The 181,275-nt window shown below is 70.6% G+C and carries 153 protein-coding genes, 2 tRNA genes and 1 pseudogene (1 of these 156 only partly in view); 91 read left to right on the top strand and 65 right to left on the bottom strand.

Annotation, left to right across the window (positions count from 1 at the left end):
• Window positions 1-119: 119 nt before the first annotated feature.
• Window positions 120-653: an alkyl hydroperoxide reductase gene (locus ACWD4J_RS05655; protein WP_451394005.1), complete on the bottom strand. Its 534-nt coding sequence runs from the start codon at window positions 651-653 to the stop codon at window positions 120-122.
• A 21-nt stretch (window positions 654-674) separates the two neighbouring features.
• Window positions 675-1,229 carry a peroxiredoxin gene (locus tag ACWD4J_RS05650; RefSeq protein ID WP_451394004.1) on the bottom strand — a complete coding sequence of 185 codons (555 nt, stop codon included), beginning with the start codon at window positions 1,227-1,229 and terminating at the stop codon, window positions 675-677.
• Between the two features lie 217 nt (window positions 1,230-1,446).
• Between ACWD4J_RS05650 and ACWD4J_RS05645 the strand changes: the two genes are divergently transcribed.
• Both ACWD4J_RS05645 and ACWD4J_RS05640 read left to right on the top strand, forming a co-directional pair.
• A complete protein-coding gene (locus tag ACWD4J_RS05645; RefSeq protein ID WP_451394003.1) occupies window positions 1,447-2,403 on the top strand; it encodes a LysR substrate-binding domain-containing protein in 957 nt (318 codons plus the stop codon).
• A gap of 303 nt (window positions 2,404-2,706) precedes the next feature.
• On the top strand, window positions 2,707-5,013 hold the full coding sequence (locus ACWD4J_RS05640; RefSeq protein WP_451394002.1) for a transglycosylase domain-containing protein: 2,307 nt from the start codon (window positions 2,707-2,709) through the stop codon (window positions 5,011-5,013).
• Between the two features lie 63 nt (window positions 5,014-5,076).
• Here the strand turns inward: ACWD4J_RS05640 and ACWD4J_RS05635 are convergent, their stop codons facing one another.
• From ACWD4J_RS05635 to ACWD4J_RS05620, 4 genes are all read right to left on the bottom strand, one after another.
• The gene (locus ACWD4J_RS05635) at window positions 5,077-6,561 is read right to left on the bottom strand and encodes a catalase (protein ID WP_451394001.1); all 1,485 of its coding nucleotides are present in this window, start codon (window positions 6,559-6,561) and stop codon (window positions 5,077-5,079) included.
• A gap of 194 nt (window positions 6,562-6,755) precedes the next feature.
• Entirely contained in the window at window positions 6,756-9,029 is a 2,274-nt protein-coding gene (locus ACWD4J_RS05630) for a SpoIIE family protein phosphatase (protein WP_451394000.1), read from the bottom strand.
• A gap of 429 nt (window positions 9,030-9,458) precedes the next feature.
• Window positions 9,459-10,145 (bottom strand): cytidylyl-2-hydroxypropylphosphonate hydrolase, encoded by a 687-nt coding sequence (fomD, locus tag ACWD4J_RS05625; protein ID WP_451393999.1) that lies wholly within the window; start codon window positions 10,143-10,145, stop codon window positions 9,459-9,461.
• Window positions 10,146-10,291: 146 nt separating this feature from the next.
• Window positions 10,292-11,698, bottom strand: coding sequence for a class II fumarate hydratase (locus ACWD4J_RS05620; protein ID WP_451393998.1), 1,407 nt, complete (start codon window positions 11,696-11,698; stop codon window positions 10,292-10,294).
• A gap of 195 nt (window positions 11,699-11,893) precedes the next feature.
• Between ACWD4J_RS05620 and ACWD4J_RS05615 the strand changes: the two genes are divergently transcribed.
• Window positions 11,894-12,364, top strand: a complete 471-nt coding sequence (locus ACWD4J_RS05615) for a GNAT family N-acetyltransferase (protein ID WP_451393997.1) — start codon at window positions 11,894-11,896, stop codon at window positions 12,362-12,364.
• Between the two features lie 107 nt (window positions 12,365-12,471).
• Here the strand turns inward: ACWD4J_RS05615 and ACWD4J_RS05610 are convergent, their stop codons facing one another.
• Window positions 12,472-14,139, bottom strand: a complete 1,668-nt coding sequence (locus ACWD4J_RS05610; protein WP_451393996.1) for a fumarate hydratase — start codon at window positions 14,137-14,139, stop codon at window positions 12,472-12,474.
• 205 nt (window positions 14,140-14,344) lie between these two features.
• Between ACWD4J_RS05610 and ACWD4J_RS05605 the strand changes: the two genes are divergently transcribed.
• Both ACWD4J_RS05605 and ACWD4J_RS05600 read left to right on the top strand, forming a co-directional pair.
• Window positions 14,345-15,184, top strand: a complete 840-nt coding sequence (locus tag ACWD4J_RS05605) for a DUF1707 SHOCT-like domain-containing protein (RefSeq protein WP_451393995.1) — start codon at window positions 14,345-14,347, stop codon at window positions 15,182-15,184.
• A gap of 164 nt (window positions 15,185-15,348) precedes the next feature.
• Window positions 15,349-15,726 carry a WhiB family transcriptional regulator gene (locus ACWD4J_RS05600; RefSeq protein WP_451393994.1) on the top strand — a complete coding sequence of 126 codons (378 nt, stop codon included), beginning with the start codon at window positions 15,349-15,351 and terminating at the stop codon, window positions 15,724-15,726.
• A gap of 93 nt (window positions 15,727-15,819) precedes the next feature.
• Here ACWD4J_RS05600 and glpX read toward each other — a convergent pair whose 3' ends face one another.
• Complete coding sequence (gene glpX / locus ACWD4J_RS05595) at window positions 15,820-16,854, bottom strand: class II fructose-bisphosphatase (RefSeq protein WP_451393993.1); 1,035 nt, start codon at window positions 16,852-16,854, stop codon at window positions 15,820-15,822.
• Between the two features lie 248 nt (window positions 16,855-17,102).
• On the opposite strand from glpX, the gene ACWD4J_RS05590 reads away from it, so the two are divergent.
• Window positions 17,103-17,627, top strand: a complete 525-nt coding sequence (locus tag ACWD4J_RS05590) for a DUF4245 domain-containing protein (RefSeq protein WP_451393992.1) — start codon at window positions 17,103-17,105, stop codon at window positions 17,625-17,627.
• Window positions 17,628-17,709: 82 nt separating this feature from the next.
• Here the strand turns inward: ACWD4J_RS05590 and ACWD4J_RS05585 are convergent, their stop codons facing one another.
• The 3 genes from ACWD4J_RS05585 to xseA form a co-directional block, all read right to left on the bottom strand.
• Window positions 17,710-18,300, bottom strand: a complete 591-nt coding sequence (locus tag ACWD4J_RS05585) for a malonic semialdehyde reductase (protein WP_451393991.1) — start codon at window positions 18,298-18,300, stop codon at window positions 17,710-17,712.
• A gap of 302 nt (window positions 18,301-18,602) precedes the next feature.
• Window positions 18,603-18,884, bottom strand: coding sequence for an exodeoxyribonuclease VII small subunit (locus ACWD4J_RS05580; RefSeq protein ID WP_451393990.1), 282 nt, complete (start codon window positions 18,882-18,884; stop codon window positions 18,603-18,605).
• Window positions 18,885-18,893: 9 nt separating this feature from the next.
• Window positions 18,894-20,129 carry an exodeoxyribonuclease VII large subunit gene (xseA, locus tag ACWD4J_RS05575; RefSeq protein ID WP_451393989.1) on the bottom strand — a complete coding sequence of 412 codons (1,236 nt, stop codon included), beginning with the start codon at window positions 20,127-20,129 and terminating at the stop codon, window positions 18,894-18,896.
• A gap of 134 nt (window positions 20,130-20,263) precedes the next feature.
• Here xseA and ACWD4J_RS05570 point away from each other — a divergent pair, with 134 nt between their 5' ends.
• Both ACWD4J_RS05570 and ppgK read left to right on the top strand, forming a co-directional pair.
• Window positions 20,264-21,280, top strand: a complete 1,017-nt coding sequence (locus tag ACWD4J_RS05570; protein WP_451393988.1) for a 4-hydroxy-3-methylbut-2-enyl diphosphate reductase — start codon at window positions 20,264-20,266, stop codon at window positions 21,278-21,280.
• A 113-nt stretch (window positions 21,281-21,393) separates the two neighbouring features.
• Window positions 21,394-22,140: a polyphosphate--glucose phosphotransferase gene (gene ppgK / locus ACWD4J_RS05565; RefSeq protein WP_451393987.1), complete on the top strand. Its 747-nt coding sequence runs from the start codon at window positions 21,394-21,396 to the stop codon at window positions 22,138-22,140.
• Between the two features lie 31 nt (window positions 22,141-22,171).
• On the opposite strand, the gene ACWD4J_RS05560 is transcribed toward ppgK, so the two are convergent.
• Window positions 22,172-22,627, bottom strand: a complete 456-nt coding sequence (locus ACWD4J_RS05560; RefSeq protein ID WP_451393986.1) for a DUF6542 domain-containing protein — start codon at window positions 22,625-22,627, stop codon at window positions 22,172-22,174.
• A gap of 412 nt (window positions 22,628-23,039) precedes the next feature.
• Between ACWD4J_RS05560 and ychF the strand changes: the two genes are divergently transcribed.
• From ychF to ACWD4J_RS05545, 3 genes are all read left to right on the top strand, one after another.
• The gene (ychF, locus tag ACWD4J_RS05555; protein ID WP_451393985.1) at window positions 23,040-24,128 is read left to right on the top strand and encodes a redox-regulated ATPase YchF; all 1,089 of its coding nucleotides are present in this window, start codon (window positions 23,040-23,042) and stop codon (window positions 24,126-24,128) included.
• A 516-nt stretch (window positions 24,129-24,644) separates the two neighbouring features.
• Window positions 24,645-24,929, top strand: a complete 285-nt coding sequence (locus ACWD4J_RS05550) for a type II toxin-antitoxin system RelE/ParE family toxin (RefSeq protein WP_451393984.1) — start codon at window positions 24,645-24,647, stop codon at window positions 24,927-24,929.
• The gene (locus tag ACWD4J_RS05545) at window positions 24,926-25,255 is read left to right on the top strand and encodes a helix-turn-helix domain-containing protein (protein ID WP_451393983.1); all 330 of its coding nucleotides are present in this window, start codon (window positions 24,926-24,928) and stop codon (window positions 25,253-25,255) included. The genes ACWD4J_RS05550 and ACWD4J_RS05545 overlap by 4 nt, the downstream gene beginning before the upstream one ends.
• A 772-nt stretch (window positions 25,256-26,027) precedes the next feature.
• Here ACWD4J_RS05545 and ACWD4J_RS05540 read toward each other — a convergent pair.
• Entirely contained in the window at window positions 26,028-26,198 is a 171-nt protein-coding gene (locus tag ACWD4J_RS05540; RefSeq protein WP_451393982.1) for a hypothetical protein, read from the bottom strand.
• A 193-nt stretch (window positions 26,199-26,391) separates the two neighbouring features.
• On the opposite strand from ACWD4J_RS05540, the gene ACWD4J_RS05535 reads away from it, so the two are divergent.
• Window positions 26,392-27,825: an ATP-binding protein gene (locus ACWD4J_RS05535; protein ID WP_451393981.1), complete on the top strand. Its 1,434-nt coding sequence runs from the start codon at window positions 26,392-26,394 to the stop codon at window positions 27,823-27,825.
• Between the two features lie 342 nt (window positions 27,826-28,167).
• Here ACWD4J_RS05535 and ACWD4J_RS05530 read toward each other — a convergent pair whose 3' ends face one another.
• From ACWD4J_RS05530 to ACWD4J_RS05510, 5 genes are all read right to left on the bottom strand, one after another.
• Window positions 28,168-30,645 (bottom strand): carbohydrate binding domain-containing protein, encoded by a 2,478-nt coding sequence (locus ACWD4J_RS05530; protein WP_451393980.1) that lies wholly within the window; start codon window positions 30,643-30,645, stop codon window positions 28,168-28,170.
• A 134-nt stretch (window positions 30,646-30,779) separates the two neighbouring features.
• The gene (locus ACWD4J_RS05525; RefSeq protein WP_451393979.1) at window positions 30,780-31,694 is read right to left on the bottom strand and encodes a glycoside hydrolase family 43 protein; all 915 of its coding nucleotides are present in this window, start codon (window positions 31,692-31,694) and stop codon (window positions 30,780-30,782) included.
• Window positions 31,691-32,644: a carbohydrate ABC transporter permease gene (locus ACWD4J_RS05520; RefSeq protein WP_451393978.1), complete on the bottom strand. Its 954-nt coding sequence runs from the start codon at window positions 32,642-32,644 to the stop codon at window positions 31,691-31,693. The genes ACWD4J_RS05525 and ACWD4J_RS05520 overlap by 4 nt, the downstream gene beginning before the upstream one ends.
• Window positions 32,645-32,698: 54 nt before the next feature.
• Window positions 32,699-33,571 (bottom strand): carbohydrate ABC transporter permease, encoded by an 873-nt coding sequence (locus ACWD4J_RS05515; protein WP_451393977.1) that lies wholly within the window; start codon window positions 33,569-33,571, stop codon window positions 32,699-32,701.
• Between the two features lie 88 nt (window positions 33,572-33,659).
• The gene (locus ACWD4J_RS05510) at window positions 33,660-34,931 is read right to left on the bottom strand and encodes an ABC transporter substrate-binding protein (RefSeq protein ID WP_451393976.1); all 1,272 of its coding nucleotides are present in this window, start codon (window positions 34,929-34,931) and stop codon (window positions 33,660-33,662) included.
• 482 nt (window positions 34,932-35,413) lie between these two features.
• Between ACWD4J_RS05510 and ACWD4J_RS05505 the strand changes: the two genes are divergently transcribed.
• A complete protein-coding gene (locus ACWD4J_RS05505; protein ID WP_451393975.1) occupies window positions 35,414-36,427 on the top strand; it encodes a LacI family DNA-binding transcriptional regulator in 1,014 nt (337 codons plus the stop codon).
• Window positions 36,428-36,437: 10 nt separating this feature from the next.
• On the opposite strand, the gene ACWD4J_RS05500 is transcribed toward ACWD4J_RS05505, so the two are convergent.
• The gene (locus tag ACWD4J_RS05500) at window positions 36,438-37,334 is read right to left on the bottom strand and encodes a LysR family transcriptional regulator (RefSeq protein ID WP_451393974.1); all 897 of its coding nucleotides are present in this window, start codon (window positions 37,332-37,334) and stop codon (window positions 36,438-36,440) included.
• 105 nt (window positions 37,335-37,439) lie between these two features.
• Here ACWD4J_RS05500 and ACWD4J_RS05495 point away from each other — a divergent pair, with 105 nt between their 5' ends.
• Window positions 37,440-37,796: a YybH family protein gene (locus ACWD4J_RS05495; protein WP_451393973.1), complete on the top strand. Its 357-nt coding sequence runs from the start codon at window positions 37,440-37,442 to the stop codon at window positions 37,794-37,796.
• A gap of 132 nt (window positions 37,797-37,928) precedes the next feature.
• On the top strand, window positions 37,929-38,762 hold the full coding sequence (locus ACWD4J_RS05490; protein ID WP_451393972.1) for an oxidoreductase: 834 nt from the start codon (window positions 37,929-37,931) through the stop codon (window positions 38,760-38,762).
• Window positions 38,763-38,790: 28 nt separating this feature from the next.
• Here the strand turns inward: ACWD4J_RS05490 and ACWD4J_RS05485 are convergent, their stop codons facing one another.
• Window positions 38,791-39,903, bottom strand: a complete 1,113-nt coding sequence (locus ACWD4J_RS05485) for a pyridoxal-phosphate dependent enzyme (protein ID WP_451393971.1) — start codon at window positions 39,901-39,903, stop codon at window positions 38,791-38,793.
• 233 nt (window positions 39,904-40,136) lie between these two features.
• Between ACWD4J_RS05485 and ACWD4J_RS05480 the strand changes: the two genes are divergently transcribed.
• The 6 genes from ACWD4J_RS05480 (at window position 40,137) to ACWD4J_RS05455 (ending at window position 46,802) form a co-directional block, all read left to right on the top strand.
• Entirely contained in the window at window positions 40,137-41,378 is a 1,242-nt protein-coding gene (locus tag ACWD4J_RS05480; RefSeq protein WP_451393970.1) for a DUF4190 domain-containing protein, read from the top strand.
• A gap of 172 nt (window positions 41,379-41,550) precedes the next feature.
• Window positions 41,551-42,303 carry a GntR family transcriptional regulator gene (locus ACWD4J_RS05475; RefSeq protein ID WP_451393969.1) on the top strand — a complete coding sequence of 251 codons (753 nt, stop codon included), beginning with the start codon at window positions 41,551-41,553 and terminating at the stop codon, window positions 42,301-42,303.
• A gap of 277 nt (window positions 42,304-42,580) precedes the next feature.
• Window positions 42,581-42,787 carry an SPOR domain-containing protein gene (locus tag ACWD4J_RS05470; RefSeq protein ID WP_451393968.1) on the top strand — a complete coding sequence of 69 codons (207 nt, stop codon included), beginning with the start codon at window positions 42,581-42,583 and terminating at the stop codon, window positions 42,785-42,787.
• Between the two features lie 86 nt (window positions 42,788-42,873).
• Window positions 42,874-43,287, top strand: coding sequence for a (deoxy)nucleoside triphosphate pyrophosphohydrolase (locus tag ACWD4J_RS05465; RefSeq protein WP_451393967.1), 414 nt, complete (start codon window positions 42,874-42,876; stop codon window positions 43,285-43,287).
• A 195-nt stretch (window positions 43,288-43,482) separates the two neighbouring features.
• A complete protein-coding gene (locus tag ACWD4J_RS05460) occupies window positions 43,483-43,890 on the top strand; it encodes an ATP-binding protein (RefSeq protein WP_451394026.1) in 408 nt (135 codons plus the stop codon).
• A gap of 236 nt (window positions 43,891-44,126) precedes the next feature.
• Window positions 44,127-46,802: a SpoIIE family protein phosphatase gene (locus ACWD4J_RS05455; RefSeq protein WP_451393966.1), complete on the top strand. Its 2,676-nt coding sequence runs from the start codon at window positions 44,127-44,129 to the stop codon at window positions 46,800-46,802.
• Between the two features lie 49 nt (window positions 46,803-46,851).
• On the opposite strand, the gene ACWD4J_RS05450 is transcribed toward ACWD4J_RS05455, so the two are convergent.
• The 6 genes from ACWD4J_RS05450 to ACWD4J_RS05425 all read right to left on the bottom strand — a co-directional run bounded on the left by ACWD4J_RS05450 (window position 46,852) and on the right by ACWD4J_RS05425 (window position 53,813).
• Entirely contained in the window at window positions 46,852-47,565 is a 714-nt protein-coding gene (locus ACWD4J_RS05450) for a PspA/IM30 family protein (RefSeq protein WP_451393965.1), read from the bottom strand.
• An 86-nt stretch (window positions 47,566-47,651) separates the two neighbouring features.
• On the bottom strand, window positions 47,652-49,733 hold the full coding sequence (locus ACWD4J_RS05445) for a TPM domain-containing protein (protein ID WP_451394025.1): 2,082 nt from the start codon (window positions 49,731-49,733) through the stop codon (window positions 47,652-47,654).
• Window positions 49,734-49,895: 162 nt separating this feature from the next.
• Entirely contained in the window at window positions 49,896-50,696 is an 801-nt protein-coding gene (locus ACWD4J_RS05440; RefSeq protein ID WP_451393964.1) for a succinate dehydrogenase/fumarate reductase iron-sulfur subunit, read from the bottom strand.
• The gene (locus tag ACWD4J_RS05435; RefSeq protein ID WP_451393963.1) at window positions 50,693-52,630 is read right to left on the bottom strand and encodes a fumarate reductase/succinate dehydrogenase flavoprotein subunit; all 1,938 of its coding nucleotides are present in this window, start codon (window positions 52,628-52,630) and stop codon (window positions 50,693-50,695) included. Before ACWD4J_RS05435 ends, ACWD4J_RS05440 begins: the two co-directional genes overlap by 4 nt.
• Before the next feature lie 15 nt (window positions 52,631-52,645).
• On the bottom strand, window positions 52,646-53,467 hold the full coding sequence (locus ACWD4J_RS05430; RefSeq protein WP_451393962.1) for a hypothetical protein: 822 nt from the start codon (window positions 53,465-53,467) through the stop codon (window positions 52,646-52,648).
• Between the two features lie 58 nt (window positions 53,468-53,525).
• Entirely contained in the window at window positions 53,526-53,813 is a 288-nt protein-coding gene (locus ACWD4J_RS05425; RefSeq protein ID WP_451393961.1) for a hypothetical protein, read from the bottom strand.
• Window positions 53,814-54,224: 411 nt separating this feature from the next.
• On the opposite strand from ACWD4J_RS05425, the gene ACWD4J_RS05420 reads away from it, so the two are divergent.
• The 18 genes from ACWD4J_RS05420 (at window position 54,225) to ACWD4J_RS05335 (ending at window position 79,014) form a co-directional block, all read left to right on the top strand.
• Window positions 54,225-56,678, top strand: a complete 2,454-nt coding sequence (locus ACWD4J_RS05420) for an ABC transporter substrate-binding protein (protein WP_451393960.1) — start codon at window positions 54,225-54,227, stop codon at window positions 56,676-56,678.
• Window positions 56,679-57,035: 357 nt separating this feature from the next.
• Window positions 57,036-58,943, top strand: coding sequence for a translational GTPase TypA (gene typA, locus ACWD4J_RS05415; RefSeq protein WP_451393959.1), 1,908 nt, complete (start codon window positions 57,036-57,038; stop codon window positions 58,941-58,943).
• 781 nt (window positions 58,944-59,724) lie between these two features.
• Window positions 59,725-61,353, top strand: a complete 1,629-nt coding sequence (locus ACWD4J_RS05410; RefSeq protein ID WP_451393958.1) for a peptide ABC transporter substrate-binding protein — start codon at window positions 59,725-59,727, stop codon at window positions 61,351-61,353.
• Between the two features lie 153 nt (window positions 61,354-61,506).
• Window positions 61,507-62,439 carry an ABC transporter permease gene (locus ACWD4J_RS05405; RefSeq protein WP_451393957.1) on the top strand — a complete coding sequence of 311 codons (933 nt, stop codon included), beginning with the start codon at window positions 61,507-61,509 and terminating at the stop codon, window positions 62,437-62,439.
• Window positions 62,432-63,382 (top strand): ABC transporter permease, encoded by a 951-nt coding sequence (locus tag ACWD4J_RS05400; RefSeq protein WP_451393956.1) that lies wholly within the window; start codon window positions 62,432-62,434, stop codon window positions 63,380-63,382. Before ACWD4J_RS05405 ends, ACWD4J_RS05400 begins: the two co-directional genes overlap by 8 nt.
• Before the next feature lie 11 nt (window positions 63,383-63,393).
• A complete protein-coding gene (locus ACWD4J_RS05395) occupies window positions 63,394-64,449 on the top strand; it encodes an ABC transporter ATP-binding protein (RefSeq protein WP_451393955.1) in 1,056 nt (351 codons plus the stop codon).
• Window positions 64,442-65,599, top strand: a complete 1,158-nt coding sequence (locus ACWD4J_RS05390; RefSeq protein WP_451393954.1) for an ABC transporter ATP-binding protein — start codon at window positions 64,442-64,444, stop codon at window positions 65,597-65,599. The genes ACWD4J_RS05395 and ACWD4J_RS05390 overlap by 8 nt, the downstream gene beginning before the upstream one ends.
• A gap of 147 nt (window positions 65,600-65,746) precedes the next feature.
• Window positions 65,747-66,142 carry a VOC family protein gene (locus tag ACWD4J_RS05385; protein ID WP_451393953.1) on the top strand — a complete coding sequence of 132 codons (396 nt, stop codon included), beginning with the start codon at window positions 65,747-65,749 and terminating at the stop codon, window positions 66,140-66,142.
• Between the two features lie 822 nt (window positions 66,143-66,964).
• Window positions 66,965-67,999, top strand: a complete 1,035-nt coding sequence (locus ACWD4J_RS05380) for an ABC transporter permease (protein ID WP_451393952.1) — start codon at window positions 66,965-66,967, stop codon at window positions 67,997-67,999.
• Window positions 68,000-68,082: 83 nt separating this feature from the next.
• Entirely contained in the window at window positions 68,083-69,759 is a 1,677-nt protein-coding gene (locus ACWD4J_RS05375) for an ABC transporter substrate-binding protein (protein WP_451393951.1), read from the top strand.
• Window positions 69,760-69,893: 134 nt separating this feature from the next.
• A complete protein-coding gene (locus ACWD4J_RS05370) occupies window positions 69,894-70,886 on the top strand; it encodes an ABC transporter permease (RefSeq protein WP_451393950.1) in 993 nt (330 codons plus the stop codon).
• Window positions 70,887-70,987: 101 nt separating this feature from the next.
• A complete protein-coding gene (locus ACWD4J_RS05365; protein WP_451393949.1) occupies window positions 70,988-72,058 on the top strand; it encodes an ABC transporter ATP-binding protein in 1,071 nt (356 codons plus the stop codon).
• Window positions 72,055-73,236: an ABC transporter ATP-binding protein gene (locus tag ACWD4J_RS05360; protein ID WP_451393948.1), complete on the top strand. Its 1,182-nt coding sequence runs from the start codon at window positions 72,055-72,057 to the stop codon at window positions 73,234-73,236. Before ACWD4J_RS05365 ends, ACWD4J_RS05360 begins: the two co-directional genes overlap by 4 nt.
• A gap of 121 nt (window positions 73,237-73,357) precedes the next feature.
• Window positions 73,358-74,992, top strand: a complete 1,635-nt coding sequence (locus ACWD4J_RS05355; protein ID WP_451393947.1) for a peptide ABC transporter substrate-binding protein — start codon at window positions 73,358-73,360, stop codon at window positions 74,990-74,992.
• 30 nt (window positions 74,993-75,022) lie between these two features.
• Window positions 75,023-75,946, top strand: a complete 924-nt coding sequence (locus ACWD4J_RS05350) for an ABC transporter permease (RefSeq protein ID WP_451393946.1) — start codon at window positions 75,023-75,025, stop codon at window positions 75,944-75,946.
• The gene (locus ACWD4J_RS05345) at window positions 75,939-76,964 is read left to right on the top strand and encodes an ABC transporter permease (protein ID WP_451393945.1); all 1,026 of its coding nucleotides are present in this window, start codon (window positions 75,939-75,941) and stop codon (window positions 76,962-76,964) included. The genes ACWD4J_RS05350 and ACWD4J_RS05345 overlap by 8 nt, the downstream gene beginning before the upstream one ends.
• A gap of 9 nt (window positions 76,965-76,973) precedes the next feature.
• Window positions 76,974-77,948, top strand: coding sequence for an ABC transporter ATP-binding protein (locus ACWD4J_RS05340; RefSeq protein WP_451393944.1), 975 nt, complete (start codon window positions 76,974-76,976; stop codon window positions 77,946-77,948).
• Window positions 77,941-79,014: an ABC transporter ATP-binding protein gene (locus ACWD4J_RS05335; protein WP_451393943.1), complete on the top strand. Its 1,074-nt coding sequence runs from the start codon at window positions 77,941-77,943 to the stop codon at window positions 79,012-79,014. The genes ACWD4J_RS05340 and ACWD4J_RS05335 overlap by 8 nt, the downstream gene beginning before the upstream one ends.
• Window positions 79,015-79,204: 190 nt before the next feature.
• Here ACWD4J_RS05335 and ACWD4J_RS05330 read toward each other — a convergent pair whose 3' ends face one another.
• Window positions 79,205-81,340, bottom strand: a complete 2,136-nt coding sequence (locus ACWD4J_RS05330) for a prolyl oligopeptidase family serine peptidase (protein ID WP_451393942.1) — start codon at window positions 81,338-81,340, stop codon at window positions 79,205-79,207.
• A 213-nt stretch (window positions 81,341-81,553) separates the two neighbouring features.
• On the opposite strand from ACWD4J_RS05330, the gene ACWD4J_RS05325 reads away from it, so the two are divergent.
• From ACWD4J_RS05325 to ACWD4J_RS05310, 4 genes are all read left to right on the top strand, one after another.
• Window positions 81,554-81,748 carry a hypothetical protein gene (locus ACWD4J_RS05325; RefSeq protein WP_451393941.1) on the top strand — a complete coding sequence of 65 codons (195 nt, stop codon included), beginning with the start codon at window positions 81,554-81,556 and terminating at the stop codon, window positions 81,746-81,748.
• 85 nt (window positions 81,749-81,833) lie between these two features.
• Window positions 81,834-82,742: an N-acetyl-1-D-myo-inositol-2-amino-2-deoxy-alpha-D-glucopyranoside deacetylase gene (mshB, locus tag ACWD4J_RS05320; protein ID WP_451393940.1), complete on the top strand. Its 909-nt coding sequence runs from the start codon at window positions 81,834-81,836 to the stop codon at window positions 82,740-82,742.
• Window positions 82,742-83,290 (top strand): DUF6113 family protein, encoded by a 549-nt coding sequence (locus tag ACWD4J_RS05315; RefSeq protein WP_451393939.1) that lies wholly within the window; start codon window positions 82,742-82,744, stop codon window positions 83,288-83,290. Before mshB ends, ACWD4J_RS05315 begins: the two co-directional genes overlap by 1 nt.
• A 225-nt stretch (window positions 83,291-83,515) precedes the next feature.
• Window positions 83,516-85,687, top strand: coding sequence for a hypothetical protein (locus ACWD4J_RS05310; RefSeq protein ID WP_451393938.1), 2,172 nt, complete (start codon window positions 83,516-83,518; stop codon window positions 85,685-85,687).
• 42 nt (window positions 85,688-85,729) lie between these two features.
• On the opposite strand, the gene ACWD4J_RS05305 is transcribed toward ACWD4J_RS05310, so the two are convergent.
• Together ACWD4J_RS05305 and ACWD4J_RS05300 are read right to left on the bottom strand one after the other, a co-directional pair.
• Window positions 85,730-86,563, bottom strand: coding sequence for a SirB1 family protein (locus ACWD4J_RS05305; protein ID WP_451393937.1), 834 nt, complete (start codon window positions 86,561-86,563; stop codon window positions 85,730-85,732).
• A gap of 84 nt (window positions 86,564-86,647) precedes the next feature.
• Window positions 86,648-87,670, bottom strand: a complete 1,023-nt coding sequence (locus ACWD4J_RS05300; RefSeq protein ID WP_451394024.1) for a GNAT family N-acetyltransferase — start codon at window positions 87,668-87,670, stop codon at window positions 86,648-86,650.
• 140 nt (window positions 87,671-87,810) lie between these two features.
• On the opposite strand from ACWD4J_RS05300, the gene fdxA reads away from it, so the two are divergent.
• Entirely contained in the window at window positions 87,811-88,131 is a 321-nt protein-coding gene (gene fdxA, locus ACWD4J_RS05295) for a ferredoxin (protein WP_018089397.1), read from the top strand.
• Between the two features lie 172 nt (window positions 88,132-88,303).
• Window positions 88,304-89,398 (top strand): bifunctional succinyldiaminopimelate transaminase/glutamate-prephenate aminotransferase, encoded by a 1,095-nt coding sequence (locus ACWD4J_RS05290; protein WP_451393936.1) that lies wholly within the window; start codon window positions 88,304-88,306, stop codon window positions 89,396-89,398.
• Window positions 89,399-89,480: 82 nt separating this feature from the next.
• Here ACWD4J_RS05290 and ACWD4J_RS05285 read toward each other — a convergent pair whose 3' ends face one another.
• Window positions 89,481-89,807: an ATP-binding protein gene (locus tag ACWD4J_RS05285; protein ID WP_451393935.1), complete on the bottom strand. Its 327-nt coding sequence runs from the start codon at window positions 89,805-89,807 to the stop codon at window positions 89,481-89,483.
• A 326-nt stretch (window positions 89,808-90,133) separates the two neighbouring features.
• Window positions 90,134-91,135 carry a heavy metal transporter gene (locus ACWD4J_RS05280; RefSeq protein ID WP_451393934.1) on the bottom strand — a complete coding sequence of 334 codons (1,002 nt, stop codon included), beginning with the start codon at window positions 91,133-91,135 and terminating at the stop codon, window positions 90,134-90,136.
• A 70-nt stretch (window positions 91,136-91,205) separates the two neighbouring features.
• On the opposite strand from ACWD4J_RS05280, the gene dapE reads away from it, so the two are divergent.
• Both dapE and ACWD4J_RS05270 read left to right on the top strand, forming a co-directional pair.
• Window positions 91,206-92,285, top strand: a complete 1,080-nt coding sequence (gene dapE, locus ACWD4J_RS05275; protein ID WP_451393933.1) for a succinyl-diaminopimelate desuccinylase — start codon at window positions 91,206-91,208, stop codon at window positions 92,283-92,285.
• Between the two features lie 119 nt (window positions 92,286-92,404).
• Window positions 92,405-93,157, top strand: a complete 753-nt coding sequence (locus ACWD4J_RS05270; RefSeq protein ID WP_451393932.1) for an LOG family protein — start codon at window positions 92,405-92,407, stop codon at window positions 93,155-93,157.
• 234 nt (window positions 93,158-93,391) lie between these two features.
• Here ACWD4J_RS05270 and folP read toward each other — a convergent pair whose 3' ends face one another.
• Window positions 93,392-94,252, bottom strand: a complete 861-nt coding sequence (folP, locus tag ACWD4J_RS05265) for a dihydropteroate synthase (RefSeq protein ID WP_451393931.1) — start codon at window positions 94,250-94,252, stop codon at window positions 93,392-93,394.
• Between the two features lie 219 nt (window positions 94,253-94,471).
• Here folP and ACWD4J_RS05260 point away from each other — a divergent pair, with 219 nt between their 5' ends.
• Window positions 94,472-94,906 carry a DivIVA domain-containing protein gene (locus tag ACWD4J_RS05260; RefSeq protein ID WP_451393930.1) on the top strand — a complete coding sequence of 145 codons (435 nt, stop codon included), beginning with the start codon at window positions 94,472-94,474 and terminating at the stop codon, window positions 94,904-94,906.
• On the top strand, window positions 94,903-95,484 hold the full coding sequence (locus ACWD4J_RS05255; RefSeq protein ID WP_451393929.1) for a DNA-3-methyladenine glycosylase I: 582 nt from the start codon (window positions 94,903-94,905) through the stop codon (window positions 95,482-95,484). Before ACWD4J_RS05260 ends, ACWD4J_RS05255 begins: the two co-directional genes overlap by 4 nt.
• 48 nt (window positions 95,485-95,532) lie before the next feature.
• Here the strand turns inward: ACWD4J_RS05255 and chcB are convergent, their stop codons facing one another.
• Window positions 95,533-96,336 (bottom strand): 2-cyclohexenylcarbonyl CoA isomerase, encoded by an 804-nt coding sequence (gene chcB, locus ACWD4J_RS05250; RefSeq protein ID WP_451393928.1) that lies wholly within the window; start codon window positions 96,334-96,336, stop codon window positions 95,533-95,535.
• A gap of 321 nt (window positions 96,337-96,657) precedes the next feature.
• Between chcB and ACWD4J_RS05245 the strand changes: the two genes are divergently transcribed.
• Window positions 96,658-96,825, top strand: a complete 168-nt coding sequence (locus tag ACWD4J_RS05245) for a DUF3117 domain-containing protein (RefSeq protein WP_003966491.1) — start codon at window positions 96,658-96,660, stop codon at window positions 96,823-96,825.
• Window positions 96,826-96,953: 128 nt separating this feature from the next.
• On the opposite strand, the pseudogene ACWD4J_RS05240 reads toward ACWD4J_RS05245, so the two are convergent.
• Window positions 96,954-97,653: pseudogene (locus ACWD4J_RS05240) on the bottom strand (O-methyltransferase).
• A 142-nt stretch (window positions 97,654-97,795) separates the two neighbouring features.
• Here ACWD4J_RS05240 and sigE point away from each other — a divergent pair.
• The 5 genes from sigE to ACWD4J_RS05215 all read left to right on the top strand — a co-directional run bounded on the left by sigE (window position 97,796) and on the right by ACWD4J_RS05215 (window position 102,967).
• Window positions 97,796-98,599 carry an RNA polymerase sigma factor SigE gene (sigE, locus tag ACWD4J_RS05235; RefSeq protein ID WP_451394023.1) on the top strand — a complete coding sequence of 268 codons (804 nt, stop codon included), beginning with the start codon at window positions 97,796-97,798 and terminating at the stop codon, window positions 98,597-98,599.
• Window positions 98,596-99,558, top strand: a complete 963-nt coding sequence (locus tag ACWD4J_RS05230) for an anti-sigma factor family protein (protein ID WP_451393927.1) — start codon at window positions 98,596-98,598, stop codon at window positions 99,556-99,558. The genes sigE and ACWD4J_RS05230 overlap by 4 nt, the downstream gene beginning before the upstream one ends.
• A 116-nt stretch (window positions 99,559-99,674) precedes the next feature.
• Window positions 99,675-101,297: a S1C family serine protease gene (locus tag ACWD4J_RS05225; RefSeq protein ID WP_451393926.1), complete on the top strand. Its 1,623-nt coding sequence runs from the start codon at window positions 99,675-99,677 to the stop codon at window positions 101,295-101,297.
• A 301-nt stretch (window positions 101,298-101,598) separates the two neighbouring features.
• Entirely contained in the window at window positions 101,599-102,057 is a 459-nt protein-coding gene (locus ACWD4J_RS05220) for a sec-independent translocase (protein ID WP_451393925.1), read from the top strand.
• A 211-nt stretch (window positions 102,058-102,268) separates the two neighbouring features.
• Complete coding sequence (locus ACWD4J_RS05215; RefSeq protein ID WP_451393924.1) at window positions 102,269-102,967, top strand: hypothetical protein; 699 nt, start codon at window positions 102,269-102,271, stop codon at window positions 102,965-102,967.
• Window positions 102,968-103,042: 75 nt separating this feature from the next.
• Here ACWD4J_RS05215 and ACWD4J_RS05210 read toward each other — a convergent pair whose 3' ends face one another.
• From ACWD4J_RS05210 to ACWD4J_RS05200, 3 genes are all read right to left on the bottom strand, one after another.
• A complete protein-coding gene (locus ACWD4J_RS05210) occupies window positions 103,043-104,176 on the bottom strand; it encodes an Mrp/NBP35 family ATP-binding protein (RefSeq protein ID WP_451393923.1) in 1,134 nt (377 codons plus the stop codon).
• Between the two features lie 135 nt (window positions 104,177-104,311).
• The gene (locus tag ACWD4J_RS05205; protein WP_451393922.1) at window positions 104,312-104,872 is read right to left on the bottom strand and encodes a DUF1003 domain-containing protein; all 561 of its coding nucleotides are present in this window, start codon (window positions 104,870-104,872) and stop codon (window positions 104,312-104,314) included.
• On the bottom strand, window positions 104,862-106,181 hold the full coding sequence (locus tag ACWD4J_RS05200) for a magnesium transporter MgtE N-terminal domain-containing protein (protein ID WP_451393921.1): 1,320 nt from the start codon (window positions 106,179-106,181) through the stop codon (window positions 104,862-104,864). Before ACWD4J_RS05200 ends, ACWD4J_RS05205 begins: the two co-directional genes overlap by 11 nt.
• Window positions 106,182-106,356: 175 nt before the next feature.
• On the opposite strand from ACWD4J_RS05200, the gene ACWD4J_RS05195 reads away from it, so the two are divergent.
• Window positions 106,357-107,112, top strand: a complete 756-nt coding sequence (locus ACWD4J_RS05195) for a hypothetical protein (protein WP_451393920.1) — start codon at window positions 106,357-106,359, stop codon at window positions 107,110-107,112.
• Window positions 107,113-107,133: 21 nt separating this feature from the next.
• Here ACWD4J_RS05195 and ACWD4J_RS05190 read toward each other — a convergent pair whose 3' ends face one another.
• Both ACWD4J_RS05190 and ACWD4J_RS05185 read right to left on the bottom strand, forming a co-directional pair.
• On the bottom strand, window positions 107,134-107,646 hold the full coding sequence (locus ACWD4J_RS05190; RefSeq protein ID WP_451393919.1) for a hypothetical protein: 513 nt from the start codon (window positions 107,644-107,646) through the stop codon (window positions 107,134-107,136).
• Between the two features lie 82 nt (window positions 107,647-107,728).
• A complete protein-coding gene (locus ACWD4J_RS05185; RefSeq protein ID WP_451393918.1) occupies window positions 107,729-108,847 on the bottom strand; it encodes a magnesium and cobalt transport protein CorA in 1,119 nt (372 codons plus the stop codon).
• 499 nt (window positions 108,848-109,346) lie between these two features.
• On the opposite strand from ACWD4J_RS05185, the gene ACWD4J_RS05180 reads away from it, so the two are divergent.
• From ACWD4J_RS05180 to ACWD4J_RS05165, 4 genes are all read left to right on the top strand, one after another.
• Entirely contained in the window at window positions 109,347-109,931 is a 585-nt protein-coding gene (locus tag ACWD4J_RS05180; RefSeq protein WP_451393917.1) for a suppressor of fused domain protein, read from the top strand.
• Window positions 109,932-110,170: 239 nt separating this feature from the next.
• The gene (locus ACWD4J_RS05175; protein ID WP_451393916.1) at window positions 110,171-110,812 is read left to right on the top strand and encodes a DUF6758 family protein; all 642 of its coding nucleotides are present in this window, start codon (window positions 110,171-110,173) and stop codon (window positions 110,810-110,812) included.
• Window positions 110,813-111,006: 194 nt separating this feature from the next.
• Window positions 111,007-111,867 (top strand): PHP domain-containing protein, encoded by an 861-nt coding sequence (locus tag ACWD4J_RS05170; protein ID WP_451393915.1) that lies wholly within the window; start codon window positions 111,007-111,009, stop codon window positions 111,865-111,867.
• Between the two features lie 279 nt (window positions 111,868-112,146).
• Entirely contained in the window at window positions 112,147-112,752 is a 606-nt protein-coding gene (locus ACWD4J_RS05165) for a MarC family protein (RefSeq protein ID WP_451393914.1), read from the top strand.
• 190 nt (window positions 112,753-112,942) lie between these two features.
• Here the strand turns inward: ACWD4J_RS05165 and ACWD4J_RS05160 are convergent, their stop codons facing one another.
• Window positions 112,943-113,098, bottom strand: a complete 156-nt coding sequence (locus ACWD4J_RS05160; RefSeq protein ID WP_451394027.1) for a hypothetical protein — start codon at window positions 113,096-113,098, stop codon at window positions 112,943-112,945.
• 263 nt (window positions 113,099-113,361) lie between these two features.
• On the opposite strand from ACWD4J_RS05160, the gene ACWD4J_RS05155 reads away from it, so the two are divergent.
• Window positions 113,362-114,276 carry an NYN domain-containing protein gene (locus ACWD4J_RS05155; protein ID WP_451393913.1) on the top strand — a complete coding sequence of 305 codons (915 nt, stop codon included), beginning with the start codon at window positions 113,362-113,364 and terminating at the stop codon, window positions 114,274-114,276.
• A gap of 33 nt (window positions 114,277-114,309) precedes the next feature.
• On the opposite strand, the gene ACWD4J_RS05150 is transcribed toward ACWD4J_RS05155, so the two are convergent.
• Window positions 114,310-115,200, bottom strand: a complete 891-nt coding sequence (locus tag ACWD4J_RS05150) for an alpha/beta fold hydrolase (protein WP_451393912.1) — start codon at window positions 115,198-115,200, stop codon at window positions 114,310-114,312.
• Window positions 115,201-115,459: 259 nt separating this feature from the next.
• Complete coding sequence (locus ACWD4J_RS05145; protein ID WP_451394022.1) at window positions 115,460-117,781, bottom strand: DEAD/DEAH box helicase; 2,322 nt, start codon at window positions 117,779-117,781, stop codon at window positions 115,460-115,462.
• A gap of 500 nt (window positions 117,782-118,281) precedes the next feature.
• Here ACWD4J_RS05145 and ACWD4J_RS05140 point away from each other — a divergent pair, with 500 nt between their 5' ends.
• Window positions 118,282-119,031: a ferritin-like fold-containing protein gene (locus tag ACWD4J_RS05140; protein WP_451393911.1), complete on the top strand. Its 750-nt coding sequence runs from the start codon at window positions 118,282-118,284 to the stop codon at window positions 119,029-119,031.
• Window positions 119,032-119,201: 170 nt separating this feature from the next.
• Here the strand turns inward: ACWD4J_RS05140 and ACWD4J_RS05135 are convergent, their stop codons facing one another.
• From ACWD4J_RS05135 to ACWD4J_RS05120, 4 genes are all read right to left on the bottom strand, one after another.
• Window positions 119,202-119,465, bottom strand: coding sequence for a hypothetical protein (locus ACWD4J_RS05135; protein ID WP_451393910.1), 264 nt, complete (start codon window positions 119,463-119,465; stop codon window positions 119,202-119,204).
• Between the two features lie 333 nt (window positions 119,466-119,798).
• On the bottom strand, window positions 119,799-120,026 hold the full coding sequence (locus ACWD4J_RS05130; protein ID WP_451393909.1) for a DUF3107 domain-containing protein: 228 nt from the start codon (window positions 120,024-120,026) through the stop codon (window positions 119,799-119,801).
• A 158-nt stretch (window positions 120,027-120,184) separates the two neighbouring features.
• Window positions 120,185-120,826 carry a TetR/AcrR family transcriptional regulator gene (locus ACWD4J_RS05125; protein ID WP_451393908.1) on the bottom strand — a complete coding sequence of 214 codons (642 nt, stop codon included), beginning with the start codon at window positions 120,824-120,826 and terminating at the stop codon, window positions 120,185-120,187.
• A gap of 235 nt (window positions 120,827-121,061) precedes the next feature.
• Window positions 121,062-121,283, bottom strand: coding sequence for a hypothetical protein (locus tag ACWD4J_RS05120; protein WP_451393907.1), 222 nt, complete (start codon window positions 121,281-121,283; stop codon window positions 121,062-121,064).
• A 306-nt stretch (window positions 121,284-121,589) separates the two neighbouring features.
• Between ACWD4J_RS05120 and ACWD4J_RS05115 the strand changes: the two genes are divergently transcribed.
• The 7 genes from ACWD4J_RS05115 to moeZ all read left to right on the top strand — a co-directional run bounded on the left by ACWD4J_RS05115 (window position 121,590) and on the right by moeZ (window position 131,967).
• Complete coding sequence (locus ACWD4J_RS05115; RefSeq protein WP_451393906.1) at window positions 121,590-122,570, top strand: alpha/beta fold hydrolase; 981 nt, start codon at window positions 121,590-121,592, stop codon at window positions 122,568-122,570.
• A 407-nt stretch (window positions 122,571-122,977) separates the two neighbouring features.
• Complete coding sequence (locus tag ACWD4J_RS05110) at window positions 122,978-124,495, top strand: DUF3152 domain-containing protein (protein WP_451393905.1); 1,518 nt, start codon at window positions 122,978-122,980, stop codon at window positions 124,493-124,495.
• 333 nt (window positions 124,496-124,828) lie between these two features.
• Window positions 124,829-126,646 (top strand): glycosyltransferase, encoded by a 1,818-nt coding sequence (locus ACWD4J_RS05105; RefSeq protein ID WP_451393904.1) that lies wholly within the window; start codon window positions 124,829-124,831, stop codon window positions 126,644-126,646.
• A gap of 2 nt (window positions 126,647-126,648) precedes the next feature.
• Complete coding sequence (locus ACWD4J_RS05100; protein WP_451394021.1) at window positions 126,649-128,412, top strand: hypothetical protein; 1,764 nt, start codon at window positions 126,649-126,651, stop codon at window positions 128,410-128,412.
• A gap of 560 nt (window positions 128,413-128,972) precedes the next feature.
• Complete coding sequence (locus ACWD4J_RS05095) at window positions 128,973-129,938, top strand: NAD-dependent epimerase/dehydratase family protein (protein WP_451393903.1); 966 nt, start codon at window positions 128,973-128,975, stop codon at window positions 129,936-129,938.
• The gene (locus ACWD4J_RS05090) at window positions 129,926-130,726 is read left to right on the top strand and encodes a spherulation-specific family 4 protein (RefSeq protein ID WP_451393902.1); all 801 of its coding nucleotides are present in this window, start codon (window positions 129,926-129,928) and stop codon (window positions 130,724-130,726) included. Before ACWD4J_RS05095 ends, ACWD4J_RS05090 begins: the two co-directional genes overlap by 13 nt.
• 62 nt (window positions 130,727-130,788) lie before the next feature.
• Window positions 130,789-131,967 carry an adenylyltransferase/sulfurtransferase MoeZ gene (moeZ, locus tag ACWD4J_RS05085; protein WP_451393901.1) on the top strand — a complete coding sequence of 393 codons (1,179 nt, stop codon included), beginning with the start codon at window positions 130,789-130,791 and terminating at the stop codon, window positions 131,965-131,967.
• 208 nt (window positions 131,968-132,175) lie between these two features.
• Here the strand turns inward: moeZ and ACWD4J_RS05080 are convergent, their stop codons facing one another.
• From ACWD4J_RS05080 to ACWD4J_RS05070, 3 genes are all read right to left on the bottom strand, one after another.
• Entirely contained in the window at window positions 132,176-133,726 is a 1,551-nt protein-coding gene (locus tag ACWD4J_RS05080) for an alpha/beta hydrolase (RefSeq protein WP_451393900.1), read from the bottom strand.
• Window positions 133,727-133,850: 124 nt separating this feature from the next.
• A complete protein-coding gene (locus ACWD4J_RS05075; protein WP_451393899.1) occupies window positions 133,851-135,398 on the bottom strand; it encodes an alpha/beta hydrolase in 1,548 nt (515 codons plus the stop codon).
• Window positions 135,399-135,565: 167 nt separating this feature from the next.
• Window positions 135,566-138,424 carry a lysylphosphatidylglycerol synthase transmembrane domain-containing protein gene (locus ACWD4J_RS05070; RefSeq protein WP_451393898.1) on the bottom strand — a complete coding sequence of 953 codons (2,859 nt, stop codon included), beginning with the start codon at window positions 138,422-138,424 and terminating at the stop codon, window positions 135,566-135,568.
• Window positions 138,425-138,588: 164 nt separating this feature from the next.
• On the opposite strand from ACWD4J_RS05070, the gene ACWD4J_RS05065 reads away from it, so the two are divergent.
• The 5 genes from ACWD4J_RS05065 (at window position 138,589) to nudC (ending at window position 149,225) form a co-directional block, all read left to right on the top strand.
• Entirely contained in the window at window positions 138,589-138,951 is a 363-nt protein-coding gene (locus ACWD4J_RS05065; protein ID WP_451394020.1) for an MGMT family protein, read from the top strand.
• A 306-nt stretch (window positions 138,952-139,257) separates the two neighbouring features.
• Window positions 139,258-142,812 carry an ATP-dependent helicase gene (locus tag ACWD4J_RS05060; protein ID WP_451393897.1) on the top strand — a complete coding sequence of 1,185 codons (3,555 nt, stop codon included), beginning with the start codon at window positions 139,258-139,260 and terminating at the stop codon, window positions 142,810-142,812.
• A gap of 124 nt (window positions 142,813-142,936) precedes the next feature.
• Window positions 142,937-146,593: an ATP-dependent DNA helicase gene (locus tag ACWD4J_RS05055; RefSeq protein WP_451393896.1), complete on the top strand. Its 3,657-nt coding sequence runs from the start codon at window positions 142,937-142,939 to the stop codon at window positions 146,591-146,593.
• Window positions 146,594-146,603: 10 nt separating this feature from the next.
• Window positions 146,604-148,016 carry a dipeptidase gene (locus ACWD4J_RS05050; RefSeq protein WP_451393895.1) on the top strand — a complete coding sequence of 471 codons (1,413 nt, stop codon included), beginning with the start codon at window positions 146,604-146,606 and terminating at the stop codon, window positions 148,014-148,016.
• Window positions 148,017-148,277: 261 nt separating this feature from the next.
• Window positions 148,278-149,225 carry an NAD(+) diphosphatase gene (gene nudC / locus ACWD4J_RS05045; protein WP_451393894.1) on the top strand — a complete coding sequence of 316 codons (948 nt, stop codon included), beginning with the start codon at window positions 148,278-148,280 and terminating at the stop codon, window positions 149,223-149,225.
• A 35-nt stretch (window positions 149,226-149,260) separates the two neighbouring features.
• On the opposite strand, the gene ACWD4J_RS05040 is transcribed toward nudC, so the two are convergent.
• Window positions 149,261-149,518 (bottom strand): mycoredoxin, encoded by a 258-nt coding sequence (locus tag ACWD4J_RS05040; RefSeq protein WP_181868128.1) that lies wholly within the window; start codon window positions 149,516-149,518, stop codon window positions 149,261-149,263.
• Between the two features lie 226 nt (window positions 149,519-149,744).
• Here ACWD4J_RS05040 and ACWD4J_RS05035 point away from each other — a divergent pair, with 226 nt between their 5' ends.
• From ACWD4J_RS05035 to ACWD4J_RS05015, 5 genes are all read left to right on the top strand, one after another.
• Complete coding sequence (locus tag ACWD4J_RS05035) at window positions 149,745-151,952, top strand: ATP-dependent DNA helicase UvrD2 (protein WP_451393893.1); 2,208 nt, start codon at window positions 149,745-149,747, stop codon at window positions 151,950-151,952.
• A gap of 163 nt (window positions 151,953-152,115) precedes the next feature.
• On the top strand, window positions 152,116-152,442 hold the full coding sequence (locus tag ACWD4J_RS05030; RefSeq protein ID WP_451393892.1) for a hypothetical protein: 327 nt from the start codon (window positions 152,116-152,118) through the stop codon (window positions 152,440-152,442).
• Between the two features lie 173 nt (window positions 152,443-152,615).
• Window positions 152,616-152,984, top strand: a complete 369-nt coding sequence (locus tag ACWD4J_RS05025; protein ID WP_451393891.1) for a WhiB family transcriptional regulator — start codon at window positions 152,616-152,618, stop codon at window positions 152,982-152,984.
• Window positions 152,981-153,304, top strand: coding sequence for a hypothetical protein (locus tag ACWD4J_RS05020; RefSeq protein WP_451393890.1), 324 nt, complete (start codon window positions 152,981-152,983; stop codon window positions 153,302-153,304). The genes ACWD4J_RS05025 and ACWD4J_RS05020 overlap by 4 nt, the downstream gene beginning before the upstream one ends.
• Before the next feature lie 114 nt (window positions 153,305-153,418).
• Window positions 153,419-153,673 carry a hypothetical protein gene (locus ACWD4J_RS05015; RefSeq protein ID WP_451393889.1) on the top strand — a complete coding sequence of 85 codons (255 nt, stop codon included), beginning with the start codon at window positions 153,419-153,421 and terminating at the stop codon, window positions 153,671-153,673.
• 31 nt (window positions 153,674-153,704) lie between these two features.
• On the opposite strand, the gene ACWD4J_RS05010 is transcribed toward ACWD4J_RS05015, so the two are convergent.
• Both ACWD4J_RS05010 and ACWD4J_RS05005 read right to left on the bottom strand, forming a co-directional pair.
• Window positions 153,705-155,105, bottom strand: a complete 1,401-nt coding sequence (locus ACWD4J_RS05010) for an ABC1 kinase family protein (RefSeq protein WP_451393888.1) — start codon at window positions 155,103-155,105, stop codon at window positions 153,705-153,707.
• A gap of 41 nt (window positions 155,106-155,146) precedes the next feature.
• Window positions 155,147-156,289, bottom strand: coding sequence for a TOMM precursor leader peptide-binding protein (locus ACWD4J_RS05005; protein ID WP_451393887.1), 1,143 nt, complete (start codon window positions 156,287-156,289; stop codon window positions 155,147-155,149).
• Between the two features lie 201 nt (window positions 156,290-156,490).
• On the opposite strand from ACWD4J_RS05005, the gene ACWD4J_RS05000 reads away from it, so the two are divergent.
• The 4 genes from ACWD4J_RS05000 (at window position 156,491) to ACWD4J_RS04985 (ending at window position 160,419) form a co-directional block, all read left to right on the top strand.
• Window positions 156,491-157,087 (top strand): M48 metallopeptidase family protein, encoded by a 597-nt coding sequence (locus ACWD4J_RS05000; protein WP_451393886.1) that lies wholly within the window; start codon window positions 156,491-156,493, stop codon window positions 157,085-157,087.
• Between the two features lie 191 nt (window positions 157,088-157,278).
• Window positions 157,279-158,955 (top strand): TerD family protein, encoded by a 1,677-nt coding sequence (locus ACWD4J_RS04995; RefSeq protein WP_451393885.1) that lies wholly within the window; start codon window positions 157,279-157,281, stop codon window positions 158,953-158,955.
• Between the two features lie 11 nt (window positions 158,956-158,966).
• Window positions 158,967-159,647, top strand: a complete 681-nt coding sequence (locus ACWD4J_RS04990) for an AIM24 family protein (RefSeq protein WP_451393884.1) — start codon at window positions 158,967-158,969, stop codon at window positions 159,645-159,647.
• Window positions 159,648-159,663: 16 nt separating this feature from the next.
• Window positions 159,664-160,419, top strand: a complete 756-nt coding sequence (locus ACWD4J_RS04985) for an AIM24 family protein (RefSeq protein ID WP_451393883.1) — start codon at window positions 159,664-159,666, stop codon at window positions 160,417-160,419.
• A gap of 94 nt (window positions 160,420-160,513) precedes the next feature.
• On the opposite strand, the gene ACWD4J_RS04980 is transcribed toward ACWD4J_RS04985, so the two are convergent.
• Together ACWD4J_RS04980 and ACWD4J_RS04975 are read right to left on the bottom strand one after the other, a co-directional pair.
• A complete protein-coding gene (locus ACWD4J_RS04980; RefSeq protein WP_451393882.1) occupies window positions 160,514-161,053 on the bottom strand; it encodes an NUDIX hydrolase in 540 nt (179 codons plus the stop codon).
• The gene (locus ACWD4J_RS04975; protein ID WP_451393881.1) at window positions 161,050-162,525 is read right to left on the bottom strand and encodes a zinc-dependent metalloprotease; all 1,476 of its coding nucleotides are present in this window, start codon (window positions 162,523-162,525) and stop codon (window positions 161,050-161,052) included. The genes ACWD4J_RS04980 and ACWD4J_RS04975 overlap by 4 nt, the downstream gene beginning before the upstream one ends.
• 192 nt (window positions 162,526-162,717) lie before the next feature.
• Here ACWD4J_RS04975 and ACWD4J_RS04970 point away from each other — a divergent pair, with 192 nt between their 5' ends.
• The 3 genes from ACWD4J_RS04970 to ACWD4J_RS04960 all read left to right on the top strand — a co-directional run bounded on the left by ACWD4J_RS04970 (window position 162,718) and on the right by ACWD4J_RS04960 (window position 166,118).
• The gene (locus tag ACWD4J_RS04970; RefSeq protein ID WP_451393880.1) at window positions 162,718-163,875 is read left to right on the top strand and encodes an SDR family oxidoreductase; all 1,158 of its coding nucleotides are present in this window, start codon (window positions 162,718-162,720) and stop codon (window positions 163,873-163,875) included.
• Window positions 163,876-164,053: 178 nt separating this feature from the next.
• Complete coding sequence (locus ACWD4J_RS04965; protein WP_451393879.1) at window positions 164,054-164,512, top strand: molybdenum cofactor biosynthesis protein MoaE; 459 nt, start codon at window positions 164,054-164,056, stop codon at window positions 164,510-164,512.
• A gap of 514 nt (window positions 164,513-165,026) precedes the next feature.
• On the top strand, window positions 165,027-166,118 hold the full coding sequence (locus ACWD4J_RS04960; RefSeq protein ID WP_451393878.1) for a YlbL family protein: 1,092 nt from the start codon (window positions 165,027-165,029) through the stop codon (window positions 166,116-166,118).
• A gap of 23 nt (window positions 166,119-166,141) precedes the next feature.
• Here the strand turns inward: ACWD4J_RS04960 and ACWD4J_RS04955 are convergent, their stop codons facing one another.
• On the bottom strand, window positions 166,142-166,699 hold the full coding sequence (locus ACWD4J_RS04955; protein WP_451393877.1) for a PPA1309 family protein: 558 nt from the start codon (window positions 166,697-166,699) through the stop codon (window positions 166,142-166,144).
• 133 nt (window positions 166,700-166,832) lie between these two features.
• Between ACWD4J_RS04955 and ACWD4J_RS04950 the strand changes: the two genes are divergently transcribed.
• The 4 genes from ACWD4J_RS04950 (at window position 166,833) to ACWD4J_RS04935 (ending at window position 172,269) form a co-directional block, all read left to right on the top strand.
• Window positions 166,833-169,775 (top strand): UPF0182 family membrane protein, encoded by a 2,943-nt coding sequence (locus tag ACWD4J_RS04950; protein ID WP_451394019.1) that lies wholly within the window; start codon window positions 166,833-166,835, stop codon window positions 169,773-169,775.
• A gap of 47 nt (window positions 169,776-169,822) precedes the next feature.
• Window positions 169,823-169,896: transfer RNA gene (locus ACWD4J_RS04945), tRNA-Met, on the top strand.
• A gap of 253 nt (window positions 169,897-170,149) precedes the next feature.
• On the top strand, window positions 170,150-172,057 hold the full coding sequence (locus ACWD4J_RS04940) for a sel1 repeat family protein (RefSeq protein ID WP_451393876.1): 1,908 nt from the start codon (window positions 170,150-170,152) through the stop codon (window positions 172,055-172,057).
• A gap of 138 nt (window positions 172,058-172,195) precedes the next feature.
• Window positions 172,196-172,269 (top strand) — tRNA-Met (locus ACWD4J_RS04935).
• A gap of 69 nt (window positions 172,270-172,338) precedes the next feature.
• Here ACWD4J_RS04935 and ACWD4J_RS04930 read toward each other — a convergent pair.
• The 6 genes from ACWD4J_RS04930 to hisN all read right to left on the bottom strand — a co-directional run bounded on the left by ACWD4J_RS04930 (window position 172,339) and on the right by hisN (window position 177,351).
• The gene (locus ACWD4J_RS04930) at window positions 172,339-173,475 is read right to left on the bottom strand and encodes an ABC transporter substrate-binding protein (protein ID WP_451393875.1); all 1,137 of its coding nucleotides are present in this window, start codon (window positions 173,473-173,475) and stop codon (window positions 172,339-172,341) included.
• Between the two features lie 38 nt (window positions 173,476-173,513).
• The gene (locus ACWD4J_RS04925; RefSeq protein WP_451393874.1) at window positions 173,514-174,401 is read right to left on the bottom strand and encodes an ABC transporter permease; all 888 of its coding nucleotides are present in this window, start codon (window positions 174,399-174,401) and stop codon (window positions 173,514-173,516) included.
• Window positions 174,398-175,201, bottom strand: a complete 804-nt coding sequence (locus ACWD4J_RS04920; RefSeq protein ID WP_451393873.1) for an ABC transporter ATP-binding protein — start codon at window positions 175,199-175,201, stop codon at window positions 174,398-174,400. The genes ACWD4J_RS04925 and ACWD4J_RS04920 overlap by 4 nt, the downstream gene beginning before the upstream one ends.
• Window positions 175,202-175,353: 152 nt before the next feature.
• Window positions 175,354-175,770 (bottom strand): Fur family transcriptional regulator, encoded by a 417-nt coding sequence (locus ACWD4J_RS04915; RefSeq protein ID WP_451393872.1) that lies wholly within the window; start codon window positions 175,768-175,770, stop codon window positions 175,354-175,356.
• A gap of 166 nt (window positions 175,771-175,936) precedes the next feature.
• Window positions 175,937-176,344, bottom strand: coding sequence for a CBS domain-containing protein (locus ACWD4J_RS04910; RefSeq protein ID WP_451393871.1), 408 nt, complete (start codon window positions 176,342-176,344; stop codon window positions 175,937-175,939).
• Window positions 176,345-176,550: 206 nt separating this feature from the next.
• Window positions 176,551-177,351, bottom strand: a complete 801-nt coding sequence (hisN, locus tag ACWD4J_RS04905; RefSeq protein WP_451393870.1) for a histidinol-phosphatase — start codon at window positions 177,349-177,351, stop codon at window positions 176,551-176,553.
• A 171-nt stretch (window positions 177,352-177,522) separates the two neighbouring features.
• Between hisN and ACWD4J_RS04900 the strand changes: the two genes are divergently transcribed.
• On the top strand, window positions 177,523-178,140 hold the full coding sequence (locus ACWD4J_RS04900) for a TetR/AcrR family transcriptional regulator (RefSeq protein ID WP_451393869.1): 618 nt from the start codon (window positions 177,523-177,525) through the stop codon (window positions 178,138-178,140).
• 46 nt (window positions 178,141-178,186) lie between these two features.
• Here the strand turns inward: ACWD4J_RS04900 and ACWD4J_RS04895 are convergent, their stop codons facing one another.
• The 4 genes from ACWD4J_RS04895 to ACWD4J_RS04880 all read right to left on the bottom strand — a co-directional run.
• A complete protein-coding gene (locus ACWD4J_RS04895; protein ID WP_451393868.1) occupies window positions 178,187-178,510 on the bottom strand; it encodes a DMT family transporter in 324 nt (107 codons plus the stop codon).
• Between the two features lie 127 nt (window positions 178,511-178,637).
• The gene (rsgA, locus tag ACWD4J_RS04890) at window positions 178,638-179,663 is read right to left on the bottom strand and encodes a ribosome small subunit-dependent GTPase A (protein WP_451393867.1); all 1,026 of its coding nucleotides are present in this window, start codon (window positions 179,661-179,663) and stop codon (window positions 178,638-178,640) included.
• A gap of 18 nt (window positions 179,664-179,681) precedes the next feature.
• Window positions 179,682-181,022 (bottom strand): 3-phosphoshikimate 1-carboxyvinyltransferase, encoded by a 1,341-nt coding sequence (gene aroA / locus ACWD4J_RS04885; RefSeq protein WP_451393866.1) that lies wholly within the window; start codon window positions 181,020-181,022, stop codon window positions 179,682-179,684.
• A 109-nt stretch (window positions 181,023-181,131) separates the two neighbouring features.
• Window positions 181,132-181,275: the 3' end of a M50 family metallopeptidase gene (locus ACWD4J_RS04880; protein WP_451393865.1), read on the bottom strand. 585 nt of this gene lie beyond the right edge of the window; 144 of the gene's 729 nt are visible here — the last part of the coding sequence; the start codon falls outside the window, past its right edge; it ends in the stop codon at window positions 181,132-181,134.

Raw genomic sequence — 181,275 nt, 5'->3', positions numbered from 1 at the left:
ACGCTGGACCGGCCCTTCGACCGCTGGCGTGAACCGGAACCGTACGGGGTCACCGGATAAAGTGGCACGGGCTGAAGATTCAGCCCGTCCGGCGCTTGAGGACCGGGGTTCAGGGGGGCCTACTCGGCCAGAACCGCCTCCGCGTCCAGCGTCGTGCCGACCGCCTGGATCACCGCCGCGATCTTGAAGGCCTCCTGGATCGTCTCACGGTCGACGCCCGCCTTGCGGAGCACCTGCTCGTGGGAGTCGAGGCACTGCCCGCAGCCGTTGATCGCGGAGACCGCGAGCGACCACAGCTCGAAGTCGGCCTTCTCGACACCGGGGTTGCCGATGACGTTCATCCGCAGCCCGGCCCGCAGCGTCCCGTACTCCGGGTCGGAGAGCAGATGGCGCGTGCGGTAGAAGACGTTGTTCATCGCCATGATGGCGGCGGCCGATTTGGCCGCGGTGTACGCCTCGGGCGACAGGTTCGCCTTCGCCTCGGGCTCCAGCTCGCGCAGCACCCGCGGCGACCGGGAGGCGATCGCGCAGGCCAGCACCGTGCCCCACAGCTGCTGCTGGGGCAGCTCGGAGTTGCCGATCACCGAACCGAGGTTCAGGCGCAGGTCCTTGGCGTAGTCCGGTACGGCGGACTTGAGTTCGTCGAGAGCCATGTCAGTTCAGAACGCTTTCGTTCACTCGCCGGAGAGGAGCTTGACCGGGTCGAGGGTGTCCTCGCCCTTGTTCCAGTTGCAGGGGCACAGCTCGTCGGTCTGCAGCGCGTCGAGGACCCGCAGGACCTCCTTGGGGTTACGGCCGACGGAGCCCGCGGTCACCATGGTGAACTGGATCTCGTTGTTCGGGTCGATGACGAAGACCGCGCGCTGCGCGAAGCCGTCCTCACCCTCGACGCCGCAGTCCCGCATCAGCTCGTGCTTGGAGTCGGCCAGCATCGGGAAGGGCAGGTCGCGCAGGTCCTTGTGGTCCTTGCGCCAGGCGTGGTGCACGAACTCGGAGTCGCCGGAGACGCCGAGGATCTGGGCGTCGCGGTCGGCGAACTCGTCGTTCAGCTTGCCGAAGGCAGCGATCTCGGTCGGGCACACGAAAGTGAAGTCCTTCGGCCAGAAGAACACCACGCGCCACTTGCCCTCGTACGACTTGTGGTTGATCTCCTCGAACTCCTTGCCGCTCTCCAGCGACACACAGGCGTTCAGTTCGTACGTGGGAAACTGGTCACCGACAGTGAGCACGCGCTCTCCTTGCAACAAAAAGGAACCCCGTCGACGGGATTCCCATGGGTTGGACTGCTCACGAGGCTCGCACACGCTGCATTGATTAGTGAAATAGCTAGACTCGGTCAGGTTGATTGACAGCGGCTATCAGTAGCGGTGGGTAACCGATGGCCGTGGGCGGTGCGGGACGAGAAAGATTCCGCGATGACAGTGCGTGCATGGTGGTGTGTGAGAAGTGAACAAACGTAGTGCGGTGCCCGGCAGCGGCCGGGCCGGCCGGCCCACCCTCGCGCAGCTGCGCGCCTTCGCGGCGGTGGCCGAGTATCTGCACTTCCGGGACGCGGCCGCCGCGATCGGCATGAGCCAGCCGGCGCTGTCCGGTGCCGTCTCGGCGCTGGAGGAGGTCCTCGACGTGCAGCTGCTCGAGCGGACGACGCGCAAGGTGCTGCTGTCGCCCGCGGGGGAGCGGCTCGCCGTCCGGGCGAAGGCCGTGCTGGCCGAGGTCGGAGCGCTCCTCGAGGAGGCCGAGGCGGTCCGTGCGCCCTTCACGGGCGACCTGAGACTCGGCGTCATCCCGACCGTGGCCCCGTATCTGCTGCCGATCGTGCTCCGGCTGCTCCACGACAGGTACCCGGACCTCGATCTCCAGGTCCACGAGGAGCAGACCGCGTCCCTGCTGGACGGGCTCGCTGCCGGGCGGCTCGATCTGCTGCTGCTCGCTGTGCCCCTCGGTGTACCCGGCGTCACGGAGCTGCCGCTGTTCGACGAGGACTTCGTGCTGGTCACCCCGCTCGACCACTGGCTCGGCGGGCGCGAGGGGATTCCGCGGCAGGCCCTGCGGGAGCTGAAGCTGCTCCTGCTCGACGAGGGCCACTGCCTGCGGGACCAGGCCCTCGAGATCTGCCGGGAGGTGGGCCGCGACGACGCCCCGGTGACGACGACGGCGGCCGGACTGTCGACGCTCGTCCAGCTTGTCGCGGGCGGTGTGGGGGTGACCCTGCTGCCGCGTACCGCCGTGAAGGTGGAGACCGGCCACAGCGATCAGCTGCTCACCGCGTACTTCGCGGAGCCCGCGCCGAGTCGCCGCATCGCCCTGGCCATGCGGACGGGGGCCGCGCGGTCGGCGGAGTACGAGGAGCTTGCCGGTGCCCTGCGGGAGGCGTTGCGGCCGCTGCCCGTTCGGGTTCTCTGACCCGCGGGGACGGCGCCGGCGCCGGCAGCGCGTTTCGGGTCGATCTTCGCGTGGGCGGCATTCGTGATGCTGTGGGTCACTTGTGAGCTGCTCGGGCGCAACCTTCCGGGCGTTTTGATCGTCGGTTCCCATGGGTACAGGTGCGAATTCTCACGTCCGGAAACGACCGGATCGGGAGGCCTTTGCCCCAGGGTGCGGTGTTAGCTTTCAAAGCTGACTTGACCGGTATGCCTGTGAGGCCGCTGATGCGCCTGCTGACGCGGCTTCGCGACATACGAGAATGAAGCGGAGCGGAACGGGCCAATGGGGCGAGCGGAAGCGAGACGAGCACGGCAGCGCGGTGCGCGCCGGGCGGCGCGCATGCGCTCGTCCGGCGCCGAGCGCGGAGTCATACGCCGCATCTTCACCTGGAAGAAGATGCTCGGCGCGTTCTTCGGCCTCTGCCTGCTCGGCATGGGCGCCTTCGTGGTTCTGTACATGGTCGTGGACGTGCCCAAGGGCAACGCGGACGCGCAGGAACAGAGCAACATCTACAAGTACAGCGACGGCTCGCTGCTCGTGCGCACCGGTGAGCGCAACCGCGAGATCGTGGACCTGGCCGAGGTCCCCAAGCCGGTCCAGAAGACCTTCGTCGCCGCCGAGAACAAGTCCTTCTACAAGGACGCCGGCGTCGACCTCAAGGGCACCGCCCGCGGTCTCATCAACACCCTGTCCGGCAAGGGCAAGCAGGGTGGTTCGACGATCACCCAGCAGTACGTCAAGAACTACTACCTGAGCCAGGACCAGACCGTCACGCGCAAGCTGAAGGAACTGGTCATCTCGCTCAAGGTCGACCAGCAGTACTCCAAGGACGACATCCTCGCCGGGTACATCAACACCAGCTACTACGGCCGCGGCGCCTACGGCATCCAGGCCGCGGCCCAGGCGTACTACGGCGTCGACGCCAAGGACCTGGACGTGGCACAGGGCGCGTATCTCGCGGCGCTGCTGCAGGCCCCGAGCCAGTACGACTGGGCGGTCGCGTCGGCCGAGGGCAAGAAGCTCGTCAAGGCGCGCTGGAACTACGTCCTGAACAACATGGTCGAGGAGAACTGGCTGTCCGCCTCCGAGCGCCAGGGCCTGAAGTTCCCCGTCCCGGACGAGCCCAAGGCGGCACCCGGCCTCGAGGGACAGACCGGCTATCTGTGGGACGCGGCGAATGCGGCGCTGGAGAAGCAGCTCGTCGCGGACGGCTCCGCCGCCGACATGGAGGAGGCGAAGGCGCTCGTCGACGCCGGCGGCTGGACCATCACGCTCAACATCGACAAGAAGAAGCAGAAGCTCCTGGAGCAGGCTGTCAAGGCGAGGCTCACCAGCAAGCTGGACACCAAGGACCGCGAGGTCGACGCCAACATCCAGGCCGGTGCCGCGTCCGTCGACCCGAAGACGGGCAAGGTCCTGGCGATGTACGGCGGCGTGGACTACATCAAGCACTTCCAGAACAACGCCACCCGCCGTGACTACCAGGTCGCCTCGACCTTCAAGCCGCTGATCCTCGCGGCCGCTCTGGAGAACGGCTCCCAGACGCAGGACGGTCAGCCGATCACGGCGTCCACGGTCTACGACGGCACGAGCGAGCGTCCCGTCGTGGACGACGGTCGGAAGGTCGGTTTCGCGCCGCCGAACGAGGACGACGTCAACTACGGCGACGTCACCGTGCAGACGGCGTTGAACAAGTCCATCAACTCCGTCTTCGCGCAGATGGGCGTCGACGTGGGCATGGACGAGGTGATGAAGACCGCGGGCGAGCTCGGCATGGACACCGACGGCCTGCAGGCCGTGCCCGCCCAGACCCTCGGTTCCATGGGCGCCAGCCCGCTGGAGATGGCCGGGATCTACGCGACCCTCGACAACCACGGCAAGAAGGTCACCCCGGCGATCGTGAAGTCCGCCGAGCACAAGGACCGCTCGGTCGACTTCCCGGAACCGATCGGCAAGCAGGTGATCAGCCGCGAGGCCGCCGACTCCGTGACCTCCGTGCTCACCGGCGTGGTGGACGACGGTACGGCCCGGGTCTCCGTGCGTGAGGCGGAGGGCCGCAACGGCCAGCAGGTCGCGGGCAAGACGGGTACGTCCGACAACAACAAGTCGGCCTGGTTCACCGGCTACACGCCGAAGCTGGTGACCTCGGTCGGACTGTTCGGAGAGCAGGACAAGGACAAGAAGCTGTCGAACGGGAAGGTGCTCAAGCGCGGCACCCAGGTCTCCATGAAGGGTGCGGCTGGTGGCGGCCGCGTCAACGGTGGCAGCTTCCCTGCCGAGATATGGGCCGCGTACACCTTCAACGCGATGGGGTCGACTAGCGAGTTCGACCTCGAAACCGACATGGGGGCGGCCGTCACGCCGACGGTCGACCCGACGCGGACCGCGACGGAGACGCCGTCGGAGACGCCGTCGGCGCCGGAGACCAGTGCTGAGCCGTCCACCGAGGCGCCCACGAGTGAGGCGCCTACGGAGGAGCCGACCTCCGAGCCGACGGACGGGGCTACGACTCGGCAGCCGACTCCGTCGGTCACGCCCACGTTCGGGATTCCGGAGCAGACCGGTGGGACCCGGGACGGGACCGGCTGACGCCGACTGCCGTAGCTGAAGGCGCTCGGAACCTTGGGTTCCGAGCGCCTTCGTTTGCAGTTGTCAGCCGCCGTTTACTCGCTTGGCGATCCTGTCGCCCAGGTCCTTGTCGATGTTGCGCCAGTACTGCAGGGCGTGGTCGAGAACCGGGCGGGAGACTCCGGCGCTCAGGTGTCCGGCTACGTTCGACACCAGGCGTTCGCGGGCCGCGTCGTCCAGGACCTCGCGGACCATCGTGCCCGGCTGGCCCCAGTCGTCGTCATCGCGGTGCAACTTGTACGCCTCGCGGACCATCTCGCCCGCGGCCTGCCAGCCCGCCGGGTCGCCGAAGGTCTGGACGTCGGCAGCTGGGCCGCCGTACGAGTTGGGTGCGTACACGGCGCCCACGTTCGCCGGCTCGTACCGCATGGGGCCGTCCTTCGCGTACGAGTGGACGGGCGAGCGCGGGCGGTTCGGGGGCAGCTGCGCGTAGTTGGGGCCGATCCGGTAGCGGTGCGTGTCCGGGTACGAGAAGAGCCGGCCGAGCAGCATCTTGTCCGGGGACGGGCCGATGCCGGGCACCAGGTTCGAGGGCTCGAAGGCGGCCTGCTCGATGTGGATGAAGTAGTTCTCCGGGTTCTTGTTGAGGGTCATCCGGCCGACCTCGATCAGCGGGTAGTCGCCGTGCGGCCACACCTTGGTCAGGTCGAACGGGTTGAAGCGGTAGTCCGCCGCGTCCTCGAAGGGCATGACCTGCACGTGCATCGTCCACGACGGCGCGTTGCCGGAGGCGATGGAATCGAACAGGTCACGGCGGTGGATGTCGCCGTCCGTGCCCGCGAGCTCGTCGGCCTCGGACTGGGTGAGGAAGTCGATGCCCTGGTCGGTCTTGATGTGGTACTTGATCCAGAACTTCTCGCCGCCGCCGTTGACCCACATGTAGGTGTGGGAGCTGTAGCCGTTCATGTTGCGGTAGGTCTTCGGGATGCCGCGGTCGCCCATCAGCCACGTCACCATGTGCGCGGACTCGGGGGACAGCGTCCAGAAGTCCCACTGCATGTTGTTGTCGCGCAGGCCGTTGTCGGGGCGGCGCTTCTGGGAGCGGATGAAGTCCTGGAACTTCTGCGGGTCGCGGACGAAGAAGACCGGCGTGTTGTTGCCGACCAGGTCGTAGTTGCCGTACTCCGTGTAGAACTTGAGCGCGAAGCCGCGTGGGTCCCGCCAGGTGTCGGGGGAGCCCTGCTCCCCGGCGACCGTCGAGAAACGCGCCAGCATCTCCGTCCGCCTCCCCGGCTGGAAGAGGTCGGCCTTGGTGAACTGGCTGACGTCGTTGGTGACTTCGAAGACCCCGTACGCACCCGATCCTTTGGCGTGCACCACCCGCTCGGGGACCCGTTCACGGTTGAACTGGGCCATCTTCTCGATGAGGTAGTGGTCCTGGAGCAGGATCGGGCCGGTATCGCCGACCGTGAGCGAGTGTTCGTCGCTCTCCACCGGTATTCCGGCGTTCGTCGTGGTGTACGGAACCTTCTGTACTGCCTCGGTCACGAGCGTCCTCCCGTCGTGCATTTGGGATAGGTCAGGTCGCTTCGCCCACCACAGCAGTCAACTCCGCCATCACGACATCAGCAACATTTGGAACGGGTCCAAGCTAGGAACTCGTACAAAGGTCGTGTTGCGGACATCGTCGAACGGCTTCGGGGCAACCCAGCGGGGGTCGCCCCGAACCAGCGGGGGTCGCCCCGAAACCGAACCATGCCGCCTCAGCCGGACGCAGGCGTCGGCAGCTCGAACCAGACCACCTTCCCGGTGCTCAGCCGGGTCGCGCCCCAGCGGCGGGCCATCTTGTTGACCAGGAACAGCCCGCGCCCGCCCTCGTCCGTGGCCCGTGCCTGGCGCAGCCGCGGCAGCTGGGGTACGTCGTCGCCGACCTCGCAGCGCAGCACATCGGTGCGCAGCAGGCGCAGCGTGACCGGCCGTGACGTATAGCGCACGGCGTTGGTGACGACCTCGCTGACCAGCAGTTCCACCGAGTCCGTGAGCTCTTCGAGGTCCCAGCGGGCCAGCGCGTTGCGGGCCAGCCGGCGGGCCCGGCGGGGAGCCGCGTCCTCGGGGTCCAGGTTCCAGTACGCCACGTCGCTCGGCGCGATTCCGTTGAAGCGGGCGGCGAGCAGCGCGATGTCGTCGTCCCGGTCGCCCGGGCCGAGCATGTCCAGGACCTCGTCGCACAGCGCCTCCAGCGGCGGCGGATGGTCCGGTCCGGTGAGCTGCGCGGTCGCCGAGAGGCGCTCGCGCAGCTGCTCTATGCCGGTCCACACGTCGCGCAGCCGCGACTCGACGAGACCGTCCGTGTACAGCAGGAGCGTCGCTCCGGCGGGCGCGTCCAGTTCGACGGCCTCGAAGTCGACGCCGCCCACACCGATCGGCGCGCCCGCGGGCACCCGCAGGACCTCGGCGCGCCCGCCCAGGTGCAGCAGGACCGGCGGCGGATGGCCCGCGTTGGCGATCGTGATGCGGTGCGTCACCGGGTCGTAGACCGCGTACAGGCAGGTCGCCATGCGGTCCGTGCCGAGCCGCTGCGCCTGCTCGTCGAGGTGGTGCAGCACCTCCTGCGGCGGCAGGTCCAGGCCGGCCAGGGTCTGCGTGGTCGTCCGCAGCTGGCCCATGATCGCCGCCGATGTCATGGAGTGGCCCATGACGTCGCCGACGACGAGGGCGACGCGGTTGCCGGGCAGCGGGATCGCGTCGTACCAGTCGCCGCCGACGCGGGCCGTCTCGGCGGCGGGCAGATAGCGGGACGCGAGCCGCACGCCGTGCGGCTGGGGCAGCGACTCGGGCAGCATGGTGCGCTGCAGCTCGTCCGCGATGTACGCCTCGCGGTCGTACAGCACGGCCTTGTCGATGCCGAGCGCGCTGTGCGTGGCGAGCTGGGCGGCGACCAGCAGGTCCTCGGTTTCGAACGCCGGTCGGTCGGGACGGCGCAGGAACACCGCGGCGCCGATGACGCGCCGTCGGCCGCGCAGCGGCGCGAGGATCGTGTGCTGTCCGTCGGGCACCTGCCGCTCCGCACCGAGCAGTTCGGGCAGCGCGTCGAGCGCGGTGTGGGCGTCCGCGAAGACGGGGCGTACGCCGCGGAGCACCTCGGCGAGCGCACCGCCCGACCGCACCTCGCACAGCTCGGTCGCCGCGAAGTCGGGCTGCAGCTGCAGCCCCGGCAGCAGACCCCCGTCGGTGTCCGGGTCCTCGGTCCCGTCCTCGATCCGCCGCAGCCGGTCGGTGCGCCGCAGCCGCAGGACCAGGGGCCCGGAGGGCCGCTCGTCGCCGACCGGCAGCGGGTCGCGCAGATAGACGAGGATCGCGTCGGAGAACGTCGGCACGGTGGCCCGGCACAGACCCATCACGATCTCGTCGAGGTCCATGCCCCGCGCGATACGCCGGGTCGCGGCCCCGACGAACCGCAGCCGGTCGCCGTCGCGCTGCATCGCGACGGGGCCGAGGGAGGGCGAGGGCACCCCGGACAGGGGGCGCGACCCCGCCTCACCCGGGTGGTGCCCGGCCTCGGCGATCGCCCTGGCAGCGGCCCACTGCGCCGGCTCACCGGACCGCGGCAGCGGCGCGCCCTGCGGTGCGGGGCGCGGCCGGTGCGGGTCGGGTTCGGCGGCCTGGGGCTGCGAGTGCTCGGCGCCTGCGCTGCCCACAGGAGCGCCGGCGCCCACAGACCCGCCGGGACCTGCGGGACCTGCAGATCCCGCGGGCCCGGCCGCGCTGGGCGCGCCGGAGGCGTCCGCGGCACCGGGGGCGTTCCCGGCGCCGGTGCAGTCCGCCGCGGCAGGGGTGCCGCCCGGCGCCACGGCGCTGCCGTGTGCGGCCGGGTTGTCGCCGGGCCGGCCCTGTGCCGGTAAGGCGACCATGCCCGCTGCGTCGGGGACTTCCGGGCTCTCCGGGGTACGCAACAGCGCCCCGCGCGGGTCAGCGGGGGCGGGAGGGCGGGCAGCGGTGGGCTGCCCGCGCTCGTGGGAGGTGGGATGCTCCGTCACGCGTGTCGAATCCGTCCGTCCGGGGCTGCGCGCCGTGCGCGCCTTGGTCTCAGGAGCGCTGGCTGTGGGGGAACAGGTGCTGTTCGGGACCGGGGCCTCTGCCGCGCAGTTCGTACCGCAGAGAGGCCGATACCCGGAACACGTGTGCCGGGAACGGATTCTCGCCGCCCTGCCTGTGTGGCGTCGGACAGGTGCCGTGCCGGCCCCTGCGCTGGGCCCGGCACGCCTCGGCTCTGCCGGCCGCACCGTCCGCCCGGTACGGCGTGGTGCCGTACCGACCGTAAGCCTCGCTACCCTCGCTCACGTCCCGCCGCCCCTCGATGACGTCGTGTCAGGCCTTGTCCTAGTGAAAGAAGTTGATGCTGTGCTGCAACTGTGTACTTGCGGAGGACGATCCTACGTTTGCCCTACGGGGGCGCATCAAGGGTCTCATGACGGCACTCGAGCGGGCGTGCGATCCCAGTCGTCCGGAAGAAGCGGTATGGACCATTCTGGGTTCGGCCGCCAGTGCTGCCAGCCGTCCGAGAAGGGCGCGCCCCACGACCGGATCACGTCGACGGCATCCCGCCCGGCCCGGCGTACGGCCTCGGCCTGAGCGGCGTCCATCAGACCGGCCTGCTGCGCCTGCGCGAACTCGTCCTCGTCGCGCCACTCCCAGGTGCGGTCCGGGTACACGCAGATGTCCAGGAAGTGGTCCTCGGAGTCGATGCCGCCCGCCCAGCGAACCCGCGGCTGCTCCAGGTTCACGTACCAGTTCTTGAACTGCCAGCCAGGCTCCCAGAACAGCCATACGGACCAGGGGTCATCCGGTCGCGCCAGCTTCAGCACGCCCGTGCCGAACCAGCGGTCGCGCCGCACCGTCCGAGGCTTCGTGTACCGCGTGTCCAGCGGCTCCACATGCACCGGCGTGCCGTCGGCGAGCACCGGCTTCACACACTCCGTGCCGGGCGCCATCCATACGGCGAGCAGCTCCGCGGTGTCCTGAACGACCGTCACGGGGCGGCAGATGTGGAAGCGGGCGCCGGCGTTCTCCCGGTAGCGCCACAGGATGTGGTCGCCGGGAGCCCAGTACGCCGGACCGCTTCCGTCCATGAGTCTGCTCGCCCTGTCTGTCATGCGCAGATATTAGGTGCCCAGGGCATACGACGCTGCGGCGCGTGTCACGGATGCAGGAGCGGCAACACGTATGCGCCAAGGCGAAACACGAATGCGCCATGGCGCAACACGGCCGAAATGCAGCGGTGCCCTGCCCGGTGCGAGCCCTACGGATGGGTCATCCGGAGGACGTCCAGCGCCTCGTCCAGTTGGCCGAGCGTCAGGTCGCCGCGATCCACGTACCCGGACTCCAGGACCACCTGCCGGATCGTCTTCCGCTCGGCCAGCGCCCGCTTCGCCACCTTCGCGGCCTCCTCGTAGCCGATGTACTTGTTCAGCGGCGTGACGACGGACGGCGAGGACTCCGCGTACTCACGGGCCCGCTCGCGGTTCGCGGTGATGCCGTCCACGGTCCGGTCGGCCAGCAGCCGGGAGACGTTCGCGAGGAGACGGACGGATTCGAGCACGTTCTTGGCGATGACGGGGAGCATGACGTTGAGCTCGAAGTTCCCGGCGGCGCCGGCGGTGGTGACGGTGGCGTCGTTGCCGATGACCTGCGCGGCGACCATCAGGACGGCTTCGGGGATCACCGGGTTGACCTTGCCCGGCATGATCGACGAACCGGGCTGCAGGTCGGGCAGGGCGATTTCGGCCAGACCCGTGCGCGGACCGCTGGACATCCACCGCAGATCGTTGGCGATCTTCGTCAGCCCGACGGCGATGGTACGCAGCTGCCCGCTGGTCTCGACGATGCCGTCACGCGCGCCCTGCGCCTCGAAGTGGTCGCGCGCCTCGGTGAGCGGCAGCCCCGTCGCGTCCGCCACCTCGGCGATGACGGCTGACGAGAAGCCGGGCGGGGTGTTGATGCCGGTGCCCACGGCCGTGCCACCGAGCGGCAGTTCGGCCAGCCGGGGCAGCGAGGCCTTCAGCCGCTCCACGCCGTACCGCACCTGCGCCGCGTACCCGCCGAACTCCTGGCCGAGCGTCACAGGCGTGGCGTCCATCAGATGCGTACGCCCCGACTTCACGACATCCGCGAATTCCTCGGCCTTGCGCTCCAGCGAGGCCGCCAGATGGTCGAGAGCCGGAATCAAATCGCGGGTGACCGCGCTGGTCGCCGCGATGTGGATGGAGGAGGGGAAGACGTCGTTCGACGACTGGGAGGCGTTCACGTGGTCGTTGGGGTGGACGTCCCGCCCGAGGCGTTCCGTGGCGAGGGTCGCCAGCACCTCGTTCATGTTCATGTTCGACGACGTACCGGAGCCGGTCTGGAACACGTCGACGGGGAAGTGCTCGTCCCACCGCCCCTCGGCGACCTCCTGCGCGGCGGCCACGATGGCGTCGGCGAAGTCCTTGTCGAGCACCCCGAGTTCGGCGTTCACCTTGGCGGCGGCGGCCTTGATACGGGCGAGGGCCTCGATGTGGGCCCGTTCGAGCCGCTGCCCCGAGACCGGGAAGTTCTCCACGGCCCGCTGGGTCTGGGCCCGCCACTTGGCGTGTGCGGGGACGCGTACCTCGCCCATGGAGTCGTGCTCGATGCGGTACTGCTGGTCGCCGTCTTCGGTCGTCGTCATCGTCGTCGTACCTCCAGGAGGGAGAGCGTGGGGCCGGTGGGAGGTATTCCCCTTCCGGGGCTTCCTCTTTCGGGTGCCTCCTCGAGGGCCTCCTACCTCAGGATCGGGCGTACGGCTGTGGCTGTCGCGCCGCCCCGCCCGGTGCGCCGGCCGAAATCCGCTTGACCCTCTGACCTGGGACTTTAAGGTCCCCATATGACCAGCTCGGCGCGCATCGAAAAGATCACCCCCGCCAACTTCGACAAGGCGATCGGCCTGAAGGTGCGACCGGACCAGGAGCACCTGGTCGCACCGGTCGTGAAGTCGCTCGCCGAGGCGTATGTGCATCCCGACGCAGCCTGGCCCCGCCTCATCGTCGACGGCGACCGGCCCGTCGGCTTCCTCATGGCCTTCTTCGACATCGACTTCGCCGGCGACGGTAGGGCCGCAGACCTGCGCTCGGGCCTCTGGCGCCTCAACATCGCGGCCGGGGAGCAGGGCCGGGGTTACGGCCGCTTCGCGGTCAGCTCCGTGGCCGCCGAGATCCGCCGCCGCGGCGGCACCCGCCTCACGACCACCTGGCACCCGGGCGAGAACGGACCGGAAGCCTTCTATCTGAAGCTCGGGTTCCGGCCGACGGGCGAGATGAGCGGAGGCCAGCGGGTGGGCGAACTTCAGTTGACCTGATTCCGTGGTGTGTTGGTACGGCCAGCATTTCTGTGCCGTCATCCGAGCTGGACAGCGCCGCCCCCACCCGCAATACGCAGGCAGGGGCGGCCATCAGGCAGTGGGTGTTACGCCAGCCCCGGCCCCCGCACCGGAATGCTGGTGAACGTCGGCGCGGGCGCCGGGTCCTGGAAGAAGTCGTTGCCCTTGTCGTCGACGACGATGAACGCCGGGAAGTCCTCGACCTCGATCTTCCAGACGGCCTCCATGCCGAGCTCCTCGTACTCGACGACCTCGACCTTCTTGATGCAGTCCTGGGCGAGGCGCGCGGCGGGGCCGCCGATCGAGCCGAGGTAGAAGCCGCCGTGCGCGTCGCACGCGTCCGTGACCTGCTTGGAGCGGTTGCCCTTGGCCAGCATCACCTTGGAGCCGCCCGCCGCCTGGAACTGCTCCACGTACGAGTCCATGCGGCCGGCCGTCGTCGGGCCGAAGGAGCCGGACGCGTAGCCCTCGGGGGTCTTCGCCGGGCCCGCGTAGTAGACCGGGTGGTCCTTCAGGTACTGCGGCATCTCCTCGCCCGCGTCAAGGCGCTCCTTGATCTTGGCGTGGGCGATGTCGCGGGCCACGACGAGCGGGCCGGAGAGGGACAGGCGCGTCTTGACCGGGTACTTGGTCAGCTCGGCGAGGATCGACTCCATCGGCTGGTTGAGGTCGATCTTGACGACGTCGCCGTCGGACTCGAGGTGCTCGTCCGTCGTGTCGGGCAGGAAACGCGCCGGGTCCGTCTCCAGCTGCTCCAGGAAGACGCCCTCGGCGGTGATCTTCGCGACGGCCTGGCGGTCGGCGGAGCAGGACACGGCGATCGCGACGGGGCAGGACGCGCCGTGGCGGGGGAGGCGGACCACCCGGACGTCGTGGCAGAAGTACTTGCCGCCGAACTGCGCGCCGATGCCGATCTTCTGCGTCAGCTCGAAGACCTTCTCCTCGAGCTCCTTGTCACGGAAGCCGTGGCCGAGCGGCGAGCCCTCGGCCGGCAGCTCGTCCAGGTAGTGCGCGGACGCGTACTTGGCCGTCTTCAGGGCGAACTCGGCGCTCGTACCGCCGACGACGATCGCCAGGTGGTACGGCGGGCAGGCGGCCGTACCGAGCGAACGGATCTTCTCCTCCAGGAACTTCATCATGGAGGCCTCGTTCAGGACGGCCTTCGTCTCCTGGTAGAGGAACGACTTGTTGGCGCTGCCGCCGCCCTTGGCCATGAACAGGAACTTGTACGCGCCGCCGTCCGTCGCGTACAGCTCGATCTGGGCCGGCAGGTTCGAGCCGGTGTTCTTCTCCTCCCACATGGTGAGCGGAGCCATCTGCGAGTAGCGCAGGTTGAGCTTGGTGTACGCGTCGTAGATGCCGCGGCTCAGTGCCTCCTCGTCACCGCCCTCCGTGAGGACGTTCTGGCCGCGCTTGCCCATGACGATCGCGGTGCCGGTGTCCTGGCACATGGGGAGGACGCCGGCCGCGGCGATGTTCGCGTTCTTCAGCAGGTCCAGGGCGACGAACTTGTCGTTGCTCGACGCCTCGGGGTCGTCGATGATGCGGCGGAGCTGCGCCAGGTGGGCCGGGCGCAGGTAGTGCTGGATGTCGTGGATGGCCTCCGCGGCGAGCTTGCGCAGCGCCTCCGGCTCGACCTTGAGGAACGTCCGCCCGTCGGCCTCGAAGGTGGAGACACCCTCGGAGGTCACCAGCCGGTACGGCGTGGTGTCCTCTCCCGTCGGCAGCAGATCGGTGTATGCGAACTCCGGCATTTCGCCCATTCCTCACTCGACAGACAGCAGGGCGGCTGACCCTCGTTGGCAGCGCCCATAGCGTCCACAAGCGTAGGACTTGCCGGGTCGGCCGAGCCTGTGAGGTAAGGCTCAGTTCATCTGTGCGGAATCGGCCGCGTTCCGTGGCTGCTCAGACCGGATTGTGGGGTAGTCGCGATCTATCGCGTTTGGGTACGCTGCTGACGTGGACCTCGAGAAGCGAGAATCAGCGATGGCTCAGGGCGACGGCCGGGCTCCGGCGGCCGACGGCCGGGCACCGGCGGCGGGCCCGTCCGTGGTCTCAGTCCCGGCCGCGGCCCCGGCCCCGGCCCCCGACGCGGACCGGGAGCCCTCCCCCAAGCTCTCGGCTCCGCTCGAGCAGGGGGCACCCCCATCGCTCCGCGCCTCCGACGCCGACCGGGACCGGATCGCGGACATCCTCCGCGAAGCCCTCGCCGAGGGCCGGCTCACTGCCGACGAGCACGCCGAGCGGATCGACGGCGTCTACCGCGCGAAGACCGTCGCCGAACTGGAGCCGCTGATCCGCGACCTGCCGGCCGGCCGCGAGGGCTCCGCCTCCGGTGCCCCCTCCGCCGACCACGTCACGGCGCCGTCGCGGCCGAGCGCGGGCGCGGTGCCGTCGGTCGCCGACGAGAACCTCGTCGCGGTGTTCAGCAGCTCGGTCCGCAAGGGCCGCTGGCGCGTGGGCCGCAGGACCCATGCGTACGCGATCTTCGGCAGCGTCGAGATCGACCTCAGCGAGGCGATCTTCGAGTACCAACAGGTCGTGATCAAGGCGATCTCGGTCTTCGGCAGCGTGGAGATCCGCGTCCCGGAGAACATCTCGCTCCGCGGCAACGGCGGCGGTGTCCTCGGCAACTTCGAGGTGGACACGCTCGACTCGGCCGAGCAGGACGCCCCCGTGGTCTTCGTCGACGGCCTCGCCGTACTCGGCAACATCGAGGCGAAGCCCAAGCGGGGCAGGCTCGTCCGCGATCTGCAGGAGCGCATCGATCGCCACCTGCGCAAGCATCTGGGGCACTGAGCCGGTACCGGTCGGCGGCTCCTGGGGCGGCCGGGGGTGGTGAGCGAACGCGGCTTTTGTGCGGCGAACTGCAGTGCATCGGAACTCAGTGCATAGGCGCGCGCACAGCGGGTAGACCATGCTGCATCGTCGCTCGCTCGCGAAGCCGTCGTCAGGAGTAGACCGTGCTGCAACCGCCGCATCAGTCCCTGCAGGTAGCTGCCGTTCCGCCCCGGCGGGTCCCAGTGCGAGACCGCGATCAGGACGATCCATGGCACACGGAGGCCGTGTGCCGCCGCGACGAGGCCGGACTGTTCTTCGCCCCGTCCAAGGAGCCCACCGCCGCCAGGCTCTCCCGCGAAGAGGCGGCCAAGCGGGTCTGCGCCCGCTGTCCCGTCATGGTCGAGTGCCGCGAGCACGCCCTGCTGCAGCCCGAGCCGTACGGGGTGTGGGGCGGCCTCACCGCCGCCGAGCGCCGCGTGGTCCTGGCCCGCCGCCGCAGGCGCGAGCTGGAGCTGAAGAAGGCGACCCGGACCGCGGACCCGATGGCCGCGGCCGGCTAGTCCGTACGGCGACGTTCCGCCCGTACGCGTCCGTGGGGCGCCCTCCCGCACAGAGGGCGCCCCACGGTCGTGTGGCCGGGAACCGGCCGTGCGTTACCGTGCGCGGTCGAAGTCGATGGCGCTGTAGGCGCGCAGCTTCGACAGCCGGTGCACCGAGTCGATCTGCCGGATCGTGCCGGACTTGGACCGCATGACCAGCGACGAGGTCGATGCCGTCTCCGCGCGGTACCGCACACCGTGCAGCAGCTCACCGTCGGTGATGCCGGTCGCGACGAAGAACACGTTCTCGCCGGAGACCAGGTCGTCGGTGTAGAGGACGCGGTCGAGGTCATGGCCGGCGTCGATGGCGCGCTGCCGCTCCTCGTCGTCCTTGGGCCACAGCTTGCCCTGGATGGTGCCGCCCAGGCACTTGATCGCGCACGCCGAGATGATGCCCTCCGGCGTACCGCCGATGCCCATCAGCAGGTCGACGCCGCTGCCCTCGCGGACGGCCAGGATGGAGCCCGCGACATCGCCGTCGGAGATCAGCTTGATACGGGCGCCCGTCTCCCGGATCTCCTTGATGATCCCTTCGTGGCGCGGCCGGTCGAGGATGACGACGGTCACGTCACCGGCGGCGCACCCCTTGGCCTTGGCGACCCGGCGGATGTTCACCGACGCCGGGGCGTTGATGTCGACGAAGTCGGCGGCCTCGGGGCCGGTGACCAGCTTGTCCATGTAGAAGACGGCCGACGGGTCGAACATCGTGCCGCGGTCGGCGGCGGCCAGCACCGCGACCGCGTTCGGCATGCCCTTGGCGCACAGCGTGGTGCCGTCGATCGGGTCGACCGCGATGTCGCATTCGGCGCCGGAGCCGTCGCCGATGCGCTCTCCGTTGAACAGCATGGGCGCCTCGTCCTTCTCGCCCTCGCCGATGACGACGACGCCGTTCATCGAGACGGTGGAGACGAGGGTGCGCATGGCCCGGACCGCGGCGCCGTCGGCGCCGTTCTTGTCCCCGCGGCCGACCCAGCGGCCCGCGGCCATCGCTGCGGCCTCGGTGACCCGGACGAGTTCCATGGCGAGGTTGCGGTCGGGGGCCTCTGGTGAGACCTCGAGTTCGGAAGGCAGCAGATGATTCTCGGTCATCGAGACGCACCTTTCTGATACGAAAAGGGCAGCGCCCGAAGGGCTCTTTGGAAGGGTCGCGGTGGGAGACGGGCGGGCGGCCGGATGAGGGTGATGACTCCCGACTCTATCGGCAGGCTGACAAAATGAGCAGAGGGCCCCACGTTTGAGCGGATGGGGTGGGGATCGGGCATAGCGCTCGTCACACTTCGTCCCTTTCCGTGCAGGGCGGTGCCGGGCGACCGACGGGGACCTGCGACGATGGGGGCGTGGCAGGCATGAAAGGCAAGCAGACCGTCCGGGACATGGTGCTGTCGATGGGCGTGATCGTCCTCGTCGCGTTCTTCATATACCTCTTCATCCCGCACGACGGCTCCCAAACACCCGTGAAGCGTGTGGACTACCGCGTCGAGCTGCTGACGGCGCGCCGCGCGGCGGCGTACCCGGTGGCTGCGCCGGAGGGCCTGCCCAAGGAGTGGAGGCCGACGTCGGTGCGTTACCAGGGCACGGACCACGACGCATGGCACCTGGGTTTCCACACGGCCGACGGTCTTGGTCAGTACGTGGCCGTCGAGCAGTCCACGGAGAAGCCCTCCGAGTTCATCGAGCAGAAGACCCAGGGCGCCGGGAAGACGAAGGTCACCCAGCGGATCGGCGACCAGACGTGGCAGCGTTACGAGGGCCCGAAGTACGACGCGCTCGTCTTCGAGGGCGATGGCTACACGACGGTGGTGACGGGCTCGGGCTCGTTCGGTCAGCTGACGAAGATGGCGAGCGCGCTGAAGACGTCGTAAGAGTTCTTGGGAACGCGCAGGAATCAGGAATGAGGAAGGCCCCCGGCGGATGCCGGGGGCCTTCCTGCGTCGCGCAGCGACGTCAGACGGTGGTGATGACCTGGTCGATCTCCAGCCGCGGCGAACGCGGGAACCACGCGTCCTCGCCCGGCTTGCCGATGTTGACGATCATCAGCGGGGTGTGGTCGCCGTCCAGGAACTCCTTCTGGACGCCCTGGAAGTCGAAGCCGGTCATCGGGCCGGCGGCCAGCCCGGCGGCGCGGACGCCGACGATGAAGTACGCGGCCTGCAGCGTGGCGTTCAGGGCAGCGGCCCCCTCGCGGACCGGGCGCTCCGAGAAGAAGGCGTCCTTGGCCTGCGGGAAGTGCGGGAAGAGCTCCGGCAGCTCCTCGTGGAACTCGTTGTCCGCGGAGAGGATCGCGACGAGCGGGGCGGACGCCGTCTTCGGCTGGTTGCCCTCGGCCATGTGCTTCACGAGGCGCTCACGGGCCTCGGGGGAGCGGACGAGGGTGATGCGCAGCGGGGACTGGTTGAAGGCGGTCGGACCGTACTTGACCAGGTCGTAGATCGCCTGCACCTGCTCCTCGGTCACCGGCTCGTCGGTGAAGGTGTTCGCGGTGCGGGCCTCACGGAAGAGCAGGTCCTGGGCGGCGGGGTCAAGAACGAGGGACATGAATGAACCTTCTCGAGATACGCGTTGGATCCGGCGGATCAGGGTGAGTCGTGATCCGTGGATCAAGCTGGCAGGAGCGACCGTACGCAGATTACGTTTAAAGTTCAACCAAAGCCTGGGCTCCGGTGACTGGTTTCACAAACCTGCAACGCCTGAGGCGGCCGCACCCTCTGTGGAATGACACTTCTACGGTGCCGCGTGCGTGCCGTCGGCCTCCACGGGCGACGTGCCCTCACCGGACGGACCATGGGCCCTCGCCGTGGGGACGAAGGGCCCGGCCATGCGCGTCGCGCAGGCGCCCGTCAGCCGGCGGCGTCGCCCGCCCCCGCGCCGTTGCCCGTACCGCCGCCGGTCTCCTCGTCCGCGGCGAGCGAGGCGTCCAGCCGGGCGCGCGCCCCCTCCAGCCAGTGGCGGCACACCTTGGCCAGCTCCTCGCCCCGCTCCCACAGGGCCAGGGACTCCTCGAGCGTGGTGCCGCCCGCCTCGAGGCGGCGCACGACCTCGATCAGCTCGTCCCGCGCCTGCTCGTACCCGAGGGTGCCCGCCGCCTCGTTCGGCCCGGCCTCGTCCGTCCTGCTGGTCATGCGCCCACCCTATGCATCGACTTGTCCCGTCCTTGCCGGCCCTGCCGCCCGTACCGTGAACTCGCCCTCGGCGACCCGGGCCCGGAGCTCCTCGTCCGCCGCCACCTCGTCCGGCGCCCGGACCACGTGGCCGTCGGCCTTCTGCAGGACCGCGTACCCCCGTCGTAGCGTCGCCGCGGGCGAGAGCGCCACCACGCGCGCGTGCGTGTGGGTGAGCTCCGAGTCCGCGCGGTCCAGGCAGTGCGCCAGAGTGCGGCGGCTACGCGCGAGCAGCGCCTCCACGTGCTGCTCGCGCTCCTCGACCATGCGGTGCGGATCCTGCATGCAGGGCCTGCTCAGGGCGTGCATGAGCCCCCGCTCCTCGCGGTCGACGAACGCCTCGGCGCAGCGCCGGGCACGGTTCCGCAGCGACCGCACCCGCTCGAGCTCCTCGCCGACGTCCGGCACGACCTTCTTGGCGGCGTCGGTCGGCGTGGAAGCCCGCAGGTCCGCCACGAAGTCGAGGAGGGGGTTGTCCGGCTCGTGCCCGATCGCCGAGACCACCGGCGTACGGCAGGACGCCACCGCCCGTACGAGCTGTTCGTCCGAGAACGGGAGCAGGTCCTCCACGCTGCCACCGCCTCGCGCCACGATGATCACGTCGACCTCGTCGAGCGCGTCCAGGTCCTTCACGGCCTGTACGACCTGCGGAACCGCGTGCACGCCCTGCACGGCGACGTTGCGCACCTCGAAACGGACGGCCGGCCAGCGGTGGCGGGCGTTCTCCAGGACGTCCCGCTCGGCCGCCGAGGCGCGGCCGCAGACCAGGCCGATGAGCTGCGGCAGGAACGGCAGGGGCTTCTTGCGCTCGGGCGCGAAGAGCCCCTCGCCCGCGAGTGTCTTCTTGAGCCGCTCCAGCCGGGCCAGCAGCTCGCCCATCCCCACCGGCCGTATCTCGGCGGCCCGGAGCGACAGCTGCCCACGCGGCGCGTACCACTCGGGCTTGGCGTGCACCACGACGCGGGCGCCCTCGGACACGACGTCGGCCACCGCGTCGAACACCTGGCGGTAGCAGGTGACGCCGACCGAGATGTCGTACGACGGGTCGCGCAGCGTCATGAAGACGACGCCCGCACCCGGGCGCCGCGAGAGCTGGGTGATCTGGCCCTCGACCCATACGGCCCCGAGCCGGTCGATCCAGCCCCCGATGAGCCGCGACACCTCACCGACGTGCAGCGGTGTCTCGGCAGACGTGTTCACAGCCATGCGGCGAGCCTAGCCGCCGGCACCGACAATCCCCGGGGGCCCGAGGACAGGAACGTGGCCCCCGCGGGGCAGAAACGTGGCCCCTCCCGAGGGCCGAGGAGTGGATCTCTGCCCCGCCGGGTGCGGCCTTTACGATGGTGGGCATGACTGCTTCGCCTTCCCGCAAGGTCCTGCTCGCCGCCCCCCGTGGCTACTGCGCGGGTGTGGACCGCGCCGTCATCGCCGTAGAGAAGGCCCTGGAGCAGTACGGGGCCCCGGTCTACGTCCGCCACGAGATCGTCCACAACAAGTACGTCGTACAGACTCTGGAGCGGAAGGGCGCGATCTTCGTCGAGCAGACGGCGGAGGTCCCCGAGGGGTCGATCGTGATGTTCTCGGCGCACGGCGTCGCGCCGGTCGTCCACGAGGAGGCGGCCAAGGGCAGGCTCGCCACCATCGACGCGACCTGCCCGCTGGTCACCAAGGTGCACAAGGAAGCGGTCCGCTTCGCCAATGAGGATTTCGACATCCTCCTGATCGGCCACGAGGGCCACGAGGAGGTCATCGGCACGTCCGGTGAGGCCCCCGACCACATCACGCTGGTCGACGGCCCCGAGGACGTGGCGAAGGTCGAGGTGCGCGACCCGTCCAAGGTCGTCTGGCTCTCCCAGACCACGCTGTCCGTCGACGAGACCATGGAGACCGTCGACGCGCTCAAGGAGAAGTTCCCGCAGCTCATCTCCCCGCCCAGCGACGACATCTGCTACGCCACGCAGAACCGTCAGCTGGCCGTGAAGCAGATGGGCGCCGAGGCCGACCTCGTCATCGTCGTCGGCTCCCGCAACTCCTCCAACTCCAAGCGCCTCGTCGAGGTCGCCAAGCTCGCGGGCGCGCGCGAGGCGTATCTCGTCGACTTCGCCGAGGAGATCGACGAGGCCTGGCTGGAGGGCGTGGCGACCGTCGGCGTCACCTCGGGCGCCTCCGTCCCCGAGGTGCTCGTCGAGGGCGTACTGGAGTGGCTCGCGGCGCGCGGCTTCGAGGACGTGGAGATCGTCAAGGCCGCCGAGGAGTCGATCACCTTCTCGCTGCCCAAGGAGCTCCGCCGCGATCTGCGCGCCGAGGCGGCCGCGCTGGTCGCGGAGCGCACCGGGGAAAGCGCCGGGGAGAAGTGACCGGGGAGAAGTGACCGGGCGGGCCTGACCCCGCCTTCGCCGGGCACCCGCAGCCGTTGCCGGTCGTACGCGTCCGGAGGAGAGTGCCGGGCGGGCGCCGTAACGTGGTGCCCATGCAGATCTTCGGCGTGGACATCGGCGGTTCAGGTATCAAGGGTGCTCCCGTGGACCTGGACCGCGGCGATCTGGCGGACGACCGTTTCAAGGTGCTGACCCCCCATCCGGCCACGCCCGACGACGTGGCCGGATGCGTCAAACAGGTCGTCGACCACTTCGAGTGGAGCGGCCCGGTCGGCATCACGTTCCCGGGTGTGGTCACCGGCGGCGCCACCATCCGCACCGCCGCCAACGTCGACAAGAGCTGGATCGACGTCGACGCGCGCGCCCTGCTGAGCGAGCGGCTCGGCGGCCTCCCGGTGACCGTGGTGAACGACGCGGACGCGGCAGGGGTCGCCGAGATGCACTTCGGCGTGGGACGCGGCCGCAAGGGCACGGTCATCCTGCTCACCTTCGGCACCGGCATCGGCAGCGCCCTGTTCGTCGACGGCAGGCTCGTGCCGAACACGGAGCTGGGCCACCTGGAGCTGCACGGCAACGACGCCGAGAAGCACGCCTCCACGAAGGTCAAGGACGACGAGGGCCTGAGCTGGGAGCACTGGGCGCGACGCGTCCAGAAGTACCTGGCGCACGTCGAGATGCTGTTCTCGCCCGAGCTGTTCATCATCGGCGGCGGCGTCAGCCGCAAGGCGGACAAGTTCCTGCCGCTGATCAAGGGCATCAAGGCCGAGATCGTGCCCGCGGAGCTGCAGAACAACGCGGGCATCGTGGGCGCGGCGATGCGGGCGGCGGAGCAGGCGTAGCCGCGCCGTTCCCCACGCGCGGCGGGGCCCTTCAGGCGGTACGGCGCCGCGGCCGAGGCGGCCGCGGCGGCCGGCGCCGCAGTTGTGCGCGCCGTCGTGCCATCATCCTGATCTTGCGTACGGTCGTGATGACCCCGGTGATCAGCGTGCCTCCGTACAGCCAGCCGGCGTGCATCGCCAGTGCCGTGACGATCCCCATGATCCGCTCGCCGAAGCCGCCCGAGCCGTCGATGATCGGCAGCAGCCCGACGACGAAGGCGATCGGCACCACGATCGGTGCGGTGACCAGGTCGGCCGGCCGCACCCAGAGCGCGGTCAGCGCGCTCACCGGCAGGAACAGCACGCCGTACACGATGAGCGAGCCGCCGAAGACCACCTGGTCGATACAGGCGAGCATGAACATGACGGCGGAGCAGAACAGCCCGATGCCGATCCCGGTCAGGCGCGGATTCGGCATCCGGCGCACGGCCTGCACAAGCCTGGGCACACCACGTACGAAGGGCGTCGCGGGGCGGTCCGGCGGGGACGCCGCCGGCTGGACCGTGGCAGGCCGGCCACGTCCGCTCTGCGGGGGGAGGGGCGCGGTGCGTCGCGGCCGGGGCTTGGGGGGACGCATCCTGTGTTGCTCCACCGGTCCAACCTAGGTCTGGTAATAGGCGCAATACGTCCAGAGACACGCGTTTTGGCCGATCTTGGCCATCCGTTCGCCGCACTCGGCCCTACTGCTGGACGCGCAGAGGCCCGTACGGCCGGAGGCGGATCCGGGGGCGGATCCGGGGCGGGTCCGGGACGGCGAGGGGCCCGGCCCCCGCACGCCGTAGACTGGTGGATCGGCCCGCCCGCTGCTCAGGGCGCGCCGTCCACCCAGCCCTCACGTCTCACGTACGGGAAGTCGCAACGTGTCGCTCACGATCGGAATCGTCGGCCTGCCGAATGTCGGCAAGTCGACCCTGTTCAACGCCCTGACCAAGAACGACGTGCTGGCGGCCAACTACCCGTTCGCCACGATCGAGCCCAACGTCGGCGTGGTCGGTGTCCCGGACGCCCGCCTCACCAAGCTGGCCGAAATCTTCTCCTCGCAGCGCACCCTGCCCGCCACGGTCGACTTCGTCGACATCGCCGGCATCGTGCGCGGCGCCAGCGAGGGCGAGGGCCTGGGCAACAAGTTCCTCGCGAACATCCGCGAGTCCGACGCGATCTGCCAGGTCATCCGCGCCTTCAAGGACGAGAACGTCGTCCACGTGGACGGCAAGGTCTCGCCGAAGGGCGACATCGAGACGATCAACACCGAGCTGATCCTGGCCGACCTGCAGACCATCGAGAAGGTCCTGCCGCGCCTCCAGAAGGAGTCGCGCATCAAGAAGGACATCCAGCCGAAGGTCAAGGCGGTCGAGGAGGCCAAGGAGATCCTGGAGGGCGGCCGCACCCTGTTCGCGGCCGGCATCAAGCAGGGCGAGGCCAACGAGGACCTCCTCCATGACCTGCACCTGCTCACCGCCAAGCCCTTCCTCTACGTCTTCAACGTCGACGAGGAAGAGCTGATCGACGACGCCTTCAAGGCGGAGCAGCGCTCCCTCGTCGCCCCGGCCGAGGCGATCTTCCTCAACGCGAAACTGGAGGCGGACCTCGCCGAGCTCGACGAGGACGAGGCCCTCGAGCTCCTCCAGTCCGTCGGCCAGGACGAGCCCGGCCTCGCCACGCTGGCCCGCGTCGGCTTCAACACGCTGGGCCTGCAGACGTACCTGACCGCGGGCCCCAAGGAGTCCCGCGCCTGGACGATCAAGAAGGGCGCCACGGCCCCCGAGGCGGCCGGCGTCATCCACACCGACTTCCAGAAGGGCTTCATCAAGGCCGAGGTCATCTCCTTCGAGGACCTGGTCGAGTGCGGCTCGGTCCACGACGCCCGCGCGGCCGGCAAGGCCCGCATGGAGGGCAAGGACTATGTGATGCGGGACGGGGACGTGGTGGAGTTCCGCTTCAACGTTTAGTCGCCGCCATAGCGTCGTTGCGGCGATCTAGCAAACGAGCAGGTCAGGCGGGGTCGATCCCATTCGGGGTCGGCCCCGTTCGCGTACCCGTTGCTGGATCCGTGCTGGTTTTCCTGACGTCTCGTCACTTGTCGTCGTCCCTGGTCATCCGTACTGCTGCTGGAACGACGCTGGATCGGAACCACGGCGCGCTTGGGGGATCTGCGGGGCGTCGGTCACGGAATCCGTAGCCGCCAGGCCGTTGCGCCGCCCCCGGGTCGGGGCTGGGCAATGGCCACAGTTCGGCGCTGTGTAGTGGCTGTTGTGCGGCCGTCGTCGTTCGGTGGCGACCGGGCAGGTGTGCGCTGACTGACGCAACGCGTCGAGGGGCAGGAATATGAGCTCTGAGTTATATTTGTGGGGTGGCATGGGAGATCGTGCTCTTGGAGCCGGTGAACGACTGGTTCCTGGAGCTGTGCGACGCCGAACCGGAGACCGCTGTGCTGGTCGAGCGAGCGAGCGATCGATCGTCTGGCGATGGTGGGGCCCGCGTTGGGCAGGCCGTTGGTCGATACGCTGTGCGGGAGCAGCCTGGCGAACCTGAAGGAGTTACGGCCGGGGTCGAGGGGACGCACGGAGCTGCGCCTCCTGTTCGTGTTCGATCCTGATCGGGAAGCGATTTTCCTGGTGGCGGGAGACAAGGCCGGCCGGTGGTCGCAGTGGTACGACGAGGCCATTCCGCTGGCCGAGAAGCGCTACGCGGCTTATCGCGAGGAGAAGAGCGCGCAGCAGGAGCGGCAGACGAAGGGAGACGCGCGATGAGCCCGGCACGTCGTTGGCAGGACGTGAAGGCGGAGGCGCACCGCCGCAATCCGCGGATGGACGATCCGGAACTGCGTGAGCGCGCCGACGCGCAGCTCGACGCTCAGGTCGCCGGCTACCACCTGCGGGAACTGCGCAAGCTCGTCGGCAAGACGCAGGCGGAGGTCGCTGCGCTGGTCGGGGTGTCGCAGTCCCGCATCTCGCAGATCGAGAACGGCGACATCGAGGCGATGGAACTCGAGACGCTGCGGGCCTACGCGGCTGCCCTTGGCGGCCGTGTCGACGTGACTGTGTCCATCGGCCCGCACGCAGTCAAGGTGGCGTGAAGGCGGAGATCGGGCCTGAAGCAGGTTCCATGGTCAGCCGGCCAGGGGTAGTGGCACTAGTGCGCGGGCGCGGTCGTGAAGGGCGCGGGCGGTGGTGTTCTGGAGGTACGGGCGAGCAGGCCCGCACTTCAGTTTGCTCAGCGCGTTGAGCAGGACGACACATTCCTTTGAGCCACTGCCATGGGACGGAACCGCTGTCGTTTGCCCCGTCGTTCCGGTGGTCGTTCCGGGTGTCGTTTCCGGGGGCGTCCTTGGATGCGACACCCTGGCTCGCGTCTTTCCCGCAGGTTGGGCGGCCTACGAGCCAGTGGCGGCTGGGGCCGACTGTATATCGGTGCAGCAACGCATCCCGACCTACCGACTGCCTCGGCCCGCGCGGCTTCATGTGGTGGGTTGATCAGCCTGGGTGTGAGGCCGGGTCGCGAGCCGTAGTGATCGGTGGCCCTGCGGTCTGTTTCGGCGGGATGAGGGCTCGTTGACGGTCCTGCTGGGGGTCGCCGGAAGGTACCGCCGGTCCTCCTTGCCGAGGTGCATCGTGGGTACTGCCTGCCGCCTGCCGGTTGGCTTTCATCGTGGGGCTGCTGTGCATCTTGGTCTATGGCGAGATTGATTGAACCCTCTGTCAATCTGAGGCTGCTTCTTCCCTGTTACTTCATGGCAGGCGCTTCTCAGGCCGCGCGGGCGGGGACCGGGAGGAACAGGTCCTGCCATTGCCGTCGCAGGAGGTCTTCGTTCAGATCGGGGCGCAGGTCGTCGGGGGACTGTGCCTCTCTTATGACCGTTCGTACATGAGGAGCAGGTCCGCGTGGTCGCCGAGGTCGTACTCGTAGTGCGGCCCCCAGTCCAGGTGCCGCGGCAGCACCACGGAGCCGGCTGTCGCCCCGACCGGTTCGTCGAGCGACTCCGGCAGTGCGTAGATCTTCGCGGCGGCATACCTGCTCATGACTTCAGCGTGCCGCAAGTGGGCTGCGGGGCTTGTGGGGGTCGCCGACCAGGGAGTCGAGTGGGCGTCTCGGGGGCGCCGGCTCGTCTGTCCTTTGTCGCTTGTCCGCACGGAAGCGAGCTAGCATCTAGGTAAGATTCAATCTACGTAACATCCAGCCTATGTTTTGCCGTGAACCGAAGGCGGGTTGCAGATGGAGTTCAAGGGCAGGGCGGCCGACCTGGACCTGCTGGCTCGGCAACTGACCCTGGTGGTCGAGGGCGCTGGTGCTACCCGTGGGCGGGCCGTGATCATGACGGGACGGCGTCGGGTGGGGAAGTCTCGCCTGGTCCAGGAGTTCTGTGACCGGTCCGGGCTTCCGTATGTCGTGTTCCAGGCGACCCGGGGCCGCAATGCCGTGGCCGAGCGGGCGGACTTCACCGCGGCCCTCGCGCAGTCCGCCCTGGCCGGGGCGGAGCTGGTGGCCGGGCTGCAGGCCGCCGACTGGAACCAGGCACTGCGCTCCCTGGCCGTCGCGCTCCCGGATGATGCCCCGAGCATGGTGGTGATCGATGAGGTGCCGTGGCTGGTGGAGCAGGACGCAGAGTTCGAGGGGGCGCTGCAGACGGTCTGGGACCGCCACCTGTCCGCGAAGCCGGTTCTGCTCGTTCTGGTGGGCAGCGACATGTCGGTGATGGAGGCGTTGCAGTCCTACGGGCGTCCGTTCTTCGGCCGGGCGGCGAAGATGACCGTACAGCCGCTGCATCTGGCCGATGTGCAGGCGATGACCGGTCTGGACGCGGCGGACGCAGTGGATGCGCTACTGATCACCGGGGGCTTCCCGGAGATCGTCCAGTCGTGGCGGCCAGGGATGAGCCGAGCGGAGTTCCTGCGCGAGGCGGTGGCCAACCCGCTGTCGCCGCTTCTGGTGGCAGGTGAGCTGTCGCTGCTGGGAGAGTTCCCCGAGGCATCCCACTCGCGGGCGGTCCTGGAGGCGGTGGGCAGCGGCGAGCGGACCTTCTCCACCATCGCCGCACAGGCCGGGGGCGCCGGCGCGCTGCCCTCCGGAACGCTCTCTCCACTACTGAACACCTTGCAGGCCAAGCGTGCCCTTGCCGCAGACCTGCCGCTGTCCACCAAGGCCGACACCAAGAACAAGCGCTACCGCATCGCCGATCCGTATCTGAGGTTCTGGCTGGCCTTCCTGCAGCGAGGGCTCCCGCTCATCGAGCGTGGCCGCGGCGATCTGGCCCTGGAGCGGATCGAGCGGTCCTGGACGACCTGGCGGGGACGCGCGGTCGAGCCGGTCATCCGCGAGTCGCTGTTGCGGTTGTTCCCTGATGAGCGGTGGCCTCAGACCGAGGCGGTCGGCGGCTGGTGGAACCGGCAGAACAACCCCGAGATCGACCTGGTCGGCGCCGACCGCGAACCCGTAGCGAGCGCAGTACATTTCATCGGCTCGGTCAAGTGGCTGGAAAACCAGCCGTTCGGCCGACGTGAATACGACGCCCTGGCCAGAGACGTCCTCACGGTGCCCGGCGCCGAACCGGACACCCCACTTGTCGCCGTATCCCGTTGCGGCATCGAGGACGGCCTGCCCCTCTCGGCGCACTGGGGGCCGGAGGATCTGGTCCGTGCTTGGCAGTAGCCGGGGAAGCGGCCGGGCTGTGCAAGGGTGCACGCGGCTCGGGACGCCAGCGACGGCGGGCCACGACCCCAGCCCATCATGGGTGCACCGGCCCGGCTCTGGCCCGAGTGAAGGGGAACGCCGGATGGGCGAGGATCCCCGCGCGCGACGGGGCTTTCCCCCGGTTGCTGGCTCCACGCTGGATCCCGGCCATCCGGGGCGTGTTTGCGCAGGTGACAGCCGAGCCGTCGATGTTCCGCTCGAACGTCTGACAAGCGCCTCATCGACGCCCGCCCGGTCGATCGCGTGCATGACACGCGGTCGGCCGGGCGGTTCTGTATCCCCGCACTGCGGGGCGTTTTTTCAGGAGAGTTTGATCAGGGTGTAGTCGTCGCAGTAACCGGCCGCCGAGCCCGCGTTCTTGTAGCAGTAGACGCCGGCCGAGGTGGTGGACGCACCCGTGGTGAAGAAGATCGGCTGCTGGGCGTAGGACGTCGTCGAGGTCCGCAGGTACGTCTCCGTACCGCCGAAGCTCTTCACGCCGATCGCCACCTCCTCACCGGCGGTGGCGACCTTGCCCCAGCCGGCCAGCAGATAGGTGCCGCTGGAGGTCAGACCGCTCGCCGTCTGGATGGCGCCGCTGGCGCTGACGCCGGTCTGGAGGGAGTAGGTGCCGCTGCGGGCGTTCGAGGCGACGACGCTGGACGCCGTGCCTGTGCTCTGGCCCCAGGGGGTCAGGGCGCCGGTCTCGAAGCCCGGGTTGGTGATCCCGTTGGTGGCGGACGACAGGGCCTCCACCGCGAGGTCGTCGCAGTAGCCGGCGCCCGAGCCGCCCGTGTTCTTCCAGCAGTAGACGGTGGCGGCGGTGTTGGTGGAACCGGTGGTGAAGAGGACCGCTGCCTGGGAGTACGACGACGTCGCCACGTTGGTGAACGTTTCCGTGCCGCCGTAGTTCTTGACGCCGATGGCGAGGGTTTCGCCCGCGTTGGCGACCTTGGCCCAGCCGGTGAGCAGGTAGGTGGTGTTGGGGCTCAGTCCGGTCAGGGTCTGGTTGGCGCCGCTGCCGCTCGCCTGGGTCGTCAGCGCGTAGCTTCCGGTGCGGGCGTTCGAGGCGGTCACGGACGGGGCCGCGCCGCTGTTGACCCAGGGGCTCATCGAGCCGGTCTCGAATCCGGCGTTGCTGACGAGGTTGCCGCCGGTGCCGTTGTAGGCGCCGATGTTGGGCGCCGCGGTGGCGGAGACGGTGTTGCCGAAGGCGTCCTTGCCGCCGTTGTCGCTGATGACCGTCCCGGCGCGGATCACCGGCGATGACGGGTGGACCTGGTAGGCGTCCTTGCCGGTGTACGAGGAGGAGCCGTCCGCGTTGCCCGGGTTGCGGAACTCGGGGTCGGTGACGACCTTGGCCGAGTCGGCCGGCTCGGAGGACGGGTGGGTGCCGTAGAAGAGGTTGTTGGAGTAGACCGACCCGGCGCTGGTGGTGAAGTAGCCGCCGGTGCCGTAGTTGAACACCGCGTTGTTGCGGAAGGAGAGGGTTCCGGTGACGCTCGAGCCCCGGCGCGAGTACAGGATCGGGGTGTTCAGGCCGCTCTTGTTGACGTAGATGCTGTTGTTGTAGATCAGCGGGACGGCGACCGAACTGCCGCTCTGGTTCGGGATGTTGCCGACGAAGTGGAAGACGCCCGTGCCGTGGGTCGGGGTGCCCGAGGCGGGGCAGCCGGCGTTGGTGCCGTCGTTCTCGCTGATGTTGTAGCGGATCACCGTGCCGTCGCTGGGGACGGTCGAGGTCGGCTCGTTGGCGATGGAGAAGGGCGGCATCACCAGTATGAAGCCGCCGAGGTTCTGGTGGCTGTAGTTGTACTGGAACGTGGTGTTGTGGTTGCCCCAGTCGACGTCGTAGCCGGTGCCGTCGGCGCCGTTGATGTGGCAGTAGACCTCGTTGTTCTGGACCACGGTGTTGGAGCTGCCCGACATCCAGATGCCGGCCGAGGCGCCGTTGCAGTACTGGCCGGACGGCGGGCAGGTGTTCTTGGCGCCGCCGTAGCCCGCCTTGTTGCCGTCGATCAGTGCGCCGTCGTTCTTGACGACGAGGATGTCGTCGGCGCCGTCGTAGGTCATGGTGTTGTTGCGGATGACCGTGCCGGTGGTCAGGCCCGTGCCCTGGCCGTCCCCGTCGGGGGTGACGGCGACGGCGATGCGGTCGACGTGGTCGAAGGTGTTGTTCTCGACCACCACGTCGTCCCAGGTGGAGACGGGCGTGGTGTGGTCCGTCTGGACGCCCACACCGGCGTTGGTGGAGTACCAGCCGCCGCCGTAGCCGCTGATGTTGTGGATGTACATGTCGTGCACCCGGATGTGGTGCAGGATGCCGCCGGAGCTGTTCTCGGCCAGCACGCCGGAGCGGTAGTCGGGGGAGGCCGCGGAGTTGGTGAGCTCCAGGCCGCCGATCTCCCAGTACTGCTGGTTGAGCAGGTGGATGACGGGGCCGGTGGCGCCGTTCGCGTTGATGACCGGCTTGGCGCCGGTGCCGTACGAGCCCATGGTGACGGGGCTGCCGGACGCGCCGGAGCCCTGCGGGGTGAGCTGGCCCGTGCAGGTCGTGCCGGCGGCGAACAGGATGCTGTCGCCGGCGCCGAAGGTCGTGTTGTTGACGCTGGTGACAGAGTTCCAGGGGCTGCCCTGGGTGCCGTTGCCGTTGCTGGAGGCCGCGCAGTTCACGTAGTAGGTGCTGTTCGCGGCCATGGCGGCTTGGGCCGGGACCAGGAGTGAGCCCGCCAGCGCGGCGAGCAGAGTCAGGACCCGTGACGTCCGAAGACCCGGACGGGTGGATCTGCGACGCTTCATTGCGACGCTCCTTGGTGGGGGTGGATGTGTCCACCGCGTCGCGGCTGCGACGCGGATCTTCGTGCACCGGGGGTGGTCCGGAGCACACGCCGCCCGGCGGACGCGCTGTGCGGCGCGTCCGCCGGGCGGTCGCTTCACCGTGGTGGGAGGGACGTCGGGAGGGATGTCTCGAGTACGGAGGCGTGCCGCATGCCCGGCGGCAGGGCCAGCGAGACGGGCTCCCAGTGCAGCCCGTCGTCGCTGCGGGCCGCTCCGTATCTCCCTTCGAGGAAGTGGTCGAAGATCATGATCAGTTCGTCGCCGCGGCGGAAGACCGACGGTCCTTCCACCACTGGGGGAGTGACCGGTCCTTTCGGGGAGCTGTACGGACCGCCGGGGGTGTCGAACGTGGTCAGATGGATGTCCTTGTGCGCGGTGGAGAGGTCGTTGGTGCCGCGTTCGTCCTTGAAGGCCATGAGGAAGCCCCCGCCGTCCAGCTCCCGCACGGTCGCGTCGATGACCGAGTGACCGGGGTCGAAGAAGAGACCGGGGGCCGAGAAGGCCTTGAAGTCCTCGGTGGTGCAGTGCCAGATGCGGTGGTCCTGGCCGACATGCTCGTAGTCGCGGCCCTCGGCCGTGCTTCCGGCTTCGACGACCGACGACCAGATGAGGTGGTACAGCCCGGTGCTGCGGTCCAGGAAGAACTCCGGCGCCCAGGCGTTGTGGGCTCCCTCCACACCGGCCATGACCGGGACGAGTTCCTGAGCCGACCAGGTGAGCAGGTCGGCGGAGGTCGCGTGGACGATGCAGGGGCTCGTCCAGCCGTCGGTGGCCAGCAGATGGAAGAGGCCGTCGGGGCCGGTGCCGATGAACGGGTCGCGCAGTCTTCCGGTGCCGACCGTGCCCCGCAGAACGGGCCGACCGCCGTTCACCATCACGAACTCGTGACCGTCGTGGCTGTACGCCAGGTGCAGCGCCTCGTCGGTGTCGGTGAAGTAGGAGACCACGTACATCAGCGGGGCAGGTCCTTCCGGGACGGCGGGGCGGTCGCCCCTGAACGGTGAGGTCATGACTTGACCGCCCCCGCGGACATTCCGGCGACCACCTGGCGCTGGAAGAAGATGAAGATGACCAGCAGCGGCAGAACGCCGAGCAGGGCGGCCGGGAAGAGCGTGGTGGGCTGCACCGTGTGCGGGTCGATGAAGGAGTAGGCGTTCACCATGACGGTGCGCTTGCCGGGGTCCTGCAGGAAGACCAGCGGAACCAGCAGGTCGTTCCAGATCTGCAGGGAGATGAAGGTCAGCAGGGTGCTGGTGACCGGGCGCAGCAGCGGCAGGATGACGACGAAGAACGTCCGGAAGGCGCCGCAGCCGTCGATGGCGGCCGCCTCCTCCAGGTCGACCGGGATCGAGCGGATGAAGCTGGTGTAGAAGAACACGGCCAGCGGCAGGTTCAGCGCCGTGTAGATGAAGACCACGCCCGCGTAGGTGTCGAGCAGGTTCAGGTCGCGCATCAGCAGGTACAGGGGCGCCACCACGACGAAGACGGGGATGGAGGTGCCCAGGATGAACAGCCGGTACACCGCGGTGGACCAGCCCTGGGTGATGCGGGCCAGCGGGTACCCGGCGAGGGAGCCGATCACGGTGATGCTCACGCACGACAGCGCGGTGATGACCAGGGTGTTGAGCGTGCTGGGGCCGTAGTGGATCTGGCTGAAGGCCGTCGTGAAGTTCTTCAGGGTCAGCGAGTGGGGGAAGCCCAGCGGGGAGCGTGCCACGTCCGACGCGGTGCGCAGCGAGGTGACGATCGTGAAGACGAACGGCAGGACGAACAGCAGCGTGCCCAGGCACAGCAGCACGGTGCCGAGGCCGCCGGCGGCGCGCCGCAGCCGGTCTGCGGACGGCTTGGAGGCCGTACGGGGGTGGGGGAGGCGGGCCGGGGACCGCTGGTCGTCCGCGTCGGTCTTCCCGACGTCCGATGGCCGGTTCCCGGTTTCCGGCGAAGAGATGTGTGAAGTCATGGTGGCGATCCGTCCGTTCCGACGTTTTCCTACTCGTTGCCTGTCAGCCGGCCGTCAGATGCGTCGCTCGCGCAGCCGCAGCAGGGAGTTGGTCGCGCTGGACAGGACGACCACGGTCACGAGGAGCAGCACCGACAAGGCGACGCCGAAGGCGAACTTCCCGCCGCCGAAGATGTTGCGGTACACCAGCAGGGTCAGGGTGTCGGTGGCGCCGGCCGGACCGCCGTTGGTCAGGACGAGCGGGAACTCGAAGACCTTGAGCGAACCGATCAGGCTGAGCGTCACGTTGACGGTCAGCGCGGGGGCGAGCAGCGGCCACTCGATGTTGCGGAAGCGCCGCCAGCCGCTCGCGCCGTCGAGCGCGGCCGCCTCCAGGAGTTCGGTGGGCAGGTTCATATAGCTGGCGAGGAAGATCGCGCAGGAGTAGCCGGTGAACATCCAGATGTTGACGGCGGCCACCGCGTACAGGGCGGTGGACGGGTCGCCGAGCCAGACGTGACGCAGCCCGCCGAGGCCGACCGCGTCCAGCATGGCGTTGAGGCCGCCGCTCGGCGCGAACAGGTACGACCAGATGAACGCGGCCATCACCGGTGAGATGAGGGTGGGCGTCAGCAGCACCACGTTGAGCACCTTGCGGACCTTCGGCCGGCGGAACAGCATCGATGCGAAGAGCAGGCCGAGGCCGTTCTGCACGACGACCACCACGACCGCGTACAGCACGGTGTGCCACAGGGCCGCGGTGACCTTCGGGTCGTCGGCCATGGCCTGGTACTGGTCCATGCCGACGAAGTGGGCGATCGGACCGCCGAGGCTGTCGGTCAGGCTCAGATAGACGCCGCGGGCCAGCGGATACAGCATGAAGAGGCTGTACACGGCGATCGCCGGGAGCAGGAAGGCGGCCATGGTGGCGCGCCGTCGGTGGAACACGGGGATCCTCCTTGACCGGGTGGGCCGCGGTGGGGGTGGGCGGGGAAGGGCACGCACCCGCACCGCGGCGGTTCCCGGGATGGCCGGACTACTTGGCGGACACCGCCGTCTGGATGTCCTTCAGGGTCTGCGCGACGGACGTCTGGCCGAGCAGGAACGCCTGGACCTTGGAGCCGCTGTCGGTCTCCGCCTGCCCGGCGAGCCAGGAGTTGGAGGGCAGCACGCGGTAACGGCCGTCCTTGAAGGCCTCGGTGAAGGCCGTCGTCTCCGTGGCGTCGGGGGTCGTACCGTCGGTGAACGGGGAGGCGGCGTGCTCGGCCGCCAGGTACTTGGCGAGGTTCTCGCTCTGCGACCAGAACTTCACGTACTCCTTGGCCGCGTCGGCGTGCTGCGACTGGGAGTTGACGCCCCACATGGTGCCGGAGAAGAGCATCGCGTTGGGCTTGGTGCCGGAGGCACCGCCCGGCCAGGGCGCGAAGGAGACCGGGAAGCCGGCCTTCTTGACGTTGGAGACCTGCCAGGCACCCTGGTACCAGAAGGCGCTCTTGCCGGCGCTGAAGTCCTGCGGGCCCTGTGCCCACTCGTCGACGCCGAGCTCGTTCTTCCAGTTCACGAAGCCCTTGTCCTCAAGGGTCTTGAGCTGCTCGAGCGGCTTCTTCCAGTCCGGGTCGAAGGACGCCTTGCCGGCCAGGAAGTCGGCGTCCCACTGCTTGTTCTTCTGGTACACGAGGGTCGAGGCGCTCGCCTGGAAGACGGAGCCGCCGGTCCAGCCGGACTTGTCGGGCAGCGCGATGGGCGTGATGCCGGCCTTCTTGACCTTGGCCAGGTCCGCGAGGAACGTCGGCCAGTCGGCGGGAACCTCGGTGATTCCGGCCTTCTTCAGCAGGTCCATGTTGGCGTACAGGCCGATGCCGATCAGCTCCATCGGCATGGCCAGCGTCTTGCCGTCGCTCTGCGCGAACGGCTTGGCGGCCGGGGAGATCCCGCTGACCCACGACTCGCCCGAGAGGTCCGCCAGATAGCCGGAGGCGCCCCACTTCTTCATCTTGTCCGTGTCGACCATGATGACGTCGCCGGCCTTGCCGCCCAGCAGTTCGGGCTGGAGCTTCTGCGTGTAGGTGTCGTTCGCGGTGATGTACTCGAAGTCGACCTTGATGTTCGGGTGGGCCTTCTCGAAGGCCTTGTTGATCTCCGCGACGTTCGCCGGCTCGGCGCCGCCGCCCTTCCACGCCTCCACGTGGATGGTCACCTTGCCGTCGGCGGAGGCACCGGACGACCCGCTTCCGCCGCATGCGGCCAGCGATATCGCCATGGCGGCGACCGTGGTGGCGACCGCGAGACGTCTCCCAGAACGCTTCATTGCACACCTCACCCATCGTCGGTACGGCCCGACGTGTCATGTCTGAAGGGGGTTTCGAGCGGTTGGCTCGTTTCTTGTGCGGGTGCAGCGTGGAGCACCCGTGAAAGGAGCCGGTCCGGCTCGGGTTGCGGCGAACGTTACGTGCCGATGTCGGGGACTGTAACGAAAAACTTAGAGGACATCTATACGTAACTTTGCGTGATGGGGCCCGTCGCTTTGAGTGTCCGTATGCGCCGACTGCAGGCTGCGGGTGCTCCCTCTGCCGGGTTTGTCGCGTCAGGCCCCGCTTGCAGGCAGGTCTCTTTACGGCCCCGCTGCCTTAACGTTACAGTTTCCTGCGTGTTGCGGAGTGAGCCCTGATGGCTTCGCCCGGTGGGCTTCGAGGCAGCTGGGCACGGGCTTTGGCAAGGTGGTACCTCGCCCGGGATCCGATGCGACGCAGCGGATCAGGTTCAACCGGTGAGGCGACAGAAGGAGTTGTGGTGGCAGGGCGGGTGACCATCGCGCAGGTGGCCGAGGAGGCCGGCGTCTCCGCGATGACCGTGTCCAACGTCATGAACGGCAAGCCCGGTGCGTCCGAGGACACCCGGCGCCGCGTCATGGAGGTGGCCGCGCGACTCGGGTACCAGCCGAACGTCTCGGCCCGCAATCTCAAGGCCGGCCGTACCGGCCTCGTCGGCCTCATCGCTCTCGATCTGACCAGCCAGTACGGACTGGAGATCCTGCGCGGAGTGGCGGACGAGCTGGCCAGCGCCGAGCAGGAACTGCTCGTCAACGCCACGTACCAGGACGCGGCGCGGGAGAAGGAGCGGGTCGAGTTCCTGGGGCGCGGCCTCGTCGACGGTGTACTCATGATCGCGCCCGTCCTGGAGGACGAGACGGTCGAGGCGCTGCGCCGCCGGAACCTGCCCTGCGTGGTCATCGATCCGCGGCGCCTGGATGTGCCGCTGCCGCGGCTGAGCGTCGACAACTACCACGGGATGCGCCTCGGTGTGCAGCACCTGATCGACCTGGGCCACACCCGGATCGCCTACATCCGCGGCGAGGAGGACCTCGAAAGCACGTCCATCCGCTTCCAGGGGTTCCAGGACGCGATGCGGCTAGCCGGGCTCGAAGTCGACAAACGGCTGGTCGCCTCCTGTGACTTCTCCTACGCCTGCGGCTTCCGCACCGCCTCCCGTCTGATCACCGAGCACCGTCCGACGGCGATCGTCGCGGGTGCCGATCTGATGGCGCTCGGCGCCATCGACGCCGCCCGCTCGCACGGTCTCGACGTGCCCACCGACTTCTCGGTCCTCGGCTTCGACGACCTGCCGCAGGCGGCGCAGAGTTTTCCCGGCCTGACCACCGTGCGTCAGCCGCTGCACGACATGGGCCAGAAGGCGGCCCGCGCGCTGCTGTCCATCATCGAAGGGCAGCAACTGCTCATGGAGCACATGCAGGTGCCCACCAACCTCGTCGTACGCAACTCGACCGCCCCGCCACCCGGCGCCTGAAAGGGTGTCCTCAGGGCGCCCGCAGAGCCTCCCGCGCGTGCCGGATGAGCGCCCGGGCCGCCGGACTGACGGGTCCTTGATCCGCGGTACGCCAAGCCAGGGCCAGGTACGAGTGCGGCTCCGGGTCGGTCAGGCGGACGGTGTGCAGTTCCCCGGGGTGGGCCCCGGCCAGTGAATCGGGCAGGATCGCGACGCCGAGGCCGCGGCCCGCGAGCTCGACCAGCAGGTTCGGGTCGCCCGCCTCGAAGGCGATCCGCGGGCGGAAGCCCGCCGCGGCACAGACCTGGTCCAGGCTGGTGCGCAGCCCCGTACCGCGCGTGAGGCTGATGAGAGCGTGCTCCTTCAGGCCGGCGGCGGGCATCGTGGTCTTCGCGGCCAAGGGATGGCCGTGGCCGACGGCGGCGACGAGGCGTGCGTCCACGGCGACCTGGATCGCGACGCCCGGGGGCGCCTCGGAGGACGCCAGGCCCACCACCGCCAGATCCAGCCGCCCGACCCGCAGCGCCTCCAGCAGGCGGTCCGAGTGGTCCGCGGTGAGCGTGATCTCGACGGCCGGATGGGCCTGTTGGAAGTCGGCGAGCAGAGCCGGGAGGCCCAGCTCGGCGCGCGACGTCATCATGCCGACCGAGACGTGCCCGCGCATCAGCCCGGTGAGCTCCTCGACCGCGAGCCGCGCGCCCTCCACGGCGGCCAGCGCAGCACGCGCGTACGGAAGCACCGCCTCGCCCACCTCCGTGAGGCGGACCGTGCGTCCCGAGCGGTCAAGCAGCGGCTGGCCGAGCTCCGTCTCCAACTGGCGGATCTGGGCGCTCACTCCCGGCTGGGCGACATGCAGACGGGCGGCGGCCCTGGTGAAGTTCGCCTCCTCGGTCACGGCCACGAAGTACGCGAGCTGGCGCAGTTCCATAACCAGTGATTCTAGTTCCCAGACGATCCAGATCTTGGACTTCTGATCGGGGCCCGAGCAGCATGGTGGACAGAGGCACCGAGAAGCGAGACAGGAGGCACCGGGATGAGTGACGTACGCGAGAAGGCCCAGCAGCCCGAGGATCTGGCGCGGCTGTTCGTGGAGCTGGGGAACGCCGGTGACGCCGAAGGGCTCGCCGAACTCTACGAACCCGACGCGGTGTTGGCCTTCCCGCCCGGCAGCGGGACCGTCGGACGCGAGGCCATCCGGGCCGTGTTCGAAAAGCTGCTCGCCGACCGGCCGCACTTCACGGTGGAGGAACCGCTGCCCACGGTCCGGTACGGCGACCTCGCCCTCACCTCGACGCGTCCGGCCGACGACACCGGCGGCCGCGTCCAGGTCGCCCGCCGCCAGCCGGACGGCACCTGGCTGCGGATCATCGACCGCCCGGAAATCCGGTAGCCCGCTGCCGGAGAAGTCGCCGCGGGGCCGGTGTGGTCGAACACCCGCTCCGTGTCGGCGTGTCTGGGCGCGTGCAGGGGATCGCCCGCCAGGCTGGAGCACAGAGCGGAGCAGGACGAAGGGATCCATTCCATGCACAAGGTCTGGCTGATCACGGGCGCGACCAGCGGCTTCGGGCGCGCGATCGCGGAGGCCGCGGTGGCCGGCGGCGACGTGGTGGTGGGCGCCGCACGGCGGACCGAGGCGCTGGACGACCTGGTCGCGGCACACTCCGACAAGGTGGAGGCGCTGCGCCTGGACGTCACGGACACGGACCGGATCGAGACGGCCGTACGCGAGGTGCTCGCCCGTCACGGACGCATCGACGTCCTGGTCAACAACGCGGGCCGCACCCACGTCGGCGCGTTCGAGGAGACCACGGACGGCGAACTGCGCGACCTGTTCGATCTGCACGTCTTCGGCCCCGCGGCGCTCGTGCGCGCCGTGCTGCCGCACATGCGGGCCCGGCGCTCGGGCGCCATCGTGCAGATGAGCAGCATGGGCGGGCAGCTGTCCTTCGCCGGGTTCTCGGCGTACAGCGGTACGAAGTTCGCACTGGAGGGGATGTCGGAGGCGCTCGCGGACGAGGTGCGCGAGTTCGGCATCAAGGTGCTGATCGTCGAGCCGGGGGCGTTCCGCACGTCGATCTTCCGCGCCGGCACCGCCGGCATGAGCGCGGAACTGGAGGACTACGCGGCCACGGTCGGCGCGACACGGCGCATGGTCGCCGAGGGGAACGGCACCCAGCCCGGCGACCCGGCGAAGGCAGCGGCCCTCATCGTCGCAGCGTTGGACGCGGACGAGCCCCCGCTCCGGCTGACACTCGGCGATGACAGCGTCTCGGCGGTGCTCGGCCACCTCGACCAGGTGCGCGCCGACATCGCGGCCTGGGAGCAGCGCACGCGCGCCACGGCCTTCGACGCCTGACATGTGACATGAGGGGCCTGGGGAAGGTTCAGCCGCCGGACGACCCCGCGAGCCCCGACTTCAGCCCCGCCCCGCACAGCGGTACCACCGCCGTCCGGTCCCCGAGCGCCCCGTCCCGTACCGCGGCCCAGCACGCGGCGGCAGTCGACTCCACGTACAGCCCCCGCGACGCCAGATCGAGCTGTGCGTGCCGGATCTGGTCGTCCGTGACCGTGACGAACGTGCCGCCCGAGTCCCGCACGGCCCGCAGGATCTGCCGCGCCCTCGGCGGACGCGGAATGGCGATGCCCTCCGCGAGGGTGTCCCGGGCCGGGGTCTCCTCCACGAGGTCGTCGGCGCCCGCACGCCACGCAGCGGCCAGCGGGGCGACCGCCTCGGCCTGCACCGCGAACAGCGCCGGACGGCGGTCGAGCAGCCCGGCCCCGAACAGCTCGGCGACCGCGAGGGCCGCGCCGAGCAGCAGCGTGCCGTTGCCGACGGGCACCACGAGCACCTGGGGCAGCCGCCCGCCGAGGTCCTCCCACAGCTCGTGGACGTAGGTCTTGGTGCCGTGCAGGAAGTACGGGTTGTAGGCGTGGCTCGCATAGAACGCGTCCGGGTCGTCGGCCGCCTCGCGCGCCACCGCCGCCGCCTCACGCCCGCCGCGGACGACCTCCACGCGCGCGCCGTGCGCACGGATCTGCTCCAGCTTCTTCGGTGACGTACCGAAGGGGACGTACACCGTGCAGGGCAGCGCGGCGCGGGCGCAGTACGCCGCGATCGCGGTGCCCGCGTTGCCACTGCTGTCGGAGATGATCCGGGACGGCCGCAGCTGGAGCGCCAGTTGCGCGAGCATGACGGCGCCGCGGTCCTTGAACGACAGGGTCGGCATCAGGTAGTCGAGCTTCGCCGAGATGCCGTCCTTCAGGGCCACGAGCGGGGTCCGGCCCTCGCCGAGCGAGACCGACGGCGTGGCCAGCGGCAGCACCTCGGCGTACCGCCACAGCGAGTTCACGCGCCCGGTCAGCGATTTCAGCGGTGCCGGCGTGGGGGAGAAGTCCAGGTCGAGGGGGCCGCGGCAGAGCGGGCAGCACCAGGCGAGCGACCCCGAGGGCACGCGCGTGCCGTCGCTCGGGCAGCGGGAGTCCGGCAATGGCGTCATGGCAACAGGCTAGTTTGCGCGGTTTCATGACCTTGTGTCATGACATCCGAGCCCCTGGGCTTTCGGCCCGCAACCACCCGGCCGCTTCGGAGCCCGCGTCCACCGCGGGCCCGCGTTCCGCTCCGGCGGCCCGCTGCCCCTACGATGCGCCAAGTCGTACGCACGTTCTGGACGTGCTCGGTCTTCTTCCTGTTCTCCTGTTCTCAGTGTTCTGGCCGAGGAGCAAGCAACTCGTGGACATACCGCCGTCGCCCCGCCCCGGCGGCCCCCAGCAGCCGCCGCAGAATCCGTACGCCGCCCCTCCGGCCCAGAGCGGTCCGTACGGCTCGTACCAGGGCTCCCCACCGGCGGGCGGCCAGCCCATGGGCGCCCCGCCCCCGTACCAGCCCTGGCCGCACCAGCCGTACTTCGCGCCCGTCCTGCCGCCGGCCCGGCCGCCCCTCAACGGCCTCGCCGTCGCCGCCCTCGTGCTCGGCATCCTCTGCTTCCTGCCCGCCGTCGGCCTGGTCCTCGGCCTCGTCGCGCTGATGCAGATCCGGAAGAAGGGCGAGCGCGGCAAGGGCATGGCCGTCGCCGGGATGACGCTGTCCTCGCTCGGCGTGGTGCTGCTGGCCGTCTTCCTGGTCACGGGCGCCGCGAGCGAATTCGCCGACGGCTTCCGCGACGCGGCCCGGGAGGCGGGGGAGAACGGCGGCGCCTTCTCGGTCGACAAGGGCCAGTGCTTCGACTCGCAGGGCGACTCGCTCGAGGGCGTGGCGTACGACGTGGACAAGGTGCCGTGCGCGGGCGAGCACGACGCCGAGGTGTTCGCGTCCTTCCGCATGACCGGCGGAACGTACCCGGGCGACAGCAGGATCACCGAGGTCGCCGACGAGAAGTGCTACGCCCTGGAGGAGTCCTATGTGATGGACACCTGGGCGATGCCCGACGACGTCGACGTCTACTACTTCACCCCGACCCGCCAGAGCTGGCGGCTCGGCGACCGCGAGATCACCTGCTTCTTCGGCAGCACGGACGAGGGCGGCACGCTGAAGGGCTCGCTGCGCCGCGACGAGACCAACCTCGACGACGACCAGATCGCCTATCTGAAGGCGGTCAACGTCCTCGACGACGCATACGCGTCGGCACCCGACGAGGAGTACATCGAGGACGATCTGCCCGGCCACAAGAGATGGGCGGGCCGGGTGTCGTCGGCGCTCACCGACGAGTCGCGCGGGCTGCGCTCGCACGTCTGGCCCGCCACGGCGCAGAGGCCGGTGGCCGCGCTCCTGCGCGACGTCGAGGCGGCCCGCACGCAGTGGGCCCTGGCCGCGCGCGCCACCGACGCGGACACCTTCTACGAGCACTACAAGGCGGGGGACAAGCTCCTCGGCCACGAGAAGGCGATTGCGGTGCGCAAGGCTCTGGGGCTCGATACGACGCTGAGCGATGGCGGATCGGGTGAGACCGATTCGGGAACCGGCACCGAGGTGTGAGCGCCCACCGATCAAGGAAGTCTCGTCCTGATCGCCGGGCGCCGAAGGCGGCTCGGAAAGGTGCTGCGTAAACGCAAGCCCATCACATCGAGTGAATCTTTGGCCCTCGCTTGCGGCCAACGACCCACGGTTGCCAGGCTGTTGCTGTCTGTCAATCTGATGGGAGTGGCACGTGACCTTCGGTGAGCAGCCTGCCTATCTGCGCGTCGCGGGTGATCTCCGAAAGAAGATCGTCAACGGTTCGCTGCCGCCGCACACCCGCTTGCCGTCCCAGGCCCGGATCCGCGAGGAGTACGGCGTCTCGGACACCGTCGCGCTGGAGGCCCGCAAGGTGCTGATGGCCGAAGGGCTCGTCGAGGGCCGCTCCGGATCCGGCACGTATGTGCGCGAGCGGCCCGTGCCCCGCCGTATCGCCCGCTCCGGGTTCCGCCCGCCGAGCGGCGCCAGCCCCTTCCGGCAGGAGCAGGCCGACACCGCGGCACGCGGCACCTGGGAGTCCCGCAGCGAGCAGACGGGGGCGAGCGCCGCGATTGCCGAGCGCCTCGCCGTCAAGGCCGGCGACCGCGTGATGTGCACGAAGTACGTCCTCAGGGACGCGGGCGAGGCGATGATGCTCTCCACGTCCTGGGAGCCCATCGCCATCACGGGGCGCACGCCGGTCATGCTCCCCGAAGAGGGTCCCCTCGGCGGCATGGGGGTGGTCGAGCGCATGGCGGCGATCGACGTGGTCGTGGACAACGTGACGGAGGAGGTCGGCGCGCGGCCAGGGCTGGCGGAGGAGCTGCAGTCGCTCGGCGGGGTCCCCGGCCATGTCGTCATCGTCGTCCAGCGGACGTACTACGCGTCGGGACGACCGGTCGAGACGGCCGACCTCGTCGTGCCCGCAGACCGGTACCGGGTGGCGTATCACCTGCCGGTGAAGTGAGCGGGGAACCTGGCGGCGCCTGAGGCCTCGGGCCGCGTCTGCCCCAGAGGGGGCGCATCCGGAAGGATGCGCCCCCTTTCGTTTGTGGGGAGCTATCCGCTTCCTGATGCTTTGGTGTACGCGCCGACACCCATTGGTCGTGACTTGTTGCGTACCTCTTTGTGAAAACCCGTATCCGCTGAGTGAAGGTCGGGCGTAGGCTCAGGCATATGCGGATTGCGGTTTCCTTAGAGATCGGGGCGGGGCAGGGGTCGGTGGCGCACAGAGGAGGGGCGCGATGAACGACAGCATGGCGACACTCCCATGGCTCGTCATACGTCAGGACGACAACGGCAACCGCTATCGCGTCGGCAGGTATGCGACCAGGGCGGAAGCGCAGAAGATCGTGGACAGCCTCGACGGCCGAGGCCACAAGCAGCTCTACTGGGTCGAGCGGATCGGTCAGAGCGGCACATCGGACCACGGCCAGAACGGCATGCGCTGACCGTGCCGTTCACCGGCTCCCACACCCTCCGGCTTCGGGCCCGGACCAAGTGAGCCCGCACCGCGGACTCCCGTAGGCTCCGGCGCATGAGCGAACGGATCGTGGTGGTCGGCGCCGCCCTGTACGACCGGGGCCGCCTGCTGGCCGCGCGCCGGAGTGCGCCCCCCGAACTCGCCGGCCGGTGGGAACTGCCCGGTGGCAAGGTCGAGCCGGGTGAGCTTCCCGAGCAGGCGCTGGTGCGCGAGTTGCGCGAGGAACTGGGCGTCGAGGCGGAGGCGGTGGCGCGCGTGCCCGGCGAATGGCCGCTGAAGCCCGGGTACGCACTGCAGGTGTGGACCGCGCGCCTGCTCTCCGGGCGTCCGGAGCCGCTCCAGGACCATGACGACCTGCGCTGGCTCGGCCCCGACGAGATCTGGGACGTGCCCTGGCTCGACGCGGACGTCCCCGCCGTGAAGGAGGCGACACGCCGCCGAGCGGCCGCCCGGCCGTCGACGTCCTGACCCGACATCCCGAAGTGCGGCACGCAGCTGTCGGGCTCTTCGGCTGGTATGTCCTATATGTTCGCGATATTCCTAGATGTGCTGGAGCAGGTGGTGATGCGTCCGGCGTATCGGGTATGGGGTTGTTGAACGCCTATGAACGGCCCCACGACACCGGACGAAAACCCCTCCCGGTCGCCCCAGCTCGTCTTGGAAGTGGTCGGCGTGAGCGACGACTCCGACGGCGACTGCGCCGAGTGGACCTTCCCTGCGCAGCCCGGCGCCGTACGCACCGCCCGGGCCCTCGTCCGCAAACGGCTGGCCGACTGGGGGCTCGACGCCCTCGGGGACGTCGCCGCCCTGCTGGTGAGCGAGCTGGTCACCAACTCCCTGCGTTACGCCTCCGGCCCCATAGGCGTACGGCTGGTGCGGCTCGTGCCGATCGGCGCCCTGCTCGTCGAGGTCTCCGACCCGCTTCCCGAACCGCCCCACACCCGCCCTGTCGCACTCGACGACGAGGGCGGCCGCGGGCTGCAGCTGGTGGCGCGCACGGCACGCCGGTGGGGGACCCGGCGCGGCGAACGCGGCAAGACGGTGTGGTTCGAACTGCCGCTGCCGGGTTAGGCGCCGCCCACAGCGGTGAGAAGACGGTGAGAGGAAAGTAGAGCTGGTCAGGGCGTTTCGGGCTGGTCGGACGGTGCGAACAGGTTCAAACCCGTCCGGACGTTACGGGCCAAAAACCGTCGAGACCGTGCTGTGATCGTGAACGCCGTGCCGTGTGGGTCCGTAGTGCTGGATACTGCGGGCAGCCGCCTCCGGTGACCGGTGCCGGACGCGGTGAGCTGGAGGGGACGGTTCGCGTGAGCGAGATACCAGCGAAGGCCACGGCGTCCGAGGACCCGTCGGGCGACGCGACATGGCAGAGCAGTCCACCCGGTTCGATCTACGACTACATCAAGGTCGCCTCGTTCTCGATCGGCCCCGACGGTCTGATCGACCAGTGGAGCCGCCGCGCCGAGCAGCTGTTCGGCCTGCCGGCCAGGGACGCCGTGGGCAAGGACCCCATCGACGCGTTCGTGCCCGATGACCTGCGGGAGAGCGGTCGCCGCAAGATGGCGGAGATACTCGACGGCCGGGAGTGGACGGGCGTCGTCCCGTTCCGGATGCCGACGCAGCGGGACGGCGACGGCGAGCGCGACAGCGGCATCGGCGAGGCCGGCGGTGCGGGAGGCGAGACCGGTGCGGCGGTCGTCACCGGTGCCGGCAGTGCGGCCCGTACGGACCGCGCCCACGGCAGGGACGGGATCGCCGAGGTCTATGTGATGCCGACCGAGACGGAGTCCGGCGAACAGGCCGCCGTCTGCATCGTCGTCGACGTCAGGACTCTCCGCCGGATCGAGACGGATCTTGCCGCCTCGCAGGCGATTTTCGGCCAATCTCCCTTCGGGTTCCTGCTGATCGACACGGACTTGCGGGTCCGGCGCGCCAACAAACAGTTCGCCTCGGTCTTCGGCGGCGACGTCGACTCCCACCGCGGACGAGGCGTCCACGACTATCTGCAGCGCCCCGAGGCCGACCGCGTCGTCGCGACGCTGCGCCGCGTCCTGGAGACCGGCGAGGCCGTCACGGACATGCAGATCACCGGGACTGTCCCCGGCTCCTCGCAGAGACGCCACTGGTCCGTCAACCTCTACCGGGTGCACAGCGGAACGGGCCGGCCGATCGGGGTCGCCTGGCTCGGCATCGACGTCACCGCCCGCCGGGCCGCCGCCCGCGAGGCCGCCCACGCCCGCCGCAACCTCGCCCTGCTGAACGAGGCCGGCGCCCGCATCGGCAACTCCCTCGACCTCGAGACCACCGCCCGCGAACTCCTCGACGTCGCCGTCCCCGGCTTCTGCGACCTCGCCTCCGTCGACCTCTACCAGGGCCTCCTCGAAGGCGACGACGCGCCGACGGGGGTCTGGGGCACGACGGCGCGGCGGGAGGCCGCGACCGGCAGCGCCGCGCTGCGCCGCGTCGCCTTCGCGAGCGCCGTCGCCGACACGCCGTACATGGGGGGACCCGCACCGGTCGCCGCAGGATCCGTCCACCACTACCCCTTCAACTCGCCCTGCGCCGAAGCCCTGCGCACGGCCCGCCCCAAGCTGGTCCCCGCCGAGGACGGGAGCCTCATCCAGTCCACGCTCGCGGTGCCGATGGTCGCCCACGACACCGTCGTCGGCCTCGCCCAGTTCTCCCGTACGAAGGGCAGCGAACCCTTCACCGAACGGGACCGGGCCCTCGCCGTCGAACTCGCGGCGCGCGCCGCCGTCTGCATCGACAACGCTCGCCTCTACCGCCGCGAACACCAGCGCGCCCTGATCCTGCAGCGCTCCCTCCTCCCGCCCGGGGCCCCCGAGGCGTCCGGGCTCGACATCGCCTGCCGCTATCTGCCCGGCAACGCCGCCACCGAGGTCGGCGGCGACTGGTTCGACGTCATCGAACTGCCCGGCCACCGCACGGCATTGGTCGTCGGCGACGTCATGGGCCGCGGCCTGCGCGCGGCCGTCGCGATGGGCGAACTCCGCACGGCCGTACGGACCCTGGCGCTGCTCGATCTCGAACCCGCCGAAGTCCTCTCCCAGCTGGACGAGATCGCCCGCGGCCTCGGCACCCCGGGCGGCGTCCGGCAGGCCACCCGCGCGGCAAGACAGTCGCAGGACGCCGACCTCTCCGAGGTCTATCTCGCCACCTGTGTGTACGCGGTCTACGACTCCGTCACCCGCCGCTGCACCTTCGCCAACGCCGGCCACCTCCCGCCGGTCCTCGTCGAGCCCGGCGAACCGGCCCTCATGCTCGACGTACCGCCGGGCATGCCGCTCGGCGTCGGCGGTGAGCCGTTCGAGGAGGTCGAGGTCGAACTCCCCGAGGGCGCCCTGCTCGCGCTCTACACCGACGGGCTCGTCGAGTCCCGCGACCATCCGCTCGACGAGGGCCTGCAAGCGTTCCTCGGCGCACTCGCCGATCCCGGTCCGGAGCTCGAGGACGTCTGCGACCACGTCCTCGGCACCCTCGACACCCACCACGGCGAGGACGACATCGCGCTGCTCATGGCCCGCGTCCAGGGCCTGCCCGCGGACGCCGTCGGCGACTGGACCCTGCCGCGCGAACCGCGCAGCGTCGGCCGGGCCCGCGAGTACGCCCGCGCCCAGCTGCTGTCCTGGGACCTCGAGCCCCTCGTCGACACCACCGAACTGCTGGTCAGCGAGCTCGTGACCAACGCCCTGCGCTACGGCGAGGGCGAGATCAGGCTCCGGCTGCTGCTCGACCGCACCCTCGTGTGCGAGGTGTGGGACGCCGCACTTGTCCAGCCGCGCCGCCGCAGAGCGCGCGCCACGGACGAGGGCGGCCGCGGACTGCAGCTCGTCGGGCTGCTGAGCGCGTCGTGGGGCTCACGCCGGACGCACCGCGGCAAGACGGTGTGGTTCGAACTGCCGCTGCCGGACGGGGACTCGGGTCCGGCGGATCCGACGGAGGCACTGCTGAGCCTGTTCTGAACGGTCGGCGTGCGAACGGTCAGGCGTGCGCCTTGAGCGCCGCCGGCCGTCACGCGTGCGCTTTGAGCGCCGCCAGCCGGGCCTCGATCTCCGCCGCGTCACCCATGGTGTCGAGCTGCTCGAACTGGGCGTCCAGCGAGGACTCGGCCAGCTCCTGCTTGCCCAGCGCCTTCGCCTCCTCGCGGCGGACCTTCTCCTCGAAGCGGTTCAGCTCGCTGGTCGGGTCGAGCACGTTGATGTTCTTCGCGGCGTCCAGCATCTGGTTGTGTGCCTGAGCGGTCTTGGCGCGCGCGATCAGCTGATCGCGCTGCGACTGGAGTTGCGTCAGCTTGACCTTCATCTGGTCGAGGCCGGACTTCAGTTTGTCGACGACCTCCCGCTGCGTGGCGATCGTCGGCTCGGCGTCCTTCGCCTCCCGCTCGTGCTGGAGCTGCCGCTGCAGGGCGACCTTGGCGAGCCCGTCGAACTTGTCCGCCTCGGCCCCGGAGCCCGCGGCCCGCAGCTCGTCGCCTTTTCTGCTGGCGGCCAGCGCCTTGGTGCCCCACTCGGAGGCCGCCTCCAGATCCTCCTGGTGGTCCTGCTCCAGCAGCCGCAGATTGCCGATGGTGGTCGCGACCGCCTGCTCGGCCTCGTTGATGTTGCTGCTGTAGTCGCGGATCAGCTGGTCGAGCATCTTCTGCGGATCCTCGGCCTGGTCCAGCAGGGCATTGATGTTCGCCTTCGCCAGCTGTGCGACGCGGCCGAGGATCGTCTGCTTGGTCATGGGACCACCTCTCGTTCTTGCTGTCCCCGAGTCGCCTTGTCGAGCACGTGCGGCGCCGACCGCCTTCCGGCGGTCCCGCCCACGGCTCAGAACCTCCCGCCGCCACCCCTCCGCCCACGCGTCCCCCCGCCGCCGAAGCTGCCCGGCGCACCGCCCCCGAACCCGCCCGGCGCGCCGAAGCCTCCGCCGTAGCCGCCCCGTCCTCCGCCCATGCCGCCCTGGCCCCGGCCCGTCCCGCCGAGGACCCCGCCGAGCAGGATCCCGCCGAGCACGGCTCCGCTCATGCCGCCGGACCCGCGTCCGCCACCGCCCATCGGACCGCCGTACGGATTGCCGTACGCGCGCACATCCCGCTCGGCGAGCCGTTGCGCCTCGCGGGCCAGCGCATCCGCCTGCTGGGCCTCGGCGAGCGCGGCGGAGGGATCGGCCGGTGCCCGGTCCGGGGCGCGGGTGCCGCCCAGGCCCCCGGCGGCCGCCGTCTCCTGCGCGACCGCGAGGTGCCGCTGTGCCTCGGCGAGCCGCGTCCGCGCCTCGCTGCCCACCGCGGCCCGGTGGTTCGTGATGAAGTCGGACGCGGCGCCCACGGCGCTGCGCGCGGTGAGCAGGGCCTGGTCGAGCAGGGCGCGCGCCCGCTGGTTGCTCACCTCGCGGGCGCGGGCTCCCGCGAGCGCGTCGTCGAGGGCCGCGTCGGCCTCCTCCACGCGCCGCAGCGCGTCGATCGGGTCGTACGAGCCCATGGCGATCTGCGTACGCACCTCGCTGACGACCGACTCGGCGCGCGCGATACGGCCGTGCAGGTCGGCGGTCGAGACGCCCTCCGGGGTGCCGGTGAGCATGCCGCGCGCCTCCGCGAGGTCCGTCTCGGTCTCCGTCACCGCACCCGGAAGCTTGCCCGCGGCCTCGGCGAGTTCCTTCGCGAGCCGGTCCACGGCGTCCACGAACGTGCGTGCCTGGTCCACGGCGCCCTCGGCGGCCCGCAGATGCACCGCCGCCTTGCCGTTGTCACCCGCCCCGACGGCCTCCCGGGCCTGGTCGAGATGGGTCGTGGCGAACACGAGGCGGTCCTTGGCCTGCTCGACGTGGCCCGTGACGGGCAGGACCGCCGTGGCCGCGTAGCGCGCGCCCAGCGCGGTGAGGGTGGCCTGTGCGGTGTCGGTGCGGCCGCTGACGTCCCGTAGCTCCGTCTCGGCGTGCTGAAGTGTCTGCGGTGCGTTGTGCTCCAGGGCACGCAGCCGGTCGAAGCTCTCGGCCTCGGCGTCGAGCCGGCGGCCGGCTTCGGTGCAGCGCGAGGCGATCTCGTCGAGCATGCGCCGCTTGGTCTCGTCGTCCTCGGGGATGGCGTCGTCGAGCCGCTGCCGCAGCCGGAAGGCCGCCATGAGTTCGGCCTTCGCGTACGCGAGTGCCTCGCCGAAGGGCGCGGTGGCCTCTTCGCCGAACTGTGCCGTGGCGAAGCCGAGTTCCTCGGAGCTGGTGCGCACCGCGTCGTCCGTCTCGACGAGCAGCTGCCTCGCCCGCTGGTCGAGCTCGGACAGGGGCACGGCCCGCTCGCCGTGCGCGCCCCACCCGCCGCCCGGCGTCGTACGGGTCGTCACGCGCCTGCGGCGCCGGGTGAACGCGTACGCGGCGACGGCGACGACAGCGCCCAGCACCACGATCGGCACGATGAGATCAGCGGTGGCGTTCTCGCCGCCGGCGCCGCCGGGGTCGGCCTCGCCCGGGGTGATCGTCGGCGTGGGCACCGGCCGGCCCGAGAGGGACGCGCTGATGCCGTTCGCGGCGCCGATGGCGGCGCCCGCCCAGTCGTTCTGCCGCAGCGCGGGCTCGATCGCGGTCTGTGCGACGTCGCGCAGCTCGGCGTCGGTCAGCTTCATGTCCTGGTCGACCGAGTACGCGTACTGCCGGTCGTGCGTGGCCACGGCCAGCAGTACGTCGTTCAGCCCGAGCCCGTTGCGCTGTGCGGTCGTGTCGGCCCAGCTCTGCGGGGCGCGGCCGGAGAAGTCACGGACGTAGGCGACGAAGAGCTGGATGTCGTGCTTGTGGTCGAGGTTGTCGAGGGCCGTAACGACGGCGTCCTTGCGGTCGCCCAGCGCGCCCACCCTGTCCGTGATCTGGCCGGTGCGGGAGAGCGTGATCGGGTCGTCCGCGCGGGCGCCCTGGGCGGGCACCATGAGCCAGCACAGTGCCGCCAGCGCGCATATCAGGGCATACGCGATGCGTGCGCCGTGTGACGGGCATACGCCACTGTGCGACGGCTCTCGGCTCGAGGGAGACGTCACGTCTGTGAGCGTATGACCAGTTCTGTTCTGCCGCGACCCAAGGCCGGTCGCACCCTACGAGGACCCCTGAGACCCCTGAGACCCCCGAGAAGACCGTCGCCCGATCTTCGAGCCCAGCCAGACCAGCGGGTCGTACTTGCGGTCGACCGCCCGTTCCTTCAGGGGGATCAGGGCGTTGTCCGTGATCTTGATGCCCTCGGGACACACCTCCGTGCAGCACTTGGTGATGTTGCAGTAGCCGAGGCCGTGCTCGTCCTGGGCTGTTCGCTTCCGGTCGATGCCGGACGCCTCCGCCGCGTCCAGCGGGTGCATGTCCAGTTCGGCCACCCGCATCAGGAAGCGGGGGCCGGCGAACGCCGCCTTGTTCTCCTCGTGGTCGCGCACCACATGGCAGGTGTCCTGGCACAGGAAGCACTCGATGCACTTGCGGAACTCCTGCGAGCGGTCGACGTCCTCCTGCTGCATCCGGTACTGCCCCGGACCCAGCCCCGCGGGCGGCACGAACGAAGGGATCTCCCGCGCCTTCGCGTAGTTGAAACCGACGTCCGTCACAAGGTCCCGTACCACCGGGAACGCCCGCAGCGGCGTCACCGTGATGGTCTCCTCCCGGGAGAACACGGACATGCGGGTCATGCACATCAGCCGGGGCCGGCCGTTGATCTCGGCGCTGCACGAACCGCACTTGCCGGCCTTGCAGTTCCAGCGCACCGCGAGATCGGGGGCCTGGGTGGCCTGGAGGCGGTGGATGATGTCGAGGACGACCTCGCCGTCGTTCACCTCGACCTTGAAGTCCTCCAGGCCCCCGCCCTCGGCGTCCCCCCGCCACACCTTGAATCGCGCCTCGTACGAACTCATTCGTACAGCTCCTCTTCGGCGAGGTACTTGACCAGCTCCTCCTTGTCGAACAAGGCGAGCAGGTCGGGTCGGATCGGCTCGGTCGTCTCCCGCTCCAGGGAGATCTGGCCGCGGACCGGGTCGGTGGCCGCGAGACCGCCCGTCGGGTCGGCGAGCCGGCACAGCAGGTTGATGTGCCGCCATTCGCGGTCCATCGTCGGGTGGTCCTCGCGGGTGTGGCCGCCGCGGCTCTCCGTACGCTCCAGCGCAGCCCGCGCGATGCACTCGCTGACCAGCAGCATGTTGCGCAGGTCGAGGGCCAGGTGCCAGCCCGGGTTGAACTGGCGGTGCCCCTCGACCCCGGCGCGCCGCGCCCGCACCCGCAGCTCGCCGAGCTTGCGCAGCGCCTGCTCCATCTCCGCCTCGCGGCGGATGATGCCGACCAGGTCGTTCATCGTCTGCTGGAGCTCCTGGTGGAGCGTGTACGGGTTCTCGGGCGGCTCGCCGGGTGTCGGGCCCTCCGCCGAGAACGGGCGCAGCGCCTCGGCCGCCGCCGCGTCCACCTGTTCGGCGTCCACGGCCGGGCGGCGCTCCCCGGTGAGCCCGGCCGCGTACTCGGCCGCGTGCAGCCCCGCCCGCCGCCCGAAGACCAGCAGGTCGGACAGCGAGTTCCCGCCGAGCCGGTTGGAGCCGTGCATGCCGCCCGCGACCTCGCCGGCCGCGTACAGACCGGGCACCCCGCGGGCCGCCGCCGTGTCCGAGTCGACCGCGATGCCGCCCATCACGTAGTGGCAGGTCGGGCCGACCTCCATCGCCTCGGCCGTGATGTCGACGTCCGCGAGCTCCTTGAACTGGTGGTACATGGACGGCAGCCTGCGCTTGATCACCTCGGCGGGCATACGCGTCGACACGTCCAGGTAGACCCCGCCGTGCGGCGAACTGCGCCCCTCCTTCACCTCGGCGTTGATGGCCCGCGCCACCTCGTCGCGTGGCAGCAGCTCGGGCGGGCGCCGGTTGTTGTCCGGGTCGTCGTACCAGCGGTCGGCCTCGTCCTCCGACTCGGCGTACTTGTCCTTGAAGACGTCCGGGATGTAGTCGAACATGAACCGCTTGCCGTCGGAGTTGCGCAGCACCCCGCCGTCCCCGCGGACCGACTCGGTGACGAGGATGCCCTTGACCGACGGCGGCCAGACCATCCCGGTCGGGTGGAACTGCACGAACTCCATGTTCAGCAGCGGCGCCCCGGCCAGCAGCGCCAGCGCGTGCCCGTCACCCGTGTACTCCCACGAGTTCGACGTCACCTTGAAGGACTTGCCGATGCCACCGGTGGCCATGACGACCGAGGGCGCCTCGAGGACGAAGAAGCGGCCCGACTCGCGGTCGTAGCAGAAGACGCCCGAGACGCGTCCGTCTCCGTCCTTGAGCACCCGCGTCACCGTGCACTCCTGGAAGACCTTCAGCCGCGCCTCGTAGTCGCCGGACTCGCGCTTGTCCTCCTGCTGCAGCGACACGATCTTCTGCTGGAGCGTGCGGATCAGCTCCAGGCCCGTACGGTCGCCGACGTGCGCGAGCCGCGGATACTCGTGCCCGCCGAAGTTCCGCTGCGAGATCCGCCCGTCCTTCGTACGGTCGAACAGCGCGCCCCAGGTCTCCAGCTCCCAGACCCGGTCCGGGGCCTCCTGGGCGTGCAGCTCGGCCATCCGCCACTGGTTGAGGAACTTGCCGCCGCGCATCGTGTCGCGGAAGTGGACCTGCCAGTTGTCGCGCTCGTTGACGTTGCCCATGGCCGCCGCGATGCCGCCCTCGGCCATCACCGTGTGCGCCTTGCCGAACAGCGACTTGCAGATCACGGCCGTACGCGCACCCTGCTCACGCGCCTCGATCGCGGCCCGCAGCCCCGCGCCGCCGGCCCCCACCACGACGACGTCCCACTGCTGCCGTTCCACTTCGGACATCAGGCACCTTCCATTTCAGAACAGCCTCGGATCGTCGAAGGCGCCGCTGGCGAGGAGGTACACGTAGAAGTCGGCGAGCGCGACGCTCACCAGCGACGCCCATGCGAGCTGCATGTGCCGGGCGTTGAGCCTGCCGACCCAACTCCACAGCCGGTAGCGCACCGGATGTTTGGAGAAGTGCTTCAGCTTGCCGCCGACGATGTGCCGGCAGGAGTGGCAGGAGAAGGTGTACGCCCAGATCAGCACGATGTTGACCAGAAAGACGAGCGTGCCGAGGCCCATATGGCCCCACTCGTAGTTCTCGTCGCGGAAGGTGAGCACCGTGTCGTACGTCAGGATGCCCGCCACCGGGATCGCCACGTAGAAGAAGTAGCGGTGGATGTTCTGCAGGATCAGCGGGAAGCGGGTCTCACCGGTGTACTTCCTGTGCGGCTCGGCGACCGCGCAGGCCGGCGGGGACGCCCAGAAGCCCCGGTAGTAGGCCTTGCGGTAGTAGTAGCAGGTCAGCCGGAAGCCCAGCGGGAAGATCAGGACGAGCAGGGCGGGGGACAGGCCCCACCAGCTCCCGAAGATCTCCCAGTTCGGGCCCGCGTGCATCGGCTTGCAGTTCTCGGCCAGGCAGGGCGAGTAGAACGGCGAGACGTAGGGCGCCGAGTAGTAGTGGGCGTTCGAGAAGGCCCGCCACGTCGAGTAGACGACGAAGGCCAGCAGCCCGGCCGCCGTCGCGGCGGGCGCCAGCCACCAGCGGTCGGTCCGCAGATGCGGGGCGGGGATGGCGGCGCGGGTGCCTTGGCGTACGCCGCCCGTATTCAGATGTGGTTCGGTGCCGGTGGCCAATGAAGTTCCACTCCCTCATTTTTGTGGCTCGGTTCGCCTCCGGGGCAGGCCGGGCTGGTCAGGGAGCGTGCCGGTCGCGGGCGCCCAGCCCCTCGTCGTCCGAGTCCGTCCACAGCGTGCTGTCGTACGGCGTGTCCGGGATGCCGACGAGTTCGGGCTTCTTCTGCGCCCGGAGGGCGGGCGCGGCCTCGCGCAGCAGCGCGACGCTCTCCCGCAGATGAGCGGCGTCCGTGCGTACCCGGCGGATCTCCAGGCTGCTCCCGGCGTGCCGCTCGAGCCGGCCGAGGGACCGGACGAGGTCGTCGATGCAGCGTTGTACGGCGGTCAGATCGTCCTGCAGGGACATGACTTGCCCTCACTTCCGCAATTGCGGTGGCAACGCTCACGCGCCTGCGAGTGTCGCGCGTCACATCTGGCCTTGTGAAGGGATACGGCCGGATTCCTGGCTCGTGTGCCACGCATGCGCCCCATACGCGCCCCCGATCAGCCCAGCGGCTCCCCTGGTCACGCAGAAACTCCGTGCTCACAGGAGCCCCGACCGCCTCCGTTCGCCACTTGCGCCGCATGGGTGACGTCGGGGCTCTCGCCGCCGTGTCGCTGCCGGCAAACCCGAACGATCCACTTCAGTAGGGCGATACGTGTGATCAGCTCCATATTCGGCTTCCACACTGCATTCCGTACAACCTGAGCAGTCCCGGTCCGATCCTGCCCGGACGGCGGCGGCGGGCGACCGCGAGCCCCGGAGGTACCAGTAGTGATGTCTCTCGACGTCGTCAGGCTGCGCCCTGTCCTGCGATGCGTCGCGCTCCTCGCGGCCGGAGTGCTCGTCGCGCCGGCCCTGACCGGCTGCAGCAGCGACAGCGAGGAGGCGAGCCGCCCGACCGCCGGGCAGGACGTCGCGTCGGCGGGGCGCGAGCTGATCAGCGACGGCGGCACCCTCCACTGGGCCGTCGACGCGATGCCCGAGACGCTCAACGCCTTCCAGGCCGACGCCGACGCGACCACCTCGCGCATCGCCGGCGCCGTCCTGCCGTCCCTGTTCCGGCTCGACGCGCTGAGCCGCCCGCAGCGCAACCCCGACTTCCTGGAGTCCGCCGAGGTCGTCGCGCGCGAACCCAAGCAGGTCGTGCTGTACAAGATCAACCAACAGGCGGTGTGGAGCGACGGCCGCGAGATCGGCGCCCCCGACTTCGCCGCCCAGTGGCGGGCCCTGTCCGGCAAGGACACCGCGTACTGGACGGCGCGCAACGCCGGCTACGACCGGATCGAGAAGGTCGAGAAGGGCGCCAACGACCTGGAGGTACGGGTCACCTTCGGCAAGCCGTACGCGGACTGGCGCTCGCTGTTCTCGCCGCTGTACCCGAAGGACGTCATGGGCACCCCGGACACCTTCAACGACGGTGCGCGGGCCAAGCTGAAGGTCAGCTCCGGGCCGTTCGTCCTCACGAAGATCGACCGGGCGGCGGGCGATGTGACGCTGGAGCGCAACCCGCGCTGGTGGGGCCGGCCGGCCAAGCTCTCCCAGATCGTGCTGCGCGCCGTGCCGCGCGACCAGCGGGCCGCCGCGCTCGCCGACGGCCGCCTCGACCTCGCCGACGTCGAGCCGTCCGACGCGCAGCGCATCGCACTCGCCGCCCGCGACAAGGCGGCCCAGGGGGCACAGCCCCTGAGCGGGCCCGCCGCCGAGACCACCCCCGGCCAGGCGCTGCGCTCCTGGGCCGTCGCACACGGCTCGGACCAGCAGGCGGCCGAGGCCGAGAAGCTCGACCGCGCGAAGCGGAGCGAGGCGGTCGAGAAGTACGACGAGGAGCAGTCGGGCCTGCGCGACTTCGTCCTCCGCAAGTCGCTGGAGCCCGCCTACACGCAGCTCGCCCTCAACGGCGCCCAGGGTCCGCTCGCCGACGAGCGTGTACGCCGCGCCGTGGCCCGCGCCATCGACCGCGACGAGCTCGCCCGGCTCGTACTGACGCCGCTCGGCCTGCCCGCCGAGCCGGTCGGCAGCCATCTCGCGCTGGCCGGCCAGGCGGCGTACTCCGACAACAGCGGGGCCATCGGAGGCCAGGACACCAAGGCGGCGCGGGCGCTGCTCGCGGACGCCGGGTGGGTGCCGGGCAGCACGGACAAGGGCAAGAAGAACGGAAACGCCGCGGGCAGCCAGGGCCGGGACTCCGGCAAGCCGGCCGGCGGGGCACCGGGCGGGTCCGCCGACACCTCGAAGAGCACCGAGCGGTCCACCGAGGCCGGTGCGGAGGAGGACGCCGCCGGAGACGACGACGGTGTCTACATCGTGGGCGAGGAGGACGACAAGCCGGGGCACGACGGCCGGGAGGACGGCAAGCCCGGGCAGGACGACCGGGCGGACGGCAAGCCCGGCGACATCGGCAGGGCGGTGCTCGCGCCCTCCCCGGCCGTCGCTCTCCAGCGCGCGGCGCTCGTCCGTCAGGCCGACGCCCTGCTCGTGCCCGCCGATGCCGACCAGGAGAAGCAGCAGGATCCGCGGGGCCAGGACGGCAGGCAGCAGGCCAGCGGACGCGGCGTCCCGGGCGCGTACGCGCCGCAGGGCACCGCGGCCCCCAAGCCGAGCGGGACCACGGCGTCGCCGGCCGGTGCCGTGGCCGACGCTCTCGCCGAGGGCCAGCTGGCCAAGGACGGCAAGCCGCTGACGCTCCGCTTCGTGCTCCCCTCGGGCCCCGGATCGGAACAGCTGCGCACCGTGGGCGACCGGATCTCGCGGATGCTGGAGGCCGTCGGAATCCGCACGGAGATCTCGAGGGTCTCCGACGACAGCTACTTCAAGGACCACATCGCGTCCGGCCAGTACGACCTCGCGCTGTACTCGTGGCCCGCGACCGCCTTCCCGGCGACCGACGACCAGCCGATCTTCGGCAAGCCGGTGCCCGCTGCGGACGGCTCGCTGAGCATCGGGCAGAACTACACGCGTGTCGGCACCGACCAGATCGACCAGCTCTTCGACCAGGCGGTCGCCGAGCTGGACGAGAAGGAGGCGACGTCGCTGATCAAGCAGGCCGACGCCCGCATCTGGGCGGCGGCCGGCTCCATCCCCCTCTACCAGCGCCCCGAGCTGGTGGCCGCCCGCCCCAACCTCGCCAACGCCGGCGCCTTCGGCTTCGAGACCCCGGTCTACGAGGACATGGGCTTCCTGAAGGCGGGGATCCACCCGGGCGCCCCCAAGGGAAGCCCGACCCGCTGACCGCCACCGTTGTGGCAGGCCCGCCGCTCCCGTTGTGGGCATGCGTTCCTCCCCCAGCTACCGCTGGGAGGTGCCCCCAGGCGATGGGGGTACCTCCCATGCCCTTGAGGCAATGGGAAAGGGTGGGCACAACCCAGGTCGTACGGCACGTGCGCGTGAGGCAGAAACCCCGACGTCGGGGCGGCACTCCGGCCCCAGCGCGCCCTCTGAAGAAGGGGCGCCCAAACGGCCCGAGGAAGCCCTACCCCGGAGGGCCCCGTACGATGGGGTGAGGCCGTGGCGTGTCCAGCCCGGCAGGGTCCGCGGGACGTAGACGTCCGCGAGGCCGTCCTCACCACTCCGGGAGTACGCCGCACCATGGCCACGCGCCAAGACATCCGCAACGTCGCCATCGTCGCCCACGTCGACCACGGCAAGACCACCCTCGTCGACGGCATGCTGAAGCAGGCCGGCGCCTTCGCAGCCCACGCCGCCGAAAACCTCGACGAGCGGATGATGGACTCGAACGACTTGGAACGTGAGAAGGGCATCACGATCCTCGCCAAGAACACCGCGGTGAAGTACCACCCGAAGGCCGGCGGGGACCCCATCACGATCAACATCATCGACACCCCCGGCCACGCCGACTTCGGCGGCGAGGTCGAGCGCGGCCTGTCGATGGTCGACGGCGTCGTCCTCCTCGTCGACGCCTCCGAGGGCCCCCTCCCGCAGACCCGCTTCGTGCTGCGCAAGGCCCTCGCCGCCCGCCTCCCGGTGATCCTCTGCATCAACAAGACGGACCGCCCGGACTCCCGGATCGACGAGGTCGTCAACGAGACGTACGACCTGTTCCTGGACCTGGACGCGGACGAGGACCAGATCGAGTTCCCGATCGTCTATGCCTGCGCCCGCGACGGCATCGCCTCGCTGACCAAGCCGGAGGACGGCACCGTCCCGGCCGACAGCGACAGCCTGGAGCCGTTCTTCTCGACGATCCTGGACACCATCCCGGCCCCGTCGTACGACGAGGAGGCCCCGCTCCAGGCCCACGTCACCAACCTCGACGCCGACAACTTCCTCGGCCGTATCGCGCTGCTCCGCGTCGAGCAGGGCGAGCTGCGCAAGGGCCAGACCGTCACGTGGATCAAGCGCGACGGCACGATGTCCAACGTGCGCATCACCGAGCTGCTGATGACCGAGGCGCTCACCCGCAAGCCCGCCGAGAAGGCCGGCCCGGGTGACATCTGCGCAGTCGCCGGTATCCCGGACATCATGATCGGCGAGACCCTCGCCGACCCCGAGAACCCGATCGCGCTGCCGCTGATCACGGTCGACGAGCCGGCGATCTCCATGACCATCGGTACGAACACCTCGCCGCTGGTCGGCCGTGGTGGCACCGGCAAGGGCGCGGACGCCAAGGCCGCGGTCAAGGACCGCAAGGTCACCGCCCGCCAGGTCAAGGACCGTCTCGACCGCGAGCTGATCGGTAACGTCTCCCTCCGTGTGCTCGACACCGAGCGCCCGGACGCCTGGGAGGTCCAGGGCCGTGGTGAGCTCGCGCTCGCCATCCTGGTCGAGCAGATGCGCCGCGAGGGCTTCGAGCTGACCATCGGCAAGCCGCAGGTCGTCACCAAGGAGGTCGACGGCAAGGTCCACGAGCCCGTCGAGCGCATGACGATCGACGTGCCCGAGGAGCACATGGGCGCGGTCACGCAGCTCATGGGCGTCCGCAAGGGCCGCATGGACAACATGTCCAACCACGGCTCCGGCTGGGTCCGCATGGAGTTCGTCGTACCGTCCCGCGGTCTGATCGGCTTCCGTACGGAGTTCCTGACCGGCACGCGCGGGACGGGCATCGCCCACTCCATCCACGAGGGCCACGAGCCGTGGTTCGGCACGCTGACGACCCGTAACAACGGTTCGCTGGTCGCCGACCGCGCCGGCGCCGTCACCGCGTTCGCTATGACGAACCTGCAGGAGCGCGGTGTGCTGTTCACCGACCCCGGCACAGAGGTGTACGAGGGCATGATCGTCGGCGAGAACTCGCGCTCCGACGACATGGACGTGAACATCACCAAGGAGAAGAAGCTCACGAACATGCGGTCGTCCTCGGCCGACTCGTTCGAGGCGATCGTCCCGCCGCGCAAGCTTTCGCTGGAGCAGTCGCTGGAGTTCTGCCGCGACGACGAGTGCGTCGAGGTGACCCCGGAGGCCGTCCGCATCCGCAAGGTGGTGCTGGACCAGCGGGACCGCGCTCGCTCGGCTTCGCGCGCCAAGCACGCGTGACGCTGGGCGCTGTGCCTGTGCCGTAGACAAGCTCGCCGCGCAGCCCCAGGGCTGCGCGGCGAGCTTGCTGTTTGCCGCCGCGTGCGGGCGGTGGTGGGCTGGGGCGCCTACGTCCGGTGCGTGGGTCGGCCGTCGGGCGGCTAGCGGCCGACTGTTGTGGGCAATCGTTCCGCAGGGCTGGGGGCACCTCCCAGCGGTAGCTGGGGGAGGGTGGGCACAACCCACGTCGTACGGTTCCCCTGTGTCCGGCCCCAGCGCAGCTTCCGCTGACAGACACAGCCCCGGCATTCCGCCGAAACATCCAGCCGGTACCACAGTTGCCAGGGATGCGCGTCACACCCATATCTACGCGCGGGGACTGGCAGCTACCCTTCCTGTTAGGACGCCCGAGGGTTCAGGCGCGGGACGCCGGGAAGGGTATGGCAGATCATCGCCATGTCCACAACCCCTTTTCCTTGATCGACTGTCCGGAATGCGGACAGCGTTGCCCGATAGATATGTAACGCGTCCGTTTCGCGTCCATCTATCTAGGATCGGTTTGTCCGGATTTTGGACTAAGTTCGCGTCAGGTGTGATCGAACCGAGACCAAAAGGGTGTGGCCGGGCCGTACCCCATGGCTAATAGTTAGGCGCGTAGAGCTCGGGTCAATGGGTCACGCGCTGTGGGGAGCGCCGACTCACGAGCACACTGGGGCACCGGATCTCTTCGCCGTCAGGGGTGGCGGCGTCGTGTCATGTGCCCCCTCTTGCAGTGAACAAGTGGACTCATGAGGAGGAACCCATGCGCGGTGCCAAGAGCGCCAAGTGGGTCGCGGGGGCGATCGTCGTCGCGTTGGCAGCAACCGCCTGTGGTGGCGGCGACGGGGACAAGGGCGGCGACAGCAAGGCCGCGGTGGACCCGAACGGCGTGTTCTCCATCGAGGTCGGCGAGCCGCAGAACCCGCTGCAGCCCGCGAACACCATGGAGTCCAACGGCAGCATCGTGACGCGAGCGCTGTTCACCGGGCTGGTGGACTACGACTCGAGCGGCAAGATCGTCATGATGAACGCATCGTCGGTCGACTCGAAGGACAACAAGACCTTCACGGTCAAGCTGAAGTCGGGCTGGAAGTTCCACGACGGCACCCCGGTGACCGCCGAGTCCTACGTCAAGGCGTGGAACTGGGCCGCCCAGCCGAAGAACAAGCAGACCAACAGCTTCTGGTACTCCGACATCGAGGGCTACTCCGACGTCGCGCCCGAGAAGGGCAAGCCGAAGGCCACGGAGATGAAGGGTCTGAAGGTCGTCGACGACACCACCTTCACCATCACCCTCACCACCCCGATCCCGTACTTCATCTACAAGCTGGGCTACGAGGTCTTCTCCCCGCTGCCCGAGTCCTTCTACAAGGACCCGGCCGCCGCAGGTGAGAAGCCGGTCGGCAACGGTCCCTACAAGTTCGTCAGCTGGGACCACAAGAAGCAGATCAAGGTCGAGCGCTACGACGACTACAAGGGCTCCAACAAGGCGAAGAACGGCGGTGTGGTCTTCAAGAACTACACCAGCCTGGAGACCGCCTACCAGGACCTGAAGTCGAACAACGTCGACGTCCTGCGTCAGATCGCGCCCAAGGACCTGCCCGTCTACAAGACGGACCTCGGCGACCGTGCCGTGGACCAGGCCTACTCCGCGATCCAGACGATCGCCCCGGCCTTCTACACCAAGCAGTGGAAGGACATCGACCCCAAGGTCCTGCAGGGCCTGTCGATGGCGATCGACCGCGACACCATCACCAAGACCGTGCTCCAGGGCACGCGTGAGCCCGCAACCGGCTGGGTCGCCAAGGGCGTTCAGGGTTACCAGGCTGACCTGGGCACCGACATCTTCAAGTACGACCCGACCAAGGCGAAGGCGCTCATCAAGGAGGGCGGCGGCGTTCCCGGCAATGCCATCACCATCCAGTACAACGCCGACGGCGGCCACAAGGACTGGGTCGAGGCGGTCTGCAACTCGATCACCAAGGCCACCGGCGTCAAGTGCTCCGGCGACTCGAAGGCCGACTTCCAGGCCGACCTGAACGCCCGTGACGCCCACGAAGTCAAGTCGCTGTACCGCTCCGGCTGGGTGCTCGACTACCCGTTCAACGCGAACTTCCTGCGCGACCTGTTCGGTACCCACTCCGCGGGCAACCAGAGCGGCTTCTCCAACAAGGAGGTCGACAGCCTGATCAAGCAGGCCGACGCCGCCGGCTCGCTGGAGGAGTCGGAGAAGCTGTACCAGGACCTCGAGAAGAAGCTGCCTGACTACATGCCGAGCATCCCGCTCTGGTACTACAAGGTCAACGCGGGCTACTCGGAGAACGTCTCCGGTGTCAAGTACGCCCAGGACGGCGACCCGATCCTGACCGGCGTCGAGGTCAAGAAGAAGTAATCGCTAGCAGCCCCGATCGCGGGTGCGGCGCCGCACGACGGGCCGCACCCCGAGGCGGACGGCTGTGGCTGGGGGGCCCTTTCCACGCGCATCTTCAGGTGATGCGCGGGGGAAGGGCCCGTCGGCTGCCGCCGGAACTGACATGGAGGCACGATGGGGCGCTACGTCGCACGACGACTGCTCCAGATGATCCCGGTATTCATCGGGACAACTCTGCTGATCTTTCTCATGGTCTATGCCCTGCCCGGTGACCCCGTGCGCGGGCTCTTCGGCGACAAGGCCGGCAGCCCGCAGGTCATCGCGGCGCTGAGACATGAGTACGGCCTGGACCAGCCGATCCTGGTGCAGTACTGGAATTACATGAAGGACATGGTCCTGCATGGCGACTTCGGCACCCAGATTGCCAGCGGCCGCCCGGTCACGGACGTGCTCGGCGACGCCTTCCCGGTGACGCTGCGTCTGGCCGGTCTGGCCTTCGCGTTCGAGGCGGTGCTGGGCCTCGCGCTCGGTATCGTCAGCGGTCTGCGCGCCGGCCGGGTCACCGACAACACGATCCTGGTGCTCACGCTCCTGCTGATCTCGATGCCGGTCTTCGTCCTCGGCTTCATCCTCCAGATGGTCTTCGCCGACCAGCTCGGATGGGTGGCCCCCAGCGTCAGCGACGACACCGACCTCACCCAGTTCATCCTGCCGGCCGTCGTCCTGGGCACCGCCTCCCTGGCCTATGTCACCCGGCTCACCCGGACGTCGATCGCCGAGAACCTGCGCGCCGACTACGTCCGCACGGCCATCGCCAAGGGCCTCCCGCGGCGCCGTGTGGTGGGCGTCCACCTCCTGCGCAACTCGCTGATCCCGGTGGTCACCTACCTGGGCACCGACCTCGGCACGCTGATGGGCGGCGCCGTCGTCACCGAGCGCATCTTCAACATCCATGGCGTGGGCGGCACGATCGCCGATGCCATCACGCGTCGCGAGGGCACGACCCTGGTCGGTCTGGTGACCATCCTGGTCCTCGTCTACCTCCTCGCCAGCCTTCTTGTCGACCTGCTCTACGCGGTCCTGGACCCGAGGATTCGCTATGCCTGACGTGACCAAAACCGCCACCAAGGACGTCGGCACGGAGCCCGCGGACGCGGCCGCGGCCGCACCGGCCGCCGACCCCAAGCCCGAGAAGGCGCGCAGCCTCTGGGGCGACGCCTGGGTCGATCTGCGCCGCAGCTGGATCTTCATCGTCTCCAGCCTGCTGATCGTGTTCCTGCTGCTCATCACCTTCTTCCCCGGCTGGTTCACCGGTGCGGACCCGATCCTCGGCGACCTGGCGAAGCACTACATCCAGAAGCCGAAGCTGAGCGACGTCGGCTCGCCCGACTGGCTGGGCTACGACGCCCAGGGCCGCAGCGTGTACGCGCGTGTCATCTACGGCACCCGGGCCTCCGTGGCCGTCGGCTTCGGCACCACCATCGCGGTCACCATCGTGGGCGGCCTGATCGGCATGTTCGCCGGCTACTTCGGCGGCGTCCTGGACTCGATCCTGTCCCGGCTGACGGACGTGTTCTTCGGCATCCCGTTCCTGCTCGGCACGATGGTCGTGCTGAACTCCTTCACGAACCGCACCATCTGGGTGGTCATCGGCGCCCTTTCCTTCTTCGGCTGGACCCAGATCGCCCGCGTCATGCGCGGCGCGGTCATCACCACCAAGCAGTCGGACTACGTGCAGGCCGCCAAGGCGCTCGGCGCCGGCACGCCGCGCATCATGTTCCGGCACATCCTGCCGAACACCCTCGCCCCGGTGATCGTCGTCGCCACCATCTCGCTCGGTGTCTACATCGGTGCCGAGGCCACGCTGTCCTACCTGGGCCTCGGCCTGAACGGCGTCTCGTGGGGCAACGACATCTCCGACGGCGGCAACTCGATCCGCGTCGCCAAGTGGATCATGCTCTATCCGTCGATCATGCTCAGCATCACGGTGCTGGCGTTCATCATGCTCGGTGAGGCCGTCCGTAACGCCCTCGACCCGAAGATGCGCTGAGGGAGGCGTACGTGACCGTCATCGAAGAAGTTTCCGTGCCCTCGCCGCGCGACGGCGAGGACAGCGGCGGCCCGCTGCTCGAAGTGCGTGACCTGCACGTCGAGTTCAAGACCCGCGAGGGTCTGGTCAAGGCCGTCAACGGCGTCAACTACAGCGTGAGCGCCGGTGAGACGCTCGCCGTTCTCGGCGAGTCCGGTTCCGGCAAGTCCGTGACCGCGCAGGCGATCATGGGCATCCTCGACATGCCGCCGGCGTCGATCCCGCAGGGCGAGATCCTCTTCCGCGGCCAGGACATGCTGAAGATGTCCGCCGAGGAGCGCCGCAAGATCCGCGGCCGGCGGATCGCCATGATCTTCCAGGACGCGCTCAGCTCGCTGAACCCGGTGCTGACCGTCGGCTACCAGCTCGGCGAGATGTTCCGTGTCCACCAGGGCCTGTCCAAGAAGGAAGCCAAGGCCAAGGCCATCGAGCTGATGGACCGGGTGAAGATCCCGGCCGCCGTGGCCCGCGTGAACGACTACCCGCACCAGTTCTCGGGCGGTATGCGCCAGCGCATCATGATCGCCATGGCGCTGGCCCTGGAGCCGGACCTGATCATCGCCGACGAGCCCACCACGGCCCTCGACGTGACGGTCCAGGCCCAGGTCATGGACCTGCTCGCGGAGCTGCAGCGCGAGTACAACATGGGCCTGATCCTGATCACCCACGACCTGGGTGTGGTCGCGGACGTCGCCGACAAGATCGCGGTGATGTACGCGGGCCGGATCGTCGAGCGCGCCCCGGTCCACGAGCTCTACAAGCGCCCCGCGCACCCGTACACCCGGGGCCTGCTCGACTCGATCCCGCGCCTGGACCAGAAGGGCCAGGAGCTGTACGCGATCAAGGGCCTGCCGCCCAACCTGCTGCGTATCCCGACCGGTTGTGCGTTCAACCCGCGCTGCCCGAAGGCGCAGGACATCTGCCGTACGGAGGTGCCCGCGCTGCAGCCGGTGACCGAGCGGGACGGCAGCGAGCTGGTCGGCCGCGGCAGCGCGTGCCACTTCTGGAAGGAGACCATCCATGGCTGAGCTCAAGAAGTCCGACGAGCAGAAGGACGCCGTGGACGCGACTCCGAACGTCACCGACGTGGCGGTCGTCGACGCTCATTCGGAGGCCGAGGCGGTCGCCGCCATCGAGGCGCCCGTCGAGCGCGGCGAGCCGATCCTGCAGGTGCGCAACCTGGTCAAGCACTTCCCGCTGACCCAGGGCATCCTCTTCAAGCGGCAGGTCGGTGCGGTCAAGGCCGTGGACGGGGTCTCCTTCGACCTCTACCAGGGTGAGACGCTCGGCATCGTCGGCGAGTCCGGCTGCGGCAAGTCCACCGTGGCCAAGCTGCTGATGAACCTGGAGCGGGCCACCGCGGGTGAGGTCTTCTACAAGGGCCAGGACATCACCAGGCTGTCCGGGCGTGCGCTGAAGGCGGTCCGCCGGAACATCCAGATGGTGTTCCAGGACCCGTACACCTCGCTCAACCCCCGTATGACGGTGGGCGACATCATCGGCGAGCCCTTCGACATCCACCCCGAGGCGGCTCCGAAGGGCGACCGGCGCAAGCGGGTCCAGGAGCTGCTGGACGTCGTCGGTCTCAACCCCGAGTACATCAACCGCTATCCGCACCAGTTCTCGGGCGGTCAGCGCCAGCGCATCGGCATCGCCCGCGGCCTCGCGCTCAACCCCGAGATCATCATCTGCGACGAGCCGGTCTCCGCCCTGGACGTGTCCGTCCAGGCGCAGGTCATCAACCTGATGGAGAAGCTGCAGGACGAGTTCAACCTGTCCTACATCTTCATCGCGCACGACCTGTCGATCGTCCGGCACATCTCGGACCGGGTCGGCGTGATGTACCTCGGCAAGATGGCCGAGATCGGCACGGACACCCAGATCTACGACCACCCGACGCACCCCTACACGCAGGCGCTGCTGTCGGCGGTCCCGGTGCCCGACCCGGAGGCCCGCGAGGGCCGCGAGCGCCTCATCCTCACCGGGGACGTGCCCTCGCCCGCGAACCCGCCGTCCGGCTGCCGCTTCCGCACCCGCTGCTGGAAGGCTCAGGACAAGTGCGCCACCGAGGTGCCGCTGCTCGCGGTCCCCGAGCGGTTCGCCGGCCAGGACACCCCGGCCGCGCACGAGTCGGCGTGCCACTTCGCGGAGGAGAAGGACGTCGTGCACGCGGCGTGAGTCCGGCATTCACGCCGACGCGGGCGCCCAGGGCCGGAAACGGCTCTGGGCGCCTGTTCGTTGTGGGCGTGCGCGGTATTTCGACTCGTTCCCACCGCCGTCCTGCGGGAGCATTGCGGGATGTGACCCCGGTCCCTGGAGGTGTGCATGTCCGAGCAGGTCGGCTCCATCGGTTCCCTGCAGTGCGTCGTACTGGACTGCCCGGATCCCCGCGCTCTCGCCCGCTTCTACCAGGGACTCATCGGCGGTGAGGTCGACCGGGCCGACCGGCGATGGTCGCTGGGCGACGACTGGTCCACCCTGCACACCGGCTCGGGTCTGGTGCTGGCCTTCCAGCAGGTCGGTGACTACCGGCCGCCGCGGTGGCCCGACCAGGCCGCTCCACAGCAGTTCCACCTGGACATCGGGGTCGGTGATCTGGACGCGGCTGAGGCCCGGGTTTTCGAGCTGGGGGCCGTGAGCCTCGACGACCGGGACGGCAAGCGCAGTTGGCGCGTGTACGCGGACCCGGCGGGGCACCCGTTCTGCCTCGTGCGGGAGTGAGGGGCGGAGATACCGAACGCGGAACCGAGGCCCGTGCCATCCCTCCCGGGCGGCACGGGCCTCCGGCGTCCCCGGGAACCGGTCACGTCCTGTTGGCTCGGGTCAATGGGCCGACGTTCCGGTTCCCTCATGTCCTTGATACTCGTCGAACCTTTGAGTTCCGTATGGGGTACCGATGCTTCCGGATAGCGGTACGTCGCCACATGGCCCTCGCCGGCGGGGGAATTCGCACGTAAGGCGCCGGTGGGTCGACGTTCAGGTCCAAATTGTATTCGCGATCGCCCAATAAGTGCTCAACTATTCCCCAAGCTTTGGGAATCGATCTGCGCTGCCTGCTGCCTGCTGCCTGCTGCCTGCTGCCGCGGCCGGCGGCAGCGTTTACGTAGGCGTGACGTAGGCGTGATGTAGGCCCCCGCAGCGGAGCGGACACGCCCGCGGCTCCGCCCTCACAGGTGTTTCCCAGCCGCTGGGCGATTTCAAGGGAATGGTAGTAATCAGTTCAAGCCGGAGTCATTCATGTATCTCGCTCTGGCCAGTTCTCGTCAACAAGCAGAAAAAATCAACCTGCCGGCCCCGATCCGGGTTGACCGGTCGCGCTCTCCGTTGCGAAAGTCCGCAGAGTCTCATGGTGTTGGCAACGGCCGCCACCCATTTCTCTTTCGCTCGGGGGCAATTCCGAATGGCGAGTCCGACCACCACGGCGACCGCGCGTCCGGTCCCGGTCTGCTCGCGCCCTGCCGGCGAGAGAAGAGCAAGGGCCGCACATGTACTGGGCGGGTGCTCCCCGCGACAGTCTGAGCTCATATCCGGGATGTCCGTACGATGACCATGCAGCACCAGCCGGTCGAGACCGGCAGCGGCACCGCGCTTCTGGCCGACGAGCCGGCGCAGGGCTCCCGGCCGGGCGGCGGCAGCGCCATCGCCGGGCGCTCACCGTCCCGGATGGCCTGGACGCGCATCAGGCGGGACAAGGTCACGATGACCGCACTGGTCGTCACCCTCCTGTTCATCGTGATCGCGCTGCTGGCCCCGGTGCTCACCTGGCTGACCAGGTGGGGGCCGATCACCCCGGACAACAAGGCGATCAACCCGGACACGGGCAACCAGCCGTACGGATCACTGGGCGGAATCAGCCTCAACCACCTGCTCGGCGTCGAGCCGGGGACGGGGTACGACCTCTTCGCCCGGATCGTCTACGGCTTGCGCACCTCGCTCTTCGTCGGCTTCGCCTCGGCCCTGGTGTCCACCGTGGTCGGCGTCGTGGCCGGGCTCGCGGCGGGCTACTTCGGCGGCTGGATCGACTCCGTGCTGTCGCGGATCATGGACGTGATGCTGGCGTTCCCGCAGCTGCTGTTCATCATCGCGCTCACGCCGGTGATCCAGAACGCGCTGCAGACCAACAGCCACGGCGGTACCGACGAGAACCTCCGGCTGCTGGTCCTGGTCCTCAACATCGCGATCTTCGCCTGGGCCTACACCGCCCGCCTGGTACGCGGTCAGGTGCTGTCCCTGCGCGAGCGGGAATTCGTCGACGCCGCGCGGATCATGAGCGCCGGCCGGCGGCACATCCTCTTCCGTCAGCTGCTCCCGAACCTGTGGGCGCCGATCCTGATCTCGTTCGCGCTCGCCGTCCCGCAGAACATCTCCACCGAGGCTGCCCTGTCCTACCTGGGCGTCGGCGTCGTCCCGCCCGCGCCGGACTGGGGAGCCCTGCTGTCGGACGCCTCGGAGTTCTTCCTCCAGGACCCGATGTACCTGTTCATCCCCGGCGTCCTGCTCCTCGTCCTCGTCCTCGCGCTCAACCTCCTCGGGGACGGCGTACGCGACGCCCTCGACCCCCGCGCCAGCCGCAGCTGAAGCGCTGCTCCCGAGTGTCGGCACCGGCGATCCCACGAACGACGGCCGAGGCCGAGCCCATGTCAAGAACGGAGTGTTTCCAGATGATGCGCAGAACGCGCACGGTCGCTCTCACGGCAACTGCCGTGGCGATGGCCCTGGGGGCCACAGCATGCGGTGGTTCCTCCAGCAACTCCAGCAACACCAGCGGCAGCGCCCCGGCCAAGGGCGGCACGCTGACGGTCCTCGACGAGTCGGACTTCGACCACCTCGACCCGCAGCGCACCTACACGACCGAGGGGCAGAGTACGGACGAGCTGTTCGTCCGGACCCTCACCGGATGGGACGAGTCGGGCTCCACGCCGAAGCTGGTCGGCGACCTGGCCACCGACACGGGAACACCCAGCAAGGGCGACACGGTGTGGACCTTCAAGCTGCGCCACGGCATCAAGTGGCAGGACGGCAGCGAAGTCACCGCCCAGGACGTCAAATACGGGGTGGAGCGCGCCTTCTCCGGCGACATCAACGGCGGCCCGCCGTACGCGGCGCAGTGGCTCGTCGGCGGCGCCGACTACAAGGGCCCGTACAGCGGCAAGCAGCTGGACTCCATCCAGACGCCGGACAAGTACACCGTCGTCTTCGATCTGAATCAGCCGGTCGCCGACTTCAACGAGACGACGGCCATGTCCGGCTGGTCGGCGGTGCCCAAGGCCCATGACACGGGTTCGACGTACGACACGCACGTCTGGTCCGACGGCCCGTACATGATCAAGTCGTACACCAAGAACAAAGAGCTCGTCCTCGTCAAGAACAAGAACTGGCAGGCGTCGTCCGACCCGATCCGGCAGCAGAACGTCGACGAGTTCGACTTCAAGCTCGGCCAGGACCAGGCGGCCATCGACCAGCAGATCAAGTCGGACGGCGGGGTCGCCCAGACTGCCATCGAGCAGTACCCGCTCGCCGGCTCCGACCTCAACTCGTTCGCCAACGACCCGGCGCTCAAGTCGCGTTACTACAACAACTCGGCTCCGGGCATCAACTACCTGGCGATCAACACCCGCAGGGTCAAGGACATCAAGGTGCGCGAGGCGATCGAGTACGCGATCGACAAGACCACCGTCCGCGGCGCCTTCGGCGGCTCGGCCTACGGCGACTACGCGAGCACGATGCTGAGCCCCGGCATCGGCGGGTACAAGAAGTTCAACCTGTACAGCACCAACCCGGCCGGTGACGTCACCAAGGCCAAGGCGCTGATGAAGCAGGCAGGCGACCCGAAGCTCACCATGTCGATGGCGATCGAGAACACGCCCACGCAGGCGCACTTCGGCGACGCGGTGAAGACCTCCCTCGCCAAGATCGGCATCAAGGTGAACCTCGTGCCGATCCAGTTGGCGAACTACTTCAACACCGTGGACAACACCAAGAACCAGTACGACCTGACCTGGGGCGACTGGATCGCGGACTGGCCGAACGCCTCGACCGTCCTCCCCACCCTGTTCGACGGCCGGCTGATCGCGAAGAACCCGCAGGCGAACCAGGACCTGTCGTATCTGAACGACGCGCAGGTCAACGCGGAGATCACCAAGATCGCGAAGATGGCCGACATCGGCCAGCGCAACACCGCCTACGGCAGCCTCGACGAGCAGGTCATGAAGGACGCCTCCGTGATTCCGCTCATGTACATGAACTTCAGCGCCGTGAGCGGCTCCAAGGTGAGCGGTGTCATCCCGGACACCATCATGGCCGAACCGAGCCTCGTGCACGTCTCCGTCAAGAAGTAACCCCGGTCGCCCCGTCGGCGGACCGCCGCCGGCGGGGCACCCGTCCACGTCCATCCCCACCGGGCGCAGGCACCAGCCCATCGGCCCACAGCTAGAGGGAGGCGGACCGGGCACCCGCCAGGTCCCAGCACGACATGCTTCGATATCTCATCCGACGCCTGCTGGCAGCGGCCCTGATCCTGCTGGTGATCAGCGTGATCACCTTCTTCATCTTCTTCGCGCTGCCGTCCGACCCCGCGCTCCTGGCCTGCGGTAAGACCTGCTCCCCCTCCCGTCTCGCCGAGATCAAGCACTCGCTGGGCCTCGACCAGGGCATCACGACGCAGTTCTGGGAGTTCTTCAAGGGGCTCTTCGTGGGCCGTGACTACGGCGACCAGAGCATGCGCATCCACTGCGGCGCGCCCTGCCTCGGGGTCTCCTTCCAGACCGACACGCCTGTCCTCGCCACCCTGCTGGACGACTTCCCGGCGGACCTGTCGCTCGGTCTCGGCGCCGCGGTGGTCTTCCTGATCCTCGGTGTGGGCCTCGGCGTGCTGGCCGCCGTCCGCAGGGGCAAGGCAGCCGACAAGGCGGCGGTCGGACTCGCGCTGGTGGGCGTCTCCACGCAGATCTACTTCGTCGGTCTGCTGCTGCTGTGGGTGTTCGTCGACAAGTGGCAGATCCTGCCCGCCGCCGGCTACACCCCGATCACCGAGGACCCGGCGGGCTGGTTCCAGGGACTCGTCCTGCCCTGGGCGACCCTGGTCATCCTCTACCTCGCCCTCTACACCCGGCTCACGCGCTCCTCGATGCTGGAGGTCTTCAGCGAGGACTACATACGTACCGCCAGGGCCAAGGGCCTGCCGGCCGGCAAGGTCGTCCTCAAGCACGCGCTGCGGGCCGCGATCACTCCGATCATCACCATCTTCGGAATGGACGTCGGCTCGCTGATCGGCGGATCGGCGGTCATCACCGAATCGGTGTTCGGCATCAACGGCATCGGCAAGCTGGCGGTGGACTCGGTGCAGAACTCCGACCTGCCGGTCATCCTCGGCACCACTCTCTTCGCCGCCACGTTCGTCGTCCTCGCCAACGTGGTGGTCGACCTGGTGTACGGACTCATCGACCCCCGCGTACGCCTCGCCTGACGCCCGATCCCGCAGGCCCCTGACGCCCGATCCCGCAGGCCCCTGACCCCCGATCCCGCAGCCCCTGCCACCCGACCCCCGCAGCCCCCAAGGAAACGCCAGTGTCCCTGCCGACCTCGCGACAGCCCGCGGACGTCGCTCCTGCCTCCTCCTTCCTCGACGTGCGGGACCTGCGCGTGCACTTCCCGACCGAGGACGGCATCGTCAAGTCCGTCGACGGAGTGTCCTTCACCCTGGAGAAGGGCGAGACCCTCGGCATCGTCGGCGAGTCCGGCTCGGGCAAGTCGGTGACCTCGCTCGCCCTGCTCGGGCTGCACAAGGGCACGCGCGCCGAGGTCTCCGGCGAGATCTGGCTGGAGGGCAGGGAACTCGTCGCCCTGCCCGAGGACGAGATGCGCGAGCTGCGCGGTGACACGGTCTCCATGATCTTCCAGGACCCGCTGTCCGCGCTGCACCCCTTCTTCACCGTCGGCGCCCAGATCGCCGAGGCCTTCCAGGTGCACCACAAGGTCTCCAAGAAGGAGGCCAGGGACCGGGCGGTGGAGATGCTGAGGCGGGTCGGCATCCCGCAGCCCGAGCGGCGGGTGAGGGACTACCCCCACCAGTTCTCCGGCGGCATGCGGCAGCGGGCCATGATCGCCATGTCCCTCGTGTGCGATCCCGCGCTGCTGATCGCCGACGAGCCCACGACCGCACTGGACGTCACCGTCCAGGCGCAGATCCTGGACCTGATCCGCGACCTCCAGGAGGAGTTCGGCTCCGCGGTCATCATCATCACGCACGACCTCGGCGTGGTGGCCGATGTCGCCGACGACATCCTCGTGATGTACGGCGGCCGCCGGATCGAGTACGGCACAGCGCGCGACGTGCTGAAGCAGCCCGAGCACCCCTACACCTGGGGGCTGCTCGAGTCGATGCCGCACATCGCCGGCGACGTCAGCCGGCGGCTGAACCCGATCCCCGGCTCGCCGCCGAGTCTGATCAACCTCCCCGGCGGCTGCGCCTTCCACCCGCGCTGCCCCTACAAGGGCTGGGAGCTTCAGGGGCGTTGCACGGTGGAACGGCCCGAGCTGCTGGCGGTCCCCGGCACCGGCAGGCACATCGCCGCGTGCCACCTCACAGCAGAGACCAGGAAACAGATCCGCGGCACAGCCGCCCGGGCCGCGAAGTGACGGCGGCGGACGAACAGGAGCATGCCGTGAGCACCACCAAGCCCAGCCCCGAACAGCAGGCCGCTTCCGCCGTATCCGCGGCCGCTTCCGCCGCGAAGCCACCGGCCGGCGAGAACCTGCTCGAGGTCAGCGGTCTGCAGAAGCATTTCCCCATCCGGCAGGGCATCGTGTTCCAGCGGCAGATCGGGGCCGTACGCGCCGTCGACGGAATCGACTTCTCGGTCAGGGCCGGAGAGTCGCTGGGCCTGGTCGGCGAGTCCGGCTGCGGCAAGTCGACGACGGGCCGCCTGGTCACCCGGCTGCTGGAACCCACCGCCGGCACGATCACGTTCGACGGCGAGGACATCACCCACAAGCCCGTCTCGAAGATGCGGCAGGCGCGCCGGCAGCTCCAGATGATCTTTCAGGACCCGTACTCCTCGCTGAATCCCCGGCACACGGTCGGCACCATCATCGAGACGCCGATGAAGCTCAACGGCATCAACCCGCCGGAGGGCCACAAGAGGCGCGCTCAGGAACTGCTGGAGACGGTGGGCCTCAACCCCGAGCACTACAACCGCTACCCGAACGAGTTCTCCGGCGGTCAGCGCCAGCGCATCGGCATCGCCCGCGCACTCGCCCTGCGGCCGAAGCTCATCGTGGCCGACGAACCGGTGTCGGCGCTGGACGTGTCCATCCAGGCCCAGGTCGTCAATCTGCTGCAGGACCTGCAGCGGGAGTTCGACATCGCCTTCCTCTTCATCGCCCACGACCTCGCCGTCGTCCGCCACTTCTCCGAGCGTGTCGCCGTGATGTACCTCGGGAAGATCGTGGAGGTCGCCGACCGGGAGACGCTCTACGCACGGCCGCGGCACCCCTACACGCACGCCCTGCTGTCCGCCGTCCCCGAGGCGGATCCGGACAGCACGCAGCAGCGCGAGCGCATCCGCCTGGCCGGGGACGTGCCGTCGCCGATCGACCCGCCGTCCGGCTGCCGCTTCCGCACCCGCTGCTGGAAGGCCCAGGACAAGTGCGCGGCCGAAGAGCCGCCGCTGGTCCGCATCGCAGGGAATCCCGAGGGCCATCTGACCGCCTGCCACTTCCCCGAGGAGCCGACGATCGAGGCACGTGACGAGGACATCGTCCTCGACCCGGCGCTCGTCGCGCTCGAGGAGACACGCGCTGAGAGGACCTCCTGACGCCGACGCCGCACCCAGACGCGCGGGGTCAATGTGTGATGTGTCCGTTATTGGTCTATATCGTCCGATAGCGGGACAGCGCCCCGGCGCTGGAGCACAGCGCACTCAGAGGAGGAACCCCATGCGTGGAGCCACGCACGCCCGGTGGGCCGCGAGCGCGGTGGCGATCGCCCTCGCGGCAACGGCCTGCGGAGGCGGAAGCGGCGGCGGCACCGGCGGCAGCGACGGCTCCGGAATCCTCAGTGCCTCCTGGGGCGACCCGCAGAACCCGCTCGAGCCGGCGAACACCAACGAGGTGCAGGGCGGCAAGGTCCTCGACATGATCTTCCGCGGCCTGAAGCGGTACGACGCCAAGACCGGCCAGGCCCAGAACATGCTCGCCGAGAAGATCGAGACCTCCGACTCGCAGAACTTCAGGATCACCATCAAGGACGGCTGGAAGTTCAGCAACGGCGAGAAGGTCACCGCGAAATCGTTCGTGGACGCCTGGAACTACGGCGCAAGCCTGAAGAACAACCAGCGGAACGCCTATTTCTTCGGCTACATCGACGGATACGACAAGGTCCATCCGGCATCCGGCAGCCAGACCGCCGACACGCTGTCCGGGCTGAAGGTCGTCGACGACCGGACTTTCACCGTCCGGCTCAACCAGCGGTTCTCGTCGTTCCCCGACACCCTCGGCTATGTGGCCTTCGCCCCGCTTCCCCGGGCGTTCTTCGACGACCATGACGCCTGGGTGAAGAAACCAATTGGAGACGGCCCGTACACCGTCGGCTCGTACACCAGGGGCTCGGAGATGTCCCTGCGCAGATGGGACGGCTATCCGGGAGACGACAAGGCGCAGAACGGCGGCGTGGATCTCAAGGTCTACACCGACAACAACACCGCCTACACCGACCTCATGGCGGGAAATCTCGACCTCGTCGACGACGTCCCGGCAGCACAGCTCAGAAATGTCCAGGCCGACCTCGGTGGCCGGTACATCAACACCCCGGCCGGCATCATCCAGACCATCGCCTTCCCGTTCTACGACGCGGCGTGGAACAAGCCGGGCATCGAGAAGGTCCGCAAGGGCCTGTCCATGGCCATCGACCGGAACCAGATCACCGACACGATCTTCCAGAAGACCCGCACCCCCGCCACGGATTGGACCTCGCCGGTCCTCGGCGAGGAGGGCGGCTTCAAGGCCGGCCTGTGCGGTGATGCCTGCGAGTACCACCCGGACCAGGCGAAGAAGCTGGTCCAGGAGGGCGGCGGCCTTCCCGGCGGACAGATCAAGATCTCGTACAACGCGGACGCCGGGTCGCACAAGGAGTGGGTGGACGCGGTCTGCAACTCCATCAACAACGCGCTCGGCAACGACCGGGCCTGCGTCGGAAACCCGGTCGGCACCTTCGCCGACTTCCGTAACCAGATCACCCAGTCCAAGCTGACGGGCCCTTTCCGGGCCGGCTGGCAGATGGACTATCCGCTGATCCAGAATTTCCTGCAGCCGCTCTACTACACCGGTGCCTCGTCCAACGACGGAAAATGGTCGAACAAGGAATTCGACGACCTCGTGGACAAGGCCAACGCGGAGACGGACAAGGCGAAGGCCGTCTCCACCTTCCAGCAGGCCGAGGAGGTGGTCCGGGACAACATGGCAGCCATTCCCCTCTGGTACCAGAACGGCAGCGCCGGCTATTCGGACCGGCTCTCCAATGTGGCGCTGAACCAGTTCAGCGTTCCGGTGTACGAAGAAATCAAGGTCGGCTGACCCCCGACGGAGCCACCCACGGAGCCCGCCATGGGACGCTATGTGATCCGGCGTCTGCTGCAGATGATCCCGGTCTTCATCGGCGCAACGCTGCTGATCTTCCTGATGGTGAACGTGATGGGCGATCCCATCGCGGGCCTGTGCGGGGAGCGGCAGTGCGACCCGGCGACGGCCGCCCAGCTCAAGAGCGAATTCGGCCTCGACAAGCCCGTGTGGCAGCAATACCTGACGTATATGGGGAACGTCTTCACCGGCGACTTCGGGACCGCGTTCAACGGTCAGCCGGTGACCGAGCTGATGGGGTCGGCGTTCCCCGTGACGATCCGGCTCACGATCGTCGCGATCGTCTTCGAGATCGTCATCGGCATCACGCTGGGCGTGCTCACGGGCCTCCGCCGCGGCCGCCCCGTCGACACCACCGTGCTGCTGGTGACGCTGGTCGTCATCTCGATCCCGACCTTCGTCACCGGTCTGCTGCTGCAACTGCTGCTCGGCGTCCAGTGGGGCGTCATCAAGCCGTCCGTGTCCTCCGACGCCCCCTTCGACGAACTCCTCGTGCCCGGCCTCGTCCTGGCGTCGGTGTCACTGGCGTACGTCACGCGGCTGACCCGCACCTCGATCGCCGAGAACCGCCGCGCCGACTACGTCCGCACCGCCATCGCCAAGGGCCTGCCCCGGCAGCGGGTGATCATCCGGCATCTGCTGCGCAACTCCCTGATCCCGGTGGTCACCTTCATCGGCACGGACATCGGCGCGCTGATGGGCGGCGCGATCGTCACGGAGCGGATCTTCAACATCCACGGCGTCGGCTACCAGCTCTACCAGGGCATTCTTCGGCAGAACACCCAGACCGTCGTCGGCTTCGTGACCGTCCTGGTGCTGGTCTTCCTGGTGGCCAATCTGCTCGTCGACCTCCTCTACGCCGTACTCGACCCGAGGATCCGCTATGCCTGAGACCGAGCAGCCCGAGGCCCTGCGGGGGTCCGGGGGCCGCTCCCCGGAGGACGGCCGCATCGCCGCGACCGGGGCGGGCGGTGCGATGGACCTCGCGGCGAGCGAGGCGACGACGCTCGAGAGGCCACCGGGCGCACCCGGCGGACCGGGCCTGCCCGGGGGCCCCTCGGGCAGGCCCCGCTCCCTCTGGTCCGACGCCTGGCACGACCTGCGCCGCAACCCCGTCTTCGTCCTCTCCGCCCTGTTCATCGTCTTCCTGGTCGTCATCGCGCTCTGGCCCTCGCTGATCGCCTCGGGCAACCCGCTCAGCTGCGACCTCGCCAAGGCCCAGCAGGGCTCCCAGCCGGGGCACCCCTTCGGCTTCGACGGCCAGGGCTGCGACGTCTACACGCGGACCGTGTACGGCGCCCGCACCTCCGTCACCGTCGGCGTCTGCGCCACCCTCGGCGTCGCCCTCCTCGGCTCGGTCCTCGGCGGCCTCGCCGGATTCTTCGGCGGCACGTGGGACGCGATCCTCTCCCGCGTCACGGACGTCTTCTTCGCCATCCCGGTCGTACTCGGCGGCCTGGTGCTGCTGTCCGTGGTGACCAGCTCCACCGTGTGGCCCGTCGTCGGGTTCATGGTGCTGCTCGGCTGGCCGCAGATCTCCCGTATCGCCCGAGGGGCGGTCATCACCGCCAAGCAGCACGACTACGTCCAGGCCGCGCGGGCCCTCGGCGCCTCCAGTACCCGCATCCTGCTGCGGCACATCACACCGAACGCGGTCGCGCCGGTCATCGTCGTGGCGACCATCGCGCTCGGTACGTTCATCGCGCTGGAGGCGACGCTCTCGTACCTCGGTGTCGGGCTGAAGCCGCCGAGCGTGAGCTGGGGCATCGACATCTCCGCGGCGTCCCCGTACATCCGCAACGCCCCGCACATGCTGCTCTGGCCGGCCGGTGCGCTGGCGATCACGGTGCTCGCGTTCATCATGCTCGGCGACGCGGTGCGCGACGCCCTCGACCCGAAGCTGAGGTGAGTCGCCGCCATGCTGCTCGAAGTGCGCGACCTGCACGTGGAGTTCAGGACCCGCGACGGTGTCGCGAAAGCCGTCAACGGGGTGGATCTCCATGTCGACGAGGGCGAGACGCTGGCCGTCCTCGGTGAGTCGGGATCCGGGAAGTCGGTCACCGCCCAGGCCGTCATGGGCATCCTCGACACCCCGCCCGCCCGGATCACCGGCGGCGAGGTCCTCTTCCAGGGCCGGGACCTGCTGAGACTCAAGGAGGACGAGCGGCGCAAGGTCCGCGGCGCCGGAATGGCGATGATCTTCCAGGACGCGCTGTCCTCGCTGAACCCCGTGCTGAGCGTCGGCGACCAGCTCGGCGAGATGTTCCGTGTCCATCGGGGCCTGTCGCGGAAGGACGCACGGGCGAAGGCCGTCGAGCTCATGGAGCGGGTACGGATCCCGGCCGCGAAGGAGCGCGTGGGGCAGTACCCGCACCAGTTCTCCGGCGGCATGCGCCAGCGCATCATGATCGCCATGGCGCTGGCCCTGGAACCCGCCCTGATCATCGCCGACGAGCCGACGACGGCCCTCGACGTCACGGTCCAGGCCCAGGTCATGGACCTGCTGGCCGACCTGCAGCGCGAGTACCACATGGGCCTCGTCCTGATCACGCACGACCTGGGAGTGGTCGCGGACGTCGCCGACCGGATCGCCGTCATGTACGCGGGCCGCATCGTCGAGACGGCCCCCGTCCACGACATCTACAAGGCCCCCGCCCACCCCTATACGAAGGGCCTGCTCGAGTCGATCCCCCGGCTCGACCGCAAGGGCCAGGAGCTCTACGCCATCAAGGGACTGCCGCCGAACCTGACCGCCATCCCGCCCGGCTGCGCCTTCCACCCGCGCTGCCCGCTGGCCCAGGACGTGTGCCGCACCGACGTACCCGACCTCTTCGAGGTGTCCGGGGAACGCCGGAGCGCGTGCTTCTACTGGAGGGAGACGCTCCATGGCTGAGCCCCGCGCGGAAGCCGTCGAGGTGGCCCCGCCCGCCGTCGGCGAACCCATCCTCCAGGTGCGCGGCCTCGTCAAACACTTCCCGCTCACCCGGGGCATCGTCCTCAAGAAGCAGATCGGCTCCGTCAAGGCCGTCGACGGCGTCGACTTCGACCTCGGGCACGGCGAGACCCTCGGCATCGTCGGCGAGTCCGGCTGCGGCAAGTCGACGCTCGCGAAGCTCCTCGTCCAGCTGGAGCGGCCGACGGCCGGGCGGATCACGTACCGCGGCGAGGACATCGGCGCGCTGTCCGGCCGCGCCCTGCGAGCCGTCCGCCGCAACATCCAGATGGTCTTCCAGGACCCCTACACGTCCCTCAACCCCCGGATGACCGTGGGCGACATCATCGGCGAGCCCTACGAGATCCACCCCGAGGCCGCCCCCAAGGGCTCACGCCGGCAGCGGGTCCAGGAGCTCCTCGACGTGGTGGGCCTCAACCCGGAGTTCGTCAACCGCTATCCGCACCAGTTCTCCGGCGGTCAGCGGCAGCGCATCGGCATCGCCCGCGGCCTCGCCCTGCGCCCCGAGATCATCGTCGCCGACGAGCCGGTCTCCGCGCTCGACGTGTCGGTCCAGGCCCAGGTCATCAACCTGATGGAGCGCCTGCAGGACGAGTTCGACCTGTCCTACGTCTTCATCGCCCACGACCTGTCCATCGTGCGGCACATCTCGGACCGGGTCGGCGTGATGTACCTGGGCCGGATCGTGGAGATCGGCACGGACGAGGAGATCTACGAGCACCCCACGCACCCCTACACGCAGGCGCTGCTCTCCGCGGTGCCGGTGCCGGACCCGGAGGCGCGCGAGCACCGCGAGCGGATCGTCCTCACCGGGGACGTGCCGTCACCGGCGAACATCCCCTCCGGCTGCCGCTTCCGCACCCGCTGCTGGAAGGCGCAGAAACGGTGCGAGACCGAAGTGCCGCTGCTCGCCGTGCCCGAGGAGTTCCGGGCGGCTTCGGGCCCTGCGGCCCATGACTCGGCTTGCCACTTCGCCGAGGAGAAACATGTCGTCCCCGCGCAGTAAGCGGCATAACACGATAAATGCCCATCAATTTCGTTAACACGCAGGCAACTTGTCTGTCGCAGCACCGATATACGGACGCGCCAAGGTGAACAGCGTACGGCCGTGCGGGTGCCGTAGACCGGCCGGGGCGCGCCATGTCGCCCCGGCCGGTTGCATGTACGGGGCCGGCCGGGGCTGACGGGGCCGGCGGTCAGCGCGCCGCGATCCCCAGTGACCGCTTGAGGAAGGCCACCTGGAGCAGCAGCAGATTCTCCGCCACCTGCTCCTGCGGCGTCATGTGCGTCACCCCGGACAACGGCAGCACCTCGTGCGGCCGGCCCGCGGCGAGCAGGGCGGAGGACAGACGCAGGGTGTGTGCCGCCACCACGTTGTCGTCGGCCAGCCCATGGATGATCATCAGCGGCCGGTGCGTACCGGCGGCATCGGACAGTCCGTCGTCGGTCACCAGCGAACTCGTCGCATACGTTTCCGGGGTGCGGCCGGGGTCGCCGAGATAGCGCTCCGTGTAGTGCGTGTCGTACAGCCGCCAGTCCGTGACCGGAGCGCCCGCGATGCCCGCATGGAACACGTCCGGGCGGCGCAGCACCGCGAGCGCCGCCAGATAGCCGCCGTACGACCAGCCGCGGATCGCCACCCGCGTCAGATCCAGCGGATACGACTCGGCGAGCCCCAGGAGCGCGTCGATCTGGTCGTCCAGCGTGATCGTGAAGTCGCCCCGGACCGCCTTCTCCCAGGCGGGGGAGCGGCCGGGCGTCCCCCGCCCGTCCGCGACCACTACCGCGAAGCCCTGGTCGGCGAACCACTGCGAGGTCAGATGCGCGTTGTGCGCGGCCACGACGCGCTGGCCGTGCGGCCCGCCGTACGGGTCGAGCAGCACGGGCAGCGGGCCGTCGCCCTCCTCATAGCCGGCCGGAAGCAGGACGGCGCACGGGATGCGGCGCGTGCCCCCTTGCGTGAGCGTCACGCGCGGGGCTAGAACCGGCCGTTCCGCGTACGACGCGACGGTCGCCACCGGCTTGCCGTCCCGAAGCACCTGGACACGTGAGCAGGGGGCCCCGAGGGTCGCCGAGACGAGGACCGTCACACCGCCCGAGCGCACGGCCGAGTGCACGCCGGGCTCCTGCGAGACGCGCTCCACCCCGAGCTCGTTGACCCGGTAGACATGCACTTCGCCGATCTCCGGATCGGCTGCGGCCTCCCCGGCCGACGCCGAGACCAGCGCGTCGTCGCCCGATACGTCGAGCACCGCGCGGACATGCAGCTGCGGCCCGGTCAGCGGACGGTCGCCCACCGCCAGCACGCGTGCCCCGCCCTCGTCCGCGATCCGCACCAGCTGCCCGCTCGGCGACCAGCACGGCACCCCGGCGAACAGCTCCAGCCAGCCCGTGTCCCCAGCGGCCCCGTCCGCGTGGACCATGCGGGTCGAGCCGTCGTCCGGATTCACCGCCAGATACACCTGGCTGAGCTGGTCGCGCGCCTGGACGAGCAGCAGCGGAGCCCCGGACTCCGACCAGTGCACGCGCGCGAGATACGGGTAGCGGGCGTGGTCCCACACGACCTCGGTGCGCGAGCCGTCCAGGCCCAGGACGAAGAGGCGCACCTCCGCGTTGTCCGTGCCGGCCGCCGGATACGCCACGCGCGCCGGCTCACGCTCGGGCTGTGCGGGGTCCGCGATCCACCAGCGCCGTACGGGGGCGTCGTCGACCCGCGCGACCAGCAGCCGGTCCGAGTCCGGCGACCACCAGAAGCCGCGCGAACGCGCCATCTCCTCCGCCGCGATGAACTCCGCGAGGCCGTAGGTCACCGTCCCGGACTCGGGCTCCGCGAGCGCCCGGTCGCCGTCGCCCTCGGCGCCGACCACGCGCAGGGCGCCCCGGACCGCATACGCGACGTGCCGTCCGTCCGGGGACGGGCGCGGGTCGATCACCGGCCCGGGGACGGGCAGTTCGCGGGCCGTGCCGGCGCGCAGCTCCGCCGCGAACAGCCGGCCGGAGAGCGCGAAAGCGGCCAACTCCACGGCCGTGTCGGTGGCATAGCCCACGATGCCCGCCGCGCCCTCGCGGCTGCGCTCCCGGCGCGCCCGCTCCTCGGCCGACAGGCGCTCCGTCGCGCCGCCCAGCAGCGCCGCGGGGTCGGCGGCGACGCGCTCCCCGCCGTCCGCGAGATCCAGGACCCAGAGGAGGTTCGCCCGGTCCGTGCCGGAGGGTGAGCGCAGAAACGCGACCCGGGACCCGTCGGGCGCCACCGTGAAGGCGCGGGGCGCACCGAGCGAGAAGCGCTGGGTACGGGCGTGCTGACGCGGAAATGAGACAGGCTCGGTGGTCATCCCCCGAGCCTAGGCCGACAGGGCGTGATCCATGCGCCCCCTCGTGCTGCCGTGCTCCGACCCATGACCTGGGATGCATAGTTATGATCCTTAGCGACCGGACGGGGGCCCCGGGTTTCTCCGTGCCGGTGATCGTGCTGACCGTATTGACATGACCGTTTCGACGGCCGCGGTGATCAAGACGCGGGACGAGTTCTGGGGAGGTGGACCGCCGTGGCACTCTCGATTTCGGCGGTGGTGCTGCTGGCGATCATCGTCTTCCTGATGATCAAGAAGGCGGGGCTGAAGGCAGGGCACGCTGTCGTGTGCATGCTCCTGGGCTTCTATCTGGCGAGCTCCTCGATAGCTCCCACGATCAGCGAGCTCACCACGAACGTCGCCGGGATGATCGGCTCCATCAAGTTCTGAACCGCCCGTCACCGGTTTGTCCTGCTCGGGGGCGCCTGCGGCGCCCTCGATCGTTCTGTCGGACCGTCCTCGTAGGCTTGGGTGCATGACGGACCTGCCCGCCCGACGCCTGCTCCTCGTGCACGCGCACCCCGACGACGAGTCGATCAACAACGGCGCCACCATGGCCAAGTACGCGGCCGAGGGCGCCCATGTCACGCTCGTGACCTGCACTCTCGGCGAGGAGGGCGAGGTCATCCCGCCGGAGCTGGCACATCTGGCGCCCGACCGCGACGATCGCCTCGGCGACCACCGGGTGGGGGAGCTCGCCGCCGCGATGGCCGAGCTGGGCGTCACCGACCACCGCTTCCTGGGCGGCGCCGGGCGGTACCGCGATTCCGGAATGCTGGGCGCCCCGCAGAACGAGCGGCCGCACTGCTTCTGGCAGGCCGGCCTCGACGAGGCAGCGGGCGCGCTGGCCGAGGTCATCCGCGAGGTCCGCCCGCAGGTCCTCATCACCTACGACCCCGACGGCGGGTACGGCCACCCCGACCACATCCAGGCCCACCGCGTCGCCATGCGCGCCGCGGGACTCGCCGCCGAGCCCGCCCACCGCCGGGACCTCGGCGAGCCGCACACCATCGCCAAGATCTACTGGAACCGGGCCCCGCGTTCCGTCGTGGAAGAGGGCTTCGCCCGCCTGAAGGACGCGCTTCCCGAGCTGCCGTTCCCGGCCGCCGCAAGTGTCGCCGACGTGCCGGGCGTGGTGGACGACGACGTGATCACCACCGTGATCGACGGCAGCCGCTTCGCCTCCGCCAAGGCGGCGGCGATGCGCGCCCACGCCACACAGGTCGAGGTCGCCGAGCCGTGGTTCGCCCTGTCGAACCAGCTCGCGCAGCCGCTGTTCGCAGTGGAGTACTACGAGTTGGTGCGGGGCGGGGACGCCTCCGGCGGATCGGCGGAGACGGATCTGTTCGCCGGGGTGGCTGTGACGGAAGAGGGTGCTGCTTGATGGGCGCGACGGGGAAGCAGGGCAAGCCGGGGAATCAGGGAAAGCCGGGAGAGGGCAGGGTCTCGGCCGGTCAGTCGGGCCGGTCCTCAGCGGGTAGGTCCGCGGCGGGCAGGCCGGGTTCGGCGGCAACCCGTTCAGGGGGTTCGGGTGGCGCGGGCGGGAGTTATCTCGCCCAGCCGCCGCGGCCGGGGCGTGCGGCCGCCTACGTGGGGCTGTTCGTGCTCGGCGCGCTGGTGGGTGCCGCCGGAGCGCTCGTCCAAGGGGGCTGGTTCCCGGGCGGGTTGCTGCTCGCACTGGCCGCCGCGGCGGGGGCGTTCCTCGGCGGGGCGCGCCTGACCGGCACCAGAGCGGGGGCCGTTGCGCCCGCCGCCGGGTGGCTGGTCGCCGTCATCCTGCTCACCGCGACCCGCCCCGAAGGGGACTTCATGTTCGCCGCGGGATCCGGTTCTTATCTGTTCCTGCTCGGCGGCATCGCCATCGCTGTGATCTGTGCCACTCTCGGGCAAACCAGGCAACCTGACGGCCCGCCTGCCCGACTTGCCAATTGACGTACCACTTCTCCGTACCAGGACGGGCCCTGGGCCGGGCGTCTTTCCTCGACGGTCGCGGGTTACCGGCCGACGACGGCCAGTATGGTGGTGCCGCCGCCGAGCCTCCCCCAAGCTCTCGGCTCCACCCCCAGCGCCTTAACGGCCTGGGAGGGGCCCCCAGAGCAGGGGGGACCCCCAGAGCAACATCGAGACGGGCGGCGGAGCCAACCGGGAGAACTTGCCTTGAGTCGTGAAACTGACACCTCGTCCTCCGGGCCCCAGGGGCGCGGCGGAGCCGCATATCCGTCCGGCACGCCGCCGTACGGGATTCCCGTCCAGGGCGCCGCTCCCGAGGACGGCGCCGACGCCGCCGCGCGGCCGGAGGAGCGCAAGACCGAGACGACGCTGACCACGCGGATCCGGATCAACATCCCCGGTTCGCGGCCCATTCCGCCCGTCGTGATGCGGACACCGGTCTCCGACGCGGACGCTTCGGCCGCGAACGGCCCGGCGGGCCGGGCCGACGGCACCGACGGTGCGGGGCGTCCGCTGAGCGACGCGGGGCCGTCCGGACCGGGCACCGCCGCGTCGGCTCGCGGGGCCGCTGCGGCCGGGGCGTCGGCACCGTCCGGCTCCGGTCCGTCCACCGGCGCCGCGCCTTCCGCGTCGGCGGAGGAGAAGACCAGCGACTGGTTCGCGCCGCGCAAGCCGTCCGCGGGCCGCGGTGGCGCCACGGCGGGCGGCGGTCCGGCGGCCGACACCTCGGCCAACTCCGGTACGACGATCGGCGGCTCGGGCCCGCAGGGCCCGGCATCCGGTACCGGCAAGGGACTTGGAGTCGGTGCGGGGCTTGGGGCCGGGGGCGGTCTCGGCGCCGGTGCGGGCGCCACGGGTGGTGCAGGGCGCGGCCCCGGGTCCGCGGGTGCGGGACGCGGTACGGGCCCGGAGGGCCCCGGACCGTTCGGCCCCAGGCCCTCGGCGCCCGGCGCTTCCGGTCCCGCGGGTCCGGGCGGTCCCGCTCGCCCCGCAGGTCCCGGCGCGCTCGGGCCCGACCCGCAGCGCACCGGCCTTCCGTACTTCTCCGACGGCGGCAACGGCCGCGGCCCCGCGGGACCGACCGGTGGCACCGCGACCGGCGAGGGCCCACTCCTCGTACCGCCGGGCGATCCGGCGCCGCCGACGAGCCCGCGCATGAGCGACGACACCGCGATACTGACCCCCCAGCGGCCCGCGCCCGTAGCGGGCGGAGGACCGGGAGGACCCGGTGCGGGAGCGCCGGGGATTCCGGGGGACCACGTCTCCGGGCACACCGTCACCAGCGGCATCCCCGTCGTGCCCCCGGCGTCGAACTCGCCGTTCGCGCCCGGCGGGCCCACCGACGGGCCGGTGCCGCACACCGCCCCGAGGCTGCCCGAGCCCTCCCGGTCGACCGTGCAGGCCCCCGCGCCCGCCAAGAAGACCAAGAAGAAGGGGCGCAGCAAGCTGGTGCTCCTGGTCGGCGGCGTCATCGTCGTGGCCGGTGTCGCTTACGGCGCCGGGCTGCTGATGAACCACTCCGACGTGCCGAAGGGCACCACCGTGCTCGGCGTCGACATCGGCGGCGGCACCCGAGACGAGGCCGTCCAGAAGCTCGACAGCGCCCTGGGCGACCGGACCACCAAGGCGCTCCAGCTGTCGGTCGACGGCAAGACCGTCGCGCTCAAGCCGGATCAGGCGGGTCTGCGGCTCGACAGCCAGGCCACGGTCAGCGCCGCCGCGGGCAGCGACTACAACCCCGTGTCGGTGATCGGCTCCCTGTTCGGCGGCGAGCGCGTCGTCGACCCGGTGATGCCCGTCGACGGGGAGAAGCTGCAGGCCGCGCTCGAGCGCGTCGCGGGCGAGTCCGGCACGGTCACCGAGGGCACGATCAAGTTCCAGTCGGGCAAGGCCGTCGCCGTCTACGGCAAGGCCGGCAAGGGCATAGACGCCACCAATGCGGTGACGGCGGTCGAGGAGGCGTACCGCACCCAGGTGGAGACCGGCCGGACCGCCGCGGTGCAGGTCCCCACGACCACGCGCAAGCCGACGATCACCAACGCCGAGGTCGACCGCATGATGAAGGCGTTCGCGACGCCTGCGATGTCCGGATTTGTGACGGTCCAAACGGACGCAGCGCACTTGGTGCGCTTCAGCCCGGAGCGTTCGATCTACAAGTTCCTGAGCGTGCGGGCGGTCGACGGCAAGCTGGTCGAGCACTACGACCTGAAGGTGCTCAAGAGCCTGTACGGCAGTGCCTTCGACGGTGTCACGATCACCAAGGGCGACGGCAGCAAGAAGCCGGTCAGCCCGCAGGACGTGGCCTCAGCGCTCGGTCAGGCGCTCCGTGGGAAGACCGCCGCGGAGCGGGTCGTGACGATCTCGACGAACCCCCAGTAAGGGGCCCTTGGGCCGCGGCGGTCCTCGTCCGGTGCGCCGACGTCAGTTGAGCATCGCGCGAGCCGCCCGGGCTTGGCCGCGGATGCGGTCGGCCGCCGGCTCGTCGACCGCGGCCACCACGTCCGCGTACGCGTCGAGCTCCTCTGCGCCCGTCAGGAAGTCGCCCCGGCGGACGAGGAGCTGGGCGTGTTCATGGCGCAGTCGGGCCGGGTGTGACGGCAGCAGCAGGGACAGCTCGACCGCCCACAGGGTCACGTCCGAGCGCTCGGGGCGGGCGGTGGCCCAGGCGCGGATGTTGTTCAGGATGCGCAGGATCACCTCACGCGGATCGGCGGGAGTGAGCATCGACGGGTCGAGCGGCGCACCGGTGGCCCCCACCACCAGCAGCTCGGCGTCGGGCCCCGTCAGCACCCGTCCGCCGTCGAACGGATCCGCCAGCACCTGTTCCTCCGGAGGGCCGAAACCCACGACGAAGTGGCCCGGCAGCGCCACCCCGTACACCGGTGCGCCCGCCCGCCGGGCGACCTCCATCCAGACCACCGACAGCAGGATCGGCAGCCCACGGCGGCGGCGCAGGACCTCGTGCAGGAGCGAGGACTCCAGGCGCTGGTAGTCGCCGGGCGTGCCGTGGAAGCCGCAGCGGCCGCCCAGCAGCTCGGCGAGGGCGGTGGCCCAGGAGCGCGGGCCGCCCGGCCGGAAGGGCAGCTGCCCGGCCAGCCGGTCGAGTTCGATCTGCACCGCGTCCATGCCCGCCTCGTCGAGCGTCGGGTCGGCCTCCGCAGCCACCAGCAGACACAGCAGCGACAGGTCCGGCCGCTCGGCCCGCACCTCCTCGGCGAACCGCCGCCGTCCCTCGCTGACGTGCTCTACGTGCATATGTGCCTCGTGCCCTCTCAGGGCGCGTTCGATACGGGGCAGTTCCCGGCTCGGCGCGGCGCGCCCACAACGGCCGGCGGGCCGTCACCCCGCCGACGGCGCCCGATAGTGGTGGTACGCATGGTGCGTCGCGAACCCGAGGCCGTCGTACAGCGCCCGCGCACCCCCGTTGTCGTCCTCCACCTGCAGCCACGCCGCCGAGGCCCCCTCGGACAGAGCCTGGCGCGCAAGCGCCGCCATCACGGCGGTGGCCAGCCCCTGGCGGCGGTACGCCGGATCCACCTCGACCGCCATGAACCCCGTCCAACGGCCGTCCACGACACACCGGCCGATCGCTGCCGGGACGTCCCCGGCGGCACCGGGCACGTAGGCGAACCACACCGACGGGCCCCCGGCCAGTACCGCCCGCACATGGGGCCCGGGCACACTGGTCCGCTTGTAACGCAGGAGCCACCCCTCCCCGGCCTCGTCGAGCGAGCGCGCCAACCGCACCCGTGCAACCGCCTCGTCCGTGCCCGCGTCCGCGATCGGCGCCAGCGGCGCGATCCGCAGCAGCGCGGTCACCTCACGGACCCAGCCGCGCCGCTCCAGCTCCGCGCAGAGCACCTCCTGCGTGCCCTCCGCGCCGGTGGCCGTCTGGATGTACGCGGGCAGATCCCGCTTCCCGTACCAGTCCCGTACGTACGCGAGCGCCTCGTCGAGCGGCATACCCGGATCGCCGGACGGCAGGACGGAGTTCGCGCGCCGGGTGAACCCGCCGGCGGCCCGCAGCTCCCACTCGCCGAGCCGCTCGCACTCCACCGGAGGCCAGGCCCGCGCGGTGATCCGCGCCAGCTCCTCGTACGATGCGGCGGGGCCTCGGCGGCGTGCCGGGGCGGCGGGCACGACCTTGGCCGCGACCAGCGAGGATTCCGGAATCCGGACGCTCTCGCCGGTCCGCCGTGTGATCACGAGCACACCCTCGTCCCAGGATGTGAGAACGCCGACCGTGTCGGTGAACTTCTCACCCTCGGCCGCGTGTTTCTCCACGCGCCGTACCGAGACGCGTTTGCCCACGTCAGCGGCGGAAATACGGACCTCGAGCCGACCGCCCGCCATGAATTCCACAGCTGTGTCCACCCCTCCTGTTCGGATCATGCCCCGGAACGGAGATACTAGATGCGGGCATCGACGACGCCGCGCTCCCGCGCGCCAGGCGGCGGAGCCTGAAGCGGCCCGCCAGCGCCCTATCGAGGAGGAACGACAGCGTGACCTACGTCATCGCGCAGCCTTGTGTCGACGTGAAGGACAAGGCGTGCATCGAGGAGTGCCCGGTCGACTGCATCTACGAGGGCTCCCGGTCCTTGTACATCCACCCGGACGAATGCGTCGACTGTGGTGCCTGTGAGCCGGTCTGCCCGGTCGAGGCGATCTTCTACGAGGACGACACTCCGGAAGAGTGGAAGGACTACTACAAGGCGAACGTCGAGTTCTTCGACGAGCTCGGCTCCCCCGGCGGCGCCAGCAAGCTCGGCCTGATCGAGCGCGACCACCCCTTCATCGCCGCGCTTCCGCCGCAGAACCAGTAAGCGGCCCGCTGGGAGCATCCCAGCCGTCGCTGGAGGAACGTCGTCTCGGTCCCGTACGGTCGCCCGCCGTGCGGGACCGAGGCGTTTGCCCGTATGCGCAGCGCACACACGTATCCGCGGTGCGCATACGGAACGCCGGTACGGAACGTACGAGAAAGTGAGCCCGATCCCCGTGTCCGCAGTCTCCGACAGGCTTCCCACCTTCCCCTGGGACAAGCTCGAGCCGTACAAGGCGACGGCCGCCGCGCACCCCGGCGGCATCGTCGACCTGTCCGTCGGTACCCCGGTCGACCCGGTCCCGGAGCTCGTCCAGAAAGCCCTGATCGCGGCCGCCGACTCCCCGGGCTATCCCACGGTGTGGGGCACGCCCGAGCTGCGCGACGCCCTCACCGGATGGTGCGAGCGGCGGCTGGGCGCGCAGGGCATCACGCACCGCCACGTCCTGCCGGTCGTCGGCTCGAAGGAGCTCGTGGCCTGGCTGCCGACCCAGCTCGGTCTGGGCCCCGGCGACAAGGTCGCCTATCCCCGGCTCGCCTACCCGACGTACGAGGTCGGTGCCCGCCTGGCCCGCGCGGATCACGTCGCCTACGACGACCCAACCGAGCTGGACCCCGCCGGCCTGAAGCTGCTCTGGCTCAACTCGCCCTCGAATCCGACCGGCCGGGTACTGGCCAAGGACGAGCTGATCCGCATCGTCGCCTGGGCGCGCGAGCACGGCATCCTGATCTTCAGCGACGAGTGCTACCTCGAGCTGGGCTGGGAGGCCGACCCGCTGTCGGTTCTGCATCCGGACGTCTGTGGCGGCTCGTACGAGGGGATCGTCTCCGTCCACTCGCTCTCCAAGCGGTCGAACCTGGCGGGTTACCGGGCCGCGTTCCTGGCCGGCGACCCGGACGTGCTCGGCGATCTGCTGCAGATCCGCAAGCACGGCGGGATGATGACGTCCGCGCCGACCCAGGCCGCCGTGGTCGCTGCGCTCGGCGACGAGCGCCACGTCCACGAGCAGCGCGAGCGGTACGCCGCGCGCCGTGCCGCTCTGCGTGACGCCCTGCTGGGGCACGGCTTCCGCATCGAGCACAGCGAGGCCAGCCTCTACCTGTGGGCCACCCGCGACGAGTCCTGCTGGGACACCGTCGCCCACCTCGCCGACCTCGGCATCCTCGTCGCACCGGGCGACTTCTACGGCCCGGCGGGCGACCACTTCGTGCGGGTCGCCTTCACGGCGACGGACGAGCGGGTGGCGGAGGCGGTACGGCGCCTGGGGTGACCGTCGTGGGCCCGTGGGGGTACGCGAAGGGGTCCAGGAAGCTTCATGCTTCCTGGACCCCTTGTCGTGACAGCCGGGACGCTCAGCCGAGCGGCAGCGCGGCCCCCGGCAGCTCCGGAGTCGGGAGGTCCGCCTTCGGCAGGTCCGCCTTCGGCAGCCCCTGCGCGGAACCCACGGCGTGCCCGACCGCCCCCTGCGCGTGCCCCACGACGGGCGCAACGCCCGACTCGACGGCAGGCGCGGCGGAGTCGACGGCGCCGGTGTCGAGCGCGGTCAGCCCGCCCAGGCTGGGCGCGGCGGCGGGCAGGTCGGCGGCGGAGGCGGAGCCCGCCGCAGCGATCACGGGCGCCGCTCCCGCCGCGACGAGCAGAGCGGCACGGGCGATCCGACGGGAGAGAGGGAGGGACATGGTGCTCCTTCAAGAACGAGAGAGATACGTCGAGGAGTCCGGGCCCTTCAGCGGCCGATCCGCTTGATCGCCCCCGGCGCTCGGACGCAGTGACTACCGCTCGAAGACCGGGAAGGTTGCGGTGGCCGAACGTAAAGAATTGGTAATGCGTCGCATTATCGGCTCCGGATAAAAGCGGGCAAATCCATGCCAATTCGATGCCGCCCGAAGCTGCTGCCGATTCCTTACTCCACGGTGTTCTCAAGGGCGTTGGCGGTCCGTGCGACCGCAGGCCAAAGGATGCGCGGGACGCGGCCCCGGGCGCCCCTCACGGGTGAGAGCCCGAACTACTGGCCGCACACGATGAGGACCTCGCCGACGGTCTTCCCGCCGCCGGCGGCGCGCTGACCGGCGCCGTCCGAGGTGTCACCGGCTGCGCTGTCGGCGGTGGCCGCCGTCTGCCACCCGTCCGCCGAATCCGCGGCGGTCCACACCCGGCCCGCGTAGGAGACCCGGTCGATGCCCAGCGCGGTCGCGTTGGCCACGGCCCAGTGCGCCAGTTCCCAGCCGCGCTGCCGGGCGCTGCCCCCGGCCGACGCGGTCTCGGCGACCGGCACGACCACCGTGCCGCTCCCGCGTGGCGAAGGCGATGCGGACACCGACGACGAGGTCTTCTCCGACACCGTCGCGGCGCTGTCCTGCAGCACGCCCGCACCGAAGTCCCGTACGAGGGCCGTGCGCACCCGCGACGGGTCGCCGGCCTGAGTGGCGGTGCGCGTCGTGCAGGTCAGCGATGCCGCCGCGCGGCCGGTCAGCGCGGCGGCAAGGAGTGCGGCGTCCGGCTCGTGCTTCGCGTACGCCTGCGGATAGCCGCTGTGCTGCACGCGCTGCGCGGCGACCGTCAGCGGAAGCCGCGAGTATCCCGGGATCTTGGCCAGATGCTCGTAGAACCGTGCCGCCGCGTACGCCGGGTCCAGGATCTGCTTCGGCGTTCCCCAGCCCTGCGAGGGCCGCTGCTGGAACAGGCCGAGCGAATCCCGGTCGCCGTGGCGGATGTTGTGCAGCCCCGACTCCTGGATCGCGGTGGCCAGCGCGATCGTCACCGCCCGCTCCGGCATGCCGCGCGAGGTGCCGACCGCCGAGATCGTCGCGGCGTTCACCGCCTGCTCGGGAGTGAGCTCGTACGACGCCCAGTCGCCGTCGCCCGCCACGACCTCGCAGCGCGGGGCGGCCCGGCCTCCGTAGAGGTACTGCACGGCCAGGTAGGCCGTGAGCACGAGCAGTGTCGCGACGGCCACCCCGGTACGGAGGAGACGGCCGCGCCGGACGGGGATGGGTGGCTGTGACACGCGTACAAGGTACTGGAGAGTCACAAGGGGGCCGCCAGGCCGGTCCGCCGGGGCGGGTTAGGGTCGCAGCATGGACCGCACCCCGCTCGATCTGTCGCTGGACGCCGCGCAGCTCACCGCTCAGCTCGTCGACTTCCCGTCCGAGAGCGGCCAGGAGAAGCCGCTCGCCGACGCCGTGGAGGCCGCGCTGCGCGCCCTTCCGCACCTCACCGTCGACCGCCACGGCAACAACGTCGTGGCGCGTACGCATCTGGGGCGCCCGGAGCGCGTGATCCTGGCCGGGCACATCGACACCGTGCCGATCGCGGACAACGTGCCGTCCCGGCTCGACGAGGACGGCGTGCTGTGGGGCTGCGGCACCTGCGACATGAAGTCGGGCGTGGCGGTGCAGCTGCGCATCGCGGCCACCGTGCCCGAGCCCAACCGCGATCTGACGTTCGTCTTCTACGACAACGAGGAGGTCGCAGCCCATCTCAACGGTCTGGGGCATGTGGCCGAAGCCCACCCCGACTGGCTGAAGGGTGACTTCGCGGTCCTCCTCGAGCCCTCCGACGGCCAGGTCGAGGGCGGCTGCCAGGGCACGCTGCGGGTGCTGCTGAGGACCAAGGGCGAGCGGGCGCACTCGGCGCGCAGCTGGATGGGGTCGAACGCCATCCACGCGGCCGCGCCGATCCTCGCCCGCCTGGCCGCGTACGAGCCGCGCTACCCCGTGATCGACGGCCTCGAGTACCGCGAGGGCCTCAACGCCGTCCGTATCGAGGGCGGCGTGGCCGGAAACGTCATTCCTGACGAATGCGTCGTGGCCGTCAACTTCCGCTACGCGCCGGACCGCAGCGAGGAGGAGGCCCTGGCGCATGTGCGCGAGGTCTTCGCGGACTGCGGTGTCGAGGAGTTCGTCGTCGACGACCACAGCGGTGCCGCGCTGCCCGGCCTCTCGCACCCGGCCGCCGCGGCCTTCATCGAGGCCGTCGGCGGGACCCCGCAGCCCAAGTACGGCTGGACCGACGTCTCCCGCTTCAGCGCCCTCGGCGTCCCCGCCGTCAACTACGGGCCGGGCAACCCGCACTTGGCGCACAAGCGCGACGAGCGGGTCGAGATCGCGAAGATCCTCGCGGGCGAGGAGCGGCTGCGCGCCTGGCTGACGGCCTGAGCCGCCCTGGCCCCTCGCCGGGCGATGCTCCGCAGTCCGCCGGACACGCCGTGTTACAGCGTTCGTAACGCCCGTAGATCTACGCTGATACGGCAACACGTCAGCGGAAGGGGAGGCACATGGGGAGTCCGGAAGCGCAGGGTCCGCCACCGGAGGAGCAGCGCCTCGGGCCGGTGGTGCGGCGGCGCCAGCAGGTCAAGCCCGGCACCACCGATCAGCGGCTGCTGGACACCGTCGGCGACTCCGACTGGGTGCACACCGACCCCTGGCGGGTCATGCGCATACAGTCGGAGTTCGTGGAAGGCTTCGGCGCCCTCGCCGAGCTTCCCAGTGCGATCAGCGTCTTCGGCTCTGCGCGCACACGACCGGGTGATCCCGAGTACGACGCCGGTGTACGCCTCGGCAAGGGGCTGGCCGAGGCGGGTTTCGCGGTGATCACGGGCGGTGGGCCCGGCGCGATGGAGGCCGCCAACAAGGGGGCGCGGGAGGCGGGCGGCATCTCGGTCGGCCTCGGTATCGAGCTCCCCTACGAGGAGGGCCTCAACCCGCACGTCGACATCGGCGTCAACTTCCGCTACTTCTTCGTCCGCAAGACGATGTTCGTGAAGTACGCGCAGGGTTTCGTGGTGCTGCCCGGCGGTTTCGGCACCCTCGACGAACTCTTCGAGGCGCTGACCCTCGTCCAGACCCGCAAGGTCACCCGCTTCCCGATCGTGCTGTACGGCGCCCACTACTGGGGCGGCCTCGTCGACTGGCTGCACAACACGGTGACCACCCAGGGCAAGGCGTCCCAGAAGGATCTGCTGCTGTTCCACGTCACGGACGACGTGGAGGAGGCCGTGGCCCTGGTGACGAAGGAAGCGGGCCGCTGAGGCCTGCGGCGCGCTGACCGCTGGTGGTCGGCTGGTGCGCCTTCTGCCGGTGGGTGGGTCGGGGCGCCTGCGGGCGGTGGGAGCGCGCCGCTCCCGTTGTGGGCAGGCGTTCCGCAGGGGCGATGGGGGTACCTCCCATGCCGTTCAGGCAATGGGGGAGGGTGGGCACAACCCACGCTGTACGGTGCCCCTCGCGTACGGCCTCAGCGCAGCTTCCAGTGGCCCGCCGGAGGCCTACGCCAGCCCCCTGCGGGCCACCGCCGGAGGCCGGTGGCCCGCGATGGACGTCACCATGTCCAGCACCTGCCTCGTCTCCGCCACCTCGTGCACCCGATAAACCTGGGCGCCCAGCCACGCCGAGACCGCGGTCGTCGCCAGGGTGCCCAGGACCCGTTCCTTGACGGGCTGGTCCAGGGTCTCGCCGACGAAGTCCTTGTTGGACAGCGAGACGAGCACGGGCCAGCCCGTCTCGACCATCTCGCCGAGCCGGCGCGTGGCCTCAAGACTGTGCCGGGTGTTCTTGCCGAAGTCGTGCCCCGGATCGATCAGCACCGACTCGCGCGGCACCCCGAGCGCCACGGCCCGCTGGGCCAGCCCCAGGGTGACCTGCAGGATGTCGGCCATCACGTCGTCGTACTCGGTCCGGTGGGGGCGCGTCCGCGGCTCCGCCCCGCCCGCGTGCGTGCACACCAGGCCCACGCCGTGCCGCGCCGCGACCTCGGCGAGCCTCGGGTCGACTCCGCCCCACGCGTCGTTCAGCAGATCCGCGCCCGCCTCGCAGACCGCCTCGCCGACCTCATGCCGCCAGGTGTCGACGCTGATGATCACGTCGGGGAAGCGCCTGCGCACCTCGGCCACGAAACCGACCGTGCGGCGCGCTTCCTCCTCGGCCGAGACCTCGTCGCCGGGACCGGCCTTGACCCCGCCGATGTCGATGATGGCGGCCCCCTCCGACACCGCCTGCTCGACCCGGGCCAGCGCGGGTTCGTCACGGAACGTGGCGCCCTGGTCGTAGAAGGAGTCCGGGGTCCGGTTCACGATCGCCATGATCACCGGCTCGTGCGCCTCGAATTCGCGCCTGCCCAGCCTGAGCATCCCCTGTGACCCTCCTGATCGCGTTTCCCTGTTCGGCCGCCTGCGACCTTAACTGTCAGCGTCGCATGGCACGATCGGACCCTGACGGTTTCGAGGCCCCGGCTTCGTGCCGGAGGTGTCCGCGCGGGCATTCCGTGCGGTCTGCTCGTACGGATTTTCCGTACGAGCAGGAAAGAGCAGCTTTTCAGAGTCGGTATCCGAGCGTGGGGGACCGGAGAGATGGTCATGTTCTTGTTCTTGGTCGTCGCGCTCGTCGTGGTGGTCGCCGCGGTGACGCTGGCCGTCGTGGGCGGCGGCGAGAGTGCCGTGCTGCCGGAGGCGCCGCCCGAGCGGCTCGTGGACCCGCTGCCCCCGAACCGCCCGGTGGCGCGGACCGACGTGGAGTCGCTGCGCTTCCCGGTGACCGTCCGCGGCTACCGCATGGCGGACGTGGACGACGCGCTCGGCCGCCTCGGCGCCGAGCTGGCCGAGCGGGACGCACGGATCGAGGAGCTCGAGACGGCGCTGGCCGGCGCCCGCGCCCGGTCCGCCGGCGGCTTCGGCGCGCCTGGCGCCCCGGGCCCGTCCCAGGCGTACGGACCCGGGACCGGGCTGTACGGCGCCCAGCACCCCGAGGACGCGCCCGGCCGTCAGGCTCCGGAGGAGGACAGGTGAGCGGCACCGCCCTGGCAGGTCCCGACGGAGCCCTGCGCTGCCCCTGGGCCCTGTCCACGGAAGACTATGTGGCGTACCACGACGAGGAGTGGGGGCGCCCGGTCCACGGCGACGACGCGCTGTACGAGCGGCTGTCCCTGGAGGCGTTCCAGTCGGGGCTGTCGTGGATCACGATCCTGCGCCGCAGAGAGGGTTTCCGCGCCGCCTTCGCGGACTTCAAGATCGCATCGGTGGCGGCCTTCACGGACGCCGAACGCGAGCGTCTGCTCGCCGACCCCGGCATCATCCGCAATCGCGCCAAGATCGACGCGACGCTCGCCAACGCACGCGTGCTCGCCGACTGGTCGCCGGGCGAGCTGGACACCCTGATCTGGTCGTACGCACCGGATCCGGCATCCCGCCCGGTCCCGCGCTCCGTCGAGGACGTCCCCGCGGTCACGGACGAGTCGACGGCGCTGTCCAAGGCCCTCAAGAAGCGCGGGCTGCGCTTCGTCGGCCCGACGACGGCGTACGCCCTGATGCAGGCCTGCGGCCTGGTCGACGACCACCTCGCGGACTGCGTCGCGCGCCGCCCGTGACCGGTCCCCGGGCCCGCCCAGGGGCCGGGGACCGGGGCAGGACGGCCCCTAACGGCCGAGATACGTCGGCTTCGCCTTCTCCACGAACGCCTGCACCGCGATCGTGTGGTCCTCGGAGCTGCCCGCCCTGGTCTGGAGCTCGTCCTCCTTCTCCAGCGCCTCGTCGAGCGAGTGGGACGCCCCGTACGCGAGCGACTCCTTGAGCGCCGCATACGCCACACTGGGGCCCTCGGCCAGCGCCCTGGCCACCTGCTGGGCCACGGCGGCCACGTCCGCCGCCGGTACGAGGCGGCTCGCGATGCCCAGCTCGTATGCCTCCTGCGCCTTGATGGTGCGCGGGAAGAGCAGCAGGTCGGCGGCGCGGCCCGGGCCCACGACCCGCGGCAGCGTCCAGGAGACGCCCGAGTCGGCGGTCAGGGCGACCCCGGCGAAGGAGGTGTTGAAGCTGGCCGTGTCCGCGACGACGCGGTAGTCGGCGCAGAGCGCGAAGCCGAAGCCGGCGCCGGCCGCGACGCCGTTGACGCCCGCCACCACGGGCTTCGGCATGCCGGTGAGCGCCCGGACGATGGGGTTGTAGTGCTCCCGGACGGTGCGCATGGTGACGCTGGTCCCCGTCTCGCGGTCCGTCGCCAGCAGGCCGATGTGCTCCTTGAGGTCCTGGCCGACGCAGAACGCCCGGTCGCCTGCGGCCGTGAGCAGCACGGCACGGACCGCCTGGTCCCGGGCGGCCGACTCGGCCGCGTCCCGCAGGGCGACCTTGGTCTCGGTGTTCAGCGCGTTCATCGCCTCGGGGCGGTTCAGCGTGATCGTCGCGAGTCCGTCGCGCACCTCGTAGAGCACGGTGTCGGCCATGGCGGGTCCCCTCCTGGGTAGCGGCTCAGGTGTTGCCTCGACGTCTCAGGACAGCATGTCGGAGATCATCTGGCGTGGGCATGTGACCTGTATCAAAGAATTCCGGTCCGGCCGAACGGGCGATTCGGAGCAGTATCAGAACGACATCGCCGAATTGAGTGGTTTTGCGAAAGTGCGTTGCCCAAGCGATGCCGACCGATGTTGGTCATCGGGTCATGAGATGCGGGATAATGGCCTGGAAGCAATGTGTTCGAGGCCGGTGACGCGTGCCCTTCGTGGGCCGACGGCTGACGATGAGCGGTTTCAGGAAGGGGAACGAGCATGGCGGCCATGAAGCCGCGGACGGGTGATGGCCCGCTCGAGGTGACCAAGGAGGGGCGGGGCATCGTCATGCGCGTTCCGCTCGAAGGCGGCGGACGGCTTGTCGTCGAGCTGACCCCGGACGAGGCCGACGCGCTCGGCGACGCCCTCAAGAAGGTCGTCGGCTGACGCGGAGCGCCCACACCTTTTTGCAGCTGCCCCGGCATCGTACGTGCTGCCGGGGCAGAGCTGTGTCAGGGGGCCTTTCCTGCTTCTTGCCGAGCGCTTTCCTGATTTCCCGACCCTGCGGGGCAGCCCTATTTCTTGACCGCGCAGAGCAGCCCGTCGCCCACGGGCAGCAGCGAAGGCACCAGGTCCTGACTCTCCCGTACCGTGCGGAGCAGCTCACGCTGGCGCAGCACCTCGGCCGGCTGCGGGCCCGGGCCGATCGTCCGGCCGTCCGAGAAGACGCCCTCGAAACAGACGAGACCGCCGGGACGCAGAAGCCGCAACGATTCAGCGAGATAGTCGAGGCACTCCATACGGTCGCCGTCGCAGAAGACGAGGTCATAACCGCTGTCCGCGAGCCGCGGGAGTACGTCGAGAGCGCGGCCGGGGATGAACCGGGCCCGGTTGCCCGCGAAACCGGCCGCCCGGAATGCCTGGCGCGCGAACTGCTGGCGCTCCGGCTCGGGGTCCACCGTGGTCAGCACCCCGTCCGAGCGCATCCCGTGCAAGAGATGAATTCCGGACACCCCGGTCCCGGTGCCGATTTCGGCCACGGCCTTCGCGCCCACGGTCGCGGCGAGCATCCGCAGTGCGGCGCCGGTGCTGGGCGACACGGGACGCAGGCCTGCGTCCCGGGCGCGGTCGCGGGCCCAGAGCAGTGCCTCGTCCTCGGCGACATAGGCGTCGGCGAACGCCCAGCTCGTCTGCCGGTAGCCGGTAATGGCCCTCTCCTGTTCCCCGTAGTTGCCTGGCCGTGACTGTAGCCGCTGGCCCTGGGAACCCGGAGATGGGACCGGGCGTTTAGAGGGGTGGGAAGGGGACGGGGGGCTATCGGATGGATCAGGACGGCAAGCAAGTCCAGACGCAAGACCAGAAGCGCACATCAAATTCACGGAAAAGTGCTTATACGGAGCTAACGGGCGAGGTGGCTATGGTAGGGGCTCCACTGGACACCACCAGAGCCGACAGGGGAGGTGCGGCTGCGCCTGTGGATCGGAGAGGAGCGCTGCGGCGCTTTCTCAGGTCGGCGGGTGAGCCGAAATCCGTGACCGACACCGCTGATCGATTCCGCACCCAGGCCTTCAAGGGCATGGGAGGCGCGTCCACCGCCGAATCCGTATCGACCGCGACCTTCGCCACCGACGCGGATTCCCAGGCGTGGACTCCGCCCACGTGGGAGGAGATCGTCAGCACCCACAGCGGGCGGGTCTACCGGCTGGCGTACCGCCTGACCGGCAACCAGCACGATGCCGAGGACCTCACGCAGGAGGTCTTCGTCCGCGTCTTCCGCTCCCTGTCGACGTACACGCCGGGCACCTTCGAGGGCTGGCTGCACCGCATCACGACGAACCTGTTCCTGGACATGGTGCGCCGCAAGCAGCGCATCCGTTTCGACGCCCTCGGCGATGACGCGGCGGAGCGGCTGGCCAGCCGCGAGCCCACCCCGCAGCAGGCGTTCCACGACACCCACTTCGACGCCGACGTCCAGCAGGCCCTCGACACCCTGGCGCCCGAGTTCCGCGCCGCCGTCGTGCTGTGCGACATCGAAGGACTGTCGTACGAGGAGATCGCCGCGACCCTCGGCGTGAAGCTCGGCACCGTCCGCAGCCGGATCCACCGTGGCCGCTCGCAGCTTCGCAAGGCCCTCCAGCACCGGTCGCCGGAGGCCCGTGCGGACCGTCGCACCCTCGTGACCGCGGTACCCGCGCTGGGAGGAGGGGGCGCGACCGCGTGAGTGGATCACGTCCTACACCCGCAGAGCAGCATCTGGGAGACCGGCTCGCCGCCCTCGTCGACGGTGAGCTCAGCCATGACTCGCGCGAGCGTGTCCTTGCGCATCTCGCCACCTGTGCCAAGTGCAAGGCCGAGGCAGACGCGCAGAGGCGGCTGAAGAACGTCTTCGCGGAAGCCGCCCCTCCGCCGCCCTCGGAAACCTTCCTCGCGCGCCTTCAGGGGCTGCCCGGAGGTGATGCCGAAGGCGACCCCTTCGGTGGGGGAGGCCTCGGGGGGAACGGAGTCTTCGGCATAAGGCAGGGCGCGTCCTTCGAGTACGTCCCGACGGCCGCCCACGCCGGACTGCTCCCCGGTGAGGAGCGCGGCTTCCGCATCCATGACGTCGGCCGTCACGACGGCCGCTCCGCGTCGCGCGGAAGGCGGTTCGCCTTCGCCGCTGCCGGTGCGGTGTCGCTCGCCGCGATCGCGCTGGGCGGGGTGTCCACGGGGGTGCCGGCGGGTACCACCGACGCGCGTGGCGGCTCCGGCGCCGGCTCCAACGTGACCCCGTTCCGTACGCAGACCGCGGGGGCCCTCAACACCCCCGATTCCCTGCGCCGCCGCAGCAGCGGTCCGCTGCTGGCGCAGGGGCAGCGACCGGGAGGCGCTCTCTCGGATCCGGTGGACTCCACGGAGGCGGGTGCCCCGCTGCTGTCCGCGCTGCCCTCACCGGCATTCGGTGGGCTCGGTTCGGGGCTCGGTGCGGGTCTCGGCACGGGGCAGACGCTGCACCCGCTCATGGCGCCCGTCGTCGCCGGCGCCGCCGCCATGTCCCCGCTCATACGCCCGGTGCCGCTCGCCCCGGTGACGACCGACGCACCCGCGGAGCTCATGGGCCCCGCGGGCCCGGTGTGGGAGATCACCGCGACGCCGATGCCCGGAGCCTCCTCGTCCGCCAGGACCACGGCACCTCTCCGCTGACGCCTGCTCTGCGCCAGGGTGACCAGCCCGTGCCGGGCTGAACCTTGCTCTGCGCCGTGGCCTGTGAACCTGGTTGAATCGCCGGGTGGGCCGCGCCCGTAGGGTCGACGACGGGCGTGGAGTGGACGATTCGGTCCGCGGTGATCATCGCGGGGCTGCCCGCGGGGCGCGCCCCGCGGGCCGGGTGTGGGGAGAGCATGGACGAGGGCAAGCCCACGAAGCAGGGGCCGGGCGGCGAGCACGTTTCCGAGCACGTTTCGGAGGGGCCTGTCGGGGGGCACGAGCCGCAGACACCGGCCGGGGACGCCCCCTGGGGTCCGGGCGGCCGGGACGCGCCTGTGGCGGGCGGTATGCCGCAGACGATGACCCCGCCCGAGGCAGGCCCGCAGCCCCCGCCTCACCCGCAGCATGACCTCGCCCAGGGCCCCGTGCCACCCCAGCGGGGACTGCCGCAAGACGCCGCACCCCAGCAAGCGCCGCCGGCGTACGGCGGGCCCCTGCTCGCGCCGCAGCCCCCCATGCCCCAGCCCCCGGCCGGTTCCGGTGCGCACTGGCAGCAGTACGACCCCTGGCGGGCGGCGCCGCTGCAGCAGAACGGGGCCGTGCAGGTGTCCCCGGAGCGGCGGCGGAAGCGAGCCAGGAGGGTGCTGGTCGTCGGAGCGGCGCTCATCGCTCTCGTCTCCGGTGGTGTGGGCGGCGCGATCGGCGCCTATCTGGAGCGCAACGGCGGGGTGAGCGAGGTCGAACTCCCGCAGGCCGCGGCGGAGTCCACGGACCGTGCCCCGGGCAGCGTCGCCGGGATCGCGGCCAGCGCGCTGCCGAGCGTCGTGACGCTGCATGTGAGCGGCGACGACGGGCAGGGCACCGGCACCGGGTTCGTCCTCGACGACCGCGGTCACATCCTCACCAACAACCACGTCGTGGAGCCCGCGGGCACCGGCGGCGAGATATCGGTGACGTTCAGCGGAGGCCAGACCGCCGACGCGGAGGTCGTGGGACGCGACAGCGGCTACGACCTCGCCGTCGTCAAGGTCTCCGGCGTGAGCGGCCTCCGACCGCTGCCGCTCGGGAACTCCGACAACGTCCGGGTCGGCGATCCGGTCGTGGCCATCGGTGCCCCCTTCGACCTGGCCAACACCGTGACGTCCGGGATCATCAGCGCCAAGGAGCGGCCCATCACGGCGGGCGGCGAGAAGGGCGACGGGAGCGACGTCTCGTACGTCGACGCGCTGCAGACCGACGCACCCATCAACCCCGGCAACTCGGGTGGTCCTCTGGTCGACTCCAAGGCCCGCGTCATCGGTATCAACAGCGCCATCCGGTCCGCCGACAGCGGATCGGACCTGGACGGCGGCCAGGCCGGCTCCATCGGGCTGGGCTTCGCCATCCCCGTCAACCAGGCCAAGCGCGTGGCCGAGGAGCTCATCAACACGGGGAAGGCCACGCACCCCGTGATCGGCGTCACCCTCGACATGGATTACACGGGTGACGGCGCCCGCGTCGCCACGAAAAGCAACGACGGCGCATCGCCGGTCAACCAGGGCGGTCCCGGCGACAAGGCGGGGATCACGGCGGGCGACGTCATCACCGCGGTCGACGGCCGGCGCGTCCACTCGGGCGAGGAGCTCATCGTCAAGATCCGGGCCCATCGCCCCGGTGACCGCCTGGAGCTGATGCTGAAGCGGGGCGGAGACGAGGAGAAGCTCACACTGGTCCTCGGCTCGTCGGAGGGCGACTGAGGACTGCCAGGAGGCCCGGACTGTCCGGACTCCCCGGGGCTCCCCGCTCCGGCTCCCCGGACGGCCGACGGCCCTCCGGGGGCTGTTCCAAGGCTCCTTCGGGGGTTACCGGACAGCCGTCGGCCGACACCGACCGACCGGGCGGTACCCAAGAGCCGGGTGTGAATTCACCGCGAATGGCGGTGCGCCTGAATCCGGGAGCCCGGGACGGTACCCGATCGACAGGATCGGCGGGTACCGTGGAGCCGGTCCGGACCACGCACGACCTGCCGCGGGCCGAGGACATCGCAAGGAGCGCTAGGTGTTCAATGACATAGGACCACTCGAGCTGGTGACGCTCGTCGTCCTTGCCGTGCTCGTCTTCGGCCCGGACAAGCTCCCCAAAATGATTCAGGACGTCTCGCGGACCATTCGCAAGATCCGCGAGTTCTCGGAGAGCGCCAAGCAGGACATCCGGCAGGAACTGGGCCCGGAGTTCAAGGACTTCGAGTTCGAGGACCTCAACCCGAGGACGTTCATCCGCAAGCAGCTGGACAACGACGACCTGGGGCTGAAGGAGATCCGCAACGGCTTCGACCTGAAGAAGGAGATGGCCGAGGTCACCGACGCCGTGCACGGCCGCGACAGCGACTCGTCCGCCGCGTCGTCCGGTTCCTCGGGCTCCTCGTCGGGGGCTTCCGGCGGCAGCGTCGACATGACCAAGAAGCGCCAGGCCATCGAGCCGGACGAGCGCCCGCCGTTCGACGCCGACGCGACCTGAGCCGAGCGCGCGGCGACGTCGTGACACCGTCGGCCCGGTAGGCCATTCGGCCTATATACCGGACGACCGGTACGACTCACGTATTTCCCGCATACCGGACTCCGGGAACCGGTGTGGCTATCCTGCCTTGTTGTTGTACGGACCGGATGTGAGGTCGCCCGTGGGGGGCGGGCCGCCCCGGTCCGACGAGAGCGAGGAGGCGTCCGGCCAGATGGAGACGACAAGTCGGGTAGATGCGCAGCCGTCGGCCGATGGGGGCACCTCCGATGCCCTTGAGGCCCTGCAGGAGGGTGAACAACAGGCCCCCGCCGTATCCGTCGCCCGGGAGACGCTCGAAGGCTTCCTGCTGGCGCCCTTTCCCTGGTACGGCCTCGACGAGGCCTTCACGGGGCCGCGCCGGCTGATGAGTGTCGGTACCGCCGCCGACGGCACTGTGGAACACGGTTCGATCGCGCACGGCGACGAGCCCACGGTGCGCGGCGATGCCCAGGAGGAGAAGGAGCGCTTCGCGGTCGTGGTGACCGTCGCGGCGAACCCCGTGCGGCGCAGCGCCGACGGGACAGGGCTGCTCGAAGCCACCTCGGTGTCCTCCGTGGCCTGGCTTGCGGGGGTCGGTCTGCTGTCGGTCACCTGGCCCGCCCAGATGGACTACACGCTGCGTGACGACTGGCTGGAGCAGCAGACGGAGACCGCGTGGGCGCTTGCGGACGATCTTGAGGGGGCCGAGTGGTCGACGCTGTCCCTGCCGGTCGACGGGGTGCCGACGCCCTTCCGTTACCGCGAGTCCGAGTTCGGCTGGGTGCTGGCCGGGTCCACGCCCGAAGGGGTTCATGTGGGGGCGTACGGGCGGGGGATGAGCGCGTACGGAGTGGGCTTCTCGGTGATCCAGGACATCGCGTCGTACGCCTAGCCGCCGGGCTGAGCGAAAAGGGGCGCCGTCTCGTGACGGCGCCCCTTCCGTGTGACCTGCGTATGAGCCAGGCGGCTAGAACTTGTTCTTCGGCGTGATGCCCAGGGACAGGCCCGCCAGGCCCCGCTGGCGGCCGCCCAGCTTGCCGGCGATGGTGCGCAGGGCCGTGCCGGCCGGGGAGTCGGGGTCCGTCAGGACGACCGGCTTGCCCTCGTCGCCGCCCTCGCGCAGGCGTACGTCGATCGGGATGGAGCCGAGGACCGGGACGTTCGTGCCGGTGGTCTTCGTCAGGCCGTCGGCGACCAGCTGGCCGCCGCCCGTGCCGAACACGTCGACCATCTCGTCGCAGTGCGGGCACGGCAGGCCCGACATGTTCTCGACGACGCCCACGATCTTCTGGTGGGTCTGCACGGCGATGGAGCCGGCCCGCTCGGCGACCTCGGCCGCGGCCTGCTGGGGCGTGGTGACGACGAGGATCTCGGCGTTGGGGACGAGCTGCGCGACCGAGATCGCGATGTCACCCGTGCCCGGCGGCAGGTCGAGGAGCAGGACGTCCAGGTCGCCCCAGAAGACGTCCGCGAGGAACTGCTGCAGCGCGCGGTGCAGCATCGGGCCGCGCCATACGACGGGCGCGTTGCCCGGCGTGAACATGCCGATCGAGATGACCTTCACGCCGTTCGCGGACGGCGGCATGATCATGTTCTCGACCTGGGTCGGACGCCCGTCCACGCCCAGCATCCGGGGCACCGAGTGGCCGTAGATGTCCGCGTCCACGACGCCGACCTTCAGCCCGTCCGCCGCCATCGCCGCAGCCAGGTTCACCGTCACCGAGGACTTGCCGACGCCGCCCTTGCCGGACGCCACCGCGTACACGCGCGTCAGCGAGCCCGGCTTGGCGAAGGGCACCTCGCGCTCGGCCTGGCCGCCGCGCAGTGCGGTGGCGAGCTCGCGGCGCTGCTCGTCGCTCATCACGTCCAGCGACACATCGACGCGTGTGACGCCCTCGACCTTCGCGACCGCGTCCGTCACGCTCCTGGTGAGGGTCTCGCGCATCGGGCAGCCGGAGACGGTGAGATAGATCGTGACCGCGACGGCACCGTCCGACCCGATCTCCACCGATTTGACCATCCCCAGTTCGGTGATGGGTCGTCCGATCTCGGGGTCGTTCACCGTCGCCAGTGCTGTGCGCACCGCGTCTTCCGTAGCCATAAGGACGATGGTACGGCGCCGGGCGGGGGGCCCGGAAAGGCCCTCAGCGGTCGCTTGGGTCACGTCGCGGGGGCCGAGTGGGCCACATCCCGGGAGACGAGTGGGACACGTCTCAGCGGTCGTGTGGCTCATGTCTCAGCGGTCGCTCAGATCACTTCCGCGGCCGCCGTCCGGGCGGATGACGACGTGCTGCTCCTCGAGGTCCCGGATCATGTCCTGGATCTCGGAGCGGATCCAGTCGCGCGTCGCCACCTCGCCAAGGCCCATACGCAGCGCGGCGATCTCCCGCGTGAGGTACTCCGTGTCCGAGATGGAGCGCTCGTTCTGCTTGCGGTCCTGTTCGTACTGGACGCGGTCGCGGTCGGCCTGGCGGTTCTGGGCGAGCAGGATGAGCGGGGCGGCGTAGGAGGCCTGCAGCGAGAGCATCAGCGTCAGGAAGATGAACGGGTACTCGTCCCAGCGCAGCCCCGGCGGGCCGAACACGTTCCAGACGACCCACACGACGATGGTGACCGTCATCCAGAGGATGAACCGCCAGGTGCCGAGGAAGCGGGCGATCCGCTCCGACATCCGCCCGAAGGCCTCCGGGTCGTACTCGGGCAGCATCCGGCGGCGCTGGGGCAGCGGCTGGTCCAGGCGGAACCTGGGCTGCCGGGGCGCCTCGGTACGGCTCTCGCGATCGCGTTCAGGCGCCACCGGCCGCCTCCCCGGCCATGTGGAACTCCGACTCCCGCCAGTCCTCGGGCAGCATGTGGTCGAGGACGTCGTCCACCGTGACCGCGCCAAGGAGTGATCCGCTCTCGTCCACGACGGGTGCCGCCACCATGTCGTACGTCGCGAAGAACCCCGCCACCGCGGGCAGCGCGGTCTCCGGGGTGAGTGCCTGCAGATCCTCGTCGAGCAGCGAGCCGACCAGCGTGAACGGCGGGTCGCGCAGGAGCCGCTGGAAGTGCACGGTGCCCAGGAACTTGCCGGTCGGGGTCTCGTCCGGCGGGCGGCACACATACACCTGGGCGGCGAGCGCGGGGGACAGGTCCGGGTTGCGCACGCGCGCGAGGGCGTCCGCGACCGTCGCGTCGGGCCGCAGCACGATCGGCTCGGTCGTCATCAGTCCGCCCGCCGTGCGCTCCTCGTACGCCATCAGCCGGCGCATGTCGGCGGCGTCGTCCGGCTGCATCAGGCTCAGCAGCCGCTCCTGGTCGTCCTCCGGCAGCTCGGAGAGCAGATCGGCCGCGTCGTCCGGGTCCATCGCCTCCAGGACGTCCGCTGCCCGCTCCTCTTGCAGCTTGCCGAGGATCTCGATCTGGTCGTCCTCGGGCAGCTCCTCGAGCACGTCGGCGAGCCGGTCGTCGTCGAGGGCCGCGGCTACCTCGGCGCGGCGCTTGGCGGAGAGGTGGTGCAGCACGTTCGCCAGGTCGGCGGGGCGCAGCTGTTCGAAGGTGGCCAGTAGGCTCTCGGCACCCTGCCCCGTCTCCTCGAGCGAGAAGCCCGTGACGGCCGACCACTCGACGGTGAGCGTCTCGCCCTTGTGCCGCCGGAAGGTGCCTCCTGCCTTCCCGCCACTCGACCAGGGAAGCCCTCCGCGCTTCCCTGGCTGCTTCCGTACGAACACACGGTCGATCTCCCAGTCGCGCCGGGCCGGCAGCGAGTGGATCGACACGTCGAGGACGGTCACCTCCTCGTCCGTCTCGACGAGGCGCACCCGGCGGTCGAGCATCTCGCCGAGGACGAGCCGCTCGGTCGGCCGCTGCTCGAAGCGCCGCACGTTCATGACGCCGGTGCTGATGACCTGGCCCGACTCGATACCGGTCACCCGGGTCATGGGGAGGAAGATCCGGCGGCGGCTGGAGAGTTCGACGACGAGCCCGAGGAGCCGCGGCGGCCGGCGACCGACCCGGAGCATGGCGACGAGATCGCGCACCCGCCCCACCTGATCGCCGTTCGGGTCGAAGACGGCGACACCGGCGAGGTGCGAGACGAAGATCCGGGGGGCGCTCGCTGCCATGGCACGCGCCTCCTGTTCGCGCCGTTTGTCCCGTTGTTACGGGCTTCAGGCTAGCCCGTCCAGGTCGCATCCGCCCTGGCAGGAGGTCCGGACGGACTGGCTCCGCTACAGCACGGAGGCACGGGTACGCTGCCGTACGCCGTTGAGGACAACCGCATGAGAGGCAGCCCCACCTGTGTCTGCATTTCCCCAGGGCCGGACCCGCAGGGTCGCACTGGTAAGCACGATGTGCGCCGGGCTGGTCGCCGTGGGGGGTGTGCTGACGGGCTGCAGCGAGGATCCCGACGCGGGGACGAACGGGGTCGGGAAGCTGCCCCCGGCGCAGATCCAGAGCAGGACGCTGAAGGCCGCCGAGGGCGCGGAGTCGGTCCGGCTGTCCGGCAAGGTCGTGGTGAGCGGTCGCACGTACGAGCTCGACATGCGCCTCACGGACGACGGTGGAAGCGGTTCGGTCACGACGAAGGGCAGCACGTTCGGGCTGCTGCGGGTCGGCAAACACCTCTATCTGAAGGCCGACGCGGACTTCTGGGGCCAGGACGACAAGGCGGGCGGCGGCCAGTCGGGCGGAGCGGCGGCCGACAAACTCGACGGCAAGTACGTGAAGGTGCCGCAGGGCGACCCCTCGTACAAGCAGCTCAGCGGCTTCACGGACAAGGGTGTGCTGCTCGACGGGCTGCTGACGCTGCACGGCACGCTGGACAAGGGGGACCACTCCAGCGCGGACGGGGTCCGCACCATCGAGGTCACCGGGGACAAGGGTGCGGGGGGCGCGCTCGCGGTGTCCCTGGAGGGCACGCCCTATCCCCTGCGCCTCGAGCGCGCCGGGAACGCCGGCACGCTTCAACTCTCCGAGTGGGGCAAGGACTTCAAGCTCGCGGAGCCCACGGAGAAGCGGACGGTGGACTACGGGAAGCAGCTGCCTACGTCGTAGGTGCCGGCCCCACTCGACAAGTCAGGAGCGGCGGCGCCCGCGGCGCAGCAGCAGGCGTGGCAGGGCCGCCGGGATCGGCCGCCGCGTCGTCGCCGCGCTCGCCAGGGGTGCGGCGGCCAGCGAGCCGTCCGGCAGCTCCGCCGTCGTCCCCAGCGGCTCGAGCCGCAGCACGCGGCACTCGCGCGCCCACCGCTCCGGCATGGCCTCGCCGTCCGGCGCGTTCAGCCGCTTGCCCTTGAGTTCGCTGACGGCGGCGTCCCACTCGGGCGAGCCCGCGGGGAGCTCCGCGATCCTCGCGGCCCACTCGACGATGCGGCCGCCCTTGTCCTTGCTGCGTACGGTGACGGTCGCGGTGCCCCCGTCGGCGAGCCCAGGGAGCGGCTGCTCACCGGGCCCGTCGCCGACCACATGGGCGGCGCCCTCGTGCCACGCGTGCCACAGCGCCCGGGCCGGGCCGCTGCCCTGCACCCAGATGAGCCCGGACTTCTTGGTGGCCTCCTCGACGAGGGCCTGGTCGAGCAGGGGATCCGTCATGGGACCAGCGTAGTGACGGCCCGGCGGCGGGCGACAACCGCGTCGCCCGACCCCGCCAGCGGGCCGCCCCGCCCCGGCCCCGTCAGAGCCACCCGTTCCGCTTCAGCGTGCGGTGGATGGTCAGACAGATGCCCACGGTCACCCCGAGCACCAGCGGGTACCCGAACTTCCAGTGCAGCTCCGGCATGTACTGGAAGTTCATCCCGTACACACCGCACACCATCGTCGGCACGGCGATGATCGCCGCCCAGGACGTGATCTTGCGCATGTCCTCGTTCTGCGCGACGGACGCCTGGGCGAGGTTGGCCTGCAGGATCGAGTTGAGCAGCTCGTCGAAGCCGACGACCTGCTCCTGCACGCGCGCGAGGTGGTCGGCCACGTCCCGGAAGTACTTCTGGATGTCCGGGTCGATCAGCCGCATCGGGCGCTCGCTGAGCAGCTGCATGGGCCGGGCGAGCGGCGCCACCGCCCGCTTGAACTCCAGCACCTCGCGCTTGAGCTGGTAGATCCGCCCGGCGTCGACACCGCGCGAGACGCCGCCCTTGCGGCCCGGCGTGAAGACCTCGGTCTCGACCTCGTCGATGTCGTCCTGCATGGCGTCGGCGACCGCGAGATAGCCGTCGACGACATGGTCGGCGACGGCGTGCAGCACGGCCGACGGCCCCTTGGCGAGCAGCTCGGGCTCCTCCTGCAGCCGGTGCCGCAGTGCCCGCAGCGACCCCTGGCCGCCGTGCCGCACGGTGATGAAGAAGTCCCGGCCGGTGAAGCACATCACCTCGCCGGTCTCCACGACCTCACTGGTCGCGGTGAGTTCGGCGTGCTCGACGTAGTGCACGGTCTTGAAGACGGCGAACAGCGTCTCGTCGTAGCGCTCGAGCTTGGGCCGCTGGTGGGCGTGGACGGCGTCCTCGACGGCCAGCGGGTGCAGTCCGAACTCGGCGGCGATGCCCGCGAATTCGGCTTCCGTGGGCTCGTGCAGCCCGATCCAGGCGAAACCGCCGTCACGGCGGACGTGGAGCATCGCCTGGTGCGGCGTCAGGGTCTCGTAGGAGGTGACGCGGTGGCCGTCGCGGTAGACGGCGCAGTCCACGACGGCGGAGGGCGTCGCGGGGTCACGGGTCGTGTCGTACGCGCTGTAGCTGCCGCCGTCCTTGCGCAGTGAGGGACGGACGGCGGCACGCAGGTCGCGGATCATCGACATGGGCAGGCTCCTTCGCAACAGAGCCGCCGGCGACGGGTGGAACTACCCGGAATGAGGACGTCCTGGATTCGACGTTTGGCTCGTCCACAAAGCGGGGAGCACCGCATCGTCGCGGTGGCAGCTTCGCCGCTGACTCAGATCAGCAGTACTGAGACCAGCGGTACTGATACAGATCAGACAGATCAGGCGGAAACGAAGTGCTCTTCCGTCGAGCGCCGGAAATGCGCGCGCAGGGTGGGACAGCTTGCGAAAGCTGTGCGACTCAGCGGTCGGAAGAGCGGGTGGTACTGCACGGTCGACTTCGGTCCATTGCAGCCCCACCTCCTCCGGCCGGTCCCCCGTAGGGGATGTCCCATGCGGTCGGGGCGCGGGAGCGACTCCAGCTGACTGCTGCGAGGGCCCCGTCTGCAGTGCTGCCCGACCGGCGGCTCAGCTTATCAGCGAACTGAAGTGTCAAGTCGCCAGTTTGCCCGTCACTGACCAGTTCTATGCTCGCGGCATGGCTGATGTTCTTGCTCTGGTCGAGGCTCGTTTGCGCATGGCGCTGGGAGAACCGGACGCGCGTGCTGCGGTGACGTTCCTCGGAACGGACCGGATCGAGGTCCTCCGGTTCACCGAGGGGGACATCGTGAGATACGCCACGCTGGGGATGTCGGCGGCCCCGATGGCCGATCCCACCTCCCCGTTGGCGGACCCGGTCAAGGGACCGCGGGCGGAGCTTCTGCTCTCCGTGCGCGCGGGCCTCGCCGACACCGACAAGGTGCTGCGCCCGCTCGCCGTACTGGCCGCGTCGCCCCAGGTCGAGGGGGTGGTCGTGGCTCCGGGCGCCTCGCTCGACGTGGGCGAACCGCTGTGGCCGGGCGCGTCTTTCACCTCCGTGCTGGTCGCGGAGCCCGGCGGCCTCGTCGAGGATCTGGACCTGGACGCGCCCCTTGACCCCGTACGTTTTCTGCCGCTGCTGCCGATGACGCCGAACGAGGCCGCCTGGAAGCGGGTGCACGGCGCGGGGGCGCTCCAGGAGCGGTGGCTCGGCAGCGGGACGGACCTGCGTGACCCGCTGCGCAGGCCGGTCGCGCTCGACTGAACCCGGCGGGATCCAACGGAACTCGATGAAATTCGTCCGACTCATTCGATTGTTCGGATTCATCCGAAAGTGGACTGGAGTCGGACGGGGCCGGGGGTGAGCCCGACGAGATCCGGACCCATGGTCGATGTGATCGATGTGATCGATGCGGGCTGCATCTACATTGTGCCGCCGGTTGCACACTCCGGACGGGTGATCGTCCTTGACGCGGCGACAACCGGGGAGGACCGTTGAGCCCTATGAGGGGCGAACCCAGTTGCCCGAAGTGTGGTGGCCGGGTCAGGGCTCCCGGACTCTTTGCCGACTCCTGGCAGTGTGATGTGCACGGGCCCGTGCACCCGCTGCAGCCCGTGATCCCGCCCAGCGTCGAGGCCCTCAGCGTCGTCGTGCACCGTGCCCAGGTGCCGGTGTGGATGCCGTGGCCGCTGCCGGTCGGCTGGCTCTTCACCGGGGTGGGCTCGGCAGGGGACGACCGCACCGGCGGGCGCGGGACCGTGGTGGCGTGCTCCGGGCCGGGACCGCTGGGCGGTATGGGCGAGTTGCTGCTGATCGCCGAGGAGCTCGGCGTCGGGCTCGGCGCGCGGTACGCGGGCATCGAGGGCCCGGACCCCGGCCCGTACCTGGACGTCGAGAAACCGCCCCAGGCCAAGGTCCTCGCAGCCGGCCGCCCGACCCCGCTCTGGCTCGTGGGCGGTACGCCCGACGACCGTGCCGTCTTCGCGGGCGAGGCCCGTGGTCTGTGGCTGTGGGCGGTCGTGTGGCCGGAGCAGTCGGGCCTCTTGATGTACGACGAGCTGGTGCTGACGGATCTGCGCGACGCGGGAGCGGAAATGGACCTGCTGCCGTGTGGAGCGCTGACGCCGCGGATCCTGTCGCCGTAGGCCCTCTCGGTGGTGGCCAGGGCCGTGGGCAGACGTTACCGGCGTGCTGCGGGCCGTCGCGTCCGCCGCGCCCTCGTGCACGGCGCGGGCGGCGTCATGGGGTCGGGGCGGGCCGCGACAGGGGCGGTGTTCGATTCCCGCTATCCTTGAGCGTCCCCTTCAAATCGGTCCCGTCAGAGCTTGGAGCATGCGTCGTGCGCATCGATCTGCACACCCACTCCAGCGCCTCGGACGGCACGGACACCCCGGCCGAGCTCGTCCGCAACGCGGCGGCCGCCGGACTGGACGTCGTCGCGCTGACCGATCACGACACCACCCGCGGCCACGCCGAGGCGATCGCCGCCGTTCCGGCCGGGCTGACGCTGATCACCGGTGCCGAGCTCTCCTGCCGCTACGACGGCATCAGCCTGCACATGCTGGCGTACCTGTTCGACGCCGATGAGCCGGAGCTGCTGCGCGAGCGCGAGCTGGTGCGCGACGATCGCGTGCCGCGGGCGAAGGGCATGATCGTCAAGCTTCAGGAGCTGGGGGTCCCGGTCACCTGGGAGCAGGTCGCGCGCATCGCGGGCGACGGCTCCGTGGGGCGCCCGCACATCGCGGAGGCGCTCGTCGAGCTCGGCGTCGTCCCCAGCGTCTCGGACGCGTTCACGACGGAGTGGATCGCCGACGGCGGACGCGCGCACGTCGAGAAGCACGAACTCGACCCCTTCGACGCCATTCGGCTGATCAAGGCCGCGGGCGGGGTCGCCGTCTTCGCGCACCCGCTCGCCGTCAAGCGCGGCGAGGTCGTCCCCGAGGCCGCGATCGCGGAGCTCTCCGCCGCCGGACTCGACGGCATCGAGGTCGACCACATGGACCACGACCAGGCGACCCGCGGGCGCCTGCGGGGGCTCGCCGCCGACCTGGGGCTGCTGACCACGGGGTCCAGCGACTACCACGGCAGCCGCAAGACCTGCGTGCTCGGCGAGTTCACCACCGACCCCGAGATCTTCGGGGAGATCACGCGCCGGGCCACCGGGGCGTTCCCCGTGCCGGGCACCGGCGGGCGCCCGTAGCCCCGGTGCGTACCGCGTAAGCGTTGCCCGTCCGCGTAAGGCGTCGCTCGTCCGCGTAGGTGCGCACCGCACTTCGCGCCCGCGGCCCGTTCCGCGCAAGCGTGCACCGCACCGCACCTCGTCATCCCGCGTCTGCGCACTGCGCAATTCCCCGCGTGCAATCCCCGCGGCCCGCGCAGTGCGCCTGAAGCTCTCCGGTACGGCGGCGAGAGTCCGCTGCCGTCCGCTTCCGTCCCCTCTGCCTGTCGTTCGACGACCCGACACCCTGCAAGGCCTTCCGTGCTCGATCTCGCTGTCTTCGGCTCCCTCTTCCTCACCCTTTTCGTGATCATGGATCCCCCCGGGGTCACCCCGATCTTCCTCGCGCTGACCGCGGGCCGTCCCGCCAAAGCGCAGCGGAAGATGGCCTTCCAGGCTGTGTGCGTGGCCTTCGGGGTGATCGCGGTCTTCGGCGTACTGGGTCACCAGATCCTGGACTACCTCCATGTCTCCGTGCCCGCGCTGATGATCGCGGGCGGTCTGCTGCTCCTGCTGATCGCGCTCGACCTGCTCACCGGCAAGACCGACGAGCCGAAGCAGACCAAGGACGTCAACGTCGCGCTCGTACCGCTCGGCATGCCGCTGCTGGCCGGGCCCGGTGCGATCGTCTCGGTGATCCTGGCCGTGCAGAAGGCCGACAGTTTCGCGACGCAGCTGTCTGTGTGGGCGGCGATCGTGGCGATCCACCTCGTGCTGTGGGTGGTCATGCGCTACTCGCTGCTGATCATCCGCGTGATCAAGGACGGCGGCGTGGTGCTGGTGACGCGGCTCGCGGGCATGATGCTCTCCGCCATCGCCGTGCAGCAGATCATCAACGGCGTGACGCAGGTGATCCAGGGCGCCTGATCCCGCGTGCGCGGGCTACCCGGGTCCGGCCGCCCGAGCCGCCCGAGCCGGTCGGCCGCCACGCACACACAACAGAGCCCCCGCACCGCTTGGTACGGGGGCTCTGAAGTGCTGTGCAGCGTCGTCGTCGACGCGTTACGAGATGTCACGGTCGCGACCCGTCAAAATGCGTCGCGAGCCGGTACCGGCGTTATGAGGCCGAGGCTTCGGCCGGTCGGATGTACAGGCGCTGCCCGGTGGCGGCGGCCTGCTGAACGATCCGGTTGACGGAGGCGGCGTCCACGACGGTGCTGTCCACGGCGGTCCCGTCGACGTCGTCGAGGCGCATGATTTCGAAGCGCAACAAGGCTTCTCCCTTCGTCTGGTGATCCTCCTGGAGGAGAACTGCTGTGATCCGGGACACCATTTTTGCCCCGGGCTGCGGCCGGGCAGTTGCCTGCCCGTTAAGAGTGGATTGCGCGGCTACAGTGCACCGCGCTCCGAATGGTCACAACACCTTGCATGAGGCCAACATTCCCTACGCTAAGGAAATTTTTCGCGAGCCTAATTACGCCCCGGTAGATGGACCGCTTGTGCTCTCTCCGTAACCGTGCGGACAATGAGGCACATATGAACGACGAACCCGTGGGACGCGACGGACCTGCGGCGCTGAGCGACCGCATCGACCGCACCAACGAGCTGCTCGAGCGCATGCTCGCCGAGGTGGCGAAGACCCCCTCGACCCACGCGATCTTCGTCGACGCCGGGTACCTCTACGCGGCCGCGGGCCGCCTCGCCGCCGGCACTGAGGACCGCAGGGCCTTCGACCTCGACGCCGAAGGGCTCATCGAGGCACTGATCGACAAGGCCCGCTTGATCTTCGCGGACAGCAGGCTCCTGCGCGTGTACTGGTACGACGGCGCGCGCCGCCGTATCCACACCGCCGAACAGCAATCCATCGCCGAGCTGCCCGACGTCAAGGTACGGCTCGGCAACCTCAACGCCAACAACCAGCAGAAGGGCGTCGACTCCCTGATCAGAAGCGACCTGGAGTCACTGGCACGCCATCGGGCGATCAGCGACGCGGCTCTCATAGGCGGCGACGAGGATCTGGTCCCCGCGGTGGAGGCGGCGCAGGGATACGGCGCGCGCGTCCACCTCTGGGGCGTCGAGGCGCCGGAGGGCCGCAATCAGGCCGAGCCGCTGCTCTGGGAGGTCGACAGCCAGCGCACCTTCGACCTCGAGTTCTTCAAGCCGTACGTCACACGGCGCACCGTCCCCTCGTACGAGACGCCGACGGTGCCGCGCCCCACCCGCGACGGCGTGCGCTTCGTGGGTGCCCAGATCGCGGCGAAGTGGCTCGCGGAGCGGGGGCGGGAGAGTCTGGCCGAGCTGCTGCCCGGGCATCCGTATCTGCCCGGTTCGGTCGACCAGGACCTGCTGGTCGAGGCCGAGGGACTGCTGCAGTACTCGCTGCGCGGGCAGTCGGACCTGCGGCGGTCGCTGCGGGACGGTTTCTGGGATCACTTGCAGGCGCAGTACTGAGCTTCTGGCGGCGCGAGGTGCGGCAGCGCCGGCTCAGCAGGCGTCCCAGAACGCGGCGACGGCTGCCGCCGTCTCCTGCGGGCGGTCCGTGTTGGGGGAGTGCTCGGCCCCGCGTACGACGGTGCGGTGGGCGGCGAGACGTATGGCCATGTCGTCCAGGAGCGGCACCGGCCAGGTGTCGTCGCGCTCGCCGGAGAGCACGTGTTTGGGCAGGGGTGCGGCGCCGAGCTCGGCGACGCGGTCGGGTTCGGTGCACAGCTGGCGGCCGGTGGCGACGAGCTGGGCGGGGCTGTTGCGCAGCCAGCGGTGCCGCAGGTCCTCTGTGCCATCGGGCCCTGGGCCGGGGTCCGGGCCGTCGCCCGTGAGGCCGTCCCATTCCGTGTCCTCGGGCGTCTCGACGGCCTGCATGGCCTCCCACACCTCCGCCATGTCCATCAGGGCCAGCGCCTCCTGCAGCAGTTTCACGCGCTGCTGCTGGGAGGGGGAGATCCGGGCGGGGCCCGAGGACATGAGGGTGAGCGAGGCGAAGGGCGTGTGGTCCAGGAGTACGGCCGCGCGGGCGATCTGGCCGCCGAGCGAGTGGCCGAGGAGGTGCACGCGTGTGCCGAGCGCGGCGGCCTGGGCGAGGACGTCACGCGCCAACTCGGCTTGCGCGTACGGTGATTCGTCGTCGAGCGGGCCGTCCGACTCGTACTGTCCGCGCCCGTCGACCGCGACAGTGCGGTAGCCGGCGGCGGCGAGCGGGGGGTGGAGGGCGATGAAGTCCTCCTTGCTCCCGGTGAAACCGGGCAGGAGGAGGGCGGTTCCCTTGTACGGCCGACCCGCTTCAGGCGGCGCGTCGATCACGGCGAAGTCGCCCCGCTCGGTGGCGAGACGACAGGCCCGGGCGCCGGGCGGCGGGGCGAAGGTCGGCGGCCTGCTCATGCGACGAGGCTAGCGGGTCGTCCGACCCGTTCAGCCCGTCCGGCGTTTGAGGGTGAGCGATATTCAGCCCGTCCGGCGTTTGAGGACGAGCCCGAAGGACGATCCGGGGTCCGGGGGCGGAGCTCCCGGTTCCGGGAAGGGGCGGGGTGGGGGAGAAAGAGGCCTCTCACGCACGCCCCCCACACCCACGCGCGATGGCCCGGCCCCGGGAAACGGGACCGGGCCATCAGACACGGTGGGTCAGGCCTCAGCGGCCGGCTCAGGCCTCCGCGACCTCCGCCGCCTTACGGGTACGACGCCGACGCGGCGCGGCCTCCGCAGCCTCCGCCGTCTCCGCGCCCGCATCGACGGCGACGGCCTTGGGCGCCGCCTTCGCCCGGGTACGACGCGGCTTGGCTTCGGCCTCGGCCGGCGTCACCTCGGAGGCGGACGCGGCCTCGCTGGCCGCGGCAGTCTTGCGGGTGCGGCGCTTCGGCTTGGCCTCGGTCGCCTCGGTGTCCGTGGCGCCTTCGGCCGTGGCCACCGCTGCTTCGGCGGTCTTGCGGGTGCGGCGCTTGGGCTTGGCCTCTGCCTCGGCGGGGGCTGCCGTCGCGTCGGCCGTGGCCACCGCTGCCTCTGCCACCTTGCGGGTGCGGCGGCGCGGCTTCGGCTCGGGCTCGGTCGCTTCGGTGTCCGCGGTGCCTTCGGCCGTGGCCACCGCTGCTTCGGCGGTCTTGCGGGTGCGGCGCTTGGGCTTGGCCTCTGCCTCGGCGGGGGCTGCCGTCGCGTCGGCCGTGGCCACCGCTGCCTCCGCCGTCTTGCGGGTGCGGCGGCGCGGCTTCGGCTCGGGCTCGTGCGTCGTCTGGGCGGGGATCCCGGCCTCGACAGTCGCAACCGTCTCCGTCGCCGACGCCGGGGCGGCCTCGGTCGCCGGTGCGGTGCCCGCGGTCTTGCGGGTGCGGCGGCGCCGCGGCGTCTCGGTGCTCTCCGGCGCCGGAGCGACAGCAGCCGCCGAGGCGTCCGACACGGTGGACGCGGCCGGAGCAGCCTCGTCCGCAGCCGGTGCCGTCTGCTCGGGCAGCGGCGTGACCGGGGCATCGGCCACGTCAGCACCGACGGCGGCAGCCGGCGCCTCGGCCTTCGCACCACTGCGGGTACGGCGACGACGGCGCGGCGTACGCGCCTCAGCCGACTCGGTCGCCGAAGCGGGGTCGGACGCAGACAGGGACGTTTCGGCGGCCTCCCCGGCCGTGGCGTCGGCCGTGGTGGCGGCGGCCGCGTCGACCGGCGCTCCATTGCGCGTACGGCGGCGGCGCCGCGGCGTACGAGCCGGGCGCTCCCGCTCCCGCTCGGCCTCCGCGGACTGCCCGCGGCCGCCGCGACCACCGCGGCCGCGCGGCCCGCGGCCACCCGTCTCGCCGAGGTCCTCGATCTCCTCGGCCGCCAGCCCGGCACGGGTGCGCTCGGAGCGGGGGAGGACGCCCTTCGTACCCGCGGGGATGCTCAGCTCCTCGAAGAGGTGCGGCGACGTCGAGTACGTCTCGGGCGGGTCGCTGAAGGGCAGGTCGAGCGCCTTGTTGATCAGCTGCCAGCGCGGGATGTCGTCCCAGTCGACCAGCGTGATCGCCGTACCGGAAGCGCCCGCGCGGCCCGTGCGGCCGATGCGGTGCAGGTACGTTTTCTCGTCTTCGGGCGACTGGTAGTTGATGACGTGGGTGACGCCCTCGACGTCGATGCCCCGGGCGGCGACGTCGGTGCAGACGAGCACGTCCACCTTGCCGTTGCGGAAGGCCCGCAGAGCCTGCTCGCGGGCGCCCTGGCCGAGGTCGCCGTGCACGGCGCCGGAGGCGAACCCGCGGCGCTGCAGCTGCTCGGCGATGTCGGCGGCCGTCCGCTTCGTACGGCAGAAGATCATCGCCAGGCCGCGGCCTTCGGCCTGCAGTATGCGCGCGACCATCTCCGGCTTGTCCATGGAGTGCGCGCGGTACACGTGCTGCGAGATGTTGGCGACCGTCGCGCCCTCGTCGTCCGGCGCGGTGGCGCGGATGTGCGTGGGCTGCGACATGTAGCGGCGGGCGAGGCCGATGACGGCGCCCGGCATGGTCGCGGAGAAGAGCATCGTCTGGCGGCGGGCCGGCAGCATGTTGATGATCTTCTCGACGTCGGGCAGGAAGCCGAGGTCCAGCATCTCGTCGGCCTCGTCGAGGACGAGGGACTTGATGTGGCCCAGGTCGAGCTTCTTCTGGCCTGCCAGGTCGAGGAGCCGCCCCGGGGTGCCGACGACGACGTCGACGCCCTTCTTCAGGGCCTCGACCTGCGGCTCGTAGGCCCGGCCGCCGTAGATCGCGAGGACGCGGACGTTGCGGACCTTGCCCGCGGTGAGCAGGTCGTTCGTCACCTGCGTGCACAGCTCGCGGGTGGGGACGACGACGAGTGCCTGGGGGGTGTCGGTCAGCTGCTCGGGCTTCGCCCGGCCGGCCTCGACGTCCGCCGGAACGGTGACGCGCTCGAGGAGGGGGAGACCGAAGCCCAGCGTCTTGCCCGTGCCGGTCTTGGCCTGGCCGATGACGTCGGTGCCGGAGAGCGCGACGGGGAGCGTCATCTCCTGGATGGGGAAGGGGTGGACGATGCCGACGGCCTCGAGGGCCTCGGCGGTCTCGGGGAGGATCCCGAGCTCTCGGAAAGTCGTACGCTGCGTAGTCAGGGTGTTGCCTCTTCTGTGTATGCGGTGCGAGGCGAACGCTGGGGGTCGTGACCGTGCCGTCTTGACGCCGGCCGCCTTGTTGTCGCGGGGCGGACGGCGCGGGACCACTGCCGACGCTCTAGCGCTCGAACCGCTGAGGGCCCCTCCATGGGAAGCCGTACGCACTGCGGCGTACGGCTTGGAGGGCTGTCGGGTCGGAGCCGATCGGGCCACCGACCGGGCATCCTCATTCGTGCGGCCCGTCGGTTTACCGTCAAGAGCGGCGATGAACTCGACGAGCGCATTACCACCATACCCCGGAACGGCGCACACTCGATGGCCGAATTCGTCACGTAGTCGTCATCACAGTGATTGACCAGGGACTTCCGAGCGACGGCAGGCGGACTATTGTGCGCTGCATGACCACGCCTGACAACGCCTCCGCCAAAGCCGCCGACGCACCCGCTGAGCCGACCGGAATCGCCGCCCAGGACTGGGCGACGGCCTCCGCCGGCCCCCAGTACCGCGCCGCGGTCGTCGACCTGCTCGGCGCCCTGGCGTACGGGGAGCTCGCGGCGTTCGAGCGGCTCGCCGAGGACGCGAAACTGGCGCCGACGCTCGCCGACAAGGCGGAGCTGGCGAAGATGGCCTCGGCCGAGTTCCACCACTTCGAGCAGCTCAGGGACCGGCTCTCGTCCATCGGCGAGGAGCCGACCGGGGCGATGGAGCCGTTCGTGGCCGCGTACGAGGGCTTCCACAAGCAGACGGCGCCGTCGGACTGGCTGGAGGGCCTGGTCAAGGCCTACGTCGGCGACTCGATCGCGAGCGACTTCTACCGCGAGGTGGCCGCGCGTCTGGACTCCGACACGCGCGCTCTGGTGCTGGGCGTACTCGACGACACCGGGCATGCGACCTTCGCGGTGGAGAAGGTGCGCGCCGCCATCGACGCGGACCCGCGCGTGGGCGGGCGGCTGGCGCTGTGGGCGCGGCGGCTGATGGGTGAGGCCCTCTCGCAGTCCCAGAGGGTGGTCGCGGAGCGCGACGCGCTGTCGACGATGCTGGTGGGTGGCGTCGCGGACGGGTTCGACCTCGCGGAGGTCGGGCGGATGTTCTCGCGGATCACCGAGGCGCACACGAAGCGGATGGCTGCGCTGGGGCTGGCGGCGTAGCGCGACAGGACAGCCTGCGCGCGACAGAGACGGCCTGCGGGCAGTCGTTGCGCCCTGGGGGCGCCTTCGGGCGCCGGACGGGGCGGAGCGGCTGCCCGCAGTCGTCAGATGCGGTCCTTGGACTTCTGTGTGGTCTCCCGGCCCAGGGGCCGGCGCCGCGGCGCCGGAACCTAGGCGGTGGCTGATCGGCGCAGCCCCGCCGGGCGGATCAGCAGGGAGAGCAGAGCGATCGCGACGGCCAGCGCGCCGAGGAGTGTGAGCGGCGTGTGGCCGGCGCCCAGGGCGCTGTGCGTGACGAATGCACCGAACAGCCCGCCCACGACGCCCGTCGGCAGGACGAGGGTACGGGCGGGGAGGCGGTGCGGCAGGAGCCGTGCGGCCACCCAGGCGACTGCAAGACCGATGACTGCGGAGCCGAGCGTTTCCAGCACCATCTGTGGTTCCCTCCCGCGCAGCCATGTCGTGTCGGTCGTAGCCCGTCCTACCCGGGGCGTCCGGAACGCAATCCTCCGCTGAGAGGAACATGTGGCGCAACTGTGAATGCGTCGTCGCATATCCGTCACGCTCGCAGCGGGCCGCCGGGGCGCGGTGCGGCCGCGGTCCGGCGGGCCCCCACGTGCCGCACCCATGGCTGCACCCATGGGTGGGGCCGTGCTCCGTCCGCGGCGCATGCGACTCCGTCCGCGGCGCAGGCAACACAGAGGTGCGGCCCGGCAGTTGTCTGCCGGGCCGCACCCCTGACTGGTCGCGTTCGCGCCTGTTCGCGCCTAGAGGGCGCTGAAGCCCACCCTGCGGGCGGTCGGCTCGCCGATCTCCACGTACGCGAGACGGTCGGCCGGCACCAGGACCTTGCGGCCGTGGTCGTCCACGAGGCTCAGCAGCGGCGCCTTCCCGGACAGCGCCTCGGACACCGCCTTCTCGACCTCTTCGGCCGTCTGGGCGCTCTCCAGAACGATCTCGCGGGGCGCGTACTGCACGCCGATCTTGACCTCCACGGCTTTGTCCCTCCGACGGTCAGTGATGTGCGCGGCCGTCCGCGCCGTACCAGCACACACTAGCCCGGTGAGGGAAGGCTCAGCCGCCGAGCGTGCACGCCGGTAGCGAACAGCGGACAGGAATAACGGGACGGGAACAGCGAACAGGAGCGGTGCCGTCAGTGCTGCTCGAGGCCGTGCAGCGGGAAACCGGCGATCCCGCGCCACGCCAGCGAGGTCAGCAGCTGCACCGCCTGGTCGCGCGACACGCTGCGGTCGCTGTGCAGCCAGTAGCGCGCGACGACCTGCGCCAGGCCGCCCAGGCCGGACGCCAGCAGCATGGACTCGCCCCTGGACAGCCCGGTGTCCTCCGCGATGACCTCGCAGATGGCCTCCGCGCACTGCAGCGTGACCCTGTCCACGCGCTCGCGCACCGCCGACTCGTTCGTCAGGTCGGACTCGAAGACGAGCCGGAAGGCGCCGCCCTCGTCCTGGACGTAGGCGAAGTAGGCGTCCATCGTGGCCGCGACGCGCTGCTTGTTGTCGTTCGTCGACGCGAGCGCCGCGCGCACCGACTGCAGCAGGGACTCGCAGTGCTGGTCCAGCAGGGCCAGGTAGAGGTCGAGTTTGCCGGGGAAGTGCTGGTAGAGGACGGGCTTGCTGACGCCCGCGCGTTCGGCGATGTCGTCCATCGCGGCCGCGTGGTAGCCCTGTGCGACGAAGACCTCCTGGGCCGCGCCCAGCAGCTGGTTCCGTCGGGCACGGCGCGGCAGGCGCGTGCCTCGCGGGCGTGCCGCCTCTGTCTGCTCGATGGCTGTCACGCCGCCTCCCAAGATCGTCCAAGTGCGGTGTGCGCCGCGCCCGCCATCGTACTTTTCGGTAACCGTGGTGTGCGCGGTGCGCGTGCAGAATTTCACGGACCGGACAGGGTCGGAACGGAACATAAACGACCGGACAGGGGCAAGATCCCCTGAAGCTCTGCCGCAGCCGGTCTCTCGGCGGCAGCCGGTCAGTGGGGCCGGGCCGTGAGTACGGGGGCCGGTCCCCGGGTGCAGGTCATCGGTAGTCGTCCTCGTCGAGGGTGACCACTCGCGCCTGTTCGACCCGGTCCGCCTCGTTGGCCTGGTCCGGGTCCGAGTCCTGCAGTGAGTCGTCGCGGTTCGGCGCGAGGTCCGCGTGCTGCTCGGCGGCGTCCGCCTCCGGGGCCTCGACGTCGATCTCGGGTACGGGTTCCACGGCGTCCTCGAACGTCTCGGGGTCGGTGGGGTCGACGGTCATGTGTCCTCTTCCCGAGCGGTGCGAGCGCGCTCGTTGTCCGGTCCGAGTGCGGTCGGTCCGAGTGGCCTCGGTCGGTCCGAGTGGACTCGGTCGGTCCGAGTGGACTCGCTCGGTCCGAGTGTGTCCTCGTGCGGTCCGAATCTGTTCTCGTACGGTCCGGTTCCGGGCCTCCGCGGTCCGGGGAACCGTGGATGTGAACGTCCGAGTGCTCTCCCTATGAGCGTAGGAAACACCCGATCCCAGCGCTACGCGATCTGTGATGGCGAACACACAAACAGGTGCGTGATCGTCTCGTAACATTGCCGCATGTCTTCGACCGAGCTGCCGCCCGCCCTAGCCGCCACTGTCACGCCCAGGGTGGGCGCTGTCAGGGTCGGGGAGGGAGAGCAGCTCCGCTCGGTGGCGCTTTCGGGGCTCACACTGACCGTCCGCTCGCGGCCGCCGGCCCGCGGGGGGCTGCCGCCCGCGCTGTACGTCCACGGGCTGGGCGGTTCATCGCAGAACTGGTCGGACCTGATGGCGCTGCTCGACGACACCGTGGACGGCGAGGCGGTCGACCTGCCGGGCTTCGGGGACTCCCCGCCGCCGGACGACGGCGACTACTCGGTCACCGGGCACGCCCGCGCCGTCATCCGCTATCTCGACGCGCAGGAGCGCGGGCCCGTCCATCTCTTCGGGAACTCGCTGGGCGGCGCGGTCGCCACGCGTGTCGCCGCGGTCCGGCCCGACCTGGTCCGGACGCTGACACTCGTCTCGCCCGCGCTGCCCGAGCTGCGGGTGCAGCGGGGTGCGGTGCCGACGGCCCTGCTCGCGCTGCCCGGGGTCAGCACGCTCTTCACCCGCATGACGCGGGACTGGACGGCGGAGCAGCGGGTCCACGGCGTCATGCAGCTCTGTTACGGCGACCCGGGGCGGGTCACGCTGGAGGGTTTCCGGGCCGCCGTCGAGGAGATGGAGCGCAGGCTCCGGCTCCCCTACTTCTGGGATGCCATGGCGCGCTCGGCCCGCGGCATCGTCAACGCCTACACGCTGGGCGGCCAGCACGGGCTGTGGCGCCAGGCCGAGCGGGTGCTCGCCCCGACCCAGCTCATCTACGGCGGGCGCGACCAGCTGGTGGCGTACCGCATGGCGCAGCGCGCGGCGCGGGCTTTCCGCGACTCCCGGCTGCTGACCCTGCCGGACGCCGGTCACGTGGCGATGATGGAGTACCCGGAAGCGGTCGCGAAGGCCTTCCGGGAACTGCTCGCCGAAACGGACGGCCAGGCCTACGTGAACGCGGGGAGCTGAGACGGCGCGTGGGACGTCATAGCCGCCGGGGTCCGGTGGACAACCGCCGCGACCCGGCTTACACCGGCGGCAGCGCCGACATACGCGCGGACACCATACGGGCGGGCGTCGCCGCGCCGCCGGAGACGGGGCCGGGGACCCGCACCGCACCCTCGGCTCCCGGCCCGGCGCCCCGTCCCGCGTCAGGCGATCCGGGGAGCCAGGGGCAGGCACGGCCGGTTCCGCAGCGGACACAGGTACCGGGCCAGGCGCCGGCGCCCTGGCCGGAGGGGACTCCGGCGAACGGCGCACCACAGATATGGGACGGGACGCCTGCACACGGAGTCCCGAGAGCGCACCAGGCCGGCACCCCAGGGGGCGCCGCCCCGCGCGTGAACGACGGCACCCCTGGGCGCGATGTTCCGCGTATGTGGGACGGGACGCCGGCGCGTGGGGTGCCGAGGCTGCCTGATGGCACGCCCGCTCATGGGGTGCCTCGGTTTTCTGATGGCACGCCTGCTCGTGGTGTCCCGCGGGTGCCGGATGGCACCCCGGCCCGTGGGGTGCCCCGGGTGCCGGGTGGTACTCCGGCTCAGGGCGTTCCGCGGATGTGGGATGGGACTCCGGCCCACGGTGTTCCGCGGGTGCCGGACGGGACTCCGGCCCGTGGGGTGCCGAGGTTGCCCGACGGGACTCCGGCTCGCGGGGTGCCGCGGCTTCCCGACGGCACCCCCGCCCACGGTGTTCCGCGTATGTGGGACGGCACGCCGGCGCATGGTGTCCCGCAGATAGGCGATGGAGCCGCCCCCGGCGTGCCGCATGTGCGCGGCGGGCACCCCGAGAAGTCGGCGACCGTGCCGCGGACCGGTGGTGCGGGCGCCGGCCGGGTCGCGCCCGCGGGCCCGAGGATTCCCGGGCCGCGCAAGGAGTATCTCGACGCGTTCGACGACGTGGACGTGTTCGCCCCGCGCAACGCCCCCGTGGCCGGCCCGGCGGCGAGCCCGGCGGCGCCCGTCGGCCCTGACGCGCCCGTCACCGGCCGGCGCACGGTCGACGACACCGACGAGGCGCCGAAAGCAGCGCCTGACGGCCTCGTGGACCCCGACGGCTTCGACGGACCGAAGCGCGCCAAGGAGGTCAAGGGCGGCAAGGGCCGCGCCCTGACCGGTGTCGCGGCCGCCGCCGTCACCACCGTCCTCGCTGTGGTCGTCGCCGGACAGGTGACCGGCCACGACAGCGCCGGTACGCGGACGCAGGCCGCGAAGGCCGGACGGGCGACCGACAACGCCCAGGCCTCGCGCTCCGACGGCCGGGCCACGCCCTCCGAGACGGCTGCCGCGGCCCCGGCGACGTACGCCCAGCAGATGAGCAAGAAGTACCCACTCGACCCGCAACTGAAGGGCTCGGGCAAGTTCGAGGTCGTCCCGGGATTCGACAAGGCGCCCGGAAAGGGGCAGCTGTTCCGCTACCGCGTGGACGTCGAGCAGGGGCTCGGCCTGGACGGCCAACTCTTCGCGGAGGCCGTGCAGAAGACCCTGAACGACGACCGGAGCTGGGCCCACAACGGCGGCCGTACCTTCGAACGGGTCTCATCGGGCAAGGCCGACTTCGTCATCACGCTGGCGAGTCCCGGCACGACGGCGGTCTGGTGCGCCAAGTCCGGGCTGGACACGACCGAGGACAACGTGTCCTGCGACTCGGCCGCCACGGAACGCGTCATGATCAACGCCTACCGCTGGGCACAGGGCGCGAAGACCTACGGCGACCGCATCTACGCGTACCGGCAGATGCTCATCAACCACGAGGTCGGCCACCGCCTCGGCTTCAACCACGTGACCTGCAGCCGGAACGGCGCGCTCGCACCGGTCATGCAGCAGCAGACCAAGTTCCTGACGTACGGCGGAATCACCTGCAGGCCCAACCCCTGGCCGTATCCGAACAGTTGATCCGTCCGAGGAGCCGGCTGTCCGGGCTGCTCGCCGCGGCGCCGTCGCTCGACCGGGCGTCGTGGGGCAACGACGGGCGGTGCGGCGGGAATTGGCCATCGTGTGACGATGTGTAGCGAAGTGATCTCCTAGCGCGACGAAACGCCCCCTGTGGGGGAAAGTTACGTCCGTTCACCCCTTTTGGTGGCGCGATGGACAACCGTCCATCGCGCCACCGGCATGTCCGCATACGTTCGTCCTGCTGCCGGCCGCCCGGCCAATGGCGGCCGCCAGCGGGAGATCGGGGGTGTACTCGTGCGCATCGGACTACTTACGGAGGGTGGCTATCCGTATATGAGCGGTGACGCCAGGCTCTGGTGCGACCGGCTCGTGCGCGGGCTCGGGCAGCACGAATTCGACGTCTACGCGTTCAGCCGCAGCCGGCAGCAGGAGGACGAAGGCTGGGTCCCGCTGCCGCCGCAGGTCAACCGGGTGCGGACGGCTCCGCTGTGGTCCGCGGACGGCGGAGGCGTGGCGTACGGGAGGCGTGCGCGACGGCGGTTCGCCGAGCATTACGGGGAGTTGGTGGCGGCGCTGTGCGCCAGGGGGGGCGCACGCGGCGCGCACGGTCAGGCCGAGGCGTCGGCTGACGGGTCCCCCCGCGTGCCGGCGCCGCGCTCGCAGCCGGGATCCGCGGAGGGCTCCGGTGGCGCCGACACGTGCGCCAACACCAAGGAGGACCGTTTCTGCGGTGCGCTGTACGGGCTCGCCGAACTGGCCCGCGACGAGGGCGGACTGGCCGCCGCCCTGCGCTCCGAGCCGGCGGTGCAGGCACTCGAGCGCGCCTGCCGCGCCCCCGGCGCTCCACGTGCCGCACAACTCGCCCGGGTGCCCGACCTGCTCGCCGTCGCCGCCCACCTGGAACGGGCGCTGCGTCCCCTCTCGCTCGACTGGTACGAGGACGACGGGCTCGGCTCGGTCGACCTGTGCCACGCCACGTCCGGCGGCGCGGCCGCCCTGGCGGGACTGCTGGCCAAGGAGTTCTCCGGAGTGCCCCTGCTCGTCACCGAGTACGGCGTGCAGTTGCGGGCGCACTACCTGGCTGCCGCCCGGGAGTACCCCAGCGCACCGGTGCGCGCACTGCTCGCCGCGTTCCACGGACGGCTCGCGGCCGAGGTCTACCGGAAGGCGGCGCTCATCACGCCCGGCAACACGCACGCCCGGCGCTGGCAGGAGCGCTGCGGCGCCGACCGCGCCAAACTGCGCACCATCTACCCCGGCATGGAGGCGTCCAGCTTCGCGGAGGTCGGCGAGAGCACCGAGTGCGCCGATCCCGGCACCCTCGTCTGGGTCGGCCGCATCGAGCCCGGCAAGGACCTGGTCTCGCTGCTGCACGCGTTCGCGGAGATCCGCAAGGACGAGCCGAAGGCACGGCTGCGGATCGTCGGCGCGCCCGCCGACGGCGCGGAGGCCGCGACGTATCTCGCGCAGTGCCGCGCACTGGCCGCACAGCTGTTCCCGGACGAGGCGGAGGGCGTGCACGCGGTCGGCGACAACCCCGTGTCGTTCGAGGAGTTGGGCACGCCCGAGGTACCGGATCTCGCGGAGGCGTACGCGGCCGGGAGCGTGGTCGTGCTCTCGAGCGTCGTGGAGGGCTTCCCGATCGGCCTGGTCGAGGCGATGTTCTGCGGGCGCGCGACCGTGTCCACCGACGTCGGTGCCGTGGTGGAGGTCATCGGCGGCACCGGTCTCGTCGTACCGCCGCGCAATCCGCGCGCGCTCGCCGAGGCGTGCACCGCGCTGCTGCGTGATCCTGAGCGACGCGCGCGGCTGGGTGCGGCGGCGCGTGCGCGGGCCCTCGAACTGTTCACGGTCGAACAGAACATCGCGGCGTTCGGCTCCCTGTATCTGGAGATCGTTTCGCACTGTCCCGTACGCCGTGAGGCGGTCGACGACACCGGAGGACCATTGCCCTTCGGCGTACCGCCCGAGGCCCATGTGCCGGGCACCTGGACGCGAGGGTCCGAGACCGCGGGGCGGTCCGGTGACCGCCGGGCCGGGGGACCGGCGTCCGGACGGACGGCGCCGCGCTGGGTGACGCCGAGGAGGGCAGGGGCCGGGTCCACCGCCGGTGCCCGGGCCGCTTTCGTCCCGGGGGAGGGGGCGCTGTGAGCATGCAGAACACGGAGGAGGCGTGGGGCGCGGTCGACGCGGGTGACGCCTCGAGCGCCTCGGACTCGTCGATTGCGTCGGGCGACGAGGCGTCGGGCGCGTTGCCCGGGATGTTCCTGGACGCTTCTCTGCTGTCGCCTGAGCCGGGGCCGGAGTTGCAGCCGGGGCCGGAGCTGCAGCCCGGGGCGGGGCTGGAGTCGGCGGCCGCGTCGACGCCTGCGCCAGGGGCCGGCGGCGGGCCGGACTCATGGGGTGAATCGAACGCCTGGGCTCTGTTGGACCCGTGGGCCCGGCTGGGCTCCGGACTCGGGTCGGAGCCCGGTCTCCTGGCGCGCACAGGGACCGAAGACGAGAACGGGGGCCACACGGGCTCCGCGGAGAGGGGCGGTTCCGGGTTGTCGGCGGACGACGGTGCCATGTCTCTTGCAGAGTTTGATTCCGTGGCTTCGGCGGCGGGCCGTTCCGTGGCTGTGGCGGAGGGCGGCAGCGAGCCGGCCGGACGCGGTTCGGCCGAGGGGAAGGGTCCGGCGGCCGCGAGCAGCGCGGATGCTGCCCTGGAGCACGGCGGTCCTGCCACTGCCGTCGGCGATGGCGCTGTCGGCGACAGCGGTCGCCCGGCAGCCCGTACCGAGAGCCGCGGAACCGCGCGCGACGGGCGTCAGGACCGAAGAAGCGAGCGGCGGCCCGACAGCGCCCGGCGCCGGGCCGTCGACCCCGTCAAGGGGCTCATGCACCAGCACCGCGAGCTCTGCGAGCGGGCCGTCGACCCGCTGGAGATCGCCGCGGGGCTCGAGGCCCACGGCGTGACCGACCGGACGGCCGCACGATTCCGGCACAAGGACGTCTTCTCGCTGGCCGAGGAGATGTACGCGCGCGTGCCGCGTGCCGCCGAGCCCGACGAGAGGCCCGCGACGCGTGGCGCGCCCGAGCCCCGTGCCGCGTGGGCCGCGACGGCGCTGCTGCCCGGCGCCGTGTGCGGCATCGCGGTCGCCGGCATGCATGCCCTCGGCGGCCGCCTCGGTCCGGTTGCCGGCATCGGCATCGGCGGCGCCATCGCCGTCACGGCCGCGCTGTGCTTCGCGGTCCGCCGGGGACCACTGCACTCCCCAGGCCGTGCGGGAACCGCCACGCGCGCGTGGACAGGCTGGCTCATCGCCTACGCCGTGGGCGGGGACGGCCTGCTGGCAGCCGCCCTCGCGGGCGGGCCCGACGGACCATGGCCGCTCGCGACGGCGCCTGCCCTCGGCCTCGCGCTCGCCGTGGCGCCCGCCGCCTGGTGCGCGTACCTCTTCGCCGCCAAGGCCCGGAGCAAACTGGCCGTCAGCCGGGGCCTGGACGAGTTCGGCGCGGGCGTACGGCCCCTGCTGCTCGGCGTTTTCGCCCTGTTCCTGACCGCGCTCGGCGCGCTGCTCGGGCTGGCAGGGGCGGTTCTCGGCGAGGACGCCGCATACGCGGGAGCCGGTGCCCTCGGGGCGCTGCTGCTGCTCGGGCGCCTTCTCGCCGCGCACGGTGCCGACCGCGTACCCGCTGTCGTACTCGGTGCCGCGGCCGGCACGGAGATGCTGGCCCTGGCCTCGGCGTTCGCGGGACGCCTGCCCGGCTGCTCGGCCCTGGCCGTGCCCGTCGAGGCCGCCGTCGACACAGGGGGGCCCGGACTGGTCCCGGCCGTCGCCTGCGGCGCCGCGGCTCTGGTCCTGCTGGTCCACGCGGTCCGGGGACTGGCATGCGCCTCCGCCCACGCGACGACGCCCGAGGACGCGTCATGAGACGCCCGCGCGGGGCGGACCCCGCTTTGCGCAGCGTCTGGGGGCGCGCCGGCAGCGCTCGGGGTCGCGGCGTCTGCGGGGGCGGTGCCTGGGGCGGCTCGGCCCGCGTCGGCGGTGCCCGGGACGCCCCCGCCTACGCCCGGACCCTCTGCACCGACAGCGTCCTCGGCCGCAGCGTCGCCGTTCCGCGTGCGGCCTCTCGTGGGGCGGGGCCTCCGCCGCACCTGCGCCCTGGTCACGGCGTGGAGGCGCTGCCCCATGAGGAGCCGTCACACGGCGTCCGGCCCGGCCATCGCGCTCCGTCCGCCGCGGCCGGATCCGCCGCCATCGCGCCTCGCGGTGCCTCGGCGGCCGAGCGCGTGAGCGCCGACCGCGGCCGCGGCGCCCCTGTGCCCTCGGCTCCGCGCCGCATCCGCCCTCCCACCCCGCCGCCCTCTCACCGTCCTTCCGCCCACGGTGCCCACACCGCGGGCTGCACCCCTCGACCCACGGCAAGACCCCGAAGGAGAACACCAGATGACCACCACTCTCCCCGGAGAGTCCGTCTCAGGAGCCGCCCGATGAGGGTGTTGCTGATCGGAGCCAACGGATACCTCGGACGGTTCGTCGCCGACCGGCTGGTGGCCGACCCGGCCGTCCAGCTCACCACGCTCGGCCGCGGCGACGACGCAGACGTGCGGTTCGACCTCGCCAGCGGCAGCCCCGGCGCTCTCACCCGCTTCCTCGACGCCGTGCACCCCGGGGTCGTCATCAACTGCGCGGGCACCACCAGAGGCGGCGCCCGGGAACTGACCCGGCACAACACCGTCGCCGTCGCCACCGTCTGCGAGGCCATGCGCCGCAGCGGCTGCGCGGCACGGCTCGTGCAGATCGGCTGCGGCGCCGAGTACGGACCGAGCCAGCCCGGCTCGTCCACGGCCGAGGACGCCGTACCGCGCCCGGGCGGCCCGTACGGGGTCAGCAAGCTCGCCGCGACCGAGCTGGTCCTCGGGTCGGGGCTCGACGCGGTGGTGCTGCGCGTGTTCTCGCCCGCCGGACCCGGCACACCCGCCGGATCCCCGCTCGGCCGGCTCGCCGAGGCCATGCGGCGCGCCATGCAGGCCGGCGACGGCGAACTCAAGCTCGGCGGACTCGGCGTACAGCGCGACTTCGTCGACGTACGCGACGTGGCGCGCGCCGTGCACGCCGCCTCGCTGTCCGCCGCGCAGGGCGTCGTCAACATCGGCTCCGGGCGTGCCGTGCGACTGCGGGACGCCGCCGCCGTCCTCTCACGGGTGGCCGGTTACGGCGGCGCGCTGCACGAACTCGACACGCCGCCTGGGCCGGTGCGGACGGTCCTCGGGCACCCCCGTCCCGACTCCGACCATGCGACCCCGCCCGCCACCGTGTTCCCCTACCCGGACGGTTGCGGCAGCTGGCAGCAGGCCGACGTGCGCACCGCACGCGACCGGCTCGGCTGGCGGCCCCGGATCAACCTGGAGGAGTCCCTCGCCGACATCTGGATGGAGGCGGCATGCCGCATCTGACCAGCACCGCCACGGGCACCGCGAGCACCGATGTACGTGTCGGCTTCGGTGTCCCCGGCTACGCCCACCCCCTCGTCGCCCCGGTGGAATGGGCCGAACTCGCCCGCCCGGGCACCCCCCTGGACTGGGTCGTCCTGAATGTCGCGGGCGGGCCGGGCGTATTCCCGGACCCCCACTGCCTGGAGGCCGTGGGCCGCGTACGGAACGCCGCGCGGGCCCAGGCGCGCGACGCCGCACGGGGTGCGGGCCGCCCCGCGGGCGCCCGGCGTGTTCTCGGTCACCTTGACGCGCGGTACGGCGCCCGTACCTTCGGCGAGCTCGTCTCCGACGCGCACCGCTATCTCGACTGGTACCAGGTCGACGGTTTCTTCATCGACCACTGCCCGACCGAGCGCGCCGCGCTGCCCGAGATACGGCGGACGGCCGGCACCCTCCGCGGCCTGCTCGGCGACCCCCACATCGTGTTCGGCCACGGCACCCACCCGTGTCCGGGCTACGCCGAAGCAGCCGACCAGCTGGTGACCTTTGCCGGGCCGTGGAGCGACTACCGCTGGTCGCAGGTGGCCGAGTGGACCGCCGACCATCCGCCCGAACGCTTCTGCCACCTGGTGCACGGCGTGCCCCGCGGCCACCTCGACGAGGCGCTGCGGATCGCCCGCTGGCAGGGCGCCTCGACCATCTACTTCACCGACCGCACCGCCCGTGCGGGCTCCGCCGACCCCTGGGCGGGTATGCCCGGCTACTGGGACGAAATCGTCTCGCTGCTCGGACCACGTGTCTCGGAATGAAGATGGGCGTGGCAGTGTTACACGCAGAACAACCTTCCGTAATACCGACCAACGGAGTCCCCGTGTCGCTGCCACCCCTGGTCGAGCCAGCTGCTGAGCTCACCGTAGACGAGGTCCGCAGGTACTCCCGCCACCTGATCATCCCCGACGTCGGGATGGACGGGCAGAAGCGGCTGAAGAACGCCAAGGTGCTGTGTGTGGGCGCCGGCGGCCTCGGATCGCCGGCCCTGATGTACCTGGCCGCGGCCGGCGTCGGCACGCTCGGCATCGTGGAGTTCGACGAGGTCGACGAGTCGAACCTGCAGCGCCAGATCATCCACAGCCAGGCGGACATCGGCCGCTCCAAGGCGGAGTCCGCCCGTGACAGCGTCAAGGGCATCAACCCGTACGTGAACGTGATCCTTCACGAAGAGCGGCTCGAGGCCGAGAACGTGATGGACATCTTCAGCCAGTACGACCTGATCGTCGACGGCACGGACAACTTCGCGACCCGCTACCTGGTCAACGACGCGTGCGTGCTGCTGAACAAGCCGTACGTCTGGGGTTCGATCTACCGCTTCGACGGCCAGGCGTCCGTCTTCTGGTCCGAGCACGGCCCCTGCTACCGCTGCCTCTACCCGGAGCCCCCGCCGCCGGGCATGGTCCCCTCCTGCGCCGAGGGCGGCGTCCTGGGCGTGCTCTGCGCGTCCATCGGCTCCATCCAGGTCAACGAGGCCATCAAGCTCCTCGCGGGCATCGGCGAGCCCCTCGTCGGCCGCCTGATGATCTACGACGCCCTGGAGATGCAGTACCGCCAGGTCAAGGTCCGCAAGGACCCGAACTGCGCGGTCTGCGGTGAGAACCCGACCGTCACCGAGCTCATCGACTACGAGGCCTTCTGCGGCGTCGTGTCCGAGGAGGCCCAGGAGGCGGCCGCCGGTTCGACGATCACTCCCAAGCAGCTCAAGGAGTGGATCGACGACGGCGAGAACATCGACATCATCGATGTCCGCGAGCCGAACGAGTACGAGATCGTCTCGATCCCCGGCGCCCGTCTGATCCCGAAGAACGAGTTCCTGATGGGCAACGCCCTGCAGGACCTCCCGCAGGACAAGAAGATCGTCCTGCACTGCAAGACGGGTGTCCGCAGTGCGGAGGTCCTCGCCGTGCTCAAGGCCGCGGGCTTCGCGGACGCGGTGCACGTCGGCGGCGGCGTGATCGGCTGGGTCAACCAGATCGAGCCCGAGAAGCCGGTCTACTAGGCCGCGGGGGCCTGCCGGGCCTCGCACGCCTCGCTTTTCCGGATGGGGCCCTGCTCGCGACGTGCGAGCGGGGCCCCATCGGCGTACCAGGGCGCCCGGCCCCGTGTACCGAGGCGCGCCCGGCCTCGCGTATCGAGGCGCGCCCGGCCTCGCGTACCCGGGCCGTGCGCAGCCTGCGCACAGGCCTCGACGCAGGCCGTGGGAGAGGTCAGGAGCAGACCTTGCCGTCCTTCGGCACCGTGCCGTCCAGCAGGTAGTCGTTCACCGTCCCGTCGACGCAGTCGCTCCCGCTGCCGTACGCCCCGTGGCCCTGGCCCTTCCAGGTGAGCTCCACACCGACGCCCTTGCCCAGCTCGTCGGCCATCTTCCGGGCGCCCTCGTACGGCGTGGCCGGGTCGCCCGTGTTGCCGACGACCAGGATCGGCGCGGCGCCCGGGGCGCTCACCTCCGTGGTGTCGTGCAGCCCCTGCACCGGCCAGTCGTGGCACCAGCCCGCCGTGTCCCAGCCCAGGAACGGCCCGAAGACCGGGGATATCTTCCGGAACTGGGCCAGCCGCTGCTCGGCCTCCTCGGGCGTCGGGCGCTCCTTGTCGTCGAGGCAGGAGATCGCACGCTGGGAGTGACTCTGCGTGCCGTAGTGGCCCGACGAGTCGCGTTCGTCGTAGAGGTCGGCCAGTGCCAGCAGCTGCGAGCCGTCGCCCGCCTCGGCCGCCTGCAGGGCGCTGGTCAGCGCGGGCCAGGACGCTTGGCTGTACAGGGTCACGGTGATCCCTATGATCGCCAGGGACTGGTTGAGTTCACGGTCGCTCGATGTCGGCAGGGGCTTCGCGTCTATCCCCTTGAGAAGAGCCGCTATCTTCTCGGTGCCCTGCTTCGGGTCCTGGCCGGTGGACTTCAGATAGTTGTCGAGGGCCCGCTGGAAGCCACGGGTCTGGTTCTCGGAATGGCCCACCGCGCCGACGGTCGGGTCGACCACGGCGTCGAGCACCAGGCGGCCCGTGTTCTTGGGGAACAGGTGTGCGTAGACGCCGCCCAGCTCGGTGCCGTACGAGATGCCGAAGTAGTGCAGCTTGTCGTCGCCGAGGACCTGGCGCATGAGGTCCATGTCACGGGCGGCCTCGTCCGTGGAGACATGCGCCAGCAGCTTGCCCGCGTCGCGTTCGCAGCCCGCTCCGAAGTCGGCCGCGTCCTTGAAGTACCTCTGCTCCTCGGCCGCCGTGTCCGGGGTGAGGTCGACCGACTCGGCGGTCTGGAGGTCCTTGTCGCTGCGGCAGCGCACGCCCTCGCTGGCTGCGACCCCGCGCGGGTCGAAGCTCACCAGGTCGTACCGCTTGCGGAGCGTGTCGTACTCGTCGGCGAAGGACGGGAGCATCGAGACGCCGGAGCCGCCCGGACCGCCGAAGTTGAACAGCAGCGAGCCTATGCGCTTCCCCTCGTCTGTGGACCTGGCGCGGATGAGCGCGATGCCTATGGTCTCGCCGTCCGGTTTCGCGTAGTCCAGCGGCACCCGCAGGGTCGCGCACTGCCAGTCGCCGCCGGGGGCCGCGGCGTCCGCGGTGGCCTTGCACCGGCCCCAGTCGAGCTTCTGCGACGTGAGGGACGCGGGCAGGTCCGTGCCCGTGGAGCCGGCCGTCGGCGACGAGGCGGCCGCCGACGGCTTCGAGTCGTCCGTCGCGCCTCCATCGGCCGCGCCTCCGCTGCAGCCGGCCACCAGCAGTGTTGCGGCGGCCAGAGCTGCTGACCGTACAAAGCGCGGCATGGGCACTTCCTTCCCCCTCAAGAAACCCCACGGACGACTTCAGGCCCGACTTCAGGCCATAGTAGGCAGGCCCACCGACAACGGCAGGCGGGGCCGACAGCAGGCGTCACGTGGAGACCGCGCGTCACGTGCAGACCGTGCCCGCCTTCGGCACGGTGCCCTCCAGCAGATAGGTGTTCACCGCGCCCGTCACGCAGCTGCTGCCGCTGTCGTAGGCGCCGTGGCCCTGGCCCTTGTACGTCATTTCCACACCCACGCCCTTGCCCAGCGCCTGGGCCATCCTGCTCGCGCCCTCGTACGGCGTGGCCGGGTCGCCGGTGTTGCCGATGACCAGGATCGGTGCGGCTCCGGCGGCGCTCACGTCGGGGTGGTCGGCCGCTCCTGGAACGGCCCAGTTCGTGCAGCCGATCAAGCCCCACGCGAGATAGTCACCGAACATCGGCGACGCCTTGCGGAACGCCGGAAGGCTCGCGTCGACGTCCGCCACGGTGTAGCGCGGCTTGTCGTCGGAGCAGTTGATGGCGACGTTGGCCGGCACCAGATTGCTGTACTCGCCGTCCTCGTTGCGCCCGGTCAGCGAGTCGGACAGCAGCATCAGGATCTGGCCGTTGCCCTCGTACGCCTGCTGCAGTCCCTCGGTGAGGTACTCCCAGAAGTCTTTGGAGTACAGCGCCTGCACGATGCCGTTCGTGGCGGCGGTCTGGGTCAGGTCCCGCGGGAAGATGCCGGGGATCGGCTTGGCCTCCAGGTCCTTCAGCAGCTTCGCGATCCGGTCCTTGACGTCCTGCGCGGTGTCGCCGACCGGGCAGTCCTCGACCTTGGAGGTGCAGTCGTTCGCGTAGTTGTCGAGCGCGAGCTGGAACCCGCCGGCCTGGGCGAGGGAGCTCTGCTCGGAATTCAGGGTGGGGTCGACGACGGCGTCGAACACGGCGCGGCCGACCCGCTTCGGGAACAGGTGTGCGTAGACGCCGCCCAGTTCCGTGCCGTACGAGATGCCGAAGTAGTACAGCTTGTCGTCGCCCAGGACCTGGCGCATCAGGTCCATGTCGCGGGCCGCGTCCGTCGTGCGGACGTGGGGCAGGATTTTGCCGGAGTTCGTCTCGCAGGCGGCGTTGAACGACTTGGTGTTGTCGACGAGCGCCGTGCGCTCCGCGGCGTCGTCGGGTGTGCCGTCCGTCTCGAAGAACTTGTCGAGCTGCGCGTCGTTCTTGCACACCACGGGGTCGCTGCGGCCGACGCCGCGCGGGTCGAAGCTCACCAGGTCGTAGCGGGTACGCAGCTTGGTGTACTGGTCGCCGAAGGCGGGCAGCGTCGTCACACCCGAGCCCCCGGGGCCGCCGAAGTTGAAGATGAGGGAGCCGATCCGCTGGTCCTTGGGGCCGCTGGCCTTGGCGCGGATGAGCGCGATGCCGATCGTGGCGCCCTTGGGGTCGCTCCAGTCGAGGGGCGCCTTCATGGTGGCGCACTCCCATTCCTCGCCGCCCGGCAGCGGTGACGGGGACTGGCTGCTGCCCTCCAGCGGCGACGGGACCGGGCAGGCCTTCCACTTCAGTTTCTGGGCCGTCAGGTCCTCGTCCTTCGGGCTGTTGTCGCTGCAGCCCAGGACCGTGACGGACAGCAGGGCGGCGGTGGCGAGCAGGACAGCAGTACGCAGACGGGCTGGGTTCGGCATGCCTTCATCCTCCGGCGGCACCGGGCCTGCCGCGCGCGGGACGCGGGCCGTGCGGGTGAGAGCCGGGGAGCCCGTGAGCGGCGGGTGGTGGAGTCGGGGCGGTGGTCGGGAGGACGGGCGGCGGGCGGCCGTGCGGCAGGCGGCCGGGTCTACCGGACGGTGGAGCCTCAGAGCGCGCCCTTGCGCGTCAGATGGTTGAAGAACAGCCAGCCCGGAAGGACCGGCAGCCAGAGCGTCAGCAGCCGGTACAGCAGCACCGCCGGTGCGGCGACCTCCTTCGGCAGGCCCACGGCGATCAGACCCACCGTCAGCGTCGCCTCGACCGCGCCCACGCCGCCGGGCGTCGGCGCCGCCGAGCCCAGCGCGTTGCCGGCGAGGAAGACGACGGCCACGCTGGCCAGGCTCAGGGACGTCGACGCGTCGCCGAAGGCCCGGATCGACGCGTCCAGACACATCACGAAGCACGCGGTCAGCAGCAGGACGCCGCCGATTCCGGTGATCAGCTTCTGCGGCCGCTGCAGTACGTCGAGCATGCGCGGAACGACACCCGCGAACAGCGACCGCACGCGCGTGGCCACGAACTTCCGCAGGAACGGGATCGACGTCACGACCAGCACCAGCACGGCCACCGTCAGCAGACCCGCGATGACGGTGCGGGACGGCGACAGCGACGGCGTCTTCTCCGTACCTGTCAGATAGCCGAAGGCGCCGAGGAGCAGGATGTGCGCTCCTAGGCTCACCAGCTGGGAGGCGCCGACGCTCGCCACCGCGAGCCCCGGCCGCACACCGGCGCGCTGCAGGAAGCGCGTGTTGAGGGCCACACCGCCCACGGCGGCGGGCGCCACGATCTTCACGAACGACCCGGCGACCTGCGCGCTCACGGCCCGCAGGAACGGCACCCGCTCCGGCACGAACCCGAGCAGGCTCATCGCCGCCGCGAAGTAGCTGAGCGCCGAGAACAGCACGGCCGCGGCCACCCAGCCCCACTCGGCCTCGGCGAAGAGCGTGCCGAACTCGATGTGGGTGAGCTGCGACAGCAGGAAGTACGCACCGATCGCCCCGGCCATGAAGCTGAGCAGCGTGCGCGGCCTGATCCGCTCGAGCCGGGCCGGCTCGACCGGCGCCTGCGGCCTGATGAGCAGCACCTGGTGGCGGATCTGGGTGAGCAGATCCTCCTCGCGGGCCTCCTCCAGGGCTTCGTCGATCGCCCGTTTCTCGGCCCGCTTCGCCGCGCGGACGGCGTGTTTTTCGGCTCGTACGGCGTCTTTGCCGGACCGTTTGTCCACCACCGGCTGGTCCCCGGCGGCCTCCGTCTCCTCCGTACCGGCCGCCTTGCCCGCCTCTGCCGCTGCCAGAACCGCCTCGCGTTCGCGCTGCGAGCGTTCGCGGCCCAGCCTGCGCAGCGTCGCGCGCGTCGTGCGCGTCAGCGCGATCGGCTGCAACATCGGCAGACAGTCGGCCACCGCGTCCGGACCCAGCACGGCGACCGCGGAGGCGACCGACCGTTCCGCGCTCACCCGCAGACCGAGAGTGGTCAGCAACTGCGCGATGTCCATGCGCAGCACCAGATCACCGGCCGCGATCTCGCCGCCGCGCAGATCGGTGAGGATCACCTTGCCGGAAGGGTCCACCAGGATCGCGTCGCCCGCGAGCCGCCGGTGGGCGATGCGGCGCGACTGCAGCGCCTTCACCTGGCGCCAGGTGTCGTGCAGCAGCGCGTCGGTGATCTCCTCGTCCGGCACCGCGTCGAGCGTGCGACCGCCCAGGTGCTCGTAGACGAGGATCACGGCGTCCGGGCCGAGCTCGGACGTCGCGATCAGCCGGGGGGCGTTGGCGCCGGCCGCGATCGCCGCGTACGCGAGGAGCGCCTCCTGCTCCAGTGCCTGGCGCAGCGACTGCAGGCTCCTGCGCGTCGTGATGCCGCGCAGCGTCAGCCTTCGCCAGACACGGTAGAAGAAGCCCTGCGCCTGCTGCTCACGGTCGACCACCGTGACGTCGAGGGGCGGGCCGTCCTCCAGCGTGACGAAGTAGCGGCGGCCGCGGTCGCCGTTCTCCGAAGCGGCGTCCGGGACCCTGGCCGCGCTCACCGGATGGAAGCCGACGTGCCGTAGACCGGCGAGCAGCGTCTGGCCGGTCGGCCGGACGTTCGGGGAACCGACGGCGTACAGCGTGCCGTACGCCACGGTCCAGCCGATCAGCACCGTCAGGAGGATCGAGAACGCCGTCGTATAGCCCGTGACGAGCATCGAGAAGGCGTCGAGCACCACCACCACCCACAGCACCGCCCGCCAGCGCGGTCTGCGGGACATGCCGACGGCCGTCATGTACGCGATGACCGGGGCGAGATAGCCGTGGACCGGGTCGGTGAGCGCGTGTATGTCGCCCGGCGAGGGCTGGGTGAGGGCGTCCTGGATCGAGTTCGGGGCGGCCTTCGCGACCCACAGGTCGGTGGCGAGCGTCACACCGTGTGCGAGGACCGCCGCGAGGACGCCGTCCGCGATGCGCAGCCCGTCCCGCTTGATCAACCGCTCGATCGCGAAGGCGACCGGCACGAGGAGGATCGCGATGCTGGACGCCAGACCCGCGATCTTGATCAGCAGGTCGGGTGCCTGGCCCGTGCCCTTGTTGATGTCCTGCTCGAGCCCCGATGTGGTGCCGTGCGCGAACCCGGCGATCGCCAGCACTACGACGATCGCCAGCACGCCGACGAGCAGCCGCATCAGGTCGGAGGGACGGTGCACGCGCGCGGGGAGCAGCGGTTCGTCGCCTTCGACCTCTTCGGTGTGGGGGTCCGTGGGCTGTTCCGGGCCGGTGCCCTGCCCGCCGGCCTGGACTGTGCCCTGCCCGTCGGCCTGGCCTTCGTCTTGCCCGCCGACCTGGGCTTTGTCGTCCTGGTCGGAGACCCGGCCGTTGTCCTGATCAGTGTCCCGGCCGGTCTCCGGGCGCGAGGCAGCCGCAGAGGTGCCCGCCGTCTCGTCGGGGTACACGCCCTGCTGCTCCGTCGTCTCTTCCTGATCTCGTATCACCAGACACCGCCCGCACGATGGTGGCATGCCCCGCCGACAGACGTGGGCATCAGGGTGCATTGCGGGGGAGTAAAGCCCCGCCGAAGCGCCCCGGCCTGCCGCTCGGTGCTCGTGTGCGCACGTCCCGTCAGTACTCGGCCGTGGTGTCGGTGGTGTGCGGCAGGATGGGTCGGATGAGCGAGGAGAGCCCCCCGGCGGGGGAGCTGCCGGAGTACGCGGAGCGGGTGCTGGAGGTCGCGGAGCTGATCCCGGCGGGCCGCGTGATGACGTACGGCGACGTGGCCGAGTGGCTGGCGGAGGGCGGGCCGCGCCAGGTCGGCCGTGTGATGGCGCTCTACGGAGGCGCCGTGCCGTGGTGGCGCGTGGTGCGGGCCGACGGGGTCCTGCTCCCCGGCCATGAGCTCCGGGCGCTGGGGCACTACCGCGCGGAGGGCACCCCGCTGCGCGAGGCGGGCGCGTCGGCGGACGGACATCTGCCGCGTATCGATATGAGGCGGGCCAGATGGGATGGTGACGGAGGCAACTAGGGCGAAGAGGACGTCGCCGGCATCGCCGTCGCCAGGTCGCGGTGCTTCCCGGGGCGGGGAACCGGGGGCCACGTGCGGTTTCACACCAGAAAGCTTCCGGCATTCCGGGGCGGCGCGAAGTCCTGATGGCCCGTACGAGGGAAGAGGGGTGTCACCGGAGACCGCGGTACCGTCGAGGCCGGGCGCGCCGGGGCCTGCCCCCGCCCTCAGCCGAGTGCGCCCCGCACTCGTCCCGCTCAGCGCAGCCGCTGCTCCGCCCGCGCTGCGGCCCGACAACCAGCACACCCACCAGGACCGGCGAACCACGTGAGCTCCTCTTCTTCCACCCGGCACCTGTCGCACCCCCAGGTACGACAGGGGACCCGCGGTGCGTACCGACTGGTGCGTACCCCGCCGGTGCCGGTGGATCCCCCTCGTCTGGACGCACGACAGCGCTCGGTGGTTGACCATCCGGGTGGTCCGCTGCTCGTCCTGGCGGGGCCGGGCACGGGCAAGACCACCACGCTGGTGGAGGCCGTCGCCGCGAGGATCGCGAAGGGCACCGACCCGGAGCGCATTCTGGTCCTGACGTTCAGCCGCAAGGCGGCCGTGGAGCTGCGCGACCGCATGGCGCTGCGCATCGGCGCCGCAAGCGCCCCGCAGGCCACCACCTTTCATTCATTCTGCTACGCACTCGTGCGAGCCCATCAGGACGCCGAGATGTTCGTGGATCCGCTGCGGCTGCTCTCCGGACCGGAGCAGGACGTGACGGTGCGCGAGCTCCTGGCCGGCCAGGCCGCCCTCGCGCAGGAGGGCCTGGCCCATGTCCGGTGGCCGGACGAGCTGCGCGCGTGCCTGACGACGCGCGGCTTCGCCGACGAGGTGCGCGCCGTGCTGGCCCGCAGCCGCGAGCTCGGCCTGGGGCCGGACTCGCTGGCGGCCTTCGCCGCGCGCATCGGCCGCCCGGACTGGGGTGCCGCGGCCGCGTTCCTCGCCGAGTACCTCGACGTACTCGACATGCAGGGAGTGCTCGACTACGCGGAACTGGTCCACCGCGCGGTGCTGCTCGCCCAGCGGCCCGCGGTCGCGGACGAGCTGTCCGCGCGCTACGACGCCGTCTTCGTGGACGAGTACCAGGACACCGATCCCGCACAGGTACGGCTGCTGGTCGCGCTCGCCGGGAGCGGCGGAGGGGCTCGTGGGGGCGCACGCGCGCGTGGGGCGACGGTGAGCGGGGCCGAGGTGCGGGGCGGCGGCGTTCGAGGGGCCGGCGCGCGGGGTGGCGGCCGGACGCTCGTCGCGTTCGGCGACCCGGACCAGTCGATCTACACGTTCCGGGGTGCCGACGTGAACGGCATCCTGGACTTCCCCGAGACCTTCCGGCGCAGGGACGGCACACCGGCGCCCGTGGAGGTGCTGCGCACCTCCCGCCGCTCCGGTTCCGGACTGCTGGCGGCCACCCGGCTGCTGACCCAGCGCATGCCGCTGCCCCGCCTGCCCGCCGACCGGGTGCGCGCCCACCGCGAGCTGACCGCGGTGCGGGACGGCGGCCGCGTCGAGGTCTACACGTATCCGACGCCCGGCACGGAGCTGGACAACATCGCGGACGTCCTGCGCCGCGCCCACCTGGAGGACGGCGTTCCCTGGAGCGACATGGCCGTCCTGGTGCGCGCCGGGTCCCGCACCATCCCGTCGGTACGGCGCGCCCTGACCGCGGCAGGCGTCCCTCTCGACATCGACGGCGACGACCTCCCGCTCCGCCACGAACCGGCCGTCGCACCGCTGCTCGGCGCCCTCAGGGCGGTGGCGACGGCGGCGCTGGCGCCGGGGGAGCCCGGCACGTCCGGCACGTCTCGGGAGTCGCTCCCAGCCGACTCGCCGGAGCACCCAGTCACACGCCAGGAGCCTTCTGATGCATCCGACGGACCCGGGGAGCCGACGGCTTCGCACGCGCCCGAGGAGTCGTCTGCGACCGACGCAACCGACGTCCCCAGCGACCCCGGCGCCTCCTGGCTGGACACCGAGACCGCGCTCACCCTCCTCGCCTCGCCCCTGGCCGGCATGGACGCCGCCGATCTGCGGCGCCTGGGCCGCGCCCTGAGGGAGGAGGAGCGGGCCGGCGGCAACCCCGTGCCGCCACCCTCCGACGAGCTGCTCGCACGCGCTCTCGCCGAGCCCGAACGGCTCGCTGCGCACGACCCGTCCTACGCGCGCGGCGCTCAGCGACTCGGCGCCCTCCTGCGCGGGGCGCGTGAGCTCCTGGCGGGCGGAGGTACCGCCGAAGAGGCCCTGTGGGAGCTGTGGGACGGCACGCCGTGGCCCCAGCGGCTCGCGCGGGCCGCACGCCGCGGCGGTGCCGCCGGGCGCAACGCGGACCGCGATCTCGACGCGGTGTGCGCGCTGTTCGCCACCGCCGCCCGCGCCGAGGAGCGCACCGGCGGCCGCGGCGCCCTGAACTTCCTCGAGGAGATCGAGGCACAGGACATCGCCGCGGACACGCTCACCCGCAGGGCCGTACGGCCCGATGCCGTACGCCTGATGACCGCGCACCGCTCGAAGGGCCTGCAGTGGCGGCTGGTCGTCGTCGCGGGCGTGCAGGAGGGCCTGTGGCCGGACCTGCGCCGCCGCGGCTCGCTCCTGGAGGCCGACCGCATCGGACGCGACGGCCTGGCCGAGCCGCTCACTCCCGGCGCGCTCCTGGCCGAGGAGCGCAGGCTGTTCTACGTGGCCGCCACGCGCGCGCGTGAGCGACTCGTCGTGACCGCCGTGAAGGCACCCGCGGACGACGGCGACCAGCCCTCCCGCTTCCTCACCGAGCTCGGCGTCGAACCCAAGGACGTCACCGGCCGCCCCCGTCGCCCGCTGTCCGTCGCGGCCCTGGTCGCCGAGCTGCGCGCCACCACCGTCGACCCGCGGGTCTCCGATGCGCTGCGCGAGGCCGCGGCCCGGCGGCTGGCCCGGCTCGCGGCACTCACCGACGCCGACGGCCGGCCTCTCGTACCGTCGGCGCACCCGTACCGCTGGTGGGGCATGTACGAACCCACGGAGAGCAAGGTGCCGCTGCGGGACCGCGACAAGCCGGTCGTGCTGTCCGGAAGCGCCCTCGACCAGCTCGCCAACACCTGCGCGCTGCAGTGGTTCCTCGGCCGCGAGGTGAAGGCCGACGCGCCCGCGACCGCCGCCCAGGGCTTCGGCAACGTCGTGCACGTCCTGGCCGACGAGGTGGCCTCCGGGCGCACCCCGGCCGACCTCGCCGTGCTCATGGAGCGGCTCGACTCGGTGTGGGACGCGCTCGCCTTCGACGCCCCCTGGAAGTCCGCGCAGGAGAAGGAGCACGCGCGCGTGGCGCTCGAACGCTTCCTCCAATGGCATGTGACGGACCGAGGAGGCCGGGACCCGGTTGCGAGCGAACACGACTTCGACGTGACCCTCGAGGCGGGCCCCTACGAAGTGCGCATCCGGGGCTCCATGGACCGCGTCGAACAGGACGCGGACGGCCGCGCCTACGTCGTCGACTTCAAGACCGGCAGACAACCTGTGAGCGGCGCCGACGTGGCCCGCCACCCGCAGCTCGCGGTCTACCAGCTGGCCGTCCGCGAAGGCGCGGTCGACGACGTCTTCGACGGGGCCCGCCCCGAACCGGGCGGCGCCGAACTCGTCCAGCTGCGCCAGGGCGCCCCCAGGAAGGACGGTGGCGAGGGCTTCCCGAAGGTCCAGTCCCAGGAGCCGCTCGCCGGCGACTGGGTCGGCGATCTGCTGGCGACCGCCGCCGGCAAGGTCCTCGACGAACGTTTCACCCCCACCACCGGCCAGCACTGCACGCACTGCGCGTTCCGCGCCTCGTGCAGCGCCCGCCCCGAGGGACGGCAGGTGGTCGAGTGACGTCCGGCCAGGTCGTGAGTTGTCCTGAGTGACCTAGCACACCACCCGCGCTGACCTGCGCTTCTTTCGGCCGCGGCAGCCGACGCGGCCCGGACTGTCAGTCGGCGCGGCTAGCCTCTCTGAGGTGCCGGCCCGTATCACTGACCCCGAGGAGCTCAAGGAGCTCCTCGGCATTCCGTTCACCCCGGAGCAGACGGCGTGCATCACCGCACCGCCCGCTCCGCAGGTGATCGTTGCTGGAGCCGGGTCCGGCAAGACGACCGTGATGGCGGCACGCGTGGTGTGGCTCGTCGGCACCGGCCAGGTCGCCCCCGAGCAGGTCCTCGGCCTGACCTTCACCAACAAGGCCGCGGGAGAGCTCGCCGAACGCGTACGGAAAGCACTGGTCAAGGCCGGTGTCACCGATCCCGACGTGATCGACCCCGACAACCCGCCGGGCGAGCCCGTCATCTCCACGTACCACGCCTTCGCGGGCCGCCTGCTGACCGACCACGGGCTGCGCATCGGCCTGGAGCCGACGGCCCGGCTGCTGGCCGACGCCACCCGCTTCCAGCTCGCCGCGCGCGTGCTGCGCGAGGCCCCGGGCCCGTACCCGGCGCTGACCCGCCCCTTTTCGGAGCTGGTCAGCGACCTGCTGGCCCTCGACGCCGAGCTCGCCGAGCATCTCGTACGGCCCGAGGAGCTGCGGGCGTACGACGCCGATCTGCTGACCGCCCTGCAGCGCGCCAAGCTCACCAACGCCGACCTGCGGAAAGTGCCCGAGGCGGCCGGGGCCCGCCGCGAGCTCGCCGAGCTCGTCGCGCGCTACAGGGCGGCCAAGCGCGACCGCGACCTGCTCGACTTCGGCGACCAGATCGCCCTCTCCGCAACCCTGGCCCGCACCCGGCCCGAGGTCGGCGCGATCTTGCGCGACGAGTTCCGGGTCGTGCTGCTCGACGAGTACCAGGACACGTCGGTCGCCCAGCGGATCCTGCTGGCCGGACTCTTCGGCGGCGGCACCGGTCATCCCGTGACCGCGGTCGGCGACCCCTGCCAGGCGATCTACGGCTGGCGCGGCGCATCCGTCGCCAACCTCGACGACTTCCCCGAGCACTTCCCGGGCGCCGACGGCGGGCCTGCGACGCGGTTCTCGCTGAGCGAGAACCGCCGCAGCGGCGGCCGCCTCCTCGACCTCGCCAACGGCCTCGCCGAGCCCTTGCGCGCGATGCACGCGGGCGTGGAGGCCCTGAGGCCCGCGCCCGGTGCCGAACGCGACGGCGTCGTGCGCTGCGCCCTGCTGCGCACTCACGCCGAGGAGATCGACTGGCTCGCGGACTCCGTCGCCCACCTCGTACGCACCGGCAAGGCACCCGGTGAGATCGCCGTGCTGTGCCGCACAGCGGCCGACTTCGCCGAGATCCAGGGAGCCCTCGTCGCCCGCGACATCCCCGTCGAGGTCGTGGGTCTGTCCGGACTGCTGCACCTGCCCGAGGTCGCCGATCTGGTCGCCGTCTGCGAAGTCCTGCAGGACCCGGGCGCCAACGCATCGCTGGTGCGGCTCCTCACCGGCCCGCGCTGGCGCATCGGCCCCCGCGACCTCGCCCTGCTGGGCCGCCGCGCCCGCCTGCTCGTCGCGCACGCACGCGTGGGGGACGAGGACGACCCCGACCGACGGCTCGCGGAAGCCGTGGAGGGAGTCGACCCGGCCGAGGTCATATCGCTCGCCGACGCCCTCGACACGTTCCTCGAGACCCCGTTCGAGGCGGGCGGCGCGGCAGCGGACGACGACGGGCTGCCGTTCTCGGCGGAGGCACGCGTGCGTTTCGCGCGCCTCGCCACCGAACTGCGTGACCTGCGCCGCTCCCTGTCCGACCCGCTGATGGACGTACTGCACCGCGTCCTGGCCGTCACCGGCCTGGAGGTCGAGCTCTCCGCCTCGCCCCATGCGCTGGCTGCCCGCCGCCGGGAGACGCTGTCGAACTTCCTCGACATCGCCGCGTCCTTCGCGGCCAACGAAGGAGAGGCGAGCCTGCTCGCCTTCCTCGGCTTCCTGCGCACCGCCGCCCAGTACGAGAAGGGCCTCGACAACGCCCTTCCCGGCGGCGAGAACACGGTCAAGGTGCTGACCGCCCACAAGTCCAAGGGCCTGGAATGGGACGTCGTCGCCGTCCCCGGCCTGGTCACCGGCACCTTCCCCAGCACCCAGGGCCGCGAGAAGTGGACCGCCCAGGGCAAGGTCCTGCCGCACGCGCTGCGCGGCGACGCGGCCACGCTGCCCGACATCGAGGCGTGGGACGCGAAGGGCATGAAGGCCTTCCACGAGGCGATGAAGGACCACCAGCGCACCGAGGAACTCCGCCTCGGCTACGTCACCTTCACCCGCCCCCGCTCCCTCCTGCTCGCCTCCGGGCACTGGTGGGGCCCGTCCCAGAAGAGGCCACGCGGACCGTCGGACTTCCTGCAGGCCCTGCACGACCACTGCACGGCAGGACACGGCGAGATCGAGGCATGGGCCGACGCGCCGGACGAGGACGAGGAGAACCCCGCCCTGCGGCAGACGTCCGCCGACCACGCCTGGCCGCTCCCGTTGGACGAGGCGGCGACGGCTCGCCGCCGTGCCGCCGCCTCGACGGTGCTCGCGCATCTGGAGGGGCCGGCTGATCCCACGCGCACCACGGACGCCGCCCGCGTGCACGCCGAGGCGCACACCTCGGCGTACGGCGCCACTCATGCGTACGACGAGGACCTTTCCGAGGACTTTCCCGAGGCCCCCACCGAGGAGGCCCCAACCGACGAGGACACAGCCGACTGGGACTCCTGGACGTCCCAGCGTCCCACCGTCCCCAGCCGGCCAATCGACGCCCACGCGCGTGTGCCGCACCAGGCGCCCCCGCCGGACAGCCGCCCGCACCCCGCCGCCGCAGACAGCGACGGCGCCGTCCTCACGCCGGCAGTCCTCACCCCGGAGGAAGCCCGCACGATCGCCTCCTGGGACCGCGACCTGGACGCCCTCACGGGTGAACTCCTGCGCGCCCGCGAAGCCGTCAGCGACGTCCCGGTGCCGTCCTCGCTCACCGCGTCCCAGCTGCTGCGCCTCGCCGCAGACCCGGACGGCTTCGCACAGGAACTGGCGCGGCCCATGCCTCGCCCGCCCCAGCGCGGCGCGCGCCGCGGCACCCGCTTCCACGCCTGGCTGGAGACCCGCTTCGACGCGCTGCAGCTGCCGATGCTCGACCCGGAGGAGCTGCCCGGCAGCGATGCCGATATCGCCGACGAGCGCGACCTGGAAGCGCTCAAGAAGGCCTTCGAGCGCACCCCGTACGCCCACCGCACTCCGTACCGCGTCGAGGTGCCCGTCCAGCTGGTGATCGCGGGCCGGGTCGTCCGCGGCCGTATCGACGCCGTGTACAAGGACGGCGACGGCGACGACGCCACGTACGAGATCATCGACTGGAAGACCGGCCGCACGCGCACGACCGCAGGGGGCGACCCCGTCGCCGACCCGCTCCAGCTCGCCGTGTACCGACTGGCCTGGGCCGAGCAGTTCGGCGTCCCGGTCGAGTCCGTACGGGCCGCCTTCGTCCACGTGCGCAGCGGGGAGACCGTCCGTCCCCGCCGTCTTCCCGGCCGCGCCGAGCTGGAACGCCTCCTGCTCGCGCAGCCGGAGCCGGGGGATTCGGCGCAAGGGGTCGCTCCTGAGGGTCCAGGGATCCCTCCTGAGGGCTCCGGGACGCCTCCCGAGGGCCCCGGGGACGAGGCGCCCGAGGATCCGCCGGACCGGGTTGCCCATGTGGGCCGATAAGGTCGTATGCATGAGCAAGCCCGTTGACAGTGTCGTCAGCGCCGTCCGCGCGTACGTCCAGCACCACCGCGATGCCTTCCTCGGCGACCTCGCCGAGTGGCTGCGCATCCCTTCCGTGTCGGCCCAGCCCGACCACGCCGGCGACGTACGGCGCAGCGCCGACTGGCTTGCCGCGAAGTTCAGGGAGACCGGCTTCCCGGTCGCCGAGATCTGGGAGACCGCGGGCGCACCGGCCGTCTTCGCAGAATGGCCGTCGGACGACGCCGGGGCTCCCACCGTGCTGGTCTACGGCCACCACGACGTGCAGCCCGCCGCCCGCGAGGACGGCTGGGACACCGACCCCTTCGAACCCGTCATCCGCGGAAACCGCCTCCACGCGCGCGGGGCGGCCGACGACAAGGGACAGGTGTTCTTCCACACACTCGGCGTACGCGCCCACCTCGCCGCCACCGGCCGGGCCACCCCCGCCGTCAACCTCAAGCTCCTCATCGAGGGCGAGGAGGAGTCCGGCTCCCCGCACTTCCGTGCGCTCGTCGAACAGCACGCCGCCCGCCTCGGCGCCGACGCGGTGATCGTGTCCGACACCGGTATGTGGTCCGAGACCACACCGACCGTCTGCACCGGCATGCGCGGACTCGCCGACTGCGAGATCCAGCTCCGCGGCCCGGACCAGGACATCCACTCCGGATCGTTCGGCGGCGCCGTACCGAACCCCGCCACCGCCGCCGCACGCCTCGTGGCGGCCCTCCACGACGAGCACGCGCGCGTGGCGATCCCCGGCTTCTACGACGGCATCAAGGAACTCACCCCGCGCGAACGCGAACTCTTCGCCGAACTTCCCTTCGACGAAGAGCAGTGGCTGCGCACTGCCAAGTCGTACGCCACCCACGGCGAGGCCGGACACACCACCCTGGAGCGCATCTGGGCCCGCCCCACCGCCGAGGTCAACGGCATCGGCGGCGGCTACCAGGGCCCCGGCGGCAAGACGATCATCCCGTCCTCCGCGATGCTGAAGCTCTCCTTCCGGCTGGTCGCGGGGCAGGACCCGGACCACATCGAGAAGGCCGTACGCGCCTGGGTCGCCGAGCAGCTCCCCGCCGGCATCCGCCACGAGATCACCTTCGGCGGCGCCACGCGCCCGTGCCTCACGCCCCTGGACCACCCGGCCCTCCAGTCCCTCGCCCGCGCCATGGGCCGCGCGTTCGAACAGCAGATCCTCTTCACCCGTGAGGGCGGCTCAGGACCGGCGGCCGACCTGCAGGACGTGCTCGGCGCCCCCGTCCTCTTCCTCGGCATCTCGGTGCCGTCGGACGGCTGGCACGCGCCGAACGAGAAAGTCGAGCTCGACCTCCTCCTCAAAGGCGTCGAGACCAGCGCATACCTGTGGGCCGACCTCGCGGAGAACTGGCGCGATGCGGGCTGACGTCAAGGCGGACGGCAGGGCCGACGGCCACGCGCGCGTGCGGCGGCCCAACGCCGCTCTCACCGGCCGAAGATGCAGGGCCCGGCACACCGGCTGCACGGGCAGGCCCTCGTACCCCCTGGCGCAGGCCCAACCGCCCACGCCAGGCACACTGGGGGGACACTTCCGCACGTCCACCGCCCGCCGCACCCCGGCCCGCCGGACCTCCTGCTCAACCGCCGCGCAGCACCACCCAATCCATCGGGGGAGTTGGAAGCACCTGTGACATCCTGGACCGACCGCACCGTCCACCGCCCGCTCGCCCTCACCGCACCGAGCGGCATCGACCGTGCCGCCCACCACCGTCTCGACGAGGCATGGCTGGCCGCGGCATGGAGCCACCCGACGACCCGCGTCTTCGTCGTCTCCGGCGGCCAGGTGCTCATCGACGAGACCCCTGAGGGCACCACGGAACTCGTCACCACTCCGGCCTTCGAGGCCCCCCTCACCGAAGCCCACCGCTACTTCCTCGGCACCGACGACGACGGCGTCAGCTACTTCGCCCTGCAGAAGGACTCGCTGCCCGGCCGCATGGACCAGTCCGCACGTCCCGCGGGCCTCCGCGAGGCGGGCCTCCTGCTGTCCCCCCGCGACACCGGTCTCATGGTGCACGCCGTGGCCCTGGAGAACTGGCAGCGCCTCCACCGCTTCTGCTCCCGCTGCGGCGAACGCACCGTCATCGCCGCCGCCGGCCACATCCGCCGCTGCCCCGCCTGCGGCGCCGAGCACTACCCGCGCACCGACCCCGCCGTGATCATGCTCGTGACCGACGACGAGGACCGCGCCCTGCTCGGCCGCCAGGTCCACTGGCCGGAGGGCCGCTTCTCGACCCTCGCCGGCTTCGTCGAGCCCGGCGAGTCGATAGAGCAGTCGGTACGCCGCGAGGTACTCGAAGAGGCAGGCGTCACAGTCGGCGAGGTCGAGTACGTCGCGAGCCAGCCCTGGCCCTTCCCCTCCAGCCTCATGCTGGGCTTCATGGCCCGTGCCACCTCGTCCGAGATCAACGTCGACGGCGAGGAGATCCACGAGGCGCGCTGGTTCTCGCGCGAAGAACTGCGGGCCGCCTTCGAGTCCGGGGAGGTCCTGCCCCCCTACGGGATCTCGATAGCGGCCCGCCTGATCGAGCTCTGGTACGGCAAGCCGCTGCCGACGCGGCCCGGCACCGTCTAGCCGGGCCGAGCCGACCCCGGGAGGCCGGCCGGGTCTCAGACGCCGAGCGCCTGCTTCACCTGCGCGAGGCTCGGGTTCGTCATGACCACCGGCTCGCCACCGGAGACCGGAACGATCGAGACGGTGGGAACCGTCTGGTTCCCACCGTTCGCCTTCTCGACGAACGCCGCGGACTGCGGGTCCTGCTCGATGTTGATCTCCGCGTACGCGATGCCCTCACGGTCCAGCTGGCTCTTCAGCCGACGGCAGTAGCCGCACCACGTCGTGCTGTACATCGTCACAGAACCCTGCATGTCGCTCGCGCTCCCTTGTCTGTCGTACGGATGCTTGGTCGCAGTGACAGAACGTACGTGACCGGGGCAACCATTCCCGCCACCTGCCGATGTGCTTCATGTCGCGCACAACGTGACGTGAAGCCCAGGCATTAGGTGACGTGAAGCCCACGCATTAGTACGACTGCGACCGCCCGCCTGTGGACAACCGGCTCACGGGTCTCCGGCGACCTGGCAGCATGGCGGGGTGACACCAGCAACGCACTCCACCCTCTTCCCGCAGGTTCCGGACAGCGCCGACGCCGTGCTCGACGGGCTCGACCCCGAGCAGCGCGAGGTCGCCACCGCCCTGCACGGACCGGTGTGCGTACTCGCCGGAGCAGGCACCGGCAAGACTCGGGCGATCACCCACCGCATCGCCTACGGCGTCCGCGCCGGGATACTGCAGCCGTCCAGCGTCCTCGCCGTCACCTTCACCAACCGCGCCGCGGGCGAGATGCGCGGCCGTCTCCGCCAGCTCGGCGCCGCCGGCGTGCAGGCGCGCACCTTCCACTCCGCCGCCCTGCGTCAGCTCCAGTACTTCTGGCCGAAAGCCGTCGGTGGACCACTGCCGCGACTCGTCGAACGCAAGATCCAGCTCATGGCCGACGCGGCAGCCGCCTGCCGCATCCGTCTCGACCGGGGCGAGCTCCGCGACGTCACCGCCGAGATCGAATGGTCCAAGGTCACCCAGACCGTCCCCGCGGACTACCTGGCGGCCGCCGCCAAGGCCGGCCGGGACGTCCCCCGCGACCCCGCCGAGATCTCCCAGCTCTACGCCACCTACGAGGACCTCAAGCGCGAGCGCTCCGTCATCGACTTCGAGGACGTACTGCTGCTGACCGTCGCCATCCTCCAGGACCGCCACGACATCGCCGACCACGTCCGCAGCCAGTACCAGCACTTCGTCGTCGACGAGTACCAGGACGTCAGCCCCCTCCAGCAGCGCCTCCTGGAACTCTGGCTCGGCGGCCGCGACAGCCTGTGCGTCGTCGGCGACGCAAGCCAGACCATCTACTCCTTCACCGGCGCGACCCCCGACCATCTGTTGAACTTCCGGACGCGCCACCCCGGCGCCACGGTCGTCAAACTGGTCCGCGACTACCGCTCCTCACCCCAGATCGTCCACCTCGCCAACGGACTGCTCTCCCACGCCCGAGGCCGCGCCGCCGAACACCGCCTCGAACTGGTCTCCCAGCGGAAGTCCGGCCCCGAACCCGTCTACACCGAGTACGTGGACGAGCCCGCCGAAGCCGAAGGCGCCGCCCACCGCATCCGCGACCTCATCGCCTCCGGCGTCCCCGCCAGCGAGATCGCCGTCCTGTTCCGCACGAACAGCCAGTCCGAGACATACGAGCAGGCGCTCGCGGACGCAGGCGTGCCCTACCAGCTGCGCGGCGCCGAACGGTTCTTCGAACGCACCGAAGTGCGTGAAGCAGGCGCCGCTCTGCGCGGCGCCGCACGTTTCGGCGCCAACGACTCGCTCCTCGACGACGCCGTCGACCTGCCGTCGCAGGTGCGTGCCGTCCTCTCCACCAAGGGCTGGACCACACAGCCCCCAGCCGGCTCCGGAGCCGTCCGCGAACGCTGGGAATCGCTCGCAGCCCTCGTCCGCCTCGCCGAGGACTTCGCCCGGGCCCAGCCGGCCGCCACCCTCGGCGACCTCGTCGCCGAACTCGACGAGCGCGCGGCCGCCCAGCACGCCCCCACCGTCGAAGGCGTCACCCTCGCCTCCCTGCACGCCGCGAAGGGCCTCGAATGGGACGCCGTGTTCCTCGTGGGCGTAGCGGAAGGCATGATGCCGATCACCTACGCCAAGACGGACGAGCAGATAGAGGAGGAGCGGCGCCTCCTCTACGTGGGCGTCACCCGGGCCCGGCAGCATGTGTTCCTCTCCTGGGCGCTGTCCCGCTCGCCCGGCGGCCGCCCGACCCGGCGTCCGAGCCGCTTCCTCGACGGCCTGCGACCGGGCTCCGGCACCACAGCGGCCCGCGGCGCCGGTACGCCGGTCGGCGCGGGTGGCATCGAGCACGGTTCCAGGAGCATCGGCACCACGGCCGTACGACCCCGGCGCGGGCCCCGGACGCCCGCGCGCTGCCGTGTCTGCGGCCGCACCCTCACCGACGCCGGCGAAATGAAGCTGATGCGCTGTGAGGACTGCCCTTCGGACATGGACGAGGGCCTCTACGAACGACTCCGCGACTGGCGCGCCGACGAGGCCCGCCATTTGGGCCAGCCAGCGTTCTGCATCTTCACTGACAAGACACTCATGGCGATCGCCGAGGCCGCGCCCGACGAGGAGGCCGAACTGGCTCGCATCCCGGGGGTCGGAGTGCGCAAACTCAACCGGTTCGGAGCCGATGTGCTGGCCATCTGCGCAGGTGAGCCCCGGGGCAGCCACGTTGGAGAAGGCTGACCGAAACTCGTCGGAAAAATAGTTTGCGCATGCCCCAGCAATCCCCATAGGTTCTTAAGCACGGAGACGGCGGCTTCTCGAAGCCCCGGTTCCGTGCTGTACTTGAAAGCCGTTGGACCGGTTCCTGACCGGTCCCCAGAGACGCCGAGAGGAGGCGATTCCAGTGATCAGCATCAACACGAGCTCCATCAGCACCGCCAAACTGACCGATCGCTCGGTCGTCGCCTCCTGCCTGCTCGGTCTCTCCAACCTGGGCACCGGTCTGTCCGGCATTCCCGCCGTGCGTCCGGCGTCCTCCGTGTCTCCCTCGGGTCTTGAGATCCGGGAGCGCAATGAGCGACCGACCCAGGCACCGGAAGCAGTAGCAGCAGTGGCACAGGCCTCGGCCTATGCCTTTGCGGCGGCCGGTGCCGGATCCCGCAAGACGACGCAGCACCACCACACGATGTGGGCCTTCCGTGGGCTCGAACCCTGGAGTGATCCAGCCTGATACGCCATCAGGCCGGCGCCTTCAGGGCCGCGGAACCCCATCCGGGATCCGCGGCCCTTCTGTTTTCCCCAACGGGGATGACGGAGCGAAGGGGCCTCGGGACAAGAAAGACCCGGTACAACCAGCCGCCACCCGGCCAACAGGCCGGAACGACCAGACGAGGAAGACGAACCGTGCAACTCGAAGCGCACGCCCCGTCCGTACCGCCTTCCGAAACGATCCCCCCGCCCGGCCTCACGGAGGACTCCACCTTGACCCCGCTCACTGCGCTCACCGCGCTCGACGACGCCATCGAGAACCTCGGCGTACCCGTCCCCTGCCGTTCCTACGACCCGGAGGTCTTCTTCGCCGAGTCGCCGGCCGATGTCGAGTACGCCAAGTCCCTCTGCCGCACCTGCCCGCTGATCGAGGCCTGCCTCGCCGGGGCCAAGGAGCGGCATGAGCCGTGGGGCGTCTGGGGCGGCGAGCTCTTCGTCCAGGGCGTCGTGGTTGCCCGCAAGCGGCCGCGTGGCCGCCCGCGCAAGAACCCGGTCGTCGCATGAACGCCACCGGAACGATCGACCGCCCTCACACGCACGACCCCCAGAAGCAGGCCCCGATGACGACGTCCACCAGCGAGCCCGTCGGCTCCGCGACTCCAGACTTCACCACCACCGGCGCGACCGACTCGCGTCAGAACAGGACCCGAGAGATGCAACTCATCCCAGAAGCCCTGGCTCGTGCGCATATGCACGAGCGGCTGCGCGAGGCCGACGCGGAACGCCCGGCCGCGCGCCTGGCCGCCGCCCGGCGGATGCAGCGCCGCGCCGAGCGCGCGTCGCTCCGCGCACGCCGCGCCCTGGCCCTGGCCGTGATGCAGTAACGGCCGCAGCCCGGCACCACACGCCTAAGTGCTCCCCGCGAGGGCCGGTCCGTTCGGACCGGCCCTCGCGGTGCGTTGCCGGCGAACCCTCTGAATCGGCGTTATCGTCACGACGTGACGTGTCTTCCCGGGGACAGTGACATCGGCGCCTCCACCGCGGCGTCCCACCCGCCCGCGCGGATCCAGGGCTCCGCCGGACTGCCGGACGACGAGGGAATCATGTGCGCTCGCTGCGGAGCGCGGGCCGAGGCCGCACAACCCACCTGGACCTGTTCCGTGGAAAACGGCACCCGCCGCTACTTCTGCGACACATGCGCGCGCACCCATCTGAGGGCGATCGAGGGGCGGCTGGATTCTGCCTGGTGGTGAACCCGGCAGCGCCTCCTCGTGCGCGTCATGGTCACGCCTCGGCGACCGGCTCCTCCTCGGTGAGATCGGCGAAGTCGTCCAGGGTGTCCAAGTCGTCCGGCACGGGTTCCTCCTCGACGAAGCCCGGCAGCCAGGCCTCGAGCTCGTCCCGCATCCGGACCCGGGCACCCAGCTGGCACAGCACACCGATCGTGCTCAGCGTCACCCGGTGGATCAGCAGATACGACGGCGGCAGGTTCAGATGCTTACCCAACTGGTAGGCGGGCGAGCGAGGATCCGCGATGCGCGCCGCCTGGCCGCGCATCCAGCTGCGTGTGAACTCGAACTCCTCTGCCTGAGCCGGCTCGATGATCGGCAGCAGATAGTCGAGCACCGCCTCCGGGTCGAGCTCTACCTCCTCCTTGACGAAGCCTTCCTCGCAGAGCCTCTCGTAGACCGCCTCGGCCCGGCCGCCGAGTGCCATGCGCAGCGAGTCCCCGATCGTGGACGGAAGACCCCCGGGCAGCCGGTCCACCGTGCCGAAGTCCAGTACGCCGAGCCGCCAGCCGTCGTTGCCGTCGGGCAGCAGCCGGAAGTTGCCCGGGTGCGGGTCCGCGTGCAGCAGGCCGGTACGCGCCGGGCCTGAGAAGAGGAAGCGGGTCAGCAGCTGCCCTGCCCGGTCGCGCTGCTCGGGGAGGCCGCCGGCGATCACTTCCGACAGCGGTATCCCGTCGATCCACTCGGTGACCAGTACCTGTTCGCACTGGTGCACCACCGCGGGCACCAGTACATCCGGGTCGTCCGCGAACTCTTCGGCATGGACCTGCTGGGCCTGTGCCTCCAGGCCGTAGTCGAGCTCCTCGGACACGCGGTCGCGCAGTTCCGCGATGAGGGGCTTGATGTCCACGCCCGGAATCAGCGGCCCCAGCAGCCGTGCGAACCGGCCGAGTTGCGTCAGGTCCGACAGCAGCGCCTCTCCGGCCCCCGGGTACTGCACCTTGACAGCGACCTCGCGCCCGTCGTGCCACACGGCCCGGTGCACCTGGCCGATCGACGCGGCTGCGGCGGGCTTGTCCTCGAATTCCAGGAACTGCTCGCGCCACTCATCCCCGAGCCGCTCCTCCAGTACGGAGTGCACGGTGCGGGTCGGCATGGGCGGGGCAGCCTCCTGCAGTTTCGTCAGCGCGGCGCGGTAGGGCCCGGCGATCTCCTCCGGCAGGGCGGACTCGAAGACGGACAGGGCCTGCCCGAACTTCATGGCGCCGCCCTTCAGCTCGCCCAGGACCTTGAACAGTTGTTCGGCGGTGCGCTGTTGCAGCTCGCGCCCCACGAGCTCCGCCGACTTGCCGCCGATCCGCTTGCCGAGGCCCCACGTGGCGCGCCCGGCGAACCCGAGCGGCAGCGCGGCCAGCTTGGCGGTACGGGTGACCGCCTTCCGGGGAAGATCAGACATGCGCCCCTCCAAGTCCCAGACGGCCGTACCCTGTGCGGCGGTCACCCGGCCATTGTGTCGTGCCGTCCCCCGTCATCCGAGGTCTGTTCACTCTTACCTTGTCCGGCGGTCCCGCACGGGCATGCCGGGTGCGGCCACACGGGTCGTGCGTGCCAATCGAGTCCTGGCAAGGACGCCTCCCAGCGGGCTCCTGTGCTCGCCGGCGAGCCTCCGTCCAGAAAGGCCAGGGCGTGTGCCGCCGCCAGTCCCGCGACGGCCGTCGCCAGAGCGGCGTCGCAGGCGGTGACATGACGCTGATGCCCCGAGCGCCACTGCGCCAGCAGACGTGGCCAGGTGGGATCCCGCTCCGTGCGTCCCCGTGACAGGCAGCCCGCACAGGCCGTCATGCCGGGCAGGACCAGGGGGCCGACCATACCGGTGCCTTCCACCACGCCTGCGTAGAGATGAGGTGTCCCCGAGGAGATGAGCGGTTCCGCGGCGGCGGGGTCGGGGGCATGGGCGGAAAGGCCGTCCCGCGGGGCGAGGATCACGAGGGACAACCCCGGCTCTGTTGCCGTGGTCTGCCCAGACCGGTCGCGGCGGGGTACGCGGTCGGGGGCGGCCTGTCGTACGGCCTGGCGTGCGGCTTCCGTCCTGCGGTCGCCGACCGATTCGGCCGGCAGGCCGCCCGGCGCGACGTCCCACGGCTCGACGCATCCGATGTCCTGCACATCGATGTGGCCCACACCGGCAGCCGCGAGGACCGAGGCGATGACGGCACCCACGCGGCCGGCGCCCTGGATCTGCACGCGCATGGCGCGACGCGCGGCCAACGTCCTTATGGCGCCGCCCGGTTCGGGCGTGACGACCGAGAGCGATGCCAGGTCGGCCTGCAGACGCTGAAGTGGGCCCTCCCGTTTGCGCAAGGCCTCCACGGCGGGGCCGCCGCCGGTCGCATCGTCCAGGAGCCCTGCTGCCGACAGACGCTCGATGAGCCTGTCCACATGCCCGTCGGGCAGCCCTGTGCGCCGGCCCTCGTCGCGCAGCAGCTCCACTCCGCGGGTCCCGTCGAGCAAGGTCAGGAAACTGCCGGTGGCCGTGTCGACCGGGCCGAGGAGGACCGCGTGCGCGGGTGTCACACCGAACTGCATGGTGTTGCGGTCGCGCCAGCCGCGCCGCAGGGCGGGTTTCAGGATCGGATGCATGACTTCCCCCGTTGCCAACTGGATTTCCGGTCTGAGCCGGTTGCTGTCCGTGGCCAGCATGCAGCGGCTGGGCGGAGGGATGCGCCGAGTTGTCCACAGGCGCGAGGATTAGTCGTATTAATCAAGTGTTCGAGGAGTGGATCGGTGGCGAACCATCCGGGAGGCAGGACTTCCCGCACGCTCAGCGGGTAACGTCGGGGCGTGTCCGCCGACCCCTTGCACCGCGCCGGAACCCCGCAGCGCAGTACGACCAGCCCGCCGTCAGGCGGCTCGAGGGCGAGCGCAGTCGAGGTCCGCCGGAGCGCTCGCCGACGCAGAACGGTTTCCGCGTACCGTGAGGGCGACCGCACCGTCGTACTGATCCCCGCCCGCATGTCCGAGGCGGAGGAGCAGCGCTGGGTAAGGGTCATGCTCGAAAAGCTCGCGGCCCAGGAGAGCAAGCGGGTGCTGGGGGATGCCGAGCTGACAGAGCGTGCCCAGCGGCTGTCCGACCAGTTCTTCGACGGCCGGGCCCGGCCCGCCTCGGTCCGCTGGGTGACCAATCAGAACACCCGCTGGGGCTCCTGCACCCCGGCGGAGGGCAGCATCCGTCTCTCCCACCGGCTGCAGGGCATGCCCGAGTATGTCGTCGATTACGTCCTCCTCCACGAATTGGCCCACCTTCTGGTCCCCGGACACGGGCCCGGGTTCTGGCAGCTGCTCGAGGCGTATCCGCGAACCGAGCGGGCTCGCGGGTACCTCGAAGGCGTGGTCGCGGCCGACCGGCTGCCCCACGTCCCAGCCGCACGCGGCGAATGAACTTCGCCGACTGAGCGCCACGCGCGCGTGGCGTGACGCGGACACACTGCTGGGACGGGCCCGGAGCGGATCCCGCCGTGCCCCAAGCGCTGATTCTGTACCGGGTCTGTACCGGCTTCGGCCGTTGTCGGTTTTTGCGGCTAGCCTGGCGCGACGCAAATCACTTTCGGGATGGGGGACGGTCGTTACGCATGGCCAGGGAATTCCAACGCGGCCACAAGGCCAGGATCAGTGACCTCACGGCGGGGACCGATCTGTACGTAGGTGTGCAGATTTCCGCCCCCGGGCTGACGTTCGACATCAGCTGCTTCGGTCTCGATGCCAACGAGCAGCTCTCGGACGACCGCTATTTCGTCTTCTTCAACCAGCCGAAGACACCCGAGGAGTCGATTCAGCTGCTCGGCGCGCAGGCCGGCGACACCGAGTCCTTCCGCGTCACCCTCGACCGCATACCGGCGAACATCCACAAGCTCTCCTTCACCGCGACCATCGACGGCGCCGGGCAGATGTCGCAGATCGCGCCCGGTCACATCCGCATCGTCGCGGGCGGCGAGGAGGTCGCGCGCTACGCCTTCAGCGGCGCCGAGTTCTCCACCGAACGCGCGGTGATGCTGGGCGACTTCTACCTGAAGGACGTGTGGCGGTTCGCCGCGGTCGGGCAGGGCTTCGACGGGGGACTCGAGGCGCTGCTGAAGAACTTCGGCGGCGAGGTCGCAGAGGAGGAGCCCGCGGCGCAGCAGCCCCAGACGGGCGGCGCTCCTGGCTTCGCTCCGCCCGCTCAGGCCGCCCCGGCGCCCGCGTTCGCGCCGCCCGCGTTCGGCGCTCCGGCCGCTCCCGCGCCTGCCCCAGCCCCCGCACCCGCCCCCGCACCACAGGGTTTCGCGCCACCTCACGCACCCACGCCGCCCCCGGCCCCCTCGGTGCACGCCGCGCCGACCATCGCCGCGCCGCTGGCCCCGCCCGCCGCCGGCACCGTGCCGCCGCCGGCGGCCCCTTCGCCGTACGGACAGCCTGTGGGACAGCCGGGCCCGCCCCCCGGGTACCCCCAGGCGCCGGCCCCGCCCCCCGGCTACGGCCAGCCGCCCCACGCGCCGGCCCCGCCGCCCGGCTACGGCCAGCCGCCGGGCAGCCCGTTCCCCGGCCAGCAGGGCGCCCCGTCTCCGTACGGAGCACCACAGGGAGCCCCTCAGGGGGCAGCGCCGGTCGCCGCCGGTGTGGCCGCCGGACTCGGGGCCTACCGTGAGAAGCCCACCGGGCAGCGCTGGACGCAGCAGAACAAGAAGTTGATCCGCGTCGACCTCGGCATGGGCGACGCGCCCGTGCTCGCCCGGCAGGGCAGCATGGTGCTCTACCAGGGCAAGGTCGACTTCAGTTACAAGGGCGCGGGCTTCGCGGGCCGCATCGTGGGCAACGCCACCGGCCAGGAGATGCAGCTGATGCGCTGCACGGGCCGCGGCCAGGTCTTCCTCGCAGAGAACGAGACGCACCTGCACCCCATCGAGCTCCAGGGCGACGCGATCTGCGTGTCCGCCGAGAACGTTCTCGCCTTCGACGAGGCGCTCCAGTACGAGGTGCGCAGGATCGAGGGCCACGGCATCCCCGGCGGGGCGCTGTTCGTCATGCAGTTCCAGGGCACCGGCACCGTCGTCGTGAAGACCCACGGCACCCCCGTCGTACTGCCCGTCACGCCGACGACGTTCGCCGACTGCAACGCCGTCGTCGCCTGGTCGGCGGCCGCGCAGGCCATCGTCTCCAGCCAGGTCCGGATGCGCGCCAACGCCTACGCGGGCGCCACCGGCGAGAGCGTGAACCTCCAGTTCCGCGGCGCCCCGGGCAATTTCATCGTCGTCCAGCCGTACGAGGTCTGAGGGAGCCCGTCATGAACCAGCAGCTCGCGGGCTACGCCCCCGCACCCGTCGCCGCCCGCATGGAGAACCACGGCAAGAACATCCTCAAGGTCGCCATGCAGTCCGGAAACGACCTCCTCGCGCGCGTGGGCTCGATGATCGCCTACGAGGGCTTCGTCCAGTACGAGCCGAACCCGCCCGCCGTACGGCAGATCGCGCGGGACTGGATCACCGGCGAGGGCGCCCCCCTGATGAAGTGCTCCGGGGACGGCCTGCTCTACCTCGCCGACTACGGAGCGGACGTCGTCGTCATCAACCTCGGCGGCGACGCGATCTCGGTGAACGGCACCAACCTCCTGGCCTTCGACGCGAGCCTCCAGTGGGGCGTCGAACGCGTCAAGGGCCTCGCCAAGTTCGCCGGCCAGGGCCTGTGGAACGTCAGGATCTCCGGCAACGGATACGTCGCGCTGACCTCGCGCGGCACGCCCATCGTCGTCGACTGCGGCCGCGGCGAGGACGAGACGTACGTCGACCCGGACGCGCTCGTCGCCTGGTCCCCGAACCTCAAGGTGAAGGGCAAGCGCAGCTTCAGGGCGGGCGCGCTCGTCGGGCGCGGCAGCGGCGAGGCCTACCAGATGGGCTTCTCGGGAGAGGGCATCGTCGTCGTACAGCCCAGTGAGGACAGCACCGACCGCCTCCGGATCCGGGGCTGAGGGGGAGCGAGACACCATGCAGAGCCCGCTTTTCGCGCACACCGAGCAGCAGACCCAGGAGCGCTACACCGTCCAGAACCCGCAGATGCTGCGGGTCGCTCTGGAGGGCCACGACGACGTCCTGGCCCGCAAGGGCGCCATGGTCGCCTACCAGGGCCTCATCGAGTTCGACGCCGAGTACCAGAGCGGGCAGCAGCAGCGTGCCCGCGCGAACACCGGCGAGGGCCTCGACCTGATGCGCTGTCACGGTCAGGGCACCGTCTATCTCGCGAACATGGCGCAGCACATCCACGTGGTGGACGTCGAGCAGGACGGTCTGACCGTGGACAGCAGCTACGTCCTCGCGCTCGACTCGTCGCTCACCCACCAGGTCATCGCCGTGGACAGCCAGTACGGCATCTCCGGCTCCGGCAAGTACCAGCTCAACATCACCGGCCGCGGCAAGGTCGCCCTGATGACCTCGGGTCGGCCGCTGATGCTGCAGGTCACGCCCGACCGCTACGTCAACGCGGACGCGGACGCCGTCGTCGCGTGGTCCACCGGCCTGCGCATCCAGATGCAGGCGCAGACGCATTCATCGGGAGTGTGGCGGCGACGCGGCAACACCGGCGAGGGCTGGGAGCTGAGCTTCATGGGCCAGGGCTTCGCGCTGGTGCAGCCCAGCGAGCTGCTGCCCCCGCAGAACGCCGTCATCGGCCAGGGCCTGCGCGCCCAGTACGGGATGGGCCAGCAGGGGGCGCGCGGCCAGAACCAGGGCAACGTCTGGAACTGAGCGTGCGAGGACGCGACCTGCGCAACCTGTAAGGGGCGGCTGCCAAGGGCGGCCGCCCCTTACACGTCGGTGCCGTCGGCCGGCGCCCGCTCCTTCAGACCGGAAGGCGCTCCAGCGTGGCCTTCACCAAACGCACCACGGACTCGTCGGCGACGTCTGCCACCTCGTCGTATCCGAACCAGCGCAGGTCCAGCGACTCGTCGCTGATCGCCTCGACGGCCCCGGCCGGGGCGAGGGCTGCGTACTGCACGTCCAGGTGCCAGGCACACGGTGTCAGATGCCGGTCAAGGCGCACCGGGCCCCCGTCGAACAGGGCCAGTCCCGAGATGCCCGATTCCTCGGTCGCCTCACGGAGCGCCGCGTCCGCGAGCGTCGCATCGCCGGGCTCGCAGTGCCCACCCATCTGCAGCCACTTGTGGATCTTGCCGTGGAGGGTGAGCAGCACCCGCTCGTGCTGCGGGTCGATCACCAGGGCGCTCGCCGTGATGTGCCCGGCCGAGCAGGCCTTCCACATCCCGTCCGGATACGTCTGCAGATGATCGAGATACGCCTGGCGCAGCTCTGCCTGGCCCTCGGGGAGCTTGTGGGCCTCATAGCCCTCGAGCACAAGGACGGCGTCGTCGTGAAGGCTCACTTGTCGTCGTCGCCCTCACCGTCGCTGCCGGATGCGGGCTCGTCCTTCGTGACGCCTTCGGACGTGTCCTTCTTGAGGTCCGGCTTGCCGGATCCGCCGCTCGCCGCCTCGCCGAGCAGCTTGTCCAGCTCGGAGAAGTCCAGATGCTCGCGGTGCACGAAGCCGTCCGGGTCGTCCAGGTCGGAGGCGGTCGGCAGCATGTCGGGGTGGGCCCACAGGCCGTCCCGGCCGTCGACCCCACGGGCGTCCGTCAGCGAGGCCCACAGGCGGGAAGCGTCGCGCAGCCGGCGCGGACGCAGCTCGAGCCCGATCAGCGTCGCGAAGGTCTGCTCGGCGGGGCCGCCCGTCGCACGACGCCTGCGCAGCGTCTCACGCAGCGCGTTCGCCGACGACAGACGCGGCTTGGCCGCCTCGTGCACCACGGCGTCCACCCAGCCCTCGACGAGCGCCAGCGCCGTCTCCAGGCGGGCCAGCGCGGCCTTCTGCTCGGGGGTGTCCTCCGGCTGGAACATGCCCTGCTGGAGTGCGTCCTGCAGCTGCTCAGGGTTCTGCGGGTCGAGCTGGCCGACGACGTCCTCCAGCTTCGCCGTGTCGACCTTGATCCCGCGCGCGTACCCCTCGACCGCGCCGAACAGGTGCGAGCGCAGCCACGGCACATGCGCGAAGAGCCGCTGGTGGGCCGCCTCGCGCAGCGCCAGGTAGAGCCGGACCTCGTCCTTGGGGACGCCCAGGTCCTTGCCGAACGCCTCGATGTTCGCCGGCAGCAGCGCGGCCTTTCCGGCCGGGCCCAGCGGCAGGCCGATGTCGGTCGAGCCGACGACCTCGCCCGCGAGCACGCCCACGGCATGCCCGATCTGCGTACCGAACATGGCGCCGCCCATGGAGCGCATCATGCCGAGCAGCGGGCCCGCCATGGCCTGCATCTCCTCGGGCAGGACATCGCCCATGGCCGCACCGACGCGCTCGGCGACCGGGTCCACCAGGTCCTTCCAGACCGGGAGGGTCGCCTCGACCCACTCGGCGCGGCTCCAGGCCAGCGCCGATCCCGCACCGGACGGCAGCGACGTCACGCCGTCCAGCCACAGGTCCGCCAGGCGCACGGCCTCCTCCACGGCCGCGCGGTCGGTGGGGCCGACGCTCGCGTCCTTCGTGCCGTCGGCCGTGCCCTGGGAGACGGTCTGGCGGGCGATCTGCTTGGCCATGTCCCAGTTCACCGGGCCGCCCTCGTACGAGAGCATCTGGCCCAGCTGCTGGAAGGCGGCGCCCAGGTCGGACGGGTTCAGCGACCCGAACATCGCGGCGAAGGGATTGTCCCCGCCGCCCGGGCCACCTGCACCGGGCAGACCGAAACCGAAGGGGTTGGCAGGTCCCTGACCACCACCGCCACCGCCCTGCTGGTCCTTCTTCTTGCCCTCGTCGCCGTTCTCCGGCTCCTCCGGCGGAAGGCCGAATCCGAATGGGGTGTCACTCACGGGATTCCTCGGCTGGTTGGGCCGCCGGTACGACACCGGCGGCGGCTGCCCGAACTTCACCACCCAGCGTAGACACCATGACGGGATAGGGCCTCAGTGCTTCGCCGACGGGGGGCCTGCGGCAGGATGGATCCCACCTGGTACGTGCGTGTCATTCACGCACGTACTGAAGACAACCGCTGGAGACGCCTGGTGAGTTCCCCAGATCCACAGGTTCGCGCACCGCGAAACCCATCAGCCCGCCCGTCGCCCGGCCCCAGCCCCTCAACGCTTCGCGCAGGCGAGTCGACCGCCCCGCGTGGGCCCGTCGTAGCGGTCACCGGCGCCGCGTCCGGCGTCGGGGCGCTGCTGACCGAGCGTCTCGCCGCCAGCGACGAGATCAAGCAGGTCGTGGCCATCGACGAGCGCCGCGGAGAGTGCGCGTCCGCCCAGTGGCACATCCTCGACGTACGGGACCCGGCGATCGCCGAGCGGCTGCGCGGCGCCGACGTCGTGGTGCACCTCGCCGTAGACCTGGACCTCGGGACCGACCCGGCCGCCCGCACCGCGTACAACGTACGGGGCGCCCAGACCGTGCTGACCGCCGCGGCCGCCGCCGGCGTCCACCGCGTGGTGCTGTGCACCTCCGCCATGGTCTACGGGGCGCTGCCCGACAACGAGCTGCCGCTCTCCGAGGACGCGGAACTGCGCGCCACCGCCGAGGGCACCGGCGTCGGCGACCTGCTCGAGATCGAGCGGCTCGCCCGCCGTGCACCCCGCGCGCATCCCGGGCTCAACGTCACCGTGGTGAGGCCCGCAGTCCTGGTCGGCGGTACCGACACCGCGCTGACCCGCTACTTCGAGTCGCCCCGGCTCCTCGTCGTCGCCGGATCCCACCCCGCGTGGCAGTTCTGCCACGTCGAGGACCTGTGCAGCGCCCTGGAGTACGCCGTGCTGGAGAAGGTCGACGGCGAGCTCGCCGTCGGCTGCGACGGATGGCTTGAGCAGGAGGAGGTCGAGGAGCTCAGCGGGACACGGCGCATGGAGCTGCCCTCGGCGGTCGCCCTGGGGGCCGCGGCCCGGCTGCACCGCATCGGGCTCACGCCGTCGCCTGCGGGCGACCTCGCCTACACGATGTATCCGTGGGTCGTGAGCGTCAGCCGGCTGCACGACGCCGGGTGGCGGCCGCGGTGGACCAACGAGGAGGTCCTTGCGGAGCTGCTGGAGGAGGTCGCCGGGCGGCACACCGTGGCGGGGCGGCGGCTCGGGCGCAAGGACGCGACTGCGGCGGGGGCCGCGGGGGCGACGGTGGCTCTGCTGGGGGCGGCGGCCGTGGTTCGGCGGGCGCGGAAGGCTCGGCGGCGGGGCTGAGGCGGCCCCTCGCCCTGCTTGCCGGGCTCGGTGCCATACCGCTGGGAGGTGCCCCCAGCCCTGCGGAAGGCCTGCCCACAGCAGGTGGGGACGGCTGCCCACAGCGGTGAGGAACGCCTGACCACACTGTGTGCGGGGCGTCTGCCCTGGCGTGGGTGGTGTGGGGCACCATGGGGCTATGGCACGCACCTATGACCACCCCGGTGAGCAGGCCGGGCAGGATCCCATTCGGCTTCTCGCGCTGCGTGACAGTCCGATCTCCGTCGACGAGGTGTTCCTGGCCGCCGGTGACGATGCCGCGGGCGGTACCGCGCTGTTCGTCGGGACCGTGCGCAACCACGACGGCGGCTCCGACGTGGATGCCCTCGGGTACTCCTGCCATCCGACCGCCGAGGCGGAGATGCGCCGCATCGCGGAGAAGATCGTCGCCGAATACCCGGTGCGGGCGCTCGCCGCCGTCCACCGCGTCGGCGACCTGCGGGTGGGAGACATCGCGGTCGTCGTCGCCGTCTCGTGCCCGCACCGGGCAGAGGCCTTCGAGGCGTGCCGCAAGTTGATCGACGACCTGAAGCACGAAGTCCCGATCTGGAAGCACCAGAAGTTCTCGGACGGGACAGAAGAATGGGTCGGCGCGTAGCGCCGTCGTCGAGGGGTGGTGGTCGGGCGACGGGAGGGCGGGTCGGCGCGTAGCGCCGTCGTCGAGGGGTGGTGGTCGGGCGACGGGAGGGCGGGTCGGCGCGTAAGGGCGTCGTGAGCCGGCGAAACCTAAGTCCCTACTTACCGAAAAGCATTCCAGTTGCGTAACCGCACCCCCGCCGTGAGCGTTGACGGTGCGAATGGTTAATCTGCTGAACAGCTGCCGATCAGCTGCTGATCAGTCAGTTGCGGTCGCTTGTGGGGTTGGGAGGTCGGAATGGCGGCGCTTGCATGGTTGCTGATTCCGCTTGTGGCTGCGATCGGCGCCGGGGTGTGGGGCAGCTGGGCCGCCAGACACCGCAGGATGGGCGACGGCCCGGAGCTCGCGGGATATGAGCGCTTCCGGCAGGCGATGGAGAGGTCCCATTCCGGCCCTGACGCCGCCTGACCTGTCCCGAGCCCCGTACGGACGGCCCGGGCAGTGCAGTGACAGACCCGTCCCGTACTGTCGTTCCATGCCACGCCGCACTGCGACGATGCTCGCCTCCACCCTGATCCTGATCGCGCTGCTCTGCGCGGGAGTGCTCATCCAGGTGCCCTACGCGGAAATGACCCCGGGGCCCACGGTGAACACGCTCGGCGATCACGACGGCGAGCCGGTGCTGCAGATCTCCGGCCGTAAGACGTACCCGACGACCGGCCACCTCAACATGACGACGGTCAGGGTCACCAGCGCCGACTACAACATGAACCTCGTCCAGGCCATCTACGGCTGGCTGGCGCGCGACAGCAAGATCGTTCCGCACGAGACCCTCTATCCGGACGGCAAGACGGAGGAGCAGTCGACGCAGGAGAACGCGGAGGAGTTCAGCCAGTCCCAGGAGAGCGCCAAGGTCGCCGCCCTGAAGGAGCTGGACATCCCCGTGAAGTCGTGGGTGATCGTCGAGTCGGTGCTCAAGAACAGCCCGGCCGTCGGCAAGCTGCACGCGGGCGACGTCATCAAGGCCGTCGACGGCACGAGCGTCAAGCAGCCCCAGGACGTCGCCGAGCTCGTCACCAAGCACAAGCCCGGCGAGAACGTCGTCTTCACCGTCGTCCCCGCCAAGGAGCAGGCCGCCGCCGAGAAGGCGGGCAAGGAGGCGACCCGCACGCAGCAGGTCACCATCACCACGAAGAAGGCGGACGACGGCGACCGCGCGATCGTCGGCATCCAGGCCGGAACCGATCACACCTTCCCGTTCAACATCGACATCAAGCTCGCCGACGTGGGCGGCCCGAGCGCCGGTCTGATGTTCGCCCTCGGCATCTACGACAAGCTCACCCCGGGCAGTCTCACCGGCGGCAAGTTCGTCGCGGGCACCGGCACCATCGACGACAGCGGGACGGTCGGCCCGATCGGCGGGATCCAGATGAAGACGGTCGGCGCCCGGGACAAGGGCGCGCAGTACTTCCTGACCCCCAAGGACAACTGCGCGGCGGCCGCCAAGGACACCCCCGACGGGCTCACGCTCGTCAAGGTCAACACCATCGACGACGCGCTGAACGCCCTCAACGACATCCGGGAGGGCAAGACGGCCGACCTGCCCCGGTGCACCACCAAGGGGTAGCGCACCAGGGACGCCGACGAGGACTACTCCTCGAAGGTCGCCGCCAGCGCCTCGGCGAGGCCCGGCACCAGGTCGGAGCCTGTGAGCACGTCGGTCGCCGAGTCCTTCTCGCGCAGCCGCAGCGCCGACTCGCGCTCCCCGCCGCGCAGCACCGCAACCGTCATCCGCACCTCCTGGCGCTCGGGATGCGTGGCGACCCACTTCGCGAGCTCGGCCTCGTTCAGGCTGTCGGGTACGGATGCCTCGGCGGACGGCGGCAGCATCAGCCGCTCCACGGACAGTGCGCAGCCGACCACGGCGTCGGGCCAGGCGATCGTGCCGAGGAACTCGTCCAGCGGGCTGTCGGCAGGAAGTTCGTCCTGCTCGATGGGGGTGTAGGAGCCGGCCGGAGCGTCATCGGTGAGGCCGAGGCGCTCCGCGAGCCCCGGCTCCTGGGAACGCAGTTGAGCGGTGTCGACGAGTGCGAAGAGCCGGGCCGGCTGGTCCCAGCCGAGCCCTGCGACGTACTCGTCGATCTCGAGAACGGCGCGGGTGAGCGGACCGGCCGCCATGGGGGTGCCTGAGGAGGCGGTGTTGGACATGGTCACAATCCTGCCTCGTTCCGCCCCGGAAGCGGGAACTGAGTAAAGCATCAGTAAGTTGCATATGTGTGGCCCGGCGATCGCGGGGCCGAAGACCGACAGCGACTTCGAGGTGCGCACCTTGGCTTTCCAGATGCCGGACCGCGGCGGAGGCCCGACAGGGCAGCGGATGAGAGTGGGCCGACCGTCCCGGCGTGTCCGGACTCTGCTTATGACATTGGGCGTGCTGGCCGCCTTGGCCATGGCGTTCGTGATGTTCGCAGGGTTCTGGACGGACTGGCTCTGGTACCGGTCCGTGAAGTACTCGTCCGTCTTCACGACCACCCTGTGGACCAAGATCGGCCTGTTCTTCGTCTTCGGCCTGCTGATGGCCCTGGCCGTCGGCGTGAACATCTGGCTGGCCCACCGGCTGCGGCCACCGCTGAGCGCCATGTCCATGGAGCAGCAGAGCCTCGACCGCTACCGCATGGGCATCGCCCCGTACAAGAAGTGGCTCCTGCTCTCGATCGCCGCCCTCGTCGGACTGATCGCGGGCGCCTCCGCCGCCGGGCAGTGGCGCACCTGGCTGATGTGGGTCAACGGCGTGCCCTTCGGGCAGAAGGACCCGCAGTTCCACCTCGACGTGTCGTTCTATGCGTTCGACCTGCCTTGGTACCGCTTCCTGCTGGGCTTCGGCTTCGCCGCTGCGGTGCTGTCGCTGATCGCGGCCGCCCTCACGCACTACCTGTACGGGGGGCTGCGCATCACCAGCCCGGGCGCGCGCGCCACGGCCGCCGCCACCGGGCATCTGTCGGTGCTGCTCGGCCTCTTCGTCGCGCTCAAGGCCGTCGCCTACTGGCTCGACCGGTACGGCCTGGCGGTGAAGTCCAGCGACTTCAAGGCCACGGGCAACTGGACAGGCCTGAGGTACGTAGACGCGAACGCGTACCTGCCCGCCAAGACGATCCTGTTCTGCATCGCCGTGATCTGCGCGCTGCTGTTCTTCGCCACGCTGTGGCGGCGCACCTGGCAGCTGCCGGTCATCGGCTTCGGCCTGATGGTGCTCTCCGCGATCCTCATCGGCGGTCTGTACCCGGCGATCGTCCAGAAGTTCCAGGTCCAGCCGAACGAGCAGGCCAAGGAAGCGCCGTACGTCGAGAAGAACCTGAAGGCGACCCGCGAGGCATACGGCATCGACGGCGCCAAGGTGCAGGACTACGAGGGCAAGAGCAGCACGGAGGACAAGAGCAAGCTCCGTGAGGACGCCGACAACGCGGCGAGCATCCGTCTGCTCGACCCGAACATCGTCTCGCCGACGTTCCAGCAGCTTCAGCAGATCAGGAACTACTACGCGTTTCCCTCGAACCTGGACGTCGACCGGTACAACATCGACGGCCAGGAGCAGGACACCGTCATCGGGCTGCGCGAGCTGAACATCAACGGCATCCCGAAGAACAACTGGATCAACGACCACTTCCGATACACGCACGGTTTCGGCGTCGTCGCGGCCAAGGGCACCACCGCGGACTCCGATGGCCGGCCGGTCTTCACCGAGTCCGACCTGCCGTCCACCGGGTCGCTCGGCGAGTACGAGCAGCGGATCTACTACGGCGAGAAGACCACGCAGTACTCGATCGTCGGCGGTCCCCAGAAGGAGATCGACTACTCCGACGACAGCGGCGAGAAGACGACCAGCTACAAGGGCAACAGCGGCGTCAACCTCTCCAACCCGATCAACCGGGCCGCGTACGCGGCGGCGTTCAACGAGCCGCAGATCCTGTACTCGGGCGCGATCGGCGAGGGTTCGCGGATCCTGTACAACCGCACGCCCAAGGAGCGCGTCGAGGCGGTGGCCCCCTGGCTCACCATCGACGGCGATGCCTATCCGGCGGTGGTCGACGGCCGCATCCAGTGGATCGTCGACGCGTACACCACCACCAACGGCTATCCGTACGCCTCGCGGACCACGCTCGGCGACACCACGGCCGACTCGCTGACCGCCGCCAACAACCAGCGCGCGGTGGTGGCCCAGCAGAACCAGGTCAACTACATCCGCAACTCGGTGAAGGCGACCGTCGACGCCTACGACGGCACCGTCAAGCTCTACCAGTGGGACACCGAGGACCCGGTGCTGAAGACCTGGATGAAGGCCTTCCCGGGCACCGTCCAGCCCAAGACCGACATCTCCAAGTCCCTCATGAGCCATCTGCGGTATCCGCAGGACCTGTTCAAGGTCCAGCGTGAACTGCTGACGCGCTACCACGTGAAGGACGCGCAGACGTTCCTCAGCGGCAGCGAGGTGTGGCAGGTGCCGGACGACCCGACCAACAAGTCGGGCAACGCCGTGCCGCCGTACTACCTGAGCATGAAGATGCCCGACGACACGGCGCAGGCGTTCTCGCTGACGACGACGTTCACGCCGAACGGCCGCGACAACCTCAGCGCGTTCATGTCGGTCAACGCGGAGGCGGGCACCAAGGACTACGGCAAGATCCAGATCCTGAAGCTGCCGTCGAGCAGAACCGTCGACGGGCCGAAACAGGTCCAGAGCCAGTTCAACTCCGAACAGGACATCGCCGAGTCCATCAGGCTGCTGAGAGGCGGCGACTCGGAGGTCGAGTACGGCAATCTGCTGACGGTGCCCCTCGACGGAGGCCTGCTGTATGTCGAGCCCGTCTACGTACGCGGTGGTGGGCTGAAGTACCCGTTGCTGCGCAAGGTTCTGGTGACCTACGGAGGCGCGACGGCCTTCGAGGACACGCTGGACCAGGCGCTCAACAAGGTCTTCGGAGCCGAGGCGGCCACCCAGCCACCGGCGGACGAGGGAACCACCAAGCCCCCGACGTCGGAGAACCCGACCGTCCAAGAGGCCCTCAACGATGCGCAGAAGGCCTTCGAAGCCGGCCAGGAAGCCCTCAAGAAGGGCGACTGGGAGGCGTACGGCCAGGCGCAGAAGGACCTCGAGGACGCGCTGCAGCGGGCCGAGGACGCCCAGTCCAAGACCGCCGACAAGTCGGGGGACACGTCGGGCGACAAGTCCGGTGACACCTCCGGCTCCCAGAGCAGCAGCGGCCAGAGCAGCGGGAACAGCACTTAACCGGGGAAGGCTCCGTCCCGCGTCGTGATACGGTTTCAACAACACGGCGCGGGGTGGAGCAGCTCGGTAGCTCGCTGGGCTCATAACCCAGAGGTCGCAGGTTCAAATCCTGTCCCCGCTACTGAAGTCGAAGGCCCGGATCCATACCAGGATCCGGGCCTTCGGCATGTCCGTGGGTCGCGGACCTTGTCTCGTCAGTGAGTTCGAGCCGTGAGCGCGGTTGACGACTGACGCTTGTACGAAGACTGCTCCAGCCGGTGGGAGTTGGGAATTCTGTGTTTCACTTGTCTCTCTGTGGGCATGTCGACAAAACGCTGAAGTGACCTCACGGGCTGCGGTATACCGGGTGTACCCAGGTTGCAGGTGGTGCGACGATGGACGTTATGGGGGACAAGGCAACTCTGTACGAGACGGGGCGGTTTGTGCATGCGGCTGACCGGGACGAGACCGGCACGGCCGCCGAAGAGGCACGCAGGCGGCTCGCCGCCGAAAGCGGCGACGTAGAGGCGATGAGCGTCCTCGGGGCCATGCTGCTGGGCCGAGGCGATCTCGACGGGGCAGAGCCCCAGCTGCGCGCGGCCACCGCGGCCGGTGACCGCGCGGCCGCCAACAACCTGGGCGTTCTTCTGCACCAGCGCGGTTACGCCGAAGAGGCCGCCGGATGGTGGCGTATCGCCGCCGTCGCGGGGTCCGCGGCGGCCGCGCACGCGCTCGGCCGGTACCACCGCGAACGCGGCGACGAGCCCGCCGCCGAGTACTGGCTGCGCCAGTCCGCCGAACAGGGCCACGCCCTCGGTGCCTATGCCCTCGCGGATCTCCTCGAGCACCGCAGCGACCCGGAGGCGGAGACCTGGATGCGGGCCGCCGCCGACCGCGGCCACCGCGAGGCCGCGTACCGCCTGGCCCGCGCGCTCGACCGGCGCGCAGCGGAGGAGCCCGGCGACGGCACGCTCCGAGGCCGGATCCCGGCGCAGCGGGCCGGCGCGGCCCGCAAGCCGCAGGCGACCGCGGGCGACACCGCGCCCGACGGCGAGGGAGCCAGGCCGGAAGGAGAGAGCGCGCCTGCGCTGACCCTCGCCGACGAGGCCGAGCAGTGGTACCGGCAGGCGGCGGCGCGCGGGCACCGGCGCGCCGCGCTGCAGCTCGGCGCGATCCTCGAGAAGCGGGGTGAGCTGAAGGAGGCGGGCCGCTGGTATCTGACGTCCGCGAAGGACGGCGAACCGCGTGCCGCGTGCGCGCTCGGCTTCCTGCTGCGCGACGCCGGCGACGAGAAGAACGCCGCCGTGTGGTGGCTCAAGGCCGCCCAGGAAGGCGACGGCAACGCCGCCAACGCGCTGGGCGCACTGCACGCCGAGCGCGGCGAGTCCCAGACCGCCGAGCGCTGGTACCGCGCCGCCATGGACGCGGGCGACGTCAACGGCGCCTACAACCTCGGCCTGCTCTGCGCCGGCCAGGGCCGCACCGCCCAGGCCGAGCAGTGGTACCGGCACGCCGCCTACGCCGGCCACCGTGAGGCCGCCAACGCGCTCGCCGTTCTGCTTCTGCAGGGCGGAGACGCGGCCGGCGCCGAACCGTGGTTCTCCAAGTCCGCCGAAGCGGGCAGCGTGGACGCCGCCTTCAACCTCGGCATCCTCTGCGCCGGCCGCGGCCAGGAGGCGGGCGCGCTGCAGTGGTACGAGCGGGCCGCGGCGGCCGGGCACATCGAGGCCGCCCTCCAGGCGGGTATCGCCCGCCTGCGGGAGGGCGACGAGCGGACCGCGGAGCGCCATCTGCGGTGCGCGGCAGGCGGGGGCAGCGCGGAGGCGGCGTACCGGCTCGCGACGCTCCTGGACGCGCGGCGCCCGCCGGCGAAGGCCCACGAGCTCGGTGAACCGGCGACGGAGAAGACCGAGTGCGAGGAGTGGTACGAGCGGGCCGCCGAGCAGGGGCACCGGCGTGCCCAGGTGCGGGTCGGGATGCTCGCCGCCGCGCGCGGCGACGTGGTCGAGGCGGCGCACTGGTACCGGGCGGCGGCCGAGGCCGGCAGCCGGAACGGGGCGTTCAACCTCGGGCTGCTGCTCGCCCGCGAGGGCAGCGAGCCGGAGGCCGCGCTGTGGTGGACGCGGGCGGCCGACGCCGGGCACGGGCGGGCGGCACTTCGGCTCGCTCTGCTCTACGCGCGTCGGGGTGAGCTCGTGGAGGGCCAGCGGTGGTGCGACCGGGCCGTCGCACTCGGGTCGGGGGAGGTCGCGGAGAGGGCCGCGCGGTTGCGGGACGCGCTCCGGCAGGAGCTGTCGGCCTGAGCGGATTCGACACTGGTCCGAGCGGATTCGCCGGCGGACTCGACAGCGGTCCGAGCGGGTCCGTCGGCCACCGAGTCCTGCCGTTCCGAAAGCGATTTGCTCTTCCGCGTCGGGCTCGCGTAATGTGGGGTTCACCGACGCGGGGTGGAGCAGCTCGGTAGCTCGCTGGGCTCATAACCCAGAGGTCGCAGGTTCAAATCCTGTCCCCGCTACTGAAACGAAAGGCCCGGATCCTTGAGGATCCGGGCCTTTCGCATTCCATTGCCGCAGTGAGCAGCCGGCTACGGTTGGTGGCCGACCGCCTCTTCGTAAAGCGCGCGGTCCACCGCCTTCTTCTCCGGAACCGGAGCGCCCTCGAAGACGCCTGCCGCGGCATACGCGGCCTGCAGCCGGTCTGTCGTACCGGAGCGGATCTCCCAGTCCATGCGGAGCGACGGCGTCGATTCCAGCACGGCCTCGTCCGTCTTCAGGAGCTTCGCGAGCTCGGCGACGAACGACTTGTCCGACTTGTAGTCGCCGGCGAAGTAGGTGTTCACCGTGCGGATGTAGGCGCGCAACAGAGCCACGCCCGCGTCGACGTCGTCGTTCAGCAGCTTCGGGCCGAAGAGCATGCCGCCGAGCGGCTCGCCGGCGGGCTGGCCGCCCAGGAAAGCGTAGCGGTCGTCGCCGTCGACCTTGCGCCACACCGGATCGAGCAGCCAGGCCGAGTCGACGCCGCCGTTCTGCAGGGCGGTCAGGACGTCGGCCGAGCCCAGCTGCTGGAACTGGATCTTGTCCAGGCCGCCGCCGTGCTTCTTCAGCGCCTTGTTCATCGGGTACGAGATGACCGAGCCCTTGCCGATCATCGTGCCGAGCTTGCGGCCCGCCATCGTGACGTGGTCCGCGTTCTCACCCTTCTTCAGCCGCACCCACAGGCCGCTCTTCGACTCCGGGTCGGGTGAGAAGTTCCCGGCCACCCACTTGATGTCGAACCCGCCGTTGATGCCGTTCATCACGGCCGCCTCGGGCGCCGCCCACTGTGCGTCGATGTCGCCCTTGGCGAGGAGCGGCAGGGCGTCCGGGGTCGGCAGCACCTTGAGCTCGACGTCCAGGTTCTCCTTGGCGAATTCGCCCTTCTCCAGGGCCACCTCCAGCGGCGCGACGTACTCGGCGCTCAGGGTGCCGGTGGCGATCGTCAGCTTGCGTTTCTTCGCGAGCGGCTGTGGGGCAGGCGCGTTCTTGTCGCAGCGGGCGGGCTTGCGGTCCGCGGACAGGTCGGCCGGGTCGGTCCAGCTGCCCTCGCCGCAGCCGGTGACCGCCTTGACGGCGCGGGGCCCGGCCGCCGGCTCGCTGCCCGGGCCGTCGTTCTTGGCGCAGCCGGCGGAGGCGAGCAGGGTTCCCGCGACGAGCAGCGCTGTCACGGCGGTGCGGGTGTGCATGAGGCCTCCGTACGGAAGTGTCGAAAGCGTCCGAAGCGTCATGACTGGCCCCGCCCTCGGTCGCGCGGGGCCCATGGAGTGAGCAGCCGGCCGACGAGCCGTACGACCTCGGAGAAGAGAACGCCGAGCACGGCCACGCAGACGATGCCGACGAACATCACATCGTTCTGGAAGAGCGCCCGTGAGTCGAAGATCAGATGGCCCAGGCCGTTCGTCGCGGCGATCTGCTCGGACGCGACGATCACGAGCACCGCGACGCCCGCCGCGATCCGGGCGCCGACCAGCACCGCGGGCAGGGACGCGGGCAGCAGCACGTGGCGGAACATCTGCCACGGCGAGGCCCCGAAGACCTGCCCGGCGTCGCGGTGGCCCGCCGGGACCGCCAGGACCGCGGCCATCGTCGAGATCCAGACGAAGAAGAAGACCGTGGCCGCGACCAGCGCGACCTGCGGGCCCTCACCGAGGCCGAACATGTTCAGGAAGATCGGCAGCAGGGCCAGCTTGGGGACCACGTACAGGGCGTCGAGCAGGGGTTCCAGCGCGGCCCGTACGAGGGAGAGCGAGCCCATGAGCAGGCCGAGCGCATAACCGGTGAGCGTGCCGATCGCGTACCCGGCGAGCACGCGCTTCAGCGTGGCCCACACGTCCGGCCAGAGATCGCCGTCCGCGGCCCGGTCCCAGCCGTCCGCGAGGATCGTGCTCGGCGCCGGGTAGACGCGGTCGTCGACCCAGCCCTGCACGGCGGCGAGCTGCCACAGCAGGACCAGCACGAGCGGGACGGCGACCGCGAGGGAGAGCTCCAGGGCACGGCGCCTGCGGTGGGTGCGTACGGGGTGCAGCTCCTGTGGGCCGGGGCGGCGGACCAGCACCGCCTCGTCGGTGGCGTGTTCCTTGCGTACGTCGGTGGGTGCGGGATGGACGCTCATACCGGCACCGCCTCCCTGCGGACCTCCCCGCGCAGCAGCTCCCACAGCTCGCTCTTGAGCGCGGTGAACTCCGGGGCCGAGCGCACATCGCCGGAGCGCGGGCGGCTGAAGGGCGGGCGGCGTTCGGCGATGATCCGGCCCGGACGGGCCGACATGACCAGGACCCGGTCACCGAGGACGATCGCCTCTTCGAGACTGTGGGTGATGAAGAGGGTGGTGGTGCTGGTGGTCTGGGTGAGGTCGAGGAGTTCGTCCTGGAGGATCGTGCGCAGCTGGGCGTCGAGTGCGGCGAACGGCTCGTCCATCAGGAGGATCTCGGGCTCGACGGCCAGCGCTCGGGCGATCGCCACGCGCTGGCGCATGCCGCCGGAGAGCGTGGCGGGGTAGGCGCCCGCGAAGTCGGCGAGGCCCATGCGGGCCAGCCAGTCGTGCGCGCGGGCGTCCGCCTCGCGGCGCGGGACGCGCTGGATGTCGAGGCCGAAGCGGACGTTGGCCAGGACGGTCTTCCAGTCGTAGATGCCGTAGTCCTGGAAGATCATCGCGGCTGGGCGTGGGGACGCGGTGCGGATCCGGAGTTCGCCTGCGGTGGGCCGGAGGAGGCCGGCGGCTGTACGGAGGAGGGTGGACTTTCCGCAGCCGGAGGGGCCGACGATGCAGGTGAACTCGCCGGGGGCGATGTCGAGGTCCACGGGGCCGAGGGCCTGGACCGCGGTCGGGCCCCGGCCGAAGGTGCGGGTGAGGGCGGTGGCCCGGAGTTTGGGTGTCTGGGCGGCTGTGGGGGTTGGGTGCGGCTCTCCCACGGGTCTTCTCCTTGCGGAGTGCGGATGTGTGAGCGCCGCTGACGATATGACGGGTCGTCAGATTCGGGAAGGGGGTGCGTCGCGGGGGTTCCTGTAATGCAAGAAGCTCCGGCACCGTCCGGTGCCGGAGCTTTGGGGGTCGTACGCGCCCGTCAGGCGCCCGCGCAGTTCGGGCAGACGCCGCGGTAGGTGACCTCGACGTCCGAGATCGTGAAGCCGAAGCGCTCCGTGTCGGGGAGGTCCGTGAGCGGGTTGCCGTTCGGGTGGACGTCGCGGATGGCGCCGCACTGGCCGCAGACCAGGTGCTGGTGCGGCCGGTGCGCGTTCGGGTCGTACCGCTTCGCGCGCCTGTCCGTGGTGACCTCGATGACCTCGCCGAGTGTGACGAGCTCGCCCAGCGTGTTGTACACCGTCGCCCGGGAGATCTCGGGCAGCTTGGCGACGGCCCGGGCGTGCACCTCGTCAGCCGTCAGGTGGACGTGTTCGCCGTCGAGGACCTCGGCCACCACACGCCGCTGCGCGGTCATCCGCCATCCGCGTCCGCGCAGTCGTTCCAGCAGGTCACTCATGAAAACCAGCCTAACAGCAGGGGGACCAGATTCCGAACGGGTGTGACTTTGGAAGCTTGCTCGACTTAGACATTGTCTATCACGGGGTGGGGGACGGCAGACGGGCCGCAACCCCCTGCGGGGGCTCCGGCCCGTTCGCGTGCCCGCCGGCCAGGCCGACAGGGCCTTAGGTGGCCGCCGCCGGTACCCGCTGCGGGGCCGGTGCCCAGCAGCGGATGATGTCGCGCACCGAGAGGATGCCGACCGGTTCGTGGCCGCGCTCGTCCAGCACGATCAGATGCCGGAAGCCGCCGTGCGCCATGGCGCCCGCCGCGTTGTCCAGGGTCCACGTCGGGGTGGCGAAGACGACGTTGTTCGTGGTGTGGGTGCCGGCCTTCTCGTGGTCCGGGTCCTGGCCGAGGCCGAGTGAGTTCAGGATGTCGCGCTCGGTGAGGATGCCGGGCCCGCTCGTGTCGGGATCGAGGACCACGGCGGCGCCGACACGGCGTGCCGACATCAGCCGGGCCGCCTGGCGGAGGGTGTGGTCGGGGCCGATGATGAGGACCAGCTTGCTCATGGCGTCACGGACGAGCATGGGATGGAGCCACCTCCTGGGGTTCCGCTTCCGAGCCCCCGGTGCTCGAGGCACCCTGTTGAACCCTTCACAAGTTCACAAGTGGGGGGACTCTCAGAGTCGCAGCGAAGCGGAAACCCAACAAGGGGGCGCGTGCGCACGGGTTTTTACGTTCTTTACCTCCGTGCGCCGGGGGCGCTGTCGCCGACGGCGTCGGTACCGACGCGTCAGTACCGCTGGTTGAGATAGCCCAGCAGCTCCTCGTGGAGCGGACCGTTCGACGCGGCCGCGTTTCCGCTGTGCGGGCCCGGACGCCCGTCGAGGCCGGTGAACGTGCCGCCCGCCTCCGTCACGATGATCGCGTTCGCCGCCATGTCCCACAGGGACAGCTCCGGCTCCGCGCAGATGTCGACGGAGCCCTCCGCGACCATCATGTACGGCCAGAAGTCGCCGTAGCCGCGGGTGCGCCACACCGCCCGGGTGAGGTCCAGGAAGCCGTCGAGCCGCCCCTGGTCCTCCCAGCCGCTCAGGCTCGAGTACGCGAAGGAGGCGTCGGCCAGCCGGCGCACGCGGGAGACCTGCAGACGGCTCGCGGACGACAGGCTGCGCCCCGTGTATGCGCCGTGGCCCTTCGCCGCCCACCAGCGGCGGCCGAGCGCCGGCGCCGACACGACGCCGACCACCGGCTGGAAGCCGCCCTCGCCCGCCTCCATCAGCGAGATCAGCGTGGCCCAGACCGGCACACCGCGTACGTAGTTCTTGGTGCCGTCGATCGGGTCGATCACCCAGCGGCGGGGGCCCGTGCCCTCGATGCCGTACTCCTCGCCGAGGACCGCGTCGCGCGGGCGCGCCCGGCCGAGGTGGCCGCGGATGAGCTCCTCGGCCGCCTTGTCGGCCTCGCTCACCGGCGTCATGTCCGGTTTGGTCTCGACCTTCAGGTCGAGGGCCTTGAACCGGTCCATCGTCGCGGCGTCGGCGGCGTCCGCGAGGACATGGGCGAGACGCAGGTCATCGAGATAGTCGGGCATGGGCGAACAGTATCGATCTCCTCGCGCATGCGGCCAGGTGCCCTCCGCGGCGGAGTGACGGAGTGCCGCGGGCCCCGACGTGCTACGGACCGCACCCGCACGACCCTTGACAGTGCCTGTGGGCGCGTCAACCCTGACACGGAAGCCGCTCGCCGCTCGGCCGGGGAGGCGATGATGCCTGCAGCGCGGGAATCCTTGTTGGACGCGGCCTATGTGGCGCTGACGCGCCGTCCGTGGTCCGCGGTGCGGATGGTCGACGTCGCGGCCGGCGCCGGGGTCTCGCGGCAGACTCTCTACAACGAGTTCGGAAGCAAGGACGGCCTCGCCCGGGCGCTGGTGCGCCGGGAGGCCGACGCGTATCTGGCGGGCGTCGACCGGGCCCTCGCGAGCCACGTCGAAGGACGGGAGCGGCTCGCTGCCGTTGCCGAGTGGACCGTCGCGGCGGCGCGCGGCAATGCGCTGGTGCGGGCCGTGCTGACCGGGTGCTGGAGCGAGCGGCTGCCCTCGCTGACGCCGTCCGCGGTGCCGTCGTCGTCGGTCGTGCCGGCGCAGCGGCGGGCGGACGGGCCGTTGCCTTCGCCGGCCGATGTCGTCGGGCTGGTGCGGGATCGGGCCATCGCGGCCGTGGCCCTGCCGGGGGGCTCGGCGGCCGAGGCGCTGGAGCTGGCGCGGGTCTGTGAGGTTGCCGTGCGGCTGGCGTTGTCGTGGGCGGTCGCCCCTGCCGGGGAAGGCGGGGTGGGGCGGCTGGTGCGGGAGGTGCTGGGCAGTGGTGATGTTCTGCGGTTGTGACGTGTCCGCCGGCCGACGCCCGCCCGCAAAGGTGTTGCTCGCCGTCTCAGCGGGCCGAGCCTGAAAGCTGCAGGCCGATCACGCCCACGATCACCAGCGTGATCGAGACGATCTTCAGTGTGGAGACGAGGTCGCCGAGGAAGACCATGCCGTAGACGGCGGTGCCGGCCGCGCCGATGCCGGTCCACACGGCGTACGCGGGCCCCACGTCGAGCTTCTTCAGGGACAGGGTGAGCAGACCGAAGCTGCCGAGCGCGAAGGAGGCGAAGGCGATCGTGGGCCAGAGTCTGGTGAAGCCGTGCGAGAGCTTCAGGCATACCGCGAAGCCGGTCTCCAGAAAACCGGCCACGACGACCAGCAGCCACGCCATGTATACGCCTCCCGCATCAGCTGATCGCGTTCCGTGACCGCTTCGTCTGCCTTGGGTCCAGCTTGGTGCGATTATGCACTTACCGTTACCGTCACGGCGCAAACACTGGGAGGTCAGCCCCCCGAGATCAGTCGCCTTCGCGGCGCTCCCGGGTCGCCAGCAGCCGTCGCAGCGAGTACAGCCGCGCCGGATCGGCATGGCCCTCGGCCACCCACGCGTCCAGTGCGCAGTCCTGCTCGTCGTGGCTGCAGGCGCGCGGGCAGTCCTCCGTCCCCGGCTCCAGGTCCGGGAAGGCGTGGATGACGCGGGACGGATCGATATGGGCGAGGCCGAAGGACCGTACGCCCGGGGTGTCGATCACCCAGCCGCTGCCCGAGCCGTCCCCGGTGCCGAGCAGGGGCAGGGCCAGGGCCGACGTGGTGGTGTGCCGGCCGCGGCCCGTGACGGCGTTGACGTGCCCCGTCGTCCGCCGGCGGTCCTCCGGTACCAGGGCGTTGACCAGAGTCGTCTTGCCCACACCGGAGTGGCCGACGAACGCGGTGATCTTCCCGTCGAGATGCTCGAGCACGCGGTCCGCGGCGCTGCCGTCCTCCAGTTCGGCACGGCTCGTGACGGCATACGGGACGCCGAGCGCGCCGTACAGCTCGAGCAGCTTGTCCGGCGGGGCCAGGTCGGACTTGGTGAGGACGAGCAGCGGTTCGAGCCCGCCGTCGTACGCCGCCACCAGGCACCGGTCGATCAGGCGCGGCCGCGGCTCCGGGTCGGCGAGGGCCGTGACGATGGCGAGCTGGTCGGCGTTGGCGACCACCACGCGCTCGTACGGATCGTCGTCGTCGGCCGTGCGCCGCAGCACCGAGGTGCGCTCCGCGATCCGCACGATGCGGGCGAGGGTGTCCTTCTTGCCGGACAGGTCGCCGACCAGGTGGACCCGGTCGCCCACGACGGCGGCCTTGCGGCCGAGCTCGCGGGCCTTCATCGCCACGACGACACGGTCCTCGACGAGGCAGGTCAGCCGCCCCCGGTCGACGGTGAGGACCATGCCCTCCGCGGCGTCCTCGTGCTTCGGGCGGATGCTCGTACGGGGCCGGTTGCCCTTGCGGTTGGGGCGGACCCGGACGTCGTCCTCGTCGGTGTGCTTGCCGTAGCGGCGCATGGCTCGGAATCCCGCCCGTCAGTTCCCGAGCATTCCGGCCCACATGTCGGGAAAGTCCGGCAGGGTCTTCGCCGTCGTCGCGACATTCTCGACCTGCACGCCCGGCACGGCGAGGCCGATGATGGCGCCCGCGGTGGCCATCCGGTGGTCGTCGTACGTGTGGAAGACGCCGCCGTGCAGCGGGCGGGGGCGGATGTGCAGCCCGTCCGCGGTCTCGGTGATGTCGCCGCCCAGCTCGTTGATCTCCTTGGTGAGGGCGGCGAGCCGGTCGGTCTCGTGCAGACGCAGATGCGCGACGCCGCGCAGCGTCGACGGGGAGTCGGCGAGGGCGGCGACGGCCGCGATGCCCGGGGTGAGCTCGCCTACCTCGCCCAGATCGGCGTCGATGCCGTGGATGGCACCGGAACCGGTGAACACGAGGCCCTGGTCGGTCAGCTCGCAGGAGCCGCCCATCTCGGTGAAGATCTCGCGCAGCTTGTCGCCCGGCTGCGTGGTGCGCTCGGGCCAGTCGGGGATGACGACGCGGCCGCCGGTCACCAGGGCGGCGGCCAGGAACGGCTGGGCGTTCGACAGGTCGGGCTCGATCGTGAGGTCGACGCCGAGCAGGGCGCCCGGAGTGACCCGCCAGACGTTCGGCTCGCCGCCCGACTCCGGGGTGTCGACCTGGGCTCCGGCGTTGCGCAGCATGTCGACGGTCATCCGGATGTGCGGCATCGAGGGCAGGGCCGAGCCGACGTGGCGAACCTCGACGCCCTGGTTGAAGCGCGGGGCGGAGAGCAGCAGCGCGCTCACGAACTGCGACGACGAGGACGCGTCGATCTCGACCGGGCCGCCGTCCAGCGCACCGCCGCCGAAGACGGTCATCGGCAGGGCCCCGCGGCCGTCGTCGTCGATGCGCGCACCGAGGACGCGCAGGGCGTCGATCACGCCGTTCAGCGGACGCTCGTACGAGCGGGGGTCGCCGTCGAACCGCACGGGACCGTCCGCGAGCGCCGCGACCGGCGGCAGGAAGCGCATCACCGTGCCGGCGTTGCCGACGTCCACCGTGGCCGGGCCCTGCAGGCCCGAGGGGATGACGCGCCAGGCCTCGCCCGACGCGGCGGCGCCGCGGGCGACGGTGGAGCTGGAGGACACCGTCTCCTCGATGCCGACACCCATGGCGCGCAGACCGCCCGCCATCAGCAGCGTGTCGCGGGAGCGCAGCGGCCGGCGCAGCCAGCCGGGCTCGGAGGCCAGGGCGGCCAGGACGAGGGCCCGGTTCGTGACCGACTTGGATCCGGGCACGTGGACCGTCGCGTCGACGGCCGCGCTCGCGTGGGGGGCGGGCCAGAGGTCGATGTGCGCTGGGTTCTCGGTCATGCCCCTCACTTTAGTGGTTGGCCATGACCGGAGATCTTGATCAAATGTGGCGAAACCCATGCGAAACAGTGCGCTGATATGTAACAGGAGGTGCGGTCCATCCCAGCCCTCACAGGCTCATGCCCTCGAGCAGCCACCGGCCGCCCCCGATGAGCGCGCAGAGCGACACCGCATGGAAGAGGAAGAGCCACATCCCCGCGGGAACGTGCGTGAGGCGCGACAACTGGTCCGCGTCCGAGTCGCCGGCGCTGCC

The sequence above is a fragment of the Streptomyces sp. NPDC002577 genome (assembly GCF_053594815.1).
The sequence above is the reverse complement of the archived record's forward strand: the minus strand, read 5'-3'. Positions and strand labels throughout refer to the sequence as shown.

Bases quoted from the DNA above. Each gene is read 5' to 3' on its own strand.
- ACWD4J_RS05345 (WP_451393945.1), top strand. From the start codon at position 75,939: ATGCCTGAGACCGAGCAGCCCGAGGCCCTGCGGGGGTCCGGGGGCCGC.
- ACWD4J_RS05620 (WP_451393998.1), bottom strand. From the start codon at position 11,698: ATGACGACGACCGAAGACGGCGACCAGCAGTACCGCATCGAGCACGAC.
- aroA (WP_451393866.1), bottom strand. From the start codon at position 181,022: ATGACCGAGAACCCAGCGCACATCGACCTCTGGCCCGCCCCCCACGCG.
- ppgK (WP_451393987.1), top strand. From the start codon at position 21,394: ATGCAGATCTTCGGCGTGGACATCGGCGGTTCAGGTATCAAGGGTGCT.
- ACWD4J_RS04925 (WP_451393874.1), bottom strand. From the start codon at position 174,401: ATGAGCGTCCATCCCGCACCCACCGACGTACGCAAGGAACACGCCACC.
- ACWD4J_RS05655 (WP_451394005.1), bottom strand. From the start codon at position 653: ATGGCTCTCGACGAACTCAAGTCCGCCGTACCGGACTACGCCAAGGAC.
- ACWD4J_RS05105 (WP_451393904.1), top strand. From the start codon at position 124,829: ATGAGCGGTGACGCCAGGCTCTGGTGCGACCGGCTCGTGCGCGGGCTC.
- ACWD4J_RS04950 (WP_451394019.1), top strand. From the start codon at position 166,833: ATGCCGGACCGCGGCGGAGGCCCGACAGGGCAGCGGATGAGAGTGGGC.
- ACWD4J_RS04955 (WP_451393877.1), bottom strand. From the start codon at position 166,699: ATGTCCAACACCGCCTCCTCAGGCACCCCCATGGCGGCCGGTCCGCTC.
- ACWD4J_RS05615 (WP_451393997.1), top strand. From the start codon at position 11,894: ATGACCAGCTCGGCGCGCATCGAAAAGATCACCCCCGCCAACTTCGAC.
- ACWD4J_RS05110 (WP_451393905.1), top strand. From the start codon at position 122,978: ATGTGGGACGGGACGCCGGCGCGTGGGGTGCCGAGGCTGCCTGATGGC.
- ACWD4J_RS05090 (WP_451393902.1), top strand. From the start codon at position 129,926: ATGCCGCATCTGACCAGCACCGCCACGGGCACCGCGAGCACCGATGTA.
- rsgA (WP_451393867.1), bottom strand. From the start codon at position 179,663: ATGCGCCGCTACGGCAAGCACACCGACGAGGACGACGTCCGGGTCCGC.
- ACWD4J_RS05530 (WP_451393980.1), bottom strand. From the start codon at position 30,645: ATGAAGCGTCGCAGATCCACCCGTCCGGGTCTTCGGACGTCACGGGTC.
- ACWD4J_RS04900 (WP_451393869.1), top strand. From the start codon at position 177,523: ATGATGCCTGCAGCGCGGGAATCCTTGTTGGACGCGGCCTATGTGGCG.
- ACWD4J_RS05355 (WP_451393947.1), top strand. From the start codon at position 73,358: ATGCGTGGAGCCACGCACGCCCGGTGGGCCGCGAGCGCGGTGGCGATC.
- ACWD4J_RS05350 (WP_451393946.1), top strand. From the start codon at position 75,023: ATGGGACGCTATGTGATCCGGCGTCTGCTGCAGATGATCCCGGTCTTC.
- ACWD4J_RS05545 (WP_451393983.1), top strand. From the start codon at position 24,926: ATGAGCCCGGCACGTCGTTGGCAGGACGTGAAGGCGGAGGCGCACCGC.
- ACWD4J_RS05450 (WP_451393965.1), bottom strand. From the start codon at position 47,565: ATGACCAAGCAGACGATCCTCGGCCGCGTCGCACAGCTGGCGAAGGCG.
- typA (WP_451393959.1), top strand. From the start codon at position 57,036: ATGGCCACGCGCCAAGACATCCGCAACGTCGCCATCGTCGCCCACGTC.
- ACWD4J_RS05120 (WP_451393907.1), bottom strand. From the start codon at position 121,283: ATGACCGTCGACCCCACCGACCCCGAGACGTTCGAGGACGCCGTGGAA.
- ACWD4J_RS05535 (WP_451393981.1), top strand. From the start codon at position 26,392: ATGGAGTTCAAGGGCAGGGCGGCCGACCTGGACCTGCTGGCTCGGCAA.
- ACWD4J_RS05570 (WP_451393988.1), top strand. From the start codon at position 20,264: ATGGTGGGCATGACTGCTTCGCCTTCCCGCAAGGTCCTGCTCGCCGCC.
- ACWD4J_RS05020 (WP_451393890.1), top strand. From the start codon at position 152,981: ATGAACGCCACCGGAACGATCGACCGCCCTCACACGCACGACCCCCAG.
- ACWD4J_RS05150 (WP_451393912.1), bottom strand. From the start codon at position 115,200: ATGAGCAGGCCGCCGACCTTCGCCCCGCCGCCCGGCGCCCGGGCCTGT.
- ACWD4J_RS05550 (WP_451393984.1), top strand. From the start codon at position 24,645: ATGGTGGGGCCCGCGTTGGGCAGGCCGTTGGTCGATACGCTGTGCGGG.
- ACWD4J_RS05115 (WP_451393906.1), top strand. From the start codon at position 121,590: ATGTCTTCGACCGAGCTGCCGCCCGCCCTAGCCGCCACTGTCACGCCC.
- ACWD4J_RS05075 (WP_451393899.1), bottom strand. From the start codon at position 135,398: ATGCCGAACCCAGCCCGTCTGCGTACTGCTGTCCTGCTCGCCACCGCC.
- ACWD4J_RS05065 (WP_451394020.1), top strand. From the start codon at position 138,589: ATGGGTCGGATGAGCGAGGAGAGCCCCCCGGCGGGGGAGCTGCCGGAG.
- ACWD4J_RS05525 (WP_451393979.1), bottom strand. From the start codon at position 31,694: ATGACCTCACCGTTCAGGGGCGACCGCCCCGCCGTCCCGGAAGGACCT.
- ACWD4J_RS05435 (WP_451393963.1), bottom strand. From the start codon at position 52,630: ATGTCCGAAGTGGAACGGCAGCAGTGGGACGTCGTCGTGGTGGGGGCC.
- folP (WP_451393931.1), bottom strand. From the start codon at position 94,252: ATGCTCAGGCTGGGCAGGCGCGAATTCGAGGCGCACGAGCCGGTGATC.
- ACWD4J_RS04960 (WP_451393878.1), top strand. From the start codon at position 165,027: ATGCCACGCCGCACTGCGACGATGCTCGCCTCCACCCTGATCCTGATC.
- ACWD4J_RS05185 (WP_451393918.1), bottom strand. From the start codon at position 108,847: ATGTCGATGATCCGCGACCTGCGTGCCGCCGTCCGTCCCTCACTGCGC.
- glpX (WP_451393993.1), bottom strand. From the start codon at position 16,854: ATGACCGAGAATCATCTGCTGCCTTCCGAACTCGAGGTCTCACCAGAG.
- hisN (WP_451393870.1), bottom strand. From the start codon at position 177,351: ATGCCCGACTATCTCGATGACCTGCGTCTCGCCCATGTCCTCGCGGAC.
- ACWD4J_RS04940 (WP_451393876.1), top strand. From the start codon at position 170,150: ATGGACGTTATGGGGGACAAGGCAACTCTGTACGAGACGGGGCGGTTT.
- ACWD4J_RS04895 (WP_451393868.1), bottom strand. From the start codon at position 178,510: ATGGCGTGGCTGCTGGTCGTCGTGGCCGGTTTTCTGGAGACCGGCTTC.
- ACWD4J_RS05410 (WP_451393958.1), top strand. From the start codon at position 59,725: ATGCGCGGTGCCAAGAGCGCCAAGTGGGTCGCGGGGGCGATCGTCGTC.
- ACWD4J_RS05445 (WP_451394025.1), bottom strand. From the start codon at position 49,733: ATGGTGCCCGCCCAGGGCGCCCGCGCGGACGACCCGATCACGCTCTCC.
- ACWD4J_RS04965 (WP_451393879.1), top strand. From the start codon at position 164,054: ATGGCACGCACCTATGACCACCCCGGTGAGCAGGCCGGGCAGGATCCC.
- ACWD4J_RS05190 (WP_451393919.1), bottom strand. From the start codon at position 107,646: ATGACGGATCCCCTGCTCGACCAGGCCCTCGTCGAGGAGGCCACCAAG.
- ACWD4J_RS05175 (WP_451393916.1), top strand. From the start codon at position 110,171: ATGAGGGGCGAACCCAGTTGCCCGAAGTGTGGTGGCCGGGTCAGGGCT.
- ACWD4J_RS05050 (WP_451393895.1), top strand. From the start codon at position 146,604: ATGAGCAAGCCCGTTGACAGTGTCGTCAGCGCCGTCCGCGCGTACGTC.
- mshB (WP_451393940.1), top strand. From the start codon at position 81,834: ATGACGGACCTGCCCGCCCGACGCCTGCTCCTCGTGCACGCGCACCCC.
- ACWD4J_RS05500 (WP_451393974.1), bottom strand. From the start codon at position 37,334: ATGGAACTGCGCCAGCTCGCGTACTTCGTGGCCGTGACCGAGGAGGCG.
- ACWD4J_RS05390 (WP_451393954.1), top strand. From the start codon at position 64,442: ATGGCTGAGCTCAAGAAGTCCGACGAGCAGAAGGACGCCGTGGACGCG.
- ACWD4J_RS05440 (WP_451393964.1), bottom strand. From the start codon at position 50,696: ATGAGTTCGTACGAGGCGCGATTCAAGGTGTGGCGGGGGGACGCCGAG.
- ACWD4J_RS05100 (WP_451394021.1), top strand. From the start codon at position 126,649: ATGCAGAACACGGAGGAGGCGTGGGGCGCGGTCGACGCGGGTGACGCC.
- ACWD4J_RS05400 (WP_451393956.1), top strand. From the start codon at position 62,432: ATGCCTGACGTGACCAAAACCGCCACCAAGGACGTCGGCACGGAGCCC.
- ACWD4J_RS05375 (WP_451393951.1), top strand. From the start codon at position 68,083: ATGATGCGCAGAACGCGCACGGTCGCTCTCACGGCAACTGCCGTGGCG.
- ACWD4J_RS05585 (WP_451393991.1), bottom strand. From the start codon at position 18,300: ATGTCCCTCGTTCTTGACCCCGCCGCCCAGGACCTGCTCTTCCGTGAG.
- ACWD4J_RS05520 (WP_451393978.1), bottom strand. From the start codon at position 32,644: ATGACTTCACACATCTCTTCGCCGGAAACCGGGAACCGGCCATCGGAC.
- ACWD4J_RS05335 (WP_451393943.1), top strand. From the start codon at position 77,941: ATGGCTGAGCCCCGCGCGGAAGCCGTCGAGGTGGCCCCGCCCGCCGTC.
- ACWD4J_RS05470 (WP_451393968.1), top strand. From the start codon at position 42,581: ATGAACGACAGCATGGCGACACTCCCATGGCTCGTCATACGTCAGGAC.
- ACWD4J_RS04990 (WP_451393884.1), top strand. From the start codon at position 158,967: ATGAACCAGCAGCTCGCGGGCTACGCCCCCGCACCCGTCGCCGCCCGC.
- ACWD4J_RS05215 (WP_451393924.1), top strand. From the start codon at position 102,269: ATGGAGACGACAAGTCGGGTAGATGCGCAGCCGTCGGCCGATGGGGGC.
- ACWD4J_RS05465 (WP_451393967.1), top strand. From the start codon at position 42,874: ATGAGCGAACGGATCGTGGTGGTCGGCGCCGCCCTGTACGACCGGGGC.
- ACWD4J_RS05510 (WP_451393976.1), bottom strand. From the start codon at position 34,931: ATGAAGCGTTCTGGGAGACGTCTCGCGGTCGCCACCACGGTCGCCGCC.
- ACWD4J_RS05490 (WP_451393972.1), top strand. From the start codon at position 37,929: ATGCACAAGGTCTGGCTGATCACGGGCGCGACCAGCGGCTTCGGGCGC.
- ACWD4J_RS05040 (WP_181868128.1), bottom strand. From the start codon at position 149,518: ATGCAGGGTTCTGTGACGATGTACAGCACGACGTGGTGCGGCTACTGC.
- ACWD4J_RS05370 (WP_451393950.1), top strand. From the start codon at position 69,894: ATGCTTCGATATCTCATCCGACGCCTGCTGGCAGCGGCCCTGATCCTG.
- ACWD4J_RS05420 (WP_451393960.1), top strand. From the start codon at position 54,225: ATGTCTCTCGACGTCGTCAGGCTGCGCCCTGTCCTGCGATGCGTCGCG.
- ACWD4J_RS04995 (WP_451393885.1), top strand. From the start codon at position 157,279: ATGGCCAGGGAATTCCAACGCGGCCACAAGGCCAGGATCAGTGACCTC.
- ACWD4J_RS05135 (WP_451393910.1), bottom strand. From the start codon at position 119,465: ATGGTGCTGGAAACGCTCGGCTCCGCAGTCATCGGTCTTGCAGTCGCC.
- ACWD4J_RS05140 (WP_451393911.1), top strand. From the start codon at position 118,282: ATGACCACGCCTGACAACGCCTCCGCCAAAGCCGCCGACGCACCCGCT.
- ACWD4J_RS05210 (WP_451393923.1), bottom strand. From the start codon at position 104,176: ATGGCTACGGAAGACGCGGTGCGCACAGCACTGGCGACGGTGAACGAC.
- ACWD4J_RS05305 (WP_451393937.1), bottom strand. From the start codon at position 86,563: ATGCACGTAGAGCACGTCAGCGAGGGACGGCGGCGGTTCGCCGAGGAG.
- chcB (WP_451393928.1), bottom strand. From the start codon at position 96,336: ATGGCCGACACCGTGCTCTACGAGGTGCGCGACGGACTCGCGACGATC.
- ACWD4J_RS05340 (WP_451393944.1), top strand. From the start codon at position 76,974: ATGCTGCTCGAAGTGCGCGACCTGCACGTGGAGTTCAGGACCCGCGAC.
- ACWD4J_RS05270 (WP_451393932.1), top strand. From the start codon at position 92,405: ATGGGGAGTCCGGAAGCGCAGGGTCCGCCACCGGAGGAGCAGCGCCTC.
- ACWD4J_RS05095 (WP_451393903.1), top strand. From the start codon at position 128,973: ATGAGGGTGTTGCTGATCGGAGCCAACGGATACCTCGGACGGTTCGTC.
- ACWD4J_RS05245 (WP_003966491.1), top strand. From the start codon at position 96,658: ATGGCGGCCATGAAGCCGCGGACGGGTGATGGCCCGCTCGAGGTGACC.
- ACWD4J_RS05285 (WP_451393935.1), bottom strand. From the start codon at position 89,807: ATGTCCCTCCCTCTCTCCCGTCGGATCGCCCGTGCCGCTCTGCTCGTC.
- ACWD4J_RS05005 (WP_451393887.1), bottom strand. From the start codon at position 156,289: ATGCATCCGATCCTGAAACCCGCCCTGCGGCGCGGCTGGCGCGACCGC.
- ACWD4J_RS05425 (WP_451393961.1), bottom strand. From the start codon at position 53,813: ATGTCCCTGCAGGACGATCTGACCGCCGTACAACGCTGCATCGACGAC.
- dapE (WP_451393933.1), top strand. From the start codon at position 91,206: ATGGACCGCACCCCGCTCGATCTGTCGCTGGACGCCGCGCAGCTCACC.
- ACWD4J_RS05180 (WP_451393917.1), top strand. From the start codon at position 109,347: ATGGCTGATGTTCTTGCTCTGGTCGAGGCTCGTTTGCGCATGGCGCTG.
- xseA (WP_451393989.1), bottom strand. From the start codon at position 20,129: ATGGCTGTGAACACGTCTGCCGAGACACCGCTGCACGTCGGTGAGGTG.
- ACWD4J_RS05260 (WP_451393930.1), top strand. From the start codon at position 94,472: ATGGTCATGTTCTTGTTCTTGGTCGTCGCGCTCGTCGTGGTGGTCGCC.
- ACWD4J_RS05635 (WP_451394001.1), bottom strand. From the start codon at position 6,561: ATGCACGACGGGAGGACGCTCGTGACCGAGGCAGTACAGAAGGTTCCG.
- ACWD4J_RS05640 (WP_451394002.1), top strand. From the start codon at position 2,707: ATGGGGCGAGCGGAAGCGAGACGAGCACGGCAGCGCGGTGCGCGCCGG.
- ACWD4J_RS05405 (WP_451393957.1), top strand. From the start codon at position 61,507: ATGGGGCGCTACGTCGCACGACGACTGCTCCAGATGATCCCGGTATTC.
- ACWD4J_RS05010 (WP_451393888.1), bottom strand. From the start codon at position 155,105: ATGTCTGATCTTCCCCGGAAGGCGGTCACCCGTACCGCCAAGCTGGCC.
- ACWD4J_RS04985 (WP_451393883.1), top strand. From the start codon at position 159,664: ATGCAGAGCCCGCTTTTCGCGCACACCGAGCAGCAGACCCAGGAGCGC.
- ACWD4J_RS05540 (WP_451393982.1), bottom strand. From the start codon at position 26,198: ATGAGCAGGTATGCCGCCGCGAAGATCTACGCACTGCCGGAGTCGCTC.
- ACWD4J_RS05610 (WP_451393996.1), bottom strand. From the start codon at position 14,139: ATGCCGGAGTTCGCATACACCGATCTGCTGCCGACGGGAGAGGACACC.
- ACWD4J_RS05485 (WP_451393971.1), bottom strand. From the start codon at position 39,903: ATGACGCCATTGCCGGACTCCCGCTGCCCGAGCGACGGCACGCGCGTG.
- ACWD4J_RS05315 (WP_451393939.1), top strand. From the start codon at position 82,742: ATGGGCGCGACGGGGAAGCAGGGCAAGCCGGGGAATCAGGGAAAGCCG.
- ACWD4J_RS04930 (WP_451393875.1), bottom strand. From the start codon at position 173,475: ATGCACACCCGCACCGCCGTGACAGCGCTGCTCGTCGCGGGAACCCTG.
- ACWD4J_RS05200 (WP_451393921.1), bottom strand. From the start codon at position 106,181: ATGGCAGCGAGCGCCCCCCGGATCTTCGTCTCGCACCTCGCCGGTGTC.
- ACWD4J_RS05155 (WP_451393913.1), top strand. From the start codon at position 113,362: ATGAACGACGAACCCGTGGGACGCGACGGACCTGCGGCGCTGAGCGAC.
- fomD (WP_451393999.1), bottom strand. From the start codon at position 10,145: ATGACAGACAGGGCGAGCAGACTCATGGACGGAAGCGGTCCGGCGTAC.
- ACWD4J_RS05080 (WP_451393900.1), bottom strand. From the start codon at position 133,726: ATGCCGCGCTTTGTACGGTCAGCAGCTCTGGCCGCCGCAACACTGCTG.
- sigE (WP_451394023.1), top strand. From the start codon at position 97,796: ATGGTAGGGGCTCCACTGGACACCACCAGAGCCGACAGGGGAGGTGCG.
- ACWD4J_RS05145 (WP_451394022.1), bottom strand. From the start codon at position 117,781: ATGACGCTCCCCGTCGCGCTCTCCGGCACCGACGTCATCGGCCAGGCC.
- ACWD4J_RS05580 (WP_451393990.1), bottom strand. From the start codon at position 18,884: ATGACCAGCAGGACGGACGAGGCCGGGCCGAACGAGGCGGCGGGCACC.
- ACWD4J_RS05495 (WP_451393973.1), top strand. From the start codon at position 37,440: ATGAGTGACGTACGCGAGAAGGCCCAGCAGCCCGAGGATCTGGCGCGG.
- ACWD4J_RS05385 (WP_451393953.1), top strand. From the start codon at position 65,747: ATGTCCGAGCAGGTCGGCTCCATCGGTTCCCTGCAGTGCGTCGTACTG.
- ACWD4J_RS04915 (WP_451393872.1), bottom strand. From the start codon at position 175,770: ATGAGTGACCTGCTGGAACGACTGCGCGGACGCGGATGGCGGATGACC.
- ACWD4J_RS04910 (WP_451393871.1), bottom strand. From the start codon at position 176,344: ATGCTCGTCCGTGACGCCATGAGCAAGCTGGTCCTCATCATCGGCCCC.
- ACWD4J_RS05380 (WP_451393952.1), top strand. From the start codon at position 66,965: ATGACCATGCAGCACCAGCCGGTCGAGACCGGCAGCGGCACCGCGCTT.
- ACWD4J_RS05330 (WP_451393942.1), bottom strand. From the start codon at position 81,340: ATGACCACCGAGCCTGTCTCATTTCCGCGTCAGCACGCCCGTACCCAG.